Origin of the sequence: Bradyrhizobium sp. LA6.1, from assembly GCF_040547805.1 — a bacterium.
GTDB lineage: Bacteria > Pseudomonadota > Alphaproteobacteria > Rhizobiales > Xanthobacteraceae > Bradyrhizobium > Bradyrhizobium barranii.
In genome coordinates, this window is the sequence record NZ_JBEPQK010000015.1 from 1 (window position 1) to 219,233 (window position 219,233).

Consider the following 219,233-nt stretch of genomic DNA (forward strand, 5'->3'; position numbering starts at 1 on the left):
AGCTGTTCAATACGATGCTGGCCTATTCGGGAAAATTCAAACTGAGTGGCGACACATTTACGACGACCGTCGATATAAGTTGGGTTACCGAGTGGTTGGGTACGAAACAGCTTCGTTATGTACACCTCGACGGCGACATTCTTTCCTTGCGCACACCAATTCATGAACACCCTCGCCATCCCGGTCGAAGAGGATTTGGCGATCTAAGATGGCGTCGCGAAAAGTAATTGCGTCATTAGCTTCAGGAACAGGCGTGAGCGGCGAGGCCATTAGAAGGCCCTACAGCGCAGCGCCACAGGACACAGGGCAGGCCGCGACAGCGCACAGGGTGTGAAACTAGGGCCTATTAGGGCCCGGCAGGTTCGGGCGGGCCTTTCGTCGATCCGGAAGCCGTCGGAATATGCCTACGTTTTCAGGCACTTCCGCCGCTTTCAACAGACCGAAGAAATAGCTGGCAGAAAGGACCACACGGTTTTGCCGTACGCACGGCCCGCCATTTCGCCGCAGTTTTTCCAGCCCTGTCGACGGAGCCGGAAACTTGCAGACGAGACGAACCTGACAGCGCCGCTCATCCGGCACGAAGTCTTGGGCTCACGGAGAGCAATCCGCCCTGCCCTAGCCTCTCGCGCCCGACGCTGCCGCGTCCACCGCAAGCCCGGCTCGCGACAGTGACGACACAAGATCGCCCCTCTTGGTGAGCCGGGATGGGCAGCACATACGCCAATTCCGAATTTCGGTAAAGTGGAATATTTTGGCGCGAGCAGGTTGACAGCAAAGCGAAACACCCGGGCATGCCACCGTCATTCCGGAGCGCGGCGAAGCGGCGCCGCGTAACTGCGGCCCGATGGATTCCGGGCTCAATGCTGCGCATCGCCCCGGAATGACGAAGGGGAGAGTGTCACCCCTTCGGCCGCCCGGCAGGCCTTCGCCATCAGCAGGCGCGCTGGCACTCTCCTTGCTGCTCGTCCGCCAATCCCTCAGACCCGCAGTGGGTCTGTTTCATAGTGAGGCGATCCTATGCAATCGACGTCCCGTTTCGAAGCGACCATCCCGACACAACTCCACGTCCTGATCTCCGATCTGCGTTGGCGCACGCAAATGCTCGACGCCGACATTCAGGAGGAAGAGCGGAGGGCCGGAATCTCCGATCCAAACAATCTCGCCTACCCGATGCTCGCGCAGAACCTGAGAGCCCGGCGCGACAATCTCCAGGTGAGCATCGCGATCCTGGAAAGCCGCATCGAAAAGCGATCAACCGGGTGGCCGAGCGCCGCCTGACGCGGATCGTGCCGGGCCCGACCAGGCAACGCGACGGCATATGCAGAAGGGCGCGGGCGATGGGCGATAGCTCTGTCCGCGCCGGTCAACGCGCGGGAACCCGCGTTGCCCTTTTGCAACGGTTCCCCACCGTCTGAAGCCGGACAAGAGAAACTCCCATTCCAGCCACGAACCCCGCTCACAACGCCGTGAGACTAGCAGGGGAACTACGATGCGTGCACAGCGCGTTTGGAAAGTGAATGGGGCCGCCAGCATCGGGCAGCTCCAATCGAGACTGGATGACCTGAACAAGCGTCTCGGTCAGCTCGAAAGCCAGCATCCAGAGAGCTGGAGGCTCGAAGAACTGAGATCCAGCGCGCTCAGCCTGTCGCGCGAGATCGACGACATCCGCTGCGCCGAGGCGACGGCGGCCTTGAGCGAGCTCTTGCGGAAGTAGAGCGTCGGGCGATTCGAGCGACGCGCGAGGAACCAACCTTCCTCGCCGCTATTGCCATGCAGAGCATGGAGCAAGATCATGACCAGGCACCTGACGCGAGCCCATCTCGCGCGCGGGGTGGCCGGCGCGGTGTCCACGCTGGTCCTGTGCGCGACGGCGGCATTCACCATCGCGCACCACTTCGCGCTGTGAGGGGTTTTGCATGACGTCCGATCCCGAGGAGTCTGTGAGGCTGCAAGGTTTTGGCGAGATGACGTTGCGCACTGCTGTCGCGACGCTGATGGCGCTCGCGCCGCGCGAGCGATCCGACGCCGCCATCTTCCGCGTCCGCGACGGCGTGCGTTTGGCTTCGAGCGAGATCGCCGAACTTGCCTCGGACTGGGGCATGACACCGATGGCTGAAGTCAGGTCTCCGAGCCTCGTCCCGGACCAGCACTGGCCGGACATCGTTCGCGGCATGGTGCGCGAGGCGCCACTGCCGGCACTGATGGTGGCGTTCCTGGTGGGCGTGCTGGTGGCGCGGCGGTAGTCTACTGACCTACTGTCCAGCATCGGACCATCGGCCGGCGAATGTAGAGCCATGCCGCCGCGGCAGATGCCCCTGCCCGGCCAAATCGGCCGTGGACCCGCCCCAAAAATCGTTGCAAAAAGGCGCTCCCGAGGCGCTGGCGGCCGGTCCGCCAAGCCTCTGGAAAACGTCGACTTTTGGAAGAATGGTCGGAGTGGCAGGATTCGAACCTGCGACCCCTGCGTCCCGAACGCAGTGCTCTACCGGGCTGAGCCACACTCCGACAAGAAGGCGGCTTATAGCGTCGGGTTTGACGCACCGCAAGCGGCCGGCATGAGGAATTTTGTCCCTGTGAAAACGGGTCTTGAAACGCTGATTTTACCGGCCGGCGCGGCCGGCGCGGAAGCTGCCGCCCGGATTTTGGCCGCCGGCGGGCTGGTCGCGTTTCCGACCGAGACGGTCTACGGGCTCGGGGCGGACGCCGCCAATGCCACCGCGATCGCCCATCTTTACGCCGCCAAGGGGCGGCCGGCCTTCAATCCGCTGATCGCCCATGTGGCCGACCTCTCAGCCGCGCGCCGGATCGGCCGTTTCGACGCGCGTGCGTTGAGGCTTGCGGAAGCGTTCTGGCCGGGGCCGCTGACGCTGGTGGTGCCGAAAACGGACGACTGTCCGGTGGCTGAGTTGGCCACCGCCGGGCTCGACACGGTCGCGATCCGCATTCCCGCCCATCCGGTGGCGGAGGCGATCCTGCGCGCCTTCGGCGGGGCCGTGGTGGCGCCGTCCGCCAACATCTCCGGCCATGTCTCGCCGACGCTGGCCGCCCATGTCGAAAGCGACCTTGCCGGGCGGATCGACCTGATCGTGGACGGCGGGCCTGTTACGGTCGGCGTCGAATCGACCATCGTCGGCTGCTTCGACGCCCCGATGCTGCTCCGCCCCGGCGGGCTGTCGCGCGAGCGGATCGAGGCCGTGCTCGGCGCGCCGCTGGCGCGGCCGCCAGTAGAGGCCGAGAGCGACGACAGCCAGCCGCTGGCGCCGGGCATGCTGGCCTCGCATTACGCGCCGCGCGCCGGTGTGCGGCTCAATGCGCGCGATGTGGCCGCGGGCGAAGCACTGCTGGCGTTCGGCCCCGATCGCCTGCCGGGCCTGGAGGCCGCTGCCGCCGTCATGAATTTGTCGCCCGCGGCTGATCTCGATGAAGCCGCCACCAATCTGTTCGGCTATCTTCGTGCTCTCGATGCGAAGAGCCCGCGAGCGATCGCGGTGATGGCGGTGCCGGAAGAAGGACTTGGCGAGGCCATCAACGACCGGCTGCGCCGGGCCGCGGTCGCCCGATAGCGCATGATCCGGAAAAGTGTCCAGCGGTTTTCCGATAAGATCATGCGCAAGAGATAAGAGCGAAGAAGAGACAAGAGCATGAACGTCAATAAATCTGCCACCCCGCCGCTTGCGCCCGAGCTGATCGAACAATTCCGCAAGATCGTCGGCGACCGCCATGCCATCACCGACGCGGCCGACATCGAGGCTTACGTCACCGAGGAGCGCAACCTGTTTCACGGCCGCTCGCCGCTGGTGCTGCGGCCGGGCTCGACGGCGGAAGTCTCGGCGATCTGCAAGCTCGCCTCGGCGCACAGAATCGCGCTGGTGCCGCAGGGCGGCAACACCGGGCTCGTCGGCGGCCAGACGCCCCACAACGGCGAAGTGGTGGTGTCGCTGCGCCGGCTCGACAAGATCCGTGAGATCGACACCGCCTCCAACACCATGACCTGCGAGGCCGGCGTCGTGCTCCAGGTCGCGCAGCAGAAGGCGGCCGACGTGGACCGGCTGTTTCCGCTCTCGCTCGGCGCGGAAGGAAGCTGCACCATCGGCGGCAATCTCTCGACCAATGCCGGCGGCACCGCCGCGCTCGCCTATGGCGTGGCGCGCGAGATGGCGCTGGGGCTCGAGGTGGTGCTCGCCGACGGTCGCGTGCTCAACGTGTTGTCGAAGCTGAAGAAGGACAACACCGGCTACAATCTGCACAACCTCTTCATCGGCGCGGAAGGCACGCTCGGCATCATCACCGCGGCTACGCTCAAGCTGTTTCCGAAGCCGCGGGCGATCGAGACCGCCTTCGTCGGGCTGAAATCGCCGGCGGCGGCACTGAAGCTGCTGACGATCGCGCAAGGCGAAGCCGCGAATGCGCTGACGAGCTTCGAGCTGCTGTCGGAGATGGCGGTCGACTTCTCGGTCCGCCACGGCATCGACGTGCGCGATCCGCTCGAAGCAAAACATCCCTGGTACGTGCTGATGGAATTGTCCTCGCCCGGCGACGATGCCCGCACGCCGCTGGAGACGATCCTGACGCGCGCCATGGAAGACGAGATCGTCGACGACGCCGTGATCGCGGCCAACCTCACCCAGCGCAACGGCTTCTGGAAGCTGCGCGAGGAGATGTCGTCGGCGCAAAAGCCGGAGGGCGGCTCGATCAAGCATGACATCTCCGTTCCGGTCGCCGCCGTGCCCGCCTTCATCGACGAAGCCAATGCCGCCGTCGTGAAACTGATCCCCGGCGCACGGCCGGTGCCGTTCGGCCATCTCGGCGACGGCAATCTGCACTACAATGTCAGCGAGCCCATCGGCGCCAACACCGCGGATTACCTGGCACGCTGGCACGAGATGAACGCGGTCGTGTTCGAGATCGTGCTGCGCATGGGCGGCTCGATTTCGGCCGAGCACGGCATCGGCGTGCTCAAGCGCGACGAGTTGCCCGAGGTGAAGGACAAGACCGCGATCGAGCTGATGCGCTCGATCAAGGCGATGCTCGATCCGCTCGGCATCATGAATCCGGGGAAGGTGCTGTGAGCGTCTCCCTTACGATCGATGCGATCACCGACGCCGATGTCGAGCCCGTCGTCGCGCTGTGGCAGCGCTGCGGCCTGACGCGGCCCTGGAACGATCCGCATGCCGACATCGCGCTGGCGCGGCGGCGCGACAACTCGACGATCCTGATCGGCCGTGACGGCGGCGCGATTGTTGCGACCGCCATGGTCGGCCATGACGGCCATCGCGGCTGGGTCTATTACGTCGCCGTCGATCCTGACATCCGCAAACGCGGCTATGGCCGCGTCATCATGGCCGCGGCCGAGGACTGGCTGCGCCAGGCCGGCATTTTGAAGCTGCAGCTCCTGGTCCGCCGCGAGAACGCGCAAGCCAATGCGTTCTACCAGTCGCTGGGTTTCGAAGAATCCACCTCGGTGATGTTCCAGAAGTGGCTCGACGGCCGCGCTTCCACAACGTAGCTGGAAAACAGCAATGACCATTTCCGACCGCGTCCGCATCAAGGACGTCCGCGTGCTCTCGGACGGCTGGACCACGCTGAAGACCACGACGTTCGAGTACCGGCGCGCCAATGGCGAGTGGCAGACCCAGCACCGGGAAACCTATGAGCGCGACAACGCCGCCGCCGTGCTGCCGTATAATCGCGCACGGCGTACGGTGATCCTGGTGCGCCAGTTCCGTTTGCCGGCCTTTATCCGCGGCTACGACGATCTCCTGATCGAAGCCGCCGCCGGCGTGCTGGACGATGCCTCCCCCGAGGTGCGCATCCGCGCCGAGGCCGAGGAAGAGACCGGCTATCGCCTGCACCACGTCCACAAGGTGTTCGAGGCCTTCATGAGCCCCGGCGCCATCACCGAGAAGCTGCATTTCTTCGTCGCCGAGTACGAGCCGGAGATGCGGGTCAGCGACGGCGGCGGCCTCGAACACGAAGGCGAGGACATCGAGGTGCTGGAGCTCTCGATCGACGAGGCGTTGGCGATGATCGCGGACGGCCGCATCATCGACGCCAAGGCGATCATGCTGCTGCAATACGCGGCGCTGCATATTTTCAGGTGAGTTACGCTTTCTTCCTTCTCCCCCTGTGGGAGAAGGTGGCGCGAAGCGCCGGATGAGGGGTTCTCTCCACTTGTAAGAGTGCTCGTGAGGATAGAGACCCCTCACCCGGCTTCGCGACCGCGAAGCCACCCTCTCCCACAAGGGGAGAGGGTCAGCACCGTCCGCGCCACACCATCCTCATCTGCAATTCTGCCCTGCGCCGCCCCGCCCCGGTTGAGCAACTCCAAAACTATCTCTAGTCTGGTCCCAACCAAGAACCAGGAGACGCGCCCCATGTCCGCTCCGCGCGACGACGAATTCGGCTTTGCGCCCGACTATGACTCTCCCGTCCCCTATATGCAGCGCACGCGCGATTATTACACCGCGATCGGCTACACCACGCCGTATCGCTGGGCGCATTACACGGAGGCGCCGTTCCAGCCGCTGAAGAAACCGCTGTCGCAATCGCGCGTGACGATCATCACCACGGCCGCGCCTTACGATCCCACCAAGGGCGATCAGGGACCGGGCGCGGCGTATAATGGCGGGGCGAAATTCTACCAGGTCTATGACGGCGACACGTCGAAGCAGCACGATCTGCGCATCTCGCACATCGGCTACGACCGCAAGCACACCACGGCGACCGACAACGGCACCTGGTTTCCGCTGCCGCAGCTTTTGAAAGCGTCTGCCGCAGGCCGCATCGGCGAGGTGAGCCAGCGCTTCTTCGGCGCACCGACCAATCGCAGCCATCGCGTCACGCTCGACACCGACGCGCCGGAAATCCTGGCGCGCTGTCTTGCCGACATGGTCGATGTCGCCGTGCTGGTGCCGAACTGCCCGGTCTGCCACCAGACCACGGCGCTGGTGGCGCGGCATCTCGAGGCCAACGGCATTCCGACCGTGGTGATGGGCTGCGCCAAGGACATCATCGAGCATGCCGCCGTGCCGCGCTTTTTGTTCTCGGACTTCCCGCTCGGCAATTCCGCCGGCAAGCCGCACGACGTCGCCTCGCAGGCGCAGACGCTGGAGCTCGCGCTGAGACTGCTGGAGACCGCGAGCGGGCCGCAGACCACGATGCAGTCGCCGCTGCGCTGGAGCGAGGACGCCTCCTGGAAGCTCGACTACAACAACGTCGCACAGCTCTCCCCGGAGGAACTGGCGCGCCGCCGCGCCGAATTCGACAAGCAGAAGGAGATCGCGCGCGGCAACCGCGCCGCCTGACGTCCTCCGACAACAACAAACAATGGGGAGAGCGACGTGACGCGACCGTTCGAGGGCGTGAAGATTCTCGACTTCACGCAAGTGCTGGCCGGCCCCTATGCGAGCTACCAGCTCGCGCTTCTGGGGGCCGACGTGATCAAGGTCGAACGGCGCGAGGGCGAGGACATGCGCCGCACGCCGCTCAGCCGCGAATGGGCCGAGCGCGGGCTCGCGCCGGCGTTCCAGGCCATCAACGGCAACAAGCGCAGCCTGACGCTCGATTTGCAAAAGCCCGATGCGATCGCGATCGTGAAGAAGCTCGTGGCGCAAGTCGACGTCGTCATGGAGAATTTTCGCCCCGGCGTGATGGACAAGCTCGGGATCGGCTACGAGGCGCTCTCCGCGATCAATCCAAAGCTGATCTATTGCGCCGTGTCCGGCTTCGGCCAGACCGGCCCGGACCGCCTCCGGCCCGGCTATGACGGCAAGATGCAGGCGCTGTCGGGCATCATGGCGATCACCGGCCACCCGGAGACGGGGCCGACACGCGCGGGCTTTGCGGTGTGCGACGTGCTCTCGGGCGCCACGGCCGCGTTCGGCGTGTCGAGCGCGCTGTATCAGCGCGACCGCACCGGCAAGGGACAGCTCATTGACGTCTCGATGCTTGAGGCGACGATGGCGTTTCTCTCGGGGCAGATCGCGGACTGGTCGGTCGCCGGCCATCGCCAGCAGCTGTCGGGCAATCAGGCCGTCAGCCGCCGGACCACGGCGAACCTGTTCAAATGCGGCGACGGCCACATCCTGCTCGCCGTCAACAACGAGAAGCAGTACCGCGCGCTGATGTCCGCGCTCGGCCGCGAGGACACGCTGTCAGACCCGCGCTTCGCCGACTGGTTCGCGCGCAACGAGAACGAGAGCGCATTGCGCGCCATCATCGAGGAGGCGCTGGCGACCAGGCCTGCGCGCGAGTGGGAGACAATCCTGGAAGATGCCGGCGCGCCCTGCGCCAGCATCTGGAAGGTCGAGGAGGTCATCGATCATCCGCAAATCAAGGCGCGCGGCGCGATCCAGGAGCTGGATACGCCCTACGGCCGCCTGCGCTTTGCCGGCAGCGGCTTCAAGCTCGCCCATGGCGGCGGCCGGCTGGACCGGATGGCGCCGGAATTGGGTGCGGATACGGATGCGGTGCTGGGCGAGCTGGGATTTGATCCAGCGGAGATCGCAGCGCTCAGGGCGAAAGAGATCGTGTAGATTTCGTAGGGTGGGCAAAGGCGCAACGCTCCGTGCTCACCATCTATCCACTTGCTTGAAACACGATGGTGGGCACGCTTCGCTTTGCCCACCCTACGGCACCGCCGCTTAGAACAACGACCCCTGCCCGTCATCTGACGAGCTAGCAGCAACCTTCCGGGCCGCCTTCTTCGGCTTCGCAGCCTCTGCCTCGGCCTCCATCTCATCCGCACTGATCGGCAACACGAGCTGATCGTCGTCATTGGCGACGCGGTTGACGCGGGTGGAGACCGGGTGCCAGGCGAATTCGCCGATGCGCGGGGCGGCCATCAGCGGCAACACGGCATCGACATCGTCGCCGCGGCTGTCGAGCCAGCGCTCGAATTCGCGCGGGCTGATGGTGACGGGCACGCGGTCATGCAGCGCGGCGAGATCCTCGCCCGCCGCCGCCGTGACGATCGCGACGGTGTCGAGCTCCTCACCGTTCGGCCCGGCCCAGGTCTCGAATACCGCAGCAAAGCCGAGCGGCTCGCCGTCGGCGCGGTGGATGAAGAAGGGCTGCTTGCGGCCGCCCTCCGCCTTCCATTCATAATAGCCGTCGGCCGGGATCAGGCCACGGCGCCTCCGAATCGCGTTCTTGAAGGCGGGCTTTTCCAGCACCGTCTCGGAGCGCGCGTTGATCAGGAGCGTAAATCCCTTGGGATCCTTGACCCAGCCCGGCAACAATCCCCAGCGCATCAAGCGGAAATGGCGCGCGCCGTTCTCGAGCAGCACGACCGGAATCGGTTGTGTCGGCGCGACGTTGTACCGTGACGGGAAATTCGGCTGCTCGACATAGCCGAACAGTTGCCGCAAAGCCGCGGGGGCCGAAGTTATGACGAAGCGTCCACACATCCTTGGCTATCTATATAGGGTCCGTTCAGGTCGTTTTAACCCCGAACGCTAACACTGCGGCAGATGAGCTCAAAGGCCTCCCAACCCGCGCGGACGCATGTACAGACGGGCCCCGAGGCTGCCGCATGGGCCGAGCGGCTGCGCGTGGCCAACATCAACCCGCGAACCGGGCTTGCCACCGACTATCTCAACCATTTCAATGAAGCCGTGATGCTGCTGGAAATGGTCCCGGACATGCCGGAATGCGCCGAAGATTTTTTGACCTGGTCGCCGCTGTCCTATGCCGAGCATTTCACCGCGTCGAATTTCAAGGCACGGGATCTGGCCATCGAAGCCTATGAGAAGGCCGATCCGAATGTGCGCGCCCAGTTCGACCACATCACTGATACCATGACCTCGATCCTGACAGCGGTCGGCTCGGCCATGCGCGAGGTCGAGAAGGACACGACCCGCGTCCGCCTCGCCGAGCAGGCCACGCTCTGGGTCAAGCCGCTGATCGCGGCCTGCGGCGGCATCATCAATGGCGGCGCGGAAGCCGACGTCGACACCATCATGGCGAATTGAGCCAAGGGCTGTTGAAGGGTTGTTGAAGATATGTCTGCGGTCATCCAGCCCACCCACCCCCAGATCGCGGTCAGCGCCGCCATCTTCCGCGACGGCAAGGTACTTCTGACCCGCCGCGCCCGCTCGCCCGCCAAGGGGTTCTATTCGCTGCCCGGCGGCCGGGTCGAGTTCGGCGAATCGCTGCACCAGGCGCTGGCGCGCGAGGTCGACGAGGAGACCGGGCTCGCCATCGAGATCATTGGCCTCGCCGGCTGGCGCGAGGTGTTGCCGGCCGCAGCCGGCGCCGGCCATTACCTGATCATGTCCTTTGCCGCCCGCTGGGTGGCCAAGGAGCCGGCTCTCAACGACGAGCTCGACGATTACCGCTGGATCGCCCCCGACGCCCTGGCGAGCCTCGGCGACCTCAAGCTGACCGGGGGGCTGGAGGAGGTCATCCTGTCGGCCGCCGGGCTGATCGGGCCCTGACCGCCCCGTCTTGCGTCCTCCGCTCCGAGGGGGCATACACCCCGCCGATGTCCACGCGATTTCTGGCCATTTTTGCCCTGATTCTCGCCTGCGCCTCCGTGCCCACAAGGGCCCAGGACGTGGCGGCGCCGTTTGACGCCGATTTGCAGCGGCTGGCGGAGATTTTGGGCGGCCTGCACTATCTGCGCGGCATCTGCGGGTCCAACGAGGGCAACAAATGGCGCAGCGAGATGCAGGCGCTGATCGATGCCGAAACCCCCTCGGGCGAGCGCCGCACCCGTATGATCGCCGGCTTCAACCGCGGCTATAACGGCTTCCAGCAGACCTATCGGAGCTGCACGCCGGCCGCGACGGTGGCGATCCGCCGCTATATCGAGGAAGGCTCGAAGATCTCGCGCGATCTCACGGCGCGTTACGCGAACTGAGCGCATCTCCTCATCCTGAGGAGCGCGCTCTTCGCGCGCGTCTCGAAGGATGCAAGGCCCCGCTGCCGCAGCACGGCCTCTATGGTTCGAGACGGCGCTAACGCGCCTCCTCACATGAGGGTTTGGCTGTCGAACGCGCATCTGGAACCCTGTCATCGACTTTGTTCACAGCCGTTAACCGTTCCTAAAGATGTGGCCTAGCGGGCGTTAATACGCGTGCTACACCTTTCGTACAGCGCATCGCCGTGGATCGCGCCCCAGCCCTGATCGAGTTTCATGAGCCATTCAGTGTCCTACGCCCCCGCCCGCGCGCCGCTGCCCGATCACGAGCAGAAACAGGCCGCGCTGAGCTATCTCAACGAGGCCTGGGCCGAAGCGCGCCATGATGGCGTCGACGGCGACTGCCTGGCGCAGGCGAGCCTGTTTGCGGCATTCGCCGAGCTCGTCGGTACCTACGGCGAGGATGCGGTGGCGAAATTCGTCGAGGGCTTTCCGGGCCGCATCCGCAACGGCGAATTCTCGGTCACTCTCGCAAGGCAGTAAGCTTCTTGCGAAAAATGACCCCGCCACACGGGCGGGGCCAGTCTACGGATGAATGACTTGGCGAACGGGATCTGGCGAACAGGTTCGCGAAGTCTGCCGCGTTTATCGCACGGAAGCCGCCTCCCCCAGACAAGCATTAGTCTCGCGATGACCGGGAGATATTCCCACTACGATCGGGAATGCACTCCCTCCTCCCTCACGGCGCGACCTTGAGCGTCGCTTTCATGTTGGGATGATAGCGGCAGTAATAGTCGACAATTCCCGCCTTCTTCAGAACAAACGTTGCCGACTTCTTCGGTGGCAGCATCACGTCGAAATCGCCGCTCTTCGCCGTGGCGGTGTGCGCGAACACGTCCTTGTTGATCCATTCGATGGTATCGCCGACCTTCGCGGACGTTTCGGCCGGTGAAACCACGAGATTGTCCATTATGATCTGCATGGTCGCGGCGCGCGCCGGGACGACGATCGACAGCAAGACGACCGCAAGCGCGATCGAAGCGAGGTGTCGCGGCTTCATCCCACACCCCCTATTTCAGCTCGGCCGCGACATGCTCGGCGTGCTGCTGGTGGCCCTGAAAAATCTTCAGGCCGGTCTGCAACAGGCTCTTGAGCTCGGCATTGCCGGCGGACGGGATGAGCTGGGTTTCCAGCGCGCCGTTGACCGCCTTGTGGTAGGCGACCTCGTTCGCGACATAGGCCTTGTCGAAGGCCGCGCCGCTCAGCTTGTCGAGCTCAGCCAGCTTGTCGCTCGCCTGCTTCGACAGCGTCTTGCTGGTATCGTTGTCTTCAGGCGTAACGTTCAGCTTCTTGACCAGCGCCAGCGCCTGCTTGTTGACCGCCTCGTGGTCGCGCAGCATGTCCTCGGCAAACGCCTTGACGTCCTTGTTCTTGGCCTTTTTCTGCGCCTGCTTGGCCGCGTTGATGTCGATCACGCCCGCGGTGTAGGCGATGTGAGCGATCTGCGGATCGGTGGGCTTGTCGGCTGCGCTCGCGCCTTGCAGTAGCGCCGGGCTCGACAACAGAATTGCCGCGGCGATCGCCGCGCTCCATCGGGTGAACATGTTTGAAACTCCTGTGCTGCCGGAGGGTTTGCCGGCGTTGCTTCACAGGCATTGGATGGGATTTTCGCGCAAACGTTCCCGAAAAACTTCAGCCGCCGCTGCCGAGCCGCTTCAGCACCGATACGGTCAGCCGCTCGCAGCGCCACCCGGCAAACGGGAACGCATCCATCATAACCGGACCGATCTCCTTCTCGACGTTCTCGCGCAACATGGTGCGCGCACGGTGCAGCCGCGTCTTCACGGTCTCGGGCTTGACGCCGAGCAGATCGGCGGTCTCCTCGATGTTCATCCCCTCCATGACGCGCGCGACGAAGACCATGCGGAACACATCCGGCAGTTCGTCGATTGCGCGTTCGACGACGCGCTGGATTTCACGTTGGGCCATGGTCCTTTCCGGATCGCCTGCGGGAGAAACGGGAAATTTTATGATCTGCGCGTCGAGCGCCCCTTCCGGCAGCGCGCTGAGCTCGACATGCGGCTTGCGGCTTCGCGCCCGGCCAAGCGCCTCGTTGATGGCAATGCGCGACAGCCAGGTCGACAGCCCGGACTCGCCGCGAAAGTCGTCCAGATGGGTAAAGGCCCGGACATAGGTTTCCTGCACCACGTCCTCGGCTTCGCTGTCGCTGCGCAGGATACCGCGCGCTAGACGGTAGAGCCTGCGGTTGTTGGCCTGCATGATCTCGCGCAACGCGGCCTCGTCACGGCCCCGCGCGCGATCGACCAGTTCGGCTTCCGATGCTCTAGCGCCGGCGGACAGGCCGGCTGCGGTCCGCTGCATGGTGGTCACCTGTTTCCATTCGTTCCGGACATTGGATGCAGGCCAGCGATAAAGGTTCCCGACTTTCTTACCCTCCCCTGGAGGGGGAGGGTCGATCGCGCGCAGCGCGAGCGGGGTGGGGTGACAGTCTATACCTTTGAGGCGGTGCCCGAGTGGAGAGATCACCCCACCCCGCTTCACCTCTCGCTTCGCTCGACGTGAAGCGACCCTCCCCCTTCAGGGGAGGGTAAGAGCTAATCCGTCTCGATCGGCAGTGCCGGATCCCTCGCCCATTCGCCCATGGAGGCATCGTACAGCGTCAGCTTGTCGTAGCCGAGCTGTGTCAGCATGAGCAGGTCGATCGTCGCCGAGATGCCGCCGCCGCAATAGCAGATCACATTCTTGTCGCGCGTAACGCCCTGGGCCGCGAACTTCGCTTCGGCGTCGGCAAGCGTCGTCAGTGTCTTGTCGGCCTTGGCAAGCGTGGCCGCGGGCACGTTGACGCTGCCGGGCACGCGGCCGGGCCGGCCGTAGCGGCTCGGCTCGAGGCCCTGATGAAATTGCGGCCCGAGCGCGTTGACGATCACGGTCGAGGGATCGCAGATCCGCGCCTTCACGGTGGTCTTGTCGACGAAGAAGCCCGCGTGCGACGCGGCCTTGAAGGTCGTGGCGGGATAGCCCTTCGGCGCGCCCGTCTCGACCGGCCGCCCCTCGTCCTTCCATTTGTCAAAACCGCCGTCGAGCACGCGCGCATCGACGCCGAGCGAGCGCAGCATCCACCAGAACCGCGTCGACCACATCATGGTGCCGATGCTGTAGAGCACGATGGTCTTGGATGCGTCAGCGCCGTGGCGACCGAAGGCGGCCTCTAGCTGGGGCACGCCAGCCATCATGAAGAGCTGTTGCGCGGAGGTGTCGGAGAACTCGCCTTGCAGGTCGAGGAAATCCGCGCCGGGGATGTGGCCGGCCGCGAACGTCTTGTCGCCGGGCACCGCGCGATAGGGCACATCGCTACCGGGCGGCACCGGCTCGTTATAGGTCGTGCAGTCGTAGAGGCGGAGGTTGGGATCGCCGAGAATCGCGGCGAGTTGCACAGTGGTGATGAGGGGCGTCGGTTGGGACATTGCTCTCTCCCAATTTGAGTCTACGCTTCCTGGCACTCTGTCATTGCCCGCGAAGGCGGGCAATCCAGTATTCCAGAGGCGGCGGTGATCGAACCGAGAAGCCGCGGCGTACTGGATGCCCCGCCTCCGCGGGGCATGACAGCGGAGCGAGAAGCGGGCCGCCCTCTACTGCTTCAGCGTCTCCAGAAACCGCACCGGCTCGCCCTGCGAGGCCGTCACCAGTTCGCCCTGCCACATCACGCGGCGGCCGCGGATGAAGGTGCCGACGGGCCAGCCGGTGACGCGGACGCCGTCATAAGGCGTCCAGCCGGCTTTGGACGCCACCCATTTGTTGGTGATGGTCTCGCTGCGCTTGAGATCTACGATCGTGAAATCGGCGTCGTAGCCTGCGGCAATGCGGCCCTTGCAGGCCATGTTGTAGAGACGCGCGGGGCCGGCGCTGGTGAGGTCGACGAAGCGCGCCAGCGACAGGCGGCCGGCGTTGACGTGGTCGAGCATGAGCGGCACCAGCGTTTGCACGCCGGTCATGCCGGAGGGCGAGGCCGGATAGGTCTTCGACTTCTCTTCCAGCGTATGCGGGGCATGGTCGGAGCCGAGCACGTCGATGATGCCCTGCTCGATGCCGCGCCAGATGCCGGCGCGGTGATCGGCCCCGCGCACCGGCGGGTTCATCTGCGCCAGCGTGCCGAGCCGCTCGTAGCATTCGGGTGCGACCAACGTCAGATGATGCGGCGTCGCCTCGCAGGAAGCGACGTCCTTGTGGTCGCGCAGGAACTCGATCTCTTCCTTGGTCGAGATGTGCAACACGTGGATGCGCTTGCCGGTCTCGTGCGCGAGCTTGACCAGCCGCTGCGTCGCCATCAGCGCCGCGGTCTCGTCACGCCAGACCGGATGCGAACGCGGATCGCCCTCGATGCGCAGCGACTTGCGGTCGTTGAGGCGGTATTCATCTTCGGCGTGGAAGGCGGCGCGGCGGCGGATCACCTGGAAGATGCGGCGCAGGCTCTCGTCGTCCTCCACCAGCAGCGCGCCGGTCGACGAGCCGATGAACACCTTGACGCCCGCGCAGCCGGGCGCGCGCTCCAGCACCGGCAGATCCTGCACGTTCTCGCGGGTACCGCCGATGAAGAAGGCGAAATCGCAATGCATGCGATGATGGGCACGCTTCACCTTGTCGGTGAAGGTGGCCTCCGTCACGGTCAACGGAGACGTATTCGGCATCTCGAACACGGCGGTGACGCCGCCCATCACGGCGCTGCGCGACCCTGTCTCGAGGTCTTCCTTCTGCTCCAGCCCGGGCTCGCGGAAATGCACCTGGGTGTCCATCACGCCGGGCAGGATGTGGAGGCCCTTGCAGTCGATCACCTCAGCGGCGGAGGCCTGCGACAGCGGGCCCAGCTCCGCGATGCGGCCGTTGGTGATGCCGATATCGCGAACACCCTCGCCGTCCTGGTTGACGACGGTGCCGCCTTTGAGGATCACATCGAAGCGCTGGGTCATGGCTGAAGGCCTCTCTCATCCCCAAGCGCGGGGCTTGAGGTCTTGTCGTTTATGCCTTGCGGGCTTACGTTCAGGAGCAACATGTCGCAAGAGATTTTCACATGAAATCAGCGTTTCTTCCCGACCGGAGCGTGGTCAAGGTCGCGGGCGAGGACGCGCGCAACTTCCTCAACGGCCTGATCACGACCGATCTCGACAAGCTGAAGCCGGGCCTGGGGCGATTCGGTGCGCTGCTGACGCCGCAGGGCAAGATCATCGTGGATTTCCTGATCACCGAGGTGCCGGCAGGCCATGGCGGCGGGTTCCTGATCGACTGTCCGAAGGCGCTGGCCGAGGGCCTCGCCACCAAGCTGAAATTCTACAAGCTGCGCGCCAAGGTCACGGTGGAAAACCTCGATCTCGGTGTGCTCGCGACCTGGGACGGACAGCCTGCGGCGCAGCCGGACCTTGCGTTCGCCGATCCGCGCAATGATGCGCTCGGCACTCGCATCCTGATCCCCGAAGATCTCAAGCAGAAGCTGTCCGATCTCATCGGCGCCGAGCTGGTCGACGCCTCCGCCTATGAGGCGCATCGTATTGCGCTCGGCGTGCCGCGCGGCGGGCTCGATTTCATGTACAGCGATGCGTTCCCGCACGAGACCAACATGGACCGCCTCGCCGGCGTCGATTTCGACAAGGGCTGCTATGTCGGCCAGGAGGTCGTCTCGCGCATGCAGCATCGCGGCACCGCACGCACCCGCAGCGTCAAGGTGCTGCTCGATGACCTCTCGCCGGAGGCCGGCGTCAGTGTTATGGCCGGCGACAAGCCGGTCGGCACGATGGGCTCGTCCGCGCAGGGCAAGGGCATCGCGCTGGTGCGCATCGACCGCGTTGCGGACGCGCTCGATGCCGGCCAGCCGCTCACCGCCGGCGGCCTCGCCGTGAGGCTCGCCGAACCCGACGTCGTCCGCATTCCCCTGAAGCAACCCATCGCATGAGCCGAGCCCCCCGCCTGCATCCCGACGGAAAGACCCGCTGCCCCTGGCCCGGCGAAGACCCGCTCTATGTCGCCTATCACGACACCGAATGGGGCGTGCCGGAATATGACGACCGTGCGCTCTATGAAAAGCTGATCCTCGACGGCTTCCAGGCCGGCCTCTCCTGGATCACGATCCTGCGCAAGCGGGACAATTTCCGCAAAGCTTTCGATGATTTTCAGCCGGAGAAGATCGCGCGCTACAACGACAAGAAGGTGCACGCGCTGATGAACGATGCCGGCATCGTGCGCAACCGCGCCAAGATCGACGGCGCGATCCTGAGCGCGAAATCGTATCTCGACATCATGGAGAAGGGCCCGGGCTTCTCGAAGCTGTTGTGGGACTTCATGGACGGACGGCCCAAGATCAACAATTTCAAGACCACTGCGAGCGTGCCGGCCTCGACGCCGCTGTCGATGCAGATCTCCAAGGAACTGTCCTCGCGCGGTTTCAAATTCGTCGGTCCGACCATCGTCTATGCCTTCATGGAGGCGACAGGCATGGTCAACGACCATCTCGTCGACTGCCATTGTCACGCGAGCTGCGGCAAGACGCAGCGCAAGCCGCGCCTCAAGGCCAAATGACCGCGAAGAAAACGGCACGCGACGTGGCATCCCGCGCCTGGCAGCGCATGCTGTCGGGCCGCCGGCTCGATCTGCTCGATCCCTCTCCGCTCGATGTCGAGATCGCCGACATCGCGCATGGGCTGGCGCGCGTGGCGCGCTGGAACGGGCAGACCACCGGCGCGCACATCTTCTCGGTCGCGCAGCACACACTTCTGGTGGAGACGGTGATGCGGCACGAGATGCCCCGCGTCGACGAGCGCATGCGGCTCGCCGCGCTGCTGCACGATGCGCCCGAATACGTGATCGGCGACATGATCTCGCCGTTCAAGGCCGTGCTCGACGGCCACTACAAGGCGGTGGAGAAGCGCCTGCTCGGCGCCATCCACATCCGCTTCGGCCTGCCGCCGGCGCTGCCCGAGGAGATCACGCAAGCCATCAAGGCCGCCGATCGCGGGGCGGCCTATCTGGAGGCAACCGAGCTTGCCGGCTTCAGCGAAAGCGAGGCGAAGCGCCTGTTCGGCAGGGACCCCGGCCTCTCCGACAGCGTCCGGCGCGACTACCTCACGCCCTGGACCGCGGCGCGGGCCGAGAAGCAGTTTCTGGAGCGGTTCAACGCGGTGTTCGCGTAGCATCATCCCTTCGTAGGGTGGGCAAAGCGAAGCGTGCCCACCAAACTAGCCGCGGTGTGCGCGGTGCGAAACGGTGGGCACGGCGCGATGCGCCTTTGCCCACCCTACGAGCGCTCGCTATAATCAGCGGCAAAAAGGTCCGCCATGATCCACGTCTGTTCCCTCGCCGCCCTTCCCGAAACCGTCCGCCTCACCAGGGCCAGCCATGTGCTGACCGTCATGGCCAATGTCGAGCAGGTGGCACGTCCGGTGTCGGTGCTGCCGGCCAACCATCTCAAGGTGTCGATGGACGACATCACCGAGGAGATGGACGGCTTCACCGCACCATCCGAAGCTCATATCGACCAGGTGCTGAATTTCGTACGCGGCTGGGACCGCAGCGCGCCGCTGGTGGTGCATTGCTATGCCGGCATCAGCCGCTCCACTGCGAGCGCCTTTGCGGCCGTCTGCGCCCTCAATCCGGATCGCGACGAGATCGAGATCGCCAAGAAGATCCGCGCGGCCTCCCCGATCGCCTCGCCGAACCGCCGCATCGTCGGTCTTGCCGACCGCGCGCTCGGACGCAACGGCCGCATGCTGCGCGCGCTCGACGAGATGGGCCCGGGCGCCATGATGGTCGAGGGCCGCCCCTTCGTGATCGAGCTCGAATGACAACTGCGACATCAGCCGCATGAGCGACACGCAGCTGACGCCGATCGAGATCGGCCTGACCGCGGCGATCGTCGCGATCGAGGATCATGAGCCGCTGATCCTCACCGCGCACAGCAGTGATGGGCTGGCGGGCCTGCCGTTCGGGCCGTTCGATGCGCCCAGCCATCGCACGTTCGAGATCGGCCTGCGCGCCTGGGTCGAGGCGCAGGCGGGCTTGCGGCTCGGCTATGTCGAGCAGCTCTACACGTTCGGCGATCGTGGCCGTCATGCCGAGGCCGGCGACACCGGTGCGCATATGGTGTCGATCGGCTATCTGGCGCTGACGCGCGCGGTGGGCGGCGAGCTCGCAGCGACCGGCGCGAGCTTCGAACCGTGGTATCGCTTCCTCCCCTGGGAAGACTGGCGCGAGGAGCCGCCTGCGATCATCGCCCGTGACATCATTCCGGCGCTGACGCTATGGGCCGAGGAGGAGACGCCGGAGACCACACGCGCGCTGCCGCGCCGGGATCGCGTGCGGTTCTATTTCGGCCTCGACGGCGCGCCCTGGGACGAGGAGCGCGTGCTCGACCGCTACGAGCTCTTGTACGAGGCCGGGCTGATCGAGGAGGCGCGGCGCGACGGCCGTCCTGCGGCATTGGCGCGCAAGCAGCTTCCCGCGCTCGGCACCTCCATGCGGTTCGATCACCGCCGGATTCTCGCGACAGCGATCGCGCGGCTGCGTGCAAAACTGAAGTATCGTCCTGTGGTGTTTGAACTTTTGACCGCGGAGTTCACACTCACTGAACTGCAGTACACGGTGGAGGCGATCTCCGGCCGGCACCTGCACAAACAAAATTTCCGCCGCCTGGTCGAAACCGAAGCCTTGGTCGAACCGACCGGGGTGATGTCGACACAGACCGGCGGACGGCCGGCGGCGCTCTACCGCTTCCGCCGCGACGTGCTCCAGGAACGACCCGCGCCGGGCTTGCGCGTACGCTCCCGGCGCTAGATCCTAGGATTTGCGTGACCGGCTCCTGCCCGCCGGTTGCCTGGAGGCTTCATGTTCGACGGCCCGTTTGACGTCTTTGCGCTGATCATTGCGATCATCGCTGTCCTGATCGCGATCAAGGCCTCCAGCCAGGCAGTCGAGCTGCGCCGCCGGCTGGCCTCGCTCGAAGAGATGTTTTACGCGCAGCGGCAGGTGCAGCCACCGCCGCTGATGCCCGCGCAGGTGCAGGCCGAGGCGCCCGCGACGACGGCCACCGAGCCGCCGCCGCTCGCGCCCGAAGCCGAGGCAGCACCGCCTCCGCTCGTCACCGAAGAGGTTTCACCGCGGCCGCTCGCAGCGAGCACCGAAGCCGATGCACCGCCGCCGCTTGCGGCGAGCACCGAGGCCTACGCACCGCCGCCTTTGCCCGCGCCGGCACCCGGCTTCGAGGAACGGCTCGGCACGCGCTGGGTGGTCTGGATCGGCGGCCTCGCGCTCGCGCTCGGCGGCTTCTTCATGGTGCGCTATTCGATCGAGGCAGGTCTCGTCGGCCCCGGCGTGCGCGTGTTCCTCGGCGGGCTGTTCGCAGCCGCGCTGCTGGGCGCCGGCGAATGGTCGCGGCGCAAGGAGAGCATCTCCAACATCGCGGCGCTGCCGATCGCCAACATCCCCGCGATCCTCACGGCGGCCGGAACGGCCGTGGCGTTCGCGACCATCTATGCGGCCTATGCGCTCTATGGCTTCCTCGTGCCCGCCACCGCTTTCGTGCTGCTCGGCATCGTTGCGATGGGCACGCTCGCCGCGGCACTGTTGCATGGGCCCGCACTCGCGGGCCTCGGCGTGGTCGGCGCGTTCGTGACGCCGATCCTCGTCTCCAGCGGCAAGCCGGATTATTGGGCGCTCTATATTTATCTTGCGATCGTCACCGCCGCGAGCTTCGGCCTCGCGCGCATCCGGCTGTGGCGCTGGCTCGCGGTCACGACCATCGCCTTCGCCGTGCTCTGGATCTTCCCGGGGCTCGATACCAGCGAGCTGCAGGTCGCGCCGCACGCCTTCCATGCGATCGCGGGCTTCGTGCTTGCAGCTCTGCTCGTGGTCTGCGGCTTCATGTTCGGTCCGACCATCGAGGACGGCGAGATCGAGCCGGTGTCGTCGAGCTCGCTCGGCGCCTACCTGTTCGGCGCGATGCTGATCGTGCTGTCGAGCGCGCATGCGGACCTTGCGCTGATCGCCTTCACGCTGCTCGTTGGTGCGACGCTGCTCGTCGCCTGGCGCGCGCCGGCGGCAACGGGCGCGCTGGGCGCGGCCGCAGCGACCGTCTTCATCGTGTTCGCCGAATGGGCGGTGCGCGCCAATCCCGACATGCTGGTGCTGCCGGGCGGCCCCATGCCCGGCGTCGGACCGACAGCGATCGACGGCGCGGTGACGCTGCATCTGGTGATGGCCGCGATCTTCGCTTCCGGCTTCGGCATCGCAGGCTTTCTCGCGCAGGGCCGGTCGAGCTCGGCAGTCATTCCGGTGGTGTGGTCGGCGGCAGCCGTTGCGACGCCGATCGCGATCCTCGTTGCGCTCTACGCGCGCATCGCCCATCTCGACCGCTCGATCCCGTTCGCGATCCTCGCGGTGCTGCTCGCCGCCGCCTTTGGCGCCGCGACCGAAGCGCTGGCGCGCCGCGAAGATCGGCCGGGCGCTGCGACCTCCGTCGCGCTGTTCGCGACCGGCACGCTCGGCGCGCTGGCGCTGGCGCTGACCTTCGCCCTCGAAAAGGGCTGGCTCACCATCGCGCTGGCGCTGATGTCGCTCGGCACGGCCTGGATCTCGCTGCAGCGGCCGATCCCGGTCCTGCGCCAGCTCGCCGCCATCTTTGCCGCGATCGTGACCGCGCGCATCGGCTATGATCCGCGCATCGTCGGCGACGCCGTCGGCACCACGCCGATCTTCAACTGGCTGTTGTGGGGCTACGGCCTGCCGGCGGCCTCGTTCTGGGGCGCGAGCATCTTCCTGCGCCGCCGCGGTGACGATCCGCCGCTGCGCATCGTGGAGGCCGCCGCGATCCTGTTCACCGCGCTGCTCGCCTTCATGGAGATCCGGCATCTTGCCACCGGCGGCCGCATGACGTCGCCGCCCTCGCTGCTCGAATTTGCCCTGCAAGTCTGCGTCGCGCTCGCGATGGCGATCGGGCTGGAGCGGCTGCGGCTGAGGAGCCGCAGCATCGTTCACAATGTCGGCGCGGTCGCGCTCACCGCGATCGCCGGGCTCATCAGCGTGTTCGGCCTGCTGATCCTGGAGAATCCGTGGCTGCTCTCCAGCGTCGATGTCGGCGGTCTCGTCTTCAACCTGCTGCTGCTCGGCTACGCGCTCCCGGCGGTGCTGATGCTGCTGCTGTCCTATGCGGTAGCCGGACATCGCCCCGTCGCCTATGCGAACACGATTGCCGGCGCTGCGCTGGTGTTCGCGCTGACCTATTTGACGCTGGAGATCCGCCGCTTCTATCACGGCCCGGTCCTGCTTTACGGCGCCACCACGGGCGCGGAGCAATACACCTATTCGATCGGCTGGCTCGGCTTCGGCGTGGTGCTGCTCGGCGTCGGCATTCTCGTCAACTCCGAGCGGGCACGGCTGGCGTCGGCCGCGGTGATCGCGCTGACGATCCTGAAGGCCTTCGTGATCGACATGTCGACGCTGACAGGCGTCTACCGCGCGCTGTCGTTCATGTGCCTCGGCATCGTGCTGGTCGCGATCGGCTGGCTCTACCAGCGCATCCTGTTCCGGCGGCAGGTCGCACCGCCGCCGGCTCCCCAGGCGAGCACTTGAGGATCAGGCCGCGCGGACCGACTCCAGGAACTGCGCGACCTCGACTTTGAGCCGCGTGCTGTCGGTCGCCAGCGATTTCGCCGCCGACAGCACCTCTGTCGACGCCGAGCCGGTCTCGATCGCACCACGCTGCACGTCCGTGATGTTCATCGAGACCTCCTGCGTGCCGACCGAAGCCTGCTGCACGTTGCGCGAGATCTCCTGCGTGGCCGCGCCCTGTTCCTCGACGGCGGCTGCGATGGCCGCCGCCACCTCGGACAGCCGCTCGATGGTGCCGCCGATCTCCTGGATGGCGCTGACGGATTCCTGCGTCGCGGACTGGATCCCGGAGACCTGCGCTCCGATCTCGCCGGTCGCTTTCGCGGTCTGCTCGGCCAGCGCCTTGACCTCGGAGGCGACGACCGCGAAGCCGCGGCCGGCTTCACCGGCACGCGCCGCCTCGATGGTGGCGTTGAGCGCCAGCAGGTTGGTCTGACCGGCGATGGTGTTGATCAGCTCGACCACGTCGCCGATGCGGGATGCCGCCTGCGACAGCGCGTTGACGCGGTCGTTGGTCCGCGTGGCCTGCTCGACGGCCTCCGCGGCCATCCGTGCCGAATCCTGCACGCGGCGGCTGATCTCGGTGATGGAGGACGACAGCTCCTCCGATGCGGACGCAACCGCCTGGACGTTGGTCGAGGCTTCCTCGGACGCCGCGGCGACCACGGTCGCAAGCTCCTGTCCGCGCTGCGCGGTGCTGCTCAGCGTGGTCGCGGATGCCTCGAGCTCGGTCGAGGCCGACGACACGGTGCCGACGACCTCGCCGATCATGGCCTCGAACTTGCGGGTGATGGCGTCGACGCGGCGGCCGCGTTCGATCTTTGCCTCGGCGTCGGCCGCAGCGACTTCGTCGGCGGCCTTCTTGGCGATCAACGCCTCCTTGAAGATCTGGAGCGCATCCGCCATCGAGCCGATCTCGGTCTTCTCGCCGCGATGCGGCACCTCGGCGGAGAGATCACCTTCACCAAGCGACTGCATCGGATGGATGATCGAGGCAATCCCACGAGAAACGTCACGCACGAGATAATAGGCGGCGCCGATCGCGATCACGACCGAGAACACGATGATGCCGACCAGCACGCGGAAGATCGTGGCGTAGCTGTCGGCCGCCTGCTTCGTCTCCAGCTCGGCGCCCCGGTTGTTCATCTCGATGCCCTTCTGAAGCAGGGGGTCGGCGGCCTGGGCCATCTTCGCGACCTTGGTCTGCAACAGCTCGTTGGCATCGGTCGGGAAGCGACCGACGCCCTTGCGCGACAGCGCCATGACGTCCTGCACCCCGTTCAGGTACTCGGCCCACGCCTTGCTCCACTGCTCATAGAGCGAACGCTCCTCGGCTGAGGTGATCAGCGGCTCGTAGACCTTGCGGGTCTGGTCGATGCGCGCCTGCAGCGAGGCGAGGCGCTTCTCGGCGGCTTCCTTGCCCTCGGCGGTGTCCTGCATCAGGTGCAGGCGCAGCGCGACGCGCAGCTCGTTGATATCGGCGCGAAGCGAGCCGAGCGCACGCACGCTCGGCAGCCAGCTCTCCGCGATCTCGACGGTGTGGGAATTGATACTCTGCATGGTGCCGATCGCCATCACGCCGACGCCGGCGAGCGACAGCACGAGGACCGACAACACGGTCAGAAGCTTGAACACGATCGACAACTTCGACATCACAGCAAATCCCGATGAGACCTAGCAACGCGCAAATCACCTGCGCCGCCATCGTCACGACGGACGACAGGGCGGAAGTCAGTTCAACAATGCTGGCTGATTTTTATCCCGTAAGATTGCGCTCATAGTTGCAAACAGGCGTTAACAGGAACCTACGTGAAACTACGGAATTCGCTGTCGCCGCCGTTATATGTTCCGCAATTATTGGTTGCAGTGCAGCAGACATCGCGCGACGCCACACCGGCGCACCGCGATGCGCGGCTCGAACGGAGCAACTGACGACCTCACGCCGCCCGCACCGACTCCAGGAAGCGCGCGACCTCGCTCTTCAGCCGATTGCTCTCCTGAGACAGCGATTGTGCTGCCGAATGAACCTGCGCAGAGGCGGCCCCGGTCTCGCCTGCGCCGCGCTGGACGTTGCCGATATTGGCGGAGACTTCCGAGGTGCCGTGCGCGGCATGCTGGATGTTGCGGGAGATCTCCTGCGTCGCGGCGCCCTGCTCCTCCACCGCCGCGGCGATGGCCGAGGAAATTTCCGACATCCGCGCGATGGTGTCGCCGATCTCCTTGATCGCGCCGACCGAATCCTGCGTCGCGGTCTGGATCGCGCCGATGTGCTGGCTGATCTCGCCGGTGGCCTTCGCGGTCTGCTCGGCGAGCGCCTTCACTTCGGTCGCAACCACCGCAAAGCCCTTGCCGGCCTCGCCCGCACGTGCCGCCTCGATCGTGGCATTCAACGCCAGCAGATTGGTCTGGCTGGCGATGGTGTTGATCAGCTCGACCACGTCGCCGATGCGCCCTGCCGCCTTGGTCAGCTCGGCGACGCGCGCGTTAGTGCGCTGGGCCTGCTCCACCGCGACGTCGGCGACGCGGGCCGATTCCTGCACCTGGCGGCTGATCTCCGAGATCGATGTGGTCATCTCCTCGCTCGCGGACGACACCGACTGCACGTTCGCGGACGCCTCCTCCGAGGCCGCCGCCACCGCCGTGGCGAGCCCGTTGCCTCGCTCGGCGGCCTGCGTCAGCGTGTTGGAGGACGCCTCGAGCTCGGTTGCCGCCGACGACACCGTATCGATGATCTCGCCGACTGCGCCCTCAAACCCGTCGGCGAGGCGCTGCATGTCCGCCTTGCGCCGTTCGCGCCCGCGCGCGTCAGCCTCGGCCTGCTCCGCACGCAGCCGCTCTGCCTCCGCCATGTTGGTCCTGAACACCTCGACCGCGCCGGCCATCTCGCCGATCTCGTCCTTGCGCCCGACGCCGGGGACGGCAATCGAGAGCTCGCCGCGCGCCAGCCGCGTCATCGCGCCGACCATGCCGGACAGCGCCTTCGAGATCGAGCGCCCGAGGACGAAGCCGACCACGGCGAGCACGACGACGGTGAGCGCGAAGGCGATCATCATCCACAGGCGTACGGCATCGCGCGTTGCGGCTTCCGCGGCGTCGGCCTGCTTGTACATGGCGTCGACGGCGGTTCGCACCTCGACCATGGAGGGTTCGAGCTCGCGGAATGTCTTCATCATGCTCGCGTCCAGCGCGGCGCTCTGCTGCGCAGTCTCGGCCCAGGCCGCGAACTCGGACTGGTATTTCTGGAGCTTGGCCGTGATGTCGTTCATCACCGCCGTCGGGACTGCGACCACCTCGATCGCCTTGGAGAATTCGACCCCGGCCTTCTTCACTTCGGCAATGTATTTGGGGTCGCGCCGCAGCATGAAGTCCTTCTCGTGCCGGCGCATCATCAGCATCCAGCTCGTCGTCCTGGGATCGTCGATCTCCTTGAGTTTCACCTCGATGTCGTGCACGGCGGCGCGGAGCGAGCCGGACAGACCAAGCGTCTCGTTCAGCCCGAGTCTGGTCTCGGCCACGACGAGCGCCTTGAAATCCTCGGCATAGCGTTTGAAGCCGTCATGCGCCTGCCTGGTCTTGTCGGACAGCGCGCTCATGCCGCCGGCCGCCATCAACCGCTCGACCTCGTCGAAATCGCGGTTGATCGGTCCCATCAGCTCGGCATGGGCCTTGGCGTAGCTTTCGTTGCGGCGCTGCTGAAAATTCTTCTCGTTGCGGCGCGCCTCCAGCATCTCGATCGTGAGCTGCTTGTTCAGGTCAGCGATCGCGCGGGCGCGGTTGGCAACGGTGCGGGAGGCGTCCTGAGAGAGGCTGCCGATCTCGTAGATCGCGCCGAAGACGACGAGACCGACAAGGCCGAAGAGTCCGATCGCCATGACCTTGTGGGTGAGGCGAATGGAAAGGCCGCTCATTGAATGTGCTCCGATACGTTCGATACGCAATACAGGGAGGGCGACTCGGCACCCGAATATTGCGAGATCATGACTGCATCGGTTTTCCGGAAGGTTAACCGTGCAGACCTTCTCACCGCGGCATCGGCTGCGGACGCATGCGAACCGCCACGCGTCCTCGCGCGGCGGTTGCAATCGGCGGATGATGGGGTGAGGACGGCCGCCCTCAGGCGGCGCGCACCGTGGTGAGGAACTTGCCGACCTCGAGCTTGAGGCGATTGCTGTCGCCGGACAGCGACTGCGCCGCCGAAAGCACCTGCGACGACGCCGAGCCGGTCTCGCTCGCGCCGCGCTGGACGTCGGTGATGTTGGACGACACTTGATGGGTGCCTTCCGCCGCCTGCTGCACGTTGCGGGAGATCTCCTGCGTCGCCGCGCCCTGCTCCTCCACCGCTGCCGCGATCGCCGAAGAGATCTCCGATAGGCGTTCGATGGTGTCGCTGATGTCCTTGATGGCGCCGACCGACTCCCGGGTAGCAGACTGGATGCCGGAAATCTGCTGGCCGATCTCGCCGGTCGCCTTCGCGGTCTGCTCGGCAAGCGCCTTCACTTCGGAAGCGACGACGGCGAAGCCACGACCAGCTTCACCTGCACGCGCCGCCTCGATCGTGGCGTTGAGCGCCAGCAGGTTGGTCTGGCCGGCGATGGTGTTGATCAGCTCGACGACGTCGCCGATCCGCGTTGCCGCCTTCGACAGTTCGCTGACACGTTCGGTCGTGGTGCGGGCCTGGCCGACGGCTTCGCTCGCCACGCGCGCGGATTCCTGCACCTGGCGGCTGATCTCGGTGATCGAGGACGACAGCTCCTCGGTCGCCGAGGCCACCGACTGCACGTTGGTGGAGGCTTCCTCAGAGGCCGAAGCGACCACGGTCGCAAGCTGCTGCGCGTGCTCCGCGGTCGAGGTCAGCGTCGTCGCGGAAGCCTCGAGCTCGGTCGAGGCCGAGCTCACGGTCTCGATCACCTCGCCGACGGCGGTTTCAAACTGATCGGCAAGCCGGAGCATGTCCTGGCGACGCTGCGCCGCGCTGCGCTGCTCCATCTCCTTCTGCTCGGCTTCCATCCGAATCTTGGCAAGGCCATTCTCCCGGAACACTTCCGCGGTCTTGGCGACTTCGCCGACTTCGTCCTTGCGATCAAGGCCGGCGATCTCGACCTGATAGCGGCCGGAGGCAAGCTCCTGGAGCACACCGACGATCATGCGGATCGGCCGCGCGATGCCGTACTGACCGATGATGAAGCCCAACGCGCCGCCGATGATGACACCGAGGCCTGCGAGGATGATCAGGAAGCGTGACGTCGATTCATACTGCTCGCGCGCTTCCTTGCTCTTCTCCTCGACACGCGTATTCAGCCGATCGGCGAGTTCGCGGATCTTGCCTTGAAGGTTCTCCGCAGCGGTCCTGCTCTTCATCGCGATGTCGCGCAGCTTGTCTGCGCTGTCGCTGAGCTTCGCCGACTTCTCGGCATCGACGGCCGCGAGCGTCGTGTCCATCTGGCTCTTGTAGGCCGAGAACGCCTCGCGCACGCCCGGGAGCAGCGTCTTGGCCTTCTCGTCCGGGGTCTGGCTGACCTCGTCGAAACGCTCCTGATACTGCTTGAGCTGGGCGTTGATGACATCGCGCGCGGCGAGGCGATTGTCGTCACGCGGATCAAGCGCACTGCGGAATTCAGCGCGGTTCAGCGCGATGACGTTCTGGTTGGCGCGCGCGGCGAGCAAGGCCCGCTTGGCCGCGGTCGACATCACGTCGGCCTTTTCGCTGAGATCGCTGAGGGCGGAGACGCCAATCCAGGCGATCGCGGCACCGATCCCGCACAGCAGGAGGACGATCCCGAGGATCTTGCTCAGGATGCGGAAGCGGCCGAGAAAACGCATGACTGGAACCCTTCATGGACGTTGCCGCTCAAGCGGCTGAATTCCCATGAACTTCGTCCAAAACCATTCCGCTTCCCTTAACCACGTTTGCCGTAGAAACACGGAGTTTTCACCGCGATCGACGCCGCTCTTGCATTCCGAGAGTTGCGCAGGGAGCAAGGCTCTCCCTGCGGTTTTGGTCAGGCCGCGCGAACGGTACCCAGGAACTTGCCGACCTCGAGCTTGAGGCGATTGCTGTCGCCGGACAGCGACTGCGCCGCCGCCAACACCTGCGAGGACGCCGAGCCGGTCTCGCTCGCGCCGCGCTGCACGTCGGTGATGTTGGACGACACTTGATGGGTGCCTTCCGCCGCCTGCTGCACGTTGCGGGAGATTTCCTGCGTCGCGGCGCCCTGCTCTTCGACCGCAGCGGCGATCGCCGAGGAGATCTCCGACAGCTTCTCGATGGTGTCGCTGATGTCCCTGATGGCGCCGACCGAATGCTCGGTCGCGGCCTGAATGCTGGCGATCTGCTGGCCGATCTCGCCGGTCGCCTTCGCGGTCTGCTCGGCGAGCGCCTTGACTTCGGAGGCGACCACGGCAAATCCGCGGCCCGCTTCGCCGGCGCGCGCGGCCTCGATCGTGGCGTTGAGTGCCAGCAGATTGGTCTGGCCGGCGATGGTGTTGATCAGCTCCACGACGTCGCCGATCCGCGTCGCCGCCTTCGACAACTCGCTGACACGGTCGGTCGTGGTGCGGGCCTGGCCGACCGCCTCGCTGGCGACGCGCGCAGATTCCTGCACCTGACGGCTGATCTCGGTGATCGACGACGACAGCTCCTCCGTTGCCGACGCCACCGACTGCACGTTGGTGGAGGCCTCTTCGGAGGCCGCCGCGACCACGGTGGTGAGCTGCTGCGTGCGCTCCGCGGTCGAGGTGAGCGTGGTGGCGGATGCTTCAAGCTCCGTGGAAGCCGACGACACCGTACCGACGATCTCGCCGACGGCGCCTTCGAAGCTGTCGGCGAGCCTGCGCATCTCGGACTTGCGCTGCTCGGCCGCGAGCTGATCCTGCCGCGACTTGGCTTCCGCGTCCTCCCGCGCCTTCTGTTCGGACACGATCTTGAATTTTTCGACGGCACCGGCGACTTCGCCGACCTCGTCCTTGCGGCCGAGGCCCGGCAGCACCACGGAGAAATCGCCGCCGGCGAGCTTCTCCATCGCCGCCGTCAATGCGCGCATGGGCCGCGCAATGCTGAAGACGGAGAAGATGCACGCCCCGATCAGAACCAGCGCGACCAGCACGCCGGCGACGAACGAGGTCCGCGCGACGGACGCGGCCTCAGCTTCGGCTTCGGCGCGGGCTTCGGAACTCTTCTGCTTGGCAAAGTTGATGATCTCGTTGGTCAGCTCCGATATCTCTTCGTTGATCGGCGCCAGCATCTCCTTGCGGATGCGGTCGACCTCGGCCACGAGCTTTGCGAGCGGTGCTGCCGCCTCGCCGTCCTTCTTCGCGCTCAGGGCGAGCTCCTGCTTGCGGATCGCTTCGATCTGCTGTTGCCCCTTGCTGAAATTACCGACCAACACGACCAGGCGGTCGATCCGCTTGTGATTCTCCGGCGAGCGCGACAGCTTCGCCATCTCGTCCGCGAATTTCAGGGCCGCGGTCTGCCGATCGTTGAAATAGGTCACGGCCTTCTGCAACTCGGCCGGCGACGTGGAGCTCAGGATGTCACGAATGCCGATCTGCATCCCGCGGACCGACGCTTTGGCTTCTGCGGCGCTTTGCGCGATCGACTGCTGCCCCGATGCCCCATTGCTGAGCTTCTGAACCGCAGCGTCGCCGTTCATCTGGAGGACGATCATCAGCGCGACGAGCGCGATGGTGAGTGCCGAGGTCACAGCGAGCTTGGTGCCAATTCGCAGGTTCTGAATGAACATCATCGACATAATCCCCGGATACGCATTGCCGCGCCGACGCGCGTGAACAGTCCGGGAAGGCTAACCGCGAGGTTACTCATTAACGTTAAGGGTGGCCGCGGCAGCCTGGGTAGAAATACTGAAATCGTGCTTAAACTACTGCAGTTGCGCACTTTTCACGTGTAACGCGATGGATCTCGCGGATTTGCACGCGCTGGCATCCGTTAACGGTTGCCGTTCGCGGTCATCAACACACGGTCTCACCAACCAGGCTGACGCGGAAGACCGGCTTCTTGTTCTCGTCGAGCAGCTCCATGCTCCACTTCGCGTTCGGCTTCAGGTTGCGCGCGATGCTGCCGAGCAGGTTGGCGCAGACCTCGCTCATCTCGGCCCAGGCGGCGGCGCGATCCTCGAACTCGTACGGCTGGTCGGCGGCGCCGGAATAACGACCGGTGCTGATGCGAAAGAAATACAACGACATCGTAGAACCCTTGCACCCCCCGGCCCTGCGCAAACTGGGACGCGAGTCGCTACCAAGGCATGAAAGCCGCCGTCCGTATGACTACGGCGCGGCGGCTTGGTGACCGATGAATATTTTCAACGACAAAATGCGCGGGCGGCCCCGCGCAGCCAGCTCACTGGGTCGAGCGGCGCAATTCCAGCGGAGCGTCGTTCCTGGCGGGCTCCGATTTGGCTTCGGACTTCACCGGCTCGAGCCGGCTGCTCTCGACACGCGGCGTCTCGACGCGCGCGGCGACTTCAGTGTTGGACGCAGCGACCGAACCGGTGCGCTCCGAAGAGCGCAGCGAACGCGGACGCGCCACGGCGCGGGCCATCAGCATCTGATTGCCGCCCTGGTGGTGGAAGTCGCAATAGGCGAAGCCCATGCCCGACACCGAGCCGCGGAAGCTGCGATCGTCGGTCTTTTCCAGGTTGAAGCAGGGCTCGAACGGAATGCCCTTGATCGAGGCGCAGACGTTCTGCCCGCGGATCTGGAGTGTGTTCCCGGGCAGGCGGAGATGCTTCACCGGGCCTGCGCCGGAGAACTGCACCGCGCCGGCGGCGCCGAGATCGTCCAGGATGCGGCCTGCGCCGCGGGTACCGTCGAAACAGGTGAAGGCGAACACCTTACCGGCAACGAAGCGGCGCGCCTCGTCGGCGTTCATGCTTCCTGCAATGGCCGGCGCAAACGTCGCTGCCGCCGTGACAGCCCCCAACACAATACGCGCAAGCATGCTCAACTCCGAACCAACCCCAGCGCGGGCGATGCCTTATCTCTTTACCCGCTGCTTACCATACTAACCATGGCGACATTGAAGCAGCTTGGTTGGTAAAGTCTGAACGCCGTTAGACAATTTTTACCACGATGCGGCCGCGGACCTGGCCGGCGAGGATTTTCGCGCCCCATTCCGAAACTTCCTCGATCGGAATTTCATGAGTAATTTCAGATAGTTTTGTCCGATCCAGATCCGAGGCCAGACGCTGCCAGGCGGCTTTCCGCGGCTCGATCGGGCACATCACGGAATCGATGCCGAGAAGGCACACCCCGCGCAAAATGAAGGGTGCGACAGAAGACGGCAGGTCCATGCCGGCCGCCAGACCGCACGCCGCGATCGCGCCGCCATACTTCGTCATGGACAGGAGATTCGCGAGCGTGGTCGAGCCGACGCTGTCGACGCCGCCGGCCCAGCGCTCCTTGGCGAGGGGCTTGGCCGCCGCCGACAATTCATTGCGGTCGATGATCTCGGCCGCACCGATCTCTTTCAAATAGTCGGCTTCCGAGGCGCGGCCAGTCGAGGCGATGACGTGATAGCCGAGCTTCGAGAGCACGGCGGTGGCGACCGAGCCGACGCCGCCGGCCGCGCCCGTCACCACCACGGGGCCGCTCTTCGGCGACAGGCCGTGCTTCTCCAGCGCCAGCACCGACAGCATCGCGGTGAAGCCGGCGGTGCCGATCGCCATGGCGTCGCGCGCCGACAGGCCCTGCGGCAGAGCGACCAGCCAGTCGCCCTTGACCCGCGCCTTCTCGGCGTAGGCGCCGAGATGGGTCTCGCCCATGCCCCAGCCGGTGCAGACGACCTTGTCGCCCGCCTTCCATTGCGGATGGGCGGAGGTTTCAACCGTGCCGGCGAAATCGATGCCGGCGATCATCGGGAAGCGACGCACCACCGGCGCCTTGCCAGTGAGCGCGAGACCGTCCTTGTAGTTCAGCGTCGACCATTCCACGCGGACCGTGACATCACCGTCCATCAGCTCGGAATCGTCGAACTGCGTGAGTGCGGCGGTGGTGCCCTTGTCCGCCTTGTCGATCCGGATCGCCTTGAATGTGGCCACGACTGAACTCCCTGGACTTGTTTCAGGGGATGTTTAGCCGATCAGGCAGGCTGCGCAACCGCTCGCTGAACCGGTTTCTCCACGATCGGAAGATTGATCAGCGCGGAAAGCACACCGAACAGGATCGAGAGCCACCAGATCGGCGTATAGGAACCGAACTTTTCGAACACGATGCCGCCGAGCCAGACGCCGAGGAAGCCGCCGACCTGATGGCTGACAAAGGCGAAGCCATAGAGCGTGGCGAGCCAGCGCGTGCCGAACATCAGCGCCACCAGCGCCGAGGTCGGCGGCACCGTCGACAGCCAGGTCAGACCGGAGACCGCACCGAATGCGATCGCCGAGAACGGCGTGATCGGGAACGAGATGAAGGCGAGCGTCGCAAGCGCGCGCGTGAAATAGATCGCGGAGAGGATGTAGCGCTTCGGCAGCGAGTTCTGGAGATAGCCGACGCTCAGCGATCCCATGATGTTGAACAGGCCGATCGCCGCGATCACCCAGCCGCCGGTTTGCGTCGAGATGCCGCGATCGACCAGAAACGCCGGCAGATGCACGGTGATGAAGGCGAGCTGGAAGCCGCAGGTGAAGAAGCCGAGCACCAGCAACACATAGGAGCGATGGCCGAAGGCTTCGGCGAGCGCTTTCGTGAAGGTCTGCTCATCCGCTGGCGTCGCATTGGCCGTGGTTGCGACCGGCGGCGTCGAGAGTGCCAGCGACAGCGGGATGATCAGCAGCATCAGGAAGCCGAACACGGTGAGCGCCTGCTGCCAGCCGAAATTGTCGATCAGCGCCACACCAATGGGCGCGAACAGAAACTGCCCGAATGAGCCCGCCGCGGTGCCGGCGCCGAGCGCAAGCCCGCGCTTGTCGGCCGGCAACAGCTTGGTGAAAGCCGACAGCACCAAATTGAACGAGCAGCCGGCGAGACCGAAGCCGACCATGACGCCTGCGCCGATGTTCAGCGACAGCGGCGTCGAGGAGTAGCGCATCAGCAGCAGGCCGCCGGCGTAAAGCAGAGCGCCGACGCACATCACCCGGAACAGGCCGAAGCGATCGGCGACGGCGCCGGCAACGGGCTGGCCCAATCCCCACAGCAAATTCTGGAAAGCGATCGCGAGACCGAACACATCGCGGCCCCAGGCGAATTCGTGGCTCATCGGCTGCACGAAGAAGCCCAGCGCCGAGCGCGGGCCGAAGCCGAGCATGCCGATCGCACAGCCGCAGAGAATGATGATCGCCGGGGTGCGCCAGGAGGAGGAACGCGAGACCGGACCGAGCTCGCCCGCTTGAGTGGACATGGGTTCCTCATCAGTCGCTGGCGGATCCGAGATAGGCAACCGCGAGTCACGCGTTTAATGCAGATGCATGAAGATCCCAAGTCAAAAATGATTGCGTTCCACGAAGGGCTGCCGCCGGAGCATTGCGTTTCATCGCGGCCCTCCCCGACGCGCCGGGCGCGATTTGACGGGAATGTGTGCGACTGGGGCTAGCGGCCTGCTCGGGCGCGTGTTATCTTTGATTTACTCAGATTGAGTATATGTAAGCTCTGGCGAAACCCCACCGGCCTCTCGGCCGGATTTCTCAGGCTCTATATATACTCACATGGAGCATAATTAGCATTGGGAGGCTTCGATGCCCATCACTGGAATTTACGGCCCCGACGACTTTGCCAACCGGCCGCAGGGCCAAGTCCCTGCCCCTCCGCGCGCCATACCAGCGCGAACCGGCCCCGCGCTGCCGAAGCCCTCACTGGAATGGACTGCGGACGTCGAGCGGGCCACTGCGCCGCTCTATGAGCGCGTGAAGCACGTGATCCCCCCGATCGAGTGGCCGCTGATGGCGCCGACGATCAAGGCGATCAACGAGCTGAAGCAGGCCCGGGGCGCGGTCATCCTCGCGCACAACTATCAGGCGCCGGAGATCTTTCATTGCGTCGCCGACATCGGCGGCGACTCACTTCAGCTCGCGGTCGAAGCGACCAAGGTGAAGGCCGACATCATCGTGCAATGCGGCGTGCACTTCATGGCGGAGACGTCAAAGCTGCTCAATCCGGACAAGACGGTGCTGATCCCGGATAGCCGCGCCGGCTGCTCGCTCGCGGACAGCATCACGGGCGCGGACGTTCGCCTGCTCCGCGAAAAATTTCCCGGCGTGCCTGTCGTCGCCTATGTCAACACCTCCGCAGAGGTGAAGGCCGAGGTCGACATCTGCTGCACCTCGTCGAACGCGGTGCAAGTGGTCGAGAGCCTGAACGCACCGACCGTGATCTTCCTGCCCGACCGCTATCTTGCAACGTATGTCGCCTCGAAGACCGACGTGAAGATCATCGCCTGGAAGGGCGCCTGCGAGGTGCACGAGCGCTTTACGGGCGAGGAGCTGCGCGCCTATCGCGAGGCCGACCCGTCCGTGCAGATCATCGCGCATCCCGAATGTCCGCCTGACGTGCTGGCGGAAGCCGACTTCACCGGCTCGACCGCGCACATGATCAACTGGGTGCGCGAGCGGCGGCCGCGGCGGCTCGTCATGATCACGGAATGCTCGATGGCCGACAATGTCCGCGCCGAGCTACCTGATGTGGAGATGCTGCGCCCCTGCAATCTCTGCCCGCACATGAAGCGCATCACGCTCGCCAACATTCTGGACAGCCTGCTCACGCTTGGCGAGCAGGTCACGATCGATCCCGCGCTCGCGGAACGCGCGCGGCGCTCGGTCGAGCGGATGATCAATCTGAAGAATTGAGAGTCAAGCATGCAAGACAACATCCACAACCTCACCCGCAGCACCGATGACGTCGTCATCGTCGGTGGCGGCCTCGCCGGACTCTTTTGTGCACTGAAGCTCGCGCCGCGGCCGGTAACGCTGATCTCGGCCGCCCCGCTCGGACAGGGCGCATCATCCGCCTGGGCGCAGGGCGGCATCGCTGCGGCCGTGGCCGAAGGCGATACGCCGGAGGCGCACGCCGCCGACACCATCGCCGTCGGCGGCGGTCTTGTCGATGAAGCGGTCGCACTCGGGATCGCGCGCGAGGCAGCACCGCGCATTCATGACCTGCTCGCCTATGGCGTGCCGTTCGACCGCGACCTCGAAGGCAAGCTCGCGGTCGGCCGCGAGGCCGCGCATTCGGCGCGGCGCATCGTGCATGTGCGCGGCGACGGGGCCGGAGCCGCGATCATCGCGGCACTGAGCGAGGCCGTACGCCGCACGCCGTCGATCCGACTGATCGAAGGGCTCGTCGCCGAAGCGCTGTTGACCGAGGACGGCGCGGTCACCGGCCTTCAATTACGCGAGGCCGGCAATCCCGCTGCACGTCCGCTCCTGCTTGCCTCCCGCGCGGTGGTGCTTGCGACCGGTGGCCTCGGCCATCTCTATGCCGTCACCACCAACCCGCTAGAAGCCAGCGGCTCCGGCCTTGCGATCGCAGCACGTGCCGGCGCCGTGATCGCCGATCCCGAGTTCGTGCAGTTCCACCCCACTGCCATCATGGTCGGCCGCGATCCGGCGCCGCTCGCAACCGAAGCGCTGCGCGGCGAAGGGGCGACGCTGATCAACGGAGATGGCGAACGTTTCATGCTCGCGCGCCATCCGCTCGCAGAGCTCGCGCCGCGCGACATCGTGGCGCGCGGCGTGTTCGCCGAGATCGCGGCCGGGCGTGGTGCCCTTCTCGATGCCCGGCAGGCGCTGGGTGCGCGCTTCGCCGACAAATTTCCGACCGTGCATGCAAGCTGCATCGCTGCCGGCATCGATCCCGCCACGCAGGCCATCCCGATCGCGCCGGCCGCGCATTACCACATGGGCGGCATCGCCGTGGATGAGCGCGGCCGCAGCTCGATCGACGGGCTCTGGGCCGGCGGCGAAGTGTCCTCCACCGGCGCGCACGGCGCCAACCGGCTGGCGTCGAATTCGCTCTTGGAGGCGGTGGTCTACGCCGCCCGCATCGCCGACGACATCGCCGGCCGCGCCATCCCCTCGCCTGCCCGCCTTCCCGATGCGTTGGTGACGTCGCGTGGCGGCACGCCGGACGCTGCCGCCGTGAAGCGGTTGCGAACGATGATGAGCGCGCATGTCGGCGTGATCCGCAACAGTGACGGGCTTGCGGAGGCCGTGCGCAGCTTCGCCGCAGTCGAGCGCGGGCCCGCAAGCATCGCTCTCCGCAACATGGCGGCTTCAGCCCTGCTCGTCGCTGCGTCCGCCTGGGCCCGGCGCGAGAGCCGCGGCGCGCATTTCCGCTCCGACCATCCGGCGGATGTCCCCACGCTGGCACAGAGAACGATGACAACGCTGACGGAGGCACGTGAGATCGCGGAGAGCCTGAGCGAGCGTCAGCTGCCACGCACCGCCCGACCGATGATCGCCTGATGGAGTTCCCCATGATCACCCCGACGTCACTGCTCTATCCCGACGCCTTCCTGTCGCCGCTTGCAATCGACGAGGCCGTGCATCGCGCGCTCGACGAGGATCTCGGCCGCGCCGGCGACATCACCTCGCTTGCAACGATCCCGGAGGCGACCAAGGCGCAGGCGATCCTGGTCGCGCGCCAGTCTGGCGTGATCGCAGGCCTGCCGCTGGCGCTGGCGACGCTGCAAAAGCTCTCACACGACATCGACGTGCGCGCGCATGTCCGCGACGCCGCACGGGTTGCCCGCGGCCAGCACGTGCTGACGATCACGGGCCCGGCGCGCGCCATCCTCACGGCGGAGCGGACCGCGCTGAATTTCGTCGGCCGGCTGTCGGGCGTCGCGACGCTCACGGCCGACTACGTCGCGCGGACCGAAGGCACGACGATGCGCATCTGCTGCACGCGCAAGACCACACCGGGGCTCCGGGCGCTGGAGAAATACGCCGTGCGCTGCGGCGGCGGCTTCAACCACCGCTTCGGGCTCGACGATGCGATCCTGATCAAGGACAACCACATCGCGGTCGCCGGCGGCATCGGTGCGGTGCTGGAGCGCGCCCGCGCCCATGCCGGTCATCTCGTCAAGATCGAGATCGAGGTCGATACGCTCGCGCAATTGCGCGAGGTGCTCGGCACCGGGCTCGCCGATGCCGTGCTGCTCGACAACATGGACCTTGCGACGCTGCGCGAAGCGGTGCGGCTCAACGAGGGGCGCCTCCAGCTGGAGGCATCCGGCGGCGTCACGCTGGACTCGATCGTGGCCATCGCGGCGACCGGCGTCGACTACGTCTCATCCGGCGCGCTGACACATTCGGCGCCGAATTTCGACTGTGCGCTGGATATCGAGGCGTGAGCCACACCGTCGTGGCCGGGCTTGTCCCGGCCATCCACGCCTCGCCTCGCAACACAAAGAACGTGGATGCCCGGGACAAGCCCGGGCATGACGAACTTCCGTGAATGATTACCTTCGCTCGCTCACGCCCATCTCGGCGGAGCTCTTGGCTTCCTGGGCGAGCTCGGCAGAGAGCGCGGCGGTCTGGGCCGGGGTGCCCCAGCTCGGTTCTTCGCTGCCGTCGCCCCAGGCGCGCGGGCGATAGAAGGTGTGGACGCCGGTCTTGTACATCTTCTTCATCTCGGCGACCCAGGACGGACGCACCCAGTAGGCGTGGTAGTGCGTGGACTTGCCCACTTCGGGCAGCCAGATCTGGCCGTCGAGCATCGCCTTCGAAATCTTTTTCGCGCGCTCCCACATCTCGGGCTCGCGGATCACGTCGGCATTGTTGTCGCAGGCGAAGGTGAACTGGCACGCCAAATGGCGGTGCTTGTTCTGATAGACCGCGCCGCACACGGTGTCCGGATATTTGCCGGAGAAGACGCGGTTCATCACGACTTGCGCAACCGCCATCTGGCCGCGCACGGCCTCGCCGCGCGATTCGAAATAGACGGCTTCGGCGAGACACTTCTCGGCCTTTGCGCGCGACTTGCCGTCGAGCGCGAGCCGCTCCGCCGGCGATCTGGCGCGCTGGTTGTCGGCGTTGACCTCGCCCTTCGGCGCGACGCTCTCACCGCTTTCGATGTCCCTGGCGATCTCGGCCGACGGCGGCGACAGCGCGGCCGTCACCTTCATATCAGGATCGGGCATCACGATCAGCGGCTCGGCGCCGGGCTGCCAGCTCTCGATGCTCTCGAGATTGCCGCCGAGCGAGGAGCTCCCGAAAAACAGGTTCGAGGTCTTGACGCGGAAGGGATCGCGCGGCGCCACGTCCGGAAGGGTCGCCTGTTTCAGCGCCTCGAGCGGCTGAACCGCGAACGCGCGCGCCGCGTCACTGGCTTGTGGCGGATTGGCATATTGCGGCAGCGGCGGCGCGCGCAGCGCTTCCTGAAGCTCGGGATCGAGCGCCGCCGCGGACTCCGGCGACATGATTTGCGGCAGCGCGGCGGTCTTGGCGCCGAACACCGAGCTGTTCGATGTCGCGGGATCTTGCTGTGCCGGCGCGGCCGATGGTGCGGTCGTCTCGGGAGCCTGCGTGGGCGTGACGCTTGCGAGACGATCGCCCTTCATGGAGCGATCGACCTTGGGAAAATCGGCGGCCTGATAGCGCGGCGGCGTCTGAAGCGCAGGATTGCGGCTGATCGCGCCGGTGACGTCGCGACCATCGAGGCTCGCGAGGCGAACCATCGCGCTCTGCGGAAGCGACGTGCCGATCGGACGGGAAAAGCTGTAGGTGGCGAGCTGGATCGAGGACGCGGCAGAGAACACCTGCTTCTGCCAGCGCTCGGCGACGCCGGGCTGCCGCGCCAGCAACGACGCGATATCCTGATAACCGGTCTCTCTCGGCATCAATGCGAAGATGCAGAGACCGATTCCGAAGGACGCGAACCGCGCGCCCTTCGGATGGTTACGCAACACTGACATCGACACGCTCACGCTACGCTTACGCCAGAAAAATCGAACCGCAGTACGTCCGTACAATTCGATCTTTATCGTCAATATCCAATTTAGGTTGCCGGGGCGTTAATCGGCGTTGCGCGTGCGGCACACTCAAGCGATTGCAGGCGGTTTCACGGGCAATGATGCACGTTGGTAAACGCCGCCTCTCGTAAAGCGGTAAACATTCGGTCAACGCGAATGGTGAAGGAACTCTTGCGCGCGCGTCTCATTACGGGACGCGGGCGGCTCCATCGTTTACGGGAACCACGTCCCGCAAACACCGCTGTCATGCCCCGGCTTGACCGGGGGCATCCAGTACGCCGCGGCTTCTCAATTCAATCACGGTTGTCTCGGAATACTGGATCGCCCGGTCAAGCCGGGCGATGACAGTGAGTGTGGGGCGCTCGCAATGAAGTGTGGGTGGAGTGTCGCATCAAATGAAAGAGGCGGGGCCTAGCCCCGCCTCTTCGCATTCAGCACTTCAACGCCGCGCTTACGCCTGGCTCGCGATCGCCTTGCCGAGCGCCGCCTGCGCCGCGGCAAGACGGGCGATCGGCACGCGGTAGGGCGAGCAGGAGACGTAGTCGAGGCCGATGTCGTGGCAGAAGGCGACGGAGGCGGGATCGCCGCCGTGCTCGCCGCAGATGCCGACCTTGAGCTTCGGGCGCGTCTTGCGGCCGCGCGCGACGCCGATCTTGACGAGCTCGCCGACGCCTTCCTGGTCGAGCGCGACGAAGGGATCGACCGGGAGGATGCCCTTGGACACGTAGGTCCCGAGGAAGCTCGCGGCGTCGTCGCGGCTGATGCCGTAGGTGGTCTGCGTGAGGTCGTTGGTGCCGAACGAGAAGAACTCCGCGCTCTCGGCGATCTCGGCCGCGAGCAGGCAGGCGCGCGGCAGCTCGATCATGGTGCCGACCTGGTAGGCGATTTTGGTGTTGGTGTCGCGCATCACGGCTTTCGCGGTGGCATCGATGCGCGCCTTGACGAGGTCGAGCTCCGCCTTGGTCGCGATCAGCGGCACCATCACCTCGAGGCCGACGGCCTTGCCGGTGCGCTTCTCGGCCTCGACTGCGGCTTCGAAGATCGCACGCGCCTGCATCTCGGCGATCTCCGGATAGGCGATCGCGATGCGGCAGCCGCGGAAACCGAGCATCGGATTGAACTCCGAGAGCTCGCGCGCACGGTCGGCCAGGCGCCGCGGGTCGGTGTTCATGGCGCGCGCCACTTCCTCGACCTCGGCATGGGTGTGCGGCAGGAATTCATGGAGGGGAGGATCCAGAAGCCGGATCGTGACGGGCAGGCCCTTCATGATCTCGAACAGCTCGACGAAGTCGGCGCGCTGCATCGGCAGCAGCTTGGCCAGCGCGGCGCGGCGCGACTGCTCGTCCTCGGAGAGAATCATCTCGCGAACCGTGCGGATGCGCGTCTCCTCGAAGAACATGTGCTCGGTGCGGCAGAGGCCGATGCCTTCCGCGCCGAACTTGATCGCGGTGCGCGCGTCCTCCGGCGTGTCACCGTTGACGCGCACGCCGATCTTGCGGACCTGGTCGGCCCATTTCATCAGTGTGCCGAACTCGCCGGACAGCTCCGGCTCGATCATCGGCATGCGGCCGGCGAGCACCTGGCCGAGCGAGCCGTCGATGGTGATGACGTCGCCGGTCTTGAAGGTGCGGGAGCCGATGCTCATGGTGCCGCGGCCGTAATCGACGCGGATGGTGCCGCAGCCGGAGACGCAGGGCTTGCCCATGCCGCGCGCGACCACCGCCGCGTGCGAGGTCATGCCGCCGCGGGTGGTCAGGATGCCTTCGGCGGCGTGCATGCCGTGGATGTCTTCCGGGCTGGTCTCGATGCGAACCAGGATCACCTTGCGTCCGTCGGCCTGGAGCTTGGCCGCCTCGTCCGAGGAGAACACGATCTCGCCGGAGGCAGCACCGGGCGAGGCCGGCAGGCCGGTCGCGATCACGTCGCGCTTGGCGTCGGGATCGATGGTCGGATGCAGCAGTTGGTCGAGCGAGGCGGGATCGATCCGCGTCACCGCTTCCTTCTTCGAGATCAGCCCTTCATTGGCGAGCTCGACCGCGATGCGCAGGGCCGCCTTAGCAGTGCGCTTGCCGCCGCGGGTCTGGAGCATCCACAGCTTGCCCTGCTCGACCGTGAACTCCATGTCCTGCATGTCGCGGTAGTGCTTCTCGAGCAGCGTGTAGATCCGCGTCAGCTCCTTGAAGGCTTCCGGCATCGCCGCTTCCATCGACGCCTTGTCGGAACCGGATTCCTTGCGCGCTTCCTCGGTGATGTCCTGCGGCGTGCGGATGCCCGCCACCACGTCCTCGCCTTGCGCGTTGATCAGGAACTCGCCGTAGAGCTTGCTCTCGCCGGTCGAGGGGTTGCGGGTGAAGGCGACGCCGGTCGCCGACGTCTCGCCCATATTGCCGAACACCATGGCCTGCACGTTGACCGCGGTGCCCCAGGATTCCGGAATGTCGTGCAGCCTGCGATAGGTCACCGCGCGCGCGTTCATCCAGGATGAGAACACCGCGCCGATCGCGCCCCAGAGTTGGTCGTGCGGGTCCTGCGGGAAATCCTTGCCGGTCTCGCGCGCGACCGCGTCCTTGTACTTGCCGACCAGCCCGACCCAGTCCTCGGCGCTGAGGTCCGTATCGAGCGTATAGCCCTGGCTGTCCTTGAAGGTGTCGAGGATTTCCTCGAAGTGATGATGCTCGAAGCCGAGCACCACGTCCGAATACATGGTGATGAAGCGGCGATAGCTGTCATAGGCGAAGCGACGGTCGCCCGACAGTTCCGACAGCGCTTCCACGGTCTCGTCGTTGAGGCCGAGATTGAGCACGGTGTCCATCATGCCCGGCATCGAGGCACGCGCGCCGGAGCGCACGGAGACGAGCAGCGGGTTTTTGACGTCGCCGAACACCTTGCCGGTCAACTTGCCGACATGGTCGAGCGCCTTCTCAACCTGCGACTGCAATTCCTTCGGATAGGATTTGTCGTGTGCGTAGAAGTAGGTGCAGACCGAGGTCGGGAGGGTGAAGCCGGGAGGCACGGGAAGGCCGAGATTGGCCATCTCGGCGAGGTTGGCGCCCTTGCCGCCAAGCAGGTCGCGCATCTCCGTCCGGCCCTCGGCCTTGCCGTCGCCGAACGTGAACACCCATTTGCCGGCCTTGGCCGCGGCTGGCGCCGCCTTGGCGGGCGCGGCCTTTTTGGGGGCGGGCTTCACGGCAACCTTCGGCGCAGCCGGCTTGGTCGCAGCCTTCGCCGCGGGCTTCGCAGCCGGCTTTACAGCCGCCTTGGCAACCGGCTTCGGGACGCTCTTGGCAAGCGCCTTGCGAGCCGCCGGCGCGGCTTTCGCCGCGGCGGAGGACTTTGATTTCGCTGGCGTTTTCGCTGGAGTTTTATTGGGCTTCGAGGCGGCTTTGGCCATAGCTTGCACACAACCTGCGAGAGGAAAGGGAAATCGCGCGCCTTACACCACTTTGGGCAGGCCCGCGCAAGTCGAAGAGTTCCGGAAAATGAAGGCCTAGAGATGGAGCCACTTCAACAATCCGAGCCCGATCGCACCATTTATGATGAGAAAGATCGCGACGATCAGGTTGAGAAGGCGCGGCATGATCAGGATGAGCACGCCCGCAAGCAGCGACAGAAGCGGCGAGATGTGGGCGACGGTGATGTGCATGAATTGTCTTTCCGTGACGTGAGGCGAATCGCGGCTGGATCATACCGGACCGGGTTCCGCGGGTAGAGACGCACAAGGCGCGAACAGGTTCCCGGCTTCGCGAAAACTGCCCGAAATTGCCGCTGATGCGGCAGGGCTTTTCCCGGAACATTGCGAAGGGGACATGCATTGGCAACCGGTCGCGCCAGTAGCGCCGGCTGAAATCAGTTCGAAGGAGTTGCCCATGCGGAACAGGATTCTCGCCCTCGCTGCGCTTGGCGCCGCGCTCGGCTCGCCGATCGCAGCGTCTGCGCAATCCGGTCTCACCGTTGGCCGCGCGCCTGTCGTCGTCGACAGCGGCCCGACGATTGCGGTCGAACAGAGGCCGGCATTCCGCGAATATGTCGTCGAGCAACGTGTGCCGGCCTTCCGTGTCCCGGATCGCGTGGTGGTCGGCGCCACCTTACCTGAAAGCGGCGTCACTTATTATGACGTGCCGCAACGTTTCGGCGCCACCACCTACCGCTACACCGTCGTAAACGGCGCAACCGTGCTGGTCGAGCCGCGCTCGCGGCGCGTCGTCGAGGTGATGGATTAGATTCTCGTCTGAACGCGTTTTCTTCACGCGAACCGGTATCCACTTCGCTTGAAAACGCTTCCGATCAACTCGATGTCCGGCGCGTCACTTCAATCAGGCTGGCGCGCATCGCGTAGTACGGACATCAGGCCCCGCCCGGTTCTCCCCCCGCCGGGCGGGGCTTTTTTGGGCGTCGTCTGTGCACGCTCTCGTGTCCCGGGCAAGCGTAGCGCGACCCGGGACCCAGAAGCTACGAGCACGAAGCTAACATGGGGCCCGGCTCTGCAGCGCACCGCTGAAGAAGCGCTGCGCTGCGTCCGGGGCACGAGACCAACTCAATCCTGGATCTTCGAGAAATCCGCGACCGCACGCGTGGCGCTGCGGATCTCGTTGAGCAGCTTCAGTCTGTTCTCACGCACCTTCGGATCGTCGTCGTTGACGCGAACCTTCTCGAAGAACGCATCGACCGGCGGACGCAGCTTTGCCATCGCGCTCATCGCGGCGGCAAAGTCTTCCCTGGCGACGGCGGCGCTTGCTTCCGCCTGCACCTCGCCGATCGCCTTCGCCAGCGCCTTCTCCTCAGCGAGGCCATAGAGCGCAGCATCGGGTGCACCGTCGAACGCGCGCTTGTCCTTCTTCTCCTCGATGCCGAGGATGTTGCTGGCGCGTTTGATGCCGGCGAGCAGGTTCTTGCCGTCATCGCTCTCGAGGAACTTTCCGAGCGCCTCGACGCGGCGGACGATCATCAGGAGATCGTCCTGGCCGCCGAGCGCAAACACGGCGTCGACGAGATCGTGACGCGCGCCCTGCTCGCGCAACTGGACCTTCAGGCGGTCGGCGAAGAAGGCGAGGAGATCGCTTGGAAGCTTCTCCGCATCGGCCGACTTCACCGACAGGCCCGCGAGTGCAGATGCCGCCACCTTCATGAGCGACAGACGCAGGTTGTTCTCAGCGATCAGCCTGATCACACCGAGCGCCGCACGCCGCAGCGCATACGGGTCCTTGCTGCCGGTCGGCTTCTCGTCGATCGCCCAGAAGCCGACGAGCGTGTCGACCTTGTCGGCAAGCGCGACCGCGACGCTGACCGGATCGGTCGGCACGCGATCGGTAGGCCCCTGCGGCTTGTAGTGCTCCTCGCACGCTGCCGCGACGGAAGCATCCTCGCCCTGGGCCAGTGCATAGTACTTGCCCATCAAGCCCTGCACTTCCGGGAATTCACCGACGACTTCGGTCAGCAAATCGGCCTTGGCGAGATGCGCGGCACGCGTCGCCTTGGCGACATCAGCGCCGACCAGCGGCGCGATCTCGGCGGCGAGGCGCTCGATGCGTTTGATGCGCGCAGCCTGAGTCCCGAGCTTCTCGTGGAACACGATCTGCTCGAACTTCGGCAGCCGGTCTTCAAGCTTCGTCTTGAGATCCGTCTCATAGAAAAACTTCGCATCCGACAGGCGCGGGCGGATCACGCGCTCGTTGCCTGATACGATAGTCTTGCCGCCGTCGGCCGCCTCGATATTCGCCGTGAGGACGAACTTGTTGGTCAGCTTGCCCGTCTTGGAATCCCTGACGACAAAGCACTTCTGGTTGTTGCGGATGGTGGCGCGGATCACCTCTTCCGGGATCGCGAGATATTCCGGCTCGAACGATCCCATCATGACGACAGGCCATTCGACGAGGCCCGAAACCTCGTCCAGCAGCACCTGATCCTCGACCAGTTCAAATCCTTGCGCGAACGTCAGCTCCTTGGCATCGGCGAAGATGATGTCCTTGCGCGCCTGCGGATCGAGGATGACTTTGGCGGCCTTCAGCTTCGCCTCATAATCCTCGAAACGGCGCACGTTGATCGCCGCCGGCGCCATGAAGCGATGGCCGTAGGTGGTCTGGCCGGTCTCGATGCCGTCGACCGAGAATTTGACGACATCGGGCTCTTCAGTTTCAGGCCCGAAGGTCGCGGTGATCGCGTGCAGCGGACGCACCCAGCTCAGCGATCCCGGTTTTCCGGAGCGCGCACCCCAGCGCATCGATCTCGGCCAGGGGAAGGTGCGGATGATGACGGGCAGGATTTCGGCGAGCACGTCGATCGCGTCGCGACCGGGTTTCTCGATCAGCGCGATGTAGAAGTCGCCCTTCGGGTCGCGCTGGATCTTGGCTTCGTCGAGCGAATTCAAACCCGTCGCTTTCAGAAAACCCTGCACGGCCGCATCGGGCGCGCCCATTTTCGGACCGCGGCGTTCGGTCTTCAGGTCGGGCTGGCGCGCGGGAATGCCATGCACGGTCAGCGCAAGGCGGCGCGGCGTCGCGAACGCCTTGGCGCCCTCGTAGACGAGGCCCTCGGCGACGAGCTTGTCGGTGACCATGCGGCGCAGATCGTCGGCCGCCTTGGCCTGCATGCGCGCGGGGATTTCTTCCGAGAACAGTTCAAGCAAAAGATCGGGCATCAGGCCGCTCCGCCCGCTTCAGTATGGATCCAGGCCTCGCCGCAGGCCTTGGCCAGCTCGCGCACGCGAAGAATGTAGCTCTGCCGCTCGGTCACGGAGATCACGCCGCGCGCATCGAGCAGGTTGAAGACGTGGCTCGCCTTGATGCACTGGTCATAGGCCGGCAGCGCCATCAGGTGCGCCTCGCGCTTGCCGGACTCTGAGTTTTTTTGCCAGCCGGCGTCGAGGTACTTCCGGCACGCGGCTTCCGCCATCTTGAACTGCTCGAACAGCATCGCGGTGTCAGCGACTTCGAAATTGTGCTTCGAATATTCACGCTCGGCCTGCAGGAACACGTCGCCATAGGTCACCTTGGCGTCGCCCTCGCGGCCGTTGAAGTTGAGGTCGTAGACGCGGTCGACGCCCTGCACATACATCGCGAGGCGCTCGAGCCCGTAGGTGAGCTCGCCGGCAACAGGCGCGCACTCAAAACCCGCGACCTGCTGGAAATAGGTGAACTGGCTGACTTCCATGCCGTCGCACCAGCATTCCCACCCCAGGCCCCAGGCACCCAGCGTCGGGCTCTCCCAGTCGTCCTCGACGAAGCGGATGTCATGCACGGCAGAATCGATGCCGATCGCGGCGAGCGACTTCAGATACAGCTCCTGAAGGTTCGGCGGCGACGGCTTCATGATCACCTGGAACTGGTAGTAGTGCTGCATCCGGTTCGGATTCTCGCCGTAGCGGCCATCCTTGGGCCGGCGCGAGGGCTGCACATAGGCGGCGTTCCACGGCTTTGGCCCGAGCGCGCGCAGCGTGGTTGCCGGATGGAAGGTGCCTGCGCCCATCTCCATGTCGTAGGGCTGCAGGATCACGCAGCCCTGCTCGGCCCAGAACCGCTGGAGCGCGAGGATAAAGCCTTGGAACGAGCGTTCCGGGCGCATATGGGCGGGCAATGAGGCGTCCATCGTCAGATCAGGCTCTCGCGGGGGGTTTTGAATCGCGCGGGACCGTATCGACGGCGGGGATGGGAATCAAGGCAAAGGGGGCGGATTCGGGCCGATCACCTTGGTCCGGAGACGGTGCGGTAGGGTGGGCAAACGGAAGCGTGCCCACCATCGTCACCACAATTGCAAAGGGGATGGTGGGCACGGCGCGAGAGCGCCTTTGCCCACCCTACGGCAGCGCGGCCTAGCCGGGCCGATACGCTCCGGTCACGGGGTCACGTTTCAGCTTCTGAATATCCCCGGCATGGGCGGCTTCAGCGACGCGCGACAGGCGCATCTCCTCCAGCTCATGGTTGATCCGGACAGCGGTCTTGTAGGCCCAGCGGACCACGGCAAGCCCGCCCAGGACGCCCGCGAAAGCGACAAACGGCGGCATCGGTCGATCCTTGTCTAGTGCTCAGCCCCCACGCACATTCTTGCGCAGACCGGGCCGCGCCGCAATTGGCTCGGCCCGGACCAAATGGCGCGGGAGGGTGTCGCCTAGAACCCGAATTTCGCCCAAATCGCCCGCGTCTCGACCGCCGAGATCAGCTCGTCCGGCAGGCCGGCCATTGATTCCATGGCCGAAAGCTGGCCCGCACCGGGCGATTTCCGCCCCAAAAGGCCCGAGAGCAGACCGGTCGGCTGCGCAATCACAGGGGTGAGAACCTTCTCGCCATAGCGGGCACGAAGAGTTGAGCGGAGATCGCCGATGCCGTCGGCAAGCCCCAGCGCGATCGAACTCTCGCCGGCCCAGTATTCCCCGGTGAACAGGGTGTCGTCGGCGCCCTTAAGCCGCGCGCCGCGGCTCTCCTTCACCAGCGCGATGAAGATCTGGTGGATCTCGCGCTGGAGCGCCTTCAGCCTCGCGACGTCGTCGGGGTTTTCCGGGAGGAACGGGTCGAGCATCGCCTTGTGCGCGCCGGCCGTGTAGAGCCGCCGCTCGATGCCGAGCCGCCTGATTGCCTCCTGGAAACCAAAACTGCCGCCGACCACGCCGATCGAGCCGAGGATGGAGGACGGATCGCAGATGATCTCGTCGCCGGCGCAGGCGATCATGTAGCCGCCGGACGCCGCGACGTCCTCGACGAACACCAGCACGGGCAGCTTCTTCTCCGCCGCGAGCTGCTTGATGCGCAGATAGATCTGGCGCGACTGCACCGGCGAGCCGCCGGGCGAATTGATCACCAGCGCCACCGCCTTGGCGTTCCGGTACGAAAACGCCCGCTCCAGCACCCGCGCGACGCCCGCAAGCGTCATGCCCGGGCGCAGCGGCGTCACCGCACCGATCACACCCGACAGCCGCACCACCGGCACCACCGCCGTACCGGGACGGAAACGCGCCGGCAGATATTGCATGAGCTTGTCGGCCAGGCCGGAACCCTCACGATCGTTCAATTGTTCGGCCATGCCGTTACCTCTGCTTAACCATTTCTTATCACGCGACTGTCATTGGAAGTGCCCGGAACGTGTTTTGCAGATTCCCCGTTGGGAAGCTGCAATGAGGCAGCGGAGAACACCATGAAAATCTATCTGCTGTTGCTGCTGGTCGGTGCGCTGTTCATGGCGATCCGTCTGACGACCCCGCAAGAACAGCAGTCGGAATCGCTTCCGCAGTAAGCCGTCGCGGCTCCGTCAGCGGCAAGAGCGCCCTCCCTTCCAGAATTTCCGTCACCTGATTTTTAGGCACGCCTGACTCGTCGTTGAGCATTAGGCCCGGCAGCAGCCGCGTCGGGGCCCGGCCACCTTTGACTGCGCGCACCAGCACGCGGATCGCGGGCCGTCCCGCCTCGCCGTGAACCGGCAGGATCGACAGGCTGCCGAAGCCGCGTGACAGCGCAGTCAAAACCTCCGTGATCCCATCTGCGCGCCAGATCAGGGTCAGCGCGCCGTCCGATCGGAGGATGCGCCGCACCGCATGCACCCATGCATTCAGCGTCTCCTCCCTCGCAACATGCGCGGTGCGGCGCGCCAGATCGGGCGAACCGCGATGGCGCGCGGGATCGTTGAAGGGCGGGTTCATCAGCACCACGTCGACGCTGTCGGGCACGAGGCCATTTGCCGCAAACGCCTGGGCGTCGGCCGTAACGTCGAGCACGATCGTCTCCGCGGCGATCGCATTCGCCGCCGCATTGGCGCGCGCGAGTTCCGCCAGTTCCGGATCGATCTCGAGCAGGCTGAGGCTGATTCCCGCGACGCGCCGGCCAAGCGCCAGCCCGGCGGTGCCGATGCCGGCGCCCAGATCGACGACACGGTCGCCCGCCTGCGCTTCCGTCGCCGCCGCGAGCAGGATGGCGTCATGCCCGGCGCGGTGGCCGGACCGCTTCTGCCTCAAGCGCAATTGCCCGCCGAGAAAGGCGTCCTCGGTGAAGTCTGTGACGACGTCAATCATCGCCGCGCAGTTCATGGCTGAGGCCGGCCTCGGTGAGGAGCTCCCTAGCCTCCTGGGCGTCATCCTCATGGACCAGGATCCGCCGCGGCAGGATACCCAGCGAGCCCTCGATAATGCTCATGTTCTGGTCCAGCACCAGATGATGGATGTTGGCGCCGTCGAGCAGCGCGCCGATCGCCGACACCAGCACCATGTCGTTGGTCCGAACCAGTTCACGCAAAACGCAGGTCTCCTGCCTGAAAGGGGCTAAAGCGGCAAATGTCAATGGTTCCGCGGCACTTGCCGCATCCGCTGCCAGTTTCTATTGTATTTGCATCAGAATAGCCCCTCCGGGGCAAATATTGGAGACCGGCGTGGCCGTCATCGTACCTTTCGAAACTCCCGGCGCGTCGATCGAAGAGCTGGTTGCCCTTGTCGCCGGTGACATGGAGCGCGTCAACGCCACGATCCTGTCGCGGACCGGCTCCGAGGTCACCATGATCCCGGAGGTCGCCAACCACCTCATCTCCTCCGGCGGCAAGCGCCTGCGCCCGATGCTGACGCTCGCCATGGCCAACCTCGCCGGCTACACCGGCGACGGCCACATCAAGCTCGCTGCCTCCGTCGAATTCATGCATACCGCGACGCTCCTTCACGACGACGTGGTCGACGAGAGCGAGATGCGCCGCGGCAAGCTGTCGGCGCGCATGCTCTGGGGCAATGAGGCCAGCGTGCTGGTCGGCGACTTCCTGCTCGGCCAGGCGTTCCGCATGATGGTCGAGGTCGGCTCGCTCCGCGCGCTCGACATCCTCTCCGCGGCCGCCGCCACCATCGCCGAAGGCGAGGTAATGCAACTTGCCGCCGCCAAGAACACCGCGACCACCGAGGACGAATATCTCGCCGTGATCCGCGGCAAGACCGCCGAGCTGTTCGCCGCCGCCTGCGAGGTCGGCCCGGTCATCGCCAACCGCCCGAAGGCGGAGCAGACCGCCTGCCGCTCGGTCGGCATGAATCTCGGCATCGCCTTCCAGCTCGTCGACGACGTGCTCGACTATGGCGGCAAGAGCGCCAAGCTCGGCAAGAACACCGGCGACGATTTCCGCGAGGGCAAGATCACGCTGCCGGTCGTGCTCGCCTTCCGCCGCGGCAACGACACCGAGCGCGCCTTCTGGATCCGGGCGCTGGAGCGCGGCGAGATCGGCGACACCGACCTCGACCACGCCCTCGGCCTGATGAACAAGCATCGCGCGCTGGAAGATACGCTCAGCCGCGCCCAGCACTACGGCGCCATGGCCGTCGACGCGCTGGCGCTGTTCCCGTCCTCGCCGATGAAGAGCGCGCTGGAGCAGGTGGTCGCGTTCTGTCTGGCCCGGTCGCACTGAGCGAAACGGCTTAGCGCTCCGCTTCCGCACCACTATTGGCCCCGTCATCCTGAGGCGCTCGCGTAGCGAGCCTCGAAGGATGAACGGCCCGGATGCAGCCGGGCCGCCGCCCTTCGAGGCCTCCGCCACGCTCCGGCGCCTCAGGGTGACGGTGACGGATATGCGCACGCTGCATCAACATCGTCATTGCGAGCGCAGCGAAGCAATCCAGTCCGTCACCACGGCAAGACTCTGAATTGCTTCGCTGCGCTCGCAATGACGGAGAGCCACGCAGCGGCGCATTCCCTCTCTTGTCCCGGACGCGCTGCAGCGTGAAAACGCTGCTGCGGAGAGCCGGGACCCACGCGACACGCAGCGATCAGCAAATTGGGCCCCGGCTCTGCAGCGCACCGCCAAGAGGCGCTGCGTCCGGGGCACGAGAGCATTTGCGCAGGTCCCTGCCGCACATCCCGCCGCTAACTCGACCACGGCGTTCTCACCAAACACTCCTCCACACCTGCTGCTCGACCAGTAACTTGCATTTTGCAAGCCACTCACCTACGTTCCCGCCATGCAGCCAAAATCCCCCTCCATCCTGGAATGCCCGGTCGGGCGCGCCGTCGAGACGGTCGGCGAATGGTGGAGCATCCTGATCTTACGGGATGCGTTCCAGGGCGCGACGAAGTTCGACGAATTCTCGCAAAGCCTCGGCATCGCGCCGAACATCCTCTCGCGGCGCCTTACCCATCTCACCGAGAGCGGCATGTTCGTCCGCCGCCGCTATCATGAACGGCCGCCGCGGTACGAATATGTGCTGACGGAGAAGGCGCGGGATTTCTTCCCTGTGGTCGTGGCACTGCTGGCCTGGGGCAACAGGCATCTCGCGCCCAAGGGCGAATCCATCGTGCTGGCGAATCGGAGCGACGCTCGCCCGTTCGATCCGATCGTGGTCGATGCCGCCGACATGCGTCCGATCACCCTCGCCAATGCGGTCGTCGTCCCGGGTCCCCGCGCCAGCCGCGGGATGCGCAAGCGGCTCGGCTCGCTCAAAGCCATGAACCCGGCCGTTGCGCCAGCTGGAGACTGACATGCGTCGTATCGTCGTGACGGGAATGGGAGCGGTGTCGCCGCTCGGCTGCGGTGTTGAACTGTCCTGGCGCCGGCTGCTGGCCGGCCAGAGCGGGCTGCGCCCTCTGCCGGAATGGTCGCAGGCACTGCCCGCCCGCATTGCCGGTCTCGTCCCCGACAAGGCCGTCGATGCCGAAGGCGGCTTCGACCCCGCGCAAGCCGCCGCGCCAAAAGACCAGCGCAAGATGGACCGCTTCATCCTGTTCGCCCTGCTCGCGACCGCAGAGGCGGTCGCGCAGGCCAAATGGACACCGCAGGACGCAGCGGCATTGGAGAGAACCGCGACGATCATCGCGTCCGGCGTCGGCGGCTTCCCGGCAATGGCGGAGGCGGTGCGCATCACCGAGCAGCGCGGCGCGCGCCGGCTCTCGCCCTTCACCATTCCCTCATTTCTCGCCAATCTCGCCGCCGGCCACGTCTCGATCAAATACGGCTACAAGGGCGCGCTGGGCACACCGGTCACGGCCTGTGCCGCCGGCGTCCAGGCGATCGGCGATGCCGCACGCATGATCCGCGCAGGCGAAGCCGATGTCGCGATCTGCGGCGGCGCGGAGGCCTGCATCGATATCGTCAGCATTGGCGGCTTTGCCGCGGCCCGCGCGCTGTCGAGCGGATTCAACGACGCGCCCGCGCGCGCCTCGCGCCCGTTCGATCGCGACCGCGACGGCTTTGTCATGGGCGAAGGCGCGGGCATCCTGGTGATCGAGGAGCTGGAGCACGCGCTGGCGCGCGGCGCCTCCCCGATTGCGGAAATCGTGGGCTACGGCACGACGGCGGACGCCTATCACATGACGTCGGGCCCGCCCGATGGCGACGGCGCCCGCCGTGCGATGGAGATCGCGCTCCGCCAGGCGAAGCTCGCGCCCGCGGATTTGCAGCATCTGAACGCGCATGCGACGTCGACGCCGGCCGGCGACGAAAGCGAGCTCGGCGCGATCGCCGCGCTGTTCGGCCGCAACCGCGGCATCGCGGTGAGCGCGACGAAATCGGCCACCGGCCATCTGCTTGGCGCCGCCGGCGGCCTCGAGGCGATCTTCACCGTCCTCGCCTTGCGCGACCAGGTCGCGCCGCCGACGCGCAATTTCGAAAACGCAGATCCCGGCGCTGACGGCATCGACATCGTCGCAGGCAGCGCGCGGCCGATGCCGATGCTCAACGCCATCTCCAACGGATTTGGCTTCGGCGGGGTGAATGCCAGCGTGATCTTCCGCCGGATGGGCTGAACGAGAGGCCTTGCAATCGCAGCACGCTTCGTTACCAAAACGGGATGATCGAAACGAATTTCTGGCTGTTCCTGGCCGCAGCGTGTCTCATTGCCGCCGTTCCCGGCCCCGGCATTTTCTATGTCGCGGCACGGACCTTGTCCGAAGGGCGCGCCAGCGGCTTTGCGTCAACCGCGGGCACGGCGCTGGGCGGGCTGGTTCATGTCGTCGCGGGCAGCCTCGGCATCTCCGCGATCATCCTTGCCAGTGCGGAGCTGTTTGCCGTCGTAAAATTCGTCGGCGCGCTCTATCTGGTCTGGCTCGGCATCAAGACCTTCCGCAGCGCCGGCCGCGCGCTCTCGCTGGAGAGCGAGCCCGTCGGCGACAGGCGCGCATTCCGCGACGGCGTGCTGGTCGAGGCGCTGAACCCGAAGACTGCTGCATTCTTCCTCGCCTTCATTCCGCAGTTCCTCGATCCCGCGGGATCGAGCCCCACGCTGCAATTCATCGTGCTCGGTGCGATCTCGGTGATCCTGAACACGCTCGCCGATGTCGTCGTGGTGCTGATGGCAACTGCAACGCGCACGCAGCTGATTGGCAGGCCGCATCTGATGCGGCGTCTCACCCAGGGCTCGGGCGTCTTCATCGCCGGCCTTGGCCTCTCGCTCGCGCTGGCACGGCGGCCGGTGCAGGGCTAGCTCGCGTCATTCCCGACGGGCATCCACCGAAAAGAGAAAGGGGCCGAAGCCCCTTTCTCAGATTTCACCAGTGGTGCCAATGATGCCAGCGGTGCCAGCGAGCCCAATGATGCCAGCGCCAGCCGTCACCCCAATGATGGTGCCAGCCGTAACCACCCCAGTAATGCGGATGGTAGTAGCCTCCATGGTAGTGGCGTTGCCAGCAATGGCCCCATTCATTGCAGACATAGCCGGTCGGCACCTCGATCGGTGCTGCTGACGCAGCCCCGATCGACAGCGTGACCCCGCCAAGTGCGGCAAGGCCGACAAACGCAGATACAAGTTTCATGATGTTCACCTCCTAACATCCGTTGGAGGCGACGAGTGCGTCCTGCGTTCGGCGCCTTACGCAGGTTTAATACCGATGAACGATTTCGATGAGGCGATCCGCTCGCGATGACGGCGTGCGCGCAACATTGTCGCCATCGACCCGAAACACTTTCCGACCGGTAATGACCAAGATGTAACGCGTGGAATTCGAACGACCCATCGCTCGCGGCTCACCCATGGTTGTTGCGATGGAGAGTTCGATGAGGATGATGTCCTGGTCGCGTTATCGCCTCCTGACAAGGTCGTTGTCGCGCACCGCGCGTCGCTGTCACGACGCGAAGATGCGCAAGACCCGGCAGCGCCGACGCGCCATGCGCCGCCTAGTCGTCACGAGCTCGCCGCCGAAGCGCCCGTGACCTGCGGCTTGCTTGTGGAATGGCCGGCAGCAGGCTACTCCAGTCGTGCTGTTATCTCGTCCGGCATTTCGAAGGATCGGCGCCCGATGCTTGCCCCGCAAAGTCGCACTTACGAGTCCCACGGCCTGCGGCTGCACTATGCCGATTGGGGCAATGACGGCGCGCCCGTCGCCATCCTGGTCCATGGCGGCCGCGATCATTGCCGGAGCTGGGACGCCATTGCCCGCTCGCTTCAGCCGCATTTTCACGTGCTCGCGCCCGATCTGCGCGGTCATGGCGATTCCGACTGGACCAAGGGCGGCAGCTACGCGCTGACCGAGTATGTCTACGACCTCGCGCAGCTCATTCGCAGCATCGCAGCGCCTCAAGTGACTCTCATCGGTCATTCCATGGGCGGCATGGTGAGCCTGATCTTTTCAGGGTCGTTCCCCGAGCTGGTCACAAAGCTCGTCGTCCTCGACGGCGTCACCATGTTGCCGGACACCCCCAAAGCGCCGACGCATGAGCGCATCAGCAAATGGGTCAGCCAGCTCGACAGGCTGCACGACCGCACGCCGCGCCGCTATTCGACCCTCGAAGACGCGGCCGCGCAGATGGTGCTTCACAACAAGCGCCTCGCCCGCGACCTCGCGCTGCATCTTGCAACGCACGGCTCGCGGCGGAATGAGGACGGCACCTATAGCTGGAAGTTCGATCCCTACCAGCGCGCCTCTGCGCCGCACCGGCTCTGGCCGGACGATCACGTCGCGCTGTGGTCGCGCATCACCAGTCCGACGCTGCTGCTGAATGCCGGAGAAAGCTTTCTCGCGGGCGCCAGGGCCGCAGGCCTGGAGCGCTATTTCCCGCAGGCGCGTGTCGAGACCATCGCCGGCGCGGGGCACTGGCTGCAGCATGACAAGCCGCAAGAGGTGTTGGGTGAGATCCGGCGGTTTCTCGGGCTGGCCGAAGACGGCGGCTAGCTCCACTGCCGTAGGGTGGGCAAAGGCGCAAAGCGCCGTGCCCACCACGCAGCCAGATTGCGAGAATAAGTTTGGTGGGCACGCTTCGCTTTGCCCACCCTACGGCACCGTCGTCGGGGAAAAACCTAGCTCAACGTCCCCGCATGCACCCACCAGCCGGGGTGGTCGCGCCGGATCTTTTCCGCGGCGGCATGCGCCTCGTTCGCTGCGGCGTAGATCGCAAAGCACGTCGCGCCGGAGCCGGACATGCGGGCAAGCTTGACGCCGGCGGAGTCACGCAAGGCTTCCAGCACCTCGCCGATCACGGGCTCGATCCGCAACGCAGGGGCTTCGAGATCGTTGGCCACGGTTTCGAGAACGTCGACCCAATCGGCAATGGAGGCGCCCTCGTCCGGCCAGGCCGGGGCGTCGAGGACGGAGGTGGCGCCCACCAGCAATTCGCCGTTGCGCAGGCCCAGCGCCTGGAACACGTCCTTGGTGGCGACCGGCACGCGCGGGTTGACCATCACGCAGGGCATGCTCGGCAGCGCGAGCGGCAGCAGCTGCTCGCCGACGCCGGTCATGTCGCAGGCGCGCGAGACCAGGCACACCGGCACGTCGGCGCCGGTCGCGAGCGCGACTTTCTGCAAGCGCGGATCATCGAGCGACAGATTGTTGAGACGGGCGAGCAGCCGCAGCGCCGCCGCGGCATCGGCCGAGCCGCCGCCGATGCCGGCCGCGACGGGAAGCACCTTGTCGAGCGCGAAGGCGCCCAGCTTCAGGTTCGGCACGGCCTCGGCCAGAAGCCTGGCCGCCTTGACCACGAGATTGTCCGCGGTGTCGCCGCAGGCCGCGGCCAGCGGCCCGGTGGTGACGAGCTTCAGTTCGCCGCCCGGCTCCAGCGTCAGCTGGTCCGCGCAGTCGGCAAACGCGACCACGCTTTCGAGATCATGATAGCCGTCGGCACGGCGGCCGACGACGCGAAGGCTCAGATTGACCTTCGCGCGCCCTTCTTCGATCAACGCCGACATTGGCGATCAGCCCCCAAACGCACTTCTCTCTCTCGCATGATCTCCGCGCAAACGCTCCGCGTTTGTCGCGCGGCAAAACCGCTACACACTTTTCCGGATCATGCGGATTAGCCGCCCTTGCCGTCGTCCTTCTTCTTGTCCGCCTGCGCGGCCGAAGAGTTCGAATCGTCGGTCATACCGTTGGCGATCTTGGCCTCGATCTTCGGAAGCTCCTCCGGCTCGGGCTTGAGATCGCGGGCATGGGCCCACTGGAATTTTGCTTCCAGCGTACGGCCGACGCGCCAATAGGCATCGCCGAGGTGATCGTTGATGGTGGGATCCTCGGGCTTGAGGTCGATCGCGCGCTCGAGGTTCTTCACCGCCTCTTCGTAATTGCCGATGCGGTAATAGGCCCAGCCGAGGGAGTCGACGATGTAGCCGTCGTCGGGACGCTGCTCGACGGCGCGCTTGATCATCTTCATGCCTTCGTCGAGATTCACGCCCTGGTCGATCCAGGAATAGCCGAGATAGTTGAGGACATGTGGCTGGTCGGGCTGGAGCTCGAGCGCCTTCTTCATGTCGGCTTCGGCCTTGCTCCACTCCTTGGAGCGCTCCTCGCAAATGCCGCGATAATAATACCAGACGCTGTTGGCCTTGTCGTTGCCGGCCGGCAGCACGTCGATGCCCCGCGAATAGGTCGCACCGCAATCGCCGAACTTCTTGCGGCCGCGCTCGATATTGCCGAGCGCCATGATGGCTTCGAGATCCTTGGAATCGTCCGATGTGACGCCCTTGAGGATCTTGATCGCCTCGTCGGTGCGGTCGGCGGAATCCAGATCGATGGCCAGCTGGATCTGCGCATTGCGTTTCAACGGCGAGGTCGCGGGCACCCGCTCATAAACCTTGATCGCCATCTGCGGCCGCTTCACCGATTCATAGAGATCGGCGAGCGAGAGCAGCGCCAGCGGATGGGTCGGCTGGAGATAGAGCGAGAGCTGGAGATAAACCAGCGCCAGATCCTCGCCGCCGCGGCGGGTCAGCGTGGCGCCGATGCCGTAGAGCGCTTCGGCGGCACCAGCTTGCGCGGAGTCGGCCAGCGGCGGCATCTTCTTGCCGGCCTTGGTGTCGCGCAGGCCTTCCACGATCAGCGGATGGCGGGCGAGCTTCTTGTCGAAAGCCAGGTAGACGGTGGTCGCGGCCGCGGAATCCTTGTTGCGCGACAGCCAGCGCGCATAGGCCTCGGTGACGCGCAGCATGGAATCGTCAAGCTTGTAGGCGCGCTCGAAACGGATGCCGGCGTCCTTCTCCTTGCCGGAGAGCTCGAGGATCATGCCGGCATGGAGGTCCTTGAACAGCGGATACCATTCCGGACCGGCGAGCTTGTCGATGGTGGCGACGCCGCCCTTGGCATCGCCCGCGCCATAGGCGGCCCAGCCCGACAGCAGCGTGGCGACGAGATCGGTGATCGGACCGCGGATCGACTGGTTGATGTTGGTTTGCGCGGTCGCATATTTCTTCATCTTGAGATCGTGCACCCCGACGACGAGACGCGCGACGCGGTTGGTCTTGTCGATGGTCAGGACGCGCTCGGCGAGCTTGACCGCCTCGTCGATGTCACCGTCGGCAACCGACGAGATGAAGGCGCGATCGAGCAGCTCGTTGTTCTTGGGATCGGTGCGGAGCGCCGAGCGGTAGAAGGCGGCGGCCGAGGCCGCATCGCGCTCGACGCTGGCGTGGCGGGCGGCGAGATAGCTGCCGGAGGTCGTCAGCGACTTCAGATCGTTCCGGGTCGGGAATTGCGCCGCAGTGTCGGACGGATGGTCCGGCGTCTGCGCCAGGACCGCGCCGGGGACCGTCGCAATCGCGGTGCCCATGAGGGCGATGGCGGCAACAGTCCAGCGGTTGAAACGATTTGAGAACATCAGGGGCTCGCCTTGAGTTGTAGTGCCTGGGTTTGCAGCAGTAGGCCGTATCGCATGCGAACGCGGCCGGTGGCATGGGGACCCGGAACCGTCGGGCCGACAATGCCGCTTTTGGCGCTTCACCGCAAGGATTCGGGCATGCGATCCCCTCCGCACGCCCCAAATCGGCCGACTACGCCCCAAGACGCTGCCAGTATGGCCTTATCGTGGCCGCGGACCGCTACCCCGGCCCGGTTCTCACGCGAACGTGCGTCACAATGCCGGGGGCACGTCACATTGGCCCCGGCTTGATCGCTTTGGTCCAATGATCCCGGCTTACATCGCCTCGTAGTTCGGACCGCCGCCGCCCTCCGGGGGAACCCAGGTGATGTTGCCGTTGGGGTCCTTCACGTCGCAGGTTTTGCAGTGGACGCAGTTCTGGGCATTGATCTGGAAGCGCGGGCTCGAGCCTTCCTCGACCCACTCATAGACCCCGGCCGGGCAATAGCGATTCGAGGGACCGGCGAAGACGTCGTGCTCCGAGGTCTTCTGCAGGTTCATGTCGGTGACCTTGAGATGGACCGGCTGGTCCTCCTCATGATTGGTGTTGGACAGGAACACCGACGAGAGCTTGTCGAACGAGATCTTGCCGTCCGGCTTCGGGTAGTTCTTCGGCGCGTGGCTCTTCGCCGGATCGAGGGTGGCGCGATCGGGCTTCGCATGCGACTGCGTGCCGAACAGCGAGCCGCCGAACAGCGTGTTGCACCACATGTCGAAGCCGCCGAGCGCGACGCCGAGCACGGTGCCGAACTTCGACCATAGCGGCTTGACGTTGCGGACCAGGAACAGGTCCTTGCCGACCGCCGAGGACCGCCAGGCGTTCTCGTAGTCGACGATCTCGTCATTGGCGCGATCGGCAGCGAGCGCGGCCGCGACATGCTCTGCGGCGAGCATGCCGGTGCCCATCGCATTGTGCACGCCCTTGATGCGGGGCACGTTGACGAAGCCGGCCGCACAGCCGACCAGCGCGCCGCCGGGGAAGCTCAGCTTCGGCACCGACTGATAGCCGCCTTCGGTGATGGCGCGCGCGCCATAAGCGAGCCGCTTGGCGCCCTCGAAGGTGCCGCGGATCGACGGATGGGTCTTGAAGCGCTGGAACTCGTCGAACGGCGACAGATACGGATCGTCGTAGTTGAGATGCACGACGAAGCCGACGGCGACGAGATTGTCGTCATAATGGTAGAGGAACGAGCCGCCGCCGGTCTTGAGGTCGAGCGGCCAGCCGAACGAATGCTGGATCATGCCCTTCTGGTGCTTGGCGGGATCGATCTGCCAGACTTCCTTGAGGCCAATTCCGAACTTCGCCGGCTCGCTCTTGGAATCCAGTGCAAACTTCGCGATCAGCTGCTTGGTCAGGCTGCCGCGCGCGCCCTCGGCGAACAGAGTGTACTTGCCGAGCAGTTCCATGCCACGGGTAAAGGAGTCCTTCGGCTTGCCATCGCGGCCGATGCCCATGTCGCCGGTGGCGATGCCCTTCACCGCGCCCTGCTCGTCATAGAGCACCTCAGCGGCGGCAAAGCCCGGATAGATCTCGACGCCGAGCGCCTCGGCCTTGCGCGCCAGCCAGCGGCAGACATTGCCGAGCGAGCCGATATAGCAGTGATGATTATCCATCAACGGCGGCATGATGAAGTTCGGCAGCTTGATCGCGCCGCCACCAGTCATCCAGTAGAAGCGGTCGTCCTTCACCTGCGTCTTCAGCGGACAGTCGGAATCCTCGCGCCAGTCCGGGATCAGCTTGTCGAGCCCGGCCGGATCGATCACGGCGCCGGAGAGAATGTGCGCACCGACCTCGGAGCCCTTCTCCACCACGACGACGTTGAGATCGGCATTGAGCTGCTTCAGCCGGATCGCAGCCGCCAGGCCAGACGGGCCGGCGCCGACGATGACGACGTCGAATTCCATGGATTCGCGCGGGGGAAGTTCTTCGGTGCTCATCTGATCTCAGCCCTTGAGACGGTTCCTCGTCATTTGCGTCCCCTTGTTTCCGATTTTTCCGGGTAGGACAACCACGGAAATGCGTTCCACTGGGATGCAAGGCACCCCAAACTGATATAGTAAAAGTCTGACTTTCCAAATGATCCCCGAACCCGCACCCACCGTCCGAGAGCTTCTCGCCTTCTATCTGGAGGCCGGGGTCGACTGCGCGCTCGCGGAGGAACCTGTCGACCGCCTGGCGGAATTGGATGCTCCGCCGCCGGCCCCACGCGCCGCACCTCCGGTCGAGGCACCACGGCCTGTTGCCGCGCCCGCGGTGATGCGCGGCGAGGCCGCACCTGCGCCGGACATTGCGATCGCCTCCGCGCGCGAGGCCGCGCGTACCGCGCCGACGCTTGAGGCACTGCGCGAGCTGATGCAGAATTTTGAAGGCTGCGCGCTGAAGCATACCGCGACGCAGCTGGTGTTCGCCGACGGCAATCCGCAGGCGCGCATCATGTTCGTCGGCGAGGCGCCGGGCCGCGACGAGGACATCGAGGGGCTGCCCTTCGTCGGGCGCAGCGGCAAGCTGCTCGACCTCATGATCGGCGCGATCGGGCTCAACCGCACCACTGCCTACATCGCCAACGTGATTCCCTGGCGGCCGCCCGGCAACCGCACGCCGACGCCGCAGGAAACGCAGATCTGCCTGCCTTTCATCCAGCGCCAGATCGAGCTGGTGAATCCCGACGTGCTGGTGACGCTCGGCAATCCCTCGACGCAGACGCTGCTGTCGACGCGCGAAGGCATCATGCGCACCCGCGGCCGCTGGTTCGAGTACGAGACGGGCCAGCGCACCATTCGCGCGCTGGCGACGTTCCACCCGGCCTATCTCTTGCGCTCACCGTCGTACAAGCGGCTGGCCTGGCAGGATCTGCGCGCGATCGCGAAGGTGCTGGCGGGATAGCGAGCTCTCGTAGGGTGGGCGAAGCGTGCCCACCAGCCTTATATCTCGACGACGGAAAGACCTAACGGTGGGCACGGCGCTTTGCGCCTTTGCCCACCCTACGATTTTTGCGTTTGTCGCTACGTCCCCTTCGGCCGCACGATGGCCCAGCCGATGCGCAGCAGTTGCTGCCGCCCCGTGACCAGCCATTCGAAGGCGCGCGGCACTTCCGGAACGATGCCGGGAAAGCGCGCGAGGATTTCCGGCGGCGGGGTGCCGGCGGTGTCGGAGGCGCGCCAGACCACGACGCCGCCGGTCTCGCTGAACTTGGCCTGATTGATCCACGGCGTACGCGCGGGCTGGGCATCGATGAAGAGATGCGGCCGGCCGGAATGCAGCGTAATCAGGCTCGCGAGCTGGGTCTCGCCGGCGACCGCGCGCAGGCGATGATTGGTGCGGCGGGCAAAGCTCTCGTCGAAGAAATCCGAAATCGCGCGCGCCGGCATCGAGGTCGCAATCTCGTTGGCGCCGGTCAAGGGCAGGAACAGCACGGCGAGCACGACGCCGGCTGCGGGCGCCAGGACGGCGGCAGCCCACACGGTCCGCAGCACCCGCGCGCGGCGCATCGCGATGAGGTCGCCGGCCGTCACGACCACGGCAAGTCCCGACATGACCAGCACGACGCCGGCGCCGCCGACGACGGCATCGAGCCCGAGCAGCCCAGAGATCAGGACCGCGCCAAGCGCAGGCGCCAGCGCGAAGAAATAGACGAAGTTGTGCGCGAGCGGCTCGACCGGCGGCCGGTAGATGATCGGCGCTTCCTCGCCCTTGGCGACGAACAGGCCGCTATTGAGAAAGGTCAGCGCCGGGATCGCCGCCGCGCCGAGCACGAGCCCGCCGAGCAGCCAGGCCGCGTGCAGCGCGCGGGCGTTCAGCTCAGCGACCTCAGGCAGGGTCGGCATGACAAGCGTCTCGGCGCGCATCAGCCAGACCGCATAGGGCAGCGCCAGCACGGCGACAACGATCAGCGCGAACAGCGGATCGAGCGCGCGCAGCGTGCGGCGTCCGCCGGCGGTCGAGATCGCGAAGACGACGATCAGCAGCAGAAGGAAGATCGCCGCGGGCGTGGTCAGCAGCAAGAGGCCCGCTTCGATCGACCAGGCGAACCAGGCATTGCCGCGGCGCTGGCCGATGATCTGCCAGGAATGCAAGAGAAGAAGCGCCCAGAGCGGCCGCGCCAGCACCAGCGGGCCGAAGTCGAGCGCCGGCGAGGAGAAGGCCAGCACCGTCATGGTCAGCAGCACGGCGAGCACCGCCTGCTGCGAGCCGACCACGGCGCGGGAGAGATGATAGAGCGCGATGAAGGTCGCGACCTCGCAGAGCTGGGCGAGGACATAGACGCCGAACATGTGGCCGCCCGCGGCGCGGTAGGCGATGTCGGCGAGCCAGATCGGCAAGGGCGGGCCCAGATCGGTGCCGACCTGGTACTCGCGCCCGAACGCCAGCAGGGTCGCGAGGGTGCCGGGCGGGCTGCGGTAAAACACCAGCGCCACGAACAGCCACATCGCGGCCTGGAGCAGCACGGCGATCCACACGATCAGCCGCGGCCGGGCGCGAATGAGCTCGATGACCAGGGAGGTAAACCGCATGCAACGTCCGAAAGATGCAGCCAACCCGTCCAGCCGGCCCTATTCGCTCACATCTGTTTTGATAAAGGGCGCTGCGCGTTGTGGCAACGACCGTCTGCCCTACAGGCCCGCCGACGCATCAATTTCAACGCTTGCTTCTAGCTGCACTTCCATCTCGGTCACCGCGAACAGGTCCCGCACCGGCTCGACCGTCCAGGGCATGTGCTTGGCGCGGGCGGCGGCAACGGGGGCGAAGAAGCTGCGGTGGTGGATGGTGGGACCGAGGCGGTCGAGCGCGTCGAGGTGCTCCGGGACGGCGTAGCCCTTGTGCTGCTCGAAGCCATAGCCGGGGCAGTCCTGCGCCAGCGCGCACATCAGCCGGTCGCGCGTCACCTTGGCGATGATCGAGGCTGCGGCGATCGACAGGACGATGCCGTCGCCGCCGATCACGGCCTCGCAGTCGCAGGCGGTGTCGAGCCGATCGCGGCCGTCGACAAACACATGACGCGGCGCGTCGGGCAGCGCCACCACGGCGCGCTTCAGCGCCCACAGCGAGGCACGCAGGATGTTGTCGCGGTCGATCCGGGAGCGCGAGGCGACGGCGACCGAGACCTGCGCGGTGGCGCAGATCTTGTCGAACAGCCGTTCCCGTTCCTCGGCGGTCAGGCGCTTGGAATCGTCGATGCCGCGGGGAATGCGGTCGGGATCGAGAATCACGGCGGCCGCCACCACGGGTCCGGCGAGCGGCCCGCGGCCGGCCTCGTCGCAGCCGGCAACCGGCCAGATGCCGCGCTTGATCAGCGCGCGCTCGCGGCGGAAGGTCGGCGATGCGACGGCGATGATGGCGCCCTGCCTACCGGCCGGGGCCTTGGCCGCCCCCTTGGCCGTCTTCGCAGGCGCTGCCTTCCTGGCGGCATCCTTCTTCGACGCGCCCTTCTTTGGCGCGTCTTTGGCCGGCTTCCTGGTGGACTTGTCCCGAATCATGGGCGGGATCGTGCGCAAGCGGCCCGGCCGGCGCAACCGGGAACCCCGGACAATTCCCGTTATTCAGACCAGCCGCCTACTCCGCCAGATGCACCCGCCGGTCCTCACCGACCTCGATGCCGGGCGCGACCACGACTTCCCAGGGATGGCCGTCGGGGTCGGCGAAATAGCCGGAATAACCGCCGTAGTCGGTCTCATGCGCCGCTTTCAGCAGCGCCGCGCCCTTGCCGACGGCGAAGGCCAGAACCGCATCGACCTCGCCGCGCGTGGCGCAGTTCCAGGCGAGCGTCATGCCGCGGAAGGTCGCGGGCCTCGGATTGTCCGGCAACTTGGCGTCGGCCGCGAGTTTGTCCCAGTGAAACAGGGCCAGCACCGGACCACCGGTATCGTAGAAGGCGACGGCCTCGCCGGTCGCCTTCAGCCGACGCGAGAAGCCGAGCGCGTCATAGAAGGCGATGCTGGCACGAATGTCGCTCACACCCAGTGTGATGACCGTGAGCCGCGGCACCGGCGCGGTAAGTTCCTGGCTCATGCTACGCCTCTTCCGTTTCCCGATCAGAACAGGCTGAGCTGATCGCCGTTCCGCTTCGGCCTCGCAAAGTGATCCGTCGTCAGCTTGGAGCGCCGCTTGTTCAGCCCAAGCCTGTCGCAGGCGATCTCGAAGCGGCGGCCGATGGTCCAGGCCATCGGTCCGGTGCCCTTCATCCGCTCGCCCCATTTCGCGTCGTAATCGCGGCCGCCGCGCATGTCGCGGATCAGGGTGAAGACGTGGCGGTAGCGGTCTGGATAATTGGCCATCAGCCATTCGCGGAAGAGATCGCGAACCTCCAGCGGCAGCCGCAACAGCACGTAGGAGGCTTCCTTGACGCCGGCATGGGCGGCGGCATCGAGAATGCGCTCGATCTCGGAATCGTTCAGCGCGGGGATCACGGGCGCGACCATCACGGTGGTCGGAATACCCGCGTCCGAAAGCTGCTTCAGCGCCTCCAGCCGCTTCGGCGGCGTCGATGCGCGCGGCTCCATGGTGCGAGCCAGCTTTGGATCGAGCGAGGTGACGGAAATTCCGACCTTGGCGAGATTGCGCTTGGCCATCCGCGCGAGAATGTCGATGTCGCGCGTGACCAGCGCCGACTTGGTGACGATGCCGACGGGGTGGCCGGCGCGCTCCAGCACTTCGAGAATGCCGCGCATGATCTTACGCTCGCGCTCGATCGGCTGATACGGATCGGTGTTGGTCCCGATCGCGATCATCCGCGGCTCGTAGCCGGTCGCGGCCAGCTCCTTCTCGAGCAGCGCCGGCGCATCGGGCTTGGCAAACAGCTTTGACTCGAAGTCGAGCCCCGGCGACAGGCCGAGATAGGCGTGCGTCGGCCGCGCGAAGCAATAGACACAGCCGTGCTCGCAGCCGCGATACGGATTGATCGAGCGGTCGAAGCCAATATCGGGGGATTCGTTGCGGGTGATCACCTTGCGCGAGGTATCGACGCCGACGGTGGTCTTGAACGGCGGCAGCTCCTCCAGGCTCTGCCAGCCATCGTCGAAGGCGACGCGGGCCTCGGCCTCGAAGCGGCCGCTGGCATTGGACTGGGCGCCCCGCCCTCGCCTGCGCTGTTTGTCGATGGCGACCGCCAGTTCGGGAAAATCAGAGTCCGCACCCGCCGGCTCGGAGGGCGCCGTGACCGGCGGGTGCTTGAGAGCATGAGAGGATGCTGGACTCATGAAGCCAAGATAGCACGCAAAAGGAACAAATCAAGAACACAAACAAAAAACTCAAAAACAACCCCATGCACAGTAGCCGCCCAAATTTCGGGCGCGGTCCCTTGACCTCACGCAACACACCCGTCGCGGCGATCCTGTTCGATGCCGGACAGGGATCAATCGCACCGGAACAAAGTTGGTGTCGATCGCTGGGTGAAGGTCAGCAGGAACATGACAAATCAACGACAATCGGCCTCAGGGAGCAGCGAGCTCGATCTGCTCGATCGCTATTGGCGCGCCGCGAACTACCTCTCCGTCGGGCAAATCTATCTGCTCGACAATCCGCTGCTGCGCGAGCCGTTGCGGCCGGAGCACATCAAGCCGCGCTTGCTCGGCCATTGGGGCACGACGCCCGGTTTGAACTTCATTTACGCCCATCTCAACCGCGTCATCCGCGCGCTCGATGTCAACGTGCTCTATATCTGCGGTCCCGGCCATGGCGGCCCGGGCATGGTGGCCAACACCTATCTCGAAGGCAGCTACAGCGAGATCTATCCTGACGTCGCGCGCGATACAGACGGATTGCGAAAACTTTTCAGGCAGTTCTCCTTCCCCGGCGGCATTCCGAGCCACGCGGCGCCGGAAACGCCAGGCTCGATCCACGAAGGCGGCGAACTCGGCTACGCGCTGGTGCATGCCTATGGCGCCGCATTCGACAATCCCGACCTGATCGTCGCCTGCGTCGTCGGCGATGGCGAGGCGGAAACCGGCCCGCTCGCGGCGTCCTGGCACTCGAACAAGTTCCTCAATCCCGCCCATGACGGCGCTGTGCTGCCGATCCTGCACCTCAATGGCTACAAGATCGCGAACCCGACCGTGCTCGGACGGATGCGCGACGCGGAGATCCGCGACCTGTTCCGCGGGTTCGGCCACGAGCCGCTGTTCGTCGAGGGCGACGATCCCGAATTGATGCACCAGGCCATGGCGGATGCGCTCGACGTCGCGCTCGCCAGCATCCGCTCGATCCAGCAGCATGCCCGCGACGGCCGCAAGAGCGTCGAGCGGCCGCGCTGGCCGATGATCGTGCTGCGCAGCCCGAAGGGCTGGACCGGCCCGAAGGAGGTCGACGGCAAGAAGGTCGAGGGCTTTTGGCGCGCGCATCAGGTTCCCGTTGCGAGCTGTCGCGAGAACCCGGCGCATCTGAAAATCCTCGAAGACTGGATGCGCAGCTACGAGCCCGAGAAGCTGTTCGACGGCAGCGGCGCGCTCATTCCCGAGCTCCAGGCGCTGGCGCCCGACGGTAACAGGCGCATGGGCGCCAATCCGCACGCCAATGGCGGCCTGCTGAAGAAGGAGCTGAAGCTGCCGGACTTCCGCAGTTTTGCGTTGGACGTGCCGCAGCCCGGCGGCGTCACCGGCGAAGCAACGCGCGAGCTCGGCAAATTCCTGCGCGACGTCATCCGCCTCAACGCAGAAACGCGCAACTTCCGCATCATGGGTCCGGACGAGACCGCGTCAAACCGGCTCGATGCCGTGTTCGAGGCGACCGAACGGGTCTGGATGGAGCCGACGGAGCCTTACGACGTGCATCTCGCCCAGGACGGCCGGGTGATGGAGGTTTTGAGCGAGCATCTCTGCCAGGGCTGGCTCGAGGGCTATCTGCTCACCGGACGGCACGGCTTGTTCTCCTGCTACGAGGCCTTCATCCACATCGTCGATTCCATGTTCAACCAGCACGCCAAATGGCTGAAGGTGACGCGACATCTGCCCTGGCGGCGACCGATCGCCTCGCTGAACTATCTCCTGACCTCGCATGTCTGGCGGCAGGACCATAACGGATTCAGCCATCAGGATCCCGGCTTCGTCGATCTCGTCGCCAACAAGAAGGCCGACATCGTCCGCATCTACTTCCCGCCCGACGCCAACACGCTGTTGTGGATCGCCGATCACTGCCTGCGCACCTATGACCGCATCAACGTCATCGTCGCCGGCAAGCAGCCGGCGCCGCAATGGCTGTCGATGCAGGACGCCGCCACGCATTGTGATGCCGGCATCGGCATCTGGACCTGGGCCGGCACGGAGGATGCGGATGGCGAGCCCGACGTCGTGATGGCCTGCGCCGGCGACGTGCCGACACTGGAGACGCTCGCCGCCGTCGATCTGCTGCGCAAGGCGCTGCCCGACCTGAAGATCCGCGTCGTCAACGTCGTCGACCTCATGACGCTGCAGCCGAAAGACCAGCACCCGCACGGCCTGTCCGACCGTGACTTCGACAGCCTGTTCACACCAGACAAGCCGGTGATCTTCGCCTATCACGGCTATCCCTATCTCATCCACCGTCTCACCTATAACCGCACCAACCATGCCGGAATGCATGTGCGCGGCTTTGCCGAGGAAGGCACCACGACGACGCCGTTCGACATGGTCGTCCTCAACGGGCTCGACCGCTATCACCTCGCGATCGAGGCGATCGCGCGCGTGCCGGGTCTGGCGACCAAGGCCGCGCAGGTGCAACAGCAGTTCCGCGACAGACTGATCGAACATTCGCACTATGTGCGCGAACACGGCGAGGACATGCCTGAAATTCGCGACTGGGTCTGGCCGGGCAAAGCGGGTTGACGTCATGACGGCGTCGGCCCTCGTGCTCAACTCGGGCTCGTCGAGCATCAAGTTCGGCCTGTTCGACATCGCGGCGGACGAGCCTGCCCTGCTCTGCAAGGGCCTGCTCGACGAGCATGAGGCGAAGCCGCGGCTCGTGGTGAAAAGCCCTGCGGGCGGAGACCTGTTCGAGACGCAGAGGGAAGCATCCGATGCGGACAGCGGTCATCTGTTCGCGGAGGTGCTCGGCTTCATCGAGGAGCGTTTTGCCGACCACCGCCTGCGCGCCGTCGGTCACCGCATCGTTCATGGCGGGCCGGATTATTCGGGCCCGGTTGAGCTGACTGACGACGTCTACGCAAAGCTGGACGCACTGACGCCACTGGCGCCGCTGCACCAGCCGCGGTGCCTTGAACCAGTCCGCACCATCAGGGCAATAAAGCCCGACCTGGCACAGATCGCATGTTTCGACACCGCCTTTCATCACAGCATGGCGCCACCCGCGAGCCGCTTCGCCATCCCGCGGCGCTATGAAGAGCGCGGTATCCGGCGCTACGGCTTTCACGGCCTCTCGTTCGAATATGTCGCGGGGCGCCTCGCGAAAATCGCGCCGCAGTTCGTTGCCAAGCGCACCGTCATCGCGCATCTCGGCAATGGCGCCAGCCTGTGCGCGTTGCGCGATGGCCGCAGCGTCGACACCACGATGGGGCTGACGCCGCTCGATGGCCTCGTGATGGGCACCCGGAGCGGCACGATCGATCCCGGCGTGCTGCTCTATCTGCAACAGCACGAGAGGATGTCGGTCGAGGATGTCCAGCACCTGCTCTATCACGAGTCAGGCCTGCTCGGCGTCTCCGGCATCTCTGCCGACATGCGCACGCTGCTGGCGAGCCGTGAGGCTGCGGCGCGGCAGGCGGTCGAGCTCTTCACCTTCCGTGCGGCGCAGCAGGTCGCGGTGATGGCGACCACGCTGGGCGGGCTGGACTGTCTGGTCTTCACCGGCGGCATCGGCGAGCATGCGAAGGAAATCCGCGCCGCGATTGGTGAGCGGCTTGGGTGGCTCGGCGTACATATTGACGCGGGTGCGAATGACGCGGCACGCGAGCGGATCAGCAGCAGTGGCAGCACCGTCAATGTGTTCGTCATTCCGACGAATGAGGAGCTGACGATCGCTCGGCATTGCGCGGCTGTGCTGCGAGCGAAATGAAAGCCCGGTCGACCGCTGCATCTTTCCCTTCTCCCCCGTGGGAGAATTTCAGCGGACCATGACTTGTCGGGCCATGACTTGTCGCAGCGCTGCTGCGCCACTGTCGAAATGACCATGGTGCGCAAAGCAAACGATTTCGCCAGCGCTTCGAGCACCATGGGCCAACTACGTCGCTCCGCTCAGTACGGAGAGTACCCGCCCGGGCAAACATAGTTTCCGTAAGCGTCATAGCCGCAGCCGCTGCGGTAGTAGGCCCCCGTCGCAGCTGCGCCGATCGCCGCGGCCCCCACTGCCGCCGCACCGACGCCGTAACGATATCCGCGATACCCTGCATAAGCGCCCCGATAGCCGTAACGCCCGCCGCGCACGGCGACAGCACCGCCCCGATATCCACGCGCCGCGACCGCGCCCCCGCGGTAGCCTCCTGCCCGCACGGCACCGCCGTGGAAACCTCCTGCGCGCATGCCGCCGCCGCGACCGCCGCGGGCAGATGCGTCATCGGGAGTGAAGGCGACAAGCAGCATAGCTGCGGCTGCCGAAGCGATGAGAGCTTGACGCAACATCAGCGTACTCCTTCTTCGAGGGAGGAAGCCGCGGACAGCTGCACATCGCGTTGACCGCGGGTCCGATCGAAGTCTCGTGCGCTGGAGCTTCGTGCCTTTGATTTGGATCAACGTTCATCTACATGAACGACGGTTCCCCGCCCGCACAGTGGCGTGCAGGCCGATCTCAGGCCGATCTAATGCGTGCCCGACAGGATCTGGATGCACCCGATCACGACCTCGATCACGATCAGCACCACGACTGCGATTTCCAGACGCAGCGAGCGCTGGGTGTCGATGATGTCGGTCAGCGCGTTGGCGGTTTCCGACACCGCGGTGAGCTTGCGCTCGAGCGTATCGAGGCGCTCCTTCAATTCGTACTCGTCTTCGAGACGGGCATAGAGGCGGTCGAGCTCGGGCTTCTCCCAGAGCACGTCCGGTTTCTCGGCCACCGCGACACGGCCGGCGACGCGCTGCTGGACCAGAAGCGCATTGCCGATCAGTTGCAAGATGCCCTTGCGCCGGGGCGGCGTGCGGCCCTGCTCGGCGAGTCCCCGCGCAAAGGGCTCGATCACGTCGAAGACCGCGGCGACGCGGCGCTCGTCGCGGGCGAGCGAGGTGCTCTTGGCGAGCGCGTCCGCAACGATCAGCAGGCGATCGTCGGAGAATTTGGCGAGGCAGATCGGCCCGCCGGGCTGGATCGCCTCGGCGTTCTCATCCTTGCAGAGCTGCGCCTGTGCGATCTCCTCTTCAAAAGGGCTGAGCTCGCCGGTCACCCGCGGTTTCAGGCTGTCGATCAGCACCTTCTCCTCCGAAGGGAGGAGGCCGATCAGCACCACGACGCCGTAGCGGAAGATCACGACGAGCCCGGCATGGACGCGGAAGGCAGCAGGCGTCGAGGAGACAGGTGCGCCAAGCTCGAGCCCGGACGGATTGATGCGTTCGCCCAGCATCACGGCGCGGATCCGCAGGGTCGGCGCGGCCTCCGGCTTCGGCGATGTTGGCGTGGTGCCAACGGGAAGTTGATCGGCGTTCACTGGACTATCTCACTTTGCGCGGCGAGCGTTGCACGTTTTTCCCGTCGAAAGGTTTGTGTCAGACTGCCGGTGCAGCCTTGCGGAACGTGCCGTCCTCGCCCCGATCATATCGGCAGAGAAAGCCCCCGTTTGAAGCTCACGGAAACGACATTCGCGGAAACATTGGGCAACAGGGCCACCCCGCGCACGACATATTCGGCTGCGATAGACCGGCGGCGATTTACCATCGCATGCCGGAACACCGGCGAAAAGTTGCACTCGGCGACGCCGCGTGTTTATGACACATTCATAACAAGCTACGCTTCTCCCGAAGTGCAGACATCGAAGCCTCAATCATGCTGAGCGTCATCATACCGACCGAAGGCGTCGAGCAGACGGCGGTCGCAACTCTGGCCGCGCTGGTACCCGGTGCCGCTGCGGGCATCATCAAGGAAGTCCTGCTGGTCGATGGCACCCGCAACGGTGTCATCGAGCGCGTTGCCGACGTCGCAGGCTGCCGTTTCATCGGCTTCGAGGGTTCTTCGCAGGGCGCGGCGCTTGCCGCCGGTGCGCTCCAGGCCCGTTCGCCCTGGCTGATGTTCCTCCCGGCCGGCGCCGTGCTGGAGACCGGCTGGATCGAGGAAACCACCCAGTTCATCCAGGCTGTCTCGACCAGCGGCAGGGATCGCGCGGCGGTGTTCCGCTACACACGGTCGCCTTATGCCGATACCGGGTTTCGCGACGTCCTCTGGGCCGTGGTGCGCAAACTGGTCGGCCCCCTCGGCGATCAGGGACTCTTGATCGCGCGCGATCATTACGACCGGATCGGCGGCTACCCGCCCCGGGCCCGCCGTTCCGAGGCGCGGCTGCTCCGGCGGCTCGGCCGCTCGTCCCGGACCATGCTGCGCAGCCGGATCGTCATGGTCGGCTGACGTCACCGATCTAATACTTGCCAAAGTCAAATAATTGTTTGACAATGGCAAGTATCGAGGTGACCCATGCCATCAGCCCTTTCGTCATCCAGCCCTTCGCCATCCGGCCCCGCTTCGACCGAACAGGTCGCCGACGACCAGGTCCAGGCGGTTCGCGCCTTCAACCGCTTCTACACCCAGAAGCTCGGCGTGCTCGACCAGCAGCTCCTGAAGAGCCCGTTCTCGCTGAGCGAGGCGCGCGTGCTCTACGAGCTGGCCCATGGTGGCGAGCAGTCGGCCAAGGAGATCGGCATCGCGCTCGGGCTCGACGCCGGCTATCTCAGCCGCATCGTGCAGAACTTCGATGAAAGCGGCCTGATCGCGCGCAAGCCGCTTCCGAGCGACCGCCGGCAGGTTCAGCTGAGCCTGACTGCGAAGGGCCGCCAGGCGTTCGCCAGGCTCGAACGCTCGTCCCAGGACGACGTCGCCGCGATGCTGCGGCCGCTGCCGGATGAGGAGCGCAGCAAGCTCACCGGTGCGATGGAGACGATCGAGCGGCTGCTCGCCATGCCGCGCACGCCATCCCCGCGGGCGACCCTGCGCGAGCCCCGCCCGGGCGACATGGGCTGGGTGGTGCAGAGCCACGGCGCGCTCTACGCCAGCGAATACGGTTTCGACTCCGGCTTCGAGGCGCTGGTCGCCGAGATCGTCGCCAAATACATGACCTCCTACGATGCCTCGCGCGAGCGCTGCTGGATCGCCGACATCGAGGGCCGGCCGGTCGGCTCGGTATTTCTGGTCAAGGCCAGCGACGACGTTGCCAAGCTGCGCCTGTTGCTGCTCGATCCGGCCGCGCGAGGCCAGGGGCTAGGCCAACGGCTGGTCGCCGAATGCGTCTCCTTTGCCCGCGCCTGCGGCTATCGGCGGATGACGCTGTGGACGCAGAGCAATTTGGTCGCCGCGCGAAAAATCTATCAGGATGCCGGCTTCAAGCTGACCGCCACCGAGCCGCATCGCAGTTTTGGCCAGAACCTCACCGGTGAAACCTGGGAGCGCGATCTCTGATGCGGCGGCACGCGCTCATCACGGGAGAGCTCGTCGATCTCTACAAGCGCCGGGCGCGACGGTTGCACGTGGAGGCGCGCCGGACTATGTGGCGCGTGGTGTGGAGCTCGCTGAGACGGAAGAGCTAGTCGCTGGCGCAGCGGGCGCGATGCGCATGATTGTGCCCTCGCCCCTTGCGGGAGAGGGCAGCGACGCCAGTAGATACGAACTCGCTTGGGTGAGGGGTATGTCTCCGAGCGGTCCGTGCGGATGGAGACCCCTCACCCGTCTCGCCGCTCCGCGGCGAGCCACCCTCTCCCACAAGGGGGAAGGGAAGAGGTCCGCGCCTAGCTCAGCAAAGCAGCGTCAAAGCAACGCACTCACACCGTCGCGCCCTGCGCCTTCGCCCTTCGCAGATGCTCGTCGAGGCGCGGCATGATCTCGACGAAATTGCAGGGACGCGTGCGGTAGTCGAGCTGGGCGGCGAGGATGCCGTCCCAGCCGTCACGACAGGCGCCGGGCGAGCCCGGCAGGCAGAAGATGTAGGTGGCGCCGGCGACGCCGGCGGTGGCGCGGCTCTGGATCGTCGACGTCCCGATCTTGGCGTGGCTCAGCATGTGGAAGGCGATCGAGAAGCCGTCCATGCGCTTCTCGAACAGCGGCTCGATCGCCTCCGGCGTGACGTCGCGCCCGGTAAAACCGGTGCCGCCGGTGGTGACGACGACGTCGACGCCGGCATCAGCAATCCAGCGGCGGACGACGGCGCGGATCGCCTCGACGTCGTCGGTGACGATCTCGCGCGCGGCAAGATGATGGCCCGCCGCGGTGAGGCGGTCGGCCAGCGTCTGGCCGGACTTGTCGTCGGCGAGCGCGCGCGTGTCAGAGACGGTGAGCACCGCGATGTTGAGCGGGATGAATTGTTTTGAGTCGTCGATCGAGGCCATTGGTCCTTCCTCTCGTGTCCCGGACGCGATGCAGCGCGTCAGCGGTGCGTCGCAGAGCCGGGACCCATTTCCGAGGCTTGGGGGACCGGCATTGTGGGCCCCGGCTCTGCAGCGCACCGCTGAAGAAGCGCTGCGCTGCGTCCGGGGCACGATGTCCTGGCGACTACGACCCGCTGCCGAACGTGTTGCAGGCCTGGACGGTGCCTTGCTGGTAGCCGGTCATGAACCACTGCTTGCGTTGCGCCGCCGAGCCGTGCGTGAAGGAATCGGGCACGACGCGTCCCGTCGCCTGGCGTTGCAGCGTGTCGTCACCGATCGCGCTCGCCGTGGTCAACGCGGCGTCGATGTCGCCGGGCTCGAGGAAGTTCGGACGCTTCTTCGACTCGCGATTGACCCAGACGCCGGACAGGCAATCGGCCTGCAATTCGACCTTCACCTGGAGCGCATTGGCCTCGGCCTTGCTGCCGGCCTGCTGCTGCAGCCGCGTCACGCGCGGAATGATGCCGAGCAGGTTCTGGATGTGATGGCCGGCCTCATGCGCGATGATGTAGGCGGTGGTGAAGTTGCAGGCGGACTTGCCGGAGCAGCCGCGGAAGCGCGTCTCGACCTCGCGGAAGAAACTGGTGTCTAGGAAGATGGTACGATCCGGCGGACAGTAGAACGGCCCCATCGCCGACTCTGCCCGGCCGCAGCGGCCGCCATTGGTGACGTTGCGGAACAGCACGACCTTCGGACCGGTGTAGGACTGGCCGCTGGCCTGGAAGATCTCGCTCCAGCGGTCGTCGATCTCGCCGAGGATGCCGGAGATCATGCTGCCCATCTCGTCGGTCGGCGCGCCGCGCTTGGCGGAGGTCGACTGACGATCGGTCTGGTAGGAAGGCGCCTGGCCGCCGCCGGTGAGGATCTCGGCGCCGCCGATCAGGATGCGCGGATCGATGCCGAAGGCATAGCCGACCAGGCCGAGCACGATGATGGTGCCGATGCCCAGACCGCCGCCGCCCATCGGCAGGCCGAACCCGCCTCCGCCGCCGCCCATGCCGCCACCGCCGTCGCGGCGATCCTCAATGTCGTCGCTGCGGCGGAAATCATCATAACGCATGGCGGGTTTCCCTCAGTCCTCAATTGGCGTCATTTGGGCGCAGAAGCGCGAAAGCTCAACGCGCCACACACGTAAAATTTCCAATGCGTTAATCAATATCCCGCTCGGCAATTATTGCCTAGTGCGACAGCATGCCGATGCCAGCAATTTTTTCCGGGGTCGTGCAATTTTTTCCGAGAGAAATTTGGCGACCTGACTGCTCCCGCAACGCGAAGAAATACGAAATACACTGGAAAACACGACGAATGCGCAGAGCGAAACGCGCACAATGCGTGATGCGAGGGCTGCTCACCAAAGCGGCGGGTTAAGTCGATTTTTACTTTGCCGCTCCATTGTAGCGGTCAGTCGGTTGTTTGGTCCCGCGTCGCCGACAGCGTCGCCTGAGTCAGAGTTCTTGAGTCATGGTAGTGTCGCGTCGCGGGGCGTCTGCAAGGGCGCCCCGCACAAATTTTGAGTCCGCTTCGCACAGCATCATCCTCGGTGATTGCGTCGCCGAGATGTCGAAGCTTCAGGCCGGTTCGGTCGACCTCGTGTTCGCCGATCCGCCCTACAATCTCCAGCTCAAGGGCGATCTGAAGCGCCCCGACGAATCCCATGTCGATGCCGTCAACGACGACTGGGACAAGTTCGATTCGTTCTCCGCCTATGACGATTTCACCCGCGCCTGGCTGCTTGCCGCCCGCCGCGCGATGAAGCCGTCGGCGACGATCTGGGTGATCGGCTCCTATCACAACATTTTCCGCGTCGGCGCGATCATGCAGGATCTCGGCTTCTGGCTCCTGAACGACATCGTCTGGCGCAAGTCGAACCCGATGCCGAACTTCCGCGGCCGCCGCTTCACCAACGCGCACGAAACGATGATCTGGGCCGCGCGTGACGAAAAAGCCAAGGGCTACACGTTCAACTACGAGGCGCTGAAGGCGGCGAACGAGGACGTGCAGGCACGGTCCGACTGGCTGATCCCGCTCTGCACCGGCGAGGAGCGCCTCAAGGGCGCCGACGGCAAGAAAGTGCATCCGACGCAGAAGCCGGAAGGCCTGCTCGCGCGCGTGCTGCTGTCGTCGTCGAAGCCCGGCGATCTCGTGATCGATCCCTTCAACGGCACCGGCACCACGGGTGCTGTCGCCAAGCGTCTCGGCCGCTCCTACATCGGCTTCGAGCGCGACAAGACCTATGCCAAGGCGGCGGAAGCCCGCATCGCTGCGATCGAGCCGCTGCCGGAAGAAAGCCTCGCCCCGTTCATGACCGCGCGCGAAGCGCCGCGGGTCGCGTTCTCCGAGCTGATCGAGCGCGGCATGATCATGCCCGGCACAAAGCTGTTCGACGCCAAGAAGAAGCTTGGTGCGCTGGTGCGTGCCGATGGCGCCATCATGCTGGGCGACAAGGTCGGCTCGATCCACCGCATCGGCGCCGTGGCGCAAGGGGCGCAAGCCTGCAACGGCTGGACCTTCTGGCATGTCGAGACCAAGAAGGGTCTCAAGCTGATCGACGAGTTCCGTGCCGAGATCCGTGCGGGGATCGGGGCGGAGTAGTTTTCTCCGCGGTCCCGTAGGGTGGGCAAAGCGAAGCGTGCCCACCACCTTAGAATATGCCGCAAGCGACGCGGTGGGCACGGCGCTTCGCGCCTTTGCCCACCCTACGGCTCCTTGAATGCCGCCACAGCCAGGACTAGATTTCACCGATCAGCCCCGTCCTGACCGGTCCGGCTCCGATGCGACGACAGTCCGAGACTTTGCTGCTGGTGCCGCTGCTGCCGATCTTCCTGCTCGGCATGTTTCCGATGTTCCTGATCGCCCTGCTCGGCTTTTTCGGCCTCGCCATCTTCGGCGTGCTGGTGGTCTGCGTCGGGCTGGCCAGCAGCAACGAGGCCCACGACAATTTCAATCACGACGTCATCGTGCACGGCTACGCGCGCGGATCGGAGCGCAAGGCACGGGCCTCCAGCATGCACGCCGCAACGCGGCTCGCGATGCGGCTGGACGCTGTCGGCGCCGGGATGATCGTCATCGCCATCGTCGGCCTGCTCTATTCCAGTTGAGCGTCGAGGCGCGGCCTCACGGCGCCAGACGAGCGATCAATCGATCGGAGGCATCCATGAGCGCCGTCGCGTAGGATCGCTCCGCAGACGAAGGGCTCGGCAGGATCGCCTCAGCCTTGTTGTTGAACATGACACCGCTGCGGCCGTTGAGATCAGGCGACACCAGGAGCGGCACCAGTCGCTCGGCATAGGCGTCCGGCTCGACCATCATGAAGCTGGTCAGCCAGTTGATCAGCGAGACGAGCGCGCGCGACCCGAGCAGATTGGCGCGAATATCGGTCTTCACGAAGCCGGGATTGAGGCCGAACACATCGACATCGGCAAAGCGCCTGGCGGCCTCGAGGACGAGCACTTCGTTGCCCGCCACGGTGTTCGAGTGGGCTGCGAACCGTTTGTAGCTCCGTTCCGAATTCAGATCGCCGACATCGGCCCTCTGCTCGGTCCCGGGGAATCCCATGACGAAAATCCGAGGCTTGAATGTGGCCGTGGCCCTGTCCCTTCCAAGACGAGAGGCGATCGCGTTCAGGATGACGAAGCGGCTCAGATAGCTGACGGCGAGATCGCGTTCGATGCCTTCCGCCGTCACCTCACGCCTGGGCCCCGCCATGATGCCGGTCGTGAAGACGACGATGTCGAGCGTCTCGGCGGGAAGCTCACGGCCGATCCGCCTGGCTTCCCGCATCAGGCTCAGATCGGCCTGCATGAATGCGATGCCCGGCACGTTCTGATCGCGGAACGTCTGGCCGACGACGAGGACACGCGCCCCCTTGGCCGCCAATTGGCGACTGAACGCCCGGCCGATGCCGCCGGTGCCGCCGATCACCGCCACATTCAATCCAGCGAGCCTGAGGCCTTCGAGCGCCGGCGGATTCACCTTCAGGTTCTTGTCGAGTTCTACGCGTTTCATGGATGGCTCGCCCTGCAATGTCAGCAAAGGGCAGATGGACCTTCCACTCAATGGAATAAATACCGTAAATTGGAACTGATTGATCCATTGATGGAATAATGAAATGGCGTTGCTGAACGATATGGCGCTGTTCGTGGAGGTCGCGAAGGCCCGCAGCTTCCGTCGCGCCGCCAAGACCCTCGACATGCCCAATTCGACGCTGTCGCGCCGGATCGATCTCCTGGAGAAGGAGATCGGGCTTCGCCTGCTGAACCGGACGACCCGCAAGATCGAATTGACCGAAGCCGGCCAGATCTACTTCGAGCGCTGCAAGCGCATCGTGGACGAGGCGCGCCTGGCGCATGAGCAACTGGACGGGATGCTGGCGCAGCCGAGCGGCATGCTCCGCGTCTCGCTGCCGGTGGATTTCGCGAACACCTACCTCGCACCGTTGATCGCCGAATTCGCGCAGCAATATCCCGACATCGATTTCGAATTCGACCTGACGCCGCGACGTGTCGATCTCGTATCGGAGCCATTCGATCTGGCGATCCGCGTCGGAGAATCAGAGCCGTCCCACATGATCGCGCGGCCGCTCGCCCGCATGCCGGGATATCTCTACGCCTCGCCGCGCTATCTCGAGACCAACGGCGAGCCGCATGAACCGGCGGACCTCACCCGTCATCAATGCCTGTGCATGACGAAGGTGAGTGCGTGGACGTTACACAGGGGCACGCAGATGGAGCAGACCGACGTCGGCGGCCGTTTTCGGCTCAACAACGTGGGACTGATCCGCCGCCTCGCAACGCTCGACATGGGCATCGCCTTTCTGCCGCAAGAGATCGTGGCCGACGAAGTGGCGGATGGCCGGCTGCGTCGCATCATGCCGCAATGGCAGGGCTCGCCCGTCACTGTCTACGCAGTCACCGAGACGCGCCTGCTGCCAGCCAAGACGCAGCGCTTCATCGAATTCCTGCGGGAACGGCTCAGCCGGACTTGAACCGCCATTACGGCGGCGATCGGCCCTTGTTACGCCGGCTGATCTGCGTACCGCGCAGACACCGCCCGGCAAACTCGCCGGTTGCTCTCCCAGGCCATGTTCAGGCACAGAAGGCCGCGACGCTGCATTCATTCTCTAAGAAGGGAATCGGGGAGACAAACATGCTCAAATTCTATTTCAACGGATCGCCGAACCCGACCAAGGTCGCGCTTTATCTCGAAGAGGTCGGCCTGGCCTTCGAGCCGGTCAAGATCGACACCCGCACGGGCGAACAGTTCGCGCCGGACTATCTGAAGATCAATCCGAACGGCAAGGTGCCGGCGATCGATGACAACGGCACCATCGTGTTCGACTCGAACGCCATCCTGCTCTACCTCGCCGAGAAGACCGGCAAGTTCCTCCCCGCCGCCAACGTCCGCGGCGAGACGCTGTCATGGCTGATGTTCATTGCCACCGGCGTCGGGCCGTATTCGGGCCAGGCCGTGCACTTCAAGCATTTTGCGCCCAAGGACCAGAACCACGACTACGCGCACAACCGCTACCAGTACGAGACCGATCGCCACTACAAGATCCTGGACGGTCACCTCAAAGGCCGCAGCTATATGGTCGGCGACAGCTATTCGATCGTCGACATGGCGCTGTGGGGCTGGGCGCGGATGGTGCCGTTCAAGCTCGGCGACGATGCCTTTGCGCGCTACCCGAACGTGAAGCGGCTGGTGGACGAGATCTCGGCGCGGCCGGCGGCGGCGCGTGCGATCGCCCTGAAGGACAAGTTCACCTTCAAGGCCGAGATGGACGACGAGGCGCGCGCCAACATGTTCAAGCACATGACGACGAAGGTCGCCTGATCGCGCGACGCAGCTCTTGGAGGCCACGCGCATGCGCGTGGCCTTTTGCGTTTGCGGCTCAGGCGGCGTGGACCGAGCTCAGGAACTTCGCGACTTCCTGCTTCAGCCGGTTGCTGTCTGAAGACAGCGAGCGCGCCGCTGAGAGCACCTGCGAGGAGGCCGAGCCGGTCTCGGAGGCGCCGCGCTGCACGTCGCCGATATTGGTCGACACGCGCTGCGTGCCATGGGCGGCCTGCTGGACGTTGCGGGAGATTTCCTGTGTGGCAGCGCCCTGCTCTTCCACGGCCGCCGCGACCGTCGACGAGATCTCCGACAGCCGCTCGATGGTGCCGCTGATCTCCCGGATCGAGCCGACCGACTCCTCCGTCGCGGCCTGGATGCCGGAGACCTGCTGGGCGATCTCGCCCGTGGCCTTCGCGGTCTGCTCGGCCAGCGCCTTCACCTCGGAGGCGACCACCGCAAAGCCGCGACCGGCCTCGCCCGCACGCGCCGCCTCGATCGTCGCGTTCAGTGCCAGCAGATTGGTCTGGCCGGCAATCGTGCTGATCAGCTCGACCACGTCGCCGATACGGGCGGCGGCCTTGGACAGCTCACCGACCCGTTCGTTGGTCCGCGTTGCCTGACCCACAGCCTCGCTGGCGATGCGGGCGGATTCCTGCACCTGGCGGGCGATCTCCGAGACCGAGGAGGACAGTTCCTCGGTCGCCGAGGCAACGGCTTGCACATTGGCCGAGGCCTCCTGGGAGGCGCTGGCGACTTCCGTCGACAGATCCTGGGCGCGCGTTGCCGTCGTGGTCAGGGTGCCCGCGGAAACCTCGAGCTCGTTTGATGCCGACGACACGGTGTCGACGATCTCGCCGACCGCTCGTTCGAACTGATTGGCCAGGTTTCGCATGTCGGCCTTGCGGCTCTCCGCCTGCCGCGCCTCGACCTCGACCTGCTCGTGGCGCAGGCGGTCGGTCTCGACCATGCTCTCCTTGAACACCTGGATCGCCTTGGCCATCTCGCCGATCTCGTCGCGATTGCCGCGGCCGGGGATCTCGACCTTGAGATCGCCACCGGCGAGGGCTCCCATCGCCCGGGTCATCGTGGTCAGCGGTCCGACGATGCTGCGCGCGATCAGGAAGGCGACGAGGCCGCCGAACAGGACCGCAAGGCCGCCGGCGACTTCCTGAATCCAGGTCGTGCTGGCAATGACGCCATCGGCGGCCGCGCGCGATTTCTGGTAGTCGGCCTTCAATCCGGTCTCCGCCACCTTGAGCCTGTCGACGCTATCGCTGATCAAGGGGGCGATCTCGTTGCGGTAGATTTCATCGGCCTGGAGGATTGCGGCGGATGTCGTCTCGAAAGCCCCCTTGTAGGTCGAAAGTGAACTCTTGATCGGCCCGAACGCGGCCTTGACCTCGTCCGGCAGACCGGCCCCCTCAAGTGACTTGAGTGCTTGCTGCGCCCGATCGACATTGGTCCTGAAGGTCGCCGGCCCCTTCGCGTCCCGGACGGCGAGGAAACGCCAGTTTGAGACACGAACAAGGAGGATCTTGGATTCGAGATCGGCGACGGGGGCGGTCACGCTGGTGTCGCCGGTTGCACCCGCGGCCTCGACCAGCTTGCCGGTGTTAGCGGTGAGCTCGTCGCCGCCGGCGAGCAAAGTGGCCTTGCCTTTCGTCGTCTCGTTGACGGCAGCGCCCATGCGCTCGCGCAGGGACTTCATCTTGTCGACGTCGCCGACGAGGCCATTGTAGATCTTGAGCCGCTCCTCGGAGACCGTCGACTTGGCCGCGGCCCTCAACAGCTCGGCCGTCGCCGCCTCCCGCTCCGCAGCCTCCTTGAAGGCCGGCTCGTTGGCGTCATAGATGTAACGCAAATTGGCACGCCGCAGCGCCTGGAGGTTAATCGAGATTTCCTGGACGCGGGCGGTGTTGTCCGAGAGCGCGGAGAGCCGTGCCATCTGGCCCTGGACGGCCCACAAATTCCAGACCGCAACCGCGGCCATGATCAAACCAACGACCACGAGAACCGAAAATCCGGCGTAGAGACGCCCCCGAATTCTCAAACGCAAGCTCGGCATCACTGTCCACCCATTGCAGCAGAAAAGCAGAAGCAGCCGACGACCTTCGCGCGATTGCAACGACAGATCATTGCAACCACGCCTCCGAGAATCGTGCTGCGCCGCCGTACAATGCGGAACAAATGTTAATTGAGGCTGTATTTTACCGGTGTCGAATACGGAGAAGCCGACGAAGACACCACCGTATTCCGGACATCAAGCGGTGGCGCGCGCGAGCGATGTCCTCATCCCACCACGCCGCCATGGCAGGTCCACGCGCATGCGCGTGGACCTTTTGCTTTTGCGGGTCCGCGCCGGTCAGGCGGCGTGGACCGAGTTCAGGAACTTCGCGACTTCCTGCTTCAGCCGGTTGCTGTCTGAAGACAGCGAGCGCGCCGCCGAGAGCACCTGCGAGGAGGCCGAGCCGGTCTCGGAGGCGCCGCGCTGGACGTCGCCGATATTGATCGAGACGCGCTGCGTGCCATGGGCGGCCTGCTGGACGTTGCGGGAGATGTCCTGCGTCGCCGCGCCCTGCTCTTCCACGGCGGCGGCAACCGCCGACGAGATTTCCGAGAGCCGCTCGATCGTGCCGCTGATCTCCCGGATGGAGCCGACCGACTGCTCGGTCGCGGCCTGGATGCTCGAAATCTGCTGGCCGATCTCGCCGGTCGCCTTCGCGGTCTGCTCGGCCAGCGCCTTGACCTCGGAGGCGACCACCGCAAAGCCGCGGCCGGCCTCGCCGGCGCGCGCGGCCTCGATGGTGGCGTTCAGCGCCAGGAGGTTGGTCTGGCCGGCAATCGTGCTGATCAGCTCGACCACGTCGCCGATGCGGGCGGCCGCCTTGGACAGCTCGCCGACGCGCTCATTGGTCCTGCTTGCCTGCCCGACGGCCTCGTTGGCGATCCGGGCGGATTCCTGCACCTGGCGGGCGATCTCGGTGACCGAGGAGGACAGCTGCTCGGTCGCGGACGCCACCGCCTGCACATTGGCCGTGGCCTCCTGTGACGCCGAGGCCACCTCGGTCGACAGATTCTGCGCGCGCGTCGCGGTCGTCGTCAGGGTGCCGGCCGACGCCTCCAACTCGTTCGATGCCGACGACACGGTGTCGACGATCTCGCCGACCGCCTGCTCGAACTGGTCGGCGAGCCGGACCATGTCGGCCTTGCGGCTCTCCGCCTGCCGCGCCTCGGTCTCGGTCTGCTCCGTGCGCAGCCGTTCGGTGTCGATCATGTTGGTCTTGAACACCTCGATCGCCTTGGCCATGTCGCCGATCTCGTCGGCCTTGCCACGCCCGGGAATCTCGACATCGAGATTGCCGCCCGCCAGCAGCCCCATCGCGCGCGTCATCGAGGTCAGGGGGCCGACGATGCTGCGGGCGATCAGGAAGGCGACGATCAATCCGAACAGGGTGGCAAGGCTGCCCGCGATCGCCTGCACGGTGGTCGTGCCGTCAATCACGGCTTCGGCCTGGCTGCGCGACTCCTTGTAGTCCTTCTTCAAGGCGGCTTCCGCGACCTTGAGCTTGGCGATGCTGTCGACGATGAGGGGCGCGAGGCTCTTGTGGTAGATCTCGTCGGCCTGGAGCATCGCGGCCGACGTCGTCTCGAACGCGGATTTGTAGATTCCGAGCGAGGTCTTCACCGGCGCGAGCGTCGTGCGCAGTTCGGTCGCCTGTGGGCTCTTTTCGAGCGCCGAGAGGCGCTGCGACGCCCTGTCCACATTGGTTCTGAAGTTGGCGGGCCCCTTGCTGTCGCGCAGGGCCAGGAAACGCCAGTTCGCGATCTGGACGAGAAGGAGCCTGGATTCGAGGTCCGCGACGAGGGCCCCGGTGTCTTCGTCGACGGCTGCGCGCGCCACATCGACCAGCTTGCCCATCTTGACAGTCAGCTCGTCACCGCTCGGCAGCAGCGTCGCCTTGCCGGTCCGCGCCTCATTGACGGCGTCGCCGAGATTGTCACGCAGGCTCCGCATTTTCGCGATGTCGGCGATCAGATCGTTGTAGAGCTTCCGCCGCTCTTCGGAGAGCGTCCCCTGCGCCCCGACCTTCAACAGCTCGGTCGCCGCGGTCTCCCGCTCTGCGGCCTCCTTCATTGCGGGCTCGCTGGCGTCGTAGATGTAGCGCAGATTGGCGCGCTGGATCGCCTGAAGATGGGTCGAGACCTCCAGGACCCGCGCCGTGCTGTCCGAAAACGCCGAAGCCTTTGCGACCTGGTCCTGCACGGACCGCAAATTCCAGATGGCGACCACCGCCATCACGAGACCAACCGCCACCAAGGCCATGAAGCCTGCGTACAGGCGCCCCCTGATCCGCAAACGAAAGTTCGGCATTCCCACTGTCCACCCAGGTGCATGTGAATTCGGGCGGACGAACGACCCCGGCAATCGTCACGGCCACCCCCGGCAGCCGCGAGTCGCTTTTCGGCACCCACGCTGCACCGCGGTACAATGAGGGACACTCGTTAATTGAACCTTCCGATTTTTCGCGCATGTGTGCGCCGGCCCGCACAGGACCTGCTGATTTTATCGGCAGTTGCGCAGGTTTCGGTGCAAAGCCCGCAGCCGCTTGCAGAGCGCTGCACGCGTCGCCGGGATGGATGTCTATTGAGCGACCGTCCCCTGCAATTTGCCGAGCGCGTTCTCGACGACTTCCAGCGTGTAGGGCTTCTGGACCACCGGCGCGGACGCCAGCTCTTCCGGGATCGGCGCGCGCTCGCCATAGCCGGTCGCGAACATGAAGGGCACGCCGATCTCCTTCAGCTTCTCGGCCACCTTGATGCTGCTCTCGTTGCCGAGGTTGAGATCGAGCAGCGCAAAACCCGGACGCGTGCGCTCGATCGCGCGCAACGCCTGGTCGACGCTCGCCGCAGTATCGACATGGCGGGCACCGAGATCGAGCAGGATGACTTCCGCCGCCATGGCGATGATCAGATTGTCCTCGACGATCAGTGCTGTCTCGGAAATTCGTGGACGGGCGGGTTGCTGCTCCTCGACGCGCATGGCGGCTCCTGCGATTGATGGGACCAGTTCGACGAAATTGGGCGGGATGACGAATTTGGCCTGGACGCCCAGCAGGTCGAAGCGGATTTCGGCTTCGCCCTTGAGGTCGAACGGCACCGAGCGCTCGATGATGGTGGTGCCGAAGCCGCGGCGCGACGGCGGCTGCACCGGCGGCCCGCCGCTCTCCTTCCACTCGATCTCGAGGCTCGAATTCGGATCGAGCCGCCAGACCACCTCGACCTGGCCGGTGGAATCCGCGAGCGCGCCGTATTTGGCGGAATTGGTCATCATCTCGTGCACGACCAGCGCCAGCGTCGCGAACGCCTTGGGATCGAGCGCGACGTCGGGCCCGCCCATCTTCACGCGGCCGGCGCGCGCGCCGAGATAGGCGCCAGCCTCGGACTCGACCAGCGAGCGCAGCGCGACCGGCGCCCAGTTCAAATTGGTGATCTGGTCGTGGGCGCGGGCCAAGGCCTGGATGCGGCCACCGAGCACGCCGGCGAACTCCTCGACCGAAGTGGCGGTGTCCTTGCTCTGCGCCACCAGCGCGCGGACGAGGCTCAAAATGTTGCGGACGCGGTGATTGAGCTCGGCGATCATCAGCTCCTGCCGCTCCTGCGCGCCGCGACGCTCGCGGGCCGCAAGGTCGGACAGTTGCAGGATCACTTCGAGCAGCGTGACGCGCAGGCTCTCGGCGATGCGGATGTCGGCCGTGGACCACGGTTTCGACTGGCCCGCCACCGTTTCCTGCCAGAGCTCAAAGCTCTTGCGCGGCGTCAGCCGCGGTCCGTTCGGTCCCTCGTCATAGACCTTGTCGGGCGCGCCGGCCCAGTTCACCGAGCGCACGACCTCGCGCCGGAAGAAGATCAGGCAATCGCGCGGAGTCCGCGAGATCGGAATGGCGAGAAATCCCGCCGCGCGGTCGCGAAAGGACTGGCCGGCAGCATAGACCTTGGCAATCTCGGCACTCGCGAAAATCCGTCCCGGCGAGGTCCGGTTGATGAAGGCGACCAGCTCCTTCACCTCGTCCTCGGTCGGCGTCTGGCCCTGAAGCGTGATCTTGTTGTCGGACCACACCGCCACGCCGTCGCAATCGATCATCCCGCGATAGTCGCCGAGAAAGTCAACAATCGCGCGCCGGCTGTGCTCGTGCGAGGCCGCGGTCTCAATCAACCGCTCCTGCACCTGGTGAGCGCGCATCTCATAGGCGACGTTGCCCTCACGCTCGCGCCCCTCCACGATCCAGGAGAACATCTGCCCGAACAGCTCGGACGCGGTGCGCTTCTCGAACGAGATGTAGCGCGGCGAATAATGATGGCAGGCGAACAGGCCCCACAGCTTGCCGTCACGCAGGATCGACACCGACATCGAGGCCCCGACGCCCATGTTGCGCAGATATTCGATGTGGATCGGCGAGACCGAGCGCAGCACGCTCATGGAGAGATCGAGCAGCCCCGCATTGTGCGTGGCCGTCGAAAACAACGCGGCTGGTTTCGAATTGATATCGGCGATGATGCGCAGCCAGTTGCGCTGATAAAGGATGCGGGCCTGCTTGGGGATGTCGGAGGCCGGATAGTGCAGGCCGAGGAACCGTTCGAGGCCGGCCTCCGCAGCTTCAGCGATCACCTCCCCCGATCCGTCCGGATGAAACTGATAGACCATGACGCGGTCGAATCCGGTCAGGACCTTGAGCTGCCGCGCCGCCTCGCGGGCGAGCTCGGTCATGCCGCGGGTCTTGCGGATCCGCTCCAGCATCAGGCGGACGAGCTCGCCGGAATTGACGCCGGGCTCGTTGACGCTGGGCTCCGCCTCGATGACCAGATAGGCGCCGGAGAAGTGGATGGAGAGATCGCAAGGCGGTTTGCCGGGCTGGAGCTCGACACCGAACATGCGCTCGGTCGTATCGGGGCCGCTGAGATGATCGACGCGGCTGCGAATGGTCTCGACGGCGGCTTCCGAGATGACGCGCGACAACGGCTGCTGGAGCAGGTCGGCGACGTCAGTCCCGAGAAAGCTGTCGACATTGTCGGAGGCCATGCAGATCGTGAAATCCGACAGCACCGTGAGCAGGAAGCCGAACGGCTGGACGCTGCCGGGGATGTGGATCGGCTCGCGATCGCAATTGGTGAGATTGACCGCCTCGTTCATGCGCGGTCCGCCGCCTGCTCGAAGGCCGCGAAAGCGACACGTGCCGACTCGATCACCTCGTCCTCGTCGCAAGCCTCTTCGTTTTGAAGCTTCGCCAGAAAGCTCTGCCAGAGCCGTTTGCCCGCGCCGTGGCTGAGATAGGCGGTGGCCTCGCCGATGCGCGGATCGCCCGCATCGGCGACCGCCTTCAGCAGAAACTTTGCGCCGAGCCGGGAGCCCTCCAGAACGTACAACGTGCCGAGCATGCCACTGCGCGTCAGCGGCGGCACGGACACGGTGGATTGTGCGGCGCTGCCGAGCTGCGCGAGATCGGCCGCGATCGCGGCGCTACGCGCCCGCTCCCGCCAATCCGGAAACATCTTGGCGACGCCGGCCTGCACAAGCGCAGCTTCGAGCGGAAGAAGTGCGCCGGCGCTGGCTTGCAGGAAGCGGCGGTAACCGGACAGGACTGTGAGGTCGAACGACGAAAGCTGCGCATCGAGCTCCCGGTGCGCATTCGCAGTCGCATCTCTCAATCGTTCGCGGAGTCCGGAAAAGCTGCGGCCCACCTGTGTTGAAACGTCCGAAACCCCAGCCAGCATGAAATGTCCCAAACGCGTGCGATGCCGGGGGCGCGATTGCCTCCGAACCGAGCAAACGTCCGGCGGAACCCGAAGGTTCCGCCGGCTACGATAAAATGGGAGGCAGGCGGCACCTGGATCTCGTCCGTTTGTCTAACTCCGTCGCACCGGTCTCCTCAGTTCGTACGCGATCTCCGCCCGGGTCATGCCGCAATCCTGAAGCTCCCGGTCGCTCATGGCGGCGAGCTGGTACCGGGCCCGGGACCGTTTGCGCCTGACACGGACAATCGCTGCCAGCCTGCGCCAGATCGACACGACCATCGCCGAACGGGGCCGACGGCACCGGTCGGCGGACGAGATGGTCCTCGATCCGGTCAGCTCGCGGCCCTCACGGGCGTCTGCGGAAACGGACCAAGCGCCCTCTCGGTCAGGGTCGAGTCGCAATACTCCCGGATCTCCTTGATCTTCCCGTCCTCGAGGCGAAACACCAGGCAGTAGTCGTTGTCATAACGAACGCCCTCGGGCGTGACGTTGTCGCCCTTGGCTTCCACCACGACGACGTCGCCGTCGGCGATGAAACGGTGAGCTACGGTGCGGGTCCGATCGCGCAAGCGGGTGCGCACATAACCGTGCAGATCGTTGAGGATCGCCTCCTTGCCGGTGAAGGTGCGCGACCAGGAATACTGGCCGGTCACGACCCATCTGGCATCGTCGGCGAGGCTTGCGGTGAACAGGGCCCGGTCGCGCGCGGCCGGATCGGGGCTGGCGGCGGCGGCAAAGATATCCTGCATCAGTTTCTTGTTGGCGCTCGCGCTCATGGCGGCATCTCCGTTTGGTGGCAACACGGAGATCATCCCTGCCGGATAAGAATTCCTCAAATCGATAGTGGATATGATATCTATTCGCCTCATGAATTTGAATTCGCTTGACCTCAATCTCCTGACCGCGCTCGACGCGCTGCTGCGCGAGGCCAATGTCAGCCGGGCCGCGCTTCGGATCGGGCTGTCGCAGCCGGCCGCGAGCCATGCGTTGCAACGCCTGCGCGACATCTTCGGCGATCCGCTGCTGGTGCGCACCGGCGCGCGCATGGAGCTGACGCCGCGGGCGCAAGCGCTCCGCGCACCGCTGGCCCAGGCGCTCGACCAGGTGCGCGGGCTGTTCATACCCGACGACTTCGATGCCGCGCGCAGCGAGCGACAATTCCGCCTGATGATGCCGGATCTCGCGGTCGAGCTGCTGATGCCGCCCTTGATGGAGAAGGTGACGCGGGCCGCGCCCAACGTCCGCATCGACGTCGTACCGTGGCGGGGCCCTGCGATCTTTCACGCCGAGTTCGCCCGCACCATCGACCTCGTGATCTCGATCGGCAACGCCTTCAAGGGCTTTCACCGCCAGTTGCTCTACACCGACAGCGACGCGCTGGCGGTGCGGCGCGGCCATCCCATGGCTGCGAAGCTGAAGCGGCGCGAGACGTTCCTGGCGGCACGCCATGTCGGCGTGATCATCCGCGGCCAACCGGAGGATCTCATCGACACCTGGCTGCGGACCAAGGGCATCGAGCGGCACATTTCGCTGGTGGTATCAGGCTATCTCGAAGCGCTGCACGTCGCCGCCCGCACCGACCTCGTCGCCTTCGTGCCGCGCCGGCTGATCGCGGCGCTGTCGAAGCAGTTCGGCCTCGTCACGGTGACGCCGCCGCTCGATCCCGGGATCGACGAGCAGTTCATGTTCCATCCGACCCGCGCGCAGATGGATCCGGGCTCGATCTGGCTCAGGCGGCTGATGCTGGCGACGGGACGGGAATTGGAGAAGAAGGAACGGCGTGCTGGGTAGGACGCAGCTTCAAAACAAATGGTGTCGTCCCGGACAAGCGCAGCGAAGCGGAGCGCCGATCCGGGATCCATAACCACAGGGCGCGGTTTGGCGAAGACTCGTGGTTGTCAGTTCGTGTCACAACTTCTCCCTGTGGTTATGGGTCCCGGGTCTGCGCTGACGCTTGCCCGGGACGACAGGGGAATATGTAGCCGCCGTTCCTTACGCCTTCTGCGCGTCCATCACCTTGCGCACGGTGGCGCGGTCTGACATGCGCTTGAAGTGGTCGGCGATCTTCGGCGTCGCGTTGATGTCAACGCTGTCGCCTTCGAGCCAGTGCGAGAGCGTGTGGAGGTAGGGATCGCAGATCGTGAACTGGTCGCCCATCACCCAGGGACCTTTGAACATCTTCTGCTCGATCAAGGAGAAGCAGGCGCCCATGCTCTTCGGCACCATCGCCTTCATGTCGGCGAACGAGCTCTCCTGCGTCGCCCAGCGCGCGCCGCGCATCTTGTGGGCATGGTTGATGTGCGCGGTCGAGCAGAGGTAGGAATTGAACGACTGCACCTGGGCGAAGTCGAAGGGATCGTCGAGCGGGGCGAGCTTCGCCTTGGGGAAGGTCTGCGCGATGTAGGCCAGCATCGCAGGCGTCTCGGTCAGCACGCCGCGATCGGTCACCAGCGCCGGCACGCGGCCCTTCGGATTGATCGCGAGATAGTCCGGGCTGTTCTGCTGGTTATCCTTGAAGCTCAGCCGTTCAGCCGTGTAGTCGGCGCCGGCCTCCTCCAGGGTCATGTAGGTGGCGAGCGCGCAGGTGCCGGTGGCGTAGTAGAGCTTGAGCATGTCGGACCTCATGGGAAAATTGGAAACTAACGGCTGCGGGCCGCCAGGTCCATAGCACGCTGTTCTCCGTGCTTTGCTCTTCGCAGTTGCCCACCGCCGCCCGCCTGTGCCAAGACCCCCACAATCGGAGGGGTTTTGTCATGACCGTACTCATCGCCGGTGGCGGCATCGGCGGGCTGACGCTTGCGCTCAGCCTGCACGGAATCGGCGTTCCCGTAAAAGTGTTCGAGAGCGTCGCGGAACTGAAGCCGCTCGGCGTCGGCATCAACGTGCTGCCGCATGCGGTGCGCGAGCTGATCGAGCTCGGGCTGATGGACCGGCTGGACGAAAGCGGCGTGCGGACCCGCGAGCTCGCCTATTTCTCCAAGCACGGCAAGCCGATCTGGAGCGAGCCGCGCGGGCTGGAAGCCGGCTACAAATGGCCGCAGTTCTCGATCCATCGCGGCACCCTCCAGCAGCTCCTGCTCGACACCGCGATCGAGCGGCTCGGCCGCGAGAACATCCTGACCAGCCACCATCTGACCGGCTGGACCGAGACGGACAATGGCGTGCGCGCCGACTTCATCGACAGGGCGACCGGCAAGGCCGCCGGCAGCTACGACGGCGCGATCCTGATCGCCGCCGACGGCATCCATTCCGCCGTGCGAGAAAAGCTCTATCCGCAGGAGGGACCGCCGATCTGGAACGGCCGCATCCTCTGGCGCGGCGTCACGCCGTCAAAGGCCTTCCTCACCGGCCGCACCATGATCATGGCCGGGCACGAGATCCTGAAATTCGTCTGCTATCCGATTTCGAAGGCGCCGGACGCAGCGGGCAACCATCTGATCAACTGGGTTGCCGAGCGCCACATGCCGCCAACCTATCAGTGGCGGCGCGAGGATTATAACCGCACCGCGCGGCTGGAGGAGTTTCTGCCCTGGTTCGAGAGCTGGCAGTTCGACTGGCTGGACGTGCCCGGCCTGATCAAGAACTGCCCGCACGCCTACGAATACCCGCTGGTCGACCGCGATCCGGTGTCGCAATGGACCTTTGGCCGCGTCACGCTGATGGGCGACGCGGCGCATCCGATGTACCCGATCGGCTCGAACGGCGCCTCGCAGGCGATCCTCGATGCTCGCACCATCACGCGCGAGATCCTGGCGCATGGCCCGACGCAAGCCGCGCTGCTCGCCTATGAGGCCGAGCGCAGGCCCGCGACCACCGACCTCGTCCTGCTCAACCGCAAGAACGGCCCCGAGCAGGTGATGCAGCTCGTCGAGGAGCGCGCGCCGGATGGCTACGACGTCGTCACCGACGTGCTGTCGCAGCAGGAGCTGGAAGACATCGCCGCGAATTACAAGCGCGTCGCCGGCTTCCAGGTCGAGGCGCTGAATGCGAAGCCGCCGATCGTGAGTGCTGGTGCAAAGCGGATGGGAGCGTGAGCTCGCGCAAGAAGTGAGATGCGCGTTGATGCGCCCTCTCCCCTTGCGGGAGAGGGCAGCTCCGCTGGTAAACACACACTCGCTTGGGTGAGAGGTTTGTATCCGCGAGTCCAACTCGCATTTGAATTCACGAAGAGAAACCCCTCATCCGGCGCTTCGCGCCACCTTCTCCCGTAAGGGGAGAAGGAAGAAAGAGCTATTTCCCCACCACCCTCGCCGCCTCCAACAACCGTTCACTCGCCGTTGCCGTCGCCAGCACCGTGCCGTCTTCCGCCATCAGCTTCGCCTCGACGAACGCAATCGTCTTGCCGAGTTGCGTCACCTTGGCCTCACCGATGATCGGGCCGGGCCTTGCGGGGCTGAGGAAATTCACGGTCATGCTGATCGTGGTGGTGTAGAGCCGACCCTCGCTCATCACCAGCACGGCCGGCCCCATCGTGTCGTCGAGCATGGCAGAGAGCATGCCGCCCTGGATGAAGCCCGCCGGATTGCAGAACTCGGGCTTGCCTTCGAAGGCGAGCCTGATCCAGCCCTCCTCCGGACGGGCATCGAGCAGGCGCCATCCGAGCAGCTCGGCGCAGGGCGGCCTCTTGAAGTTGTCGAGTGCGGTCTTGACCATTGGCAGCCTCCGTATCGGGCGCTGATAGCGTAGCGCTGCTGCCAGCGTGCTGTCAGGAAGGTGCGGCCGTTGAAAGATCGAGCGCGTGCGCGATCACCTTGCGCATGACGTTGGGCAGCGCTTCACCGGCGAGGGTCGCGATCGGCACCCAGCGCATGCCCTCGGGCGCGGGCGTGCGCGCTTCGGCCTTCGCAGTATAGACCACCAGCTCCAGCGGAAAATGCGTGAAGACGTGGGTGACGACGCCCACCTTGCGCTGCCAGCGCGACAGCCCCTTCAGGTCCGGCGCCTGCTGCTTCGCCGTTGCGTCTTCCTGGCCGGCCAGCCAGTCCGAGCCCGGCACCTCGGTCATGCCACCAAGGAGGCCTTTCTCGGGCCTCGAGCGGACTAGCAGCTCGCCGCCGCGCGTCACGACGAAGGCAGCACCGCGCCGCAACGTTCCGCTCTTCTTCGGCGCCTTGCGCGGAAACGTTTCCTGCGTCGCCAGCGCACGCGCGATGCAATCCTCATTGAGCGGACAGAGCGAGCAGGCCGGCTTCTTCGGCGTGCAGATCGAGGCGCCCAGATCCATCAGCGCCTGCGCGCTGTCGCCGGCGCGAGACGTCTCGTCGCCGGCGCGAGCGTCCGCGAGCAGCGTCGCCGCCAGTTGCTGGATCAGCGGCTTGGCCTGCGGCAGCTCCTCCTCGACCGCGAACAGGCGCGACACCACGCGCTCGATGTTACCGTCGACCGGCATGGTGCGGCGGTCGAACGCGATCGCAGCGATCGCGGCTGCCGTATAGGGTCCGATGCCCGGCAGCGCGCGCAGCCCCTCTTCCGTGTCCGGAAACACACCGCCGTGCTCGCGCGTCACGGCCACCGCGCAGGCATGGAGATTGCGCGCGCGGGAGTAATAGCCGAGCCCGGCCCACATCCGCAGCACGTCATCCTGCGACGCCCGCCCCAGCGCCGTGACATCCGGCCAGCGCGCGACGAACTTTTCGAAATAGGGGCCAACGGCTTTCACGGTGGTCTGCTGGAGCATGATCTCGGACAGCCAGACGCGATAAGGGTCCGAGGTCTCGCCGGGCATCGCGCGCCATGGCAGACGGCGGCGATGGCGGTCGTACCAGGCGAGCAACAGCGTTGGGCGAGCCGATGCCTCCGACTGAATTGGTTCCGACTTGGCCATTAGTGCCGATTTGGGGCTCATGCTCTCACTGTAGCGGCAACGCGCCGGCCTCTCCACGTCATGCCCGCGCTCGTTGCGGGCATCCACGTCTTTCTTCGCGGAGCGCTCCCCAATGGTGAGGCCTGCGCTCCGAAGTGCTATAAGGGTCCATGTCCAAATTCCCTCCCAGACCCGGTCCCATCAGCGCCAAGCCGCTTTCGCTGCTGCTCAACGACGTCTTTGCCGAGGCCTATGCCAAGCAGGGATTTGCGGCGCGCGAGCTGGTGACCCGGTGGGCGCAGATTGCCGGGCCGGAGATTGCGGCCCATGCCGAGCCTTTGAAGATGCAATGGCCGCGGCCGGTCGAGGGCCAGCCGCAGGAGCCGGCGACCCTGGTGCTGCGGGTCGAGGGGCCGATGGCGCTGGAGATCCAGCACTCCGCCGACGTGATCCTGGAGCGGGTCAATCGCTTCTTCGGCTGGAGCGCGGTCGGCAAGCTCGCCTTCCGCCAGGCTCCCCTGTCGCGCGCCCGGCCGCCGGTCCGGCCCGGTCCGCCGGATCCCAAATCGGTGGCCAAGGAGGCGGAAAGCCTGGGGGACATCGAAGATGAAGAATTGAAGACAGCGCTGGCGCGGCTCGGGGCCGCCATCAAGCGAAATTGAGCCTCATTCCGCCGGTAATCTGGACCCCTCCCTGTCGCTCGCCATTGCCTCGAACTACGTTTCAAGCTAGCGACAGGCCGCCTGAACGGGAACTTTGATAAGAACCTTGGGGCGAGACCACACCAATCCGGGAGCCGACCTTGATCATCACCCGCCGCGCCTTCAACACGATGCTGTCGCTGACCGGTCTTGCCGCGCTCGCCGGGCTGTCGCCGCTGCGGTTCATCTCCGAGGCCATGGCGCAGTCGGCCGCCGATGTGGCCAAGCCCGTGTCGCTGCCCGACATGGCACTCGGCCCCAAGGACGCCCCCGTCACCATCACCGAATATGCCTCGATGACCTGCCCGCATTGTGCGGCGTTCAACGAGCAGGTGTTCCCCAAGATCAAGTCGGAATACATCGACACCGGCAAGGTGCGTTACATCTTCCGCGAGTTCCCGCTCGACATCAAAGCCGCCGCCGGCTCGATGCTGTCGCGCTGCATCGCCAAGGACGACGCGTCGAAATATTTCGCGGTCACCGACATGCTGTTCCGCCAGCAGAACGACTGGGTGCTGAAGAACACCACGGAGACGCTGACGCGGATCGGCAAGCAGGCCGGTCTCACCCAGCAGCAGGTCGAAGCCTGCCTGAAGGACCAGGCGCTGCTCGACAAGATCGCCGCCGACCAGAAATACGCCAGCGACGTTCTGAAGGTGGATTCGACGCCGACCTTCTTCATCAACGGCGAGAAGATCAAGGGCGAAGCCTCGTTCGATGAATTCGCCAAGAAGATCAATCCGCTGCTGAAGAGCTGATTTTTCCCGCTCAACGCCTGATTCGCATCTCGAAAGCCGTATCTTTCCCGGCATAAATCCCTTGGGAAAAGCGGTTTTCGCCGGTTGCCCTCGCGGCGCACCGCGGCCATTGTCCGACCGCATGAGGCGCCTCGCGCGACTCACCCAGAGAGTGACATTGCCTTCCATGGTATTGTCCCGGCAGGGGGATTCGCGCCTGCCAACAGAGATGCGTGCTTATGAAAATCACCCGCCTGCGCCTTCACGGCTTCAAGTCCTTCGTTGAGGCCACCGACTTCGTCATCGAACCCGGCCTGACCGGCGTGGTCGGACCCAACGGCTGCGGCAAGTCGAATCTCGTCGAGGCGCTGCGCTGGGCGATGGGCGAAACCTCGTACAAGTCGCTGCGCGCGGCCGACATGGACGCGGTGATCTTCGCCGGCTCCGGCAACCGTCCTGCGCGCAACCACGCCGAAGTGACGATGACGATCGACAACACCGATCGCACCGCGCCGGCGGCGATGAACGACAGCCAGCTGCTCGAAATCTCCCGCCGCATCGAGCGCGAGGCCGGCTCGGTCTATCGTATCAACGGCCGCGACGTGCGTGCGCGCGACGTGCAGATCCTGTTCGCCGACGCCGCCACCGGTGCGCGTTCGCCCGCCCTCGTCCACCAGGGCAAGATCGGCGAGATCATCCAGGCCAAGCCCGAGCAGCGCCGCCGCGTGCTGGAAGACGCTGCCGGCGTCGCCGGCCTGCACGCCCGCCGCCACGAGGCCGAATTGCGGCTGAAGGCCGCCGAAACCAACCTCACCCGCGTCGAGGACGTGATCGGCCAGCTCGCCGGCCAGATGGAAGGCCTGAAGAAGCAGGCCCGCCAGGCCGTGCGCTATCGCGAGGTCGCGGCCAAGGTTCGCAAGGCCGAAGCCACGCTGTTCCACCTGCGCTGGATCGGCGCGCATGCCGACGTCAACGAATCCGGCCAGACCCATGATCTCGCGGTTCGCGAGATGGCCGAACGCACCCAGCACCAGGCCGAAGCCGCCCGCATCCAGGCGATCCGCGCTACCGAAATGCCGGCGCTGCGCGATGCCGAAGCGCGCGCCGCGGCCGGGCTGCAGCGCCTGACCAACGCACGCGAACTGCTCGACCGCGAGGAAGAGCGCGCCAAGGAGCGTGTCGCCGAGCTCGAGCGGCGCCTCGCCCAGTTCGAGGGCGACATCTCCCGCGCCCAGCAGCAGACCATGGACGCCGACGTCGCGCTCCAGCGGCTCGACACCGAAGACGCCGAGCTGAAGGAAGAGATCAAGTCGCGGGTCGAGAAGCGCTCCGGCGTCGACGAGCGCGTCGGCGAAGCCGAGGCGGTGCTGACCGAAACCGAGCACCAGTTCGCCGAGCTCACCACGGCGCTTGCCGACCTCACCGCCAAGCGCAACCAGCTCGAGGCCAATGTCCGCACCCATCGCGACAAGCTCGCCCGCCTCGACCAGGAGATTTCGAACGTCGCGGCCGAGGAGCAGAAGCTTGCCGACGAGACCGGCGGCTTCGGCGATCTCGACGAGCTGACCGCAACGGTCGAGAACGCGGAGCAGACCCTTGCTGCTTCGGAAGCTGCGGCCCAGGCGAGCGAAGCTGCGCATGTTGCCGCGCGCCAGACGCTGGAATCCTCACGCTCGCCGCTGGTCGAAGCCGACAAGCGCGTGCAGCGTCTCGATACCGAAGCGCGCACGATCTCCAAGATCGTCAACGGCGAGACCAAGAATCTGTGGCCGCCGATCATCGACGGCATCACCGTCGACAAGGGCTTTGAGAAGGCGATCGGTGCCGCGCTCGGCGACGACCTCGATGCGCCGGTCGATCCGTCCGCGCCGATGCGCTGGACCAATGCCGGCGTCACCGACGGCGATCCGGAGCTGCCCGAGGGCGTCGTGCCGCTCGCGAGCCACGTTCAGGCGCCCGCCGAGCTGGCGCGCCGCTTGGCGCAGATCGGCGTGGTGCCGCGCGAGCGCGGCGCCGAGCTGGTCTCGCAGCTCAAGACCGGCCAGCGGCTGGTCTCGCCCGAAGGCGACGTCTGGCGCTGGGACGGCTTTGTCGCCGCGGCCCACGCCCCGACCGGTGCGGCACGGCGCCTCGCCGAGCGCGCCCGCCTCGTCGACATCGAGAACGAGCTGGAGCAGGCCCGCATCGACGCGCAGATCAAGCGTCAGGCGCTGGAGAACGCCGAGTCCGAGCTGCAGATGGCCGCCAGCAGCGAAGGTGCGAGCCGCGAGGCCTGGCGCGCCGCCCAGCGCGAGCTCAACGTCGCGCGTGAGCGCCATGCCACGGCCGAACGCGAGATCAGCCGCCGCGCCGCGCGCAAGGCGACGCTGTCGGAAGCCCATAGCCGCCTCGCCGCCGACCGCGCCGAGGCCGAGGCCGCGTACGAATATGCCGAGGCCGGCATCACCGAGCTGCCGTCGAGCGAGGACACGGAGACCCGTCTCGCCGCCGTCCGCAGCGACATCGAAGGCCATCGCCGCATGGCCGCCCAGGTCCGCGCCGAGGCGCAGGCGCTGGCGCGCGAGGCGGAGCTCGCCGACCGGCGCGTGCAGGCGATCCTCGCCGAGCGCACCGAGTGGCAGAACCGCAAGGAGAGCGCGGCCTCTCACATCGACACCATCCAGACCCGCATCACCGAGGTCTCGATCGAGCGCAGCGATCTCGAAAACGCGCCCGCCGTGTTCGCCGAGAAGCGCAGCGCGCTGATCACCGAGATCGAATACGCGGAAAACGACCGCCGCATGGCCGCCGACGCGCTCGCCTCGGCTGAGACCGCGATGGCCGAAACCGACCGCGTCGCCAAGCTGACACTCGAAGCGCTGTCGAGCTCCCGCGAAGCAACCGCCCGCGCCGAGGAGCGCATGGAAGGCGCACGGCGCCGGCTCGAGGACATCGAGCGCGAGATCCGCGACATGCTGGAGGTCGAGCCGCAGGCCGTTGCCGGCCTCGCCGAGATCGAGCCCGGCGCCGAGCTGCCGCCGCTGCACGGCATCGAGGAAGACCTCGAAAAGATGCGCCGCGACCGCGAGCGCCTCGGCGCCGTCAACCTGCGCGCCGAGGAAGAGCTGCGCGAGGTCGAGACCCAGCACACCGGCCTCGTCACCGAGCGCGATGACCTCGTCGAAGCCATCAAGCGGCTGCGCCAGGGCATCCAGAGCCTCAACAAGGAAGCGCGCGAGCGGCTCCTGACCTCGTTCGAGGTCGTCAACAACCACTTCAAGCGCCTGTTCGTCGAGCTGTTCGGCGGCGGCGAGGCCGCGCTGCACCTGATCGAGAGCGACGATCCGCTCGAAGCCGGTCTCGAGATCATCGCAAAACCGCCGGGCAAGAAGCCGCAGACGCTGTCGCTGCTCTCGGGCGGTGAGCAGGCGCTGACCGCGATGGCGCTGATCTTCGCGGTGTTCCTCACCAACCCCTCGCCGATCTGCGTGCTGGACGAAGTCGACGCACCGCTCGACGACCACAACGTCGAGCGCTACTGCAACCTGCTGCACGAGATGACCGGCTCGACCGACACCCGCTTCATCATCATCACGCACAACCCGATCACGATGGCGCGGATGAACCGGCTGTTCGGCGTCACCATGGCCGAGCGCGGCGTCTCGCAGCTGGTGTCGGTGAGCCTGTCAGAGGCGGTGGACATTCTCGACCAGAACGTGGCGTGACGCTGCGGTCACCCCACACCCATTGACGTCATCATCCGCCTTGTGCGCAAATTGCGCACTGGAGCGGATGATCCAGTACGCCGCGGCCTCTCGGTTCACGGCGCCGTCTCGGAATACTGGATGCGCCGCCTACGCGGGGCATGACGATGAGAAAATGATCTCTCCCACCCTCCCCGCCGAACTGAAAGCCGCCCTCGACGGCAAGCTCCAGGGCTTCTCCCGCACCGACGCCGCACAGCGCTCGCAAAAAATCTCGACCGCCTATCGCGCAGGCGGCAGCTCCGGCACCATCAAGTCGGAGGCCGATGCGCTCGCCTACGCGCTGGCGCGCATGCCGGCGACCTATGCGGCCGTGGCCGCCAGCCTGAATGCGCTGACCGAGATGGCGCCGGACCTCGCCCCGGAAACCCTGCTCGACGTCGGCGCGGGCCCGGGCACCGCGAGCTGGGCCGCTGCTGAGGCCTTTCCGTCGCTGCAGGATTTTACCCTGCTCGACGCCAACGCCACCCTCAGCCGTCTCGCGCTCGAACTGGCGCATGACAGCACGCGGCTCGCCGATTGCCGCTATCTGCCGGGCGACGCCGGCACCAACCTCGCGGAAGCCTCGCAAGCCGATCTCGTCGTCGCGAGCTACGTCATCGGTGAGCTCAGTGAGACCGATCAGCGCAAGCTGGCGGAAACGATGTGGGCCAAGGCCCGCCACGCGCTGGTCGTGATCGAGCCCGGCACACCGGCCGGCTACGCGCGCATCCTCGCGCTGCGCCAGCAGCTGATCGCGCTAGGTGCCTACGTCGCCGCGCCCTGCCCGCACGAGAAGCCCTGCCCGCTCACGGCACCTGACTGGTGCCATTTCAGCCAGCGCCTGCCGCGCTCGCAAGCGCACCGGCAGATCAAGGGCGCGGAGGTGCCGTTCGAGGACGAGCGCTTCATCTACATCGCCCTGACCCGGACAGCGCCCGCAACACGTGCCGCGCGCGTGCTGGCGCCGCCGGATGTCGGCAAGGCCGAGATCACCGCAAAGCTCTGCATGGAGGGCGGCCTCGCCATCACCAAGGTCCCGCGACGCGACAAGGCGGCCTATGCAAACGCCCGGCGCTGGCGCTGGGGCGACGCGGTCATTGCCGAAAGTTAACTTCGTCGGGCGCTTTTGCCTTGAACTCCGATGGTTCCCCATTCGACCAAGTCTTACCTTCCTCTGCGCCGGGCTCTCGTCCTGCGCCAATTTGGTCTAGGCTGCGCCCGCCTTCTTCCCCCCTTCAGGAGTTCTCCATGTCGACCGGCTGGATCGTTCTCGGCGTCATCGTCGTCCTCGTGTTCCTGGCGTTCAGCGCCTACAACCGGCTGGTGGCGCTGGGCCAGCGCGTCGGCCAGGCGTTTGCCGACATCGATGTGCAGCTCAAGCAGCGCCACGATCTGATCCCGAACCTGGTCGAGACGGTGAAGGGCTATGCCTCGCATGAGCGTGGCACGCTCGACGACGTCATCAAGGCGCGCAACTCGGCGATGTCGGCGCAGGGACCGGCACAGGTATCCGCCGCCGAGAACCAGCTCTCCGGCGCGCTCGGCCGGCTGATCGCGCTGTCGGAGGCCTATCCGGACCTCAAGGCCAACGCCAACTTCCAGCAGCTCGCCAGTGAGCTCTCCGACCTCGAGAACAAGATCGCGGCGAGCCGCCGCTTCTTCAACAACGCGGTCCAGGAGTACAACACCGGCATCCAGCAGATGCCCGCCGCCCTGTTCGCCGGCATGTTCGGCTTCACCAAGAAGGACTTCTTCGATCTCGGCGCCAGCCGCACCGAAGTCGAGGCCACTCCGCAGGTGAAGTTCTGAGTTGAGCCGATAGGCCGGCAGGGCATCGCGTCATGGCCGCGTATGGTCTCTACACGCACATCGCCTCGAACAAGTTTCGTTCGATGCTGCTGCTCGCCGGCCTGTTCATGCTGGTCTACGTGCTGGTCTATGCCGGCGCGCTGGTCGCGGAAGTCGTCATCAACAGCAATGGCACTGTCGCCTACTATCTGAGCCGCGCTTTCCACGACCTCATCGTCGCCGCGCCGTTCGCGACGATCGCGGCGGCGGTCTGGATCGTCATCGCCTATTTCTTCCACCAGTCGATGATCGATGCCGTGACCGGCGGCCACGACGTCACCCGGCAGGAAGAGCCGCGGCTCTACAATCTGCTCGAAAACCTCTGCATCTCGCGCGGCATCACCATGCCGAAGCTGAAGATCATGGAGAGCCCGGCGCTGAACGCGTTCGCGACCGGCCTCAATCCGCGGCAATATTCGATCACCGTGACCACGGGTCTCCTCAATGCGCTTGATGACAAGGAGATCGAGGCGGTGCTGGGCCACGAGCTGACCCACATCAAGAACGGCGACGTGCAGCTCATGGTCGTCGCCGTCATCATCGCCGGCGTGGTCGGCTTCTTCGGCGAGTTGTTCTTCCGCCTGTTCACGAGCTTCAACTGGAGCTCCGGCTCCGGCGGCTCGTGGTCGTCGGGCTCATCCTCATCGTCGCGATCGTCCTCGTCGTCGAGCGACAGCAAGAGCTCCGGCGGCGGCGCGGTGATCGTGATCATCATCGCCGTCGTGTTGATCGTGGTGGCCTGGCTGTTGTCGCAGGTCGTGAAGCTCGCGCTGTCACGTTCGCGCGAATATCTCGCCGACGCAGGCTCCGTCGAGCTGACGAAAGATCCGGACGCCATGATCTCGGCGCTGCGCAAGATCGAGAACCGCGGCGAGCTGCCGGGCGCGACTTCGGCGGTGATGGAGCTCTGCGTCGACAATCCGCGCGAGGGCTTTGCCGATTTGTTCGCGACCCATCCCTCGGTGCAGTCCCGGGTCGACGCGCTGGTCAAGTTCGCCGGCGGCCATGATCCCGGCCCGCTGCCACCGCCCGACGAGGCGGACGAGCCTGAGGCACAGGTGGAGCGGCAGGGCGGCCCGCCGCCGTTGCGCCAGGGGCCTTGGGACGATGCAGGCGGCTCGGCCAGTCCGCCGCCCGTGCCCGCACCCTCCGGAACTGCAGCCGGCAATCCGATGGGCCCATGGGGCCGTCGTTAAGGGCGGGATTTTAAGCGACTTGCGAAGGGTTGCGTTGCGATTGGGAAAAACCTCGGAAATTGCCACAACCATGGGCCGAGGATTTGAATTCTCCCTTGTTTCTGCCATGTTCGCGCCCAACAGCAGACTTGGGACATCGATTTGGGGCCCGACCGATTGCAAGGCGCAGTCGGAGGGCGCGTTAGGGGACAGCAATGGCAAAGCCGGCAGTGGTTGTGGTGGGCGCGGACAAGGGCGGGGTGGGCAAGACCACGGTGTCGCGCACCTTGCTCGATTATTTTTCCGCCAACAACGTACCGACGCGCGCCTTCGACACGGAGTCGCCGCGCGGAACCCTGAAGCGCTTTCACCCCGAGATCACCGAGATCGTCGACATGATGACGACCTCGGACCAGATGAAGATCTTCGACACGCTCAACGCGGCGAGCCCGTCGGTGACCGTGATTGACGTCCGCGCCGGCCTGCTCTCGCCGGCGTTGGCCTCGCTGCGCGACATCGGCTTCCTCGACGCCGCCAAGGCCGGCCAGATCACCTTCGCGGTGTTCCACATCCTGGGCCCCTCGATCGCGTCGCTCGACGAAATCGCCGAGACCGCGGGCTTCATGGGCGGCGCAAAATATTTCCTGGTGAAGAACTTCATCAACGACACCCAGTTCTTCCAGTGGGACCAGGCGACCTACAATTCCTACTTCCACCGCATCAAGGACGCGACCGAGCTGACCATCCCCAAGCTCAACGAAATGGCCTATGAGCAGGTCGAGGTGTCCTCCGTCCCGTTCCTGAAATTCGTCGCCAACAAGGGCATCAACGACGAAGCCGCGAACTATTCCTTCGTGCTGCGCGGCTATGTCCGCCACTGGCTGGCGAATGTCTGGAGCGAGTTCGACCGGATCCGGCTGACCGACATCGTCGGTTCGAAGCCCGCCACCCGCAACAGCGAAAAATAGTTGCAGAGCCCGGGCGGATACGGCTGGATTGGGCGGTAAGTTCGCCTGATATAGCTGTCGATGCCCGCGACGCCCCTTTACATCATCTGCTCGCCCCGCCCGCAGGTCGGCAAGACGCTGCTGGCGCGGCTTTTGAGCGAATTTTTGCTGCTCAAGAACGGCGACGTCGCGGCCTTCGACGTCAACCTGAAGGAACCGTCGCTACTCGACTATCTGCCGAAGGTCACCGAAACGGCTGATGTGATCGACACCTACGGCAAGATGCAGCTGATGGACCGCGTCATCGTCGATGACGGCATGGCCAAGGTGATCGACCTCGGCTTCCACGCCTTCGACGAGTTCTTCAAGATGAGCGACGAGATCGGCCTGTTGAAGGAGGCCGCGCGCCGCCACGTCGCGCCGATGATCCTGTTCGTGGCCGATACCGATCGCGTCTCGGCCCGCGCCCACGAGATGCTGCGCGGGCAAATCCCCCGGATGAACCTGATCACGGTGGACAATGAGCACATCGTGCGCGGCGAGCTGCCGGCCGCGATGGCGCCCGGGCGGGTGTTTCGCCTGCCTGCGCTGCCCGGCTTCCTCAAGACCTATATCGACCGGCTCAACTTCTCCTTCACCGGCTATCTGCGCCAGGAGAAGGACGCCTCCACTGAGTTGCACCAGTGGACCCGGCGGAACTACATCGCCTTCCGCGAGCTCGAGCTAAGCCTGATCCTGCAGCGGTCCTGATGCGAAATTTTACCCGGATAATATTGACTGAGGGCCCGGCCGGGCCTATTGAGAGGCGGAGATCGGTATCCCTCTCAGCAAGGTCCCACCCCCGTGAGCATCGACCGGAAGGCAGCCATCGCCGCCTACAAGGAGCGCAAGACCATTGCGGGCATCTACGTCGTCCGCTGTACGGCATCGGCCGAGGCCTGGGTCGGCCAGGCGCCGAACCTGCAGACCATCCAGAACCGCATCTGGTTCTCACTCCGCCAGGGCAGCCACACCTGCCGTACCCTCCAGGCCGCCTGGAACGCGCATGGCGAGGCGGGCCTGACGTTCGGCGAATGCGAGCGGCTGGAAGATGAGGAGACGGACTACGTCAGGAACGCGCTCCTGAAGGAGCGCATGCTGCATTGGCGGTCCGCATTGAAGGCCGAGGCGATCTGACGATCGCCGGGGCGCCGACGGGGCTCAATGCCCTTCGAATGTCATCAGCGTACGCACCGGCACGTCCATGGCGCGCAGCTTGGCGGCGCCGCCGAGATCGGGCAGATCGATGATGAAGCAGGCGGCGACCAAATTAGCCCCGATCTGGCGCAGCAGCTTCACCGCGCCCTCCGCAGTGCCGCCGGTGGCGATGAGGTCGTCGACCAGGATCACGCGCTCGCCGGGCCGGATCGCGTCGACATGCATCTCCATCTCGTCGATGCCGTATTCGAGAGAGTAAGCGATGCGCACGGTGGTGTGCGGCAGCTTGCCTTTCTTGCGGATCGGCACGAAGCCGGCGGAGAGCTGGTGCGCCACCGCGCCGCCGATGATGAAGCCGCGCGCTTCCATGCCGGCGACCTTGTCGATCTTGTTGCCGGCCCAGGGATTGACCAGTTCGTCGACCGCGCGACGGAACGCGCGCGCATCCGCGAGCAAGGTCGTGATGTCGCGGAACAGGATCCCCGGCTTGGGATAGTCGGGGATGGTGCGGACGCTCGCCTTCAGATCGTGGTCAAAGGTCATTGGTGCCTCTCAATCAACGCGCGCATCCAGCCGGAACGCATTCTCGACAATCCTCAGGCCCACCTCGCCGCTGAGCGACATCAGCGATTCCGGATGGAACTGCACGCCGGCAACCGGCAGCGTCTTGTGCTCGAGCGCCATGGCGACGCCGTCCTCGGTGCTGGCGGTGACATCAAGCACCTCGGGCATGCTGTCGCGCTCGACATAGAGCGAGTGATAGCGGCCGATGACGATCTCGTTCGGCAAATTGCGCATCAGGCGCCCGCCGCGCACCTGCACCCGCGAGGGCCGGCCGTGCGCGGGATGCGTGAGCTGACCGAGCGCGCCGCCGAAATATTCGCCGATCGCCTGCACGCCGAGACAGACGCCGAACACCGGCAGCTTCTTCTCCAGCGCCGCATCGATGGTCTTCTTGATCCCGAAATCTTCGGGCCTGCCTGGTCCGGGCGACAGCACCAGCAAATCCCACCTCTTCCGCTTGAGCATGTCGAGCGCATGCACATGGCGGACCACGGTGACGTCGGCGCCGACTTGGCGGAAATAATCGGCCAGCATGTGCACAAAGCTGTCATCGTGGTCGATCAGCAGCACCTGCTTGCCCGAACCGGTCGCATCGGGAGCGAAGGCCGAGAGTGGTTTCGGCGGATCGCCGCGCAGCGCCTGGAACAGGGCTGCGGCCTTGACCTGGCACTCGCGGTCTTCGGCCGCGGGATCGGAATCGAACAGGCAGGTGGCACCGACGCGCACCTCGGCGAGACCATCCTTCATGCGGATGGTGCGGATGGTGAGGCCGGTGTTGATGCTGCCGTCGAAATTCACCGCACCGATCGCGCCGGCATACCAGCGCCGCGGCGAACGCTCGTGATCCTCGACGAACTGCATCGCCCAGAGTTTTGGCGCGCCGGTTACCGTCACCGCCCAGGCATGGGTGAGGAAGGCATCGAGCGCGTCGAAGCCGGGACGCAGCATGCCCTCGACGTGATCGACGGTGTGGAACAGTTTTGAGTAGGTCTCGATCTGCCGCCGCGCCAGCACCTTGATCGTACCGGGGACGCAGACGCGCGCCTTGTCGTTGCGATCGACGTCGGTGCACATGTTGAGCTCGAACTCGTCCTTCTCCGAGTTCAGGAGCTGGCGGATCTGCTCGGCATCGCCGATCGCATCGGTGCCGCGCGCGATCGTGCCCGATATCGGGCAGGTCTCGACGCGGCGGCCGTCCGAGCGCACGAACATTTCCGGCGACGCGGAGACGAGGAACTCGCCCTCGCCGAGATTCATTAGGGCGCCGTAGGGCGACGGGTTGATGACGCAGAGGCGCTGGAACACTTCCGCCGGCGAGCGATCGCAGGGCTCGGCGAACAGCTGTCCCGGCACCGCCTCGAACAGATCGCCGCGCGCGAAAGCCGCGCGCGCGGTCTCGACGGTGGCCTGATATTCACCAGGCGCGTGATCGGCAAAGCCCTGGCGTGGTGTCTTGAGGTACGGACTCTCGACGGTCTCGCGCGGCAAGCCTTCGGTGGACTTGCCCTTCCACGCAAAATCGTAACTCAGCACAACGCCGCGGCCGGTGGCGCGGTCGTAGGCGAGCAGGCGATCGGGGACGTAGAGCACGATGTCGCGCTGGTCCTGCTCGCGTGCGCGCTTCTGCACGAGGTCCTCGATCTGGAACACGAGGTCGTAGGCGAAGGCGCCGAACAGGCCGAGCAGCCCGTCATCGTTGGCGGAGAAGGCGGCGACGAGATCGCGCACCAGCGACATCACGCTGGCGCGCCGCGTGCGCTGGTCTTCCTCGACCGGCGCATCGCCGCGGATGATGTGGCCGGCAAGCCGCGTGGCGGTCTTCTCGGAGATCACGATGCACGGCTCGCGCAGCACGTCTGCCAGGAAGGCGATCAGCACCTGGCCGCGTTCATTCAGCGCTTCCAGCTTGAAATTGACGCCAGTGGTCTCGAGCTTGAGCGGCGGGTCGGAGAAGCCGAGGTCAAAGCTCTCGTAGCGGCCGGGCACGGTCGTGCCCGAAGACAGCACCACACCGCGGCGGCGGTCGAGCAGGTTGATGAGATCGTCGAGCCTGTTGGCGCCGCCGGTGAACTGCTCCGCCACACGCGTGATCGCGAGACCGCCGCGGGTCACGTAGTCACTTCGGGCCGGGAGGGCAAAGACTGTCCTGTTCATGTCGTCCTCTTACGAAACTTGCCGAGGAAACGCCACACAGGACAAACGATCAGGCCGCCGCACTGCGTGGCGACCTTCGACGATTTTGAGAAATGAAATCGCACCGGCCACCTCTTTAGGAGGTGCGCCACCAAAGACGGGCTGGGCGGACGGCGGTGCTCATGGGGCGGATACTCACCATGGCGCGGGGACGGCGTCAAGGGTGGGCCCGATGCCGTCCGGGCTCCAGGCGATCAGCCGAGATGCTTCCTGAAAAACTCCGTCGCCCTGCCCCAGGCGAGCTCGGCGGCTTCGCGGTCGTGCACGGCCTGGCGCTGCTCGTTGACGAAAGCGTGCTCGGCATCATAGCGGAACAGCTCGAGCGACTTGCCGGCGGCCTTCATGCCGTTTTCAAAGGCATCGACCAGTTGCGGCGTGCACCAGTCGTCCTTGTTGGCGAAATGGGCCTGGAGCGGGATCTTGACGTCGGCGGGCTTGGCCGCCTGCTCTGGCGGGATGCCGTAGAACACGACGCCGGCCGCAAGCTCCGGAATCTTGGTCGCGCCGATGATGGTGACGGCGCCGCCGAGGCAGAAGCCTGTTAGCCCGACCTTGGCGCCGTTGCGCGACAGATATTGCGTGGCGCCGCGGACGGTCTGCGTGGTGGCGTCCATGAAATCGAGCGAGTTCATCTCCTTACCGGCGGCGTCCGTGTCGTGATACGGCACCACCTTGCCCTTGTAGAGATCAGGCGCCAGCGCATCGAAGCCGGCGAGCGCAAAGCGGTCGCACAGGCCCTTGATCTGGTCCGACAGGCCCCACCACTCCTGGATCACGACCACGCCCGGCGCGTTGCCGCGCGCGGCGTTGGCGAGATAGCCCGAGGCGTCCTTGCCGTCCGGGCGCTTGAAGGTGATGGCGGTTCCCATGGTGTCCTCCGATGAGTTTCTGGGGGAGCGGTTGGCAGTATTTTGGCCGCTGGGAGCGCGATAGGCAATCGCGCCAAACAACACACGCTCGTGTCCAACAAAAAAGCCCCCTCGCGGGGGCTTCTTCATTTTCTTCTCGATCCGCTCAGTGGGAGTCGGTCCAGACCTTTTTCTTCGTGAAGTACATCAGGCCCGCGAAGATGATCAGGAACACGAACACCTGGAAGCCGAGGCGCTTGCGCGCTTCCATGTGGGGTTCGGCGGTCCACATCAGGAACGTGGTGACGTCCTTGGAATATTGCGCGACCGTGGTCGGCGAGCCGTCGCCATAGGTTACCTGGCCGTCGCTGAGCGGCTTCGGCATCTTGATCGCGTGGCCCGGGAAGTACTTGTTGTAGTAGGAGCCTTCCGGGATGGTCACGCCTTCAGGCACCTTGTCCTCAAAGCCCTGGAGCACCGCCGCGACATAGTCCGGGCCCTGCTCCTGGTACTGGGTGAAGAAGTCGAAGATGAACCAGGGGAAGCCGCGACCGTAGGAGCGCGCCTTGGTGATCAGCGACAGATCGGGCGGCGCCGCACCGCCGTTCGCCGCACGGGCCGCCTGCTCGTTCGGGAATGGCGAGGGGAAATAGTCCGCCGGCCGGCCCGGGCGCTCGAACATGTCACCCGCATCGTTCGGGCCGTCCTTGACCTTGTAGTCGGACGCAAACGCCGCTGCCTGCGCCACCGAATAGCCGGGGCCGCCGGCTTCCGCGAGGTTGCGGAAGGCGATGTAGGACAGGCCATGGCAGCTCGAGCAGACCTCCTTGTAGACCTGCAGGCCGCGCTGGAGCGCGCCGCGGTCGTACTTACCGAAAGGGCCGGAGAACGACCATTTGTTGCCCGGCGGCCTGTCGCTGCCTTCGGAGGCGCGAGCGTCCTGAAGGCTGCCGAGGAACAACGCGCCGGCGGCAACGAGCGCGATGGCGACCGAGGCCACCGCCTTGCCGCCCTTGGCCAGGATCGCCTCCGAGATCGAGTTCGGCACCGGCCGCGGCGTCTCGATGCGCGAGAGCAGCGGCAGCACGATCAGGAAATAGGCGAAGTAGCAGACCGTCAGGACCCGGCCGGCGATCACGTAGATGCCTTCCGGCGGCTGCGCGCCGAGATAGCCGAGCAGGATGCAGACCGCGACGAAGATCCAGAAGAACTGCTTGGCCAGCGGACGGTACTTCGACGACCTGGTCTTGGCGGCATCGAGCCAGGGCAGGAAGCACAGGATGATGATCGCCGAGAACATCCCGATCACGCCCGCAAGCTTGTTCGGGATCGAACGCAGGATCGCGTAGAACGGCAGGTAATACCATTCCGGCACGATGTGTGGCGGCGTCACGCCCGGGTTCGCCGGGATGTAGTTGTCGGCGTCGCCGAGATAGTTCGGCATGTAGAAGATGAACCAGGCGTAGAGCAGCAGGAAGCAGGCGACACCGAACCCGTCCTTGATGGTCGCGTGCGGCGTGAACGGCACCGTGTCCTTTTCCGTCTTCGGCTCGACGCCGTCAGGATTGTTCTGGCCGGCGACATGCAGCGCCCAGACGTGGAGCACGACGACGCCAGCGATCAGGAACGGCAGCAGATAGTGCAGCGAGAAGAAGCGGTTCAGCGTCGGGTTGCCGACCGAATAGCCGCCCCACAACAGCGTCACGATGCTCTCGCCGACATAGGGAATGGCGGAGAACAGATTGGTGATGACGGTGGCGCCCCAGAAGCTCATCTGGCCCCACGGCAGCACGTAGCCCATGAAGCCCGTCGCCATCATCAGGAGGTAGATGATGACGCCGAGGATCCACAGCACCTCGCGCGGCTCCTTATAGGAGCCGTAATAGAGGCCGCGCAGCATGTGGACGTAGACCGCGAAGAAGAACATCGACGCGCCGCAGGCATGCATGTTGCGCAGCAGCCAGCCGTAATTGACGTCACGGACGATCAGTTCGACCGACTTGAAGGCGAGATCGGCGTGCGGCGTGTAATGCATCGCCAGGACCACGCCGGTCAGGATCTGCATCCCCAGCATGAAGGAGAGGATGGCGCCGAAGGTCCACCAGTAGTTCAGGTTGCGCGGGGTGGGATAGACGACGAAGGAGGAATGGACGAGACCGATGATCGGCAGACGTCGCTCGATCCATTGCAGGGCCGGATTGCTCGGCTGGTAGTCGGATGGTCCGCTCATGATGCGATCCTGAGGAAATATAACGACGAGACGGCGCGAAGCTTCGGGCGAAGGCCCGAAGCTCAGCCGATCTGGATTTTGGTGTCGGAAACGAACTGGTACGGCGGCACCGGCAGGTTCGCGGGCGCGGGCCCCTGGCGGATGCGGCCGGACGAATCGTACTGCGAACCATGGCAGGGGCAGAAGAACCCGTCGTAATTGCCCTCATGAGCGATCGGGATGCAGCCGAGATGGGTGCAGATGCCGATCACGACCAGCCACTGCTCGTGGCCCGGCTTGACCCGGGCCTCGTCGGACTGCGGATCGGGCAGGCTCGCCACGTTGACGGCGCGCGCCTCGTCGATCTGCTTCTTGGTGCGGTGGCTGACGTAGATCGGCTTGCCGCGCCAGAACACCTTGATGTCCTGCCCCTCGGCGACCGGGCTGAGATCGACCTCGATCGGCGCACCGGCGGCGATGGTCGACGCATCAGGATTCATTTGAGAGATGAAGGGCCAGAGCGCAGCTGCGCCCCCTACTGCTGCAGCTGCCCCCGTTGCAACGAATAAGAAATCACGGCGTGTCGGATGGTCCGCCGAAGACGCTGTCGTCACGATTCCAACCCTTTCTTCTTATGCTGCCGACCGAACCGCTCCGGGAGCCCCCAAGGTCCCCAAAACAGTGTGCCGGCGCCCGCGGCCCCCCGCGGCGGCAGAACTTCACTTGTCCCCACCGAAACAAGGCGAAAACAGCAGTCCAGAATCGTTCTATTGGCACCCTTGCCGGGCGAGCGCAAGCCCGCTAACGGCGTGGGGGCGTGCAATGCACGAATTCCGCAGCCAGCGATGTTTTATTGAGACATTTCCGGCCCGCACCGACCCCGATACAGCCCATGCAGATCGCGCTTTTCCAACCCGACATCGCCCAGAACACCGGCACGATTCTCAGGCTCTGCGCCTGTCTGGGCATCGCCGCCCACATCATCGAGCCGGCGGGCTTCCCGTTCTCCGACCGCTTGTTCCGCCGGGCGGGAATGGACTATCTCGATCATGTCAGCGTGACCCGCCACGACTCCTGGTCGAAATTCGAGGACTGGCGTGCGACACAGGGCTACCGCCTGCTGCTGTTCACCACCAAGGCCGCCACCGATTACCGCGATTTTCATTACCAGACGTCGGACATCCTGCTATTCGGGCGCGAGAGCGCCGGCGTCACCGACGCGGTGGTCGAGGCTGCGGATGCGCGGCTGGTGATCCCGATCAATGCGGGGCTGCGGTCGCTCAATGTCGCCATGACCGCGGCGATGGCCGCAGGCGAGGCGCTGCGGCAGCTCCGGAACCCGCAAGTTTGAGATGTTGAGGAGAGATCATTGAGTTACGCGGTCAAGGAAATCTTCCTGACCCTGCAAGGCGAAGGCGCCCATGCCGGGCGCGCGTCGGTGTTCTGCCGTTTTGCCGGCTGCAACCTCTGGAGCGGCCGCGAGGCCGACCGCGAGGCCGCGACCTGCAAATTCTGCGACACCGACTTCGTCGGCACCGACGGCACGCTCGGCGGCCGCTATGCCTCGGCCGCGGAACTCGCCGACACCATCGCCGCGCAATGGACGGCTGCCGCTGACAACAACCGTTACGTGGTGCTCACCGGCGGCGAGCCGCTGCTCCAGGTCGATGCCGCCCTGATCGACGCCCTCCACGCCCGCGGCTTCGAGATCGGCGTCGAGACCAACGGCACGATTGCGGCGCCTGAGGGGCTCGACTGGATCTGCGTCAGCCCCAAGGGCGGCAGCGAGCTCGTCCAGCGCCGCGGCCACGAGCTGAAGCTGGTCTATCCGCAGGCCCTCGCCGCCCCCGAGACCTTCGAGGACCTCGCCTTCGAACGCTTCTCGCTGCAGCCGATGGACGGACCCGAGGTTGCCCAAAACACCGTGCGTGCGATCGACTATTGCCTGCGCCATCCGCAATGGCGGCTGAGCGTACAGACGCATAAATCGCTCGGCATCAGATAGGATTGGTTTTCGAACAGATGTGGGAATTGACGAAATCGTTCCGCTTCGAGGCGGCGCACTCATTGTCGGGGACGACCTTTGGCGCCGCGAGCGAAGAGATCCACGGCCACTCCTTCCGCGCCGAGGTGACGTTGCGCGGCACGCCCGATCCTGCGACCGGCATGGTGGTCGATCTCGGCCTCGTCCAGCGCGCCATCGAGGACGTGCGGCTCACGCTGGACCACAAATACCTCAACAAGATCGAGGCGCTGGGCACACCGACGCTGGAAAACCTCTCGCGCTTCGTCTGGGAGCGGCTCCAGCATATCGGCAAGCTCACCCGCGTCAGTATTCACCGCGACAGTTGCAACGAGAGCTGCACCTATTACGGTCCGGAGGGGTGAAATTCGTAGGGTGGGCAAGGCGCAGTGTGCCCACCAATCAGGACGACAGTGAAGATGGTGGGCACGGCGCAAGAGCGCCTTTGCCCACCCTACGAGACCGGTTTTGGAATTGGATATGGACATCTCGACAATCGAAGACCGCAAGACGCGCGCCCGCGCCTGGTTCGAAGCTTTGCGCGACGACATCTGCACGAGCTTCGAGCGGCTGGAGGATGACGCGCCGGGAAGCCTTTATCCGGGCGAGGCCGGGCGCTTCAAACGCACGCCCTGGCAGCGCACCGATCATACCGGCGCGCCCGGTGGCGGCGGCGTGATGTCGATGATGTCCGGCCGCCTGTTCGAGAAGGTCGGCGTGCACTGCTCGACGGTGCACGGCGAATTCGCGCCCGAGTTTCGCGCGCAGATCCCGGGCGCGGCAGACGACCCCAAGTTCTGGGCCTCCGGCATCTCGCTGATCGCGCATCTGCGCAATCCGCACGTGCCCGCCGTGCACATGAACACGCGCTTCGTCGTCACCACAAAAGCCTGGTTCGGCGGCGGCGCCGATCTCACGCCGGTGCTCGACCGCCGGCGCACGCAGGACGATCCCGACACGCTCGCCTTCCACGCCGCGATGAAGGAGGCCTGCACGGGCCCGAACGGCGTTGCCGACTACGACAAGTACAAGAAATGGTGCGACGAGTATTTCTACCTGCCGCACCGCAAAGAGGCGCGCGGCATCGGCGGCATCTTCTACGACTGGCACGACAGCGGCGACTGGGACGCCGACCTCGCCTTCACGCAGGATGTCGGCCGCGCCTTCCAGAAGATCTACCCCGACATCGTCAGGCGCAATTTCGCGAGCGCATGGACCGCGGAGGATCGCGAGGAGCAATTGATCCGGCGCGGTCGCTATGTCGAATTCAACCTGCTCTACGACCGCGGCACCATCTTCGGGCTCAAGACCGGCGGCAACGTGGACTCCATCCTGTCGTCGCTGCCGCCGGAGGTGAAATGGCCATGAGCACCGCGATGCCTCCGCTGCCGCGCGCCATGCTGATCGACATGGACGACACCATCCTGTCGGCCTACGGCCGGCCCGAGATCGCCTGGAATACGATCGCAGAAGAATTTGCCGACGAGCTCGCGCCGCTGCCGCCGCAGCAGGTCGCGACCGCAGTTTTGGCCTTCGCACGAAACTTCTGGGCGAATGCGGAAGCCGCGTGGCGGATGAAGCTTGGCGAGGCACGGCGGCTCACGGTGCGGGGCGGCTTCGCCGCGCTCGCCGCCGACGGCCACCGCGCCCTCTCCGACGATCTCGCCGATCGCCTCGCCAACCGCTTCACGACCTATCGCGAAGAAGCGATCTTCGTGTTTCCCGGTGCGCATGATGCGATCGACGCGTTCAAGGCACGCGGCGTCAAACTCGCGCTGGTCACCAACGGCGCCGCCGACATGCAGCGCGCCAAGGTCGAGCGCTTCGAGCTGACGCATCGCTTCGATCACATCCAGATCGAGGGCGAGCACGGTTTCGGCAAGCCCGAGGAGCGCGCCTATCTGCACGCGATGGACGCGCTCGGCGTCACCGCGAAAGACACCTGGATGATCGGCGACAATCTGGAATGGGAAGTCGTGACGCCGCAGCGCCTCGGCATCTACTCGATCTGGATCGACGTGCATGGCGACGGCCTGCCCGAAGGCTCGCCCGTCAAGCCCGACCGCATCATCCGCTCGCTGACCGATCTCGTGCCGGACCAGCCGTAACCCAGGCGAAAACAAAACATCGAAAACAACCCCATGCACAGTAGCCGACTGCTGCAATTTCAACAGCTTGCCGCAAACGCAATGCATTGCTGATTTTACGAAATCATTTGACGCGTCGGGCAAAACAGGCGCATGATGCCATCATCGCCGCGCCTGGGACGGAATAGCCCCTGGTGACCTCGAGCGATCCCCCACTCGAACCTCTGCCATCGACGTTTCGGCAGTCTGTGCAAGCCGCAGCCAATTCACGGGTCCCATAGCCCGTGATCGGCCTGTCATGACGGCTTGCTAGCCTCCCCTCTCGTCGATCAACCCCGAAAGGACCATCCATGGAACTGAAAACCGGCGACGTCGTGATGCTGAAATCCGGCGGCCAGCCGCTGACCGTCGCAGAGGTGAAAGGCGACGACATCCTCTGCCTCTGGATGGGCTCGGAAGGCGATCTGTTCCGCGAGACGCTGCCGCTGGCCGCGCTCGACCGCCTGGAAGTGGAAGATCACGACGAGGATGAGGACGAAGACGAGGATGACGAGTAGGCACGCCTAAGCGGCCTGCGATTGCGAGAAAGGGAGACCTGAAGTCTCCCTTTCTTCACGTCTTCAGATCCGCTGATCAGAAGCGATAGTTCACACCAACGCGGGCGATGTCGAAGCTCGGCTTGATATCGACGTGAGTCGCGATGACGCCCGTCAACCCGGCCGGCGATTGAAGCGAGCCGGTCAAGTTGTAGCCTTTCGTGCCGAAACCCATGTGCAGATACTCGCCCTTGACCGACCACCCTGCCCCCAGAGCATATTCGAAACCGCCGCCAACCGCGTAGCCGATCAGGACGGCGCTGTCAGAAGCGCTCATGGAGCCCAGCGGTCCCAGGGTTGGCGGGAAGAGGGCAGTGACGATACTGCCCGTAGCGTTCGCACTGACCTTGGTATCGGCCAACGCAATACCGCCGGTCGCGTAGAGCAACGCCGGCCCAAACGCATAACCCACTCGGCCACGGAAGGTCGCATACCAATCGGTGCTGACGGACGTGCTGCCGCTGAAATTGCCGCCGATGAAGACGGGAACAGCAATAGCCGAGTTGCCGGTGCTGGCCTTTGAATTGAGATACTGCCAATCAGCCTCGATGCCGAGCACAGTCTGCTCGATCTGCCAGTTGTAGCCGGCCTGGATACCGGCGGTGACCCCATTGCCGTTGCCGGATACGGGGTTGAAGCCATAGATGCCCGAACCGCCATTCGAGTTCACGATTGTCCCGGTGGCGTTCGACGCACCGTAGCTGCCCCAGCCATAACCAACGTTGCCGCCGATATAGAATCCCGTCCAGTTGCCCACCTGAGCGGGAGCCTTCGACGACATACGGACCGGCGCCAGATCCGCAGCCTGGGCCGTGATCGGGCCGAGAGCGACTGTCGACAGCAATGCATTTCAACACCCCCCTTATTGAGCCGCACTGGCGGCCTGCCAATCATCATGAAGCAAAACCAACGCAGCATCAAAGCGCGATTGAATGCGCGAATCAGATCGCCCAATCGTTGCGCTCGGAGCCGGCGACGCCCTTCGCTGCTCGGGGCGGACAATGCGACGCCGTGTCTGCTCTGTTTGGTGAAGCGGACCTCGAGGGACTGCCTCTCCCGGCTTTCTAATCTAGCGAGAGGGAGCTCGTGCCAAGTGCAAGGCGGCCTCAACGCCGCCTTCCAGGATCTGCTCCGCCTGCGCAGCGTTGGGCACGGCCCGCGCGAACTGAAGGGTGCCCACCATGAGGCCGAAGATGGCGGTCGCGCGGCGGCGGCTCGCTGATGCATCTGCGTCAGGAAGCAGTGCGGCCAATGTCGCAACGTAGCTTCGCAGCCCCTTCTCGTAATCTTTCCTTGTGGACAGGGGCTGTCGGGCGATTTCGGGGAGCAACGCCGCCGAGGGGCATCCGCCCGTCGGGTCTTCGAGGTGAGCACGGTTCAGGTATCTCCGGATCGCGCCCTCAAGGTCCGGGCCGCTCCGCTGATCCTCATCGAGGCGATGTTGCTGGTCGTCGAGCGCGCTCGCCAGCGCCTCGCGAACGAGCGCATCTTTGGATTCGAAGTGCGGAGAGAATGCGCCTTTGGTCAGGCCGGCCTCGTCCATGATCCCGGCGATCCCGGTGGCGGAGATGCCGTTCCGGCGCATGCACTTCGACGCCACATCGATGATGTGCCGTCGCGTCGCCGCCTTATGACCTTTCTCGAAGCGCATCTTCTCTCCTCTCCACCAATATCCCGCGGCCCTTACGCGGCGGCCGCTTCCAGCAAAGCTTGGAGGTCGCGATCAAGTTGCTAGGCCACTGGATCGACATCATCGCGGCCAAACCGACTGAAAACGGATGCTGGTCGATCACGACGTTAGATCGCACTCGACTCTGCGCCAAAGATGCCCTCGATGCCGCGGGCAAGGTTTAGAAGCCCCCGGTCGCTCCCCAAGGGGGCATCCAGCTCAAGCCCAATCGGCAGCCCCGCGCGAGACAAGCCAACAGGAAGGCTGACACCGGGCAACCCCACGCTGCTTGCCGACACGGTGTGGTTCGCCAAAGCGAGGTAGCTAACTTCCTGCCCCGCGATATGGACCGTCGCCTGCTCCTCGATCAAAGGCGCCGTGCAGGGCGTGGTCGGTTGCAGAATGACCAGCGCCCCATGAGAGACGAACGCCGTGTTGAGCCGGCGCTGGATTTCCGGCCGGCTCACGTCGAGCGCAGTCTGATAGGCCTCTGCCGAGGTAGCACCTGCACCACCCGGCAGTACGATGTGCCCCCACGCCTGCCGAAGTTGGGGCTTAAGGCCCTCGTAAATGGCCTCGAACGTGGTCGGAATGTCATGGCGGCGAAGAAACTCCGAAATTTCGTCCATCGTCTCATGAGCGAAGATGCCCCATGTTGCGGTTTGGACCAGGGAATTGAAATCGTCGCCAAGGTCTATTTCAACGATCTCGGCGCCGGCGTCCTGCAAGCGCCGAACCACCTCGCGGAAGCGGGTCTCGACTTCTGAGTCCACCAGATCCAGGAACTGTCGCGGCGCGAAGGCCAGCCGGGCCCCCTTCAGTCCGTAGCCGCCGTTGGAGAACTCCGCAGCCTGTTCACCGGTCACGACCTGATCCACCAAAATGCAGTCCTCGACGTTTCGGGCGAACACGCCCGTCGTATCGAGCGTATGGGAGATCGGCGCAACGCCGTCGCGTGGCCAACGTCCAGTGGTTGGCTTGAAGCCCACGACGCCACAGAACGATGCGGGCACCCGGATCGACCCAACGGTGTCACCGCCCAAGGATGCGGGAACGATGCCGGCGGCCACGGATGCGGCGGAGCCGCTTGAGGAGCCGCCCGACACGCGATCTCGTGCGTGTGGATTCTTGACCTGGCCGTAACGTGCGTTGTGACCGGTCAAGCCGTATGACAGCTCGACGAGGTTGTTCTTGCCGAAGACCAAGGCGCCTGCCCCCTTAATGGCCCGGACAGCGTCGGCATCTTCGCGCGGCACGAAATGAGCGAGACCTTCGACGCCCAGGCTGGTAGGTAGCCCTTTGGTCAAATAACTGTCCTTCACCCCAAGCGGCACGCCAAGGAGCGGGGCCGCCGATCCGGCCGCACGCGATTTGTCTGCGGCCCTCGCGGCCGCGAGCACCCCGGCCTCGTCGATAGTGATGAAGGCGTTCAGCTCGGCAAGCGCTCGGGCGCGCTGTAAGAGCGCCGCGGTGTAGGCCTCCGAGGTGATGTCGCCGTTGCGAATCGCTGCTGCAGCGGTTGCGAGCCCAAGCGAGTCGACATCTGTGGTTTGTCGCGATGCGACGTGGCGTGAGGCCGTGGTCGTGTCGTCCATGAAATCCTCGCTAGGAGCTGTTTGGCGGCACCCGGCCGCCGCCCAACAGCGGCTCAGCTCGATGCCATTACGGTCACAATATTAAATTACGATCGTAATTCAATAGAAGTGGTGGCCTCGCCGGGGACACATGAGCGTGAGGTGCCGATGGATTACGGGCAATGATTGGTTTCAACGGCGATTTCTGCTTTGGGTCACAAGCCGCCATCGACCCAGAGCGCTGGAACGTCTGCTAAGGGGCTAAAAGGCGACATGCGGCCTGTGGAGTCGGCACCGCTCCACGCGGGGTGGCGGCCAGCTCAAAGCTCGGAGACCAATTCCACCAAGATCTGACGCAGCCACGCATGAGATGGATCGTGATCGTAGGAAGCGTGCCAGAGCAGTGAAACAGCTACGTCCTGCAAATCCACCGGAGGCTGGCTCAGGCTAAGCTTGAGTTCTGTGGCGAACAACCGAGCCAGCCGCGCGTGCATTGTCACGACGACAGGTGCGCGTGCCACCAAGGCAGGGACAGTGAGGAAGCGAGGCGTGGTCAGGACAACCGTCCGCCGCAATCCCAGTTTCTCAAGGGCGTCGTCTACCACGCCGCGCACAGTCCGGCCCGGCCGCAGGCTCGTGAGAACATGAGGTAACCGCACATAATCTTCGAGCGAGATTTGGGCGTCGGTGATGCCCGTTATCTCCGCGTTGAACATGCACAGATAGCTCTCGTTGAACAGCAGACGCCGCTTGTGGTGGATCTGGCCCTGAGGAAAGACGTCATAGCCGATAGCGAGGTCCAGTTCGTCGGCATCGAGATCATCCAGAAGTCTCGACGAGTCGATGTTGTAGAGGCGCAAATGGACGCCAGGCGCAACCTTGCGCAGGCGTGCGAGGAGAGCGGGAAGGACCAGGATTTCCATGCTGTCTGGGAGTCCGAACCTGAAGGTCCGCTCTGCCGTCGCTGGATCGAATGCGTCGTCGCGCGAGACGATCGTTTGGATTTGAGACAGCGTAGCCCGCACCGGCTCTACCAGCATCACTGCACGAGGAGTGAGGCGCAAGCCGTCGGGCCCGCGCGTCAGAAGCTCGTCGCCGAACAGGTCACGCAGGCGGGCGAGATTGTGGCTCATCGCCGACTGACCAATGCCCACGCGGCCCGCAGCTCGCGTGACGCTACGTTCGCGAAGCAAGGCATCGAGGTGAACCAGTAGGTTTAGGTCGAGATGGCTTAGATTGACGGCATCGATACCCATCATCGATCCAATCTGTTTGATCAATGAGCATAGGCCGCCCATGTTATGTGGCAAGGGAACGGAGGGCGTGGCCCACCGCCCAGCTAAAGGAGATCAACATGTCAATCCGCAGTAGCCTTTTAGCCGCCACACTAGCCTTAGCCGCTTTTGGAACCGCTCATGCAGACAGCCTCAGGCCAATTCAGGCAAAGAGCATCGATCTCGGCGGGGTGTCCGGCGTCGCCTACTACACCGTTGAGCGCGATGGGTTCCATGTCGTGACGACCCTTGCTCAGGGCGAGACGGGAACGCCAATCCGCGTAGTCTCTGTTCTTGCGCCAGGCCAAAGCGTTGTTCTCTCAACGTCCCAGCAGCCACGTGCGCTTGAAATCAGCCGGGCGGGCAACGAAGTGTTGGTCCGCAAGGCGGCGCCCGTCACAAATTAAGGTTCGAGCCTAGCGGGCGCGGTAATTTTCGGCGCCCGCTCTAACCCCGGAAGGCGTCAGGCGGCCCTCACGCCGGCGATGGTGAAGCGCACCAGCAGGTGATAGCTCGTCGGCATGGCGTCGGACCCGGTGGTGAGATCAGCCGAGAGTCTTGCGACGTTCCGCGTCGACTTGAGCCCGCCATTGCTTGACGAGATCGCGACGGCGACCGGGATAGCGTTCCGTCCTGAGCTTGATCTTTTCTATCCGATCCGCCCGGAATGAGCGGAAGTCCTTCCTCATTTCGCACCAGCCGGCAATGATGCGCCGGGAATCGAAAAAGCCGACGCCAATTGGCCAGATGATCCGCGTGGTCTTCGCGCCTTGCGGGTCGCGATACACAATGGAAAGCTTGTGTTGGTCGCGCATGGCTTGCCGCACGACGCGAAGGTCGACGGCTTCGGGCTGCTTCGACCTTCGCCCTACGTGAAAGGCACTGTCGTCCAGCTTGTGTTGCAGCTCCGAGGGAAGGACCGCGCCAATTTTAGCGAGCGCGTCACGCGCCGCCAGCGCGAACTCATCATCAGTCTGGCGAGATACCCATTGGGCGCCCAGCGCCAAGGCTTGGATTTCCTGTTCCGAGAACATCAGGGGAGGAAGGAGGAAGCCGGGTTGCAAGACATAGCCAAAGCCAGGCTCACCGTCGATTTGTGCGCCCAAGCCCTGCAAGTCGGCGATGTCGCGATAAATCGTTCGCAACGACACACCCGCCTCAGCCGCAAGGTCGTTGCCCGACACCGGGGTGCGGTGCCGCCGCAAGATCTGCATGAGGTCGAATAATCGTTGGCTCTTCGACATAGACCAAGTCTAGCACGAATCCTGCCAAAAAATGGCAGTAGGCGTCGCGGGCGACGGGCGGCGGGGCTTTGAGTGGCTGCGCCGCCTCACTGCCCCAGACGGCATTTACATCGCTACCAGAGCCTTTCCGGCGAGCTTGTGCCCGGCTTCAAGCGCCGCGATGAGCGGGATCGCATCGTTCAGACGCACGGTCTCAGCAACTGGCAAGCGCAGCTTTCCATTCGCCGAAGCGACGGCAAGGCCGTCAAGGATATCAGCCCGCGCGGTGCAGACGATCGGCTTGAGTTTCCGGTTGAAGATCGCACTGATGAACTTGATTGGCGCTGGATTGATATCGAGGTACACGCCGCCTTCGCGAAGCAGGCCAACCCCGGCAGCAACCGCCATCGTTCCCGCCGTGTCATACACTACGTCGAAGCGTTCACGGATCTTCGACAGATCGGTGGCCCGATAATCGAAGAGAGGCTGGACGTCCAAGTCACGGGCTCGCTGCATCGCCTGCGCACTGCATGTCCCCGCGACGGTCGCCCCGAACATCTTTGCGAGCTGCACCGTGGCCTCGCCGACAGCGCCGGTGCAGCCGTTGATGAACACCTGGCTGCCGGATTTCAGGGCAGCCTTGTCCACGAGGCCGTTCCATGCGGTGACCCCCGGCGTAGCCAGGCAAGCCGCGTCCTCGAACGAGACTGAATCCGGCCTCCTGGCGACGAAGGTTTGGGGAGCGATGACGGCTTCCCCAAGCGCGCCGCCATGCTTTATCTGCGCCATGCCGAATACGGGATCGCCAATCTTGAAGCGCGTGACACCAGCGCCGACAGCGGTCACGATGCCGGAAAAATCGCTGCCCATGGCACGCGGAAATTTCTTCCCCGTCACCATTTTGAGATAGCCATTGCGCACCTTCCAATCGATGGGATTGATGGCGGCGAACTTGACCATGACCGCGACTTCGCCGGTCCCCGGAGCCTTCAGCTCGAAGGCTTCGAGCTTCATCGTTTCAGGGCAGCCGTAGCTGTAATATTGAATCCGTTTCATGATCGATCGTGCCTTAGTGCGGTTGGACGGTCGCCGTGTAGGCGGCGAACGGAGTCGCGTCGTAGATCACTTCGGTCGACGCGATCTTGCCGTTCTTCACCTTGAGGAGTTCCGCGACGACGGCGTTGGCAACCGGATGGGTGTCCGCGCTGTAAACGACGACAGCCTGATCATCGTCGCCGTAGACGGCGAGAACCGTGACCTTCTTGATCATGCGGGCGAAACCCTCGTGGAATTCGCGAAACTTCTGCATGCCGGCGATCCGCCCGCGTGGCGACGTGCAAACAACGTCGTCCGCCGACACGGAAGTAATCGTATCCACGCTCCTGCTGGCGATGGCCTCGATGTAGGTCTTGGCGATCTGCAGCGCCTGGCCGTTGCTCTGGGTTTTCATCGTCTTCCTTTCAGTAAAAATGCCCTGAAAGAAGACCTAGCGCAGGCCAGTGACAGATTCTGGCAGTAGGAAATCGGCGCAGCCGAAGGCGCCTTCGCGCCGCGAGCGGCCTGCCTCCCCTGTCCTGTCCACTGCCCCGGACCTCGCGCTCCGCCAACCTTCATTTGAATGATGACGAGACAATTGGTCGCAACCACTTTCCACCGAAAGACCTGAATGAGGTCAGGAGAGATGAGCACCTGTCCAGCATGCGGCAGTGGATCAACTGCCAAACTGTTTGAAGTGACCGCAGATCAGGCCTCTCGATCCTTCGTCAGCCCGCGCCAGTATCCGGATCGCTCTCGAAAGTTAATAAGCCACCTGTCGCTGCTCTGGGGCCGCGACACCTGCGATATCCGCAAATGCGCGGATTGCGGATTTGGATTTGCAGATCCGTTCGTCGCGGGCGGCGCCGAGTTCTATAACCTGGCCGCGCCCCACCCTTCCTATCCAACCATGAAATGGGAGTATGAGAGGACGATCGAGGAGCTGAGCGGCCTCGGCACTGCCGGAAAAACGGCGATCGATGTCGGGGCCGGGTTTGGCTATTTTCTCGATCACATCAGGGACAAACTCTTTCACGCGTCCGATATTTACGCGGTCGACTACAACGAAGCAGCGCAACAGGCATTGCGATCGAAAGGCTACAAGACCTTTTCGGTCGACCTTCGGGAGGATGGCTTCACTCCGATGAAGGAGGCCTTCGACATCATCTTCATGTTTCAGGTGTTCGAGCACATGGACCGGGTGGATGACGTCTTCGCGCGATTGAAATACCTTCTCAAGGCGCAAGGCTCTGTCTTCATCGCCGTGCCGAATGATATCCGAACGCACTACATGGAGGGCCACGGATCGCTCATCGACATGCCGCCGAACCACATTGGCCGCTGGACGAAGGACGCGTTTGATGCGGTATGTCGACGACACGGCCTGCAATTGAGCATTTGCGAGCGGGAGCCATTCGATCTCCTGAAGTTCCTCAGGGAAGACATCGTGGACAGCTTTTTGCGCAGGGCGGAGAAGCCGGGCAGCGTCAGTGAATTCGTGCGCGGCCTGCCGCGAAGCAAAGCGCAGCGGATTGGGCAAGCCGTGATCGCACTTGCGCTTGCACCATTGCGCTTGCCGGCATGGGCCTACGCGGCCAGGAACTCATCGACGCTCGGCAGTGCGCTCTGGGTGAAGATCGACAAAGGCGCGTGACGGGCGGCCACGGTCGAACGGGCCGCTCGCTGCCGCAGCGCCTTGCTGGCTCATCACCTGCTCTTCGGTCTGATGGCATCAACAGTTCCCTGTATGAAGGCCTGGAGTTTGCCGACGTCCCCTTCCGTCAACTTGCCGCTGAAATCCGGCATGCCCTGGTCGCGGAATGGACCGTGGAAGAGGATATGCCTCAGATTGGTGATCTCTTCGGCGCTGGCGTAGCCGAGATTGATGATGTTGCCGCCGCGGCCGACGCCAGGCACGCCGTGGCAGGCGACGCAGGCTGCCGCGACATAGATCTCGCCGCCTTCCCTGATGTCCTTCGGATCATACTTCACGCCCTGCAGCAGACCTTCGGTCTGATATTTGACGAACGCTGGCAGCTGCGCCGTGCCGCCGAGTGCGTATGTGTAGATCGTTCCCGGGTTCTGGTACTCGGTCGCGCGGTGCGTCAGGCCGTAGGAGCCGCCCCAGCCGACAGCAATCGAGATGTATTGCCTGTCGTCGACCATGTAGGTTGCGGCGGCCGCCACCGCGCCGGTGCCGGTCGGCATTTCCCACAGCTTGGTTCCGTTTGCCGCATCATAAGCGACGAAGCGGCCATCCGCCGTCCCCTGGAAAACCAGGTTGCCGGCGGTGGTCAGCGTCCCGCCGTTCCACGGCGACACGTGCTCGACGCGCCAGACTTCCTTTTGATGCACCGGATCCCAGGCGAGCAGACGTCCGAATGGGGCCGACTTCGGAGGGTTGAAAACGAAACCGATATTCCCGCCCAGCAAGCCGCCGAGCTTGCCCGGCGCAGCAGCATTCTGCACGAACGACTTTTCCGGCGACAGATTGACCGGGATGTGCTGCGCCGGAAGGTAGACGAGGCCGGTCAGCGGATTGAACGACATCGGCTGCCAGTTGTGAGCCCCGTCCGGTCCCGGAATCGACTCGTATTGATCTGCGTCGCGCGCCGCCGGCAGCTCGATCGGCCGTCCGTTGGCATCATATCCCGTCGCCCAATTCACATCGACAAAATTCTTCGCCGAGATGAACTTGCCGTTGGTGCGATCGATGACGAAGAAGAAGCCGTTTTTCGGCGCGTGCAGGATCACCTTGCGCGGCACATTGTCGATCTTGATGTCGGCCAGGATCATCGGCTGGGTCGATGTATAGTCCCAATTGTCGCCCGGCGTCTCCTGGTAGTGCCAGATATACCGGCCCGTGTCGGCGTTGAGCGCGACGATCGAGCCCAGATAGAGATTGTCGCCACCCGACGGACTGCGAAGCTTGCGATTCCAGGGACCGCCGTTTCCGGTGCCGACATAAACCATGTTCAGATCGGGATCGAACGTGATCGAGTCCCATGGCGCGCCACCGCCGCCGTTGATCCAATACTTCCCGGCTGGATCCCAGGTCTTCGCCGCGGCTTCCATCGAAGCGTCTTCAAATGGCTTCGATGGATCGCCGGGCACGGTGAACCAGCGCCAGAGTTGCTTGCCCGTCTCGCTGTCGTACGCCGTGACATAGCCGCGCACACCATACTCGGCACCGCTCTGGCCGATCACGACCTTGCCGTTGAAGACGCGCGGCGCGCCGGTGATCGTGTAGGAATGCTCGTGATCGATCAGCGTGTCCGTTTCCCAGAGCTTGGCTCCGGTCGCGGCATCGAGCGCGATCAGGCGCCCGTCATAGGCGGCTTCGAAGACCTTGCCCTTGTAGAGCGCGAGGCCACGGCTGACGGCATCGCAGCAGCCGCGATAGGTCTTCGACCGGTCAACACCCGGATCGAACGACCAGATTTTTGTCCCGGTCCGCGCGTCAATGGCATGAACCACATTCCAGGGGGCCGACTGATACATGATGCCGTCGACGACGAGGGGCGTTGCCTCGATGCCGCGCGATGATTCCAGATTGTAACTCCAGACGAGCCCGAGATCCCTGACGTTGTCAGTGTTGATCTGATTGAGCTTGCTGAACCGCGTTTCGGCGTAGTCGAGGCCGACGGTCGGCCAATTCCTGGACGTCTTCGTATTGGCTTCAATGAAGGCGCTGTCGACTCTCGAGATATTCGCCTTGATGCGGTCCGGCTTCGCGTCGGTCCCACTCTGCGCCCATGCACTGGAAGGGAGAGAAAGACCCAGGAGAGCAGGAAAGAGAACAAGAACGGCACTGATCCCACGGAAGGCAATCTGAATCCTGGACCGGTTGCGCGACTTTTTTTCAAGCCATTGGCGCTCTGTGTTGGATCGTCCCATGCCTCACCCTCCTCCGTGCATGTCGAGACCACGATGCGTGCGCATGCCTGCGCCCGCTTCCGTTGATATGAAGTCTCAAACCTGCCTTGACGGTGCTACTGAAGCATTTCAGTCCTGACATGCCCGATTGCAGTTGTAAGAAAGCGTCCTGCTTGGCCACCGGCCCACGGCCGTCATCGGCGGAAATCTTTTCAACCCTCGGTAGTCAAGATCGGGTGTTTCGGTTAGCATTTGGTGGCGTGCAAGCATTGGGACGGAATGTCCGTCCTTGAAAGGACATCGCGAACGCCAATCGGACCGGAGTCATCTATGCGATCAGCGACCTTGCCGCAGCCGAGATCATCACCAGCCCGCCCGTGATGACAGCAACATCGAGGATCGCCGTGTGGATATGCACCGGCATGCGTTCGACGAAAGCTTTCGCGAGGAATGCGCCGGGGATCGCAATCGCGCCGATCAGCAGCGCGAAGGCGAGCACCTGCGCGGTGACGGCGCCGGCGAGGCCGAACACCGAGATCTTGATGAGGCCGGTGCCGAGCGAGATCATCGCATCGGTCGCGATCACGGCGGCGCCTTCGAGGCCCGCGGCCATCAAGAGCGAGAGCAGGATCACGCCGGAGCCGGAGGTGCCGCCGACCAGCACGCCGTAACCGACGGAGCCGGCGGCAAGGCCGGTGTCGCCGATCCTGACCTGGCGGCGGCGGAGCACGCGGCGCAGCGGCACGCTGAGGATCAGCATGGAGCCGATCACGAGCGCGGCGCCCGCATTGGTCAGCCGCGTGTAGCCGTAGGCGCCGAGCGCGGTCGTCAGCGCCGCACAGGCGAGCACGATCAGCGCGCGGCGGCGATCGGCATAGCGCAGATAGGCGAGCGCGCGGCTTGAATTGGTGAAGATCGCGGAGATCGCGATGATCGGCACCACGGGCTCGGCGCCGACCAGCGGCACCAGCACGAGCGGCATCAGCGCGCCGGTGCCGTAGCCGGCGAGACCACCGATGATCGAAGCAAACAACGCCATCAACGCGACCAGCAGGAGCTGAAGGATCGAGATGTCGGCGAAGCCTGAGACGATGGTCACGTTCTCTCATCGCGGCTGACGCGTGCCGCTGCTTGATCGGCGATGGAAGCGAGCGCGGCTTCCTCTAGGGGAAAATCCGCCGCAAGCCAAGCGTCCTCGGCGAGCGTCAGCACATGCCCGAGCGCGGGTCCTTCCGCCATGCCGCGGGCGATGAAGTCGGCCGCGCGAAGCGGAAATTTCGGCGCAGTCCAGCGCTGCGGCAGCTCGGCGAGCGCACGCCAACGCGACGATCCGACGTCGCCGCCGGCCCGCGCCCAGCCGAGCAACACGCGATCGTGATAGCGCTCCGCGCCGAGCCGGTAGAGCAACCGCCGCGCATTGGCCTCGTCCTTGGTGGCGAAGCGCCACCAGCGATGCCCCATCGAATCCAGCGCCTTGCTTTCGACATTGGAGAGCCGCAAGCGCGTGGCGACGCGCTTGGCATCTTCGGTCACGGCGACCGTCAGCGCGGCGAGCCGCCGTGTGTTGCTTGCCGGCAAGCCAAGCGCGGCCTCGATCGCGATCATAGCCGACAGCGGCCCGGTATAGACGACGCCTCCGCTCAGCGCTTGCAGCAACCCGCCATCCGCCATCGCGACCGCAGCGTCAGAGGCACCGTGAGCGACCAGCAGCTTCAGCATCTCCATGCGCACCCGCTCGGCCGACAGGCTCGCAAGACCCGCGCGGCCGCGGATGCAGGCGAGATACCCGTCGCGGTCGGGCTCGCCGGCCCCGAAGGCGGCGTGGATGCGGAAGAAGCGCAGGATGCGCAGGAAATCCTCGGCGATGCGCTGGTCGGGATCGCCGATGAAGCGCACGCGCCGCGCGGCCGCATCCGCGATCCCGCCGACATAGTCGTAGACGACGCCCATCGCATCGGCCGAAAGTCCATTCATGGTGAAGTCGCGGCGCTCGGCGTCCTTCACCCAGTCGCGGCCGAACGCGACCTTGGCCTTGCGGCCGAAGGTCTCGGTGTCCTCGCGCAGTGTCGTGACTTCGTAAGGCGTGCCGTCGATGACCAGCGTGATGGTGCCGTGGTCGATGCCGGTCGGCACGCTCTTGATGCCGGCAGCCTTGGCGCGGCGCATCACCTCGTCGGGCCGCGCCGTGGTCGCGATGTCGATGTCGCCGGGCACGAGACCGAGCAACGCATTGCGCACGGCGCCGCCGACCACGCGCGCTTCCTCGCCGTTGCCGTTGAGCAGCGTCAGGACGCGCGCCGTCCCGCCAGAGGTTAGCCAGGGCGCATTGGCGAGTAACGGCTCTGCGCTCATGGTCCAGCCCCTATTTTTCCACGCCCGGCACGAGCCTGCCGTTCTCGATATGGGCGGGAACGTAGGTCGAGTCCGGTGCGGCGCCGGAGAAATGCGCGAAGCCGATCAGCCCCGCGATGACAAGCACGAGCGCGGCCAGGACCAGGCGCGCGACGACGGTGACCGGCCAGGACGATCGCGCGAACAGGCCGGAGCGGGTGGCGGCCAGGAACAGCGCATAGACGGCAAAGGGGATGAGGAAGATTCCGATCTCGGTCAGAATCGGCCGGATCATGATGAGTAGATCCGCTCATACAGCACACGCAACATTCCGGCCGTCGCACCCCAGATGTAGCGTTCCGCGAACGGCATCGCGTAGTAAAACCGCTCCATGCCGCGGAATTCCTTGCTGTGCACCTGGTGGTTCACCGGGTTCATCAGGAAGGATAGCGGTACCTCGAAGGCATCATCAACCTCCGAATGGTTGATGGCGAGCTCGAAGCCGGGCCGCACCTTGGCGACCGTCGGCAGGATGCGGAAGCCGAAAGCGGTGCCGTAGAGATCGAGATAGCCGATCGGCTCGACGAAGTCTCTGGACAGGCCGACCTCCTCCTCGGCCTCGCGCAAAGCCGCATCGAGCGGCGAGGCGTCGATCGCGTCGATCTTGCCGCCGGGGAAAGCGATCTGGCCGGCGTGGTCGTTGAGATGCGCCGAGCGCTGCGTCAGCAGGATGGTCGGCTCGGGACGGTCGACCACGGCGATCAGGACCGCAGCCGGCCGCACCGGCTGCTCGCGCGCGACGATCTCGAGCATCTTGTCGGTGCCGGGATCGCCCGAGGCCGGGATGACGTTCGGATCATAGAGGCCGGGCGGCACGTCGAAGCCGAGCCTCGCCCGGGATCGGGCGAAGAAATCGGCCGCGCCGATCACGACCGGACCGCTCTTCAGGATAGGCTTGTTCAAAGTGCGGCCCTCACCTGCTCCGCGTCGGCCATGGCGAAGAATTCGCCGGCCGACTCGACGCCGAACATCGGCTGGCCATCGACCATCCGCTCCTCACCCATGTCAACCAGATCGTAGTAGAGCGCGCGGGTGACCTTGGCCCAGAGATCGGCGCGGACATGCAAATATGGCGTCAGCCCGCCCTCCCTGGCCTGCTCGAAGCGCAGCCGGTGCGCGGCATCGCAGGTGACCCAGTCGTCGACATTGGTGCGGAAGCGGAGCACGCGATGGTTGTCCTCGCCGTCCTTCTGCATCTCGACCGCCATGAACGGCGCGTCGTCGACGCGAATGCCGACCTTCTCCACAGGCGTGACGAGAAAATGCTTGTCGCCTTCGCGCTTCAGGACCGTCGAGAACAGGCGAACCAGCGCAGGGCGGCCGATCGGCGTACCCATGTAGAACCAAGTACCGTCGGAAGCGATTCGGATGTCGAGATCGCCGCAAAACGGCGGATTCCACAGATGCACCGGAGGCAGGCCTTTCGTGGCGCCTTCGGCATAGGCGGCAGTTTTGGCGGCGGCAGTCAGCCCCTCAAGACCTCGATCGGCGCTCTGCCCTTGGTTCGCCATGGTTTGCCCTGACTTTGTCTGTTGGCACGATTGGTGCAGGTTTTACGTTGTACCCGGGTGCGCGGTTCCACACCGGATTAACCCGGTGTGGAGGTCGCCACTTCGTGATGCCCTACATATCCCTAAGCCGATAAGGTGGGGATAGGTTAATTCAACGAATACATGGCCTTCCTGCAAGTCTAGCATAGGGCCCATGTGCGACTTGTGATGACTTGACGACGCAAGCGGGCCGCGTGGCGGACTTAAGGAGCTGACGGATGGCGGAAAGTGTCGAGAAACTGGAAGACGGAATCGTCCGTTCGGCCGAGCAGGTATCGAGCCAGATCCGCGCGGCGAAAGACGCAATCGCGTCCGTCATCTTCGGCCAGGATCGGGTGATCGAGAACACGCTCGTCACCATCCTCTCCGGCGGTCATGCGCTGCTGATCGGCGTGCCCGGCCTCGCCAAGACCAAGCTGGTCGAGACGCTCGGCATCACGCTGGGTCTCGACGCCAAGCGCATCCAGTTCACGCCCGATTTGATGCCGTCGGATATTCTCGGCGCCGAAGTGCTCGACGAGAGCACCGGCGGCAAGCGTTCCTTCCGCTTCATCTCCGGTCCGGTGTTCGCGCAGCTGCTGATGGCCGATGAGATCAACCGCGCCAGCCCGCGCACGCAGTCGGCGCTGCTCCAGGCGATGCAAGAGCAGCACATCACTGTCGCTGGCGCGCGGCACGACCTGCCGAAGCCGTTCCACGTGCTCGCCACGCAGAACCCGCTCGAGCAGGAAGGCACCTATCCGCTGCCGGAAGCCCAGCTCGACCGCTTCCTGATGGAGATCGACGTCGACTATCCCGATCGCGACGCCGAGCGCCGCATCCTGTTCGAGACCACGGGTGCCGAGGAGACGCTGGCGAAGGGATCGATGAACGCAGATGCGCTGATCACCGCGCAGCGGCTGATCCGCCGTCTGCCGGTCGGCGATTCCGTGGTGGAGGCGATCCTGTCGCTGGTCCGCTCGGCCCGTCCGGGCGAGGAGAGCGGCGAGACCGGCAAGTTCATCGCCTGGGGTCCCGGCCCGCGCGCCAGCCAATCCTTGATGCTCGCCGTGCGCGCACGCGCGCTGATCGACGGACGCCTCGCGCCCTCGATCGACGACGTGCTCGACCTCGCCGAGCCCATATTGAAGCACCGCATGGCGCTGACGTTCCAGGCGCGCGCCGAAGGCCGCACGATTCCGGACGTGATCAAACAATTGAAGGCTCGGATCGGTTGATGGCCGCAGACAACGGGCACACAGCGAAGGAGATCATCGCGATCCGACGTGCCGATGGCGAAAGCCGTACGCTCGCCGCTTCGCTGCCGCGCCTGGTGCTCGAAGCCCGCCGTATCGCCGCCAACGTCATCCACGGCCTGCACGGAAGGCGCCGCGCCGGTTCCGGCGAAAATTTCTGGCAATACCGCCGCTTCGTCTCCGGCGAGCCGGCGCAGAACGTCGACTGGCGCCGCTCGGCGCGTGACGACCATCTCTATGTGCGCGAACTCGAATGGGAAGCCTCGCACACGGTGTGGATCTGGCCCGACCGCTCGCCCTCGATGGCGTTCGCCTCCAAGACCGCGCGCGAATCCAAGCTCGAGCGGACGCTGATCGTCGCCTTCGCGCTGGCCGAGCTGCTGGTCTCGGGCGGCGAACGCGTCGGCATTCCCGGACTGATGGCGCCGACCGCGAGCCGCAGCGTCATCGACAAGATGGCGCAGGCGATGCTGCATGACGATGCCGACCGGCTGAGCCTGCCGCCGTCCTTCGTGCCTTCCGCGCTCGCCGAGATCATCGTGCTGTCGGATTTCTGGTCGCCGATCGCGGAGATCAAATCCACGCTCGCGGGCCTGTCCGGTTCCGGCGCGCATGGCACGATGGTACAGGTGGTCGATCCCGCCGAAGAGTCGTTCCCTTATTCCGGCCGCGTCGAGTTCGTCGAGCCCGAGGGCTTCGGCGTGATCACGGCGGGCCGCGCCGAGACCTGGGCACAGGACTACACCGCGCGGCTCGCGCTGCACCGCGACCAGATCCGCGCCGAGACCAGCAGACTCAACTGGCTGTTCACGACCCATGCGACCGACCGCTCCGCCGCCGAGCTCTTGCTGTTCCTGCATGCCGGCATGCAGGTGAGCAAATCGGGCACCCGCACCACGACGATCAAGGTGGGGCCGGCCGCATGATGGGATTGCCGCTCGCCTTCACCGAACCGCTGCTCCTGATCGGCCTCGTCAGCCTGCCGGTGCTGTGGTGGCTGCTGCGCGTGATGCCGCCGCGGCCGCGCCGCATCGAGTTTCCGCCGACGCGCCTGCTGTTCGACATCGCACCTCGCGAAGAGACGCCCTCACGGACGCCGTGGTGGCTGACCGCGCTGCGGCTCCTGGCTGCGGCCCTCGTCATTTTCGCCGCCGCCGGCCCGATCTGGAATCCGCAGACCGGCGCCGCCGGCAGCAAGGCGCCGCTGATGATCATGTTCGACGACGGCTGGAGCGCCGCATCGCACTGGGATGTCAGGGTCAGGGCCGCCGACGAGCTGATCGCCAATGCCGACAACGACCGCCGCGCCATCGCGCTGGTGCCGCTGTCCGAGCCGAACCGCGACATCACCCTGATGCCGGCGGGTGCGGCGCGCGTCGCACTGCGCCAGCTCGCGCCAAAGCCCTACTCGATCGATCGCGTTGAAACCCTGACCGCCATCGACCGCTTCCTGAAGGCCACCGGCGACTGCGAGATCGCCTGGGTCTCGGATGGCGTCGATACCGGCCGTGGCGAGGATTTCGTGCAGGGCCTTGGCAAGACCATCGGAGATCGCAGCCTGACAGTGTTCGAAGGCGGTACGTCCTCCCCGCTGGCGCTCGTCGCCGCCGAGAACGCCGCCGCCAAGATGACGGTGAAGGTGCTGCGCACCGACAGCGGCATCGCCGTCGGCACCGTGCGCGCGCTGGACCAGAAGTCCTCGCCGATCGGCGAAGCGCGTTATTCGTTCGGCCTGCAGGACAAGGAGACCGAAGCCTCGTTCGACCTGCCGGTCGAGCTGCGCAACGACATCACGCGGCTCGAGATATCGGGCGAGCGTTCGGCCGGCGCGGTGCAACTGCTCGACAAGCGGTGGCGCCGCCGCGCCATCGGCATCGTCACCGGCACGACCAGCGAGACCGCGCAGCCGCTGCTGGCGCCGACCTTCTACCTGACCCGTGCGCTGGCGCCGTTCGCCGACGTACGGCTCGCCGACCGGGGCTCGCCGCAGCAGGGCATCACCCAATTCCTCGACCAGAAGCTGCCGATGATCATCCTCGCCGATGTCGGCACCGTCGCTCCTGAAATCCGCGAGCGCCTCAACGCCTGGATCGACCAGGGCGGCGTGCTGGTGCGCTTCGCCGGTCCAAGGCTCGCGCAGGCCGAGGACGATCTCGTGCCGGTCAAGCTGCGCAAGGGCGGCCGCACGCTCGGCGGCAGCCTGACCTGGGAGAAGCCGCAGCATCTCGCCGCCTTCGCAGCGAACGGCCCGTTTGCCGGCGTCGCAGTCCCCAAGGACGTTACCGTGAACCGCCAGGTGCTGGCCGAGCCCGACGCGGTGCTCGCCACCAAGAGCTGGGCCTCGCTGGAAGACGGCACGCCGCTCGTCACCGGCGAGCATCGCGGCAAGGGCCTGGTCAGCCTGTTCCACGTCAGCGCCGACATGCGCTGGTCTGACCTGCCGATGTCGGGCACCTTCGTCGAAATGCTGCGCCGGGTCGTCGACATGTCCGGCTACACCGCCAAGCCCGGGCCCGGGGTCGCGGCCGAGGCGAGCACCGAGACGGTGGCGCCGCTGCACATCCTCGACGGCTTCGGCGCGTTCGGTCCGCCACCGGCCACCGCAAAGCCGCTGCCCGCGGATTATCGCGACCGCGCTACGCCTGATCATCCGCCCGGCTTCTATGGTCCGGCAGAAGGACCGCTCGCCGTGAACACGCTCGCAGCTTCCGACCGCATCGCAGCGCTGAACACCGCAGGCCTGCGCGCCCGGCACGCGACTTACACCAACGCCGAGCCGCGCGACCTGCGCGGCTGGCTGCTGTCGACGGCGCTCGCGCTGTTCCTGATCGACGCCATCATCGTCGCGGTGCTCGGCGGCGGGATCGCCGCGCTGCTGCGCCGGCGCGCCGCGACAGCCATGATCGTCGTCGGGCTGGCGCTTGCAGGCCTGGTGTCGCTTGCGCCGGCGCCGTCGCGCGCCGATGGCGCCTCCGACGAGTTCGCCATGAAGGCGGTGTCGCAAACCCGCCTCGCCTATGTCGTCACCGGCAATGCCGACGTCGATTCCATCGTCAAGGCCGGCATGTCCGGTCTGACGCAATTCCTGGCGCAGCGCACCGCGCTGGAGGCCGGCGATCCCGTCGGCATCGATCCCGGACGCGACGAGCTCGCCTTCTTCCCGCTGATCTACTGGCCGATCGTGCCGGGCGCGCCCAAGCCGCCGCAGGATGCCATCAACAAGATCGACGCCTACATGAAGCAGGGTGGCACCGTGCTGTTCGACACCCGCGACGCGATCGAAGCGCCGCCCGGCGAGAACGGCGCCGCACAGACCCCGGGCATGCAGACGCTGCGCGAGATCCTGTCGTCGCTCGACGTGCCCGAGCTCGAGCCGGTGCCGCGCGAGCACGTGCTGACCAAGACTTTTTATCTGCTGCGCGACTTCCCGGGCCGTTTCAGCACCGGCCAGACCTGGGTCGAGGCCTTGCCGCGCGATGAGGACGACGACAGCGCGCAGCGGCCGGCCCGCGGCGGCGACGGCGTCTCGCCCATCATCATCACCTCGAACGATCTGGCCGGCGCCTGGGCGCAGCGGCTCGACGGTCAGTTCATGCTGCCGATGTCCGGCGGCGACGCCCGCCAGCGCGAATTCGCCTACCGCGCCGGCGCCAACATCGTGATGTACACCCTGACCGGCAACTACAAGGCCGACCAGGTGCACGCACCGGCCCTGATCGAACGGTTGGGGCAATAGGATCGACATGAATTACGGCATTGCGTTCACGCCGCTTGTTCCCACGATCGTCCTGTGGCTCGCGCTCGCCGCGATCGTGGTCGTTGCGCTCGTGCTGCTGGTGGCGCGTGCGCGCGGTGCAGCCGTGCGCGTGGCCGCGCTGGCGCTGTTCCTGCTGGCGCTCGCCAATCCCTCCTTCACCCGCGAGGACCGCGATCCCCTCACCTCGGTCGCCGCCATCGTCGTCGACAAGAGCCCGAGCCAGAATTTCGGCAACCGCAATCGCGAGGCCGCGCAAGCGCAGGAAGCGCTGGTCGACAGCCTGAAGAAGATCAAGGGCCTCGAGGTCCGCGTCGTCGACGCCGGACAGGCCGATGGCGAGACCGACGGCACGAAACTGTTCGGGGCGCTGGCCACCGCGCTGTCGGACGTGCCGGTCGACCGCGTCGCCGGCGCGTTCCTGATCACCGACGGCCGGGTCCACGACATCCCGGCCAATACCGCCGGGCTCGGCTTCCAGGCGCCGGTGCACGCGCTGATCACCGGGCAGAAGGACGAGCGCGACCGCCGCATTGCGATCACGGCCGCGCCGCGCTTCGGCATCGTCGGACAGACCCAGACCATCACCTACCGCCTCGACGACCAGGGCGTCACCGGCGAGCGCGCCAAGGTCACGATCCGCAGGGACGGCGAGGTCCTGGGCGAGCGCACGCTGGGAAGCGGCCAGAGCGCGAGTGTCGACGTCGACATCAAGCATGCCGGCCCCAACATCGTCGAGATCGAGGCCTCGCCGCTCGAGAAAGAGCTGACGCCGGTGAATAACCGCGCGGTCGTCGCCATCGACGGCGTGCGCGACAAGCTGCGCGTGCTGCTGGTCTCGGGCGAGCCGCATTCCGGCGAGCGCACCTGGCGCAACCTGCTGAAGTCCGACGCCAGCGTCGACCTTGTGCACTTCACCATTCTGCGTCCGCCGGAGAAGCAGGACGGCACGCCGATCAACGAGTTGTCGCTGATCGCGTTTCCGACCCGCGAGCTGTTCCAGCAGAAGATCAACGAATTCCAGCTGATCATCTTCGACCGCTACGCCCGCCAGGGCGTGCTGCCGATCGCCTATTTCGACAACATCGCGCGCTATGTCCGCGCGGGCGGCGCGGTGCTGGTCTCGGCCGGCCCGGACTATGCTTCCAACACCAGCATCTGGCGCACGCCGCTGGATTCGGTGCTGCCGGCAGAACCGGTCGGCGTGACGGAAAAGCCGTTCTATGCGCATCTGTCGGAGATCGGCAAGCGCCATCCGGTCACGCGCGGCCTCGAAGGCTCCGCGAGCGAACCGCCGCGCTGGAGCCGGTTCTTCCGCACCGTCGACACCCGCAATGCGGTCAACCCGCCGGTGATGACGGGCGTCGACGGCAAGCCGCTCCTGTTCCTGTCGCGCTTCGGCGAGGGCCGCGTCGCGCTCTTGCTCTCCGACCATATCTGGCTGTGGGCGCGCGGCTATGAAGGCGGCGGCCCGCATCTCGACCTGCTGCGGCGGATGTCGCACTGGCTAATGAAGCAGCCGGACCTCGATGAAGAGGCGCTGCGCCTCCAGGTGCAGGGCAAGGACCTCGTCGTGGTGCGCCAGACCATGTCGGACAGTGTCCAGCCGGTCAGCGTGACCTCGCCGTCCGGCGTATCGCAGGACCTGACGCTCAGCCCTGCCGATCCCGGCGAGTGGCGCGCCAGCCTGCCGGCCAGCGAGCTCGGCCTGTGGCAGGCGACCGACGGCACGCTGAAGGCGCTGATCAATGTCGGTCCGACCAATCCGAAGGAGTTTTCGGAAGTCACCTCCACGACCGAAACCCTGAAGCCGCTGACGCAGGCGACCGGCGGCAATGCCGTGCGCGTGGTCGACGGCACCAGCGTCGAGCTGCCGCGCATCGTGCCGGTGCGTTCGGCGAGCGTCTTCGCCGGCGATGGCTGGATGGGCGTGCGGATGCGCGACGCCAGCGTCGTGAAGGGCGTCGGCGTGCTGCCGATCTTCGCCGGCCTGATCGGCCTGCTACTGCTGCTCGGCGCGTTTGCCGCCACCTGGGTCCGCGAAGGGCGCTGATCTCCCGAAGTGAGATGGATGAGACTCGCCTAGCGCCGCGACGGCGGTGCGTTCCCCCCTTGCGGGGGAGGGCTAGGGAGAGGGGTGGCCCAGCAAAAGGTGCCGATTGTCAGCGATGCATCGCGTATGAGTGCGCGACGGAAAGAGTCCCCGTGTGGCACCCCTCTCCCTGCCCCTCCCCCGCAAGGGGGGAGGGAACGGAGAGAGCACCGCAGTTGGCCCAACTCGATTCGACTTCAACCCATCGCGCTCTAGTTGCCCGAACGACACATCGGTTCGGTCGCCTGCGCGCATTGGTCCGCTCGCTGTTGACATCCGCTGAGCTATGCTGCGATGTTACATTATAACATCGCGAGATCAGGGGAATTGATCCTCGCGATGTGGGGTGGCTTTTCCAGATGAAGTGGTTCCGGTCGAATATCAGGCACGGCGCCCGGCTCGCGTTGTTCGCGATGCTGGTTCAGTTCGCGCTGACGTTCGGCCACAGCCATTGGTTCGCCCAGGCCGCCCCCCTCGCCCAGTCCTCGCTTCAGCAGACCGACAGCGGCAAGAGTATCGCTTCGAGTGACCGCGCCGCGGTCCAGAAGCAATCGCCCGCCGGCCCTGACCGGGAGCAGCCGGGCGAGGACAATTGCGCGATCTGCGCCGTGGCCGCGATGGCTGGTACCGTCGTATCCGCGACGCCGCCTTTGCTCCTGCTGCCGCAGGCGATCGAGCTGCTTCAGCTCACCACCGATGCCGAATTCGTCCATCTGAAATCGGCCGGCACGGCGTTCCAGCCCCGCGCCCCTCCCGCGTCCTGACTCCAGACATCACTTGATCACGCCCGGCTCGCCGCTTTCAGGCGAACGCACGGGAGAAGTTGAAGTCGAATTCCGTCGCGCTGCGACGGCAGGCCGCCTCCGATCAACACCAAATCTTGCGGACGGCGCCTGACTGGAATCAGGACTATGTCATTTGAATTGCGACGCGCGCAGCGTCTGGGTGGAGCAAGCCTGCTCCTGCTCGGCGCCGCCGCCACATCGGCGCTCGCCCAAGAGCCGGTACAACAGCCTGCGCAAGATAAATCATCGACCGAGATCCCCGCCGTCACCGTGACGGCGCCGAGCCCGATCGTGCGCAGGGTGGTGCCGACCCGCAGCCCGGTCCATGTCGCGCGCACCGGACGGTCGCGCGGCCAGCAACGCGCGGCCGAAGTAACGCCGGCAGGGCCAGCGACGGCCGCCGCGCCCCAGCAGGGCGTGCTGCCGATCGTCACCAACCAGTTCGCCACCGTCACCGTGGTGCCGAACGAGGAGATCCGCCGCGAGGGCGGCGGCCAGCTCGGCGATCTGCTGTTCTCCAAGCCCGGCATCACCGGCTCGAGCTTTGCACCTGGCGCCTCCAGCCGGCCGATCATCCGGGGCCTCGACGTCAACCGCGTCGGCATCGTCGAGAACGGCACCAATGCGAACGGCGCATCCGATCTCGGCGAGGATCACTTCGTCCCGATCGATACGCTCGCGACCAACCAGGTCGAGGTGGTGCGCGGGCCGGCCGCCTTGCGCTACGGCTCGACCTCGATCGGCGGCGTCGTCAGCGCGACCAACAACCGGATTCCGGACGCGCTGCCAACCTGCGGTGCCCAGCCGTTCCAGAGTTATGGCATGCCGGTGAAGGCGCCACTCGCAACCGCCGGGACATCGCCCTGCGTCACGGCCGAGACGCGTTCCGCGTTCAGCTCGGTCGATCGCGGTGTCGAGAGCGGCGTGCTGCTCGACACCGGCGCCGGCAATTTCGCGTTCCATGCCGACGTCTACGGCCGCAACACGACGGATTACGGCATCCCGAGCTACCCCTATTTGACCGACCAGACCCGGACCATCACAAACGGGCGCCAGCCCAATTCGGCGTCGCGCACGGACGGCGCCTCGATCGGCGGCTCCTACTTCTTCCAGGGCGGCTATATCGGCGCGTCGATCACGCAGAACGACTCGCTCTACCATATCCCCGGCATCGACGGCGCCGACCACAACACCCGGATCGACGCGCACCAGACCAAGATCAACGTCAAGGGCGAGTACCGGCCCGATGCCGCCGCGATCGACACCATCCGCTTCTGGGCTGGCGCCACGGATTATCGACACAACGAGATCGGCCTTGCCGATCCCGCCGATCCCAACACCGACGGTGTGCGGCAGACCTTCACCAACAAGGAGCAGGAGATCCGCACCGAGGTGCAGTTGATGCCGTTCAACGCGCGCTTCGCCGAGGTGACGACGGCGCTGGGCTTTCAGGTCGGCCATCAGGAATTGACCGCGCCGAGCCCTGACAATCCCGGTACGCTGTTCAACGGCCTGTGGGACCCCAACAACAACACCCGCGTTGCCGCTTACGCCTTCAACGAGTTCAAGTTCACGGACGCGACGCGAGCCCAGATCGCCGGCCGCATCGAGCATGTCGAGCTGCACGGCACGACGCCGAACTTCCCGCCGGATTATCTACCCGACGGCACGCCGCAGGTGGGCATCGCACGCAATCCGTCCTTCACGCCGAAGAGCGGCAGCATCGGCCTGTTGCAGGACCTGCCGGGCGGCATGGTCGGCAGCATCACCGCACAATATGTCGAGCGCGCGCCGAAGCCGGCCGAACTGTTCTCGCGCGGTGCGCATGATGCGACCGCGACGTTCGACATCGGCAATCCGAACCTCACGATCGAGACCGCTGAGTCGGTCGAGGTTGGACTTCGCAAGGCGACGGGGCCGTTCCGGTTCGAGGCGACCGTCTACTACACGCATTTCGACAATTTCATCTTTCGCCGCCTCACCGGCGTGATGTGCGACGACAGTTTTGCGTCCTGCGGCACGCCGGGCGCCGAGTTGAACCAGGCCGTCTATTCGCAACGCAATGCCAATTTCCGCGGCGGCGAATTCCAGTCGCAGCTCGACGTCGGCGCATTCCAGGGCGGCATCTGGGGCATCGAGAACCAGTTCGACGTGGTGCGCGCCACCTTCACCGACGGCACCAACGTGCCGCGCATTCCGCCGCTGCGGATAGGCGGCGGCGTGTTCTGGCGCGACGACAACTGGCTGATGCGCGTCAACCTGTTGCACGCTTTCGCGCAGAACAACGTCGCCGTGATCGCGGAGACGCCGACGCCGGGCTACAATCTGCTGAAGGCCGAGGTCAGCTACAAGACCAAGCTCGATCCGCGTCTGTTCGGCGCGCGCGAGATGACGGCCGGCATCGTCGGCAACAATCTCCTCAACGAAAACATCCGCAACTCGGTGTCCTACACCAAGGACGAGGTTCTGATGCCCGGCATCGGCGTGCGGGCGTTTGCCAACTTCAAGTTCTAGCCTTGCGACAGCCGGGGCCCGCGGGCCCCGGCACATGCGCGTTGAGTGAACCGTAGCCCGGATGGAGCGGAGCGAAATCCGGGCTACGGGCTGCGCGTCAGCCGCTTCTCGAAGCGCCATTGATCGACGGGGAACGGCCCGTTCGAGGTGTCCGTCATCATCACGAAGGTGCCGGCGTTGCGCCAACCGCTCTTCTCGTAGAACCGCGCAGCGCGCGCGTTGCCGACGGCGCAGGCGAGCCACGCCAGCTCCACGCCGCGCGCGGCAAGGCGGGCCTCTGCGTCGGAGATCAGCGCCGCGGCCACGCCCGCGCCGTGCGCCTTCGGCGATACGAAGAGCTGATACAATTCGTCAGCCCTGACGGCGCAGAAGCCGAGCGGCGCGCCGGCCGGGCCGACGACGCGGATGTCGGGAAGCATGACCGCCAGCCGATCGCGAAAATTCGGGAGCGTGCGAAGGCGGACCAGTTCTTGCGGCGCAAGCGAGGCATGCGACCCATGCCAGGCATCGTGCCACAGCTGAGCGAGATGATCGACTTCACCGGCATCAGCGGGCCGCACCTGCATCATGGATACTCCGCAAGAGGTATCGTAGCCCTAGCCTCGCGCCTTGCTCCAGTCAGGCGTTACCTGCCCCGACACGCCCTCGAAAGCGCCGTCGACGAGCTCGAACACCAGCACGCGCGCGGCGTCGACCGGGCCCGGCATGGTGACGCGGCCCTTCGGCACCGGCTTGAAGCCGACGCGGCTGTAATAGGGCTCGTCGCCGACCAGCAGCACCAGGCGGTGACCTTTCTCCTTGGCGTCCTTCAGCGCGCGCTCCATCAGGAGACGGCCGATGCCGCGGTCGCGGAACGGCGGCTCGACGGTGAGCGGTCCGAGCAGCAGGGCCTGCGTTTCGCCGACCAGCACCGGCAATTGCCTGACCGAGCCGACCAGCAGCGTACCGATGCGGGCGGTGAAAGACACATCGAGCAGATGGTCGACATGCTCGCGAATGCGGTAAGCGCTGAGCACGAAACGGCCGGGGCCGAAGGTGCGCTCGTGCAGCCGTTCGATCGCCTGGGCGTCGCCGGCGGCTTCCGGAAGGATGGTGAGCGAGAGATCGGTCATGTCGGCATGCGTCTTCGAGCGAAGTGGTTTCAGGTTCGCGTCAGGAAAACGCGTCAATGCGAGATGCGGGATAACATCTCAGACGGCCGCGGTCCATCGGCCTCGTGGGCGATAAAACCCTGTGCCGGACCGCGACTGAGGACCGCCGCGAACAGCAGCGTCCAGAGCGACAGCATCAGGATCGGGATGACATAGTACTGCGTGAAGACCGGATGCGTGGCAAAGAACGCCAGATTCAGCGCGAGATTGCCCGCCACCAGCAACGCGAGTTTCCTGACGCCACCATGGCCGGCGTAGCGCCACAACAGCGCGGTCCCGACGCAGGCGATCACGATCAACGGGAACTGCGTGTCGCGGAGATAGGCCAGCAGCACGGCCGGGTCGAGGCTCGGCGGGGCCGTATCCTGGCCGCCATAGGCCGAGACCAGCGGATTGCCTGAATTGACCAGGTTCGCCGCGAACACCGGCAACAGCCCGACGAGGAACGAAAGGCCGAGCGCGAGACCCGAAACGAACGTCTCGCGGTTACGCCGGATCAGGAAGGACAATCCGAAGAACAGGAAATAGCCGGCCGACAGAACCACGTTGGCGATCCGAAAGCTCGCGGACAGGCCGAGCAGCACGCCGACGGCAGCGACCATCAGCAGGCGGCGCCGGCCTTCATCGACGAACAGTCTTGCGGTGAACAGACCCGCCAGCGCGCAGACGACCATGGTCGGCGCCATCGAATAGCTCGCCTTCGTCGGATTGATCATGAAGTAGATCGAGAGCGCGCCGAGCAATGCGGCGAGCGTCAAGCCGACCTTCTCCTGCGCCCGCCACAAGCCGAACAGCGCAAGGCCGGCGACGATCGCGTTGGCCAGCATATAGAGCGGAACGACCTGGAACCCCTCCGGGAACAGCGCCAGCACGAAGCCCGTGCCCGGCGGCGGCGTCATCACCCATTTGCTGCCGTCGGCAGTCTGGGTGTGGCAGGGTGCCCGCGTCGGTTCGTTCCAGTTCGGAAAATCGATACTGCGCAACTTGGCCGCGAGATAGCCGTCGGTTTCACGGGCGAGACTGGTGTCGAGCCCTTGCCAGCCGAAGCGCTGAAACAGATGCGCCTGCCTGAGATAGCAGATGTCGTCATAGACGCCGCGGCTCTCGCTCCAATGCGAGGTCAGCCTGATGTTGCTGGCCAGAATTGCCAGAAACACAATTGAAAAAAATACTTTGACAGCTCTCATCGGCATTCGCCGGGCGGCCCCCGCAGCTTGAAATGGCCCGCCGCCTGTACAGGAAAAGCACCGGCAAGTATAGCAAAGTGGGGATTCTGGAGGTGAGGCGGACGTGGCCGATATGGGACTGGGCTTGGGTTCAACTGACACGTGCCGCAACGGTGCTGCCGCACCGCAGCAGGGCACGTCGCGCGTCCTCATCATCATTCCCTGCTTCAACGAGGAGGCCTCGGTCGGCGGCCTGCTGAGCGAGATCGCGGCGACCGGCCGCGGCTACCACACCCTGGTCGTCGACGACGGCTCGTCGGACGCGACGTCCGCGGTGGCAAGCTGCCGCTCGCCGGTCGCCCGCCTCGCGCAGAATCTCGGCATCGGCGGCGCCGTGCAGACCGGCATCAAATACGCGGCGCGTCAGGATTTTGATTTCTGCATCCAGATCGACGGCGACGGGCAGCATGATCCGCGCGCCATCGAGACGCTTCTGGAGGCCTATCGCAACGACCCGACCAACATCACCATCGGAAGCCGCTTCATCGACCATGCCGGTTTCTGCTCCACGCGCATGCGGCGCGCCGGCATCAGGCTGATCGTGCTTGCGCTCAACGGCCTCTTCAGCGGCGGCCGCATCACCGATCCGACCAGCGGCATGCGTTTGCTCGACCGTTCCGCCATCGCCTTCTTCGCAAAAGCGTATCCGACGGATTTTCCGGAGCCGATCTCGCTGGCCTGGGCCATGCGCGCAGGCCTCACGGTCAGCGAAGTTCCGGTCGAGATGCGGGCGCGGGAGACCGGCGTCAGCTCGATCGACGGATTGAAGTCGGCGAGCTACATGATCCGCGTCCTCGGTTATATCCTGCTCGCGCGCCTCGTGAGGGCGTCATGACGCCGAGCGTCCCCGTTCCGATTTGTGGTCTCATCATCTCGTCGAACATTCTGAGGAGGCAGCCGTGACAGATGCCCTTCCAAGTCCGGAGACGGTCGTCGTCGTCTCCGCCTTTGCGCTGATCTACATGCTGGTGCTGCTGCGCAAGACGATGCAGGGCAAGTTCGATCTCTATGACTTCCTGATGCTGTCCATGGTGGCGATCATCCCCGCGGGCTTCACGCTGTTTCCGACACTGGCTTATCTGGTCAGCCATCTGACCGGCGTCGTGTTTCCGTTCGTCGTGATGTTCGGCGCCCTGTTCCTGGTGGTGTTCGCGTTCATGCACAACATGACGGCGCGACTGCACAGGCTGGAGCGGCAGAACTGCGCGCTGATCCAGGAGCAGAGCCTGCTGGTGCTGGAGCTGCAGGCGAAGCAGGGCCGTCAGGGCGTCGAGTCATGAGCGCGTAGCCGAGGAAATCCAGCGTCGTCGCGAGGCAAAGACAGGGAGAGCGGGCATGCTGAAGAACGCGAAGGTGGCAACCCGGCTTCCAGCCAAAGACCTCGACCGTGCGCGGGCGTTCTATTCGGAAAAGCTCGGGCTCGAGCCGGTCGAACAGCGCGAGGGTGGGCTCCGTTACGTCTGTGCGGCCGGCGAGTTTGCGATATTCGTCTCGGCCGGCACGCAATCCGGCACGCACACGCAAATGGGGTGGGAAGTCGAGGATATCGAGGCAACTGTGCGCGAACTTCGCACACGCGGCGTGGCGTTCGAGGACTATGATTTGCCCAGCTTGAAGACCGTCGATGGAATTGCGGAGATCGCGGGAAACTATCCGAGCAAGGGTACTGGTGAGCGGGGCGCCTGGTTCCGCGACAGCGAAGGCAACCTGCTGGGGATCGGGCAGCCGGTTCGGGCTTGAGGATTCGGCCAGGCCGCTTCGACGTCACATCGCTTCAACGTCACATCGCTAAAGCGGCAAATTCCTTTAACGCCACGTCGCGATCAGCGGCTTGCCGTCCAGCACTTCCGCGAGCCTTTGCCGCGTGCCGTGTGTGGTGCCCTCGGGCAGCGCATTGATCGCGAAGAATCCGCATTCGACGATCTCGTGGTTGGGCTCAGGGAGGCGATCCTGCTTGAACTGCCTGACGACATAGACCGCGACGTGGTCGCGGCGGGAGACGTGGCTGTTGAGGAAGATACCGTGCAGCACCGCGTCACTGGTGAGATCGATGTCCCCTTCCTCCTTGAGCTCGCGCCGCATCGCCTGCTCCATGGTCTCGCCGAGATCGACGCCGCCGCCGGGCAGATACCAGCCGGAGATGTAGCTGTGCCTGACCAGGAACACGCGGTTCTCGGAATCCAGCACCACGGCGCGAACGCCGAGCGTCATGCCGCGGACAAGCAGGAAATAGGCGTGGAAGATTCGCCGCAGCAGCGGTTCGAATGTCCGTCGGACGCTGTTCAGGCGATCCCCCATCAGGCTCCCAAAGAAACTCCCAAGAAAACTCCCGAGAAGACTCCCAAGAGGCCCCTGCCCGGGCCCCGCTTGCACAGTCCTCGCGACCTTGCCATTACAGCGGACGAATAGCGAGGCAATCGCGCGCCATGGCCCCCTTCACGCTCGCCCATCTGTCCGACCCGCATCTGCCCCCGTTGCCGAAGCCACGGCTGATCGAGCTCGCCGGCAAGCGCGCGCTCGGCTACGTCAACTGGACGCGCAACCGCCACAAATACCAGCGCCGCGAGGTACTCGACGCGCTCGTCGCCGACGTCCAGGCGCAGACGCCCGACCACATCGCGGTCACAGGCGATCTCGTCAATCTGGCGCTGGAGGCGGAGTTCGCGCCGGCGCGCGCCTGGCTCGACGGCGTCGGTCCGCCCGACCGCGTCACCACCATTCCCGGCAATCACGATGCCTATGTCCACGCCACCTCTCACCGATTCGGCGAGATCTTTGCACCCTATCTTGCGGGCGACGACGGCAGCATCGGCTTTCCTTCGCTGCGCCGGCGCGGGCCGCTCGCGCTGATCAGCCTGTCCACGGCGGTGCCGACCCTGCCCCTGATGGCGACGGGTACGCTCGGCCGCGATCAGCTCGCATCCCTCGAAGCGGTCCTCGACCGCCTCGCCGCCGAGGACGCCTTCCGCGTGCTGCTGGTGCATCATCCCCTGAAGTCCGGCGCGCGCCAGAAACGGATGACCGATGCGGGTGCGCTGCTGGGACTGATCAAGCGCCACGGCGTCGAGCTGATCCTGCACGGGCACGACCACATTCATTCGACGATGTGGTTCGAGGGCCCCAACGGCAACATCCCCGCGGTCGGCGTGCCGTCGGCCTCCGCGCTCGCCCACGGGCGCTACCCGGCGGCAGCGTATAACCTGTTCACGATCGAGAAAGACAATGCCGGCTGGCGCTGCGAGCAGACGGTGCGGGGCCTCGGGTCCGGATTTCAGATCCGGCAGATCAAGCAGGCAAGGTTGATCTAGTTCGCCGTCATTGCGAGCCAACGGGTCCGCGCGAAGCGCGGCCCGATGACAGGCTCCGCGAAGCAATCCAGAGTTTCTCCGCGGAAAGATTCCTGGATTGCTTCGCCGCGCTCGCAATGACGACGGCGAGCGTCTCACCAGCTCCGCAGGGCCGCCAGCACGGCGAGGCCGAACAAGGCGGCCGCGCCGAAAATGAATCCGAACACGAACGGCCAGAGGCGCGAGCGGCGCGGCGGCTCGGCGGCCGCGGGCTTCGGCTCTGATGGCACCACCATGGCGTGCTCGCGCTCGATCATGCGGCGGGCGACGTAGTCGGTCACGGCTTCGACGATCATTGCGGTGTCGTGCGATTCGGCGAGCACGATGCGGCCGAAGCGGGTGTCCTGGACGAAGCGGTACATCCGCTTGTCGCGCCCCATCATGATGTGTGCGACGACATCGATCCAGAGTCTGGGCGTATCGCCCTGGCTGATGCCGCGATCGAACAGGTCGATCTGGTCGGGCACCTGCGCGAACAGGGGATCGAGCGCGTCATTGAGGATCTCCAGCCGCGCCACCTCCGCGTCGCGCAAATCGACGACCACACCGGTCCGGTCGGCGGCCTCGATCCGTGCGCGCAGCAGCGCGTCGCGCAGCCGCACCGGGCGCGGCTGGCTGGGATGGGTCCCGCTGGTCTCAGGCTCTGACATTGTCGGCCTCGTCCTCGACTTTACGCCATTAACCTATCAGCAACCACACCCTCCGCAAAGGGTCCACAATTCCAGAGACTTACGGCGCCCACAGCCGATTGACCTGTCCCAGAAACAGACGATCCCACCCGGCTTGCGCCGGATGGGACCCTCCGTCCTTGGACGTCTTCTTAGTTCAGATTGTCAGGCCGAAACCCGCGACGGCTCCTCCACGATCGAGAAGCGGACGCCGGCCTTGTGGCGGTTCTCTTCCGAGACCGAGCGCCAGGCATCCTCGGCTTCCTTGCGGGTCTTGAACGGACCCTGCACCTGGGCCGAGCCTTCCACGAGCTTGTGGAAGTTCATCGAACCGAACTCGCCGCCGATCACCCAGAAATTGCTGCCTTTGGTCATTGTCAGTCTCCTGTCGAATAGCGTGGTACGTTAGCCGAACTGGTTCATCGTATTGTGGGCGCCGCCCGCCTTCAGGGCAGCCTCGCCGGCGAAGTATTCCTTGTGGTCGTCGCCGATGTCGGAGCCGGCCATGTTCTGATGCTTGGCGCAGGCGATACCCTGGCGGATCTCGGCGCGCTGCACGTTCTTCACGTAGCCGAGCATGCCCTGGTCGCCGAAATATTCCTTCGCCAGATTGTCGGTCGAGAGCGCCGCCGTGTGGTAGGTCGGCAACGTGATCAGGTGATGGAAGATGCCGGCACGCTTGGCTGAGTCGGCCTGGAAGGTGCGGATGCGCTCGTCGGCTTCCTTCGCCAGCGGCGTATCGTCGTATTCCGGCTTCATCAGCTCGGCACGGTTGTACTTGCTGACGTCCTGGCCGGCTTCCTTCATTGCGTCGTAGACCTGCCAACGGAAGTTGAGGGTCCAGTTGAACGACGGCGAGTTGTTGTAGGCGAGCTTCGCGTTCGGAACCACCTTGCGGATCCGATCGACCATCTTGGCGATCTGCTCGATATGCGGCTTCTCGGTTTCGATCCAGAGCAGGTCGGCTCCGTTCTGCAGCGAGGTGATGCTGTCGAGCACGCAGCGGTCTTCGCCGGTGCCGGGACGGAACTGGTAGAGATTGGAAGGCAGCCGCTTCGGACGCATCATCTTGCCGTTACGGTTGATGATGACGTCGCCGTTGCGGGCGTTCTCCGGCGTGATTTCCTCGCAATCCAGGAAGCTGTTGTACTGATCACCGAGGTCGCCAGGCTTGTGGCTGACGGCGATCTGCTGCGTCAGGCCGGCGCCGAGCGAGTCGGTACGGGTCACGACGACACCGTCTTCGATGCCGAGCTCGAGGAACGCGTGGCGGCAGGCGCGGATCTTCGCCAGGAACACCTCGTGCGGCACGGTGACCTTGCCGTCCTGGTGACCGCACTGCTTTTCGTCCGAGACCTGGTTCTCGATCTGGAGCGCGCAGGCGCCCGCTTCGATCATCTTCTTGGCGAGCAGATAGGTCGCCTCCGCGTTGCCGAAGCCCGCGTCGATGTCGGCGATGACGGGCACGACATGGGTCTGGAAGTTGTCGATCTTCTCGATCAGCTCCTTCTCCCTGGTCTTGTCGCCTTCCTTGCGCGCCTTATCGAGGCTGCGGAAGATGTCGTTCAGCTCACGCGAGTCGGCTTGGCGCAGGAAGGTGTAGAGCTCCTCGATCAGGGCGGGCACCGAGGTCTTCTCGTGCATCGACTGGTCGGGCAGCGGGCCGAATTCGGAGCGCAGCGCCGCGATCATCCAGCCGGACAGGTACAAATAGGTGCGATCGGTCTTGCCGCCGAAGTGCTTCTTGACCGAGATCAGCTTCTGCTGCGCGATGAAGCCGTGCCAGCAGCCCAGCGACTGGGTGTACTTGGTCGGATCGTTGTCATAGGCCGCCATGTCGGCCCGCATCAAAGCCGCGGTGTAGCGGGCGATGTCCAGGCCGGTCTTGAAGCGGTTCTGCAGGCGCATGCGCGCGACGGCCTCGGCCGACACCCCGTTCCAGGTCGGCTGGGTCTTGAGGAGCGCCTGGGCTGCCTCGATCTCGCTCTGATACGAGGCCGGGCTCTGCAGGGCGTTGATGCCACGGGGCTGGTAATTCATCTGCTCGATCCTTTCGCTGATGACAACTCAACTTGTCATCGACATTTTTGACAGTGCATTGCGAAATGCGTGTCATGAGCTAAACGCCAGAAAGCGAAGTTCGTACAGAGGCCTTGTATTCGAATGGTGATGTCATGTAACATCAGAACATGTAATAGATGTTATTTTGTAAATCTTGTAAAGAATATGAGTCAACAAGACTGTCCTTGATGTGCCTGTTATTCCGTTGGGAGATCTGAAAATGCCCGCCGTATCAGGGAAAAAACTGTTCGTCGGCCCGCGCTTCCGGCGGATCCGGCAGCAATTGGGGCTGTCGCAGACCCAGATCGCCGAGGGGCTCGGGATCTCGCCGAGCTACGTCAACCTGATCGAGCGCAACCAGCGCCCGGTGACGGCGCAGATCCTGCTGCGGCTGGCCGAGACCTATGACCTCGACCTGCGCGACCTCGCGACCGCCGACGAGGACCGCTTCTTCGCCGAGCTGAACGAGATCTTCTCCGATCCGCTGTTCCGCCAGATCGACGTTCCCAAGCAGGAACTGCGCGACCTTGCCGAGCTCTGTCCCGGCGTCACCCATGCGCTGCAACGGCTCTATGCCGCCTATGCCGAGGCCCGCCAGGGCGAGACCTTGGCCGCGGCGCACATGGCCGACCGCGACGTCGGCACGCGCTATGAGGCCAATCCCGTCGAGCGCGTGCGCGAGCTGATCGAGGCCAACCGCAATTATTTTCCGGAGCTGGAGCAGGCCGCGGAGACGCTTCGCGACGAACTGAACGTGCCGGCCGAAGGGCTCTATGCCGCGCTATCCGCACGCCTGCGCGAAAAGCATTCGATCCAGACCCGCATCATGCCGGTCGACGTGATGCGCGAGACGCTCAGGCGTTTCGACCGCCATCGCCGCCAGCTCCTGATCTCCGAGCTGGTCGATCCGCCCGGCCGCGCGTTCCAGCTCGCCTTCCAGCTGGGCCTGGGCGAATGCGCGCAAGCCCTGGAGACCATCATCGGCCGCGCCGGCCCGCTCGACGACGCGCCACGCCGCCTGTTCCGCATCACGCTCGCCAACTATTTTGCGGCGGCCGTGATGATGCCCTACCCGGCCTTCCTCGCCGCGGCGGAGGCCTTGAACTACGACATCCACGTGCTGGCGCAGCGCTTCAACTCCGGCTTCGAGCAGGTCTGCCATCGCCTCACCACGCTGCAACGGCCGAACGCGCGCGGCATTCCGTTCTTCCTGCTGCGCGTCGACAATGCCGGCAACGTGTCGAAACGCTTTTCGTCCGGCACGTTCCCGTTCTCGAAATTCGGCGGCACCTGTCCGTTGTGGAACGTGCACTCGACCTTCGACACGCCGGATCGCCTGTTGAAGCAGGTGATTGAGCTGTCCGACGGCACGCGCTATTTCTCGATCGCGCAGATGGTGCGACGCCCCGTCGCGCCGCATCCGCTGCCGCAGCCGCGCTTCGCCATCGGCCTCGGCTGCGAGATCCGTCACGCCGCCCGCCTCGTCTACGCCTCCGGCCTGGATTTGGAGAAAACGGAGGGCACGCCGATCGGCGTCAACTGCCGCCTCTGCGAACGCGAAAACTGCGCCCAGCGCGCCGAGCCGCCGATCACGCGCACGCTGATTTTGGATGAGACGACAAGACGGGTGTCGAGTTTCGCGTTCTCGAATGCACGGGAGTTGTGAGGCACACCGCTGTCATGCCCCGCGACCCGGCTACGCCAAGGCTTCGCCGCGGCTGCGGTCCAGGGGCGCCGAAGCTTTAGCGTAGGCGGCAGGCGGGGCATCCAGTACGCCGCGGCTTATCGGTTCGATCACAGCCGTCTCGGAGTACTGGATCGCCCGGTCAAGCCGGGCGATGACAGTTGAGTGTGAGGCGAGAGCGATCCGTCCACCTACGCCAGCGTATGCACGATCACCGGCCCGGCTGCGGCGCTCGCGTGCCCTGCGAGCAGCGGCCCCAGATCCTTCTCGATCCAGGCGATCGCTCGCCGGTTCGCCTCCTCCGCCTGCTCGAACTTGTCGAAGATGGAGATGGCGGTGACCGTGTCGTCGCCGGCATAGACGACGTAGTAGGCACGGAAACCGTCGACGTCGCTGATGATCGGAACGGCGCCGTCCTTGATGCGGCGCGCCAGCTCTTCGGCGCTCCCGCTTTTCGCCTTGGCCTGACGGATGGCGGCATACATGGCATCCTCCTCCGGCTATTGCTGTCGGGCATGTGCCCGGCTTCGATCCTACGCCGAAGCGCGCGACCAATCCACGCTTGGTTAACCCGCCACTAATCCATTCCCGCGATCTGCAACCAACGGTTAAGCACGCCTCAACATCGGTGCCTTAGTCTCGCCCCACTCACTTTTCGCAAACGGCGGCGGCCTATTCTGCCGGGTGAAGTGACATCAGGGGGTTCATCATGCGCGCCGCGCTGCTGCTGACCGCGACCGTTGTGGGCGCGCTCTTCGCCAATCCATCCCATGCCGGATCGCTCGACGCGTCGGCCGGGGCAGCGCAGGTGCTGCCGCCGGGCTTCCAGAGCTACCGCGGCTACATGTTCGACCTGACGGAGAATTCCGAGCGCAAGGACGTCGACAAGCTCACCGACAATCTGAAGCAGCAGATCGACGTCGTCGAGGCTTCCGGCCTGTCGCCGCGCGTGCTGCGCTTCTTCCACACCGTTCCGATCGTCGCGAGCGAGCTCGCCTGCCTCGACGAAGGCGCCGCGACCGCATGCTACGGCCGGGTCACGCCGGATATCCAGCGCACCGCACCCCGGACGCTGACGGTCTGGGACCCCGACAAGCAGCGCTGGACCAATCCGAACGCCGTCGACCTCGCGGTCGATTCGGGCCTCGGCGTGATCATGCTGCGGCCGGACATGATGCGCTACGAGAAGGAAGCCGTGCTGCTGCACGAGCTGCTGCACGCCTATCACGCGCGGCTGTTGCCGGACGGCTACGCCAACAAGGGCGTGATCGGCTATTTCGCCCTTGCCAAGTCCAAGGACCTGTTGCCCAAGGAATCCTATGCGATGAAGAATCCCATGGAATTCTTTGCCGTGACCGCCAGCATCTTCCTGGCCGGCAAGAGCGAATTCCACGACCCGAAGTCGCGCGAGGCGCTCAAGGAGAAGATGCCGGACTATTACAAATATCTGGTCGGCGTGTTCGGCTTCGACCCCGATCCGGCACCGGCGAGCGGACCGGTTGCCTCGCTGAAATAAGGCGTCTGCGCCAAGCCACCCCAGAAAGCCGCGCAAAAATGCGCGGCTTTTTTGGTTTGGTAACCGGAAGCTGCGGATGACGCACCGCCGGGAATTGCCAAGGCGGGGCCCGATCTGCATAGTCCCGCCCGCATCGATACCGTTTTAAGAGGATAGAACAACATGGCGGACGCCGACCTGGATGTCGTGATCCGGCAACTGGCCAGACAGCTGCATACGGGCCTTTTGACCCGCGCCAAGGAGCGCCGGGATCGCTTCAACGGCCTTGCGGCCAAGGCCAAGGGCAAGGAGACCGGCGACCGCTTCAAGATGATGGCCAAGGCCACGATGGAGCAGGCCACCGCCGCCGCCAAGCGCCTCCAGATGTCCGCCGACAACGTCGCCGACAGCTACGCCCGCTCGATGCGCCTCGTCGCCAGCACGCCGATCCCGGCGAAGGTGGAGAAGAAGGCGAAGGAGAAGCCGGTGAAAAAGGCGAAGAAGGCCAAAGCCAAGAAAGCGAAGTAAGCGCGCACTTTCTTCCTTCTCCCCTTGTGGGAGAAGGTGGCATAGGCGGCCTTCGGCCGCCGTTCTTAAGAACGCCGAAGCGAAGCTTCGGCTATGGCGCCGGATGAGGGGTTCTTTCCGCGTACTCGTCTGCGAGAGGATCAATCGTGGAGAGATACCCCTCACCCGTCTCGCCGCTATCGCGGCGAGCCACCCTCTCCCGCAAGGGGAGAGGGTTGCAGCGGCGAATGCGGCTCTAGATATCTCTACCGCCTCGGCGCGGGGGCCTGGTTCGGCTCGGCGCTCGCGAGCTCGGCGAGCTTGGCGCGGGCTGCGTCGCGGGTGCGGTCGTCCTTGCCGGCCGGCAGCGCGAGAGCGGCTTCGAAATCGGCGCGTGCGTCGTCGGCCTGGCCGCGGGCGAGGAATGCAAGGCCGCGGTCGAGGCGGGCCTGCGCATCCGACGGGTCGAGACGGACCGCCGTGTTGTAGCTCAGGATGGCGCGATCGAGATCGCCGGTGGCGGCGAGCGCGAGACCGCGTTGGTGATAGGGCGCGGCGTGCCTGGGATCATGCGCGATCGCCTCGTCGTAATCCTCGATGGCAAGCTCCAGGTCGCCGTTCTGCCGGCGCGCCTGCGCCCGGTCGCGATACAGCGAGGCGCGGTTGGGATTGAGGTGGATGGCCTCGTCGAAATCCGCGATCGCCCGCCGCCAGTCGCCGTGGCGCAACGCGATCCGTCCGCGCCCTTCATAGGCGAACGCGATCAGCGATCCCCGCAGCGGCGAGAATCCGATCACCGCCGAGCAGATGTCGGGCTCGTCCTCGTCCCCGCAATTGACGACCGTGTGCGTGGACAGGCCAATGAGCACGCCCAGGACGATCAACAATGGTACCGCAGCTTTGGTCATCTTCGACCGTGGCAGGCAGAGGACCGGCCACGCATCCCCTTTCGAAGGAACAGTCTCGCCATGGTGTTAACACCGGCCGGGACCATCCTGTGTGCGCCAGGTCACAAAAGCCGGTCACAAAGCCAGGCGCGATTCCGGCCGGTTCCGCATCAGCCCCAAGGGCCACGGGAAGGACCAGGTGAAGGGCCGCGTGAGGACGACTGCCCCCACGGGCTCCGCGGCGGATAGTTTTCGTTGGCGCCGACCGACGGAGATGCCTGCGCGCCGAGCTCGGCCGCGAGCTGCTGGAGCGCCGCGATACGGTTCTGCGTCGAAGGATGGGTGGCGAACAGATTGTCCACACCATGGCCCGACAGCGGGTTGATGATGAACATGTGCGCGGTCGCGGGGTTTCTCTCGGCATCGTAATTCGGGACCTGATGCGCGGCGCCTTCGATCTTCAGCAGCGCCGACGCCAGCCACATCGGCTGCCCCGCAATGCGCGCACCGAGATTGTCCGCGGCATATTCGCGGGTGCGGCTGATTGCCATCTGCACCAGCATGGCGCCGATCGGGGCGAGGATCATCATCAGGATCGAGCCGACGATACCGGGGCCGTTGTTGTTGTCGCGGTGGCCGCCGAAGAACATGCCGAACTGCGCCAGCATCGAGATCGCGCCGGCAATGGTCGCGGTAACAGTCATCAGCAGCGTGTCGTGATGCTTGATATGTGCGAGCTCGTGCGCGATCACGCCGGCAAGTTCCTCGCGGCTGAGCTGATGCACAAGGCCGGTGGTGACGGCGACCGCGGCATTCTGCGGGTTGCGCCCGGTCGCGAACGCGTTGGGCTGCGCCTCGTCCATTACGAACACACGCGGCATCGGCAGCGAGGCGCGGCCCGCAAGCTCGGCGACGAGCCCGACCAGCTCCGGCGCGCTGGCGCGGTCGACCTCATGGGCGCCGTACATGCGGAGCACCATGCGGTCGGAGTTCCAGTAGGTGAAGAGATTGGTCGCGGCGGCAATGACGAGCGCGATCATGGCGCCGGTGGCGCCGCCGATCAGATAGCCGACGCCCATGAACAGGGCGGTGAGGCCGGCGAGCAGCATTGCGGTACGCAGATAGTTCATGGCCGTCTCCCAAGGCGGCCGCAGGCGAGCCATCGGCCGGCGCTATTCAGGTAGGGATGACCCCGGCCCGGGTGCAAGGTTTCAAGGTGCGTCGCGGGGCCGCGGCTATGCCCAACATTGCATTTCCGTCATGCCCGGGCTTGTCCCGCCTGCGCGGCCGAAGCCGCTTCGGCGCGGCGAAGGCCCGGGCATCCACGTTCTTCCTCTACCCAAGGCCCGAAAGGCGTGGATGGCCGGGACAAGCCCGGCCATGACGAAGGGATGGTTTGAGGCGCTCAATTCACTTAAGCTTTAACAAGATTCCACACGCGCCCTTCTCCCCGCCGGAAACCTCATGCTCCAGACCCGATTTGCGATCGCGGCCGCCGCTCTGCTCGCCTTCGCCCTCCCCGCCTCCGCCCAGTTCGCGCCACCACCCGCCAAGCCCATTGCGCCCAAAGCCACAACCCCGTCGCCGCGCGCGGCCTCGTGCCACAATGGCGCGAGCTTCGATCGCTTCCTGGCCGACGTGAAAAAGCAGGCCGTTACCGCCGGCGTGTCGCAGCGGACGATATCGGAAGCCTCGCCCTACCTCGTCTACGACCAGGGCATCGTCAATCGCGACCGCGGCCAGCGCGTGTTCGGCCAGCTCTTCACCGAATTTGCCGGCCGCATGGCCGCGCCCTATCGCATGCAGAACGGCCAGCAGCACATCAAGAGCCACGCGGCTGCGTTCGCACGCGCCGAAAAGGAATACGGCGTGCCGCCGGCGGTGATCGCCGCGTTCTGGGGCCTCGAGAGCGATTTCGGCGTCAACATGGGCAATCTGCCGACGCTGAAATCGTTGGTGTCGCTGGCCTATGACTGCCGCCGCTCGGAGATGTTCGTGAACGAGACCATCGCCGCGCTGAAGATCATCGACCGTGGCGATCTCACACCCGACGAGATGGTCGGCTCCTGGGCCGGCGAGCTCGGGCAGACGCAATTCTTGCCCGTGCATTACGTCAACTACGCCGTCGACTATGACGGCGACGGCCGGCGCGATCTCTTGCGCAGCGAGGACGACGTGATCGGCTCGACCGCGAACTACATCGCCAACGGATTGAAGTGGCGGCGCGGCGAGCCGTGGCTCGAAGAGATCAAGGTGCCGCAGAACCTGCCCTGGGATCAGACCGACCTCACGGTGCAGCAGCCGCGCGCGAAATGGGCGCAGTTGGGGGTCACCTATCCCGACGGCCGTCCGCTGCCGAACGACAATCTCGCGGCGTCCGTGCTGCTGCCGATGGGACGCAATGGACCTGCCTTCATGGCGTATGCGAATTTCGCGGCCTACACCGAGTGGAATAATTCGCTGATCTATTCGACCACCGCGGGTTATCTCGCCACCCGCATCGCGGGCGCGGCTCCGATGCGCAAGCCGGCCCAACCCGTCGCGCAACTGCCTTTCAATGAGCTCAAGCAATTGCAGCAGCTCCTGGTCCAGGCCGGCTTCAATGTCGGCAAGGTCGACGGCGTGCTGGGCCAGCAGAGCCGCGCCGCCGTGAAGGCGATGCAGATCAAATACGGCCTGCCCGCCGATTCCTGGCCGACCGCCGAGCTGCTCGCGCGGATGCGCGGCGGCACGGCCCAGGCGCAGCCGGCGGGGATGATCCGGTAGAATTTTCGCACCGCACAAGCCGCTCTCGCGATTGTAATTTTCTGTGATGCTCCCATGTGAGTGGCTCAGGTTTCTCCTGAGATTTCCCATTCACAAGCGAGCATCACATGTCCTTCCACGACGCCGTCGTCCCCGCGTACTTGCAAATGCTGAACAGCCTGACCGGCCTGCTCACCAAAGCCGAGGCGCATTGCGCGGCCAAAAAGATCGACCCGAGCGTCCTGCTCGGCTCGCGCCTCTTCCCGGACATGCTGCCGCTGTCGAAGCAGATCCAGCTCGCCAGCGATTTCGCCGCCAAGGGCTGCGCCAGGCTGACCCATAGCGAGGTGCCTTCGATGCCCGACACGGAAAAGACGTTTGAGGAGCTGAAGCAGCGGCTCGCCAAGACGATCGACTACGTGAAATCGTACAAGCCGGAGCAGTTCGAAGGCGCCGACACCAAGGACGTGACCTTCCCGGCGGGCCCGGACCGGACCATGACGCTCAAGGGCCAGCAGTTCTTCAGCGGGGTCTCGCTGCCGAACTTCTATTTCCACGCCACCACCGCTCACGGCATCATGCGTCATAACGGCATCGAGATCGGCAAGCGCGATTTCCTCGGCGCGAACTGAGGGATCGCAGGCCGTGGCAGCGCAAATCCGCTGTCATGGCCGGGATTGCACATGAATCATGCTACGCGGGCCAGGCCGCGTAGCTCGCCTGCACTTTCCGTATGGCTCCTCACTTGCGCCTGATGTCGCGATGCACAAGTGTTCGTGATCTCTCACCGCCTGGAAGCATTCCCATGAGCCGTCCGACCAAATTGCTAGAGACCTACAAGCTCGGCCCGATCACGCTGGCCAACCGCCTCGTGATGGCGCCGCTGACGCGCAACCGCGCCGCGCCCGGCACGTTCGTGCCGAGCCCGCTTGCCGCCGATTATTACGGCCAGCGCGCCTCCGCAGGTCTCCTGGTCACCGAAGCGAGCCAGATCTCACAGCAGGGCCAGGGCTACCAGGACACGCCCGGCATCTACAGCAAGGACCAGGTCGCCGGCTGGCGCAAGGTCACCGACCGCGTGCATGAGCGCGGCGGCAAGATCTTCATCCAGCTCTGGCATGTCGGCCGCATCTCGCATGTCGATCTCCAGGCCAATGGCGCAGCCCCGGTGGCGCCGAGCGCGATTCGCGCCAAGGGCAAGACCTTCGTCAACGGCACCTTCGCCGACGTCTCCGAGCCCCGCGCGCTCGAGCTGTCTGAAATTCCCGGTATCATCGACGACTTCAAGCGCGCCACCAAGAATGCGATCGAGGCCGGTTTCGACGGCGTCGAGATCCACGGCGCCAACGGCTATCTGCTCGACCAGTTCGCGAGGGACGGCGCCAACAAGCGCACCGATGCTTACGGCGGCTCCATCGAAAACCGCGCGCGGCTGATGCTCGAGGTCTCCAAGGCAGTTGCCGCCGAGGCCGGCGCCGACCGCACCGGCATCCGCATCTCGCCGGTGACGCCGGCCAACGACCTCTCCGACTCCAATCCGCAGGCCTTGTTCGATCACATCGTCGACGGTCTCAACGCACTCAAGCTGGTCTATCTGCACGTGGTCGAAGGCGCCACCGGCGGCCCGCGCGACATCGCGCCGTTCGACTATGCGGGCCTGCGCAAGCGCTTCACCGGCGCCTACATCGCCAACAACGGCTACGACTTCGATCTCGCGACCAAGGTGCTGGACGCGAACGCGGCCGATCTCATTGCCTTCGGCAAGCCGTTCATCTCCAACCCCGACCTGGTCGAGCGGCTGAAGACGGGCGCGGCGCTGAACGACTGGGACAAGAACACGTTCTACGGCGGCGGCGCGAAGGGGTACACGGATTACCCGTCGCTGGCGGCCGAGCCGGCGGAGTAATTTCCTCTCCACATGACGCTGTCATGCCCCGCGAAGGCGGGGCATCCAGTACGCCGCGGCTCTTCGGTTCAATCACGACCGTCTCTGGAATACTGGATCGCCCGATCAAGTCGGGCGATGACAGCGAGTGTGTAGTCGGCACAATCGCCATTCTCGACATCCGTCAAAAGAAAAAGGCCGGGATCGCTCCCGGCCTTTCGTGTTTGGTGACGCTATGCGCCGCTTACTTCGCTTCCGCGCGCTTGGGCGGGGATGCCGGCCACGACTTGATCAGCGTGTCGTAGTCGACCGTCTCACCCTTCGGCTTCTCGTTGGCGAGCTTGCGCTGCGGCGCGATGGTGCCGTCCTTCTGGGCCTTGGCGTACCAGAACTCGGCGGTCTCCTTCTTGTGCAGCTTCGGACCGCATGCGCCCTGCACGCCGGACTTCTCGAGGCGCTCCATGACGGAGTCCTGAGCGGCCGCGAGTGCATCCATCGCAGCTTGCGGCGTCTTCGCACCGGACGACGCATCGCCGATGTTCTGCCACCAGAGCTGCGCGAGCTTCGGATAGTCAGGCACGTTGTTGCCGGTCGGGGTCCACTGCACGCGCGCGGGCGAGCGGTAGAACTCGATCAGGCCGCCGAGCTTCGGCGCACGCTCGGTGAACGACTTGTCCCAGATGTCGGATTCACGAATGAAGGTGAGACCGACATGGCTCTTCTTCAGCGACACCGTCTTGGAGACGATGAACTGGAGATAGAGCCAGGCCGCCTTGCGGCGGTCAGCCGGGGTCGACTTCAACAGCGTGAGCGAGCCGGCGTCCTGGTAGCCGAGCTTCATGCCTTCCTTCCAGTACGAACCGTGTGGCGACGGAGCCATACGCCACTTCGGCGTACCGTCCGCGTTCATCACGGCGATGCCCGGCTTCACCATGTCGGCGGTGAAGGCGGTATACCAGAACATCTGCTGGGCGATGTTGCCCTGAGCCGGCACGGGACCGGACTCGGAGAAGGTCATGCCCTGGGCCTGCGGCGGAGCATACTTCTTCATCCACTCGAGATACTTGGTGATCGAGTAGACCGCGGCCGGACCGTTGGTGTCGCCACCGCGATCGACCGAGGAGCCGACCGGACGGCAGCCTTCCATGCGGATGCCCCATTCGTCGACCGGCAGACCGTTCGGAATGCCCTTGTCACCGTTGCCGGCCATCGACAGCCAGGCGTCGGTGAAACGCCATCCGAGCGACGGGTCCTTCTTGCCATAGTCCATATGGCCGTAGACCTTGACGCCGTTGATCTCCTTGATGTCGTTCGTGAAGAACTCGGCGATGTCCTCATAGGCCGACCAGTTCACGGGCACGCCGAGCTCGTAGCCATACTTGGCCTTGAACTTGGCCTTGTAGTCGGGGTTAGTGAACCAGTCGTAGCGGAACCAATAGAGGTTCGCGAACTGCTGGTCGGGCAGCTGGTAGAGCTTGCCATCCGGCGCGGTGCCGAACGACTTGCCGATGAAGTCGTTGACGTCGAGCTGGGGATCGGTGACGTCCTTGCCTTCGCCAGTCATGTAGTCCGACAGTGCGATGGTCTGGCCGTAGCGGAAGTGCGTGCCGATCAGATCGGAATCGTTGATCCAGCCGTCATAGACGTTCTTGCCGGACTGCATCTGCGTCTGCAGCTTCTCGACGACGTCACCTTCCTGGATGATGTCGTGCTTGAGCTTGATGCCGGTGAGCTCGGAGAACGCCTTTGCCAGCGTCTGCGACTCGTATTCGTGGGTCGCAATGGTCTCGGAGACGACGTTGATCTCCATGCCCTTGAAGGGCTCGGCGGCCTTGGCGAACCACTCCAGCTCCTTCTTCTGCTCGTCCTTCGACAGCGTCGAGGGCTGGAATTCCGCAATCCACTTCTGGATCGCGGCGTCGTCGGCGGCGCGGACCGGCGCCGAGACGGCGAACGACACCGCAACGATGGCGGCGGCGCTGGACATGGTCAGAAAGCTATTCTTGGTCAATGGACCTTTCCTTCTCCTAAACTGTCGCATGTTGTTCCTCCGTTGCAGCGACAAAATTTTATACAGGCCCGGGTTGCCCCCGGATCTGGCCGTCCCTTCGCGAGCTTCAGACCGTGCGAAAAATGAGCACGGCCGTGGCCAGCGAAATTCCACTTGCGAGCCAGAGGCTCGAAATCTCAAAACCTTCCTCGCCGATCGGCAGGGTGGCGAGTGTATCGGTGCCGGCGAAGGCGATCCACAGAAGGTGGATGACGGCCGCCGTGATCAGGGAGATGAAGAGGCGGTCGCCCCGCGTCGTCGGAATGCTGAGCACGCCGACGCGCTCGGCTTCGGGATAGACCGCAGCGAGGTAAGTCATGACCGCGAGGGTGGAGGCGAGCGCCACGAAGAAGATCGCCGTCGGCAGCGTCCAGGCCATCCATGCAATAGATTCCATCGATGCCTCCCTACACCCGACCGAGCGCGAAACCGCTCGCGATGTAATTGCGGACGAACCAGATCACGAGGGCGCCCGGGATGATGGTAAGCACGCCGGCTGCGGCCAGCAGGCCCCAGTCCATGCCCGCGGCCGATACCGTACGCGTCATGATCGCCGCGATGGGTTTTGCCTGCACCGAGGTCAGCGTCCGCGCGAGCAGGAGCTCGACCCAGGAAAACATGAAGCAGAAGAAGGCGGCGACGCCGATGCCGCTCGCGATCAGCGGCACCAGGATCCTGATGAAGAAGCGCGGAAAGGAATAGCCGTCGAGGAAGGCGGTCTCGTCGATCTCGCGCGGCACGCCGGAGACGAAGCCTTCGAGGATCCACACCGCCAGCGGAACGTTGAAGATGCAATGCGCGAGCGCGACCGCCCACGGCGTATCGAACAGGCCGATCGCCGAATAGAGGTTGAAGAACGGCAGCGCATAGACTGCCGCCGGGGCCATGCGGTTCGACAGCAGCCAAAAGAACAGGTGCTTGTCGCCGAGGAAGCGGTAGCGCGAGAACGCGTAGGCCGCGGGCAGCGCCACCGAGATCGAGATGATGGTGTTGAGGACGACGTATTTGAGCGAGTTGATGTAGCCGGAGTACCAGCTCTCGTCGGTGAAGATGCGCTTGTAATGCTGCAGCGTCGGGGAATGCGGCCACAGCGTCATCGTCGAGACGATTTCTGCGTTGGTCTTGAAGCTCATGTTGACGAGCCAGTAGATCGGCAACAATAGGAAGATCAGAAACAGCGCCATGATGACGCGGCGGCCGGGAATTGAGTGCATCAGGCCACTCCTTCCTTTGGCTTGAGTGCAGTCACGGGCTTGAGCACGGCCGAAGGCTTGGGCTCCGTCGCCGGCTCGGTCTCGGCCTGGACTTTGCGTTCGGCGCCGGCATTGGTCATGACGGTATAGAAGATCCAGCAGACGATCAGGATGATCAGATTATAGACCAGCGAGAGCGCCGCGGCCTTGCCGAGGTCGAACTGGCCGAGCGCAATCTTGACGAGTTCGATCGACACGAAGGTCGTCGAGTTGCCGGGTCCGCCACCCGTCACCACGAACGGCTCGGTGTAGATCATGAACGAGTCCATGAAGCGCAGCAGCACGGCAATCAGGAGCACGCGGTTCATCTTCGGCAGCTGGATCGCCTTGAACACGGCCCAGCGCGAGGCGCCGTCGATCTGAGCTGCCTGGTAATAGGCCTCGGGGATCGACTTCAGGCCGGCGTAGCACAGCAGCGCGACCAGGCTGGTCCAGTGCCAGACGTCCATCACGATGACGGTAACCCAGGCATCGACGGCGTTGGAGACGTAGTTGTAGTCGATGCCGATCGCATTGAGCACATAGCCCATCAGACCGATGTCGGGCCGGCCGAAGATCTGCCAGATCGTGCCGACCACGTTCCACGGAATCAGCAGCGGCAGCGCGAGGATGACGAGGCAGGCCGCGACCGTCCAGCCCTGGCGCGGCATCGACAGCGCGATGACGATGCCGAGCGGCACCTCGATCGCGAGGATCACCATCGAGAAGAACAGATTGCGGCCGAGCGAGGCGAGGAATCGGCCGCCGAGATCGGTCGAGGGATCAAGCAGCTCCTTGAACCAGCCGACGCCGTTCCAGAAGAACTGGTTGTTGCCGAAGGTGTCCTGCATCGAATAGTTCACGACCGTCATCAGCGGCAGCACCGCCGAGAAGGCCACGACCAGGAACACCGGCAGCACCAGGAACCAGGCTTTTTGGTTGACGGTCTTGTCCATCAGGCGGCTCCCTCCACCAGAAGGCTGTCGGCATAGACGTGGACGTGCGCCGGATCGAATTTCAGCCCGGCGGTACCGTCCGCGCTGGTGAAGCCCGCCGGCGCGCGCGCCGCGATCTTGGCCTCGCCGATGCGGACGCGTGCGAAGCGGATGCGGCCGAGGTCGTCGATGCGGTCGATCTTCGCACTGAGCAATCCGGGTGCGGGCGCGACGGCATCGACGAACTCCGGACGCACGCCGATCTCGATCTTGGCGCCGGCAGGCAGGTTGTCATAGCTGCGGTTGAGCGCGATGACATTCCCGCCGATGCGCGCCTCGCGACCCTTCACCTCGGCCGGCAGGATGTTCATGCCGGGCGAGCCGATGAAATAGCCCACGAAGGTGTGCGCCGGCTTGTCGAACAGCTCGGCGGGCGTGCCGCTCTGCACCACGCGGCCGTCATGCATGACAACAACGGTGTCGGCAAAGGTGAGCGCCTCGGTCTGGTCGTGGGTGACGTAGATCATCGTCAGGTCGAGCTCGCGATGCAGCGCCTTCAGCTTGGAGCGGAGCTGCCATTTCAGCTCGGGATCGATCACGGTCAGCGGCTCGTCGAACAGCACGGCGGCGACGTCGGAGCGGACCAGGCCACGGCCGAGCGAGATTTTTTGCTTGGCATCCGCCGTGAGGCGCGTCGCCTTGCGATTGAGATAGGGCTCAAGATCGAGCAGGCGGCCGATCTCGGCGACGCGCTTGTCGATCTCGGCCTTCGGCACGCCGCGGTTCTTCAGCGGAAACGCCAGGTTCTGCCCCACCGTCATGGTGTCGTAGATCACCGGAAACTGGAACACCTGGGCGATGTTGCGCTTCTGGGTTGACAGCGGTGTGATGTCCTGGCCGTCGAACAGGATTTTCCCCCGCGACGGCGTGATGATGCCGGAGATGACGTTGAGCAGCGTGGTCTTGCCGCAACCGGACGGGCCGAGCAGCGCGTAAGCACCGCCCTGCCGCCAGGTCATGGTCACCGGCTTCAGCGCAAAGCTGTCCTGCGGCGCATCATTGCCGCCGTAAGAGTGGGCGAGATCGACGAGGTCAATGCGGGCCATGTCGCATCTCCCCCTTACGAGCTCGGCGCGGCGACCAGACGGTCGGCCGCGTCGAAGACGAAGATATCATTGGGATCGAGCACGGCATCGATGGTCTGGCCGGGCTCAAACTCGTGCACGCCGTGCAGCACTGCCACCCAGTTCGATCCGTCGCGGGTCAGGTGCACGAAACTCTCCGAACCGGTGATCTCGGTCACCGTCACCGTGGCGTGGAAGGCGTGGCGGTCGGTCTCGCCGTTGGCGAGGGCAAGCTGATGGGCGCGGAAACCGACGCGATAGGCGCCGTCGGCGAGCGATGAATAGAGCCCGGAGGCCGGCGCGGCGATGCCGCCCGCATATTGCACAGAGCCGTTCTTCTTCTCGATGCCGACGAGGTTGAGCGGCGGATCGGAGAACACCTGGGCGACCCGCAGCGTCTGCGGACGGCGGTAGACGTTCGGGGTCTCGCCGATCTGGAGCGCCTGCCCCTCCCACATGCAGACCGTGTTGCCGCCAAGCAGCAGCGCTTCGGTCGGCTCGGTCGTGGCATAGACGAAGATCGCGCCGGACGCCTCGAAGATGCGCGGCAGCTCGGTGCGCAGCTCCTCGCGCAGCTTGTAGTCGAGATTGGCGAGCGGTTCGTCGAGCAGCACGAGATCGGCGCCCTTCACCAGCGCGCGCGCCATCGCGGTGCGCTGCTGCTGGCCGCCGGAGAGCTGGAGCGGCGTGCGTTTCAGGAACGGCTCGAGCCGGAGCAGCCGCGCGGCTTCCGCCACGCGCTTCTCGATCTCCTCGCGCGGCTTGCCCTGCACGCGCAGCGGCGAGGCGATGTTCTCGTAGACCGTCAGCGAGGGATAGTTGATGAACTGCTGATAGACCATCGCGACCGAACGCTTGCGCACGTCGACACCGGTGACGTCCTTGCCGTTGACCAGCACCTTGCCCGTCGTCGGCTTGTCGAGGCCGGCGAGCAGCCGCATGATCGAGGTCTTGCCTGACAGCGTCGGCCCGAGCAGCACGTTAAGCGTGCCGCTCTCGAGCGTCAGCGAGACGTCGCGGATGTGCGGTATCCCCTCGACGGTCCGGGTCACATGATCGAGCGTCACGGTCATGAGCGTCCTCCCGCTTCCAGCAGGGGACTTTGCGGCACAGCGTGGGTTGCAATCCAGTCGTTCAATGCAGCAACCTCGTCGGCAGATAGTCGCAGGCCAAGTTTGGAGCGGCGCCAGACGATGTCTTCCGCCGTGACCGCCCATTCATTGGCCATGAGGTAGCGGACCTCGCGTTCGGTCAGTGTCGCGCCGAAGGCCTGGCCGAGATCGGCGGCCGACTTGGCATCGCCAAGCAGCTTGATGGCGCGGGTACCATAGGCGCGCGCGAGGCGCCGCGCATGCTCATGGCTGAGGAAGGGATAGCCGCGCTGGAGTTCGGCGATCAGGCCGTCGACGTCGGACACGCCCATGTCGCCGCCGGGCAGCGGCCATTTGCCGGTCCAGCCTTCGCGCGCTTTCGCACTGCGAAGATAGGGTGCGAGCCGTTCCAACGCCTCTTCGGCGAGCCGGCGGTAGGTCGTGATCTTGCCGCCATAGATCGAGAGCAGCGGCACGCCGCCGGGTGTGTCGAGCTCAAACACGTAGTCGCGCGTCGCGGCCTTGGCTTCGCTGGCGCCGTCGTCATAGAGCGGTCGCACGCCGGAATAGGTCCAGACCACGTCCGCTGAAGTCACCGGCTTGGCCAGATACTCGCTCGCGGCGGCGCAAAGGTACTCGATCTCTTCGGGCGTCGCCTTCACCTTGGCGGGATCGCCGTCATAATCGCGATCGGTGGTGCCGATCAGCGTGAAATCGTCCTGGTACGGAATCACGAAGATGATGCGGCCGTCGGCGTTCTGGAACATGTAGGCGCGGTCGTGGTCGTAGAGCTTTTTGACTACGATGTGCGACCCCTGCACCAGGCGCACCTTGGCCTTCGCGTTCACGCCGGCGCCGCGGCCGAGCACATCCTCGACCCAGGGGCCGCCGGCATTGACCACCGCGCGGGCCTGGACCTGCGAACGCTCGCCGGTCAGCGTGTTGAGCATGCTGACGGTCCAGATGCCGCCGGACTGCTTGATATCCGTCGCGCGGGTGCGGGTGCGGATCTCGGCGCCCTTGTCGGCGGCATCGCGTGCGTTGAGCACGACGAGACGGGCGTCGTCGACGAAGCAGTCGGAGTATTCGAACGCGCGGCTGTAGCGGTTCGGGATCAGCGGACGGCCAACCTCGTCGCGCCTGAGATCGACCGAACGCGTCGCCGGCAACAGGTGCCGGCCGCCGATATGGTCATAGAGGAAGAGGCCGAGGCGCAGCAGCCAGGCCGGACGCAGGCCGGCGTGATGCGGCAAAACGAAACGCAGGGGACGGATGATATGGGGCGCGATGCCCCAGAGGATCTCGCGCTCGATCAGCGCCTCGCGGACCAGACGAAACTCGTAATATTCGAGATAGCGCAGGCCGCCATGCACCAGCTTGGTCGACCAGGACGAGGTCCCGCTCGCCAAATCGTTCATTTCGCACAGGAAGACCGTGTTGCCACGGCCCACCGCGTCGCGCGCGATGCCGCAGCCGTTAACACCGCCTCCGATAATGGCGAGGTCGAAAATACGCTCCAACAGACGCATCCCCCGGCGACCGCTCGTTCCTTCGAGCGACTACTTTCGTTTTTGATTAGATCACACCGAAAAGCGAAAGCAAGATGAAAGAGAGGCGAAAGGAAGTGAAAGAGGAACTTTCTGGTGGGCAATCAGCCGTGGAAATGGGCAGTTCGGACGCCAATCGAAACCGCAATACGATCTTGAATAGTCACGTAGAGCCAGTATAGTCATAATAGTCACATTAGTTATATTCGGCATGACAGACCGCAGCACCGCCCCCGATTCGCCCCCGACTGACACGTGGACGCTCGCCAATGCCAAGGCACGCCTGTCCGAGGTGGTCGATCGCGCCCAAACTGGCCCCCAGATCATCACCCGACACGGCAGGCCCAATGCCGTGGTCGTTTCCGCGGATGAATGGGCGCGAAAGACGGCACGCAAAGGCACGCTAGCTGAATTCCTGCTAGCTTCGCCGCTGCGCGGTGCCGACCTCGAACTTGAACGGGTGCAGGACGAACCGCGCGACGAGATGCCGTGAACCTGCTCCTCGACACCAACGTGCTGTCGGAGGTTCAGCGGCCGGCGCCTTCCGCGAAAGTCTTGGCATGGCTCGATACGGTCGATGAGGATCGCGCGTTCATCAGCGCTGCCTCGATCGCCGAGCTTCGCCGCGGTATCGCCCTGCTGGATGATGGCCGTCGGCGCGCCGCGCTGGCCGCTTGGCTCGCCCACGACCTGCCGGCTCGGTTCGCGCAGCGCATCCTGCCGATCGACCACGTGGTCGCCGAGCGCTGGGGCGACCTGATCGCGCAGAGCCGTCGCAATGGCGTTGCGTTGTCCGTGATGGACGGCTTCTTTGCGGCCACCGCGCTCGCCAACAATCTCACGCTCGTCACACGCAATGTGAAGGATTTTGCAGCCTTCGGCGTTCCGCTGCTCAACCCGTGGAGCGGCGCATAGGCCTTAGCGCAGCCGCACCACCGGCGCGGCTTCCGGTGCCGCATCCTGAGCATCGGCCGTCGCATCATCGATATCCGCCCCCTTCGGCATCGCCGCCATCACCTCGATGCCCTTGCTGTGGCAGATGGTGGCGAGGCGCTCGGGCAGCTCCTGGTCGGTCACGAAGGTCTGGATCTGGGTGATATGGGCGATGCGCACCGGCGCGCTGCGGCGCAGCTTGGTGGAGTCGGCAACCAGCATGACGCTGCGGGCATTGGCGATGATGGCTTGCGCCACCTGCACCTCGCGATAGTCGAAGTCGAGCAGCGCGCCCTCCTCGTCGATCGCGGACGCCCCGATGATGGCGTAGTCCACCTTGAACTGGCCGATGAGCTGCGTCGCGGTCGAGCCGACCACCGCGCCGTCGGCCCGCCGCACCGTGCCGCCGGCGACCACCACCTCGATGCGGGGATGGCGGTAGAGCAGCATCGCGACGTTGAGATTGTTGGTGATGACGAGGAGGTCCTCGTGCGAGGTCAGCGCGCTCGCCACCTCCTCGGTCGTGGTGCCGATATTGATGAAGAGCGAGCAGCCGTTCGGGATCAGCGAGGCGGCCGCAGCCCCGATCGCCTTCTTTTCGTCGGCCGCGACGAACCGCCTCGCCTCGTAGGCGAGGTTTTCGACGCCGGAGGCGATGATGGCGCCGCCGTGAATACGGGTCAGCGAGCGGCGCTCGCAGAGATCGTTCAGATCCTTGCGGATCGTCTGCGCCGAGACCTCGAACCGGCGCGCGAGCTCCTCGACCATGACGCGCCCCGAGGCGCGCGCGATGTTGAGGATTTCGGCTTGGCGATGGGTCAATCCGGTCACGGCGATGGCCTCAAATCAGGAAGGCGCATGGTGCGGCGGTTCGCACGTTCGGTCAATGCGCTCAGCGATCACGGTTAACGGACAAAGCCTCTCACCATGCCATCGCGGCGGCGAGACGCGCGAGCAGTTCCGGATCGTCGAACGCGCTGGCGGAAGCAACCGCGCCGGCGCCAACAAGGTCGGCATGGCTGAGGCTCGTCCGGATGCCGATGGTCGGAATGCCGGCGGCCGTCGCCGACTGCACGCCGGAGCGGGAATCCTCGAACGCGATCGAAGCCGTCGCGCTCCCGCCGACGAAACGCAGCCCCTCCTGATAGGGCAGCGGGTGCGGCTTGCCGTGCGGCAGCTCGTCGCCGATCACAAGTGCCCTGAAGCGGTGCGTGATGCCGAGACCGGAGAGCAACAGCTCGGCATTCGGACGCGGCGCGTTGGTCACGGCGACCATGGGAATGCCGGCGGCATCCGCGCGGTCGAGCAGCGCCATCAGGCCCGGAAGCGGCTCGATCTGTCCGGCGACGAGTGTGCGGAAGACGACCTCCTTCTCTCCGAGGATCACGGCGCGCCGTTCCACGGTTTCGTCGGGCAGAAAGCGCTCGCCGATCGACGCATTGGCGAAGCCTTGCAGCTCCCTGGAGAAGCGCGCGTGATCGAACACATGGCCCAGCGGCCCAAGCACCTGGTTGAACGCCTTGAGGTGCAGCGGGTCGGTGTTGGCCAGCGTGCCGTCGATGTCGAACAGCAGCGCCCTGCCCGTCACTTGCCCCTGCGCCTGCCCTTTGGCCTCGATCATTTCCGTACTTTCCCGAATGCACGATGCATCAATGCGAAACACGTATCAATGCAGCCCCGATCGCGCAATGACGCATCGACATGACCGCCACGCGACACTCGACAAAGTCGCGCGCGGCTGCAACACTCCGCGCAAGACCAAAAAGGAGGAAACGATGACGATCAACCGACGCGATCTGGCTCTCTCGACTCTTGCCGTCTCAACCCTTGCCGTCTCCGCGCTTGCTCTCACAGCACCGGCGTTGGCGGCCGCGGCGGATGAGGAAGCCGTGGCGAAAAAGGTCGAGGCCTTCCGCCTTGCCCAGATCGCGGCCGATCCCAAGGCGCTCGGCGCGCTCTGCGCCGACGATGTGAGCTACAGCCATTCCAACGGCAAGGTCGAGGACAAGGCGACCTTCGTCGCCAACGCTACCGACGGCAAATCAAAATTCCTGTCGATCGAGTACAAGGACCCGACCATCAAGGTCGTCGGCCCCGCCGCGATCGTGCGCTTCCACTGGATGGGCGAACAGGAAATGGCGGCCGATGGGAAAAAAGTATCGACCAATCTTCACATCCTGATGAACTGGCAGAAGCAGGGCGACGATTGGAAGCTGCTGTCGCGGGCTGCGACGAAGTTGTAATTGCGATTCTTTCCCTCTCCCCCTGTGGGAGAGGGTGGCTCGCGGCGAGACGGGTGAGGGGTATGCTTCCGCGAGTAACTCTCTCGCTTCCGAATGCGCCGATAGAACCCCTCATCCGGCGCTTCGCGCCACCTTCTCCCACAAGGGGAGAAGGAAAAGGCAGCGGTATCAAGGGCTGCAAAAAATTCCGACCACGCTTTGCGCGTCAGAAATCGCGCCGCCTGGCGCAATGCAGCGTATTGCGACGACGATTGCGACCTGGCGCTCGACACAATCAAGTGCGGCTGCAACAGTGGGCGCAAGATCAAGGACGGAGGATATGATGACACTGAATCGCGACCATGCTGCCACGACGGACCACGAGGCGGTGGCAAAGAACGTCGAGGCATTTCGTCTCGCCCAGATCGCGGCCGACCCGAAAGCGCTCAGCGCGCTGTGCGCGGACGATCTGAGCTACAGCCATTCCAGCGGCTTCCTCGAGGATAAGGCGGCCTTTATCGCCAACGCCACCGACGGCAAGACGGAGTTCCTGTCGATTACGTACAAGGATCCAACCATCAAGATCGTTGGTCCCGCCGCGATCGTGCGCTTCCACTGGTTGGCCGAGATGATGACCGGCGGACAGAAAGTAGCAAACAGCCTTCACATCCTGATGAACTGGCTGAAGCAAGGCGACGAGTGGAAGTTGTTGTCGCGTTCCGCGACGAAATTGTGATTGCGATTCTTTCCCTCTCCCCCTGCGGGAGAGGGTGGCTCGCCGCGCGGCGGCGAGACGGGTGAGGGGTATGCTTCCGCGAGCAACTCTCTCGCTTCCGAATGCGCCGATAGAACCCCTCATCCGGCGCTTCGCGCCACCTTCTCCCACAAGGGGGAGAAGGAAAAGGCAGCGGCATCAAGGGCTGCAAAAAATTCCGACCACGCTTTGCGCGTCAGAAATCACCAGCGGAAGGCGCCTACGCCGCTTCCTTCACATCGCCGTTAACCAGCTTGCGCGCGGCACGCTCGGCTTCGCGTGCGTTGCGGAAAAGCTGGCCTTCAAGGCGATTGAAGCGGTGCGACGAGGCGAAGAAACAATAGCCTCCCTGAGAACGAACGACGATACCTGCGGTTTGCGAGTCGACTTCGATAATGTAGCTGTCCGGCATGGTCCGTAGATTCCTCAGTGCGGGCAAATAACGGCAATCCTGCCCAAAGGTTCCTGAGCATTTGAGGCCGTCTCCACCCCGAATCGACACGCAATTGAGTACGCCGGGACCTCATCCGTTTTATGACTTGTTCTTGGCGAAGCCGCGACGCGGTGACTCAGTCGCGCCGCGTTTGGCGTGCCGCAAGTTTGCGTGAGATGGGGCAGAGCGTCGCGCGCGATTACGTCGCGATCGGCGGATCGTTGCGCTGGATCGCTTGCGGACGGCCGTCATCATCGATCGAGACGTAGGTGAAATGACCGTCGGTGACGAGGATCGGCTGGAGCTCCCTGCGCCGTAGCGCCCAGGCTTCGAGATGCACGGTCATCGAGGTGCGGCCCACGCGGACGAGATTGGCATAGACCGAAACGAGATCGCCGACATAGACCGCTTTGCGAAAATTCATCGCCTCGATCGCCACGGTGACCGTACGCGACCTCGCGAGCTTCGATGCGAACACGCCGCCGCCGACATCCATCTGGCTGAGCAGCCAACCGCCGAAGATGTCGCCGTTGGCGTTGGTGTCGGCGGGCATTGCCAGCGTGCGAATGCAGAGATCGCCGCGCGGCTCGGTGTCGGACGTTTCGGTCATGTCGGTCTCACCTAAAATTGTCCCAGCCCGGATCGGGCGCAAAGCGCCCGCCGAATCGCTCGGCCAGCGCGCGCAGGGTGGATACGACATTTTCCACGCCGCGCGTGCGCGCGTAATTCAGCGGACCGCCGCGGAAGGGTGCATATCCCGTGCCGAAGATCATGGCGCCGTCGACCGCATCGGCATCGTCGACGATGCCTTCGCGAAGCGCCGCGACGCAGACATTGGACATCGGCAGCACCAGGCGGTCGATCATCGGGTCGGTGACGCGCGGGCCGGTCTCGGGCAACGGCGCCTTCTCCGCCTTGCCGTCCTTCCAGGTGTAGAATCCCTTGCCCGTCTTGCGGCCGAGCTCGCCCTTGGCGACCTTCTCGCGCAGCCAAGCCGGCGTCGGCGGGAGCAGATCGCCGAACTTGGTCCGCAGCATGTCACCGACGTCGAGGCAGATGTCGAGCCCGACCTGGTCGGCGAGCTCGATCGGCCCCATCGGCATGCCGAACTGCTCGGCCGCCGCGTCGATCAGGCGCTGGTCGATCCTCTCATCCAGCATCACCATCGCCTCCAGCATGTAGGGCGTCAGCGCACGGTTGACGAGGAAGCCGGGCGAGCTCTTCACGGAGAGCGGCAGACGGTCGATCGCGCCGACGAAGGCGAGCGCCTCCTTCAGCACCTGCGCGTCGTTGCCGTCATGGCTGACGACTTCGACCAGCTGCAGCCGCGACACCGGGTTGAAGAAGTGCAGGCCGACGAGACGATCGGGCCGCGCCAGCGTGGTGCGCAGATCCTGGAGCGGAATGCTCGACGTGTTGGTCGCAAGGATCGCGCCCGGCTTCATCTTCGGCTCGAGGCCCGCATAGACCTTCTGCTTCAGCTCGAGCTTTTCCGGCACCGCCTCGATGATCAGATCGGCGTTGCGAACGCCCTCGCCGTCCATGTCGGGGATCAGACGATCAAGCGCATCGCGCACCTCGGTCGGCCTGCGAATGATCTTGCCGTAAAGCTCGGCCGCGCGCTTCACCGCGCCGGCGACCGGCTCCGGCTTCATGTCCGCGAGCGAGACGCGCAGCCCCTGCCCCGCACACCACGCCGCGATATCACCACCCATGGCGCCGGCGCCGATGACATGGACGTGCTTGATCGTGTTGCCGCCGCCGGCCGTCTTCTTCATCTGCTCGCGCAGGAAGAACACGCGGATCAAATTCTGCGCGGTCGGCGTCACCATCAGCCTGGCGAACGAGGCCTGCTCGGCCTTCAGCATCGCGGCCTTGCTGCCGCCATGGGTCTCCCAGAGATCGATCAGCGCGTAAGGCGCCGGATAATGCTCGCGGGGCGCGGCCTTCGCCGCCTCCGAGCGCATGCGCCTGGCCAGCAGCCCGCGCACGGGACCGAAATTGGCCGCGTGAGTCAGAAGGCCCGGACGCGCCCGCTTCAAGCGGCCGAACAGCGCATCCTTCACCGCGTTGCGGACGTGCCGCTCCTGCGTCACGGTATCGACGAGGCCGAGCGATCTGGCGCGGCGCGCATCGATGGTGCGGCCGGTCAGCATCAGCGCCATCGACTGCGTCGGGTTCACCAGCGCGGTGAAGCGCGCGGTGCCGCCGAGGCCGGGATGCAGGCCGAGCATCACCTCCGGGAAGCCGAAGCGCGCGCCGTCGATCGCAATGCGCGACTGGCAGGCCAGCGCGACCTCCAGCCCGCCGCCGAGGCAGAAGCCGTGGATGACCGCGACCGTCGGCAGCTTCAGCGCCTCCAGATGATCGACCACCGCATGCGCCGCGCGGATGCGTGTCTCGACCATCTCGGGATCGCTGGCGCCGCGGAATTCGTTGACGTCGGCGCCGGCAATGAAGCCGGACGGCTTTGCCGAGCGGATCACGAGGCCGGCGGGGCGCTCGGTCTCGATCGCCGCGAGCACGGCATCGAACTCCTCCATCACGTCCGCGGACAGCGTGTTGGCGCTGGCATCTGCGCGGTCGAACAGCAGCCAGGCGACGCCGTCGGCATCGCGCGTCAGCTTGAAGTGCTTGTAGGGGCAGTCGGTCGCGCGCCTGGGCCCAAGCTCCAGCACGCGGTCGCCGAGCGCGGTCATGATCCTGGAATCCATGGTCACACCGCCTCGATCAGCATGGCGCCGCCGAGCCCGCCGCCGATGCATTCGGTCGCAACGCCGCGGCGCGTGCCGAGCCGCTTCATCGCATTGACGAGATGCAGCACGATGCGGTTGCCGGAGGTGCCGACGGGATGGCCGAGCGAGATGGCACCGCCATCGACGTTGAGCCTGTCACGGTCGATCTCGCCGGCCGCGCCGTCGAGGCCCAGGATCTCGCGACAGAATTTGTCGTCGTTCCAGGCGGCGAGACAGCCGAGCACCTGCGTCGCAAAAGCCTCGTTCAGCTCCCAGGTTTCGACGTCCTTGACGGTGAGGTCGTTGCGGTGAAGCAGCGGCGTCGCCGACATCACGGGTCCCAGTCCCATGATGCTGGGATCGAGCGCCGCCCAGTGGCTGTCGACGATGACAGCCTTCGGCGTCAGTCTGTGCTTTGCGACCGCCGCGTCGGAGGCGAGGATCACCCAGGAGGCACCGTCGGTGATCTGCGACGAATTGCCGGCGGTGACCTGGCCCCAAGGGCGTTCGAACACCGGCCGCAGCTTTGCGAGCGTCTCGGCCGTCGAGTCCGGCCGCACGCCGTCGTCATGGTCGAAGAATTTTCCGTCGCGGGAGAACGCTGTCTCGACCTCGCCCTTGAGAAAACCTTCGGCCTGCGCATGCGCGAGCCGGCGATGACTCTCGGCGGCATAAGCGTCGGACTGTGCCCGCGTGATGCCGAAGAGATGGCCGACGACCTCGGCGGTCTGGCCCATGTTCAAGTCGGTGATGGGATCGGTCAGCCCGCGCTCCAGGCCGATGATCGGCTTGAGGTAGCGCGGCCGCAGCTTGAAGGCGGCAGCGAGCTTCGCGGCCATACCCTTGGCGGTGGCAAGGCCGGCGAACCAGCGCACACCGGAATTCGGCCAGACCAGCGGCGCGTGGCTCAGCGCCTCGGTGCCGCCGGCGAGGACCATGTCGGCATGACCCTCGCGGATGTAGCGGTAGGCCGTGTCGATCGACTGCATGCCGGAGCCGCAATTGATCTGCACGGTGAAGGCGACCATGTCCTCGCCCATGCCGAGCCGGAGCGCGGCGACGCGGGCCGGGTTCATCTCGTCCGCGATCACGTTGACGCAACCGAGGATGACCCGGTCGAAATCATCGGGTGAAAACGGCTGGCGTGCCAGCAGCGGCCGGCCGCATTGCACGGCGAGATCGACTGGCGTGAACGGCCCCGGCCCCGAACGCGCTTTGAGAAACGGCGTCCGGCTGCCGTCGACGATGAAAACCGGTCGTGCCATCAGCTCGCCGCCCTCTGTTCACCGAGTTCCTGGAAGAACTGATGCACATCTCCGGTTTTCTTGTAAATCGGCGACAGCGCTTCGGGCGCAAAATCGTCGACCTCGATCACTTTTGTGACGGCTTCATGAGCGGCCGCAAGCTGCTCGCCTTCGGCCTGCGTGATCACGCCCTTGGTGACGGCGTCCTTCCAGTCGCGGATGTGCGCGGCGCGCATGCGCTTGGCGATGGCATCGGTGGCCGCAACGAGCTTGAACGCGCGCTCCAGCCGGGCAAAGCCGCCGTCGTCATCGACATAAGCGAGATCCGGCGTGAGGCGCTCGCGCGCCGCCGACGGCTCCAGCACGAGGCTGGCGCACTGGTGCACGACACGGTCAGACGGGCCGAGCACCCGCGCGCCGAAGGGCTGGACCACGAGCTTGAGGATGACAGCGACAAAACGATTGGGCAGATTGGCGAGGATCTCAGCAAGCCGGTTCTCGATGGTCTTGAAGCCGGTCGCCATGCACCATTCCAGCGCAGCGAAGTCCTCCTTCTGCCGGCCCTCGTCCTGCCAGCGTTTCAGCGCGGCCGAGAGCAGATAGAGCTCGGAGAGGATGTCGCCGAACCTCGCCGACAGCATCTCCTTGCGCTTGAGCGCGCCGCCGAGCGTGAGCAGCGCCATGTCGGCGCAGAGCGCGAAGGCCGCGGAGTAGCGCGCGAGCTGGCGATAGAATGGCGTGGCATCGCCCGCATCCGGCGCAAGCGCGAAGGCGCCGAAGCTCCAGCTCCGGCCGAACGCACGCAACAGCGTCTGGAAGCTGTGGCCGGCATGTTTCCAGAACGCCTTGTCAAAGGCGGTGAGCCCGCGTTCGCGATCGGCGTCCGCAAGCGCATTCAACTCGTCAAGCAGATAGGGATGCGCGCGGATGGCACCCTGCCCGAACACGATGAGGTTGCGGGTCAGGATGTTGGCGCCCTCGACCGTGATACCGACAGGCACGGCGCGGTGCAGATTGCCGAGATAGTTTTGCGGACCGTCGATCACGGCCTTGCCGCCATGGATGTCCATGGCGTCGTCGACCGCCGTGCGCATCCGCTCGGTCGCGTGCAGCTTCATGATGCCGGAGATGACGGCGGGATGGATGCCGGCATTCAGCGCCGCGCAGGTCAGCCGGCGCGCCGCGTCGAGCTGGTAGGCGGTGGCGACGATACGCGCGAGCGGCTCCTCGACGCCCTCGAATTTGGAGATAGAGATGCCGAACTGCTCGCGGATGCGGGCATAGGCGCCGGTGGTACGGGCGGCATAGGCGGCGCCGGCCGCCGACAACGATGGAAGAGAAATACCGCGGCCGGCGGCGAGCGCGGTCATCAGCATCTTCCAGCCCTGCCCGAGTCTCTCCTTGCCGCCGATGACGTAGTCGAGCGGGATGAAGACGTCGCGGCCCCAGTTCGGGCCATTCTGGAACACCTGCATCGACGGCAGATGACGATGGCCGATCTTGACGCCCGGCAGATTGGTCGGGATCAGCGCGACGGTGATGCCAAGCTCTTCCTGGCTGCCCACGAGGTGGTCGGGGTCATAGGCCTTGAAGGCGAGGCCCAGCAGCGTCGCGACCGGGCCGAGCGTGATGTAGCGCTTGTGCCAGTTGAGCCTGAGGCCAATGACCTCGCTGCCCTCGAAATCGCCCTTGCAGATGATGCCGGTGTCGACCATCGAGGCGGCGTCGGAGCCGGCTTCGGGGCTGGTCAGGCCGAAGCAGGGAATGTCGCGGCCGTCGGCGAGGCGCGGCAACCAGCGCTCCTGCTGCTCTTTCGTGCCGAAGCGCATCAGGAGCTCGCCCGGCCCGAGCGAGTTCGGCACCATCACGGTGACGGCCGCGGCGATCGAACGGGTCGAGATCTTGCGCACCACTTCCGAATGGGCATAGGGCGAGAAGCCGAGACCACCGAATTCCTTCGGAATGATCATGCCGAAGAATTTCTCACGCTTGACGAAGTGCCAGGCGTCTGGCGGCAGGTCACGCCATTCCCAGAAGATCTTCCACTCGTCGAGCATGGCGCAGAGCGCGTCGACCGGGCCGTTGAGAAAGGCCTGCTCCTCGGGGGTGAGCGTCGCCTGAGGCACCTTCAGCAACTTCGACCAATCGGGGTCGCCGGTGAAGAGATCGGCATCCCACCAGACGTCACCGGCCTCCAGCGCCTCGCGCTCGGTGTCGGACATCGCTGGCAGCACGCCGCGCGCCCAGGAGAAGATCGGCTTTGTGATGGTGTCGCGGCGGAAGCTCATGGCTGACCTCATGCATCGGCGCGGTTATCGGCATTTTAGCGGAAAGTGGCCGGGGTAAGTGAACACTTCGCGAGCAAAAAGACGCGAATTGACGCGGCCGGGCGGCCGCCCCGGAGGCCATAACGGTCGGGGCGTGGGGGCAGTTCCGGGGAGGCGAATCGGGCTGAATGCCCCGTCGTCATTCCGGGGCGACGCGCAAGCGTCGAGCCCGGAATCCATAACCACCATCGGGAGTATGGATTCCGGGCTCGCGCCTGACGGCGCGCCCCGGAATGACGATGCGGAGAGAGTGGCTTAACCTGGATCAGATCAGTCCGGCCGCACCATCTCGAACATGTTTTCCGGCTTGATCTCGAAATAGTCGCCGCGACGGCCGGCGCGGACGATGGGGTGGGCGGCGGCGGTCTGGTAGACGCCGTCCTTGATCATGGCCTTGTCGATATGGACGGCGACGACCTCGCCCAGCGTCAGCCAGGCGTCGGCCTCCTTGCCGTCGGCGCCCTTGAGGCGGACGATGTCAGACACCTTGCACTCGAAGGCAACCGGGCTCTCGGCCACGCGCGGCACGTTGACGAGCTTGCCGGGGACGGCGGTCAGCCCTGCGAGCTTGAACTCGTCGACCTCGGGGCCGACATGCGCGGCGGTCGCGTTCATGTGCTTGGCGAGATCCATGGTCGTCAGATTCCAGACGAACTCCCGGGTCTGCTCCATGTTCGAGACCGTGTCCTTCCAGTTGGTGGAGGAGAAGCCGATGATCGGCGGCACGTAGCAAAAGGCGTTGAAAAAGCTGTAGGGCGCGAGGTTGACGTGGCCCTTGGTGTCGCGGGAGGAGATCCAGCCGATCGGCCGCGGCGCGATGATGGCGTTGAAGGGATCGTGCTTGAGGCCGTGGCCCTTGGAGGGCTCGTAGAAGTAGAGGTCTTTGTCGGTCACGCGCTGCTTCCTTTTCGTCATTGCGAGCGCAGCGAAGCAATCCAGAATCCCTCCGCGGAGACAGTCTGGATTGCTTCGCTGCGCTCGCAATGACGGAGTTTGTTGGTCCGTCATTGCCCGCCATCCACCCGTTAAGGGCGGCGCTAAGCAGTTTATAGGGGAAATTCCAGCGCCCGTCAGTGGCGCGGGGACAGACCGGCGATGACGAAATCGATCATCTGGTCGATGGTCGGGCCCGGCTTGGTGGCGCACTGGGCGATCATCTGGGGGTGGAAGAAGCGCATCATCGCGGTGCAGGCGCACATCGAGGCCAGTTGCAGGTCCGGCGCCTCGAACTCGCCGGACGCGGTACCCTGCGCGATCACCTGGCCGATGACGCCAGCAATGCACTCCATATGGGCGACGCAGACGTCCCAGTCCTCCTGCATCGCGATCTCGACCATCTCATGCAGCTTGTTATCACCGACATAGCGCTCGGTGTTCATGCGGTGGATGGTGGTGAGCAGCTCGCGGAAGCGCGGGAGCACCGGACCAGGCCTCGCCACGATCCGCTGCGCTTCGATCTCGACCTCGCCCATCAAGGCCCGCGCCACCGACTGGTGGATCGCCTTCTTCGATTCGAAGAAGCGATAGACATTGGCGGGGCTCATCCTGAGCTCCTTGGCGATGTCCCCGACCGTGGTCTTCTGGTAACCGATCTGGCGGAACAGCCGCTCAGCCACCTCGAGGATACGATCCCGGGTGTCGCCTTCGATATGTTCCGCAACCAGTGTCATGTGTCAGGACTCGTCCATCAGCAGTCTTCTCATTTATTCAGCCGCTTCAGCAAGCGGAATTGCGTGCTGGTCATCGCTCCCATGCTGCGGCGCGGCAGGCTGCTCGGGGGTGCCCGCCTCGTCCAGGCTCTTCCTGAACCACAGGGCGTAGAGGCCCGGCAGGTACAGCAGCGTCAGGAAGGTCGCGACGAACAGGCCTCCCATGATCGTGATCGCCATCGGGCCCCAGAAGGCCGAGCGCGACAACGGGATCATGGCCAGGATCGCGGCGAGCGCCGTCAGCACCACCGGCCGGGCGCGGCGGACGGTTGCCTCCACGATCGCCTCGCGGCGGGTCAGGCCGTGGGAAACGTCGGTCTCGATCTGGTCGACCAGGATGACGGTGTTGCGCATGATCATGCCGGCGAGCGCGATCAGGCCGAGCAGCGCCACGAAGCCGAACGGGGCATTGGCGACGTTGAGGCCGAACGAGGCACCGACGATGCCGAGCGGCGCGGTGAGGAACACCAGGATCAGGCGCGAGAAGCTCTGCAGCTGGAACATCAGCAGCGTCAGCATCACCATGACCATCAACGGGAAGAGGATGAAGATCGAGGCGTTGCCCTTGGCGGATTCCTCGAACGCCCCACCCGGCTCGATGCGGTAGGCCGGCTCGAGATTGTCCTTGATCGCCTTCAGCTTCGGCGTGATCTGGCTCGTGACGTCGGGCGCCTGCACGCCGTCGACGACGTCGGAGCGCACGGTGATCGCCATGTCGCGGTTACGCCGCCACATGATCGGCTCCTCATGGGCATACTCGATCTTGGCGATCTGCTGGAGCGGCACGGCGACGCCGTTCTTCGAGGTGATGGTCAGATCGCCGACGCCGCCGAGATCGAGACGTTCGGACGGGACCGCACGAGCAACCACGGCCACCTTCTCGATGCCGTCGCGTATGGTCGTGACCTGCGCGCCCGAGATCAGCATCGACAGCGCCTGCGAGACGTCCTGCGGGGTCAGGCCCATGGCGCGGGCACGATCCTGGTCGACGACGAGCTTGAGGTAGGGCGACTGCTCGTTCCAGTCGAGCTGGACGTCCTTGACGCTCTTGTTCTGCCGCATGACGTCGCGGACCTGATAGGCGATCTCGCGCACCTTGTTAGCGTCGGGGCCGATCACGCGGAACTGGACGGGGAAGCCGACCGGCGGACCGAAGTTGAAGCGGTCGACGCGCACGCGCGCCTCGGTCAGCATGCCCTCCGCAGCCGCGTTCTCGATCTTGGCCTTGATGCGCTCGCGCGCCTCGACGCCCTTGGCGACGATGACGATCTCGGCAAAGGCCTCGTTCGGAAGCTGCGGATTGAGGCCGAGCCAGAAGCGCGGCGAGCCCTGGCCGACATAGGACGTATAGGTCTCGATGTCCTTGTCGTCCTTGAGCAGCGTCTCGGCCTTCTTCACCGCCTTCTCGGTGACGTTGAAGGCGGTGCCCTCGGGCAGGCGGAGCTGGAGGAACAGCTCGGGCCGCTCCGACAGCGGGAAGAACTGCTGCTGGACATGGCCGAAGCCGACGATCGAGGCGATGAAGACGCCGACGGTCGCGGCCACCACGGTGATGCGGTGGTTGACGCACCATTGCACGATGGCGCGCAGGCCGCGGTACATGCGGGTCTCGTAGACCGCGTGCGGATCGTGATTGTGGTGCACCTTGATGTTGGGCAGCAACATGACGCCGATATAGGGCGTGAAGATCACCGCCACGAACCAGGACGCGACCAGCGCGATCGCCACGATCCAGAAGATGCTGCCGGCATATTCGCCGACCGCGGAATTGGCAAAGCCGATGGGGAGGAAGCCAGCGGCCGTGACCAGCGTTCCCGTGAGCATCGGAAACGCAGTGGATTCCCAGGCAAAGGAGGCCGCGCGGAAACGGTCCCAGCCCTGCTCCATCTTCACCACCATCATCTCGACCGCGATGATCGCGTCATCCACCAGCAGGCCGAGCGCGATGATCAGCGCGCCGAGCGTGATGCGGTGCAGATCGAGCGACATCGTGTTCATGACGACGAAGACGATGCCGAGCACCAGCGGCACCGACAGCGCGACCACGATGCCGGTGCGCCAGCCGAGCGCCAGGAACGACACGAACAGCACGATGACGAGCGCTTCCATGAAGGAGTGCACGAACTCGCCGACGGCGTGCTCGACCACCTTGGGCTGGTCGGCGATGAGCTTGACGTCGATGCCTTGCGGCACCGCCTTCATGAACTCGGCGGTGGCCTTCTCGACCTCCTTGCCGAGATCGAGGATGTTGGCGCCCTTGGCGGTGACGACACCGATACCGATCGCGGCCTTGCCTTCCTGGCGCACGATGAAGCTCGGCGGGTCGACATAGCCGTGGGTGACGGTGGCGATATCACCCAAACGGAACACGCGGCCGTTGCTCTCGACCGGCGTCTCGGCGACGGCCTTGGCGCCATCGAGCGCGCCGGTAACGCGCAGCGGCACGCGCTGCGACGAGGTCTCGACCGTGCCGGCGGGCACGACGTTGTTCTGCTTGGCGAGCGAATCGAACAGGGCCTGCGGCGTGATGCCGAGGGTGGCGAGCTTGGCGTGCGAGAATTCGACGAAGATGCGCTCGTCCTGGTTGCCGTAGACGTCGACCTTGGTCACACCAGGCACCTTCAACAGGCGCTGGCGGAAGCCTTCCGAGACCTTCTTGAGCTGGGCATAGTCGGCGCCGTCGCCGGTCATCATGTAGAGGATGGAATCGACGTCGGAGAACTCGTCGTTGACGACGGGTCCCAGAATGCCCGAAGGCAACTGGCCCTGCACGTCGGCGAGCTTCTTGCGCAAGAGATAGAAGAGATACGGCACGTCCTTTGGCGGCGTGGAATCGCGGAAGGTCACCTGGAGCGCGGTGAAGGCCGGCTTGGAATAGGTCTGCACCTTCTCGAAATAGGGCAGCTCCTGGATCTTCTTCTCGATGGGGTCGGCGACCTGCGTCTGCATCTCCTGCGCAGTCGCGCCCGGCCAGATCACGGAGACGTTGACCACCTTCACCGTGAAGAACGGATCCTCGGCTCGCCCGAGCTTCTGATAGGAGAAGAAGCCGGCGACGCCGAGTATGATCATCAAGAACAGGACCAGCGTCGGATGGCTGACGGCCCAGGCCGAAAGGTTGAAGCGCTTCATCGCACTCTCCAAAGATGGTCCAATTGCAAAAAAACCACAGCCACTCTGTTCAAACCGTCGTCGCGAGGCAGCGAAGCAATCCAGGGGGCTGGGCAGGTTCTGGATCGCTTCGCCGCTTCAGCCCCGGCATTTGCGCTTGGGCCGAAACTCACCTCACACGACGTGACTCGTAAACTCTAGAAAGACAGCGACGAGACGATCCGCACCCGCTGGCTCGGATCGAGCTTCTGCACGCCGAGCGCCACGATCTTGGCGCCCTCTTCGACACCGCTGGTGATGATGACGTCGTTGCTCTCGTAGGACTTCACCACGACCGGCTTGAGCGTGACGGCGCCATTGTCGTCGACGACGTAGAAGGAGGGCTTGCCGCCTTCGTTGAACAGCGCCGACAGCGGCAGCCGCGCGACGCGCTCGGTCGCGGCATCCGACAGCGTCAGCGTCGCGGTCATGCCGAGCGAAACCTTGTCGTCGGCCTCAGGCAGCGAGAATTTTGCTAGATAGGTGCGCGTCGACGGATCGGCCGTCGGCGCGATCTCGCGCAGCTTGGCCGCATATTTCTTGTCCGGCTCCGACCAAAGAGTGACGCTGGCGGCGCCCGACTTGGCACGTCCAACCAGCGTCTCAGGGATCGCGACGACCGCTTCCTTCTCGGCAAAGCGGGCGACACGGATCGAAGTCTGGCCTGCGGCAACCACCTGGCCGGGCTCGATCAGCGTTGCGGTGACGACGCCACGGGCGTCGGCGTTGAGCGTCGCGTAGGAAAGAGAATTCTTGGTCAGCTCGACTGAGCGCACGGCTCGGTCCAGACGCGCGCGGGCCTCATCGGCGGCGGCGCGGCTCGAATCCATCGCCGCATCCGTAGTCCAGCCCTTGGCCTTCAGATCCTTGGCGCGCTGCTCGGCCGCGGCGGCCTGGGCCAGCACGCCGGTCGCAGCGGTCTGCTCGGCGACGGACTGTTCAGCCTGGAGCTTCAGATCGACCTCGTCGAGGGTCGCGAGCGGCTGGCCGATTTCGACGGTCTGGCCGACCTCGACCAGGCGCTTGGCAACCTTGCCGGCCACGCGAAAACCGAGATCGCTCTCGATCCGGGGCCTGACGGTGCCGACAAAGCTGCGCTCCGGCGTCTCGGCATCATAATGGGCGGTCGCGACCAGAACCGGCCGTGGCGGCTCGGCCTTTTCAGCGACGGTGTCATTGCACCCGGCCAGCGCGGCGGCCATCAGGGCCAGCGACACACCCGCCAAGAGCTTGGAATAGCTGGACAAAACTGACCGAACGAACATCGGAGGACACTCCCGCGACTGCAATGAGAGGAATGTCGACTAATCACTGATAAAAGTCAATAATCGTCAGTCATCAGGAAAGCGTGATCGTTAAGGGGCGGTAAGGATTGGTGAGCCTTGTGCCGCTAGCAACGCGCACCATTTCTTGATAGGGTTACATGTAACCAACGGAAATACATATGAGCCCTTCAAAGCCCAAGCCGTCTCGTATGAAGGTGCAGGCCCACCGCGATCGATTGCGTGCACAAGGCCTGCGGCCGATCCAGATCTGGGTGCCGGATATCCGCTCGCCCTCCTTCCAATCGGAAGCCCATCGCCAATCGCTTGCGGTCGCAACGAGCTCACATGAATCCGAAGACCAAGGCTTCATTGATGCCGTATCCGATTGGACCGATGAATGAAGCGAGGTGAGGTCTGGACGGTGGCAGGCGGCAAGGACTATGCGGGCAAGCCGCGCCCCGTCGTCATCGTGCAGGACGACAGCTTTGACGCGACGAACTCCATCACTGTCTGCGCCTTCACGACCGACGAAACCGAGGCGCCACTTTTCCGGCTCAAGGTCGAGCCGAACGACGGCAACGGCCTTCGAGCTCCGTCTCGACTTATGGTCGACAAGATTACTACAGTGCCAAAAGCCAAGGTAGGAACGTTAGTGGGACGCCTAGACGATGACGACCTGCTGCGTCTCAATCGCGCTATTCTGGTGTTTCTCGGACTGGCTGGTTCGCAGAGAAGCGCCAGTGCAGATTAGCCCGGATGGAGCGCAGCTCAATCCGCGGCCTGCAGGCTGTAGCTCGAGCGCTCCCGGATTTCGCTTCGCTCCATCCGGGCTACGCAGTGGTGGGTGCAGCTCTAACGCCCCTGCCCGGCGAACTCCTGCTTGCTCTCGTGGCCGCCGACAAACACTAGGATGCCGGCGATCAGGGGCAGGACGGCCAGCACCAGCAAGCCGGTCGAGGTCTGGCCGGTGGCTTCCTTGACCCAGCCGATCAGGTAGGGACCGCCGAAGCCGGCGAGGTTGCCGATCGAGTTGATCAGCGCGATGGCGCCGGCCGCCGCCGTGCCGGAGAGCCAGGCGGTCGGCAGGGTCCAGAACACGCCGAAGCAGCAGAACACGCCGATCGCCGCGACGGTGAGCACCACCATCGTCATGGTGGGATCGGTGAGATAGGAGGAGACGGCCAGCGCGACGGCGGTGAGCAGCAGCGGCGCGCCGACATGCATCACGCGCTCGCGCGTCGCATCGGAATGCCGCGCCCACAGGATCATGGCGATGGTGCCGAACAGATACGGGATCGCGGTGACGAAGCCGGTCTGGGCGTTGGTGAGGCCGAACGCCTTGACGATCTGCGGCAGCCAGAACTGCATGCCATAGAGCGCGCCGACGAAGCCGAAATAGACGAGGCTCAGCATGATCACCTTCGGCGACGACAGCGCCTCGCCGAGCGACAGATGCTTCACCGCCTGCTTGGCCGCGATTTCCGAATCGAGCCTGGACTTGAGCCAGGCCTTCTGATCGGCCGAGAGCCAGTCCGCCTTCTCCGGCCTGTCGGTGAGATAGAACCAGGTGACGATGCCCAGCAGCACCGAGGGGATGCCTTCGATGATGAACAACCACTGCCAGCCCTTCAGCCCCATCGCGCCGTCGAGCCCGAGCAGCAGGCCCGAGACCGGCGCGCCGATCACGGTGGAGACCGGGACAGCGATGGCGAAGGCGGCGAGGAAGCGGGCGCGATACTCGGCCGGGTACCAGTAGGTGAGATAGAGGATGATGCCGGGGAAGAAGCCGGCCTCGGCGACGCCGAGCAGGAAGCGCAGCACGTAGAAGCTCGTCACGCCGCTGACCAGCGCCATCAGCGCCGAGATGATGCCCCAGGTCACCATGATGCGGGCGATCCAGCGGCTCGCGCCGAATTTTTCCAGCGCCAGGTTGCTCGGCACCTCGAAAATGAAATAGCCGATGAAGAAGATGCCGGCGCCCCAGGAGAAGATCAGCGGCGTGAACTTCAGCTCCGCGTTCATGGTCAGCGCGGCGAAGCCGAGATTGACGCGGTCGAGATAGGAGAAGAAGTAGGCCAGCACCAGGAACGGAATCAGGCGCCAGGAGATGGCACGGATCGTCGAGGTCTCGATTTCCGACTTGGCTGAGCCGGCGGAACCGGCATAGGTCGTGGTCTGGCTCAAGGCTTCCCCCCGGGGTTGTTGCTCTTATGGGCTGATCCGGGGTTTTCAGCATCGCTGCGAAAGAGTCAATGGAGCAAGCAATGCACGGGGCGCAGCCGGATAAACCTGTTGCGCTGCGACGGAGGTCGCTGACCCGCGCCGCCCTTGCGCTGGTCGTGATCGCCTGCGGGCTGTCCTTGCGCTGGTACGGCTTTCCGCTTGGGCTTCCCGCCTTCGTGGTGAAATATGGCGGCTCGCTGCTATGGGCGACGATGGTGTTTCTGCTAGTCGGGGTTTTGCTGCCGGGGATGTCGCGGAGCCGACTTGCAGCCATCGCCGTGGCGATCGCGATCGCCGTCGAGTTCTCCCGGCTGGTGCATGCGCCCTGGCTCGATGCGTTTCGGCTCACCACCGCGGGCGCGCTGCTGTTAGGACGGATCTTCTCGCTGTGGAATCTGGTGGCCTATGCGGTCGGGATTGCGTTCGGCGTTTGGATTGATGGTCTTGTAGGGTGGGCAAAGGCGCGTTAGCGCCGTGCCCACCGTTCTCCTTCGCGGACCACGATGGTGGGCACGCTTCCGCCTTCGCTCTTCGAGCTACGGCGGACAAGTCGCTTTGCCCACCCTACGGGACCGACGCCGTGGCGAGCGCCCCTCACTCTGTCAATTGAAACCGCTCGAAGCGATCGAGCTCCTCCTCGATCACGCGCTTCAGCTCCTTGCGCCCCGCCGTCTTCTTCCCCTGCCCGACCCAGGTCCATTTCTGCATCAACAGCTTCTTCGCCTGACGGTCGGTCTTGAGGTCAAGCGCCGCGACGATCTCATCGCCCACCAGCACGGGCAACGCGAAATAGCCGAGCTTGCGCTTGGCCTTCGGCACATAGGCTTCGAACAGGTGGTTGTAGCCGAAGAACAGATTGGTGCGCTTGCGCTGGATGATCAGGGGATCGAACGGCGAGAGGATGTGAACGAGATCGGGCGAAGCGCCCTCACCCGGCTCCAGCGCCGCAGGCGCGGCCCAATGCTCCTGCTTGCCGGCGCCCTCGATCGCAACGGGCACGAGCTCACCGCGGCGGATGCGTGAGGCGACCAGCTGAGCGATCGCCTTCTTGCTCGGCGCATCGAGGTGGCAGATCGAATCCAGACTGACCAAGCCCTGCGACCGCAGCGCGCGGTCGAGCAGATAGGCCGTGATGTCTCTCGCCGACGCCGGCTTCGGCAGCTTGTCCCAGCCGAAGTGCCGCGTCATCAGCTCATAGGTCTTGAGCATGCCCTGGCGCGCGCTGACGGTCGCGACGCCGGTGTAGAAGGCGAGCTGCAAAGCCCGCTTCGAGGGCTTTCGGCTCTGCCAGAGATGCTCCTTCTCGGTGAGCACGTCGTCCTCGATGTCGCGGATCGTCAGCGGACCGGCGCGCAGGAGCCGCATCACCTTGCGCGTATCGGCCGGCTTGACCGAGGCGTACCATTTGTGCCCCTCGCGCCGGTGCTCGCGCATCGCCGGCAGGAAGAAGCGAAAATCGTTCGCCGGCACATAGGACAGCGCATGGGTCCAGTATTCGAACACGCTCCTGTCGACGCTCTGGGCCTGGCGCAGATCGGCACGCCGGTAGGACGGAATGCGGCTGAACAGGATGTGGTGGTGGCTGCGCTCGATGACGTTGATGGTGTCGATCTGCACATAACCGAGATGGTCGATCGCATCCGCCACCGCGCGCGCGCCCTCCCCGAACGGCGCGCGCTCGTCCAGCCGCTGGGCATGCAGCCAGATCTGCCGGGCCTGTGTCGTGGGGATCGGAAAGGGTTTGGGCGCGCGTGACATTGCAGGAGGCAATGTAGCCGGATTCGCGCCAGGAAAAAGAGAGACGCCAAAGAAGCTTTCTCAAGAAAAAGCCGCGCTGCCAACTGCTGACAGCGCGGCCGAACCGTGCGCGCCTCGCGCCTCACTTCATCGACATGGCCTTCTGCGCCTTCATGTAATGCGTGCAGGCGCTCTTCATCTTGCCGTTGCTCATAACGGTGTTGGCCATGGCTGCGCTGCGAGGGTGAAAGGCCTCAATTGCCGTTCTTTTGCACCTTGGGCCGGTCACCGAGGCTGCCGGTGGCAACGTCAGGCTCGCAGGACGCTTTGCCACGCACCTCCGCCTGGCAGCGATAGACGCTGCCGGTGAGGCGGTCGACCAGCCACATGTTCTCGTCGTTCGGACCGTCGAGGCCGACATAACGGCTGCTCAGCCCGGTGATCAGCGTGGACAGCAGGATCGCCACCGCGATCATCGCCGCACCGACATAGATGGGCATTGAGCTCAGAAAGACTGTCCGATCCGGCGGCCCGCCACGATAGAACTGGTAATCACTCGGCCTGGGCACTGGACTGAACTCGGCTCCGTTCCTCGGCGGTTATTGGACGCGGAGTCCTGCTAGGCGCCCAACTGGCCGAATTCTTGTTCGCACGCAGGCCATCACGCGACGGCTTTGCGACGATCGGTGAGCAAGGGTTTCCGGAACAAATTGGCGGCCCGAGCCGGGCCGCCTGTTGCTTGCCTGCCGGCTCAGCGGCGGCCGAACAACCCGCCCATCATACCGCCGAACAGACCGCCGGGGCCGCCTGGCGGACCGGCACCGCCACCGCCGTAATGGCGCCGGCCGCCACCGCCGGAGGACCGGCGACGCGCCGGCTCGTCGTCTGCCTGTTCGGAGGAGGCCGCGCGGGTCGAGACAATCTCCGACAGCAGGGCCTTGTGCTGGAGCTTGTTGAGGTAACCAGTCGCAGGATAGCCACGGGCAGCCTGCCACCGCCTCATCACGGAACGGGTCTCATCATCGAACTTGCCCGTCGCCTTGACGTCGAAGCCGAGCCCGGTGAGGCGGCGCTGCACGTCGCGGCGCTGGTTCTTGTCCAGGCCGATCTGGTCTTCAGACACCTGGTTGGCTTCTTCCGTAAAGGTCGCGGGATCGATCCCGGCCGAGAGGTTGCGGGTGGTGATGGATGGACCATCCTGCAACGCCGCGATGCGGGCGAGCGCGATCGATTTGAACGTGCCGTTGGGATAGCTGGTGAGATAGGCGTTGAGCTCCTCGACCTTGTTGGAGTCCCTGATCGAGCGCCAGAACTCGAGCTCGACGTCGGAGCCTTGCTTGCTCGCGGCCAACACCGGTGCGTTCGACGGATCGGTCGTGGCCGCAGCCGGCACGCCGACCGGATTGAGATAGACGTTGCCCGTGAGGTTGGTGTGCCCCCAGGGCAATTGCCCCTTGCTGGTCTCGTCACTGACCTGGGCACGGACCTTGGTCATCGCCTGCTGGATCTCGATCCCGGGCTGGGCAATGTTGGCGACGAGCGCGCGGGTGAACGGGCTGTTGGTGCCGGCTTCGCCGTCGAGCGCGGTCTGGCCGGGGCCGGTGGCAAAGGCAATCAGCGTACCCTCGCCCGACTTCATCTCGGCAAGACCGGTCTGGACGTTGACGGAGCGGGTGGCCTTGGCCGAGCGGATCTTTGCCGCGAACGGATTGTCGCGGCAGGCGTCCAGGAACACGAGCTTCACCTTCGCGTCAGACATGGTCTGATCGAGCGTGAGGTCGACATTGATCGCCGCGCCCAGCTTGACGTCCATCTCGGATTTCAGGTCTGCGTCGACCGGCAACAGGTAGTTGACGCCGTTCACGGCAATCCCGTGGCCGGCATAGAAGAACACAGCGACGTCGGCGCCTTCGCTCTTCTTGCCGAACTCCAGAAGCTTCGCGGTCATGGCATCGCGGGTGAGGTTGGCGCCCTCGACGACGTCGAAGCCGACATTGCGCAGCACCCTGGCCATCGCCTTGGAATCGATCGCGGGGTTGGGAAGCTGCGGGACATTCTTGTAGGCGGCGTTGCCGACCACGAAGGCGACGCGCTTGTCCGCGAAGGCCGCGTTGCCGCTGACGAGAAATACTGCGATTGAAATTGCTGCGATCAAGAAGCGCATGATCATTCTCCCCTGATCCAAACTTCCTCGCTGCTCTCGGTTCGGCCTGAGCCGATCCGATGAGAGCAATCTGATCCAGTTCACAACGACGCACTGTGATCTGGATCACTCGGGGATTTCTGCTGCTCGAACCGAGCTGAGAGTCGCTGCGACGGTCGCTTTTCGGGCTGCTGACGCAGCGGGCAATACGGCTGGTGACGAACAATGGCCGAAAGATTGTACCTGCTCGGGCTGCGAGTCCAGCCGGTTCAGCTGTCGATGCCGAATGAGACGGCGGTTCTTCCCGGTGGCAGGGCACCGCCGCTGGCCCGACATGCCATGGATGCCGATCGGCGCCGGCGCTAGGATGCACGGGTCATTTCGGTCGTCTGGAATGTGACCCGCATCACATCGAGGCTGTTGAACCTTCCCTACGCTCGCAACATCAAATCGCCATCAGGCGTAACAGCGAGGATGCGACAATGACCCGTTTTGATAAGTTTTTTGGATTGAAGGCGATTACCCTCACGGCCGCGCTGTCGATGACGGCCGGCCTGGCTTTCGCCGGGGATAACGTCTCTGCTAACCAGATTCTGGATGCGCTGAAGCCGAAGCCGGCAACCCGCGGCCTGTCCGTCGGTCCGCAGGCCGATCCGACCGCGCAGGCCAAGGAAGCGACGTTCCTGAACACGGTGCGCAACCGCTCGACCCGGTCGCTCTCGATGGGCGAGCGCGAGCAGATCGCCGAGCTCGCCGCCACCAAGCCGAAGATCGATCTGGAGATCCAGTTCGACTACAACTCGGCCGACATCGCCAAGACGTCGGTGCCGTCGGTGCAGGCGCTCGGCAAGGCGCTGTCCGATCCGTCGCTGAAGGGCTCGACCTTCGTGGTCGCCGGCCACACCGATGCGATCGGCGGCGAGGAGTACAATCAAGGCCTCTCCGAACGGCGCGCCGACACCATCAAGAAGTACCTGGTGCAGAACTATGGTCTCAACGGCACAGAGCTCGTCACCGTCGGCTATGGCAAGACCAAGCTGAAGGACACCGCCAACGGCGCCGACCCGATCAACCGCCGCGTCCAGGTCGTCAACATGGAAGCCAAGACGACGGCGTCCAAGTAGATTGTCCAAGTAAACTGTCCAAGTGAACTTCAAATCATCGCCGCGTGAAATACGCCGCCTGCCCCGATCGTGACAGGCGGCGATTTCATATCCAGCTCTGGAACAGCATCAACCGGTTGAACGTCTGCATGGACGTGCCGATGAAGGCCGCCGAGATCGGCAGCATCACCGCAAAGCCGATCGCCGCGACCCCGACATAGGCCCACAGCAGCCAGCGCGGCAGCCCCTCTCGTCGCAGCACATAGACCAGCGCAAGCGACGCCACGGTTGCGGCCGGCAGATAATAGTAGAGGAAGCCGAGCGTGCGCGGCAGCAAGGCCCAGGCGAGCCAGGAGCCGAAATAGAACGTCGCGATCAGGAACGCATCCCAGCGGCGAGCGACGATGAAGTCGCGCAACACGACGGCGAGCGCGAGCAGCGCCGGCCACGCGACCAGCGGATTGCCGAGGAAGACGATCGCGGAGACATTGTTCTCCGAGGTCTTGTCGAATAGGAACCACACCGGGCGCGCGAGCAGCGGCCAGGATGGCCACGCGCTCATATAGGTATGGCCGGCGATCGCGGTCGTGGTGTTGTCGGCGAATATCCGGCGCTGCGCCTCGATCAGATCCGGCAGCGACGCTCCGTAGAGCGGCACGAAAGCGGCAAGATATGTCAGCGCCGGCAGCACGGCGAAACAGAGCGCGACATGCTGCACCCGAAAACCGGACCAGAGATCGGGCCGATACCAGTCGCTCGGCTTCGCGTCGGCAAACAGTGTGTGCCAGCCCTGCATCAGGCGGATCACCGCAACCATCACGATGCAGATGCCGAGCGGAAACAGGCCGCTCCATTTGCAAGTCGCGGCGAGGCCAAACAAGGCGCCAGCGAGCGCGAACAACGCATGCGGGCGCTCTCTTCGAAAGCCGTGCATGAAGGCGGCAATCGCGAGCAGGCCGAATCCGAGCGCGTAAATGTCCAGCATGGCGATGCGCGCCTGCACGTAAAGCATCTGGTTGAAGCCCGCGATCGCCGCGGCGGCGATCGCGGGCCCTTGCGCGGAGAACAGCGCGAGCCCGCACAGATAGATCGCGACGATCGCGAGCGCACCGAACAAGGTCGACGGATAGCGCCAGCCCAGCGCATTGTCGCCGAAGGCGGCGATCGATGCCGCCATCAGCTCCTTGGCCAGCGGCGGATGCATCGGATTGAGCATCGGTTGCGACATCGTGGGTGTCAGCATCTGCCGTGCCGCCGGCACGTAATGCACCTCGTCGAAGACGAACTTCTCCGGCGCCGTCAGGCCGATCAGCAGCGCGAGATGCGCGACCAGGAAAATCGCGACAGCGATCACTGCGCTCTGCGACACCTTCGGAACCGAGGGCAATTCGAACGGCTGCTGTGGGGCTATTTTGCGTGGCAAATCTGCTTCACCGCGGAGAAAAACAAAGACGGCACTTTTCATTGAACGCATTCTGCCGCAACTGTCACTAAGCATAACGCACGTCCAGCGCCGCTTGTGATAATTTCGCCACATCAGAAGCGCGCGCGATCCGGTACGATCAGGGACATATCGATCGGTTGCGAAATGAATTTGCGTTTCTGGCTTTTCCCCACTCTGTTGTCGGCACTCGTCTGCGCGGCGCCTTGCGCGCAGGCACAGACGCGCGTCGGCGAAGCCGTCGTGATCCAGAACGACGTGGTGCGCGTGGCCACGACCACGACGCCGATCAGTGTCGGCGACAGCATGCTGCGCGACGAGACTGTGCGCACCGGCGCCGATAGCGCTGCGCGCTTCGTCATGGCCGACAGCACCAATCTGTCGCTCGGCCCTAGCGCCACGCTGAAGCTCGACCGCACCGTCTTCAACGACGAGCACAGCTATCGCGACGTCGCGATCCGCATGACCACAGGCGCATTCCGTTTCGTCACCGGACATTCGGAAAAGACCGCCTACAAGATCACGACACCGCTCGCGACCATCGGCGTGCGCGGCACCACGCTCGACATCCTCTCCCAGCGCGGCCGCTCCGTCGTCGTGCTCCAGGACGGAGCCGCCAGCGTCTGCACGACGAGCTCCCAGTGCGTGCAGCTCACCCAGCCCGGCGACACTGCAATCATCACCTCGGCCGGCGGCAAGGTTAGCATCACCAAGACCAACACGCCGCCCTGGACCTTTGCCGCCAACTGCGCCGCAAGCGCCGGGCTGTGCTCGGTCAACCAGTATGCGGACGCCTCGCCGACCATCACGCCTGCCGTCCACGACGACGGCATGCTGTGCGGGCGGTGATGATGGCGAAACTCGACGTCAAGCGCTTCGTCCTCGCCGCCGCGCTGACCGCAACCGCTGCGTTTGCGTTCTTCGCGTTCAACGCGCGACCGGCGGCAGCGCAGGCGTCTTGCGAGTCCGGATGCGGTGGGCCGACGCCCTCTCCGTCGCCGACCTATTCACCGTCGCCGTCGCCGACACCCACACCGACCCCCTCCCCTTCGCCAAGCCCCTATCCGTCGTCCTCGCCGAGCCCGTATCCACCGCCTCCACCTTCGGGCCCGACCGGCGCGGACTCCAGCGGCAATTCGATCGGCGGCCTCGCCAACCAGCGCTTCAACCAGATGATCACCAACCGGGTGCTCGGCACGGTGCTGCTCGGCGTCAACGAGCAGGTCAATTGCAGCGACTGCATCAGCGCATTCGGCTCCGCCGGCTCGTTCTCGGCCGGCATTCACGGCCGCAAGGAGCTGACCAACAACCTGTCGCTGCTCGCCGGCATCGCCTACACGCAATACAGCGAGGGCGGCTACAATATCACCAGCGCGCCGATCGGCGCCTTCGCTCTGCGCTATGATTTCACCGACTGGGGCTCGTCGCGCCCGTTCTTCGACGTCGGCACCATCCTGACGCCGTGGGAGAAGGCGCGCTACACCCGCAACTACAACACCAGCCTCGGGCCGGTGAGCGTCACGGGCTCGACCAACGCGTCGAACTACGCCGTCTATGGCCGTGCCGGGTGGATGAGCCGCGTGTCCCCGCGCGACGAATTCGCGGCCTCGATCGAAGTCTGGCAGCTCTGGCAACGCGTCTCCGGCTATACGGACAGCGCCGTGGCGTTCAATCCGTTCGACGCCTCCATTGCGACCGGCACCGACCGCACCAGCCTGGTCAAGATCGGCGGCCAGTGGACGCATCTCTTCGGCAGCAACATCGAGACCAACATCAATGGCGGCTGGGTGCAGTCCTTCGCCAGCCATGGCGGCATCGTCGCCACCGTGACCGGCGACGGCCTGGTGGTGCCGACGATGGGCAACCAGGGTTGGTTCGAATACGGCGGCCGCCTCGGCTTCCGCGTGCAGAAGGGCTGGATCGTCGACCTGTTCGCCAACGGCACGCTGGGCCCGCAGCCGGTGGGGAACACCATCCATGGCGGCGTGGGGCTAAGGATTAATTACTAGGCGGGATCTCGCCCCAAATTCCGCTGTCATGCCCCGCGAAGGCGGGGCATCCAGTACGCCGCAGCCTATCGATTGACCACTAGCGTCTCGAAGTACTGGATCGCCCGATCAAGTCGGGCGATGACAGTGAATATGTGGCCAGAGCAGGCCACCTCACGCCGCCGACTTGCCCTCGAACGCCCGCCGGAGCACTTCCACATCGAGCTTCACCATCTTCATCATGGCTTGCATCGCGCGCGCAGCCGCGGCCTTGTCTGGGCTCGACAGGAATTCGAACATCACCTTCGGCACCACCTGCCAGGATACGCCCCAGCGATCGCTGATCCAGCCGCACTGCTGCTCCTTGCCGCCATGAGCAAGGAACGCGCTCCAGACGCTGTCGACCTGAGCCTGATCGTCGCAATGGATCATCAGCGAGATTGCGTGGGTATATTCCACCTTCATGCCGCCATTGAGCGCGACCAGGGGCTGCCCGGCCACCGTGAATTCGACGACGAGCACGGAGCCTGTCTTGCCGGACGGACCGTCCGAAACGTTGCGCTGGACGTGCGTGATCTCCGAGTTCGGAACGAGCGAGACGTAGAACTTCGCGGCTTCCTCGGCATCGCCGTTGAACCACATGCAGGGCACGAGCTTGGACATCGTGAATGCTCCTCTTCAGATGGTCGATGTTCGTTGGGTTCGATCAGGCGTTCGCCATGTCGGACTGCGCGGCGAAGGCTGCCATGTCCATCCAGTTCACGCCCCACATATGACCGTCGGGGTCCTCGAAGCTGCGGCCGTACATGAAGCTGTACTCGTCCTTCGGGCTGGGATCGGCCACACCGCCCGCGGCCTCGGCCTTGCCGACGACGTCATCGACCTCGTCGCGGCTGTCGGCCGACAGGCAGAGCAGCACCTGGTTCGAGGTCTTGGCATCCGCGATCGGCTTCGGCGTGAACTTGCGGAATTTGTCGTGGGTCAGGAGCATGGCGAAGATGGTCTCGGAGAAGACCATGCAGCTCGCCGTCTCGTCGCTGAATTGCGGGTTCCTGACCGCACCGACTGCCTCGTAAAAGGCCGTCGCGCGCTTGAGGTCGGTCACCGGCAGATTGACGAAGATCATTTTGGGCATCGGAGGCTCCTTGGGCGGGGTTCTGCCCAAGGACGGATGGCCCGACGGCCATCCGACACGGCTTCCGAATATTTTTTGAAGGCTGTGCCTGCGTGGTTCTGTCGCACAGAACCAGCAGGCTTTCAGGCCCTTACTTCGTCTCGTTGGGATCCCGGTGGACGGGGTCGATCCACAGCACGGTCTCGGGCTTCTCGACCGGCTCGATGTCGAGGTTGATCGCGACCGCCTCGCCGTCGCTGCGCACCAGCACGCATTCCAGCACCTCGTCCCGGCTGGCGTTGATCTCCTGATGCGGCACGTAAGGCGGGACGAAGATGAAATCGCCGGGGCCGGCCTCCGCCGTGAACTGCAGGCTCTCGCCCCAGCGCATCCGCGCCTTGCCCTTCACCACGTAGATGACGCTTTCGAGATGGCCGTGGTGATGCGCACCGGTCTTGGCGTCCGGCTTGATGCTGACCGTGCCAGCCCACAATTTCTGCGCGCCGACGCGTGCGAAATTGATCGCGGCCGCGCGGTCCATGCCCGCCGTCGACGGCACGTTGGTATCGAGCTGATTGCCGGGAATGACGCGCACGCCGTCATGTTTCCAGCGATCGTCATGATCGTGGTCATGGTGGGAATGCGTGTGGTCATGGCCGGTCATGGGACTTGCTTTCTGTTGGTTCCGTGCGCGGCAAGCTAACCAAAGCGGGCCTATCAAGCCATACCCAAAATCGGAACTCTCGTAGTCGGCAGGCGTTGTTTTCGCGAGCCAACTGGAAGGAGAGTTTCATGGGTAGCACGAGCGACAAGATCAAGGGCACCGCCAACGAGGCCATCGGCAAGGCCAAGCAGGGCATCGGTGAAGCCACCGGCTCCGATCGCCTGAAGGGCGAAGGCGTGGTCCAGGAAGTGAAGGGCAAGGGCCAGCAGGCCATGGGCGACGCCAAGGACGCCGCGAAGGAAGCAATCGATCGCGCCGCGGCTGCGGCAAAGCGCGCGGCGGAGTGACTCGCGTCAATCTGAAAGCGAAAAGACCGGCCGCGAGGCCGGTCTTTTTGTTTTGCGCTGATCTCTATCCGTCATGGCCGGGCCTGTCCCGGCCATCCACGTCTTGGCTGCACGAAGGAAAGAACGTGGATGCCCGGGACAAGCCCGGGCATGACGACGTAGGCTCACTTCACCGCGAGCAATTCCACGTCGAACATCAATGTCGCGTTCGGCGGGATCACGCCACCGGCGCCGCGGGCGCCGTAGCCGAGCTGCGGCGGGATGATCAGCGTGCGCTTGCCGCCGACCTTCATCGTGGCAACGCCCTCGTCCCAGCCGGCGATGACGCGGCCCTTGCCGATCGGAAACTCGAACGGCTCGTTACGGTCGACCGACGAGTCGAATTTCTTGCCCTTCTGGCCGTTCTCGTAGAGCCAGCCGGTGTAGTGCATCACGCAGATCTGGCCGGGTTTCGGCGAGGCGCCGGTGCCGACAACGCTATCAATGGTCTGCAAGCCTGAAGCTGTGGTCATGGGTTTTCCTGCGGTCTGGGCCGAGGCCGTGGTGGAAACGAATGTCGACACGCTGCCGATCACGGTGATCGCGAGTGCCGACATGATGGCGAGGAGCGCGCGCTGGAAACGCTGCATAAGAGACCTTCCGTTTGAGGCGGAAGGTGTCTAGCGCAACGAAGCAATCGTTTCCAGCCCTCGGCCCTTAATAGCCCAGCGCGCAGCCGTCCTTGCGCGGATCGGAACCGCCGGTGAGCGTGCCCTTGTCCCAGTCGATCCAGATCGCCTGGGCGCCGCCGAGCGGGCCGACCACGCTGGTGGTCTTGTGGCCGAGCTTCTTCAGGCCTTCGACGATATCGGCAGGCACGCTGTCCTCGAGCTGGTACTGGCCCTCGTAGTGCAGACCGCGCGGCATGTCGATCGCCTCCTGCACGTCGCAGCCATAGTCGAGGATGTTGGTCACGACGTGGGTCTGGCCGACCGGCTGGTACTGTCCGCCCATCACCGCGAACGGCATCACGGAGCGGCCGCCCTTGGTGAGGAGGCTCGGCATGATCGTGTGAAGCGGGCGCTTGCCGCCGGCGATGCAATTGGGATGGCCGGGCTGGATGCGGAACCCACCGGCGCGGTTCTGGAACAGCACGCCGGTCTTGTTCGAGACGATCGCCGAGCCGAAGGAATGTGCGATCGAATTGATGAACGAGCAGACGTTGCGGTCCTTGTCCACGACCGTGATGTAGATGGTCGAGGGATTCATCGGCGGCGCGACGTTCGGCAGGTCGAGCATGCCGTCCATGCGAATCTTGCTGATGTACTCGTCGGCAAAGCCCTTCGCGAGCATTTCGGCGACGTCGATCTTCATATGCTCAGGGTCAGCGACATGCATCTCGCGATTCATGTAGGCGATGCGCGCGGCCTCCGCTTCGAGATGGAAGCGCTCGATGCTGAGCGGCGCGTACTTGGTCAGGTCGAACCGCGACAGGATGTTGAGCATCAAGAGCGCGGTGACGCCCGGGCCGTTCGGCGGGCACTGCCAGACGTCGTAACCCTTGTAGTTGGTACCGATCGGCGTCGTCGTCTCAGTGGTGTGGGCGGCGAAATCGTCGAGCGTGTGCAGGCCGCCGATCTCCCTGAGGGTCTCGACCATGTCCTCCGCGATCGCGCCCTTGTAGAAGGCATCGCGGCCGTCCTTGGCGATCGCGCGCAGCGTCTTGCCGAGTTCGGCCTGGCGGATGATGTCGCCGGCGACCGGCGGCTTGCCGCCCGGCAACAGGTAACGCACCGTGTTGGTGCCACCCTTCAGCTTCTCGAACTGGTTCTTCCAGTCGAAGGCGATGCGGGGCGCGACGACATAGCCTTCCTCCGCCGCCTTGATCGCGGGCTGGAGCAGGCGGTCGAAGCCGAACTTGCCGTGATCGCGCAGCACGGTCGCGAAGGCGTCGATCACGCCGGGGATCGAGACCGCATGCGCCGAGGTCAGCGGCACGGAATTGATCTTGCGCTCGAGATACCAGTCGGCGTTCGCCGCCTTCGGGGCCCGGCCGGAGCCATTATAGGCAATGATCTTGCCCTCGCCGCGCGGCTGGATCAGCGCAAAGCAGTCGCCGCCGATGCCGGTCGATTGCGGCTCGATCACGCCGAGCAGCGCCGAACCCGCCACCGCCGCATCCACCGCCGTGCCGCCCTCGCGCAGCACCTCGATCGCGGCCAGGGAGGCCTGCGGATGCGAGGTCGCGACCATCGCGTTGGTGGCGTGGACCGTGGACCTGCCGGGGAAATGGAAGTTTCTCATCGAAGTTTTGCTCTCTCAGGGCTCTCTTGGGGGGCTCTCTTGGGCCGTCGGCGCGGAGGGCGCGCCGTCTCGGAAAAACCGGGCCTACATGACACATTCCAGCCCGCCGGGGCAATGCTGGCATACCAGCGAAATAGCTGCCATCCGCTGGGCGTATAGACCTTTTGCCGTCCGGAGCCATGCGGGTTTTCTGGGCGGCGGCCGCCTGCTAAACGAGCCGCCATGATCCACAAGGTCGCCGCCTTTTACCAATTCGCCGCCCTGCCCGATTACCGCGCGCTGCGCGAGCCGTTGCGCGCGTTCTGCGCAGGCCTCGCGCTCAAGGGCAGCGTGCTGCTCGCCCAGGAAGGTATCAACGGCACGATTGCGGGTGCGCCCGAGGCGATCGACGCCTTCGTCCACGAGCTCGCGCACGGCGCCCTGTTCGGCGGCCGGCTGAACAATCTCGAGCTGAAATTCTCGACCGCCGAGGCGATGCCGTTCGGCCGGCTCAAGGTGCGGCTGAAGAAGGAGATCGTCACGCTCGGCGACGAGGCCGCAGATCCGACGCGCCAGGTCGGCACGTACATCGAGGCCGCCGAATGGAACGCGCTGATCGCGGCACCCGACACGCTGGTGCTCGACACCCGCAACGCCTTCGAGGTGGCGATGGGCACGTTCGAGGGTGCGGTCGACCCTGAGATCAAGAGCTTTGGCCAGTTCAAGGATTTTGCCGCCGAGCAGCTCGATCCGGCCAAGCATCGCAGGATCGCGATGTTCTGCACCGGCGGCATCCGCTGCGAGAAGGCGAGTGCGCATCTGCTCGCGCGCGGCTTTGCCGAGGTCTATCACCTCAAGGGCGGTATTCTCAAATATCTGGACGAGGTACCGGAGGCGCAGAGCCGCTGGCGCGGTGAATGTTTTGTATTCGACGAGCGCGTCGCACTCAGTCATGGCTTGCGCGAACGGGGCCTACGCGAACAGGAATTGGGGCACGACCGTGACGAGTGACATCAAGACGCTGGGCGAGCGCATCGACACGCTGGAGACGCGCATCGCCTATCAGGACGATACGATCGAGACACTCAACCAGACGATCACCGCGCAATGGAAGCAGATCGACGCGCTGACACGGAAGATCGCGGAGCTCGGCGAGCGACTTCAGGAAGCCGAGACGAATGCGCCGGGCCCCGCCAACGAGCCGCCGCCGCATTATTGAGGATGATGAGCTACAGCCCTGACGCCTTCGGCAGCAGGCTCGCCACCTCGACCGACATCATCAGGCGGTCGCGCCCACCCTGCTTCGCCGCATAGAGTGCCTGATCGGCAGCCTCGACGAGCGAGCCCACGCCGGCGGTGCGTTCCAGCGCGGGCCGGCAGGCCGCGCCGCCAAGCGAAGCGGTGACGCAGCCCGACGCGTGATTGGTGCTGTGGACGAGGCCCGCCTCGCGGATCGCCCGGCGGATCCGCTCGCCGATCCGCGCACAGCCGGCGGCATCGGTGTTCGGCAGCAGCATGGCGAATTCCTCACCGCCGTAGCGCGCAGCCAGATCTCCGGCGCGCTGCATCTCGGCCGCGATGACCTTCGCCACCACGCGCAGACAGGCATCGCCTGCGGGGTGGCCGTATTCGTCGTTGTAGGCCTTGAAGTGGTCGACGTCGATCATCAGCAAAGCGAGGCTGGAGCGGTCGCGATAGGCGCGCGCCCATTCCTCCTTCAACCGTTCGTCGAAACGGCGGCGGTTGGCGAGCCCGGTGAGGCTGTCCTCGATCGCGAGCGTCTCGAGCCTGGTCTCCAGCTTCTTCTGCTCGGTGATGTCGCGCGAGATCGCGACCACCCCGTCGACGTTGCCGTTTTCCTTGCGGGTCACCCGCATGGTCGATTCGAGCCAAACTTCCGAGTTTTGCCGGTGCGCGTTGCGATAGGTGACGCGCGCCTCGTCCTTTTCGCCACGCTTCATGGCATCGACGAGCGCCTGGACCTGCGGCCGATCATCCGCATGGATGCCGGCGAGCGCCGGCGTTCCGATCAGCTGATTGGGCCGCCAGCCGACGACGCGGACCGATGAGGGCGAGACATAGCGCAGCCGCTCGTCGAGCCCGATGCGGGTCACCATGTCGCTGGAGCCTTCCGCGAGCAGACGGAAATGCGCCTCTTTCTCGACCAGGGCCGCAGCCATGCGCTGGCCCCGCTGCAACTGCCGCACCAGCACCGCGCCGATAACCGCGATCAGCACGACCAGCGCGAGCACGTAGAGCATGCGGGAGATCGCCGCGGCGCGCCAGGGCGCCAGCAGCTCGGCCTTGTCGACCATGGCAAGCAGGACGAGCGGATAACGGCCAGAGCGCTTGAAGAAGCTGACGCGCTCGGCGCCGTCCAGCGGCGACCTGAAATGGTATGCGCCGCCCGGCTGCTGCAGGCTCGCGTCGCGGAATAGCGGGGTGTCGGCGACGCTGCGGCCGACGAACCTGTCGTTGCTTGGATTGCGCGCGATGATCATGCCGTCGCCATGCACGAGCGCCACGGAGCTGTTGCGGCCGAGCTCGAACTGCTCGTAGAAATGCGCGAGATAGTTGGCGCTGATGGTCGCAAGCACGACGCCGCCGAAGCTGCCGTCCTGCTTGTTGAAGCGGCGCGACAGGGTGACGACCCATTCGCCATCGAGCTGGCTCCGAACCGGATGGCCGACATGAGGCTCCCGTTTCGAGGACAGCTGGTGATGACGGAAGAAAGCGTCGTCGCTGAGCGTCGAGCCGATCGTGCCCGGCGAGGTCAGCCAGTTGCCCTGGTCGTCGATGATGGCGAGGCTGTGAATGCGCGCGATCGCCTTCTTGCGTGCCTCTAGCAAATTCCTGAGCTTGGCGATCGTGGCGGGTTCGGCGCCGTCCATCTCCAGCCGACTGACGACGCCGACGACGCCGGAATCCAGCAGGTCGAGGCTGTCCTCCGCATGCTGCGTCAGCGAGCGCGCAACATTCGCCATCTCGGTCTCGGCGCCCTTGAGCACGGCATCGCGCGCGGCCCATTCGCGCCAGCCGCTGACGCCGAGGATAGTCGCGCAAGTGAGCACGACGAACGCCGCCGCGCGCAACGGCAGGCGGCTCCATCCGGCTCTTTGTGAGGCGACGGTCATGCGGCAGAAATCTCCGATCGCCGGAACTTCCACCGCTTCTGTTATTGAACCCTGAAACGCTTGAGGACATTCGCAGCGTTATGCGGGTTTTCCCGTACTCCTACGGACTGGAGCGTCGCTGGATCGCTAACAATGCGTTAGCGACCCTATCGGAAACCGAGCGCCCCGGCGCTCGCTGAACGTCGGCCTTAGCTGAAGATCGACTTAACCTTGTCCCAGAGCGAGGGACTGTCGGCGTCCGCATCGGCCTTCGATGGTGTCGGCTGCGCAGCGCTGACGGGATCGGACGCAGGGAAACTGTCCTCCAGCCCGGCTTCAAGCCTGGTATGGCGATCGGCGGCCAGCGCCTTGCCAAGATCATCAGCGTGCTTGTCGTGCGGCGCGGGATTGAATGTCTCAGCCATGGAGTCCTCCTCGATTGGGAGGTCAACGCGGCGCATTTGCGCTGGTTCCACTGTTCCGCTCCGGCTTCCGGCAGTGTATCAGGAACCTCAATCTAGATAGGACCGTCCGTGCCCCAGTCTGCGACAAAGCCCTTCATCGACGTGCTCTCCGGCCAGCGCCAGGCTACCCCGCCCATGTGGATGATGCGGCAGGCCGGGCGCTATCTGCCGGAATATCGCGAGGTGCGGGCCAAGGCCGGCGGCTTCCTCGATCTCTGCTTCAACCCGGAGCTTGCCGCCGAAGTCACGCTGCAGCCGATCCGCAGGTTCGGCTTCGATGCGGCGATCATCTTCTCCGACATCCTGGTGATCCCCTACGCGCTCGGCCGTTCCGTGCGGTTCGAGGTTGGCGAGGGTCCGCGGCTGGAGCCGTTGGATGATCCCGCAAAAGTCGCGACACTCGCCGCGCACGCCGACTTCGGCAAGCTCAAGCCGGTGTTCGAGGCGCTCAGAATCGTGCGTGGTGCGCTCGATCCCAAGACCGCACTGATCGGCTTCTGCGGGGCGCCGTGGACGGTGGCGACCTACATGGTCGCCGGCCAGGGCACGCCCGACCAGGCGCCGGCGCGGATGATGGCCTACCGGCATCCGGAGGCGTTTGCGACAATCATCGACGTGCTCGTGGAGAACTCGATCGCATATCTGCTGACGCAACTCGCGGCCGGCGCCGATGCGTTGCAGATCTTCGATACCTGGGCCGGCGTGCTGCCGTCGGCCGAGTTCGCGCGCTGGTCGGTCGAGCCGACCCGGCGCATCGTCGAAGGCGTGCGCGCAAAAGTGCCCGATGCAAAGATCATCGGTTTTCCGCGCGGCGCCGGCGCGCAACTGCCGGGTTATGTCGAAGCAACCGGCGTCAACGGCGTCAGCATCGACTGGACCGCCGAGCCGGCCTTCATCCGCGAGCGCGTGCAGAGCCGCGTCGCCGTGCAGGGCAATCTCGACCCGCTGGTGCTGATCACGGGCGGCGCCGCGCTCGACCGTGCGGTGGACAACGTGCTGGCGAACTTTGCGCAAGGGCGTTTCATCTTCAATCTCGGCCACGGCATCCAGCCGGAAACGCCGATCGCCCATGTCGAGCAGATGCTGAAGCGCGTGCGGGGGTAATTTGTTGCGTCCCCGAAGGGGAGCGGAAACAAAACCGCGAAAACAACCCCATGCACAGTAGAGAGACCACGCCCGATCAATGACTTAGAGGGCACTGAAATCAGATGCGCAGTCATCGCACTAGACTGCGCCGACGTTTGACACGTCGGGCAAAACAGGAGCAGGATGGCATCATCCCGCCGATTGCGATTTCGCAGGCCAGCTAGCGCGGCCGGCTGCGCTCGATGATCTCGGCGGCGCCCTTCGTCAGCAGATCCAGTCCCACCGCACGGCCGAGCTCGCGCGGGCGGTTGGCGGGGCCCGTGTGCGAGGCTTCGATGATGGTGTTGCCGGAGAGGTCGAGCACGGACGCCGTCAGCGACATCTGATCGCCTGCGATGGTCGAAAAACCCGCCACCGGCGAATTGCAATGGCCGTTGAGCACCCACAGCACCTCGCGCTCGGCATCGGCAGAAGCGTGCGCAGAGGGATCGTCGATCGATGCCAGGATCTGCCGCGTCTGCCAGTCCTGAGCGGCGCATTCCACCGCGACGATGCCCTGCCCTGCCGCGGGCAGCATCTCCGCCGCGGAGAATTCATAGGCGATACGGTGCGAGAGGCCGACGCGGTCAAGACCGGAACGCGCCATGATCAGCGCATCCGCCGGCCCCACCGCGCCGCCATCCGGCAACTTCTGCTTCTCGCCATTGTCGAGTTTTCGCACGCGGGTGTCGGCGGCGCCGCGGAAGTGGATCACTTCGACATCAGGAAACAGCCGCCGCGCATAGGCGGCGCGACGCACGGCGTTGGTGCCGATCTTGAAACCTTTGCCGCGGGACTGGCGCAGCGCTTCCAGCGTCACGCCATCGCGCAGCACCAGTGCGTCACTCGGGGGATCGCGCGATAGCGTAGCGCCGATGACGAGGCCGGGCGTGTCCTCGTTGCCGGGCATGTCCTTCAGCGAATGCATCGCGGCCTGCAATTCGCCGGAGAGCACGGCAGCGCGGATCTGCGCCACGAACGCGCCGCCCTTGCCGCCATGCGGCAGCAGCTTGCTGGTCTGGTCGAGATCGCCCGTGGTGTCGAACTTGACGATCTCGACATCGAGATCGGGCATGGCGGCGGTCAGACGGCGCGCAATCTCTTCCGTCTGTGCCAGCGCCATCGCGCTCTTGCGTGTGCCGATCTTGAATCGCGTAGCCAAGTCCTATTCCTTTCAACGCGCGAATTTATCGCGCATCCTCCAATATCATGTCGGAGGCCTTTTCGGCGATCATGATGATCGGAGCGTTGGTATTCCCCGACACGAGGTCCGGCATGATCGAACCGTCGACGATGCGAAGGCCTTCGAGCCCCCTCACCTTCAGCCGCTGGTCCACCACCGCCAGCGCGTCATTGCCCATACGACAGGTCGAGGTCGGATGGTAGATGGTGCTGCCGCGCTCGCGGCAATAATCGAGCAGCTCTCCATCCGTGGATACCTTCGCGCCGGGATCGTACTCGCTGACCACGAACGGCTTCAGCGCCGACGCATTCAGGATCTTGCGCAGGATCTTCAGGCCTTCGACATTGGTGGTGCGGTCGGTCTCGGTGGACATGTAGTTGATGCGGATCTCCGGCGGCACGGTCGGGTCCGCGCTTTTGATGCGCAAGGTCCCGCGGCTTTCGGGCCGGAGCTGGCACACCGACGCCGTGAACCCGGAAAAATCATGCAGCTTCTCCCCCATCTTGTCGGTCGAGAACGGCAGAAAGTGCACCTGGATGTCGGGCGAAGCGAGGCGAGGATTGGTCTTGAAGAACGCGCCCGCGGTGCCGGCCGCGATGGTCAGCCAGCCCTTCCGGAACAGCGCATAGCGCGCACCGGCCAGCGTGCGCCGGAACGGATTGTTGACGGTGTCGTTGAGCGTGATGTTCTGCGAACAGCGCATCACGATGCGGACCTGCATGTGGTCCTGGAGATCGTGGCCGACGCCCGGCGCGTCCAGCACGACATCGATGCCGTGCTTGCGCAAGAGATCGGCAGGGCCGACGCCGGAGAGCTGAAGAAGCTGCGGCGAGTTGTAGGCGCCGCTCGACAGCACGACCTCCTTGCGCGCGCGGGCACGACGCACGGTTGCGCCTTGCCGGTATTCGACGCCGACCGCGCGGCGTCCCTCGAACAGCACGCGCTGGCCGAGCGCCTCGGTCTCGACCTTGAGATTGCTGCGTGCCTTCGCGGGACCAAGATAGGCCACCGCCGTCGAGGCACGGCGGCCGTTGCGCGTCGTGGTCTGGAACAGGCCGACGCCCTCCTGCGTGGCGCCGTTGAAATCGGGATTGTAGGGCAGACCGGTCTCGACCGCGGCTTCCATGAAGGCCTTCGACAGCGGATCGGTCACGACCATGTTGGACACCGGCAGCGGGCCGCCGCTGCCGTGATATTGATCGGCGCCGCGCGCCTGGTTCTCGGCCTTCTTGAAATAGGGCAGCACGTCGTCATAGCCCCAGCCGGCATTGCCGTGCTGGCGCCAGCGATCGTAATCCTCGTGCTGGCCGCGGACATAAAGCAGGCCGTTGATCGAGCTCGATCCGCCCAGCGTCTTGCCGCGCGGCTGGAACACCTGGCGCCCCTTCAATTCGGGCTCCGGCTCGGTCTGGTACATCCAGTTGACGGTCTTCTCCTTGAACAGTTTTCCGTAGCCGAGCGGCACGTGGATCCAGATGTTGGAATCCTTAGGTCCCGCCTCGAGCAGCAGCACGCTGTGCTTGCCGTTCGCCGAGAGCCTGTTGGCGAGCACGCAGCCGGCAGAGCCGGCGCCGACGATGATGTAGTCGAACTCAGGATCGGACGGCGCGAGGGAGGAATTTGCGTTCATGCGCTACTGTTCTTCTTGTTGGTGGGCGTTTCCGGTTCGTCACTAGCACAATCATGCGCGCAGACGCAGCGCCTCGACCAGTGACCTGAACGCACGGGCATATTCCGCCCCTGCCCTTGCGATATCCGTGCGCCCGGCGCAGGCGACCGCCGCTTCCGTCACCGCGCCGAGCAGCAGCCGCGCCAGCGGCTCGACCGGCTGCTTTGCGATGAGGCCGGCCTCCATCGCCACCGACAGCGCGCGCGGCATCTTACCGCCAAAATGCTGCGCGTCGATCTCGCGCCAGCGCTCCCAGCCGAGCACGGCCGGGCCGTCGCGCAGGATTATCTGGCCTGTCGGGCCCTTGGCGGTCGCCGCAAAGTAATGCTGGGTGCCGGCGACCATCGCGGCGAGCACGTCCTTCTCGGCGCGCGCGGTGCGGTCGATCTCGGCGACGAGATCGCGCGAGACAGAATCGAACACCGCTTCGAACACCGCCTCCTTGGTCTTGAAGTGATGATAGACCGCGCCCTTGGCGACGCCCGCGGCCTCCGCGATGTCGTCCATGGTGGTCGCGGCAAAGCCCTGCGTCCCAAACAGGCGGCGCGCCGCCGTCAGGATCGCCTCCGACGTCGCCGCCCGCCGCTCCGCCTGCTTTGCCATGGCTCCCGTCTAGTCCAATTCGTCGCACCCGGCCAGTTGACTTTTCGACTACCGGTCGGTATTTACCGACTATCAGTCGGTTTTAATCGTGAGGTGCGCCATGCCGAGCCGTGACGTCGTCGAAGCTTTTGCGAAGCGGTTGGAGGATGGGGAGTTTGTCGAAGCGATCGAGCAGTACTACACGTCCGATGCCGCGACCTATGAGAACAACGCCGCCCCGACTGTCGGCCGCGACAAGCTCGTCGCCAAGGAGCGCGGCGTGCTCGCGGCCTCCAGGGAGGTGAAGGCCGTCCGCATCGGGCCGAGCCTGATCGAGGGCGACCACGTCGCGACCCGCTGGAGCTTCAGCTTCACGAATGCCGAAGGCGTCGTCCGAACGCTGGATGAGATCGCGTGGCAGACCTGGCGGGGCGATCAGCTGATCGAAGAACGGTTCTACTATGATCCGAAGCAGCTCGGGCGGTGACGTTCGGCACATTTGGCAACAGAGCGGGCTGGCAGCCTCCTCGCGGCCATCCTTCGAGACGCCCGCCTTCAGCGGGCTCCTCAGGATGAGGTCTGCTCCGCGGCAACATCTTAGACCCTCATGGTGAGGAGCGCCGCCTTGCGGCGCGTCTCGAACCATGAAGGCCGAGCGCGTTCTGCGATCGGCCCACTGTTACAACCGTAACGCGGGGCGCCGCATTTGTATCGATTTGTTATCGATACCCTCGCTTGAACACGCAGAAGTGGCCGCGGCGATCGTGGCCAGCGGGGATAATTCATATTTCGTCAAAGGTTTGCAGCGAATCCTCCTGATCGAGCCGGACAAACGGCCCATGCTGCTAGGCCCTGGAATGCGGACTCAAACGACCAGCTATTTCGCGCGGCTGTTCGCCGGCGATCTGTCGGCCTTTGGCTGTCCTGCAACCGACGAAGCCGTCGCCGGACATATCCGCGCCGACCAGATGTCACTGGTGCTCGGCTACTCCGTCGGCATCATGCTTGCCAATGCCTGCAACGCAGCCGTGCTCGCCATCGCGCTCTGGCATTCGCCGGACTGGAAGTTTGCGTTGGCCTGGGCCGCGATCGTGGCCGGCGCCGCGATTGCATTCGGCCTGCAATCCCACGCCTCGCGCCGGATCACAAAACCGCAATTCGTTTCGCGCCGGGCCATGCATCGGCTGGTGCGCAACGCCTTCGTGCTCGGTGTCGCCTGGGGCATCGTCCCGGTCGCCTTCTTCGCGAATGCCGCGACCGGCGGCCAGCTCGTGATCACCTGCCTTTGCTCGGGAATGCTGGCCGGCGGCGCGCTGGCCTTCGCCACGATCCCGATTGCGGCCATCGCCTTCACCAGCCCCATCTTCGTCGGCATCGCCATCTGCCTCGGCCGCGACGGCGATCCCGCCTATGTGCTAATGGCCATCCTGGTGGTGGTTTACGGCAGCGTGCTGCTGCGCGCGGTGTTCGTCAATTCATTCGCGTTCGCGCGGCGCGTGATCCGGCAGATCGAGGCCGAGCGCACGGTCCGGCAGGATCCCCTCACGCTGTTGCCCAACCGCTTCGCCTTCAACGAGACGCTCGAAGCCGCGCTCCGGCGGATGGCCCTGTCCGGCGAGGAATTCGCGGTGCTCCTGCTCGACCTCGACCGCTTCAAGGAGGTCAACGACAAGTTCGGCCACCCCGCCGGCGACGAATTCCTGATCCAGGTCGCAGGCCGGCTGCAACGCTGCACGCGCGCGGCCGAGCACGTCGCGCGAATTGGCGGCGACGAGTTCGCGCTGGTGATGGCCAATCTGGCGCGGCCCGAGGATGCACTCGAGATCGCCGAACGCTTCGTCGCGGCCTTCGACGAACCGTTCCAGATCGAGGGCCGCCAGATCGCCGGCGCGACCAGCGTCGGCATCGTGCTGGCGCCGCGCGACGGCACCACGCAACTCGACATCATGAAGAATGCCGACGCCGCTTTGTATCGCGCCAAGAAGGCTGGTCCCGGCACGGTCTGCTTCTTCGAGGAAGCCGACGACAGGGTGTCACGCGATCGCAAGGCGCTGCAAGCGGACCTCGAAGGCGCCATCGCCAGGGACGAGCTGTTCCTGGTGTTCCAGCCGTTCCTCGATCTCGGCGAGAACCGCATCACCGGCTTCGAGGCGCTGCTGCGCTGGCAGCATCCCCGGCGCGGACTCGTGCCGCCGAGCGAATTCATCCCGATCGCCGAGGAGACCGGGCTGATCCACGAGATCGGTGAATGGGTGATCCGGCGTGCCTGCGCGACGCTTTCGGACTGGCCGGAGGACATCAGGGTCGCCGTGAACTTCTCTGCCGCGCAGTTTCACAGCACCGGCATCCTCCAGACCATCGTGCAGGCGCTCGCGGACGCGAAGGTCGCCCCGCACCGGCTCGAGATCGAGATCACGGAATCGATGCTGCTGTCGAAATACGGCTCCGCGGCGTCAATTCTGAACGCGCTGCTCGAGCTCGGCATCACGGTGGCGCTAGACGATTTCGGCACCGGCTTCTCCTCCCTCACCTATCTGCGCAAGCTGCCGTTCAGCCGTATCAAGATCGACCAGTCCTTCATCCGCGACATGCTGGTGCAGCCCGACTGCGCCGCGATCGTGAAGTCGGTGATCTCGCTGGCGCGCGACCTGCGCATCGGTGTGGTTGCGGAAGGCGTCGAGACCGCCGACCAGCTCGAGTTTCTGCGCCAGTTCGGTTGCGACGAAGCGCAGGGCTATCTGATCAGCCGGCCGGTGTCGGCCGATGGCGTTCTGGCGCTATTGAACACGAAAAAGCTGCGGGCGACTTACGCGGCGTAGGGAAATATTCGCAAATGTGAGGCGGTCCGCTTCCAGGGGTGAAGCAGACTCGCGCAGGGCAGAATTTCTTCAAGCCGCCCTTTGCAAATGAACCACTGCCAGGCAGTTCTGCATCCCGCGCCAGTCTTCGCGGTCATAGGGTTGGTCTGCATCCCTGACCTAAGGCTGTCCGCTGTTTTGAGACCGTTTCCGAGTGTTTCGGCGCGCTACCACTCTCAAGACGGCTTGCCGTGTCGGCCCCATTAAGCAACACTTGCCTCATTTCAAAGTAATTATTTTTGAGGGGCATCATCATGCCTGAGATATTTGAAGTCGTGCTGTGGTGTGCCGCGCTTGCGACATGGTTGATGCTTCTCTTCGCCCTCGTGAGCAAGACCCTGAAGCAGCTCTCAAAGAGCATCCGCCGCGCGATAGAGGAAGCTTTCAAGCCCGACTTGAAGTGATCTCGGCTACGATGCCCGATCGAAACTGAACCGGCCCGCCCCGGTGACGAAGATCAACATCGCGCCTCCCATGATCGAGACATTCTTCAGGAAGTGGTTGTATTGACCGATCTGCTGCGCACCCGCGGGATACTCCCAGTAGCGGTGCGCAATAGCCGTTGCCGCCAATACGAACACAAACGTCAGAATTGCGCAGTAGCGCGTACCGACGCCCAATATCAAACCAACGGATATCAATACTTCCAGTACGATGTTCGTCATCGTGAACAGCTCGGGTGCTGGAAGGTTCAGGGACCTGAAATAACCCACAGAGCCGCTGAAGTTGGATATTGCTCCATACGCGCTTCCGACGAATACCCACGCGAGGAGAATGCGGCCGATCAAAATCAGCGCGTCAGCTCGCCCTGTGGCGAACGCATCGACTGCCAGCGAGACAGAATTGGATTTCATGGCAGAATCTCCACCCTTGCTGTCCAAGACCGGCTGAACACTTTTATTGCCGAGAGCAAGCCTATCATGATTGGCGGACCGCACGAAGCGCTCTTACCGGCCCATTGACGCAGCAAGCGAAGCCCGCTTCGTCACCGCCCTTAGCTGCCTCGCCAGGACGAATTGCACCCATCTGCTCCCGAGAGGAGAGCGGATGCGCATGCCTCAGGCTGATCGCGTTTTCCGAGTACGCCTTCCAACCCCGGTCAGATCGCGTCCGCCCGCAGCAGCGTGTCCACGGTGATGGTGCCGCGGGCGCGGGAGACGCAGGCGCAGATCTTCTGATTGCTTTGCTTCTGGTGATCGCTGAAGAAGACGTCGCGATGGTCGATCTCGCCGTCGACCTCGACCACGTCGATGGCGCACAGGCCGCATTCGCCGCGCTTGCAATCGTACATCACGTCGTGGCCGCTGGCATTGAGCACATCAAGCATCGAGCGCTCGCGCGGGATTTCGAGCTCGACATCGGTCCCCTTCAGGCGCACGCGAAACGTCTCGGTCGGCAGCGTGCCGCTGGAGCCGAAGGTCTCGTAGCGGAGATCGGGAAGCGGATGGCCGGCGCCGATCCAGGCGTGGCGCGCGGCATCCAGCATCCGCATCGGGCCACAGAACAGCGCCAGCGCACCTTGCGGCAATGATCCGAACAGCGCATCGAGGTTGAGCCGCCGGCCCTCCTCGCTCGCGTGAACGACCAGGCGCTCACCGAGCATTTTGGCGAGATCGTCGAGATAGGCGGCATCGGTGCGCGAGCGCACGGCATAATGCAGCGTGACATCAGCGCCGCGACGCGCCAGCGCCTGCGCGGCGCCAAGGATCGGCGTGATGCCGATGCCGCCGGCGATCAGGCAATAGTTTTCGCGGGCCCAGTCGACCGCGAGCAGCGAAGCCGGCCGCGTGATGTCGAGCCGGGCGCCTGGTGCGAGCTGCCACATATAGCGCGAGCCGCCGCGGGAATCCTCGGCACGGCGCACCGCGATCCTGAAACCGCGCGAGGACGCCTCGCCGACCAGCGAATAGGATCGCGTCTCCGGCAGGCCGTCGATGGTCACGCTGATATTGATGTGGCTGCCGACCGGATAGGCCGTGCCGTCGAACTGATCCGGCAGGATCAGGAATTCGCGGATGCCCGGCGCAAGATCGCGCGTCGCGACCAGCGTTGCCGGAATCCAGGTTTCGATGAAGCGCATGGCGATTGCCCTAGTCGGTTGCGGTCCTGATCAGCGCGAGCGCCGGCAAGAGGTCGAGATGGGTGCGGTTGCGCAGCGCAAGCCGCAAGTTTCGCACCGCCAGCCGCGCGTGCTCGCGCATCACGGCTTCGGCGCGGGCGCCTTCGCGGTTCTCGATGGCGTCGATCACGACGCGATGGTGCTCCTGCCCGATGATCAGAATCTGCTGCGCCTCGGGCAGCGCCGATTGCGCCATCACGAAACCGCTGGGCGAGGCGAACGGCAGCGCCGAAGCGCGGTCGATCTGCCGGATCAGCGGCGGGCTGCGCGACAATTCCGTGAGCAGTGCGTGGAAGCGCGCGTTCAGCGTGACATAGGACGAGAAGGCATCGACCGAGATCGGCACCTGGCGCAGCAATTCGTCAATTGCGGCAAGGCACTCCTTCAGTGGCTCGAGCTCGCGCGCGGAAACGCCGCGCTCGGCTGCGAAGCGCGCGGCGAGTCCTTCGAGCGTGCCGCGCAGCTCGATGGAATCGGAGATGTCGCGCTCGGAAAACGCCTTCACCATGAAGCCGCCGGAGGGAATCGCCTCCAGCAGGCCTTCCTCCTCGAGCCGCACCAGCGCCATGCGCACCGGCGTGCGCGAAGCGCCAGTCGTCTCCACCGCCTGCAGCTCGGAGATGCGCTCGCCGGGCCGTAAGCGACCCGACAGGATCTGGTCGCGCAGCGCGAGCTGCGCCTTCACGGTCTGCGAGACGGAGCGGTCGACCTCTCGCTCGGGCGCTGGCTTCACCTGGCCTACTCCGCGGCCTGGAGCTGCTGCGGCGCGCTTTCCTTCGCCACCATCCTATCGATCAGCTTGCGCGTCCACATCGCACCGGCGTCGATGTTGAGGTTGTAGAAGATCCGATCGGGGTTCTCGTCCATGGCGCGCTGCTGCGCCTCGAGGATCAGCTCGTCCTCGTGGAAGATCCCGGAGACACCCTCGCGGATCTCGGTGGTGATGCGCTGCTCGCCGATCTGATAGTTGCGGACGAACGCCCAGAAATAGTGGCAGGTCTTCTCGGTCTCCGGCGTGATGGTGTTGAGCACGAAACCGTTGACGCCCTGCGAGCGGTCGCCTTCCGGCGCGCCCGTGCCTGTCGGCGCCACGCCGACATCGATCGCGATCGTGCACGGGGCTTCGAAGCGGATGATCTGCCAGCGGTCGACGAGGCCGGGCTTGCAGAGCTGCTTGGCCCAGAACGGCGGCGCCTCGATGCCGCGCATCCAGCGCGTCACCGTCACCGTCTTCTCGCCATGGGTGACGTCGAACGGCGCTTCGGCCACCGCATCATTGCCGATCGAGGAGCCGTGCACAAAGGTCTCGTGGGTGAGGTCCATGAGATTGTCGAGCACGAGGCGGTAGTCGCAATTGACGCGGATGGTCTTGCCATCGCCGGCCCAGGCCGGATCGTGATTCCAGTGCATGTCCGGCACCAGCGCGGGATCGGCCAGCGCGGGATCGCCCATCCAGAGCCAGATGTAACGATGACGCTCGACCACGGGATAAGCGCGGACGCAGGCCGACGGATTGATGGTCTCCTGCGAGGGCATGAAGGTGCAGCGCCCCTGCGCATTGTATTTCAGGCCGTGATAGCCGCAGACGACGGTGTCGCCTTCCAGCCGGCCCTTGGACAGCGGCACCAGACGGTGCCAGCAGGCATCCTCCAGCGCGGCCACCGAGCCATCGGCCTTGCGGTACATCACGACATGCTTGCCGCAGATCGTCCGCGGCAACAGCGCCGGCTTGACGTCAGCGTCCCAGGCCGCGGCGTACCACGCGTTCATCGGGAAGGGTTTTGTCACGGGTCGCTCTCCCAAGGCTTGTGTATGCTTTATGTATACAATAGCGGAGGGATAGAATCGTTCAAGGCTAAATATGGCGTATTTTGATACCTATTATCCAGATGGTGTATACAATTCTACCCACATGTCATTCCCCGAAGGCGGGGAATCCAGTACGCCGCGGCTTCTCCGCATCACGGCACGGCGGCGGCGTACTGGATCACCCGCTTTCGCTGGTGATGACAGCGGAGAATGCGGCAAACACTTCCTCGGAGCAGCAACCGAAGAGTCGTACTGGGCTCAGTGCCCTACGCCCCGAACACCTTCTTCAGCCCTGCCTGGGCCTCTTCCTGAATCCGCTTCAGGTGCTCGGCGCTGCGGAAACTTTCCGCGTAGATCTTGTAGACGTCCTCGGTCCCCGACGGCCTTGCGGCGAACCAGCCGAAATCGGTCTCGACCTTGATGCCGCCGAACGGCTGGCCGTTGCCCGGCGCCTTGCTCAGCGTGGCGCGGACAGGATCGCCGGCGAGGTCCTTGAGGCCGAGCTGCTCGGGCGTGACGGACTTGAGGATGTTCTTCTGGGGCGCGGTGGCGGCGACGTCGATGCGCGCATAGTGCGGCACGCCGAGCTCCGCGGTGAGGTCGTTGAAGAGCTGGCTGGGGTCGCGGCCGGTCTTCGCCATGATCTCGGCTGCGAGCAGGCCGAGGATGATGCCGTCCTTGTCGGTGGTCCACACCCCGCCGTCGCGGCGCAGGAACGAGGCCCCTGCACTCTCCTCGCCGCCGAAGCCGAAGCCGCCCGTGAGGAGGCCGTCGACGAACCATTTGAAGCCGACCGGCGTCTCGACCAGCCTGCGGCCGAGCTTCTTGGCGACGCGGTCGATGATCGAGCTCGACACCACGGTCTTGCCGATCGCGGCATCCTTGCCCCAGTTCGGGCGGTTCGCGAACAGATAGGAGATCGCGGTCGCCAGATAATGGTTCGGATTCATCAGGCCGCCGGTGCGCGTCACGATGCCGTGGCGGTCGGCATCGGTGTCGTTGGCAAAGGCGACGTCGAAGCGGTCGCGCATCGCGATCAGGCTCGCCATCGCGTAGGGCGAGGAGCAATCCATGCGGATCTTGCCGTCCCAGTCGACGGTCATGAAGCGGAAGGTCGGATCGATCGCCTCGTTCACGACGGTGGCCTTCAGGCCGTAGCGCTCGATGATCGGATGCCAGTAATGCACGGCGGCGCCGCCGAGCGGATCGATGCCGATATTGATGCCGGCGGATTTGACGAGATCGAGATCGACGACATTGCCGAGATCGGCAACGTAGGGCGTGATGAAGTCGTAGGCGTGCACGTTCGCGGATTTGCGCGCCTTGGCGTAGTCGATACGCTTCACGCCCTTGAGGCCGTCGGCGAGATAGGCGTTGGCGCGCTTCTCGACGACGGAGGTCGCGTCGGTGTCGGCCGGGCCGCCATGCGGCGGATTGTATTTGTAGCCGCCGTCCTCGGGGGGATTGTGCGAGGGCGTGACGACGACGCCGTCGGCAAGGCCGCTAGTTCGGCCCTTGTTGTAGGTCAGGATCGCGTGCGAGATGACAGGCGTCGGGCTGTAGCCGCCGTCCTTGTCGATCATGATGTCGACGCCGTTGGCGGCGAACACCTCGACGGCGCTGACCAGCGCGGGCTCGGCCAGCGCATGGGTGTCGATGCCGATGAAGAGCGGGCCGGTCAGGCCCTTTTCTGTTCTGTAGTCACAAATCGCCTGCGTGGTCGCGAGGATGTGGCCCTCGTTGAAGCTGTTCTTGAACGACGTGCCGCGATGGCCGGAGGTTCCGAACGCCACCCGCTGCGCGGGATCGCCGACATCGGGCTTGCCGGCGAAATAGGCCGTCACCAGCCGCGGAACGTTGGTGAGCGCGTCCGGCGAGACCAGCTTGCCCGCCGCGGGATGAACATCAGCCACTGAAATATCCTCGTCCTGTCGTGCAGAGTTTGTGGAGTACCATAGCATCGGCCGGACCCCCGCCAAGGGCACAACACGCGCGGCGGGCTGGCCGTTCCCGAGATCATGCTATGGTCTTTCAAATCGGGGCTTTTTCGAGTCGGGGCATGACGCTGTTTCACAGGCTCTTGGTTGTGCTGATGGCCTGGCTTGCGACCGCTGGCATCGTGACCAATGCGACGGCCGCGGAGTTCTACACGGAAGACCTGCGCATTCCGATGGCGGGGGCCGGGCCGCAGGGGCTGGAGGCCTTTCTGGTCCGGCCGGCCGGAACGAAGCGCTATCCGCTCGCGCTGCTCAACCACGGCTCGCCGCGCAGTTTCGACGACCGCGCGACCATGTCGGCGCACAAATATTACGGGATCGCGCTCGAATATGCCCGGCGCGGCTTTGCCGCGCTGATCGTGATGCGGCGCGGCTACGGCACCTCGCCCGGCGGACGCGTCGACAGCGTCGGCGGCTGCGCCAATGCCGCCTATCTGCCGGCGGCGGCGGTTGCGGTCGCGGATTTGCGCGCGGCGATCGACGCGATGGGTCGCAGGGCCGACGTCACGACATCGGGCATGATCGCGGCCGGCCATTCCGCCGGCGGGCTCGCCACCGTCGCGCTGACCGCGCAGGCACCGAGTGGTCTCGTCGCCGCGATCAGCTTTGCCGGCGGCCGCGGCTCGCGCGATGACGACGACGTCTGCAACGAGGACGGGCTGGTGCAGGCCTTCGCCACGTTCGGCAAAACCTCGCGCGTGCCGATGCTGTGGGTCTATGCGGCCAACGATTCGTTCTTCGGTCCCGATCTCGCGCGCCGCCTCTATGACGGATTTCGCGGCAATGGCGGTCACGCGAAATTCATTGCGGCGCCGCCTTACGGCGATGACGGCCACTATCTCTATTCGGTGGTGGGCCGCCCGCAATGGACGCCCTATCTCGACGCCTTCCTGCGCGAGCGCGGGCTCGGCCATGACATCCTGAGCCTTCCCGATCCGCTGCCGCCGCCGGGCCAGCTCAACGAGGCCGCGCGCGCCGAATTCTCCCGCTATCTCGCCAGCACCATGCCGCACAAGGCTTTTGCGGTGTCGCCGAACGGCGGTTACGGCTGGCGTTCGGGCCGCACCACCGCCGACGACGCCCGGCGCGATTCGCTTAGCGCCTGCATGAAATGGTCGCCGACCTGCACGCTGTATGCGGTCGATGACCAGCTGGCCGGGGCGGCGCAAAGGACATCGACGGATCAGAGCGCCCGCGCGCGATAGGCGCGAGGGTGATCGGATCTTTCGACGGTTGAGGCTAGAGCCGCTCGCTGAGCGCGAGTTTGTAGCCGACGCCGGTGACGGTCGCGATCACGGGCGTGCCGCTGCCGACGAGCTTGCGCCGCAGCCGCGCCACCAGCGCATCCACCGTGCGGATGTCGACCTCGGCCTGGCGGTTGCTGACGACCTCGATCAGATAGTCGCGGCTGAGCGGCCGGCCGTCGGCGCCGACCAGCGCCGCGAGCAGGTCGAACTCGGCGCGCGTCAACGCCACCGGCTTGCCGTCGCTGCCGAGCAGCTCGCGCCGGGTCAGGTCGATGATCCAGTCGCCGAAGGCGATCGAATTGTGGTTGCGCGCCGCCTTGCGGTCGATCGAGCGCCGCCGCAGCACGCTGCGCGCGCGCGCGAGCAGGTCGCGCAGATTGATCGGCTTGGTGACGTAATGGTCGCCGGCGATCTCGAGCCCGAGGATGCGATCGACGTCGGTGTCGCGGCGCGTCACGAAGATGATGCCCGCGTTGCTGGTCGCCTGGATCTCCTTGGCGAGCTCGAAGCCGTCGCCGTCAGGCAACTGCACGTCGAGGAAGACGAGATCCGTGCGCGAGCGCAGCGCCTGGCGGCATTCCGCGCAGGAGCCGGCGCCGACCACGTCGAAATTGTTCTCGCTGAAATAGCCGACCAGCATCGTCCGCGTCACGGGATCGTCTTCGACGACGATCAGCCGCTCGCGGCCGGCAGGCCTCAATTCCTGACGTGCGGAATCAACCACGTTGTTGGATGTCCTGTGTGCTTGTGGCGCGGCTTGAAAGTTCAAGTCGTCGCGCAGCGCACTGTCCTGTGAACGAACATTCACGACTTATTCGAGCCCCCGAAATTTGCCTGCTGGAATACTAGGCGTGTTGTGCTGCCCGAACAATATTGGTCATGGTATTGGCGTATTAAGTATGAATTGCCCCACAATTCTCATCGCGCGCATCATCATGCCGGCGTGGCGCGTGCGAGCGCCGACCGGGGCCCTCGACACCGCCGATCCCGTACATTCGGCATCGGACTCAACCGCTGGTTAACGTAAAGAAAGGCTTCGGCTTCGAAACAGCCGGCCGCGCCTCTATGGTCTCCGCTTGCAGATGCGAAACCACGGAGCAGGCGTGATGCAGGGGCAGGCCCGGTTGGCCGCCGAACGAACCGAGCAAGGTGCAACGCCTTTCGGCCGTTCTCACACGCTCGACGTCCTGCGCGGCCTCGCCATCGTCGGCGTGATGGCGATCCACGTTTCACAATCCTTTCCTTCAAAGATCCACGCCGTCGACTTCGCCTTCATGTGCGGCTGGACCGGCGTCAACGTGTTCTACTTCGTCAGCGCCATGACGATGTGCCTGATGTGGACGCAGCGCACCGAAACCGACCCGACGCGCAAATTCTACATCCGGCGCTTCCTGCGCATCGCGCCGCTGTTCTGGCTCGCGATCCCGGTTTACCTCGCCGTCAACGGCACGGGTCCCAGCTACAACGCGCCCAACGGCATCGGACCGCTCCAGGTGATCCTGACCGCGACGTTCCTGCACGGCTTCTGGCCGGACAGCGTCAACAGCGTCGTGCCGGGCGACTGGTCGATTGCGGCGGAAATGACGTTCTATCTCGTCTTCCCCTTCGTGATCACGGCCTTCGGATCTCGCCGCCACCTCTATCTCGCGCTCGCGATCGCGCTGCATCTCGTCAATGTCTGCCTGTTCAAGCCTTGGGCGTTCGCACTGTTCTCGGCCCATTACGGGCCCGGCCACGAGGCCTTCGTCTGGAATGCGCTGCACATCAGCTTCCTGAACCAGTTGCCGGTCTTCCTCGTGGGCTGCGCGCTGTTCTTCTCGCTGCGCGACGGCTTTGCGAAGTCGGACGCCGCGATCTTCGCCGCCTTCATCGCGCTGTCCTTCATCGCCGATCGCGCCACCGACTCGCATGAATTCAACTATTTGATGATCAACCTCGTGCTCGGCGCGCTGGTTGCAGGTTGCATCCGCCTCGCGATCCGCTGCCGGCCGATCGAGGCGCTCGGCCGCAACTCCTATTCGATGTACCTGTCGCACTTCGCGGTGATCTACGGCCTGCGCCAGATCTGGCCGCTTACGGACGGACTGGTCTCGCTGCTGATCGCCTATGCCGTCATCGCCGCGCTCAGCTATCTCGTCGCACGCGCGACCTGGCATCTGGTCGAACGGCGCGCGCAGGATTTTGCGCATCGCCTGACGTCCACGGGATCGGGCCGCTCGACGATCCGGCCAACCATTGCTGCCACTGTGGCCGGTCTGCACTGACGCGCGACTTGTCTAGCTGACGCCTTCGAATCTACAGTACGCCACGAAAGATCTTCAGACACGCCGGGGCGGCGTGATCAGGTCGACCGGCTTCACGCTGGAGTAGGCGCCATGGAAGTCATACTGCTCGGCACCGGCGGCCCACGCCCGGACCCGCGCCGCATGGCGACGACCACGCTGATCAGGCTTGGCGAGGAGAATATCCTGTTCGACGCGGGCCGCGGCGTCATGGTGCAGCTCCACAAGGCCGGCGCGCCGCTCGGCGCCATCAACACGGTCTTTCTCACCCATCACCACTTCGACCACATCGGCGACCTCTACGATGTGATGTTGAATTCGTGGATGCATGGGCGCAAGGACGATCTGCGCATCTACGGTCCGCCCGATACCGAACGGCTCGTCAACACGCTGATCACACAGGTCTACGACAAGGACATCGCCTGGCGGGATCAGGGCGAGCCGACCTTTGGGGGATGGAAGCCGGTCGTCGCGACGGACATCATTCCCGGCCCCGTCCTCGACACCGGTCGCTGGAAGATCAGCGCCGAGCTCGTTTCACATGGCGACGGTCTCGACATGTCGCCGGCGTTTCTCGCGCGCTGGATGTGTCTCGGCTTCCGCTTCGAAGCCGAGGGCAAGGTCATAGCGATCTCCGGCGACACGGTCCCCTGCCCCGGTCTCGAGCGGCTGGCACAGGGAGCCGACCTGCTGGTCCAGTGCTGCTTTCTCGCGACGCCTGAGATCACCAACGACCACTTCCGCCGGCTCGCGAAATATACGCTCGCCTGCGGCGATACGGTCGGCAAGGTTGCCGCCAAGGCCGGCGTCAAGAAGCTCGCGCTGACCCATCACCGGCCGCGCACTGACGATTCCATGCTGAACGCGTTGCTCGCGGACGTCCGCCGAGACTACGCAGGTCCCGTCGTGCTCGGCGAGGACCTCACGCGGATCGAGGTCTGAGAGCCACAGGCACGCGAAGGCCTGCCTCAGGACGACCCGACCTCGATCCGGTACGACAGTTCTTCGTTCGCGCCGGCCGCAATGTGCATCAGACCCGGCTTGTCGCTGAACTCGCCTTCGAAACCGACGGGACTGGCATAGCCGCGCCAGGGCTCGATGCAGAGAAACGGCGCGCCTGTCGGTTTCGACCAGACGCCGAGTTCGCGAAAGCCGCGCCATGACATTTTGAGCCAGGGCCCGGCCCCCTGCCCGGCCGCATAGCGGACCGCATGGCTGTTGACGGGGTCGAGGATGACGGCGTCATTGGTGAACAGGGATTCCGACAAAGGAAGCACGGTGCCTCTGACGGGGCTCGGATCCGTTGCCGCGAGCAGGAGTCCGCCCTCGACACGGCGAACCGGAGACGGCTCCTCGTTCGTGAACGTCAGCGCGTAGCTCTCCTTCGACATTCCAGGCTGAAGCGGCCAGTTGAAGGCGGGATGGCCACCGAGCGACACCGGCAATGTCTCCTTGCCGGTGTTCACGACCGTGAGCGAGAGATCGAGACCAGCGTCGTCGATCGCGTAGGTGGCCGTCAGGCGAAATGCGAACGGATAGAGCGCGCGCGTTGTCTCGCTGTCTTCGAGCGCCAGCGTGCAACGGTTCTCGCCGCGCTCTACCCACGCGAACCGGCTGTCGCGCGCAAAACCGTGCTGGGTCATCCGGTAGGTCTTGCCCCGGTGCCGCATTTCGTCATTGGCGAGACGCCCGACGATCGGAAACAGCAGCGGCGCGTGGCGTGGCCAGGCCGGCCCCGCCTGCCAGACAAATTCGACACCGCTGCCGTCCTTCAACGAGCACAGCTCGGCGCCGTGTGCCTTGATGGTCGCGGTGAGCCCGCCACTTCGGATCGTGTGCGTGTCGTCGGTCATGACAATCTCCATCGCGGCAACGAGGCCAAACGCGGCGACCTGATGCGACCGGATCATATCGCATCAGAAACGATTTCGCCCGCCCCAGGATGAGGCGGGCGAAGCCGAACTTCAAACGACTGGCTTAAGCCTGGGACGATCGCCCGATGCTCTCGTAGGTGAAGCCGGCGGCTCGCATCTCTTCGGGCGGGTAGATGTTGCGGAGATCGACCACGACGGGCTGGGTCATGGCCGCCTTCAGCCGGCCGAGATCGAGCGCGCGGAACTGCACCCATTCGGTGACGATGACGAGCGCATCGGCGCCTTGCGCGCAGGAATAGGCGTCCTCGCAATAGGTGATGT

General features: G+C 65.0%; 207 protein-coding genes and 1 tRNA gene. 92 read left to right on the top strand and 116 right to left on the bottom strand.

Going from position 1 to position 219,233, the window contains the following annotated elements; all coding sequences use genetic code 11:
* Nucleotides 1-227 (top strand): lipocalin-like domain-containing protein (locus ABIB99_RS30215; RefSeq protein ID WP_354179031.1); only part of this gene is annotated, 227 nt, incomplete at its 5' end.
* An 871-nt stretch (nucleotides 228-1,098) separates the two neighbouring features.
* Complete coding sequence (locus ABIB99_RS30220; protein ID WP_502917520.1) at nucleotides 1,099-1,278, top strand: hypothetical protein; 180 nt, start codon at nucleotides 1,099-1,101, stop codon at nucleotides 1,276-1,278.
* A 300-nt stretch (nucleotides 1,279-1,578) separates the two neighbouring features.
* Here the strand turns inward: ABIB99_RS30220 and ABIB99_RS30225 are convergent, their stop codons facing one another.
* Nucleotides 1,579-1,794: a hypothetical protein gene (locus tag ABIB99_RS30225; RefSeq protein ID WP_354179034.1), complete on the bottom strand. Its 216-nt coding sequence runs from the start codon at nucleotides 1,792-1,794 to the stop codon at nucleotides 1,579-1,581.
* A gap of 122 nt (nucleotides 1,795-1,916) precedes the next feature.
* Here ABIB99_RS30225 and ABIB99_RS30230 point away from each other — a divergent pair, with 122 nt between their 5' ends.
* Nucleotides 1,917-2,243 carry a hypothetical protein gene (locus ABIB99_RS30230; protein ID WP_028154397.1) on the top strand — a complete coding sequence of 109 codons (327 nt, stop codon included), beginning with the start codon at nucleotides 1,917-1,919 and terminating at the stop codon, nucleotides 2,241-2,243.
* A 185-nt stretch (nucleotides 2,244-2,428) separates the two neighbouring features.
* Here the strand turns inward: ABIB99_RS30230 and ABIB99_RS30235 are convergent.
* Nucleotides 2,429-2,505, bottom strand: a tRNA-Pro gene (locus ABIB99_RS30235).
* Between the two features lie 68 nt (nucleotides 2,506-2,573).
* Here ABIB99_RS30235 and ABIB99_RS30240 point away from each other — a divergent pair.
* The 6 genes from ABIB99_RS30240 (at nucleotide 2,574) to ABIB99_RS30265 (ending at nucleotide 8,534) form a co-directional block, all read left to right on the top strand.
* A complete protein-coding gene (locus ABIB99_RS30240; protein ID WP_354179036.1) occupies nucleotides 2,574-3,563 on the top strand; it encodes an L-threonylcarbamoyladenylate synthase in 990 nt (329 codons plus the stop codon).
* 78 nt (nucleotides 3,564-3,641) lie between these two features.
* Complete coding sequence (locus tag ABIB99_RS30245) at nucleotides 3,642-5,069, top strand: FAD-binding oxidoreductase (RefSeq protein ID WP_354179038.1); 1,428 nt, start codon at nucleotides 3,642-3,644, stop codon at nucleotides 5,067-5,069.
* Complete coding sequence (locus ABIB99_RS30250; RefSeq protein WP_354179040.1) at nucleotides 5,066-5,506, top strand: GNAT family acetyltransferase; 441 nt, start codon at nucleotides 5,066-5,068, stop codon at nucleotides 5,504-5,506. The genes ABIB99_RS30245 and ABIB99_RS30250 overlap by 4 nt, the downstream gene beginning before the upstream one ends.
* A 13-nt stretch (nucleotides 5,507-5,519) precedes the next feature.
* Nucleotides 5,520-6,101: an NUDIX hydrolase gene (locus ABIB99_RS30255; RefSeq protein ID WP_166086634.1), complete on the top strand. Its 582-nt coding sequence runs from the start codon at nucleotides 5,520-5,522 to the stop codon at nucleotides 6,099-6,101.
* A gap of 273 nt (nucleotides 6,102-6,374) precedes the next feature.
* Nucleotides 6,375-7,304, top strand: a complete 930-nt coding sequence (locus tag ABIB99_RS30260) for a glycine reductase (RefSeq protein WP_354179043.1) — start codon at nucleotides 6,375-6,377, stop codon at nucleotides 7,302-7,304.
* 36 nt (nucleotides 7,305-7,340) lie between these two features.
* Nucleotides 7,341-8,534 carry a CaiB/BaiF CoA transferase family protein gene (locus ABIB99_RS30265; protein WP_354179045.1) on the top strand — a complete coding sequence of 398 codons (1,194 nt, stop codon included), beginning with the start codon at nucleotides 7,341-7,343 and terminating at the stop codon, nucleotides 8,532-8,534.
* Nucleotides 8,535-8,642: 108 nt separating this feature from the next.
* On the opposite strand, the gene ABIB99_RS30270 is transcribed toward ABIB99_RS30265, so the two are convergent.
* Complete coding sequence (locus ABIB99_RS30270; protein ID WP_354179047.1) at nucleotides 8,643-9,407, bottom strand: SOS response-associated peptidase; 765 nt, start codon at nucleotides 9,405-9,407, stop codon at nucleotides 8,643-8,645.
* Between the two features lie 63 nt (nucleotides 9,408-9,470).
* Between ABIB99_RS30270 and ABIB99_RS30275 the strand changes: the two genes are divergently transcribed.
* The 4 genes from ABIB99_RS30275 to ABIB99_RS30290 all read left to right on the top strand — a co-directional run bounded on the left by ABIB99_RS30275 (nucleotide 9,471) and on the right by ABIB99_RS30290 (nucleotide 11,404).
* On the top strand, nucleotides 9,471-9,971 hold the full coding sequence (locus tag ABIB99_RS30275; protein WP_028152167.1) for a hypothetical protein: 501 nt from the start codon (nucleotides 9,471-9,473) through the stop codon (nucleotides 9,969-9,971).
* A gap of 30 nt (nucleotides 9,972-10,001) precedes the next feature.
* Nucleotides 10,002-10,436, top strand: coding sequence for an NUDIX hydrolase (locus tag ABIB99_RS30280; protein ID WP_063985083.1), 435 nt, complete (start codon nucleotides 10,002-10,004; stop codon nucleotides 10,434-10,436).
* Nucleotides 10,437-10,483: 47 nt separating this feature from the next.
* Nucleotides 10,484-10,861, top strand: a complete 378-nt coding sequence (locus ABIB99_RS30285; protein ID WP_011085347.1) for a TIGR02301 family protein — start codon at nucleotides 10,484-10,486, stop codon at nucleotides 10,859-10,861.
* Between the two features lie 276 nt (nucleotides 10,862-11,137).
* On the top strand, nucleotides 11,138-11,404 hold the full coding sequence (locus ABIB99_RS30290) for a hypothetical protein (protein WP_014497305.1): 267 nt from the start codon (nucleotides 11,138-11,140) through the stop codon (nucleotides 11,402-11,404).
* Nucleotides 11,405-11,600: 196 nt separating this feature from the next.
* On the opposite strand, the gene ABIB99_RS30295 is transcribed toward ABIB99_RS30290, so the two are convergent.
* The 5 genes from ABIB99_RS30295 to ABIB99_RS30315 all read right to left on the bottom strand — a co-directional run bounded on the left by ABIB99_RS30295 (nucleotide 11,601) and on the right by ABIB99_RS30315 (nucleotide 15,846).
* A complete protein-coding gene (locus ABIB99_RS30295) occupies nucleotides 11,601-11,921 on the bottom strand; it encodes a cupredoxin domain-containing protein (RefSeq protein ID WP_063985084.1) in 321 nt (106 codons plus the stop codon).
* Between the two features lie 10 nt (nucleotides 11,922-11,931).
* Nucleotides 11,932-12,465, bottom strand: coding sequence for a DUF4142 domain-containing protein (locus tag ABIB99_RS30300; RefSeq protein WP_063985085.1), 534 nt, complete (start codon nucleotides 12,463-12,465; stop codon nucleotides 11,932-11,934).
* An 88-nt stretch (nucleotides 12,466-12,553) separates the two neighbouring features.
* Entirely contained in the window at nucleotides 12,554-13,243 is a 690-nt protein-coding gene (locus tag ABIB99_RS30305; protein WP_063985086.1) for an RNA polymerase sigma factor, read from the bottom strand.
* Nucleotides 13,244-13,476: 233 nt separating this feature from the next.
* Nucleotides 13,477-14,346 carry a sulfurtransferase gene (locus ABIB99_RS30310; RefSeq protein WP_063985087.1) on the bottom strand — a complete coding sequence of 290 codons (870 nt, stop codon included), beginning with the start codon at nucleotides 14,344-14,346 and terminating at the stop codon, nucleotides 13,477-13,479.
* Nucleotides 14,347-14,511: 165 nt separating this feature from the next.
* Nucleotides 14,512-15,846, bottom strand: a complete 1,335-nt coding sequence (locus ABIB99_RS30315; protein WP_085402574.1) for a dihydroorotase — start codon at nucleotides 15,844-15,846, stop codon at nucleotides 14,512-14,514.
* A 101-nt stretch (nucleotides 15,847-15,947) separates the two neighbouring features.
* On the opposite strand from ABIB99_RS30315, the gene ygfZ reads away from it, so the two are divergent.
* The 6 genes from ygfZ to ABIB99_RS30345 all read left to right on the top strand — a co-directional run bounded on the left by ygfZ (nucleotide 15,948) and on the right by ABIB99_RS30345 (nucleotide 22,489).
* Complete coding sequence (gene ygfZ / locus ABIB99_RS30320) at nucleotides 15,948-16,823, top strand: CAF17-like 4Fe-4S cluster assembly/insertion protein YgfZ (RefSeq protein WP_354179051.1); 876 nt, start codon at nucleotides 15,948-15,950, stop codon at nucleotides 16,821-16,823.
* Complete coding sequence (locus ABIB99_RS30325) at nucleotides 16,820-17,446, top strand: DNA-3-methyladenine glycosylase I (RefSeq protein ID WP_354179053.1); 627 nt, start codon at nucleotides 16,820-16,822, stop codon at nucleotides 17,444-17,446. The genes ygfZ and ABIB99_RS30325 overlap by 4 nt, the downstream gene beginning before the upstream one ends.
* Nucleotides 17,443-18,057: a YfbR-like 5'-deoxynucleotidase gene (locus ABIB99_RS30330; protein ID WP_085402572.1), complete on the top strand. Its 615-nt coding sequence runs from the start codon at nucleotides 17,443-17,445 to the stop codon at nucleotides 18,055-18,057. The genes ABIB99_RS30325 and ABIB99_RS30330 overlap by 4 nt, the downstream gene beginning before the upstream one ends.
* A 144-nt stretch (nucleotides 18,058-18,201) precedes the next feature.
* Nucleotides 18,202-18,708 carry a tyrosine phosphatase family protein gene (locus ABIB99_RS30335; protein ID WP_028152156.1) on the top strand — a complete coding sequence of 169 codons (507 nt, stop codon included), beginning with the start codon at nucleotides 18,202-18,204 and terminating at the stop codon, nucleotides 18,706-18,708.
* Nucleotides 18,709-18,727: 19 nt separating this feature from the next.
* Nucleotides 18,728-19,696, top strand: coding sequence for an NUDIX hydrolase (locus ABIB99_RS30340; RefSeq protein WP_063985091.1), 969 nt, complete (start codon nucleotides 18,728-18,730; stop codon nucleotides 19,694-19,696).
* A 51-nt stretch (nucleotides 19,697-19,747) separates the two neighbouring features.
* Entirely contained in the window at nucleotides 19,748-22,489 is a 2,742-nt protein-coding gene (locus ABIB99_RS30345; RefSeq protein WP_354179056.1) for a DUF2339 domain-containing protein, read from the top strand.
* 3 nt (nucleotides 22,490-22,492) lie between these two features.
* Here the strand turns inward: ABIB99_RS30345 and ABIB99_RS30350 are convergent, their stop codons facing one another.
* The 8 genes from ABIB99_RS30350 to ABIB99_RS30385 form a co-directional block, all read right to left on the bottom strand.
* Nucleotides 22,493-24,181 carry a methyl-accepting chemotaxis protein gene (locus ABIB99_RS30350; protein WP_354179058.1) on the bottom strand — a complete coding sequence of 563 codons (1,689 nt, stop codon included), beginning with the start codon at nucleotides 24,179-24,181 and terminating at the stop codon, nucleotides 22,493-22,495.
* Between the two features lie 284 nt (nucleotides 24,182-24,465).
* Nucleotides 24,466-26,436, bottom strand: coding sequence for a methyl-accepting chemotaxis protein (locus tag ABIB99_RS30355; protein ID WP_354179060.1), 1,971 nt, complete (start codon nucleotides 26,434-26,436; stop codon nucleotides 24,466-24,468).
* 205 nt (nucleotides 26,437-26,641) lie between these two features.
* Complete coding sequence (locus ABIB99_RS30360; protein WP_354179062.1) at nucleotides 26,642-28,348, bottom strand: methyl-accepting chemotaxis protein; 1,707 nt, start codon at nucleotides 28,346-28,348, stop codon at nucleotides 26,642-26,644.
* A 179-nt stretch (nucleotides 28,349-28,527) separates the two neighbouring features.
* Nucleotides 28,528-30,270 carry a methyl-accepting chemotaxis protein gene (locus ABIB99_RS30365; RefSeq protein WP_354179064.1) on the bottom strand — a complete coding sequence of 581 codons (1,743 nt, stop codon included), beginning with the start codon at nucleotides 30,268-30,270 and terminating at the stop codon, nucleotides 28,528-28,530.
* A gap of 223 nt (nucleotides 30,271-30,493) precedes the next feature.
* The gene (locus ABIB99_RS30370; protein ID WP_028152150.1) at nucleotides 30,494-30,727 is read right to left on the bottom strand and encodes a DUF6894 family protein; all 234 of its coding nucleotides are present in this window, start codon (nucleotides 30,725-30,727) and stop codon (nucleotides 30,494-30,496) included.
* Between the two features lie 154 nt (nucleotides 30,728-30,881).
* Nucleotides 30,882-31,481, bottom strand: coding sequence for a hypothetical protein (locus ABIB99_RS30375; protein ID WP_063985095.1), 600 nt, complete (start codon nucleotides 31,479-31,481; stop codon nucleotides 30,882-30,884).
* Nucleotides 31,482-31,593: 112 nt separating this feature from the next.
* Nucleotides 31,594-32,580, bottom strand: coding sequence for an acrylyl-CoA reductase (NADPH) (acuI, locus tag ABIB99_RS30380; protein ID WP_354179068.1), 987 nt, complete (start codon nucleotides 32,578-32,580; stop codon nucleotides 31,594-31,596).
* Between the two features lie 41 nt (nucleotides 32,581-32,621).
* Nucleotides 32,622-33,875: an MFS transporter gene (locus tag ABIB99_RS30385; protein WP_354179071.1), complete on the bottom strand. Its 1,254-nt coding sequence runs from the start codon at nucleotides 33,873-33,875 to the stop codon at nucleotides 32,622-32,624.
* A gap of 334 nt (nucleotides 33,876-34,209) precedes the next feature.
* Between ABIB99_RS30385 and nadA the strand changes: the two genes are divergently transcribed.
* The 3 genes from nadA to nadC are packed head-to-tail and all read left to right on the top strand — an operon-like array spanning nucleotide 34,210 to nucleotide 37,823.
* Nucleotides 34,210-35,316 carry a quinolinate synthase NadA gene (nadA, locus tag ABIB99_RS30390; RefSeq protein ID WP_071916125.1) on the top strand — a complete coding sequence of 369 codons (1,107 nt, stop codon included), beginning with the start codon at nucleotides 34,210-34,212 and terminating at the stop codon, nucleotides 35,314-35,316.
* A gap of 9 nt (nucleotides 35,317-35,325) precedes the next feature.
* Nucleotides 35,326-36,933, top strand: a complete 1,608-nt coding sequence (locus ABIB99_RS30395) for an L-aspartate oxidase (protein WP_354179074.1) — start codon at nucleotides 35,326-35,328, stop codon at nucleotides 36,931-36,933.
* A gap of 11 nt (nucleotides 36,934-36,944) precedes the next feature.
* Nucleotides 36,945-37,823, top strand: a complete 879-nt coding sequence (nadC, locus tag ABIB99_RS30400; RefSeq protein ID WP_354179076.1) for a carboxylating nicotinate-nucleotide diphosphorylase — start codon at nucleotides 36,945-36,947, stop codon at nucleotides 37,821-37,823.
* Between the two features lie 108 nt (nucleotides 37,824-37,931).
* On the opposite strand, the gene ABIB99_RS30405 is transcribed toward nadC, so the two are convergent.
* The 3 genes from ABIB99_RS30405 to ABIB99_RS30415 all read right to left on the bottom strand — a co-directional run bounded on the left by ABIB99_RS30405 (nucleotide 37,932) and on the right by ABIB99_RS30415 (nucleotide 43,086).
* A complete protein-coding gene (locus ABIB99_RS30405; protein ID WP_354179078.1) occupies nucleotides 37,932-39,386 on the bottom strand; it encodes a cell wall hydrolase in 1,455 nt (484 codons plus the stop codon).
* 508 nt (nucleotides 39,387-39,894) lie between these two features.
* Nucleotides 39,895-42,834 carry a pyruvate, phosphate dikinase gene (gene ppdK, locus ABIB99_RS30410; protein ID WP_354179080.1) on the bottom strand — a complete coding sequence of 980 codons (2,940 nt, stop codon included), beginning with the start codon at nucleotides 42,832-42,834 and terminating at the stop codon, nucleotides 39,895-39,897.
* A 96-nt stretch (nucleotides 42,835-42,930) separates the two neighbouring features.
* Nucleotides 42,931-43,086 (bottom strand): DUF3096 domain-containing protein, encoded by a 156-nt coding sequence (locus ABIB99_RS30415; protein ID WP_014497329.1) that lies wholly within the window; start codon nucleotides 43,084-43,086, stop codon nucleotides 42,931-42,933.
* Between the two features lie 223 nt (nucleotides 43,087-43,309).
* Between ABIB99_RS30415 and ABIB99_RS30420 the strand changes: the two genes are divergently transcribed.
* The gene (locus ABIB99_RS30420) at nucleotides 43,310-43,663 is read left to right on the top strand and encodes a DUF1236 domain-containing protein (protein WP_038944551.1); all 354 of its coding nucleotides are present in this window, start codon (nucleotides 43,310-43,312) and stop codon (nucleotides 43,661-43,663) included.
* Between the two features lie 314 nt (nucleotides 43,664-43,977).
* Here ABIB99_RS30420 and glyS read toward each other — a convergent pair whose 3' ends face one another.
* The 6 genes from glyS to ABIB99_RS30450 all read right to left on the bottom strand — a co-directional run bounded on the left by glyS (nucleotide 43,978) and on the right by ABIB99_RS30450 (nucleotide 49,654).
* A complete protein-coding gene (gene glyS / locus ABIB99_RS30425) occupies nucleotides 43,978-46,077 on the bottom strand; it encodes a glycine--tRNA ligase subunit beta (protein WP_354179083.1) in 2,100 nt (699 codons plus the stop codon).
* Nucleotides 46,077-47,024 carry a glycine--tRNA ligase subunit alpha gene (locus tag ABIB99_RS30430; protein ID WP_028153882.1) on the bottom strand — a complete coding sequence of 316 codons (948 nt, stop codon included), beginning with the start codon at nucleotides 47,022-47,024 and terminating at the stop codon, nucleotides 46,077-46,079. The genes glyS and ABIB99_RS30430 overlap by 1 nt, the downstream gene beginning before the upstream one ends.
* 223 nt (nucleotides 47,025-47,247) lie before the next feature.
* The gene (locus ABIB99_RS30435) at nucleotides 47,248-47,439 is read right to left on the bottom strand and encodes a hypothetical protein (RefSeq protein WP_071916131.1); all 192 of its coding nucleotides are present in this window, start codon (nucleotides 47,437-47,439) and stop codon (nucleotides 47,248-47,250) included.
* 104 nt (nucleotides 47,440-47,543) lie between these two features.
* Entirely contained in the window at nucleotides 47,544-48,452 is a 909-nt protein-coding gene (locus tag ABIB99_RS30440; protein WP_063985105.1) for a S49 family peptidase, read from the bottom strand.
* Nucleotides 48,453-48,603: 151 nt separating this feature from the next.
* A complete protein-coding gene (locus tag ABIB99_RS30445; protein WP_354179086.1) occupies nucleotides 48,604-49,434 on the bottom strand; it encodes a tRNA1(Val) (adenine(37)-N6)-methyltransferase in 831 nt (276 codons plus the stop codon).
* Nucleotides 49,427-49,654, bottom strand: a complete 228-nt coding sequence (locus ABIB99_RS30450) for a putative signal transducing protein (RefSeq protein WP_014497336.1) — start codon at nucleotides 49,652-49,654, stop codon at nucleotides 49,427-49,429. The genes ABIB99_RS30445 and ABIB99_RS30450 overlap by 8 nt, the downstream gene beginning before the upstream one ends.
* A gap of 133 nt (nucleotides 49,655-49,787) precedes the next feature.
* Here ABIB99_RS30450 and ABIB99_RS30455 point away from each other — a divergent pair, with 133 nt between their 5' ends.
* The 4 genes from ABIB99_RS30455 (at nucleotide 49,788) to ABIB99_RS30470 (ending at nucleotide 53,802) form a co-directional block, all read left to right on the top strand.
* A complete protein-coding gene (locus ABIB99_RS30455; RefSeq protein ID WP_354179088.1) occupies nucleotides 49,788-50,795 on the top strand; it encodes a polyprenyl synthetase family protein in 1,008 nt (335 codons plus the stop codon).
* Between the two features lie 550 nt (nucleotides 50,796-51,345).
* A complete protein-coding gene (locus tag ABIB99_RS30460) occupies nucleotides 51,346-51,861 on the top strand; it encodes a winged helix-turn-helix transcriptional regulator (RefSeq protein ID WP_354179090.1) in 516 nt (171 codons plus the stop codon).
* Between the two features lies 1 nt (nucleotide 51,862).
* On the top strand, nucleotides 51,863-53,125 hold the full coding sequence (gene fabF, locus ABIB99_RS30465) for a beta-ketoacyl-ACP synthase II (RefSeq protein WP_354179093.1): 1,263 nt from the start codon (nucleotides 51,863-51,865) through the stop codon (nucleotides 53,123-53,125).
* 44 nt (nucleotides 53,126-53,169) lie between these two features.
* The gene (locus tag ABIB99_RS30470; RefSeq protein WP_354179095.1) at nucleotides 53,170-53,802 is read left to right on the top strand and encodes a LysE family translocator; all 633 of its coding nucleotides are present in this window, start codon (nucleotides 53,170-53,172) and stop codon (nucleotides 53,800-53,802) included.
* Nucleotides 53,803-53,866: 64 nt separating this feature from the next.
* Here ABIB99_RS30470 and ABIB99_RS30475 read toward each other — a convergent pair whose 3' ends face one another.
* Entirely contained in the window at nucleotides 53,867-54,130 is a 264-nt protein-coding gene (locus ABIB99_RS30475) for a hypothetical protein (RefSeq protein ID WP_354179097.1), read from the bottom strand.
* Between the two features lie 483 nt (nucleotides 54,131-54,613).
* Between ABIB99_RS30475 and ABIB99_RS30480 the strand changes: the two genes are divergently transcribed.
* Nucleotides 54,614-55,486 carry an alpha/beta fold hydrolase gene (locus tag ABIB99_RS30480; RefSeq protein ID WP_354179099.1) on the top strand — a complete coding sequence of 291 codons (873 nt, stop codon included), beginning with the start codon at nucleotides 54,614-54,616 and terminating at the stop codon, nucleotides 55,484-55,486.
* Nucleotides 55,487-55,611: 125 nt separating this feature from the next.
* Here the strand turns inward: ABIB99_RS30480 and ABIB99_RS30485 are convergent, their stop codons facing one another.
* The 3 genes from ABIB99_RS30485 to ABIB99_RS30495 form a co-directional block, all read right to left on the bottom strand.
* Nucleotides 55,612-56,496, bottom strand: a complete 885-nt coding sequence (locus ABIB99_RS30485) for a 4-(cytidine 5'-diphospho)-2-C-methyl-D-erythritol kinase (protein ID WP_354179101.1) — start codon at nucleotides 56,494-56,496, stop codon at nucleotides 55,612-55,614.
* A 107-nt stretch (nucleotides 56,497-56,603) separates the two neighbouring features.
* Entirely contained in the window at nucleotides 56,604-58,397 is a 1,794-nt protein-coding gene (locus tag ABIB99_RS30490) for a tetratricopeptide repeat protein (RefSeq protein WP_354179103.1), read from the bottom strand.
* Between the two features lie 315 nt (nucleotides 58,398-58,712).
* On the bottom strand, nucleotides 58,713-60,374 hold the full coding sequence (locus ABIB99_RS30495) for an electron transfer flavoprotein-ubiquinone oxidoreductase (protein ID WP_354179105.1): 1,662 nt from the start codon (nucleotides 60,372-60,374) through the stop codon (nucleotides 58,713-58,715).
* A 139-nt stretch (nucleotides 60,375-60,513) separates the two neighbouring features.
* Here ABIB99_RS30495 and ABIB99_RS30500 point away from each other — a divergent pair, with 139 nt between their 5' ends.
* Nucleotides 60,514-61,320 carry a uracil-DNA glycosylase gene (locus ABIB99_RS30500; RefSeq protein WP_354179107.1) on the top strand — a complete coding sequence of 269 codons (807 nt, stop codon included), beginning with the start codon at nucleotides 60,514-60,516 and terminating at the stop codon, nucleotides 61,318-61,320.
* A 119-nt stretch (nucleotides 61,321-61,439) separates the two neighbouring features.
* On the opposite strand, the gene ABIB99_RS30505 is transcribed toward ABIB99_RS30500, so the two are convergent.
* The 4 genes from ABIB99_RS30505 to ABIB99_RS30520 form a co-directional block, all read right to left on the bottom strand.
* The gene (locus ABIB99_RS30505) at nucleotides 61,440-62,948 is read right to left on the bottom strand and encodes a glycosyltransferase family 39 protein (protein WP_354179109.1); all 1,509 of its coding nucleotides are present in this window, start codon (nucleotides 62,946-62,948) and stop codon (nucleotides 61,440-61,442) included.
* A 99-nt stretch (nucleotides 62,949-63,047) separates the two neighbouring features.
* Nucleotides 63,048-63,911, bottom strand: coding sequence for a ribonuclease HII (rnhB, locus tag ABIB99_RS30510; protein ID WP_354179111.1), 864 nt, complete (start codon nucleotides 63,909-63,911; stop codon nucleotides 63,048-63,050).
* A gap of 76 nt (nucleotides 63,912-63,987) precedes the next feature.
* Nucleotides 63,988-64,443, bottom strand: coding sequence for a VOC family protein (locus ABIB99_RS30515; protein WP_354179113.1), 456 nt, complete (start codon nucleotides 64,441-64,443; stop codon nucleotides 63,988-63,990).
* Between the two features lie 23 nt (nucleotides 64,444-64,466).
* A complete protein-coding gene (locus ABIB99_RS30520; RefSeq protein ID WP_063985118.1) occupies nucleotides 64,467-65,630 on the bottom strand; it encodes a PA0069 family radical SAM protein in 1,164 nt (387 codons plus the stop codon).
* A gap of 210 nt (nucleotides 65,631-65,840) precedes the next feature.
* On the opposite strand from ABIB99_RS30520, the gene ABIB99_RS30525 reads away from it, so the two are divergent.
* Together ABIB99_RS30525 and ABIB99_RS30530 are read left to right on the top strand one after the other, a co-directional pair.
* Nucleotides 65,841-68,228, top strand: a complete 2,388-nt coding sequence (locus tag ABIB99_RS30525; RefSeq protein WP_063985119.1) for a phosphoketolase family protein — start codon at nucleotides 65,841-65,843, stop codon at nucleotides 68,226-68,228.
* 4 nt (nucleotides 68,229-68,232) lie between these two features.
* Complete coding sequence (locus ABIB99_RS30530; RefSeq protein WP_063985120.1) at nucleotides 68,233-69,414, top strand: acetate/propionate family kinase; 1,182 nt, start codon at nucleotides 68,233-68,235, stop codon at nucleotides 69,412-69,414.
* 179 nt (nucleotides 69,415-69,593) lie between these two features.
* On the opposite strand, the gene ABIB99_RS30535 is transcribed toward ABIB99_RS30530, so the two are convergent.
* Nucleotides 69,594-69,977: a hypothetical protein gene (locus ABIB99_RS30535; protein ID WP_084795278.1), complete on the bottom strand. Its 384-nt coding sequence runs from the start codon at nucleotides 69,975-69,977 to the stop codon at nucleotides 69,594-69,596.
* A gap of 176 nt (nucleotides 69,978-70,153) precedes the next feature.
* Nucleotides 70,154-70,993 (bottom strand): RMD1 family protein, encoded by an 840-nt coding sequence (locus ABIB99_RS30540; protein ID WP_085402542.1) that lies wholly within the window; start codon nucleotides 70,991-70,993, stop codon nucleotides 70,154-70,156.
* Between the two features lie 335 nt (nucleotides 70,994-71,328).
* On the opposite strand from ABIB99_RS30540, the gene ABIB99_RS30545 reads away from it, so the two are divergent.
* Complete coding sequence (locus ABIB99_RS30545) at nucleotides 71,329-71,904, top strand: glycosyltransferase family protein (protein WP_354179117.1); 576 nt, start codon at nucleotides 71,329-71,331, stop codon at nucleotides 71,902-71,904.
* A 66-nt stretch (nucleotides 71,905-71,970) separates the two neighbouring features.
* Complete coding sequence (locus ABIB99_RS30550; protein ID WP_063985122.1) at nucleotides 71,971-72,948, top strand: bifunctional helix-turn-helix transcriptional regulator/GNAT family N-acetyltransferase; 978 nt, start codon at nucleotides 71,971-71,973, stop codon at nucleotides 72,946-72,948.
* A 359-nt stretch (nucleotides 72,949-73,307) separates the two neighbouring features.
* On the opposite strand, the gene moaB is transcribed toward ABIB99_RS30550, so the two are convergent.
* Nucleotides 73,308-73,871: a molybdenum cofactor biosynthesis protein B gene (moaB, locus tag ABIB99_RS30555; protein ID WP_063985123.1), complete on the bottom strand. Its 564-nt coding sequence runs from the start codon at nucleotides 73,869-73,871 to the stop codon at nucleotides 73,308-73,310.
* Nucleotides 73,872-74,034: 163 nt separating this feature from the next.
* On the bottom strand, nucleotides 74,035-74,970 hold the full coding sequence (gene ypfJ, locus ABIB99_RS30560) for a KPN_02809 family neutral zinc metallopeptidase (protein WP_063985124.1): 936 nt from the start codon (nucleotides 74,968-74,970) through the stop codon (nucleotides 74,035-74,037).
* Nucleotides 74,971-75,371: 401 nt separating this feature from the next.
* Between ypfJ and ABIB99_RS30565 the strand changes: the two genes are divergently transcribed.
* Both ABIB99_RS30565 and ABIB99_RS30570 read left to right on the top strand, forming a co-directional pair.
* Nucleotides 75,372-76,502: a site-specific DNA-methyltransferase gene (locus tag ABIB99_RS30565; protein WP_063985125.1), complete on the top strand. Its 1,131-nt coding sequence runs from the start codon at nucleotides 75,372-75,374 to the stop codon at nucleotides 76,500-76,502.
* A 179-nt stretch (nucleotides 76,503-76,681) separates the two neighbouring features.
* Complete coding sequence (locus ABIB99_RS30570; RefSeq protein ID WP_063985126.1) at nucleotides 76,682-77,008, top strand: hypothetical protein; 327 nt, start codon at nucleotides 76,682-76,684, stop codon at nucleotides 77,006-77,008.
* A gap of 16 nt (nucleotides 77,009-77,024) precedes the next feature.
* On the opposite strand, the gene ABIB99_RS30575 is transcribed toward ABIB99_RS30570, so the two are convergent.
* On the bottom strand, nucleotides 77,025-77,915 hold the full coding sequence (locus ABIB99_RS30575) for an SDR family NAD(P)-dependent oxidoreductase (protein ID WP_063985127.1): 891 nt from the start codon (nucleotides 77,913-77,915) through the stop codon (nucleotides 77,025-77,027).
* 103 nt (nucleotides 77,916-78,018) lie between these two features.
* On the opposite strand from ABIB99_RS30575, the gene ABIB99_RS30580 reads away from it, so the two are divergent.
* Nucleotides 78,019-78,894 (top strand): LysR family transcriptional regulator, encoded by an 876-nt coding sequence (locus ABIB99_RS30580; RefSeq protein ID WP_354179123.1) that lies wholly within the window; start codon nucleotides 78,019-78,021, stop codon nucleotides 78,892-78,894.
* Between the two features lie 161 nt (nucleotides 78,895-79,055).
* Nucleotides 79,056-79,742, top strand: a complete 687-nt coding sequence (locus tag ABIB99_RS30585) for a glutathione S-transferase family protein (RefSeq protein WP_063985128.1) — start codon at nucleotides 79,056-79,058, stop codon at nucleotides 79,740-79,742.
* A 58-nt stretch (nucleotides 79,743-79,800) separates the two neighbouring features.
* On the opposite strand, the gene ABIB99_RS30590 is transcribed toward ABIB99_RS30585, so the two are convergent.
* The 6 genes from ABIB99_RS30590 to ABIB99_RS30615 form a co-directional block, all read right to left on the bottom strand.
* Complete coding sequence (locus tag ABIB99_RS30590; RefSeq protein WP_063985129.1) at nucleotides 79,801-81,810, bottom strand: methyl-accepting chemotaxis protein; 2,010 nt, start codon at nucleotides 81,808-81,810, stop codon at nucleotides 79,801-79,803.
* 297 nt (nucleotides 81,811-82,107) lie between these two features.
* Nucleotides 82,108-84,117 (bottom strand): HAMP domain-containing methyl-accepting chemotaxis protein, encoded by a 2,010-nt coding sequence (locus ABIB99_RS30595; protein WP_354179126.1) that lies wholly within the window; start codon nucleotides 84,115-84,117, stop codon nucleotides 82,108-82,110.
* A gap of 270 nt (nucleotides 84,118-84,387) precedes the next feature.
* A complete protein-coding gene (locus ABIB99_RS30600) occupies nucleotides 84,388-86,934 on the bottom strand; it encodes an HWE histidine kinase domain-containing protein (protein ID WP_354179128.1) in 2,547 nt (848 codons plus the stop codon).
* Nucleotides 86,931-87,515: a biliverdin-producing heme oxygenase gene (locus tag ABIB99_RS30605; RefSeq protein WP_354179130.1), complete on the bottom strand. Its 585-nt coding sequence runs from the start codon at nucleotides 87,513-87,515 to the stop codon at nucleotides 86,931-86,933. The genes ABIB99_RS30600 and ABIB99_RS30605 overlap by 4 nt, the downstream gene beginning before the upstream one ends.
* A gap of 132 nt (nucleotides 87,516-87,647) precedes the next feature.
* Complete coding sequence (locus ABIB99_RS30610) at nucleotides 87,648-87,815, bottom strand: YjiS-like domain-containing protein (RefSeq protein WP_354179132.1); 168 nt, start codon at nucleotides 87,813-87,815, stop codon at nucleotides 87,648-87,650.
* Between the two features lie 53 nt (nucleotides 87,816-87,868).
* Entirely contained in the window at nucleotides 87,869-88,312 is a 444-nt protein-coding gene (locus tag ABIB99_RS30615; RefSeq protein WP_354179134.1) for a nuclear transport factor 2 family protein, read from the bottom strand.
* 91 nt (nucleotides 88,313-88,403) lie between these two features.
* Between ABIB99_RS30615 and ABIB99_RS30620 the strand changes: the two genes are divergently transcribed.
* Nucleotides 88,404-89,327 carry a LysR family transcriptional regulator gene (locus ABIB99_RS30620; protein WP_063985134.1) on the top strand — a complete coding sequence of 308 codons (924 nt, stop codon included), beginning with the start codon at nucleotides 88,404-88,406 and terminating at the stop codon, nucleotides 89,325-89,327.
* Between the two features lie 201 nt (nucleotides 89,328-89,528).
* Here the strand turns inward: ABIB99_RS30620 and ABIB99_RS30625 are convergent, their stop codons facing one another.
* Nucleotides 89,529-90,149, bottom strand: a complete 621-nt coding sequence (locus tag ABIB99_RS30625; RefSeq protein ID WP_354179136.1) for a glutathione S-transferase family protein — start codon at nucleotides 90,147-90,149, stop codon at nucleotides 89,529-89,531.
* A 140-nt stretch (nucleotides 90,150-90,289) separates the two neighbouring features.
* Between ABIB99_RS30625 and ABIB99_RS30630 the strand changes: the two genes are divergently transcribed.
* Nucleotides 90,290-91,570: a flavin-dependent oxidoreductase gene (locus ABIB99_RS30630; RefSeq protein ID WP_354179138.1), complete on the top strand. Its 1,281-nt coding sequence runs from the start codon at nucleotides 90,290-90,292 to the stop codon at nucleotides 91,568-91,570.
* Nucleotides 91,571-91,766: 196 nt separating this feature from the next.
* On the opposite strand, the gene ABIB99_RS30635 is transcribed toward ABIB99_RS30630, so the two are convergent.
* Both ABIB99_RS30635 and mutY read right to left on the bottom strand, forming a co-directional pair.
* A complete protein-coding gene (locus ABIB99_RS30635) occupies nucleotides 91,767-92,189 on the bottom strand; it encodes a PaaI family thioesterase (RefSeq protein ID WP_354179140.1) in 423 nt (140 codons plus the stop codon).
* Between the two features lie 52 nt (nucleotides 92,190-92,241).
* Nucleotides 92,242-93,381 carry an A/G-specific adenine glycosylase gene (mutY, locus tag ABIB99_RS30640; RefSeq protein WP_354179142.1) on the bottom strand — a complete coding sequence of 380 codons (1,140 nt, stop codon included), beginning with the start codon at nucleotides 93,379-93,381 and terminating at the stop codon, nucleotides 92,242-92,244.
* Nucleotides 93,382-93,509: 128 nt separating this feature from the next.
* Here mutY and ABIB99_RS30645 point away from each other — a divergent pair, with 128 nt between their 5' ends.
* The 9 genes from ABIB99_RS30645 (at nucleotide 93,510) to ABIB99_RS30685 (ending at nucleotide 103,648) form a co-directional block, all read left to right on the top strand.
* Nucleotides 93,510-94,001, top strand: coding sequence for a DUF721 domain-containing protein (locus tag ABIB99_RS30645; RefSeq protein ID WP_354121008.1), 492 nt, complete (start codon nucleotides 93,510-93,512; stop codon nucleotides 93,999-94,001).
* A gap of 140 nt (nucleotides 94,002-94,141) precedes the next feature.
* Nucleotides 94,142-94,798: a DsbA family protein gene (locus ABIB99_RS30650; protein ID WP_028150717.1), complete on the top strand. Its 657-nt coding sequence runs from the start codon at nucleotides 94,142-94,144 to the stop codon at nucleotides 94,796-94,798.
* A gap of 218 nt (nucleotides 94,799-95,016) precedes the next feature.
* Nucleotides 95,017-98,481, top strand: a complete 3,465-nt coding sequence (gene smc / locus ABIB99_RS30655; RefSeq protein WP_354179145.1) for a chromosome segregation protein SMC — start codon at nucleotides 95,017-95,019, stop codon at nucleotides 98,479-98,481.
* A 154-nt stretch (nucleotides 98,482-98,635) separates the two neighbouring features.
* Nucleotides 98,636-99,613: a small ribosomal subunit Rsm22 family protein gene (locus tag ABIB99_RS30660; protein ID WP_354179147.1), complete on the top strand. Its 978-nt coding sequence runs from the start codon at nucleotides 98,636-98,638 to the stop codon at nucleotides 99,611-99,613.
* Between the two features lie 137 nt (nucleotides 99,614-99,750).
* Entirely contained in the window at nucleotides 99,751-100,311 is a 561-nt protein-coding gene (locus tag ABIB99_RS30665) for a LemA family protein (protein WP_014497379.1), read from the top strand.
* 32 nt (nucleotides 100,312-100,343) lie between these two features.
* Nucleotides 100,344-101,546, top strand: coding sequence for a M48 family metallopeptidase (locus ABIB99_RS30670; RefSeq protein WP_166350213.1), 1,203 nt, complete (start codon nucleotides 100,344-100,346; stop codon nucleotides 101,544-101,546).
* A gap of 194 nt (nucleotides 101,547-101,740) precedes the next feature.
* Nucleotides 101,741-102,493 carry a P-loop NTPase family protein gene (locus tag ABIB99_RS30675; RefSeq protein WP_085402523.1) on the top strand — a complete coding sequence of 251 codons (753 nt, stop codon included), beginning with the start codon at nucleotides 101,741-101,743 and terminating at the stop codon, nucleotides 102,491-102,493.
* A gap of 60 nt (nucleotides 102,494-102,553) precedes the next feature.
* The gene (locus ABIB99_RS30680) at nucleotides 102,554-103,222 is read left to right on the top strand and encodes a hypothetical protein (RefSeq protein WP_354179150.1); all 669 of its coding nucleotides are present in this window, start codon (nucleotides 102,554-102,556) and stop codon (nucleotides 103,220-103,222) included.
* Between the two features lie 93 nt (nucleotides 103,223-103,315).
* Entirely contained in the window at nucleotides 103,316-103,648 is a 333-nt protein-coding gene (locus ABIB99_RS30685; RefSeq protein WP_354179152.1) for a GIY-YIG nuclease family protein, read from the top strand.
* Nucleotides 103,649-103,672: 24 nt separating this feature from the next.
* Here ABIB99_RS30685 and ABIB99_RS30690 read toward each other — a convergent pair whose 3' ends face one another.
* The 5 genes from ABIB99_RS30690 to petA all read right to left on the bottom strand — a co-directional run bounded on the left by ABIB99_RS30690 (nucleotide 103,673) and on the right by petA (nucleotide 110,097).
* On the bottom strand, nucleotides 103,673-104,212 hold the full coding sequence (locus ABIB99_RS30690) for an adenine phosphoribosyltransferase (RefSeq protein WP_354179154.1): 540 nt from the start codon (nucleotides 104,210-104,212) through the stop codon (nucleotides 103,673-103,675).
* Nucleotides 104,213-104,221: 9 nt separating this feature from the next.
* On the bottom strand, nucleotides 104,222-106,387 hold the full coding sequence (locus ABIB99_RS30695) for an anthranilate synthase component I (protein WP_354179156.1): 2,166 nt from the start codon (nucleotides 106,385-106,387) through the stop codon (nucleotides 104,222-104,224).
* Between the two features lie 233 nt (nucleotides 106,388-106,620).
* Nucleotides 106,621-107,295 carry a dienelactone hydrolase family protein gene (locus ABIB99_RS30700; protein ID WP_063985146.1) on the bottom strand — a complete coding sequence of 225 codons (675 nt, stop codon included), beginning with the start codon at nucleotides 107,293-107,295 and terminating at the stop codon, nucleotides 106,621-106,623.
* 145 nt (nucleotides 107,296-107,440) lie between these two features.
* The gene (gene fbcH, locus ABIB99_RS30705) at nucleotides 107,441-109,504 is read right to left on the bottom strand and encodes a cytochrome b/c1 (RefSeq protein WP_063985147.1); all 2,064 of its coding nucleotides are present in this window, start codon (nucleotides 109,502-109,504) and stop codon (nucleotides 107,441-107,443) included.
* Nucleotides 109,505-109,566: 62 nt separating this feature from the next.
* Nucleotides 109,567-110,097: a ubiquinol-cytochrome c reductase iron-sulfur subunit gene (petA, locus tag ABIB99_RS30710; RefSeq protein ID WP_063985148.1), complete on the bottom strand. Its 531-nt coding sequence runs from the start codon at nucleotides 110,095-110,097 to the stop codon at nucleotides 109,567-109,569.
* A 278-nt stretch (nucleotides 110,098-110,375) separates the two neighbouring features.
* On the opposite strand from petA, the gene ABIB99_RS30715 reads away from it, so the two are divergent.
* From ABIB99_RS30715 to ABIB99_RS30740, 6 genes are all read left to right on the top strand, one after another.
* On the top strand, nucleotides 110,376-110,834 hold the full coding sequence (locus ABIB99_RS30715) for a tRNA (cytidine(34)-2'-O)-methyltransferase (protein WP_354179159.1): 459 nt from the start codon (nucleotides 110,376-110,378) through the stop codon (nucleotides 110,832-110,834).
* Nucleotides 110,835-110,852: 18 nt separating this feature from the next.
* Nucleotides 110,853-111,488 (top strand): 7-carboxy-7-deazaguanine synthase, encoded by a 636-nt coding sequence (gene queE / locus ABIB99_RS30720; RefSeq protein ID WP_063985150.1) that lies wholly within the window; start codon nucleotides 110,853-110,855, stop codon nucleotides 111,486-111,488.
* Between the two features lie 17 nt (nucleotides 111,489-111,505).
* Nucleotides 111,506-111,871 carry a 6-pyruvoyl trahydropterin synthase family protein gene (locus ABIB99_RS30725; protein ID WP_354179254.1) on the top strand — a complete coding sequence of 122 codons (366 nt, stop codon included), beginning with the start codon at nucleotides 111,506-111,508 and terminating at the stop codon, nucleotides 111,869-111,871.
* Nucleotides 111,872-111,986: 115 nt separating this feature from the next.
* The gene (hemF, locus tag ABIB99_RS30730) at nucleotides 111,987-112,874 is read left to right on the top strand and encodes an oxygen-dependent coproporphyrinogen oxidase (protein ID WP_354179162.1); all 888 of its coding nucleotides are present in this window, start codon (nucleotides 111,987-111,989) and stop codon (nucleotides 112,872-112,874) included.
* Nucleotides 112,865-113,614 carry an HAD family hydrolase gene (locus tag ABIB99_RS30735; protein WP_155795378.1) on the top strand — a complete coding sequence of 250 codons (750 nt, stop codon included), beginning with the start codon at nucleotides 112,865-112,867 and terminating at the stop codon, nucleotides 113,612-113,614. Before hemF ends, ABIB99_RS30735 begins: the two co-directional genes overlap by 10 nt.
* Before the next feature lie 329 nt (nucleotides 113,615-113,943).
* On the top strand, nucleotides 113,944-114,150 hold the full coding sequence (locus ABIB99_RS30740; RefSeq protein WP_028153663.1) for a YodC family protein: 207 nt from the start codon (nucleotides 113,944-113,946) through the stop codon (nucleotides 114,148-114,150).
* Between the two features lie 76 nt (nucleotides 114,151-114,226).
* Here the strand turns inward: ABIB99_RS30740 and ABIB99_RS30745 are convergent, their stop codons facing one another.
* The 4 genes from ABIB99_RS30745 to ABIB99_RS30760 all read right to left on the bottom strand — a co-directional run bounded on the left by ABIB99_RS30745 (nucleotide 114,227) and on the right by ABIB99_RS30760 (nucleotide 118,688).
* Nucleotides 114,227-115,033: an outer membrane protein gene (locus tag ABIB99_RS30745; RefSeq protein ID WP_354179165.1), complete on the bottom strand. Its 807-nt coding sequence runs from the start codon at nucleotides 115,031-115,033 to the stop codon at nucleotides 114,227-114,229.
* Between the two features lie 225 nt (nucleotides 115,034-115,258).
* Complete coding sequence (locus ABIB99_RS30750) at nucleotides 115,259-115,840, bottom strand: TetR/AcrR family transcriptional regulator (protein ID WP_135216709.1); 582 nt, start codon at nucleotides 115,838-115,840, stop codon at nucleotides 115,259-115,261.
* Nucleotides 115,841-115,986: 146 nt separating this feature from the next.
* Complete coding sequence (locus tag ABIB99_RS30755; protein ID WP_354179167.1) at nucleotides 115,987-117,453, bottom strand: amidase family protein; 1,467 nt, start codon at nucleotides 117,451-117,453, stop codon at nucleotides 115,987-115,989.
* Nucleotides 117,454-117,752: 299 nt separating this feature from the next.
* Nucleotides 117,753-118,688, bottom strand: coding sequence for a LysR family transcriptional regulator (locus tag ABIB99_RS30760; protein ID WP_135216926.1), 936 nt, complete (start codon nucleotides 118,686-118,688; stop codon nucleotides 117,753-117,755).
* Between the two features lie 98 nt (nucleotides 118,689-118,786).
* Between ABIB99_RS30760 and ABIB99_RS30765 the strand changes: the two genes are divergently transcribed.
* Nucleotides 118,787-119,113, top strand: coding sequence for a hypothetical protein (locus ABIB99_RS30765; protein WP_028158248.1), 327 nt, complete (start codon nucleotides 118,787-118,789; stop codon nucleotides 119,111-119,113).
* Between the two features lie 138 nt (nucleotides 119,114-119,251).
* On the opposite strand, the gene ABIB99_RS30770 is transcribed toward ABIB99_RS30765, so the two are convergent.
* From ABIB99_RS30770 to ABIB99_RS30780, 3 genes are all read right to left on the bottom strand, one after another.
* A complete protein-coding gene (locus ABIB99_RS30770; RefSeq protein WP_208085097.1) occupies nucleotides 119,252-119,950 on the bottom strand; it encodes a helix-turn-helix transcriptional regulator in 699 nt (232 codons plus the stop codon).
* Nucleotides 119,951-120,055: 105 nt separating this feature from the next.
* Nucleotides 120,056-120,985, bottom strand: a complete 930-nt coding sequence (locus ABIB99_RS30775) for an NAD(P)-dependent alcohol dehydrogenase (protein ID WP_354179170.1) — start codon at nucleotides 120,983-120,985, stop codon at nucleotides 120,056-120,058.
* A gap of 13 nt (nucleotides 120,986-120,998) precedes the next feature.
* Nucleotides 120,999-121,379: a nuclear transport factor 2 family protein gene (locus tag ABIB99_RS30780; RefSeq protein ID WP_085402511.1), complete on the bottom strand. Its 381-nt coding sequence runs from the start codon at nucleotides 121,377-121,379 to the stop codon at nucleotides 120,999-121,001.
* 231 nt (nucleotides 121,380-121,610) lie between these two features.
* Here ABIB99_RS30780 and ABIB99_RS30785 point away from each other — a divergent pair, with 231 nt between their 5' ends.
* Nucleotides 121,611-122,618, top strand: coding sequence for a class I SAM-dependent methyltransferase (locus ABIB99_RS30785; protein WP_354179172.1), 1,008 nt, complete (start codon nucleotides 121,611-121,613; stop codon nucleotides 122,616-122,618).
* Between the two features lie 53 nt (nucleotides 122,619-122,671).
* On the opposite strand, the gene ABIB99_RS30790 is transcribed toward ABIB99_RS30785, so the two are convergent.
* The 6 genes from ABIB99_RS30790 to ABIB99_RS30815 form a co-directional block, all read right to left on the bottom strand.
* Nucleotides 122,672-124,861, bottom strand: coding sequence for a PQQ-dependent dehydrogenase, methanol/ethanol family (locus ABIB99_RS30790; protein WP_354179174.1), 2,190 nt, complete (start codon nucleotides 124,859-124,861; stop codon nucleotides 122,672-122,674).
* A gap of 307 nt (nucleotides 124,862-125,168) precedes the next feature.
* The gene (locus ABIB99_RS30795; protein WP_028158256.1) at nucleotides 125,169-125,939 is read right to left on the bottom strand and encodes a sulfite exporter TauE/SafE family protein; all 771 of its coding nucleotides are present in this window, start codon (nucleotides 125,937-125,939) and stop codon (nucleotides 125,169-125,171) included.
* The gene (locus ABIB99_RS30800; RefSeq protein WP_354179176.1) at nucleotides 125,936-127,192 is read right to left on the bottom strand and encodes a CCA tRNA nucleotidyltransferase; all 1,257 of its coding nucleotides are present in this window, start codon (nucleotides 127,190-127,192) and stop codon (nucleotides 125,936-125,938) included. Before ABIB99_RS30800 ends, ABIB99_RS30795 begins: the two co-directional genes overlap by 4 nt.
* Before the next feature lie 10 nt (nucleotides 127,193-127,202).
* Nucleotides 127,203-127,466 (bottom strand): DUF6111 family protein, encoded by a 264-nt coding sequence (locus ABIB99_RS30805; protein ID WP_028148642.1) that lies wholly within the window; start codon nucleotides 127,464-127,466, stop codon nucleotides 127,203-127,205.
* Complete coding sequence (locus tag ABIB99_RS30810; protein ID WP_135216917.1) at nucleotides 127,463-128,134, bottom strand: CoA pyrophosphatase; 672 nt, start codon at nucleotides 128,132-128,134, stop codon at nucleotides 127,463-127,465. The genes ABIB99_RS30805 and ABIB99_RS30810 overlap by 4 nt, the downstream gene beginning before the upstream one ends.
* Nucleotides 128,131-128,742 carry a DUF1285 domain-containing protein gene (locus ABIB99_RS30815; protein WP_354179179.1) on the bottom strand — a complete coding sequence of 204 codons (612 nt, stop codon included), beginning with the start codon at nucleotides 128,740-128,742 and terminating at the stop codon, nucleotides 128,131-128,133. The genes ABIB99_RS30810 and ABIB99_RS30815 overlap by 4 nt, the downstream gene beginning before the upstream one ends.
* Nucleotides 128,743-128,999: 257 nt before the next feature.
* Between ABIB99_RS30815 and ABIB99_RS30820 the strand changes: the two genes are divergently transcribed.
* From ABIB99_RS30820 to ABIB99_RS30845, 6 genes are all read left to right on the top strand, one after another.
* Nucleotides 129,000-129,998 (top strand): AAA family ATPase, encoded by a 999-nt coding sequence (locus tag ABIB99_RS30820; RefSeq protein ID WP_354179181.1) that lies wholly within the window; start codon nucleotides 129,000-129,002, stop codon nucleotides 129,996-129,998.
* A complete protein-coding gene (locus ABIB99_RS30825; protein WP_028148638.1) occupies nucleotides 129,998-130,942 on the top strand; it encodes a DUF58 domain-containing protein in 945 nt (314 codons plus the stop codon). Before ABIB99_RS30820 ends, ABIB99_RS30825 begins: the two co-directional genes overlap by 1 nt.
* Nucleotides 130,939-133,752: a DUF4159 domain-containing protein gene (locus ABIB99_RS30830; protein WP_354179183.1), complete on the top strand. Its 2,814-nt coding sequence runs from the start codon at nucleotides 130,939-130,941 to the stop codon at nucleotides 133,750-133,752. Before ABIB99_RS30825 ends, ABIB99_RS30830 begins: the two co-directional genes overlap by 4 nt.
* A 7-nt stretch (nucleotides 133,753-133,759) precedes the next feature.
* Nucleotides 133,760-135,823 carry a hypothetical protein gene (locus tag ABIB99_RS30835; RefSeq protein WP_354179185.1) on the top strand — a complete coding sequence of 688 codons (2,064 nt, stop codon included), beginning with the start codon at nucleotides 133,760-133,762 and terminating at the stop codon, nucleotides 135,821-135,823.
* A 398-nt stretch (nucleotides 135,824-136,221) separates the two neighbouring features.
* Nucleotides 136,222-136,626: a DUF2946 family protein gene (locus ABIB99_RS30840; protein ID WP_354179187.1), complete on the top strand. Its 405-nt coding sequence runs from the start codon at nucleotides 136,222-136,224 to the stop codon at nucleotides 136,624-136,626.
* 147 nt (nucleotides 136,627-136,773) lie between these two features.
* Nucleotides 136,774-139,161, top strand: a complete 2,388-nt coding sequence (locus ABIB99_RS30845; protein ID WP_354179189.1) for a TonB-dependent receptor — start codon at nucleotides 136,774-136,776, stop codon at nucleotides 139,159-139,161.
* An 83-nt stretch (nucleotides 139,162-139,244) separates the two neighbouring features.
* Here ABIB99_RS30845 and ABIB99_RS30850 read toward each other — a convergent pair whose 3' ends face one another.
* Genes ABIB99_RS30850 through ABIB99_RS30860 form a run of 3 tightly spaced genes read right to left on the bottom strand, consistent with a single transcriptional unit; the run spans nucleotide 139,245 to nucleotide 141,499 of the window.
* Nucleotides 139,245-139,727: a GNAT family N-acetyltransferase gene (locus ABIB99_RS30850; RefSeq protein ID WP_063986634.1), complete on the bottom strand. Its 483-nt coding sequence runs from the start codon at nucleotides 139,725-139,727 to the stop codon at nucleotides 139,245-139,247.
* 30 nt (nucleotides 139,728-139,757) lie between these two features.
* Entirely contained in the window at nucleotides 139,758-140,273 is a 516-nt protein-coding gene (locus tag ABIB99_RS30855) for a GNAT family N-acetyltransferase (protein WP_354179191.1), read from the bottom strand.
* A 53-nt stretch (nucleotides 140,274-140,326) separates the two neighbouring features.
* A complete protein-coding gene (locus ABIB99_RS30860; protein ID WP_231144348.1) occupies nucleotides 140,327-141,499 on the bottom strand; it encodes a hypothetical protein in 1,173 nt (390 codons plus the stop codon).
* Between the two features lie 124 nt (nucleotides 141,500-141,623).
* Here ABIB99_RS30860 and ABIB99_RS30865 point away from each other — a divergent pair, with 124 nt between their 5' ends.
* From ABIB99_RS30865 to ABIB99_RS30875, 3 genes are all read left to right on the top strand, one after another.
* On the top strand, nucleotides 141,624-142,373 hold the full coding sequence (locus tag ABIB99_RS30865) for a glycosyltransferase family 2 protein (protein ID WP_063986636.1): 750 nt from the start codon (nucleotides 141,624-141,626) through the stop codon (nucleotides 142,371-142,373).
* A 64-nt stretch (nucleotides 142,374-142,437) separates the two neighbouring features.
* A complete protein-coding gene (locus tag ABIB99_RS30870) occupies nucleotides 142,438-142,818 on the top strand; it encodes a DUF2304 domain-containing protein (RefSeq protein ID WP_063985170.1) in 381 nt (126 codons plus the stop codon).
* A gap of 55 nt (nucleotides 142,819-142,873) precedes the next feature.
* Nucleotides 142,874-143,278 carry a VOC family protein gene (locus ABIB99_RS30875; protein ID WP_063985171.1) on the top strand — a complete coding sequence of 135 codons (405 nt, stop codon included), beginning with the start codon at nucleotides 142,874-142,876 and terminating at the stop codon, nucleotides 143,276-143,278.
* 66 nt (nucleotides 143,279-143,344) lie between these two features.
* On the opposite strand, the gene ABIB99_RS30880 is transcribed toward ABIB99_RS30875, so the two are convergent.
* Nucleotides 143,345-143,836 carry an NUDIX domain-containing protein gene (locus tag ABIB99_RS30880; protein WP_063985172.1) on the bottom strand — a complete coding sequence of 164 codons (492 nt, stop codon included), beginning with the start codon at nucleotides 143,834-143,836 and terminating at the stop codon, nucleotides 143,345-143,347.
* A 128-nt stretch (nucleotides 143,837-143,964) separates the two neighbouring features.
* Between ABIB99_RS30880 and ABIB99_RS30885 the strand changes: the two genes are divergently transcribed.
* Nucleotides 143,965-144,846: a metallophosphoesterase family protein gene (locus ABIB99_RS30885; protein ID WP_063985173.1), complete on the top strand. Its 882-nt coding sequence runs from the start codon at nucleotides 143,965-143,967 to the stop codon at nucleotides 144,844-144,846.
* Between the two features lie 134 nt (nucleotides 144,847-144,980).
* Here the strand turns inward: ABIB99_RS30885 and ABIB99_RS30890 are convergent, their stop codons facing one another.
* The 3 genes from ABIB99_RS30890 to ABIB99_RS30900 all read right to left on the bottom strand — a co-directional run bounded on the left by ABIB99_RS30890 (nucleotide 144,981) and on the right by ABIB99_RS30900 (nucleotide 147,593).
* Entirely contained in the window at nucleotides 144,981-145,535 is a 555-nt protein-coding gene (locus ABIB99_RS30890; protein WP_028148626.1) for a hypothetical protein, read from the bottom strand.
* Between the two features lie 183 nt (nucleotides 145,536-145,718).
* Nucleotides 145,719-145,928, bottom strand: coding sequence for a DUF4170 domain-containing protein (locus ABIB99_RS30895; protein ID WP_008137787.1), 210 nt, complete (start codon nucleotides 145,926-145,928; stop codon nucleotides 145,719-145,721).
* 30 nt (nucleotides 145,929-145,958) lie between these two features.
* Nucleotides 145,959-147,593, bottom strand: coding sequence for an isocitrate lyase (locus ABIB99_RS30900; RefSeq protein ID WP_063985174.1), 1,635 nt, complete (start codon nucleotides 147,591-147,593; stop codon nucleotides 145,959-145,961).
* 241 nt (nucleotides 147,594-147,834) lie between these two features.
* Here ABIB99_RS30900 and ABIB99_RS30905 point away from each other — a divergent pair, with 241 nt between their 5' ends.
* Nucleotides 147,835-149,280, top strand: a complete 1,446-nt coding sequence (locus ABIB99_RS30905; protein WP_063985175.1) for a helix-turn-helix domain-containing protein — start codon at nucleotides 147,835-147,837, stop codon at nucleotides 149,278-149,280.
* A gap of 209 nt (nucleotides 149,281-149,489) precedes the next feature.
* Here the strand turns inward: ABIB99_RS30905 and ABIB99_RS30910 are convergent, their stop codons facing one another.
* Nucleotides 149,490-149,783: an antibiotic biosynthesis monooxygenase gene (locus ABIB99_RS30910; protein ID WP_014497428.1), complete on the bottom strand. Its 294-nt coding sequence runs from the start codon at nucleotides 149,781-149,783 to the stop codon at nucleotides 149,490-149,492.
* A gap of 224 nt (nucleotides 149,784-150,007) precedes the next feature.
* On the opposite strand from ABIB99_RS30910, the gene ABIB99_RS30915 reads away from it, so the two are divergent.
* On the top strand, nucleotides 150,008-150,814 hold the full coding sequence (locus ABIB99_RS30915) for a hypothetical protein (RefSeq protein WP_063985176.1): 807 nt from the start codon (nucleotides 150,008-150,010) through the stop codon (nucleotides 150,812-150,814).
* A gap of 162 nt (nucleotides 150,815-150,976) precedes the next feature.
* On the top strand, nucleotides 150,977-151,321 hold the full coding sequence (locus ABIB99_RS30920) for a hypothetical protein (protein ID WP_063985177.1): 345 nt from the start codon (nucleotides 150,977-150,979) through the stop codon (nucleotides 151,319-151,321).
* 245 nt (nucleotides 151,322-151,566) lie between these two features.
* On the opposite strand, the gene ABIB99_RS30925 is transcribed toward ABIB99_RS30920, so the two are convergent.
* Nucleotides 151,567-152,208: a tetratricopeptide repeat protein gene (locus ABIB99_RS30925; protein ID WP_187387797.1), complete on the bottom strand. Its 642-nt coding sequence runs from the start codon at nucleotides 152,206-152,208 to the stop codon at nucleotides 151,567-151,569.
* A gap of 149 nt (nucleotides 152,209-152,357) precedes the next feature.
* Nucleotides 152,358-153,317 carry a zinc metalloprotease HtpX gene (gene htpX / locus ABIB99_RS30930; RefSeq protein ID WP_354179199.1) on the bottom strand — a complete coding sequence of 320 codons (960 nt, stop codon included), beginning with the start codon at nucleotides 153,315-153,317 and terminating at the stop codon, nucleotides 152,358-152,360.
* 334 nt (nucleotides 153,318-153,651) lie between these two features.
* Between htpX and ABIB99_RS30935 the strand changes: the two genes are divergently transcribed.
* The 3 genes from ABIB99_RS30935 (at nucleotide 153,652) to ABIB99_RS30945 (ending at nucleotide 156,838) form a co-directional block, all read left to right on the top strand.
* The gene (locus tag ABIB99_RS30935) at nucleotides 153,652-154,953 is read left to right on the top strand and encodes a lytic murein transglycosylase (RefSeq protein ID WP_247314394.1); all 1,302 of its coding nucleotides are present in this window, start codon (nucleotides 153,652-153,654) and stop codon (nucleotides 154,951-154,953) included.
* 107 nt (nucleotides 154,954-155,060) lie between these two features.
* The gene (locus ABIB99_RS30940) at nucleotides 155,061-155,564 is read left to right on the top strand and encodes a DUF1993 domain-containing protein (protein WP_135216344.1); all 504 of its coding nucleotides are present in this window, start codon (nucleotides 155,061-155,063) and stop codon (nucleotides 155,562-155,564) included.
* A 173-nt stretch (nucleotides 155,565-155,737) separates the two neighbouring features.
* On the top strand, nucleotides 155,738-156,838 hold the full coding sequence (locus tag ABIB99_RS30945) for an alkene reductase (protein WP_354179202.1): 1,101 nt from the start codon (nucleotides 155,738-155,740) through the stop codon (nucleotides 156,836-156,838).
* 223 nt (nucleotides 156,839-157,061) lie between these two features.
* Here ABIB99_RS30945 and ABIB99_RS30950 read toward each other — a convergent pair whose 3' ends face one another.
* From ABIB99_RS30950 to glpD, 7 genes are all read right to left on the bottom strand, one after another.
* Entirely contained in the window at nucleotides 157,062-158,804 is a 1,743-nt protein-coding gene (locus tag ABIB99_RS30950; protein ID WP_247314660.1) for an ABC transporter substrate-binding protein, read from the bottom strand.
* 130 nt (nucleotides 158,805-158,934) lie between these two features.
* The gene (locus tag ABIB99_RS30955) at nucleotides 158,935-159,264 is read right to left on the bottom strand and encodes a DUF2160 domain-containing protein (RefSeq protein WP_135216342.1); all 330 of its coding nucleotides are present in this window, start codon (nucleotides 159,262-159,264) and stop codon (nucleotides 158,935-158,937) included.
* 10 nt (nucleotides 159,265-159,274) lie between these two features.
* Nucleotides 159,275-160,081 carry a carbohydrate ABC transporter permease gene (locus ABIB99_RS30960; protein WP_085398529.1) on the bottom strand — a complete coding sequence of 269 codons (807 nt, stop codon included), beginning with the start codon at nucleotides 160,079-160,081 and terminating at the stop codon, nucleotides 159,275-159,277.
* Nucleotides 160,081-161,055, bottom strand: coding sequence for a carbohydrate ABC transporter permease (locus ABIB99_RS30965; RefSeq protein ID WP_166350160.1), 975 nt, complete (start codon nucleotides 161,053-161,055; stop codon nucleotides 160,081-160,083). The genes ABIB99_RS30960 and ABIB99_RS30965 overlap by 1 nt, the downstream gene beginning before the upstream one ends.
* Complete coding sequence (locus tag ABIB99_RS30970) at nucleotides 161,055-162,140, bottom strand: ABC transporter ATP-binding protein (protein ID WP_354179205.1); 1,086 nt, start codon at nucleotides 162,138-162,140, stop codon at nucleotides 161,055-161,057. The genes ABIB99_RS30965 and ABIB99_RS30970 overlap by 1 nt, the downstream gene beginning before the upstream one ends.
* 14 nt (nucleotides 162,141-162,154) lie before the next feature.
* Nucleotides 162,155-163,231 carry an ABC transporter ATP-binding protein gene (locus ABIB99_RS30975; RefSeq protein WP_063985188.1) on the bottom strand — a complete coding sequence of 359 codons (1,077 nt, stop codon included), beginning with the start codon at nucleotides 163,229-163,231 and terminating at the stop codon, nucleotides 162,155-162,157.
* The gene (glpD, locus tag ABIB99_RS30980; RefSeq protein ID WP_135216339.1) at nucleotides 163,228-164,778 is read right to left on the bottom strand and encodes a glycerol-3-phosphate dehydrogenase; all 1,551 of its coding nucleotides are present in this window, start codon (nucleotides 164,776-164,778) and stop codon (nucleotides 163,228-163,230) included. The genes ABIB99_RS30975 and glpD overlap by 4 nt, the downstream gene beginning before the upstream one ends.
* 229 nt (nucleotides 164,779-165,007) lie before the next feature.
* Between glpD and ABIB99_RS30985 the strand changes: the two genes are divergently transcribed.
* Together ABIB99_RS30985 and ABIB99_RS30990 are read left to right on the top strand one after the other, a co-directional pair.
* Nucleotides 165,008-165,289 (top strand): type II toxin-antitoxin system Phd/YefM family antitoxin, encoded by a 282-nt coding sequence (locus ABIB99_RS30985; RefSeq protein WP_028148610.1) that lies wholly within the window; start codon nucleotides 165,008-165,010, stop codon nucleotides 165,287-165,289.
* The gene (locus tag ABIB99_RS30990; protein WP_354179208.1) at nucleotides 165,286-165,711 is read left to right on the top strand and encodes a type II toxin-antitoxin system VapC family toxin; all 426 of its coding nucleotides are present in this window, start codon (nucleotides 165,286-165,288) and stop codon (nucleotides 165,709-165,711) included. Before ABIB99_RS30985 ends, ABIB99_RS30990 begins: the two co-directional genes overlap by 4 nt.
* 3 nt (nucleotides 165,712-165,714) lie before the next feature.
* On the opposite strand, the gene ABIB99_RS30995 is transcribed toward ABIB99_RS30990, so the two are convergent.
* Together ABIB99_RS30995 and ABIB99_RS31000 are read right to left on the bottom strand one after the other, a co-directional pair.
* On the bottom strand, nucleotides 165,715-166,560 hold the full coding sequence (locus ABIB99_RS30995; RefSeq protein WP_014497447.1) for a DeoR/GlpR family DNA-binding transcription regulator: 846 nt from the start codon (nucleotides 166,558-166,560) through the stop codon (nucleotides 165,715-165,717).
* Between the two features lie 91 nt (nucleotides 166,561-166,651).
* Nucleotides 166,652-167,350 (bottom strand): HAD family hydrolase, encoded by a 699-nt coding sequence (locus ABIB99_RS31000; RefSeq protein WP_063985192.1) that lies wholly within the window; start codon nucleotides 167,348-167,350, stop codon nucleotides 166,652-166,654.
* Nucleotides 167,351-167,504: 154 nt separating this feature from the next.
* Here ABIB99_RS31000 and ABIB99_RS31005 point away from each other — a divergent pair, with 154 nt between their 5' ends.
* Entirely contained in the window at nucleotides 167,505-167,972 is a 468-nt protein-coding gene (locus ABIB99_RS31005) for a nuclear transport factor 2 family protein (protein WP_354179211.1), read from the top strand.
* A gap of 319 nt (nucleotides 167,973-168,291) precedes the next feature.
* Nucleotides 168,292-168,687 carry a nuclear transport factor 2 family protein gene (locus ABIB99_RS31010; protein WP_354179258.1) on the top strand — a complete coding sequence of 132 codons (396 nt, stop codon included), beginning with the start codon at nucleotides 168,292-168,294 and terminating at the stop codon, nucleotides 168,685-168,687.
* A 238-nt stretch (nucleotides 168,688-168,925) separates the two neighbouring features.
* On the opposite strand, the gene ABIB99_RS31015 is transcribed toward ABIB99_RS31010, so the two are convergent.
* The 9 genes from ABIB99_RS31015 to ABIB99_RS31055 all read right to left on the bottom strand — a co-directional run bounded on the left by ABIB99_RS31015 (nucleotide 168,926) and on the right by ABIB99_RS31055 (nucleotide 181,568).
* Nucleotides 168,926-169,117, bottom strand: a complete 192-nt coding sequence (locus ABIB99_RS31015; RefSeq protein ID WP_028134810.1) for a hypothetical protein — start codon at nucleotides 169,115-169,117, stop codon at nucleotides 168,926-168,928.
* A gap of 220 nt (nucleotides 169,118-169,337) precedes the next feature.
* Nucleotides 169,338-169,748, bottom strand: a complete 411-nt coding sequence (locus ABIB99_RS31020) for an acyl-CoA thioesterase (protein WP_085398536.1) — start codon at nucleotides 169,746-169,748, stop codon at nucleotides 169,338-169,340.
* Nucleotides 169,749-169,755: 7 nt separating this feature from the next.
* Complete coding sequence (locus ABIB99_RS31025) at nucleotides 169,756-171,852, bottom strand: 3-hydroxyacyl-CoA dehydrogenase NAD-binding domain-containing protein (RefSeq protein ID WP_354179214.1); 2,097 nt, start codon at nucleotides 171,850-171,852, stop codon at nucleotides 169,756-169,758.
* Nucleotides 171,853-171,854: 2 nt separating this feature from the next.
* Nucleotides 171,855-173,138, bottom strand: coding sequence for an acetyl-CoA C-acetyltransferase (locus ABIB99_RS31030; RefSeq protein ID WP_063985195.1), 1,284 nt, complete (start codon nucleotides 173,136-173,138; stop codon nucleotides 171,855-171,857).
* Complete coding sequence (locus ABIB99_RS31035; protein ID WP_354179216.1) at nucleotides 173,138-175,405, bottom strand: acyl-CoA dehydrogenase; 2,268 nt, start codon at nucleotides 175,403-175,405, stop codon at nucleotides 173,138-173,140. The genes ABIB99_RS31030 and ABIB99_RS31035 overlap by 1 nt, the downstream gene beginning before the upstream one ends.
* A 309-nt stretch (nucleotides 175,406-175,714) precedes the next feature.
* Complete coding sequence (locus ABIB99_RS31040) at nucleotides 175,715-176,338, bottom strand: flavin reductase family protein (protein WP_231144341.1); 624 nt, start codon at nucleotides 176,336-176,338, stop codon at nucleotides 175,715-175,717.
* 176 nt (nucleotides 176,339-176,514) lie between these two features.
* Nucleotides 176,515-177,114, bottom strand: coding sequence for a TetR/AcrR family transcriptional regulator (locus tag ABIB99_RS31045; protein ID WP_063985197.1), 600 nt, complete (start codon nucleotides 177,112-177,114; stop codon nucleotides 176,515-176,517).
* Between the two features lie 33 nt (nucleotides 177,115-177,147).
* Entirely contained in the window at nucleotides 177,148-180,285 is a 3,138-nt protein-coding gene (locus tag ABIB99_RS31050) for an efflux RND transporter permease subunit (RefSeq protein WP_063985198.1), read from the bottom strand.
* A gap of 176 nt (nucleotides 180,286-180,461) precedes the next feature.
* A complete protein-coding gene (locus ABIB99_RS31055; protein ID WP_028148596.1) occupies nucleotides 180,462-181,568 on the bottom strand; it encodes an efflux RND transporter periplasmic adaptor subunit in 1,107 nt (368 codons plus the stop codon).
* A gap of 179 nt (nucleotides 181,569-181,747) precedes the next feature.
* On the opposite strand from ABIB99_RS31055, the gene ABIB99_RS31060 reads away from it, so the two are divergent.
* Complete coding sequence (locus ABIB99_RS31060; RefSeq protein ID WP_063985199.1) at nucleotides 181,748-181,969, top strand: antitoxin MazE family protein; 222 nt, start codon at nucleotides 181,748-181,750, stop codon at nucleotides 181,967-181,969.
* Entirely contained in the window at nucleotides 181,966-182,319 is a 354-nt protein-coding gene (locus tag ABIB99_RS31065) for a type II toxin-antitoxin system PemK/MazF family toxin (protein WP_063985200.1), read from the top strand. The genes ABIB99_RS31060 and ABIB99_RS31065 overlap by 4 nt, the downstream gene beginning before the upstream one ends.
* A 101-nt stretch (nucleotides 182,320-182,420) precedes the next feature.
* On the opposite strand, the gene ABIB99_RS31070 is transcribed toward ABIB99_RS31065, so the two are convergent.
* Nucleotides 182,421-183,752, bottom strand: a complete 1,332-nt coding sequence (locus tag ABIB99_RS31070; RefSeq protein ID WP_354179220.1) for an MFS transporter — start codon at nucleotides 183,750-183,752, stop codon at nucleotides 182,421-182,423.
* Nucleotides 183,753-183,832: 80 nt separating this feature from the next.
* Between ABIB99_RS31070 and ABIB99_RS31075 the strand changes: the two genes are divergently transcribed.
* Nucleotides 183,833-184,261 (top strand): ribosomal maturation YjgA family protein, encoded by a 429-nt coding sequence (locus ABIB99_RS31075; RefSeq protein ID WP_063985202.1) that lies wholly within the window; start codon nucleotides 183,833-183,835, stop codon nucleotides 184,259-184,261.
* A 124-nt stretch (nucleotides 184,262-184,385) separates the two neighbouring features.
* Here ABIB99_RS31075 and ABIB99_RS31080 read toward each other — a convergent pair whose 3' ends face one another.
* From ABIB99_RS31080 to ABIB99_RS31090, 3 genes are all read right to left on the bottom strand, one after another.
* Nucleotides 184,386-185,549 (bottom strand): winged helix-turn-helix domain-containing protein, encoded by a 1,164-nt coding sequence (locus ABIB99_RS31080; protein WP_063985203.1) that lies wholly within the window; start codon nucleotides 185,547-185,549, stop codon nucleotides 184,386-184,388.
* Between the two features lie 233 nt (nucleotides 185,550-185,782).
* Nucleotides 185,783-186,028 (bottom strand): hypothetical protein, encoded by a 246-nt coding sequence (locus ABIB99_RS31085; RefSeq protein ID WP_063985204.1) that lies wholly within the window; start codon nucleotides 186,026-186,028, stop codon nucleotides 185,783-185,785.
* A 251-nt stretch (nucleotides 186,029-186,279) separates the two neighbouring features.
* Entirely contained in the window at nucleotides 186,280-187,692 is a 1,413-nt protein-coding gene (locus ABIB99_RS31090; protein ID WP_354131841.1) for a caspase family protein, read from the bottom strand.
* Nucleotides 187,693-188,153: 461 nt separating this feature from the next.
* On the opposite strand from ABIB99_RS31090, the gene ABIB99_RS31095 reads away from it, so the two are divergent.
* Nucleotides 188,154-188,795, top strand: a complete 642-nt coding sequence (locus tag ABIB99_RS31095) for an OmpA family protein (RefSeq protein WP_063985205.1) — start codon at nucleotides 188,154-188,156, stop codon at nucleotides 188,793-188,795.
* A gap of 85 nt (nucleotides 188,796-188,880) precedes the next feature.
* Here the strand turns inward: ABIB99_RS31095 and ABIB99_RS31100 are convergent, their stop codons facing one another.
* Nucleotides 188,881-190,311, bottom strand: a complete 1,431-nt coding sequence (locus ABIB99_RS31100) for a phospholipid carrier-dependent glycosyltransferase (RefSeq protein ID WP_354179224.1) — start codon at nucleotides 190,309-190,311, stop codon at nucleotides 188,881-188,883.
* Between the two features lie 51 nt (nucleotides 190,312-190,362).
* Between ABIB99_RS31100 and ABIB99_RS31105 the strand changes: the two genes are divergently transcribed.
* Together ABIB99_RS31105 and ABIB99_RS31110 are read left to right on the top strand one after the other, a co-directional pair.
* Nucleotides 190,363-191,064 carry a FecR family protein gene (locus tag ABIB99_RS31105; RefSeq protein ID WP_063985207.1) on the top strand — a complete coding sequence of 234 codons (702 nt, stop codon included), beginning with the start codon at nucleotides 190,363-190,365 and terminating at the stop codon, nucleotides 191,062-191,064.
* 2 nt (nucleotides 191,065-191,066) lie between these two features.
* Nucleotides 191,067-192,224: a hypothetical protein gene (locus tag ABIB99_RS31110; protein ID WP_354179227.1), complete on the top strand. Its 1,158-nt coding sequence runs from the start codon at nucleotides 191,067-191,069 to the stop codon at nucleotides 192,222-192,224.
* A 153-nt stretch (nucleotides 192,225-192,377) separates the two neighbouring features.
* Here ABIB99_RS31110 and ABIB99_RS31115 read toward each other — a convergent pair whose 3' ends face one another.
* From ABIB99_RS31115 to ABIB99_RS31125, 3 genes are all read right to left on the bottom strand, one after another.
* A complete protein-coding gene (locus ABIB99_RS31115) occupies nucleotides 192,378-192,866 on the bottom strand; it encodes a VOC family protein (RefSeq protein ID WP_071916231.1) in 489 nt (162 codons plus the stop codon).
* Between the two features lie 43 nt (nucleotides 192,867-192,909).
* A complete protein-coding gene (locus tag ABIB99_RS31120; RefSeq protein WP_014497472.1) occupies nucleotides 192,910-193,338 on the bottom strand; it encodes a VOC family protein in 429 nt (142 codons plus the stop codon).
* Nucleotides 193,339-193,468: 130 nt separating this feature from the next.
* Nucleotides 193,469-193,981 carry a cupin domain-containing protein gene (locus ABIB99_RS31125; protein WP_354179228.1) on the bottom strand — a complete coding sequence of 171 codons (513 nt, stop codon included), beginning with the start codon at nucleotides 193,979-193,981 and terminating at the stop codon, nucleotides 193,469-193,471.
* A 128-nt stretch (nucleotides 193,982-194,109) separates the two neighbouring features.
* Between ABIB99_RS31125 and ABIB99_RS31130 the strand changes: the two genes are divergently transcribed.
* Nucleotides 194,110-194,328, top strand: a complete 219-nt coding sequence (locus ABIB99_RS31130) for a CsbD family protein (RefSeq protein WP_028148583.1) — start codon at nucleotides 194,110-194,112, stop codon at nucleotides 194,326-194,328.
* A gap of 164 nt (nucleotides 194,329-194,492) precedes the next feature.
* Here ABIB99_RS31130 and ABIB99_RS31135 read toward each other — a convergent pair whose 3' ends face one another.
* Both ABIB99_RS31135 and ggt read right to left on the bottom strand, forming a co-directional pair.
* A complete protein-coding gene (locus ABIB99_RS31135) occupies nucleotides 194,493-194,957 on the bottom strand; it encodes an FKBP-type peptidyl-prolyl cis-trans isomerase (RefSeq protein ID WP_028148582.1) in 465 nt (154 codons plus the stop codon).
* Between the two features lie 67 nt (nucleotides 194,958-195,024).
* Entirely contained in the window at nucleotides 195,025-196,611 is a 1,587-nt protein-coding gene (gene ggt / locus ABIB99_RS31140; protein WP_063985209.1) for a gamma-glutamyltransferase, read from the bottom strand.
* A gap of 222 nt (nucleotides 196,612-196,833) precedes the next feature.
* On the opposite strand from ggt, the gene trhO reads away from it, so the two are divergent.
* Complete coding sequence (gene trhO, locus ABIB99_RS31145) at nucleotides 196,834-197,601, top strand: oxygen-dependent tRNA uridine(34) hydroxylase TrhO (protein WP_354179229.1); 768 nt, start codon at nucleotides 196,834-196,836, stop codon at nucleotides 197,599-197,601.
* Complete coding sequence (locus ABIB99_RS31150) at nucleotides 197,591-197,809, top strand: SlyX family protein (protein ID WP_063985210.1); 219 nt, start codon at nucleotides 197,591-197,593, stop codon at nucleotides 197,807-197,809. Before trhO ends, ABIB99_RS31150 begins: the two co-directional genes overlap by 11 nt.
* A 10-nt stretch (nucleotides 197,810-197,819) precedes the next feature.
* Here the strand turns inward: ABIB99_RS31150 and ABIB99_RS31155 are convergent, their stop codons facing one another.
* Entirely contained in the window at nucleotides 197,820-199,724 is a 1,905-nt protein-coding gene (locus tag ABIB99_RS31155) for a diguanylate cyclase domain-containing protein (protein WP_063985211.1), read from the bottom strand.
* 188 nt (nucleotides 199,725-199,912) lie between these two features.
* The gene (locus ABIB99_RS31160; protein WP_071917675.1) at nucleotides 199,913-200,128 is read right to left on the bottom strand and encodes a hypothetical protein; all 216 of its coding nucleotides are present in this window, start codon (nucleotides 200,126-200,128) and stop codon (nucleotides 199,913-199,915) included.
* 108 nt (nucleotides 200,129-200,236) lie between these two features.
* On the opposite strand from ABIB99_RS31160, the gene hemE reads away from it, so the two are divergent.
* Nucleotides 200,237-201,271 carry a uroporphyrinogen decarboxylase gene (gene hemE / locus ABIB99_RS31165; protein WP_354179230.1) on the top strand — a complete coding sequence of 345 codons (1,035 nt, stop codon included), beginning with the start codon at nucleotides 200,237-200,239 and terminating at the stop codon, nucleotides 201,269-201,271.
* A 202-nt stretch (nucleotides 201,272-201,473) separates the two neighbouring features.
* On the opposite strand, the gene hemC is transcribed toward hemE, so the two are convergent.
* Genes hemC through ABIB99_RS31180 form a run of 3 tightly spaced genes read right to left on the bottom strand, consistent with a single transcriptional unit; the run spans nucleotide 201,474 to nucleotide 204,747 of the window.
* Entirely contained in the window at nucleotides 201,474-202,454 is a 981-nt protein-coding gene (gene hemC / locus ABIB99_RS31170; protein WP_354179232.1) for a hydroxymethylbilane synthase, read from the bottom strand.
* 25 nt (nucleotides 202,455-202,479) lie between these two features.
* Nucleotides 202,480-204,105, bottom strand: a complete 1,626-nt coding sequence (locus ABIB99_RS31175; protein WP_354179234.1) for a GMC family oxidoreductase — start codon at nucleotides 204,103-204,105, stop codon at nucleotides 202,480-202,482.
* Between the two features lie 51 nt (nucleotides 204,106-204,156).
* Nucleotides 204,157-204,747, bottom strand: coding sequence for a TetR/AcrR family transcriptional regulator (locus tag ABIB99_RS31180; RefSeq protein ID WP_354179236.1), 591 nt, complete (start codon nucleotides 204,745-204,747; stop codon nucleotides 204,157-204,159).
* A 100-nt stretch (nucleotides 204,748-204,847) separates the two neighbouring features.
* On the opposite strand from ABIB99_RS31180, the gene ABIB99_RS31185 reads away from it, so the two are divergent.
* The 3 genes from ABIB99_RS31185 (at nucleotide 204,848) to ABIB99_RS31195 (ending at nucleotide 207,988) form a co-directional block, all read left to right on the top strand.
* A complete protein-coding gene (locus tag ABIB99_RS31185) occupies nucleotides 204,848-205,213 on the top strand; it encodes a nuclear transport factor 2 family protein (protein ID WP_166350106.1) in 366 nt (121 codons plus the stop codon).
* 370 nt (nucleotides 205,214-205,583) lie between these two features.
* Nucleotides 205,584-207,545 (top strand): putative bifunctional diguanylate cyclase/phosphodiesterase, encoded by a 1,962-nt coding sequence (locus ABIB99_RS31190; protein WP_354179239.1) that lies wholly within the window; start codon nucleotides 205,584-205,586, stop codon nucleotides 207,543-207,545.
* A gap of 293 nt (nucleotides 207,546-207,838) precedes the next feature.
* Nucleotides 207,839-207,988 (top strand): hypothetical protein, encoded by a 150-nt coding sequence (locus ABIB99_RS31195; RefSeq protein WP_166084486.1) that lies wholly within the window; start codon nucleotides 207,839-207,841, stop codon nucleotides 207,986-207,988.
* 6 nt (nucleotides 207,989-207,994) lie between these two features.
* Here the strand turns inward: ABIB99_RS31195 and ABIB99_RS31200 are convergent, their stop codons facing one another.
* The 5 genes from ABIB99_RS31200 to pgm form a co-directional block, all read right to left on the bottom strand.
* Nucleotides 207,995-208,438 (bottom strand): DoxX family protein, encoded by a 444-nt coding sequence (locus ABIB99_RS31200; RefSeq protein ID WP_071917677.1) that lies wholly within the window; start codon nucleotides 208,436-208,438, stop codon nucleotides 207,995-207,997.
* Between the two features lie 245 nt (nucleotides 208,439-208,683).
* The gene (locus ABIB99_RS31205) at nucleotides 208,684-209,664 is read right to left on the bottom strand and encodes a PDR/VanB family oxidoreductase (RefSeq protein WP_354179241.1); all 981 of its coding nucleotides are present in this window, start codon (nucleotides 209,662-209,664) and stop codon (nucleotides 208,684-208,686) included.
* A gap of 10 nt (nucleotides 209,665-209,674) precedes the next feature.
* Nucleotides 209,675-210,436, bottom strand: a complete 762-nt coding sequence (locus ABIB99_RS31210; RefSeq protein WP_063979735.1) for a GntR family transcriptional regulator — start codon at nucleotides 210,434-210,436, stop codon at nucleotides 209,675-209,677.
* 5 nt (nucleotides 210,437-210,441) lie between these two features.
* Nucleotides 210,442-211,491, bottom strand: coding sequence for an aromatic ring-hydroxylating dioxygenase subunit alpha (locus ABIB99_RS31215; RefSeq protein ID WP_354179243.1), 1,050 nt, complete (start codon nucleotides 211,489-211,491; stop codon nucleotides 210,442-210,444).
* 287 nt (nucleotides 211,492-211,778) lie between these two features.
* Nucleotides 211,779-213,425 (bottom strand): phosphoglucomutase (alpha-D-glucose-1,6-bisphosphate-dependent), encoded by a 1,647-nt coding sequence (gene pgm, locus ABIB99_RS31220; RefSeq protein WP_354179245.1) that lies wholly within the window; start codon nucleotides 213,423-213,425, stop codon nucleotides 211,779-211,781.
* 146 nt (nucleotides 213,426-213,571) lie between these two features.
* Between pgm and ABIB99_RS31225 the strand changes: the two genes are divergently transcribed.
* Complete coding sequence (locus ABIB99_RS31225) at nucleotides 213,572-214,714, top strand: alpha/beta hydrolase family protein (protein WP_063979732.1); 1,143 nt, start codon at nucleotides 213,572-213,574, stop codon at nucleotides 214,712-214,714.
* A 34-nt stretch (nucleotides 214,715-214,748) separates the two neighbouring features.
* Here ABIB99_RS31225 and ABIB99_RS31230 read toward each other — a convergent pair whose 3' ends face one another.
* Nucleotides 214,749-215,564, bottom strand: a complete 816-nt coding sequence (locus ABIB99_RS31230) for a response regulator transcription factor (protein WP_063979731.1) — start codon at nucleotides 215,562-215,564, stop codon at nucleotides 214,749-214,751.
* Nucleotides 215,565-215,862: 298 nt separating this feature from the next.
* Here ABIB99_RS31230 and ABIB99_RS31235 point away from each other — a divergent pair, with 298 nt between their 5' ends.
* Both ABIB99_RS31235 and ABIB99_RS31240 read left to right on the top strand, forming a co-directional pair.
* Entirely contained in the window at nucleotides 215,863-217,020 is a 1,158-nt protein-coding gene (locus ABIB99_RS31235) for an acyltransferase family protein (RefSeq protein WP_063979730.1), read from the top strand.
* 111 nt (nucleotides 217,021-217,131) lie between these two features.
* Nucleotides 217,132-217,980: an MBL fold metallo-hydrolase gene (locus ABIB99_RS31240; RefSeq protein ID WP_354179248.1), complete on the top strand. Its 849-nt coding sequence runs from the start codon at nucleotides 217,132-217,134 to the stop codon at nucleotides 217,978-217,980.
* Nucleotides 217,981-218,006: 26 nt separating this feature from the next.
* On the opposite strand, the gene ABIB99_RS31245 is transcribed toward ABIB99_RS31240, so the two are convergent.
* Both ABIB99_RS31245 and ABIB99_RS31250 read right to left on the bottom strand, forming a co-directional pair.
* Nucleotides 218,007-218,891, bottom strand: a complete 885-nt coding sequence (locus tag ABIB99_RS31245) for an aldose 1-epimerase family protein (protein ID WP_354179250.1) — start codon at nucleotides 218,889-218,891, stop codon at nucleotides 218,007-218,009.
* Between the two features lie 124 nt (nucleotides 218,892-219,015).
* Nucleotides 219,016-219,233, bottom strand: a 218-nt coding sequence (locus tag ABIB99_RS31250; protein WP_354179252.1) for a UDP binding domain-containing protein, incomplete at its 5' end; no start/stop codon positions are given.

Excerpts from the sequence above, each read along its gene's own strand:
- ABIB99_RS30220 (WP_502917520.1), top strand. The coding sequence starts at position 1,099 with ATGCTCGACGCCGACATTCAGGAGGAAGAGCGGAGGGCCGGAATCTCC.
- ABIB99_RS30225 (WP_354179034.1), bottom strand. The coding sequence starts at position 1,794 with ATGATCTTGCTCCATGCTCTGCATGGCAATAGCGGCGAGGAAGGTTGG.
- ABIB99_RS30230 (WP_028154397.1), top strand. The coding sequence starts at position 1,917 with ATGACGTCCGATCCCGAGGAGTCTGTGAGGCTGCAAGGTTTTGGCGAG.
- ABIB99_RS30245 (WP_354179038.1), top strand. The coding sequence starts at position 3,642 with ATGAACGTCAATAAATCTGCCACCCCGCCGCTTGCGCCCGAGCTGATC.
- ABIB99_RS30255 (WP_166086634.1), top strand. The coding sequence starts at position 5,520 with ATGACCATTTCCGACCGCGTCCGCATCAAGGACGTCCGCGTGCTCTCG.
- ABIB99_RS30260 (WP_354179043.1), top strand. The coding sequence starts at position 6,375 with ATGTCCGCTCCGCGCGACGACGAATTCGGCTTTGCGCCCGACTATGAC.
- ABIB99_RS30270 (WP_354179047.1), bottom strand. The coding sequence starts at position 9,407 with ATGTGTGGACGCTTCGTCATAACTTCGGCCCCCGCGGCTTTGCGGCAA.
- ABIB99_RS30275 (WP_028152167.1), top strand. The coding sequence starts at position 9,471 with ATGAGCTCAAAGGCCTCCCAACCCGCGCGGACGCATGTACAGACGGGC.
- ABIB99_RS30280 (WP_063985083.1), top strand. The coding sequence starts at position 10,002 with ATGTCTGCGGTCATCCAGCCCACCCACCCCCAGATCGCGGTCAGCGCC.
- ABIB99_RS30285 (WP_011085347.1), top strand. The coding sequence starts at position 10,484 with ATGTCCACGCGATTTCTGGCCATTTTTGCCCTGATTCTCGCCTGCGCC.
- ABIB99_RS30290 (WP_014497305.1), top strand. The coding sequence starts at position 11,138 with ATGAGCCATTCAGTGTCCTACGCCCCCGCCCGCGCGCCGCTGCCCGAT.
- ABIB99_RS30295 (WP_063985084.1), bottom strand. The coding sequence starts at position 11,921 with ATGAAGCCGCGACACCTCGCTTCGATCGCGCTTGCGGTCGTCTTGCTG.
- ABIB99_RS30300 (WP_063985085.1), bottom strand. The coding sequence starts at position 12,465 with ATGTTCACCCGATGGAGCGCGGCGATCGCCGCGGCAATTCTGTTGTCG.
- ABIB99_RS30305 (WP_063985086.1), bottom strand. The coding sequence starts at position 13,243 with ATGCAGCGGACCGCAGCCGGCCTGTCCGCCGGCGCTAGAGCATCGGAA.
- ABIB99_RS30310 (WP_063985087.1), bottom strand. The coding sequence starts at position 14,346 with ATGTCCCAACCGACGCCCCTCATCACCACTGTGCAACTCGCCGCGATT.
- ABIB99_RS30315 (WP_085402574.1), bottom strand. The coding sequence starts at position 15,846 with ATGACCCAGCGCTTCGATGTGATCCTCAAAGGCGGCACCGTCGTCAAC.
- ygfZ (WP_354179051.1), top strand. The coding sequence starts at position 15,948 with ATGAAATCAGCGTTTCTTCCCGACCGGAGCGTGGTCAAGGTCGCGGGC.
- ABIB99_RS30325 (WP_354179053.1), top strand. The coding sequence starts at position 16,820 with ATGAGCCGAGCCCCCCGCCTGCATCCCGACGGAAAGACCCGCTGCCCC.
- ABIB99_RS30330 (WP_085402572.1), top strand. The coding sequence starts at position 17,443 with ATGACCGCGAAGAAAACGGCACGCGACGTGGCATCCCGCGCCTGGCAG.
- ABIB99_RS30335 (WP_028152156.1), top strand. The coding sequence starts at position 18,202 with ATGATCCACGTCTGTTCCCTCGCCGCCCTTCCCGAAACCGTCCGCCTC.
- ABIB99_RS30340 (WP_063985091.1), top strand. The coding sequence starts at position 18,728 with ATGAGCGACACGCAGCTGACGCCGATCGAGATCGGCCTGACCGCGGCG.
- ABIB99_RS30345 (WP_354179056.1), top strand. The coding sequence starts at position 19,748 with ATGTTCGACGGCCCGTTTGACGTCTTTGCGCTGATCATTGCGATCATC.
- ABIB99_RS30350 (WP_354179058.1), bottom strand. The coding sequence starts at position 24,181 with ATGTCGAAGTTGTCGATCGTGTTCAAGCTTCTGACCGTGTTGTCGGTC.
- ABIB99_RS30355 (WP_354179060.1), bottom strand. The coding sequence starts at position 26,436 with ATGAGCGGCCTTTCCATTCGCCTCACCCACAAGGTCATGGCGATCGGA.
- ABIB99_RS30360 (WP_354179062.1), bottom strand. The coding sequence starts at position 28,348 with ATGCGTTTTCTCGGCCGCTTCCGCATCCTGAGCAAGATCCTCGGGATC.
- ABIB99_RS30365 (WP_354179064.1), bottom strand. The coding sequence starts at position 30,270 with ATGATGTTCATTCAGAACCTGCGAATTGGCACCAAGCTCGCTGTGACC.
- ABIB99_RS30370 (WP_028152150.1), bottom strand. The coding sequence starts at position 30,727 with ATGTCGTTGTATTTCTTTCGCATCAGCACCGGTCGTTATTCCGGCGCC.
- ABIB99_RS30375 (WP_063985095.1), bottom strand. The coding sequence starts at position 31,481 with ATGCTTGCGCGTATTGTGTTGGGGGCTGTCACGGCGGCAGCGACGTTT.
- ABIB99_RS30385 (WP_354179071.1), bottom strand. The coding sequence starts at position 33,875 with ATGTCCACTCAAGCGGGCGAGCTCGGTCCGGTCTCGCGTTCCTCCTCC.
- nadA (WP_071916125.1), top strand. The coding sequence starts at position 34,210 with ATGCCCATCACTGGAATTTACGGCCCCGACGACTTTGCCAACCGGCCG.
- ABIB99_RS30395 (WP_354179074.1), top strand. The coding sequence starts at position 35,326 with ATGCAAGACAACATCCACAACCTCACCCGCAGCACCGATGACGTCGTC.
- nadC (WP_354179076.1), top strand. The coding sequence starts at position 36,945 with ATGATCACCCCGACGTCACTGCTCTATCCCGACGCCTTCCTGTCGCCG.
- ABIB99_RS30405 (WP_354179078.1), bottom strand. The coding sequence starts at position 39,386 with ATGTCAGTGTTGCGTAACCATCCGAAGGGCGCGCGGTTCGCGTCCTTC.
- ppdK (WP_354179080.1), bottom strand. The coding sequence starts at position 42,834 with ATGGCCAAAGCCGCCTCGAAGCCCAATAAAACTCCAGCGAAAACGCCA.
- ABIB99_RS30415 (WP_014497329.1), bottom strand. The coding sequence starts at position 43,086 with ATGCACATCACCGTCGCCCACATCTCGCCGCTTCTGTCGCTGCTTGCG.
- ABIB99_RS30420 (WP_038944551.1), top strand. The coding sequence starts at position 43,310 with ATGCGGAACAGGATTCTCGCCCTCGCTGCGCTTGGCGCCGCGCTCGGC.
- glyS (WP_354179083.1), bottom strand. The coding sequence starts at position 46,077 with ATGCCCGATCTTTTGCTTGAACTGTTCTCGGAAGAAATCCCCGCGCGC.
- ABIB99_RS30430 (WP_028153882.1), bottom strand. The coding sequence starts at position 47,024 with ATGGACGCCTCATTGCCCGCCCATATGCGCCCGGAACGCTCGTTCCAA.
- ABIB99_RS30435 (WP_071916131.1), bottom strand. The coding sequence starts at position 47,439 with ATGCCGCCGTTTGTCGCTTTCGCGGGCGTCCTGGGCGGGCTTGCCGTG.
- ABIB99_RS30440 (WP_063985105.1), bottom strand. The coding sequence starts at position 48,452 with ATGGCCGAACAATTGAACGATCGTGAGGGTTCCGGCCTGGCCGACAAG.
- ABIB99_RS30445 (WP_354179086.1), bottom strand. The coding sequence starts at position 49,434 with ATGATTGACGTCGTCACAGACTTCACCGAGGACGCCTTTCTCGGCGGG.
- ABIB99_RS30460 (WP_354179090.1), top strand. The coding sequence starts at position 51,346 with ATGCAGCCAAAATCCCCCTCCATCCTGGAATGCCCGGTCGGGCGCGCC.
- fabF (WP_354179093.1), top strand. The coding sequence starts at position 51,863 with ATGCGTCGTATCGTCGTGACGGGAATGGGAGCGGTGTCGCCGCTCGGC.
- ABIB99_RS30470 (WP_354179095.1), top strand. The coding sequence starts at position 53,170 with ATGATCGAAACGAATTTCTGGCTGTTCCTGGCCGCAGCGTGTCTCATT.
- ABIB99_RS30475 (WP_354179097.1), bottom strand. The coding sequence starts at position 54,130 with ATGAAACTTGTATCTGCGTTTGTCGGCCTTGCCGCACTTGGCGGGGTC.
- ABIB99_RS30480 (WP_354179099.1), top strand. The coding sequence starts at position 54,614 with ATGCTTGCCCCGCAAAGTCGCACTTACGAGTCCCACGGCCTGCGGCTG.
- ABIB99_RS30485 (WP_354179101.1), bottom strand. The coding sequence starts at position 56,496 with ATGTCGGCGTTGATCGAAGAAGGGCGCGCGAAGGTCAATCTGAGCCTT.
- ABIB99_RS30490 (WP_354179103.1), bottom strand. The coding sequence starts at position 58,397 with ATGTTCTCAAATCGTTTCAACCGCTGGACTGTTGCCGCCATCGCCCTC.
- ABIB99_RS30495 (WP_354179105.1), bottom strand. The coding sequence starts at position 60,374 with ATGAGCACCGAAGAACTTCCCCCGCGCGAATCCATGGAATTCGACGTC.
- ABIB99_RS30500 (WP_354179107.1), top strand. The coding sequence starts at position 60,514 with ATGATCCCCGAACCCGCACCCACCGTCCGAGAGCTTCTCGCCTTCTAT.
- ABIB99_RS30505 (WP_354179109.1), bottom strand. The coding sequence starts at position 62,948 with ATGCGGTTTACCTCCCTGGTCATCGAGCTCATTCGCGCCCGGCCGCGG.
- rnhB (WP_354179111.1), bottom strand. The coding sequence starts at position 63,911 with ATGATTCGGGACAAGTCCACCAGGAAGCCGGCCAAAGACGCGCCAAAG.
- ABIB99_RS30515 (WP_354179113.1), bottom strand. The coding sequence starts at position 64,443 with ATGAGCCAGGAACTTACCGCGCCGGTGCCGCGGCTCACGGTCATCACA.
- ABIB99_RS30520 (WP_063985118.1), bottom strand. The coding sequence starts at position 65,630 with ATGAGTCCAGCATCCTCTCATGCTCTCAAGCACCCGCCGGTCACGGCG.
- ABIB99_RS30525 (WP_063985119.1), top strand. The coding sequence starts at position 65,841 with ATGACAAATCAACGACAATCGGCCTCAGGGAGCAGCGAGCTCGATCTG.
- ABIB99_RS30530 (WP_063985120.1), top strand. The coding sequence starts at position 68,233 with ATGACGGCGTCGGCCCTCGTGCTCAACTCGGGCTCGTCGAGCATCAAG.
- ABIB99_RS30535 (WP_084795278.1), bottom strand. The coding sequence starts at position 69,977 with ATGTTGCGTCAAGCTCTCATCGCTTCGGCAGCCGCAGCTATGCTGCTT.
- ABIB99_RS30545 (WP_354179117.1), top strand. The coding sequence starts at position 71,329 with ATGCTGAGCGTCATCATACCGACCGAAGGCGTCGAGCAGACGGCGGTC.
- ABIB99_RS30550 (WP_063985122.1), top strand. The coding sequence starts at position 71,971 with ATGCCATCAGCCCTTTCGTCATCCAGCCCTTCGCCATCCGGCCCCGCT.
- moaB (WP_063985123.1), bottom strand. The coding sequence starts at position 73,871 with ATGGCCTCGATCGACGACTCAAAACAATTCATCCCGCTCAACATCGCG.
- ypfJ (WP_063985124.1), bottom strand. The coding sequence starts at position 74,970 with ATGCGTTATGATGATTTCCGCCGCAGCGACGACATTGAGGATCGCCGC.
- ABIB99_RS30565 (WP_063985125.1), top strand. The coding sequence starts at position 75,372 with ATGGTAGTGTCGCGTCGCGGGGCGTCTGCAAGGGCGCCCCGCACAAAT.
- ABIB99_RS30570 (WP_063985126.1), top strand. The coding sequence starts at position 76,682 with ATGCGACGACAGTCCGAGACTTTGCTGCTGGTGCCGCTGCTGCCGATC.
- ABIB99_RS30575 (WP_063985127.1), bottom strand. The coding sequence starts at position 77,915 with ATGAAACGCGTAGAACTCGACAAGAACCTGAAGGTGAATCCGCCGGCG.
- ABIB99_RS30580 (WP_354179123.1), top strand. The coding sequence starts at position 78,019 with ATGGCGTTGCTGAACGATATGGCGCTGTTCGTGGAGGTCGCGAAGGCC.
- ABIB99_RS30585 (WP_063985128.1), top strand. The coding sequence starts at position 79,056 with ATGCTCAAATTCTATTTCAACGGATCGCCGAACCCGACCAAGGTCGCG.
- ABIB99_RS30590 (WP_063985129.1), bottom strand. The coding sequence starts at position 81,810 with ATGCCGAGCTTGCGTTTGAGAATTCGGGGGCGTCTCTACGCCGGATTT.
- ABIB99_RS30595 (WP_354179126.1), bottom strand. The coding sequence starts at position 84,117 with ATGCCGAACTTTCGTTTGCGGATCAGGGGGCGCCTGTACGCAGGCTTC.
- ABIB99_RS30600 (WP_354179128.1), bottom strand. The coding sequence starts at position 86,934 with ATGAACGAGGCGGTCAATCTCACCAATTGCGATCGCGAGCCGATCCAC.
- ABIB99_RS30605 (WP_354179130.1), bottom strand. The coding sequence starts at position 87,515 with ATGCTGGCTGGGGTTTCGGACGTTTCAACACAGGTGGGCCGCAGCTTT.
- ABIB99_RS30610 (WP_354179132.1), bottom strand. The coding sequence starts at position 87,815 with ATGGTCGTGTCGATCTGGCGCAGGCTGGCAGCGATTGTCCGTGTCAGG.
- ABIB99_RS30615 (WP_354179134.1), bottom strand. The coding sequence starts at position 88,312 with ATGAGCGCGAGCGCCAACAAGAAACTGATGCAGGATATCTTTGCCGCC.
- ABIB99_RS30620 (WP_063985134.1), top strand. The coding sequence starts at position 88,404 with ATGAATTTGAATTCGCTTGACCTCAATCTCCTGACCGCGCTCGACGCG.
- ABIB99_RS30625 (WP_354179136.1), bottom strand. The coding sequence starts at position 90,149 with ATGCTCAAGCTCTACTACGCCACCGGCACCTGCGCGCTCGCCACCTAC.
- ABIB99_RS30630 (WP_354179138.1), top strand. The coding sequence starts at position 90,290 with ATGACCGTACTCATCGCCGGTGGCGGCATCGGCGGGCTGACGCTTGCG.
- ABIB99_RS30635 (WP_354179140.1), bottom strand. The coding sequence starts at position 92,189 with ATGGTCAAGACCGCACTCGACAACTTCAAGAGGCCGCCCTGCGCCGAG.
- mutY (WP_354179142.1), bottom strand. The coding sequence starts at position 93,381 with ATGAGCCCCAAATCGGCACTAATGGCCAAGTCGGAACCAATTCAGTCG.
- ABIB99_RS30645 (WP_354121008.1), top strand. The coding sequence starts at position 93,510 with ATGTCCAAATTCCCTCCCAGACCCGGTCCCATCAGCGCCAAGCCGCTT.
- smc (WP_354179145.1), top strand. The coding sequence starts at position 95,017 with ATGAAAATCACCCGCCTGCGCCTTCACGGCTTCAAGTCCTTCGTTGAG.
- ABIB99_RS30660 (WP_354179147.1), top strand. The coding sequence starts at position 98,636 with ATGATCTCTCCCACCCTCCCCGCCGAACTGAAAGCCGCCCTCGACGGC.
- ABIB99_RS30665 (WP_014497379.1), top strand. The coding sequence starts at position 99,751 with ATGTCGACCGGCTGGATCGTTCTCGGCGTCATCGTCGTCCTCGTGTTC.
- ABIB99_RS30670 (WP_166350213.1), top strand. The coding sequence starts at position 100,344 with ATGGCCGCGTATGGTCTCTACACGCACATCGCCTCGAACAAGTTTCGT.
- ABIB99_RS30675 (WP_085402523.1), top strand. The coding sequence starts at position 101,741 with ATGGCAAAGCCGGCAGTGGTTGTGGTGGGCGCGGACAAGGGCGGGGTG.
- ABIB99_RS30680 (WP_354179150.1), top strand. The coding sequence starts at position 102,554 with ATGCCCGCGACGCCCCTTTACATCATCTGCTCGCCCCGCCCGCAGGTC.
- ABIB99_RS30690 (WP_354179154.1), bottom strand. The coding sequence starts at position 104,212 with ATGACCTTTGACCACGATCTGAAGGCGAGCGTCCGCACCATCCCCGAC.
- ABIB99_RS30695 (WP_354179156.1), bottom strand. The coding sequence starts at position 106,387 with ATGAACAGGACAGTCTTTGCCCTCCCGGCCCGAAGTGACTACGTGACC.
- ABIB99_RS30700 (WP_063985146.1), bottom strand. The coding sequence starts at position 107,295 with ATGGGAACCGCCATCACCTTCAAGCGCCCGGACGGCAAGGACGCCTCG.
- fbcH (WP_063985147.1), bottom strand. The coding sequence starts at position 109,504 with ATGAGCGGACCATCCGACTACCAGCCGAGCAATCCGGCCCTGCAATGG.
- ABIB99_RS30715 (WP_354179159.1), top strand. The coding sequence starts at position 110,376 with ATGCAGATCGCGCTTTTCCAACCCGACATCGCCCAGAACACCGGCACG.
- ABIB99_RS30725 (WP_354179254.1), top strand. The coding sequence starts at position 111,506 with ATGTGGGAATTGACGAAATCGTTCCGCTTCGAGGCGGCGCACTCATTG.
- hemF (WP_354179162.1), top strand. The coding sequence starts at position 111,987 with ATGGACATCTCGACAATCGAAGACCGCAAGACGCGCGCCCGCGCCTGG.
- ABIB99_RS30735 (WP_155795378.1), top strand. The coding sequence starts at position 112,865 with ATGGCCATGAGCACCGCGATGCCTCCGCTGCCGCGCGCCATGCTGATC.
- ABIB99_RS30740 (WP_028153663.1), top strand. The coding sequence starts at position 113,944 with ATGGAACTGAAAACCGGCGACGTCGTGATGCTGAAATCCGGCGGCCAG.
- ABIB99_RS30750 (WP_135216709.1), bottom strand. The coding sequence starts at position 115,840 with ATGCGCTTCGAGAAAGGTCATAAGGCGGCGACGCGACGGCACATCATC.
- ABIB99_RS30755 (WP_354179167.1), bottom strand. The coding sequence starts at position 117,453 with ATGGACGACACGACCACGGCCTCACGCCACGTCGCATCGCGACAAACC.
- ABIB99_RS30760 (WP_135216926.1), bottom strand. The coding sequence starts at position 118,688 with ATGGGTATCGATGCCGTCAATCTAAGCCATCTCGACCTAAACCTACTG.
- ABIB99_RS30765 (WP_028158248.1), top strand. The coding sequence starts at position 118,787 with ATGTCAATCCGCAGTAGCCTTTTAGCCGCCACACTAGCCTTAGCCGCT.
- ABIB99_RS30770 (WP_208085097.1), bottom strand. The coding sequence starts at position 119,950 with ATGTCGAAGAGCCAACGATTATTCGACCTCATGCAGATCTTGCGGCGG.
- ABIB99_RS30775 (WP_354179170.1), bottom strand. The coding sequence starts at position 120,985 with ATGAAACGGATTCAATATTACAGCTACGGCTGCCCTGAAACGATGAAG.
- ABIB99_RS30780 (WP_085402511.1), bottom strand. The coding sequence starts at position 121,379 with ATGAAAACCCAGAGCAACGGCCAGGCGCTGCAGATCGCCAAGACCTAC.
- ABIB99_RS30785 (WP_354179172.1), top strand. The coding sequence starts at position 121,611 with ATGAGCACCTGTCCAGCATGCGGCAGTGGATCAACTGCCAAACTGTTT.
- ABIB99_RS30790 (WP_354179174.1), bottom strand. The coding sequence starts at position 124,861 with ATGGGACGATCCAACACAGAGCGCCAATGGCTTGAAAAAAAGTCGCGC.
- ABIB99_RS30800 (WP_354179176.1), bottom strand. The coding sequence starts at position 127,192 with ATGAGCGCAGAGCCGTTACTCGCCAATGCGCCCTGGCTAACCTCTGGC.
- ABIB99_RS30805 (WP_028148642.1), bottom strand. The coding sequence starts at position 127,466 with ATGATCCGGCCGATTCTGACCGAGATCGGAATCTTCCTCATCCCCTTT.
- ABIB99_RS30815 (WP_354179179.1), bottom strand. The coding sequence starts at position 128,742 with ATGGCGAACCAAGGGCAGAGCGCCGATCGAGGTCTTGAGGGGCTGACT.
- ABIB99_RS30820 (WP_354179181.1), top strand. The coding sequence starts at position 129,000 with ATGGCGGAAAGTGTCGAGAAACTGGAAGACGGAATCGTCCGTTCGGCC.
- ABIB99_RS30825 (WP_028148638.1), top strand. The coding sequence starts at position 129,998 with ATGGCCGCAGACAACGGGCACACAGCGAAGGAGATCATCGCGATCCGA.
- ABIB99_RS30830 (WP_354179183.1), top strand. The coding sequence starts at position 130,939 with ATGATGGGATTGCCGCTCGCCTTCACCGAACCGCTGCTCCTGATCGGC.
- ABIB99_RS30835 (WP_354179185.1), top strand. The coding sequence starts at position 133,760 with ATGAATTACGGCATTGCGTTCACGCCGCTTGTTCCCACGATCGTCCTG.
- ABIB99_RS30840 (WP_354179187.1), top strand. The coding sequence starts at position 136,222 with ATGAAGTGGTTCCGGTCGAATATCAGGCACGGCGCCCGGCTCGCGTTG.
- ABIB99_RS30845 (WP_354179189.1), top strand. The coding sequence starts at position 136,774 with ATGTCATTTGAATTGCGACGCGCGCAGCGTCTGGGTGGAGCAAGCCTG.
- ABIB99_RS30850 (WP_063986634.1), bottom strand. The coding sequence starts at position 139,727 with ATGCAGGTGCGGCCCGCTGATGCCGGTGAAGTCGATCATCTCGCTCAG.
- ABIB99_RS30855 (WP_354179191.1), bottom strand. The coding sequence starts at position 140,273 with ATGACCGATCTCTCGCTCACCATCCTTCCGGAAGCCGCCGGCGACGCC.
- ABIB99_RS30860 (WP_231144348.1), bottom strand. The coding sequence starts at position 141,499 with ATGAGAGCTGTCAAAGTATTTTTTTCAATTGTGTTTCTGGCAATTCTG.
- ABIB99_RS30875 (WP_063985171.1), top strand. The coding sequence starts at position 142,874 with ATGCTGAAGAACGCGAAGGTGGCAACCCGGCTTCCAGCCAAAGACCTC.
- ABIB99_RS30880 (WP_063985172.1), bottom strand. The coding sequence starts at position 143,836 with ATGGGGGATCGCCTGAACAGCGTCCGACGGACATTCGAACCGCTGCTG.
- ABIB99_RS30885 (WP_063985173.1), top strand. The coding sequence starts at position 143,965 with ATGGCCCCCTTCACGCTCGCCCATCTGTCCGACCCGCATCTGCCCCCG.
- ABIB99_RS30890 (WP_028148626.1), bottom strand. The coding sequence starts at position 145,535 with ATGTCAGAGCCTGAGACCAGCGGGACCCATCCCAGCCAGCCGCGCCCG.
- ABIB99_RS30895 (WP_008137787.1), bottom strand. The coding sequence starts at position 145,928 with ATGACCAAAGGCAGCAATTTCTGGGTGATCGGCGGCGAGTTCGGTTCG.
- ABIB99_RS30900 (WP_063985174.1), bottom strand. The coding sequence starts at position 147,593 with ATGAATTACCAGCCCCGTGGCATCAACGCCCTGCAGAGCCCGGCCTCG.
- ABIB99_RS30905 (WP_063985175.1), top strand. The coding sequence starts at position 147,835 with ATGCCCGCCGTATCAGGGAAAAAACTGTTCGTCGGCCCGCGCTTCCGG.
- ABIB99_RS30910 (WP_014497428.1), bottom strand. The coding sequence starts at position 149,783 with ATGTATGCCGCCATCCGTCAGGCCAAGGCGAAAAGCGGGAGCGCCGAA.
- ABIB99_RS30915 (WP_063985176.1), top strand. The coding sequence starts at position 150,008 with ATGCGCGCCGCGCTGCTGCTGACCGCGACCGTTGTGGGCGCGCTCTTC.
- ABIB99_RS30920 (WP_063985177.1), top strand. The coding sequence starts at position 150,977 with ATGGCGGACGCCGACCTGGATGTCGTGATCCGGCAACTGGCCAGACAG.
- ABIB99_RS30925 (WP_187387797.1), bottom strand. The coding sequence starts at position 152,208 with ATGACCAAAGCTGCGGTACCATTGTTGATCGTCCTGGGCGTGCTCATT.
- htpX (WP_354179199.1), bottom strand. The coding sequence starts at position 153,317 with ATGAACTATCTGCGTACCGCAATGCTGCTCGCCGGCCTCACCGCCCTG.
- ABIB99_RS30935 (WP_247314394.1), top strand. The coding sequence starts at position 153,652 with ATGCTCCAGACCCGATTTGCGATCGCGGCCGCCGCTCTGCTCGCCTTC.
- ABIB99_RS30940 (WP_135216344.1), top strand. The coding sequence starts at position 155,061 with ATGTCCTTCCACGACGCCGTCGTCCCCGCGTACTTGCAAATGCTGAAC.
- ABIB99_RS30945 (WP_354179202.1), top strand. The coding sequence starts at position 155,738 with ATGAGCCGTCCGACCAAATTGCTAGAGACCTACAAGCTCGGCCCGATC.
- ABIB99_RS30950 (WP_247314660.1), bottom strand. The coding sequence starts at position 158,804 with ATGTCCAGCGCCGCCGCCATCGTTGCGGTGTCGTTCGCCGTCTCGGCG.
- ABIB99_RS30955 (WP_135216342.1), bottom strand. The coding sequence starts at position 159,264 with ATGGAATCTATTGCATGGATGGCCTGGACGCTGCCGACGGCGATCTTC.
- ABIB99_RS30960 (WP_085398529.1), bottom strand. The coding sequence starts at position 160,081 with ATGCACTCAATTCCCGGCCGCCGCGTCATCATGGCGCTGTTTCTGATC.
- ABIB99_RS30965 (WP_166350160.1), bottom strand. The coding sequence starts at position 161,055 with ATGGACAAGACCGTCAACCAAAAAGCCTGGTTCCTGGTGCTGCCGGTG.
- ABIB99_RS30970 (WP_354179205.1), bottom strand. The coding sequence starts at position 162,140 with ATGGCCCGCATTGACCTCGTCGATCTCGCCCACTCTTACGGCGGCAAT.
- ABIB99_RS30975 (WP_063985188.1), bottom strand. The coding sequence starts at position 163,231 with ATGACCGTGACGCTCGATCATGTGACCCGGACCGTCGAGGGGATACCG.
- glpD (WP_135216339.1), bottom strand. The coding sequence starts at position 164,778 with ATGCGTCTGTTGGAGCGTATTTTCGACCTCGCCATTATCGGAGGCGGT.
- ABIB99_RS30985 (WP_028148610.1), top strand. The coding sequence starts at position 165,008 with ATGACAGACCGCAGCACCGCCCCCGATTCGCCCCCGACTGACACGTGG.
- ABIB99_RS31000 (WP_063985192.1), bottom strand. The coding sequence starts at position 167,350 with ATGATCGAGGCCAAAGGGCAGGCGCAGGGGCAAGTGACGGGCAGGGCG.
- ABIB99_RS31005 (WP_354179211.1), top strand. The coding sequence starts at position 167,505 with ATGACGATCAACCGACGCGATCTGGCTCTCTCGACTCTTGCCGTCTCA.
- ABIB99_RS31010 (WP_354179258.1), top strand. The coding sequence starts at position 168,292 with ATGATGACACTGAATCGCGACCATGCTGCCACGACGGACCACGAGGCG.
- ABIB99_RS31015 (WP_028134810.1), bottom strand. The coding sequence starts at position 169,117 with ATGCCGGACAGCTACATTATCGAAGTCGACTCGCAAACCGCAGGTATC.
- ABIB99_RS31020 (WP_085398536.1), bottom strand. The coding sequence starts at position 169,748 with ATGACCGAAACGTCCGACACCGAGCCGCGCGGCGATCTCTGCATTCGC.
- ABIB99_RS31025 (WP_354179214.1), bottom strand. The coding sequence starts at position 171,852 with ATGGATTCCAGGATCATGACCGCGCTCGGCGACCGCGTGCTGGAGCTT.
- ABIB99_RS31030 (WP_063985195.1), bottom strand. The coding sequence starts at position 173,138 with ATGGCACGACCGGTTTTCATCGTCGACGGCAGCCGGACGCCGTTTCTC.
- ABIB99_RS31035 (WP_354179216.1), bottom strand. The coding sequence starts at position 175,405 with ATGAGCTTCCGCCGCGACACCATCACAAAGCCGATCTTCTCCTGGGCG.
- ABIB99_RS31045 (WP_063985197.1), bottom strand. The coding sequence starts at position 177,114 with ATGACACTGGTTGCGGAACATATCGAAGGCGACACCCGGGATCGTATC.
- ABIB99_RS31050 (WP_063985198.1), bottom strand. The coding sequence starts at position 180,285 with ATGAAGCGCTTCAACCTTTCGGCCTGGGCCGTCAGCCATCCGACGCTG.
- ABIB99_RS31055 (WP_028148596.1), bottom strand. The coding sequence starts at position 181,568 with ATGTTCGTTCGGTCAGTTTTGTCCAGCTATTCCAAGCTCTTGGCGGGT.
- ABIB99_RS31060 (WP_063985199.1), top strand. The coding sequence starts at position 181,748 with ATGAGCCCTTCAAAGCCCAAGCCGTCTCGTATGAAGGTGCAGGCCCAC.
- ABIB99_RS31065 (WP_063985200.1), top strand. The coding sequence starts at position 181,966 with ATGAAGCGAGGTGAGGTCTGGACGGTGGCAGGCGGCAAGGACTATGCG.
- ABIB99_RS31075 (WP_063985202.1), top strand. The coding sequence starts at position 183,833 with ATGCACGGGGCGCAGCCGGATAAACCTGTTGCGCTGCGACGGAGGTCG.
- ABIB99_RS31080 (WP_063985203.1), bottom strand. The coding sequence starts at position 185,549 with ATGTCACGCGCGCCCAAACCCTTTCCGATCCCCACGACACAGGCCCGG.
- ABIB99_RS31085 (WP_063985204.1), bottom strand. The coding sequence starts at position 186,028 with ATGCCCATCTATGTCGGTGCGGCGATGATCGCGGTGGCGATCCTGCTG.
- ABIB99_RS31090 (WP_354131841.1), bottom strand. The coding sequence starts at position 187,692 with ATGCGCTTCTTGATCGCAGCAATTTCAATCGCAGTATTTCTCGTCAGC.
- ABIB99_RS31095 (WP_063985205.1), top strand. The coding sequence starts at position 188,154 with ATGACCCGTTTTGATAAGTTTTTTGGATTGAAGGCGATTACCCTCACG.
- ABIB99_RS31100 (WP_354179224.1), bottom strand. The coding sequence starts at position 190,311 with ATGTGGCGAAATTATCACAAGCGGCGCTGGACGTGCGTTATGCTTAGT.
- ABIB99_RS31105 (WP_063985207.1), top strand. The coding sequence starts at position 190,363 with ATGAATTTGCGTTTCTGGCTTTTCCCCACTCTGTTGTCGGCACTCGTC.
- ABIB99_RS31110 (WP_354179227.1), top strand. The coding sequence starts at position 191,067 with ATGGCGAAACTCGACGTCAAGCGCTTCGTCCTCGCCGCCGCGCTGACC.
- ABIB99_RS31115 (WP_071916231.1), bottom strand. The coding sequence starts at position 192,866 with ATGTCCAAGCTCGTGCCCTGCATGTGGTTCAACGGCGATGCCGAGGAA.
- ABIB99_RS31120 (WP_014497472.1), bottom strand. The coding sequence starts at position 193,338 with ATGCCCAAAATGATCTTCGTCAATCTGCCGGTGACCGACCTCAAGCGC.
- ABIB99_RS31125 (WP_354179228.1), bottom strand. The coding sequence starts at position 193,981 with ATGACCGGCCATGACCACACGCATTCCCACCATGACCACGATCATGAC.
- ABIB99_RS31130 (WP_028148583.1), top strand. The coding sequence starts at position 194,110 with ATGGGTAGCACGAGCGACAAGATCAAGGGCACCGCCAACGAGGCCATC.
- ABIB99_RS31135 (WP_028148582.1), bottom strand. The coding sequence starts at position 194,957 with ATGCAGCGTTTCCAGCGCGCGCTCCTCGCCATCATGTCGGCACTCGCG.
- ggt (WP_063985209.1), bottom strand. The coding sequence starts at position 196,611 with ATGAGAAACTTCCATTTCCCCGGCAGGTCCACGGTCCACGCCACCAAC.
- trhO (WP_354179229.1), top strand. The coding sequence starts at position 196,834 with ATGATCCACAAGGTCGCCGCCTTTTACCAATTCGCCGCCCTGCCCGAT.
- ABIB99_RS31155 (WP_063985211.1), bottom strand. The coding sequence starts at position 199,724 with ATGACCGTCGCCTCACAAAGAGCCGGATGGAGCCGCCTGCCGTTGCGC.
- ABIB99_RS31160 (WP_071917675.1), bottom strand. The coding sequence starts at position 200,128 with ATGGCTGAGACATTCAATCCCGCGCCGCACGACAAGCACGCTGATGAT.
- ABIB99_RS31175 (WP_354179234.1), bottom strand. The coding sequence starts at position 204,105 with ATGAACGCAAATTCCTCCCTCGCGCCGTCCGATCCTGAGTTCGACTAC.
- ABIB99_RS31180 (WP_354179236.1), bottom strand. The coding sequence starts at position 204,747 with ATGGCAAAGCAGGCGGAGCGGCGGGCGGCGACGTCGGAGGCGATCCTG.
- ABIB99_RS31185 (WP_166350106.1), top strand. The coding sequence starts at position 204,848 with ATGCCGAGCCGTGACGTCGTCGAAGCTTTTGCGAAGCGGTTGGAGGAT.
- ABIB99_RS31190 (WP_354179239.1), top strand. The coding sequence starts at position 205,584 with ATGCGGACTCAAACGACCAGCTATTTCGCGCGGCTGTTCGCCGGCGAT.
- ABIB99_RS31195 (WP_166084486.1), top strand. The coding sequence starts at position 207,839 with ATGCCTGAGATATTTGAAGTCGTGCTGTGGTGTGCCGCGCTTGCGACA.
- ABIB99_RS31200 (WP_071917677.1), bottom strand. The coding sequence starts at position 208,438 with ATGAAATCCAATTCTGTCTCGCTGGCAGTCGATGCGTTCGCCACAGGG.
- ABIB99_RS31205 (WP_354179241.1), bottom strand. The coding sequence starts at position 209,664 with ATGCGCTTCATCGAAACCTGGATTCCGGCAACGCTGGTCGCGACGCGC.
- ABIB99_RS31225 (WP_063979732.1), top strand. The coding sequence starts at position 213,572 with ATGACGCTGTTTCACAGGCTCTTGGTTGTGCTGATGGCCTGGCTTGCG.
- ABIB99_RS31235 (WP_063979730.1), top strand. The coding sequence starts at position 215,863 with ATGCAGGGGCAGGCCCGGTTGGCCGCCGAACGAACCGAGCAAGGTGCA.
- ABIB99_RS31240 (WP_354179248.1), top strand. The coding sequence starts at position 217,132 with ATGGAAGTCATACTGCTCGGCACCGGCGGCCCACGCCCGGACCCGCGC.
- ABIB99_RS31245 (WP_354179250.1), bottom strand. The coding sequence starts at position 218,891 with ATGACCGACGACACGCACACGATCCGAAGTGGCGGGCTCACCGCGACC.